This is a genomic window from Ginsengibacter hankyongi (genome assembly GCF_008710285.1).
Classification (GTDB): Bacteria; Bacteroidota; Bacteroidia; order Chitinophagales; family Chitinophagaceae; genus Ginsengibacter; species Ginsengibacter hankyongi.
The window spans coordinates 403,700-634,385 of sequence record NZ_VYQF01000001.1 but is presented as its reverse complement, the minus strand read 5'-3'; the positions used below and the strand labels follow the sequence as shown (position 1 = coordinate 634,385).

Annotated in this window: 179 protein-coding genes and 2 tRNA genes (2 of these 181 cut by a window edge); 107 read left to right on the top strand and 74 right to left on the bottom strand. The window is 39.5% G+C overall.

The window, feature by feature from the left end; all coding sequences use genetic code 11:
• A protein-coding gene (locus tag FW778_RS02675; RefSeq protein WP_150413049.1) for a metallophosphoesterase family protein crosses the window boundary here: on the bottom strand, positions 1–527 show its start. 703 nt of this gene lie to the left of the window's left edge; 527 of the gene's 1,230 nt are visible here — the first part of the coding sequence; the start codon lies at positions 525–527; its stop codon lies beyond the left edge, outside the window.
• 291 nt (positions 528–818) lie between these two features.
• Here FW778_RS02675 and FW778_RS02670 point away from each other — a divergent pair, with 291 nt between their 5' ends.
• From FW778_RS02670 to FW778_RS02650, 5 genes are all read left to right on the top strand, one after another.
• Positions 819–3,194, top strand: a complete 2,376-nt coding sequence (locus FW778_RS02670; RefSeq protein ID WP_150413048.1) for an ABC transporter permease — start codon at positions 819–821, stop codon at positions 3,192–3,194.
• Between the two features lie 56 nt (positions 3,195–3,250).
• The gene (locus FW778_RS02665) at positions 3,251–5,650 is read left to right on the top strand and encodes an ABC transporter permease (RefSeq protein WP_150413047.1); all 2,400 of its coding nucleotides are present in this window, start codon (positions 3,251–3,253) and stop codon (positions 5,648–5,650) included.
• A 45-nt stretch (positions 5,651–5,695) separates the two neighbouring features.
• Positions 5,696–8,158, top strand: coding sequence for an ABC transporter permease (locus FW778_RS02660; protein WP_150413046.1), 2,463 nt, complete (start codon positions 5,696–5,698; stop codon positions 8,156–8,158).
• 80 nt (positions 8,159–8,238) lie between these two features.
• Positions 8,239–10,635, top strand: a complete 2,397-nt coding sequence (locus tag FW778_RS02655) for an ABC transporter permease (RefSeq protein ID WP_150413045.1) — start codon at positions 8,239–8,241, stop codon at positions 10,633–10,635.
• Positions 10,636–10,641: 6 nt separating this feature from the next.
• On the top strand, positions 10,642–13,077 hold the full coding sequence (locus FW778_RS02650; RefSeq protein ID WP_150413044.1) for an ABC transporter permease: 2,436 nt from the start codon (positions 10,642–10,644) through the stop codon (positions 13,075–13,077).
• Positions 13,078–13,197: 120 nt separating this feature from the next.
• Here the strand turns inward: FW778_RS02650 and FW778_RS02645 are convergent, their stop codons facing one another.
• On the bottom strand, positions 13,198–15,387 hold the full coding sequence (locus FW778_RS02645; RefSeq protein ID WP_150413043.1) for an HAD-IIB family hydrolase: 2,190 nt from the start codon (positions 15,385–15,387) through the stop codon (positions 13,198–13,200).
• A gap of 199 nt (positions 15,388–15,586) precedes the next feature.
• On the opposite strand from FW778_RS02645, the gene FW778_RS02640 reads away from it, so the two are divergent.
• From FW778_RS02640 to FW778_RS02630, 4 genes are all read left to right on the top strand, one after another.
• The gene (locus FW778_RS02640; RefSeq protein WP_150413042.1) at positions 15,587–17,059 is read left to right on the top strand and encodes a glycoside hydrolase family protein; all 1,473 of its coding nucleotides are present in this window, start codon (positions 15,587–15,589) and stop codon (positions 17,057–17,059) included.
• 37 nt (positions 17,060–17,096) lie between these two features.
• Positions 17,097–17,264: a hypothetical protein gene (locus FW778_RS23005; protein ID WP_202552049.1), complete on the top strand. Its 168-nt coding sequence runs from the start codon at positions 17,097–17,099 to the stop codon at positions 17,262–17,264.
• A gap of 432 nt (positions 17,265–17,696) precedes the next feature.
• Positions 17,697–20,294: a M1 family metallopeptidase gene (locus FW778_RS02635; RefSeq protein WP_202552048.1), complete on the top strand. Its 2,598-nt coding sequence runs from the start codon at positions 17,697–17,699 to the stop codon at positions 20,292–20,294.
• A gap of 219 nt (positions 20,295–20,513) precedes the next feature.
• Positions 20,514–21,725: an exo-beta-N-acetylmuramidase NamZ family protein gene (locus FW778_RS02630; protein WP_150413041.1), complete on the top strand. Its 1,212-nt coding sequence runs from the start codon at positions 20,514–20,516 to the stop codon at positions 21,723–21,725.
• 130 nt (positions 21,726–21,855) lie between these two features.
• On the opposite strand, the gene FW778_RS02625 is transcribed toward FW778_RS02630, so the two are convergent.
• The 4 genes from FW778_RS02625 to FW778_RS02610 form a co-directional block, all read right to left on the bottom strand.
• A complete protein-coding gene (locus tag FW778_RS02625) occupies positions 21,856–22,242 on the bottom strand; it encodes a DUF302 domain-containing protein (protein WP_150413040.1) in 387 nt (128 codons plus the stop codon).
• A 234-nt stretch (positions 22,243–22,476) separates the two neighbouring features.
• Positions 22,477–23,661, bottom strand: a complete 1,185-nt coding sequence (locus FW778_RS02620; protein WP_150413039.1) for an MFS transporter — start codon at positions 23,659–23,661, stop codon at positions 22,477–22,479.
• A gap of 273 nt (positions 23,662–23,934) precedes the next feature.
• Complete coding sequence (locus FW778_RS02615; protein WP_150413038.1) at positions 23,935–25,275, bottom strand: alpha-amylase domain-containing protein; 1,341 nt, start codon at positions 25,273–25,275, stop codon at positions 23,935–23,937.
• 138 nt (positions 25,276–25,413) lie between these two features.
• Complete coding sequence (locus tag FW778_RS02610) at positions 25,414–26,238, bottom strand: energy transducer TonB (RefSeq protein WP_150413037.1); 825 nt, start codon at positions 26,236–26,238, stop codon at positions 25,414–25,416.
• 452 nt (positions 26,239–26,690) lie between these two features.
• Between FW778_RS02610 and FW778_RS02605 the strand changes: the two genes are divergently transcribed.
• From FW778_RS02605 to dctA, 10 genes are all read left to right on the top strand, one after another.
• Complete coding sequence (locus FW778_RS02605; protein ID WP_150413036.1) at positions 26,691–27,719, top strand: acyltransferase; 1,029 nt, start codon at positions 26,691–26,693, stop codon at positions 27,717–27,719.
• Positions 27,720–27,856: 137 nt separating this feature from the next.
• The gene (locus FW778_RS02600) at positions 27,857–28,438 is read left to right on the top strand and encodes a Crp/Fnr family transcriptional regulator (RefSeq protein WP_150413035.1); all 582 of its coding nucleotides are present in this window, start codon (positions 27,857–27,859) and stop codon (positions 28,436–28,438) included.
• A gap of 94 nt (positions 28,439–28,532) precedes the next feature.
• Positions 28,533–29,033, top strand: a complete 501-nt coding sequence (locus FW778_RS02595; RefSeq protein ID WP_150413034.1) for a hypothetical protein — start codon at positions 28,533–28,535, stop codon at positions 29,031–29,033.
• A 24-nt stretch (positions 29,034–29,057) separates the two neighbouring features.
• Complete coding sequence (locus tag FW778_RS02590; RefSeq protein ID WP_150413033.1) at positions 29,058–29,621, top strand: YceI family protein; 564 nt, start codon at positions 29,058–29,060, stop codon at positions 29,619–29,621.
• Between the two features lie 18 nt (positions 29,622–29,639).
• Positions 29,640–30,575, top strand: a complete 936-nt coding sequence (locus FW778_RS02585; RefSeq protein ID WP_150413032.1) for a ring-cleaving dioxygenase — start codon at positions 29,640–29,642, stop codon at positions 30,573–30,575.
• Between the two features lie 34 nt (positions 30,576–30,609).
• Positions 30,610–30,909 (top strand): GNAT family N-acetyltransferase, encoded by a 300-nt coding sequence (locus FW778_RS02580; protein ID WP_150413031.1) that lies wholly within the window; start codon positions 30,610–30,612, stop codon positions 30,907–30,909.
• A 3-nt stretch (positions 30,910–30,912) separates the two neighbouring features.
• Positions 30,913–31,467, top strand: coding sequence for a DsbA family protein (locus FW778_RS02575; protein WP_150413030.1), 555 nt, complete (start codon positions 30,913–30,915; stop codon positions 31,465–31,467).
• A 21-nt stretch (positions 31,468–31,488) separates the two neighbouring features.
• Positions 31,489–31,914 carry an OsmC family protein gene (locus FW778_RS02570; protein WP_150413029.1) on the top strand — a complete coding sequence of 142 codons (426 nt, stop codon included), beginning with the start codon at positions 31,489–31,491 and terminating at the stop codon, positions 31,912–31,914.
• A gap of 6 nt (positions 31,915–31,920) precedes the next feature.
• The gene (locus tag FW778_RS02565) at positions 31,921–32,565 is read left to right on the top strand and encodes an alpha/beta hydrolase (protein ID WP_235906007.1); all 645 of its coding nucleotides are present in this window, start codon (positions 31,921–31,923) and stop codon (positions 32,563–32,565) included.
• A gap of 101 nt (positions 32,566–32,666) precedes the next feature.
• On the top strand, positions 32,667–33,953 hold the full coding sequence (gene dctA / locus FW778_RS02560; protein WP_150413028.1) for a C4-dicarboxylate transporter DctA: 1,287 nt from the start codon (positions 32,667–32,669) through the stop codon (positions 33,951–33,953).
• Between the two features lie 112 nt (positions 33,954–34,065).
• Here the strand turns inward: dctA and FW778_RS02555 are convergent, their stop codons facing one another.
• From FW778_RS02555 to FW778_RS02540, 4 genes are all read right to left on the bottom strand, one after another.
• Positions 34,066–35,271, bottom strand: a complete 1,206-nt coding sequence (locus FW778_RS02555) for a DUF3570 domain-containing protein (RefSeq protein WP_150413027.1) — start codon at positions 35,269–35,271, stop codon at positions 34,066–34,068.
• 30 nt (positions 35,272–35,301) lie between these two features.
• Entirely contained in the window at positions 35,302–35,526 is a 225-nt protein-coding gene (locus tag FW778_RS02550; protein ID WP_150413026.1) for a DUF4266 domain-containing protein, read from the bottom strand.
• A gap of 69 nt (positions 35,527–35,595) precedes the next feature.
• On the bottom strand, positions 35,596–36,036 hold the full coding sequence (locus tag FW778_RS02545; RefSeq protein ID WP_150413025.1) for a thioredoxin family protein: 441 nt from the start codon (positions 36,034–36,036) through the stop codon (positions 35,596–35,598).
• A 357-nt stretch (positions 36,037–36,393) separates the two neighbouring features.
• The gene (locus tag FW778_RS02540; RefSeq protein ID WP_150413024.1) at positions 36,394–37,326 is read right to left on the bottom strand and encodes an FAD:protein FMN transferase; all 933 of its coding nucleotides are present in this window, start codon (positions 37,324–37,326) and stop codon (positions 36,394–36,396) included.
• A 398-nt stretch (positions 37,327–37,724) separates the two neighbouring features.
• Between FW778_RS02540 and FW778_RS02535 the strand changes: the two genes are divergently transcribed.
• The 4 genes from FW778_RS02535 to FW778_RS02520 are packed head-to-tail and all read left to right on the top strand — an operon-like array spanning position 37,725 to position 42,702.
• Positions 37,725–39,488: an NAD(P)H-dependent oxidoreductase subunit E gene (locus tag FW778_RS02535; RefSeq protein WP_150413023.1), complete on the top strand. Its 1,764-nt coding sequence runs from the start codon at positions 37,725–37,727 to the stop codon at positions 39,486–39,488.
• 3 nt (positions 39,489–39,491) lie between these two features.
• Positions 39,492–40,760 (top strand): NADH-quinone oxidoreductase subunit B family protein, encoded by a 1,269-nt coding sequence (locus FW778_RS02530; protein ID WP_150413022.1) that lies wholly within the window; start codon positions 39,492–39,494, stop codon positions 40,758–40,760.
• A 12-nt stretch (positions 40,761–40,772) separates the two neighbouring features.
• A complete protein-coding gene (locus FW778_RS02525) occupies positions 40,773–42,224 on the top strand; it encodes a Ni/Fe hydrogenase subunit alpha (RefSeq protein ID WP_150413021.1) in 1,452 nt (483 codons plus the stop codon).
• A complete protein-coding gene (locus FW778_RS02520) occupies positions 42,205–42,702 on the top strand; it encodes a hypothetical protein (RefSeq protein WP_150413020.1) in 498 nt (165 codons plus the stop codon). Before FW778_RS02525 ends, FW778_RS02520 begins: the two co-directional genes overlap by 20 nt.
• Before the next feature lie 56 nt (positions 42,703–42,758).
• Here the strand turns inward: FW778_RS02520 and FW778_RS02515 are convergent, their stop codons facing one another.
• Positions 42,759–43,040: a HypC/HybG/HupF family hydrogenase formation chaperone gene (locus FW778_RS02515; RefSeq protein ID WP_150413019.1), complete on the bottom strand. Its 282-nt coding sequence runs from the start codon at positions 43,038–43,040 to the stop codon at positions 42,759–42,761.
• Positions 43,041–43,400: 360 nt separating this feature from the next.
• Between FW778_RS02515 and FW778_RS02510 the strand changes: the two genes are divergently transcribed.
• The 6 genes from FW778_RS02510 to FW778_RS02485 are packed head-to-tail and all read left to right on the top strand — an operon-like array spanning position 43,401 to position 48,590.
• Positions 43,401–45,266 carry a proton-conducting transporter transmembrane domain-containing protein gene (locus FW778_RS02510; RefSeq protein ID WP_150413018.1) on the top strand — a complete coding sequence of 622 codons (1,866 nt, stop codon included), beginning with the start codon at positions 43,401–43,403 and terminating at the stop codon, positions 45,264–45,266.
• Positions 45,267–45,313: 47 nt separating this feature from the next.
• The gene (locus FW778_RS02505) at positions 45,314–46,162 is read left to right on the top strand and encodes a complex I subunit 1 family protein (protein ID WP_150413017.1); all 849 of its coding nucleotides are present in this window, start codon (positions 45,314–45,316) and stop codon (positions 46,160–46,162) included.
• Positions 46,159–46,680, top strand: a complete 522-nt coding sequence (locus FW778_RS02500; protein ID WP_150413016.1) for an NADH-quinone oxidoreductase subunit B family protein — start codon at positions 46,159–46,161, stop codon at positions 46,678–46,680. The genes FW778_RS02505 and FW778_RS02500 overlap by 4 nt, the downstream gene beginning before the upstream one ends.
• A gap of 3 nt (positions 46,681–46,683) precedes the next feature.
• The gene (locus FW778_RS02495; protein ID WP_150413015.1) at positions 46,684–47,025 is read left to right on the top strand and encodes an NADH-quinone oxidoreductase subunit C; all 342 of its coding nucleotides are present in this window, start codon (positions 46,684–46,686) and stop codon (positions 47,023–47,025) included.
• Between the two features lie 3 nt (positions 47,026–47,028).
• The gene (locus tag FW778_RS02490; RefSeq protein WP_150413014.1) at positions 47,029–48,117 is read left to right on the top strand and encodes a hydrogenase large subunit; all 1,089 of its coding nucleotides are present in this window, start codon (positions 47,029–47,031) and stop codon (positions 48,115–48,117) included.
• Between the two features lie 14 nt (positions 48,118–48,131).
• Positions 48,132–48,590 (top strand): 4Fe-4S dicluster domain-containing protein, encoded by a 459-nt coding sequence (locus FW778_RS02485; protein WP_202552046.1) that lies wholly within the window; start codon positions 48,132–48,134, stop codon positions 48,588–48,590.
• 70 nt (positions 48,591–48,660) lie between these two features.
• On the opposite strand, the gene FW778_RS02480 is transcribed toward FW778_RS02485, so the two are convergent.
• The 9 genes from FW778_RS02480 to FW778_RS02440 all read right to left on the bottom strand — a co-directional run bounded on the left by FW778_RS02480 (position 48,661) and on the right by FW778_RS02440 (position 61,119).
• Positions 48,661–49,353 carry an NUDIX hydrolase gene (locus FW778_RS02480; protein ID WP_150413012.1) on the bottom strand — a complete coding sequence of 231 codons (693 nt, stop codon included), beginning with the start codon at positions 49,351–49,353 and terminating at the stop codon, positions 48,661–48,663.
• A 45-nt stretch (positions 49,354–49,398) separates the two neighbouring features.
• Entirely contained in the window at positions 49,399–51,084 is a 1,686-nt protein-coding gene (locus FW778_RS02475; protein WP_150413011.1) for a sodium:solute symporter family transporter, read from the bottom strand.
• Positions 51,085–51,179: 95 nt separating this feature from the next.
• On the bottom strand, positions 51,180–52,682 hold the full coding sequence (gene araA, locus FW778_RS02470) for an L-arabinose isomerase (protein WP_150413010.1): 1,503 nt from the start codon (positions 52,680–52,682) through the stop codon (positions 51,180–51,182).
• Positions 52,683–52,865: 183 nt separating this feature from the next.
• Positions 52,866–54,899, bottom strand: a complete 2,034-nt coding sequence (locus tag FW778_RS02465) for a glycoside hydrolase family 127 protein (RefSeq protein WP_150413009.1) — start codon at positions 54,897–54,899, stop codon at positions 52,866–52,868.
• A 95-nt stretch (positions 54,900–54,994) separates the two neighbouring features.
• Entirely contained in the window at positions 54,995–55,696 is a 702-nt protein-coding gene (locus FW778_RS02460; RefSeq protein WP_150413008.1) for an L-ribulose-5-phosphate 4-epimerase, read from the bottom strand.
• Between the two features lie 2 nt (positions 55,697–55,698).
• Entirely contained in the window at positions 55,699–57,282 is a 1,584-nt protein-coding gene (locus FW778_RS02455; protein ID WP_150413007.1) for an alpha-N-arabinofuranosidase, read from the bottom strand.
• A gap of 41 nt (positions 57,283–57,323) precedes the next feature.
• Positions 57,324–58,988, bottom strand: a complete 1,665-nt coding sequence (locus FW778_RS02450) for a ribulokinase (RefSeq protein WP_150413006.1) — start codon at positions 58,986–58,988, stop codon at positions 57,324–57,326.
• Between the two features lie 279 nt (positions 58,989–59,267).
• Positions 59,268–59,927: an HAD family hydrolase gene (locus FW778_RS02445; RefSeq protein WP_202552151.1), complete on the bottom strand. Its 660-nt coding sequence runs from the start codon at positions 59,925–59,927 to the stop codon at positions 59,268–59,270.
• A gap of 52 nt (positions 59,928–59,979) precedes the next feature.
• The gene (locus FW778_RS02440; protein WP_150413004.1) at positions 59,980–61,119 is read right to left on the bottom strand and encodes an aldose epimerase family protein; all 1,140 of its coding nucleotides are present in this window, start codon (positions 61,117–61,119) and stop codon (positions 59,980–59,982) included.
• 413 nt (positions 61,120–61,532) lie between these two features.
• On the opposite strand from FW778_RS02440, the gene FW778_RS02435 reads away from it, so the two are divergent.
• Together FW778_RS02435 and FW778_RS02430 are read left to right on the top strand one after the other, a co-directional pair.
• Entirely contained in the window at positions 61,533–61,787 is a 255-nt protein-coding gene (locus tag FW778_RS02435) for a SemiSWEET transporter (RefSeq protein ID WP_150413003.1), read from the top strand.
• A 7-nt stretch (positions 61,788–61,794) separates the two neighbouring features.
• Positions 61,795–62,082, top strand: coding sequence for a GNAT family N-acetyltransferase (locus tag FW778_RS02430; RefSeq protein WP_235906006.1), 288 nt, complete (start codon positions 61,795–61,797; stop codon positions 62,080–62,082).
• Between the two features lie 71 nt (positions 62,083–62,153).
• Here the strand turns inward: FW778_RS02430 and FW778_RS02425 are convergent, their stop codons facing one another.
• The 10 genes from FW778_RS02425 to FW778_RS02380 all read right to left on the bottom strand — a co-directional run bounded on the left by FW778_RS02425 (position 62,154) and on the right by FW778_RS02380 (position 75,091).
• Complete coding sequence (locus tag FW778_RS02425) at positions 62,154–63,596, bottom strand: alpha-L-fucosidase (protein WP_150413002.1); 1,443 nt, start codon at positions 63,594–63,596, stop codon at positions 62,154–62,156.
• Positions 63,597–63,655: 59 nt separating this feature from the next.
• Positions 63,656–66,280, bottom strand: a complete 2,625-nt coding sequence (locus tag FW778_RS02420; RefSeq protein ID WP_150413001.1) for a glycoside hydrolase family 2 protein — start codon at positions 66,278–66,280, stop codon at positions 63,656–63,658.
• A gap of 111 nt (positions 66,281–66,391) precedes the next feature.
• Positions 66,392–67,540, bottom strand: a complete 1,149-nt coding sequence (locus FW778_RS02415; protein WP_202552045.1) for an exo-alpha-sialidase — start codon at positions 67,538–67,540, stop codon at positions 66,392–66,394.
• Between the two features lie 111 nt (positions 67,541–67,651).
• Positions 67,652–69,925 carry a GH92 family glycosyl hydrolase gene (locus FW778_RS02410; RefSeq protein ID WP_150412999.1) on the bottom strand — a complete coding sequence of 758 codons (2,274 nt, stop codon included), beginning with the start codon at positions 69,923–69,925 and terminating at the stop codon, positions 67,652–67,654.
• A gap of 37 nt (positions 69,926–69,962) precedes the next feature.
• Positions 69,963–72,290, bottom strand: a complete 2,328-nt coding sequence (locus FW778_RS02405; RefSeq protein ID WP_150412998.1) for a family 20 glycosylhydrolase — start codon at positions 72,288–72,290, stop codon at positions 69,963–69,965.
• Positions 72,291–72,640: 350 nt separating this feature from the next.
• On the bottom strand, positions 72,641–73,216 hold the full coding sequence (locus FW778_RS02400; protein WP_150412997.1) for a DUF4256 domain-containing protein: 576 nt from the start codon (positions 73,214–73,216) through the stop codon (positions 72,641–72,643).
• 97 nt (positions 73,217–73,313) lie between these two features.
• On the bottom strand, positions 73,314–73,892 hold the full coding sequence (locus tag FW778_RS02395; RefSeq protein ID WP_150412996.1) for a YdeI/OmpD-associated family protein: 579 nt from the start codon (positions 73,890–73,892) through the stop codon (positions 73,314–73,316).
• A gap of 9 nt (positions 73,893–73,901) precedes the next feature.
• On the bottom strand, positions 73,902–74,288 hold the full coding sequence (locus FW778_RS02390; RefSeq protein WP_150412995.1) for a DoxX family protein: 387 nt from the start codon (positions 74,286–74,288) through the stop codon (positions 73,902–73,904).
• 7 nt (positions 74,289–74,295) lie between these two features.
• Positions 74,296–74,763 (bottom strand): SRPBCC family protein, encoded by a 468-nt coding sequence (locus tag FW778_RS02385; protein ID WP_150412994.1) that lies wholly within the window; start codon positions 74,761–74,763, stop codon positions 74,296–74,298.
• Positions 74,764–74,767: 4 nt separating this feature from the next.
• Entirely contained in the window at positions 74,768–75,091 is a 324-nt protein-coding gene (locus tag FW778_RS02380; RefSeq protein ID WP_150412993.1) for an ArsR/SmtB family transcription factor, read from the bottom strand.
• Positions 75,092–75,411: 320 nt separating this feature from the next.
• On the opposite strand from FW778_RS02380, the gene FW778_RS02375 reads away from it, so the two are divergent.
• The 8 genes from FW778_RS02375 to FW778_RS02340 all read left to right on the top strand — a co-directional run bounded on the left by FW778_RS02375 (position 75,412) and on the right by FW778_RS02340 (position 90,708).
• Positions 75,412–77,826, top strand: a complete 2,415-nt coding sequence (locus tag FW778_RS02375; protein ID WP_150412992.1) for an ABC transporter permease — start codon at positions 75,412–75,414, stop codon at positions 77,824–77,826.
• A 91-nt stretch (positions 77,827–77,917) separates the two neighbouring features.
• Positions 77,918–80,311 (top strand): ABC transporter permease, encoded by a 2,394-nt coding sequence (locus FW778_RS02370; RefSeq protein WP_150412991.1) that lies wholly within the window; start codon positions 77,918–77,920, stop codon positions 80,309–80,311.
• Between the two features lie 77 nt (positions 80,312–80,388).
• Positions 80,389–81,429, top strand: a complete 1,041-nt coding sequence (locus FW778_RS02365) for a DUF4097 family beta strand repeat-containing protein (protein ID WP_150412990.1) — start codon at positions 80,389–80,391, stop codon at positions 81,427–81,429.
• An 88-nt stretch (positions 81,430–81,517) separates the two neighbouring features.
• Positions 81,518–83,944 (top strand): ABC transporter permease, encoded by a 2,427-nt coding sequence (locus FW778_RS02360; RefSeq protein ID WP_150412989.1) that lies wholly within the window; start codon positions 81,518–81,520, stop codon positions 83,942–83,944.
• A gap of 59 nt (positions 83,945–84,003) precedes the next feature.
• Positions 84,004–86,403, top strand: coding sequence for an ABC transporter permease (locus tag FW778_RS02355; RefSeq protein ID WP_150412988.1), 2,400 nt, complete (start codon positions 84,004–84,006; stop codon positions 86,401–86,403).
• A 192-nt stretch (positions 86,404–86,595) separates the two neighbouring features.
• Entirely contained in the window at positions 86,596–88,242 is a 1,647-nt protein-coding gene (locus FW778_RS02350; protein ID WP_235906005.1) for an alpha-L-fucosidase, read from the top strand.
• A 335-nt stretch (positions 88,243–88,577) separates the two neighbouring features.
• Positions 88,578–89,246: an ABC transporter ATP-binding protein gene (locus FW778_RS02345; protein ID WP_150412986.1), complete on the top strand. Its 669-nt coding sequence runs from the start codon at positions 88,578–88,580 to the stop codon at positions 89,244–89,246.
• 46 nt (positions 89,247–89,292) lie between these two features.
• Complete coding sequence (locus tag FW778_RS02340; protein ID WP_150412985.1) at positions 89,293–90,708, top strand: TolC family protein; 1,416 nt, start codon at positions 89,293–89,295, stop codon at positions 90,706–90,708.
• 133 nt (positions 90,709–90,841) lie between these two features.
• Here the strand turns inward: FW778_RS02340 and FW778_RS02335 are convergent, their stop codons facing one another.
• The 9 genes from FW778_RS02335 to FW778_RS02295 all read right to left on the bottom strand — a co-directional run bounded on the left by FW778_RS02335 (position 90,842) and on the right by FW778_RS02295 (position 98,511).
• Positions 90,842–91,951: an acyltransferase family protein gene (locus FW778_RS02335; protein WP_235906004.1), complete on the bottom strand. Its 1,110-nt coding sequence runs from the start codon at positions 91,949–91,951 to the stop codon at positions 90,842–90,844.
• 60 nt (positions 91,952–92,011) lie between these two features.
• On the bottom strand, positions 92,012–92,590 hold the full coding sequence (gene nudK / locus FW778_RS02330) for a GDP-mannose pyrophosphatase NudK (protein ID WP_150412984.1): 579 nt from the start codon (positions 92,588–92,590) through the stop codon (positions 92,012–92,014).
• Between the two features lie 62 nt (positions 92,591–92,652).
• Positions 92,653–93,762, bottom strand: coding sequence for a lipid-A-disaccharide synthase (gene lpxB, locus FW778_RS02325; protein ID WP_150412983.1), 1,110 nt, complete (start codon positions 93,760–93,762; stop codon positions 92,653–92,655).
• Between the two features lie 175 nt (positions 93,763–93,937).
• Positions 93,938–94,231: a hypothetical protein gene (locus FW778_RS02320; RefSeq protein WP_150412982.1), complete on the bottom strand. Its 294-nt coding sequence runs from the start codon at positions 94,229–94,231 to the stop codon at positions 93,938–93,940.
• A complete protein-coding gene (gene surE / locus FW778_RS02315; RefSeq protein ID WP_150412981.1) occupies positions 94,228–95,016 on the bottom strand; it encodes a 5'/3'-nucleotidase SurE in 789 nt (262 codons plus the stop codon). Before surE ends, FW778_RS02320 begins: the two co-directional genes overlap by 4 nt.
• 23 nt (positions 95,017–95,039) lie before the next feature.
• Positions 95,040–95,498: a hypothetical protein gene (locus FW778_RS02310; RefSeq protein ID WP_150412980.1), complete on the bottom strand. Its 459-nt coding sequence runs from the start codon at positions 95,496–95,498 to the stop codon at positions 95,040–95,042.
• 103 nt (positions 95,499–95,601) lie between these two features.
• On the bottom strand, positions 95,602–96,474 hold the full coding sequence (locus FW778_RS02305) for a serine hydrolase (protein ID WP_150412979.1): 873 nt from the start codon (positions 96,472–96,474) through the stop codon (positions 95,602–95,604).
• Positions 96,475–96,670: 196 nt separating this feature from the next.
• On the bottom strand, positions 96,671–97,333 hold the full coding sequence (msrA, locus tag FW778_RS02300; RefSeq protein ID WP_150412978.1) for a peptide-methionine (S)-S-oxide reductase MsrA: 663 nt from the start codon (positions 97,331–97,333) through the stop codon (positions 96,671–96,673).
• A gap of 260 nt (positions 97,334–97,593) precedes the next feature.
• Entirely contained in the window at positions 97,594–98,511 is a 918-nt protein-coding gene (locus tag FW778_RS02295; RefSeq protein ID WP_150412977.1) for a T9SS type A sorting domain-containing protein, read from the bottom strand.
• 492 nt (positions 98,512–99,003) lie between these two features.
• Here FW778_RS02295 and FW778_RS02290 point away from each other — a divergent pair.
• Both FW778_RS02290 and FW778_RS02285 read left to right on the top strand, forming a co-directional pair.
• Positions 99,004–99,074 (top strand) — tRNA-Gln (locus FW778_RS02290).
• A 93-nt stretch (positions 99,075–99,167) separates the two neighbouring features.
• Positions 99,168–99,377, top strand: coding sequence for a hypothetical protein (locus FW778_RS02285; RefSeq protein ID WP_150412976.1), 210 nt, complete (start codon positions 99,168–99,170; stop codon positions 99,375–99,377).
• Positions 99,378–99,744: 367 nt separating this feature from the next.
• Here the strand turns inward: FW778_RS02285 and FW778_RS02275 are convergent, their stop codons facing one another.
• The 3 genes from FW778_RS02275 to FW778_RS22995 all read right to left on the bottom strand — a co-directional run bounded on the left by FW778_RS02275 (position 99,745) and on the right by FW778_RS22995 (position 103,411).
• A complete protein-coding gene (locus tag FW778_RS02275; protein ID WP_150412975.1) occupies positions 99,745–100,857 on the bottom strand; it encodes an alpha/beta hydrolase-fold protein in 1,113 nt (370 codons plus the stop codon).
• A gap of 68 nt (positions 100,858–100,925) precedes the next feature.
• Positions 100,926–102,854: an alpha/beta hydrolase-fold protein gene (locus FW778_RS02270; RefSeq protein WP_150412974.1), complete on the bottom strand. Its 1,929-nt coding sequence runs from the start codon at positions 102,852–102,854 to the stop codon at positions 100,926–100,928.
• Between the two features lie 389 nt (positions 102,855–103,243).
• A complete protein-coding gene (locus FW778_RS22995) occupies positions 103,244–103,411 on the bottom strand; it encodes a hypothetical protein (protein ID WP_202552044.1) in 168 nt (55 codons plus the stop codon).
• A gap of 198 nt (positions 103,412–103,609) precedes the next feature.
• Between FW778_RS22995 and FW778_RS22990 the strand changes: the two genes are divergently transcribed.
• Positions 103,610–103,750 (top strand): hypothetical protein, encoded by a 141-nt coding sequence (locus FW778_RS22990; RefSeq protein WP_202552043.1) that lies wholly within the window; start codon positions 103,610–103,612, stop codon positions 103,748–103,750.
• 224 nt (positions 103,751–103,974) lie between these two features.
• On the opposite strand, the gene FW778_RS02265 is transcribed toward FW778_RS22990, so the two are convergent.
• On the bottom strand, positions 103,975–104,160 hold the full coding sequence (locus FW778_RS02265; RefSeq protein WP_150412973.1) for a hypothetical protein: 186 nt from the start codon (positions 104,158–104,160) through the stop codon (positions 103,975–103,977).
• A 572-nt stretch (positions 104,161–104,732) separates the two neighbouring features.
• Here FW778_RS02265 and FW778_RS02260 point away from each other — a divergent pair.
• Positions 104,733–104,918: a hypothetical protein gene (locus FW778_RS02260; RefSeq protein WP_150412972.1), complete on the top strand. Its 186-nt coding sequence runs from the start codon at positions 104,733–104,735 to the stop codon at positions 104,916–104,918.
• Between the two features lie 67 nt (positions 104,919–104,985).
• On the opposite strand, the gene FW778_RS02255 is transcribed toward FW778_RS02260, so the two are convergent.
• Entirely contained in the window at positions 104,986–105,846 is an 861-nt protein-coding gene (locus FW778_RS02255; protein ID WP_150412971.1) for an SMP-30/gluconolactonase/LRE family protein, read from the bottom strand.
• Positions 105,847–106,093: 247 nt separating this feature from the next.
• Here FW778_RS02255 and FW778_RS02250 point away from each other — a divergent pair, with 247 nt between their 5' ends.
• The 4 genes from FW778_RS02250 to FW778_RS23395 all read left to right on the top strand — a co-directional run bounded on the left by FW778_RS02250 (position 106,094) and on the right by FW778_RS23395 (position 109,117).
• Positions 106,094–106,849 (top strand): XRE family transcriptional regulator, encoded by a 756-nt coding sequence (locus FW778_RS02250; protein ID WP_150412970.1) that lies wholly within the window; start codon positions 106,094–106,096, stop codon positions 106,847–106,849.
• Between the two features lie 89 nt (positions 106,850–106,938).
• Positions 106,939–107,391, top strand: coding sequence for a single-stranded DNA-binding protein (locus tag FW778_RS02245; RefSeq protein ID WP_150412969.1), 453 nt, complete (start codon positions 106,939–106,941; stop codon positions 107,389–107,391).
• 528 nt (positions 107,392–107,919) lie between these two features.
• A complete protein-coding gene (locus FW778_RS02240; RefSeq protein WP_150412968.1) occupies positions 107,920–108,897 on the top strand; it encodes a YitT family protein in 978 nt (325 codons plus the stop codon).
• Between the two features lie 19 nt (positions 108,898–108,916).
• Positions 108,917–109,117, top strand: coding sequence for a hypothetical protein (locus tag FW778_RS23395; protein ID WP_150412967.1), 201 nt, complete (start codon positions 108,917–108,919; stop codon positions 109,115–109,117).
• A 93-nt stretch (positions 109,118–109,210) separates the two neighbouring features.
• On the opposite strand, the gene FW778_RS02230 is transcribed toward FW778_RS23395, so the two are convergent.
• The gene (locus tag FW778_RS02230; RefSeq protein WP_150412966.1) at positions 109,211–110,758 is read right to left on the bottom strand and encodes an amino acid permease; all 1,548 of its coding nucleotides are present in this window, start codon (positions 110,756–110,758) and stop codon (positions 109,211–109,213) included.
• A gap of 130 nt (positions 110,759–110,888) precedes the next feature.
• On the opposite strand from FW778_RS02230, the gene FW778_RS02225 reads away from it, so the two are divergent.
• Genes FW778_RS02225 through FW778_RS02210 form a run of 4 tightly spaced genes read left to right on the top strand, consistent with a single transcriptional unit; the run spans position 110,889 to position 115,142 of the window.
• Positions 110,889–112,145 (top strand): dicarboxylate/amino acid:cation symporter, encoded by a 1,257-nt coding sequence (locus FW778_RS02225; RefSeq protein ID WP_150412965.1) that lies wholly within the window; start codon positions 110,889–110,891, stop codon positions 112,143–112,145.
• A 17-nt stretch (positions 112,146–112,162) separates the two neighbouring features.
• Positions 112,163–112,861, top strand: coding sequence for a DedA family protein (locus FW778_RS02220; RefSeq protein WP_235906003.1), 699 nt, complete (start codon positions 112,163–112,165; stop codon positions 112,859–112,861).
• 22 nt (positions 112,862–112,883) lie between these two features.
• On the top strand, positions 112,884–114,104 hold the full coding sequence (locus FW778_RS02215) for an MFS transporter (RefSeq protein ID WP_150412964.1): 1,221 nt from the start codon (positions 112,884–112,886) through the stop codon (positions 114,102–114,104).
• Positions 114,105–114,152: 48 nt separating this feature from the next.
• On the top strand, positions 114,153–115,142 hold the full coding sequence (locus FW778_RS02210; protein ID WP_150412963.1) for a glycosyltransferase family 9 protein: 990 nt from the start codon (positions 114,153–114,155) through the stop codon (positions 115,140–115,142).
• Positions 115,143–115,246: 104 nt separating this feature from the next.
• Here the strand turns inward: FW778_RS02210 and FW778_RS02205 are convergent, their stop codons facing one another.
• Positions 115,247–117,799: a sensor histidine kinase gene (locus FW778_RS02205; RefSeq protein ID WP_150412962.1), complete on the bottom strand. Its 2,553-nt coding sequence runs from the start codon at positions 117,797–117,799 to the stop codon at positions 115,247–115,249.
• Between the two features lie 229 nt (positions 117,800–118,028).
• Between FW778_RS02205 and FW778_RS02200 the strand changes: the two genes are divergently transcribed.
• The gene (locus tag FW778_RS02200) at positions 118,029–118,637 is read left to right on the top strand and encodes a hypothetical protein (protein ID WP_150412961.1); all 609 of its coding nucleotides are present in this window, start codon (positions 118,029–118,031) and stop codon (positions 118,635–118,637) included.
• A gap of 20 nt (positions 118,638–118,657) precedes the next feature.
• Here the strand turns inward: FW778_RS02200 and FW778_RS02195 are convergent, their stop codons facing one another.
• Both FW778_RS02195 and FW778_RS02190 read right to left on the bottom strand, forming a co-directional pair.
• Positions 118,658–120,550: an Nramp family divalent metal transporter gene (locus tag FW778_RS02195; protein WP_150412960.1), complete on the bottom strand. Its 1,893-nt coding sequence runs from the start codon at positions 120,548–120,550 to the stop codon at positions 118,658–118,660.
• Positions 120,540–121,199, bottom strand: coding sequence for a metal-dependent transcriptional regulator (locus FW778_RS02190; RefSeq protein ID WP_150412959.1), 660 nt, complete (start codon positions 121,197–121,199; stop codon positions 120,540–120,542). The genes FW778_RS02195 and FW778_RS02190 overlap by 11 nt, the downstream gene beginning before the upstream one ends.
• 317 nt (positions 121,200–121,516) lie before the next feature.
• Here FW778_RS02190 and glgP point away from each other — a divergent pair, with 317 nt between their 5' ends.
• The 3 genes from glgP (at position 121,517) to FW778_RS22980 (ending at position 123,992) form a co-directional block, all read left to right on the top strand.
• Positions 121,517–123,169 (top strand): alpha-glucan family phosphorylase, encoded by a 1,653-nt coding sequence (gene glgP / locus FW778_RS02185; RefSeq protein WP_150412958.1) that lies wholly within the window; start codon positions 121,517–121,519, stop codon positions 123,167–123,169.
• 119 nt (positions 123,170–123,288) lie between these two features.
• Positions 123,289–123,681: an SGNH/GDSL hydrolase family protein gene (locus FW778_RS22985; RefSeq protein ID WP_202552042.1), complete on the top strand. Its 393-nt coding sequence runs from the start codon at positions 123,289–123,291 to the stop codon at positions 123,679–123,681.
• Positions 123,678–123,992 carry an SGNH/GDSL hydrolase family protein gene (locus tag FW778_RS22980; protein WP_202552041.1) on the top strand — a complete coding sequence of 105 codons (315 nt, stop codon included), beginning with the start codon at positions 123,678–123,680 and terminating at the stop codon, positions 123,990–123,992. The genes FW778_RS22985 and FW778_RS22980 overlap by 4 nt, the downstream gene beginning before the upstream one ends.
• A gap of 190 nt (positions 123,993–124,182) precedes the next feature.
• Here FW778_RS22980 and FW778_RS02175 read toward each other — a convergent pair whose 3' ends face one another.
• Positions 124,183–125,172, bottom strand: coding sequence for a transposase (locus FW778_RS02175; protein ID WP_150412957.1), 990 nt, complete (start codon positions 125,170–125,172; stop codon positions 124,183–124,185).
• 461 nt (positions 125,173–125,633) lie between these two features.
• Between FW778_RS02175 and FW778_RS02170 the strand changes: the two genes are divergently transcribed.
• Complete coding sequence (locus FW778_RS02170; RefSeq protein ID WP_150412956.1) at positions 125,634–126,848, top strand: MFS transporter; 1,215 nt, start codon at positions 125,634–125,636, stop codon at positions 126,846–126,848.
• Here FW778_RS02170 and FW778_RS02165 read toward each other — a convergent pair.
• Entirely contained in the window at positions 126,837–128,669 is a 1,833-nt protein-coding gene (locus FW778_RS02165) for an LTA synthase family protein (RefSeq protein ID WP_150412955.1), read from the bottom strand. The two genes, FW778_RS02170 and FW778_RS02165, sit on opposite strands and share 12 nt — an antisense overlap.
• Positions 128,670–128,828: 159 nt before the next feature.
• Between FW778_RS02165 and FW778_RS02160 the strand changes: the two genes are divergently transcribed.
• The gene (locus FW778_RS02160; protein WP_202552040.1) at positions 128,829–129,611 is read left to right on the top strand and encodes a DUF1223 domain-containing protein; all 783 of its coding nucleotides are present in this window, start codon (positions 128,829–128,831) and stop codon (positions 129,609–129,611) included.
• 222 nt (positions 129,612–129,833) lie between these two features.
• On the opposite strand, the gene FW778_RS02155 is transcribed toward FW778_RS02160, so the two are convergent.
• Complete coding sequence (locus FW778_RS02155) at positions 129,834–130,739, bottom strand: DUF6263 family protein (protein ID WP_150412953.1); 906 nt, start codon at positions 130,737–130,739, stop codon at positions 129,834–129,836.
• A gap of 85 nt (positions 130,740–130,824) precedes the next feature.
• Between FW778_RS02155 and FW778_RS02150 the strand changes: the two genes are divergently transcribed.
• A complete protein-coding gene (locus FW778_RS02150; RefSeq protein WP_202552039.1) occupies positions 130,825–131,409 on the top strand; it encodes a methyltransferase family protein in 585 nt (194 codons plus the stop codon).
• A gap of 53 nt (positions 131,410–131,462) precedes the next feature.
• On the opposite strand, the gene FW778_RS02145 is transcribed toward FW778_RS02150, so the two are convergent.
• The 3 genes from FW778_RS02145 to FW778_RS02135 form a co-directional block, all read right to left on the bottom strand.
• Entirely contained in the window at positions 131,463–131,666 is a 204-nt protein-coding gene (locus FW778_RS02145; protein WP_150412951.1) for a cold-shock protein, read from the bottom strand.
• Between the two features lie 142 nt (positions 131,667–131,808).
• Positions 131,809–132,603: a sterol desaturase family protein gene (locus FW778_RS02140; protein ID WP_150412950.1), complete on the bottom strand. Its 795-nt coding sequence runs from the start codon at positions 132,601–132,603 to the stop codon at positions 131,809–131,811.
• Between the two features lie 71 nt (positions 132,604–132,674).
• Positions 132,675–133,187, bottom strand: coding sequence for a hypothetical protein (locus tag FW778_RS02135; protein WP_202552038.1), 513 nt, complete (start codon positions 133,185–133,187; stop codon positions 132,675–132,677).
• A 497-nt stretch (positions 133,188–133,684) separates the two neighbouring features.
• Between FW778_RS02135 and FW778_RS02130 the strand changes: the two genes are divergently transcribed.
• Entirely contained in the window at positions 133,685–134,056 is a 372-nt protein-coding gene (locus FW778_RS02130; RefSeq protein WP_150412949.1) for a GxxExxY protein, read from the top strand.
• Positions 134,057–134,210: 154 nt separating this feature from the next.
• On the opposite strand, the gene FW778_RS02125 is transcribed toward FW778_RS02130, so the two are convergent.
• Both FW778_RS02125 and FW778_RS02120 read right to left on the bottom strand, forming a co-directional pair.
• Positions 134,211–134,867 (bottom strand): hypothetical protein, encoded by a 657-nt coding sequence (locus FW778_RS02125; RefSeq protein ID WP_150412948.1) that lies wholly within the window; start codon positions 134,865–134,867, stop codon positions 134,211–134,213.
• 66 nt (positions 134,868–134,933) lie between these two features.
• Positions 134,934–135,575: a DUF6266 family protein gene (locus FW778_RS02120; protein ID WP_150412947.1), complete on the bottom strand. Its 642-nt coding sequence runs from the start codon at positions 135,573–135,575 to the stop codon at positions 134,934–134,936.
• A 1,726-nt stretch (positions 135,576–137,301) separates the two neighbouring features.
• Here FW778_RS02120 and FW778_RS02115 point away from each other — a divergent pair.
• Complete coding sequence (locus tag FW778_RS02115) at positions 137,302–140,922, top strand: chemotaxis protein CheB (protein WP_202552037.1); 3,621 nt, start codon at positions 137,302–137,304, stop codon at positions 140,920–140,922.
• Positions 140,919–141,287 (top strand): response regulator, encoded by a 369-nt coding sequence (locus FW778_RS02110; RefSeq protein WP_150412946.1) that lies wholly within the window; start codon positions 140,919–140,921, stop codon positions 141,285–141,287. Before FW778_RS02115 ends, FW778_RS02110 begins: the two co-directional genes overlap by 4 nt.
• A 481-nt stretch (positions 141,288–141,768) precedes the next feature.
• On the opposite strand, the gene FW778_RS02105 is transcribed toward FW778_RS02110, so the two are convergent.
• The 4 genes from FW778_RS02105 to FW778_RS02090 are packed head-to-tail and all read right to left on the bottom strand — an operon-like array spanning position 141,769 to position 146,329.
• Positions 141,769–142,020, bottom strand: a complete 252-nt coding sequence (locus tag FW778_RS02105; RefSeq protein ID WP_150412945.1) for a hypothetical protein — start codon at positions 142,018–142,020, stop codon at positions 141,769–141,771.
• A 54-nt stretch (positions 142,021–142,074) separates the two neighbouring features.
• The gene (locus FW778_RS02100; protein ID WP_150412944.1) at positions 142,075–143,931 is read right to left on the bottom strand and encodes a PAS domain S-box protein; all 1,857 of its coding nucleotides are present in this window, start codon (positions 143,929–143,931) and stop codon (positions 142,075–142,077) included.
• Complete coding sequence (locus tag FW778_RS02095) at positions 143,932–144,354, bottom strand: response regulator (protein WP_150412943.1); 423 nt, start codon at positions 144,352–144,354, stop codon at positions 143,932–143,934.
• A complete protein-coding gene (locus tag FW778_RS02090; protein ID WP_150412942.1) occupies positions 144,314–146,329 on the bottom strand; it encodes a PAS domain S-box protein in 2,016 nt (671 codons plus the stop codon). Before FW778_RS02090 ends, FW778_RS02095 begins: the two co-directional genes overlap by 41 nt.
• Positions 146,330–147,098: 769 nt before the next feature.
• Here FW778_RS02090 and FW778_RS02085 point away from each other — a divergent pair.
• From FW778_RS02085 to FW778_RS02070, 4 genes are all read left to right on the top strand, one after another.
• Positions 147,099–148,166: a cobalamin B12-binding domain-containing protein gene (locus FW778_RS02085; RefSeq protein ID WP_150412941.1), complete on the top strand. Its 1,068-nt coding sequence runs from the start codon at positions 147,099–147,101 to the stop codon at positions 148,164–148,166.
• An 11-nt stretch (positions 148,167–148,177) separates the two neighbouring features.
• Positions 148,178–148,984 (top strand): sensor histidine kinase, encoded by an 807-nt coding sequence (locus FW778_RS02080; protein ID WP_150412940.1) that lies wholly within the window; start codon positions 148,178–148,180, stop codon positions 148,982–148,984.
• Positions 148,985–149,888: 904 nt separating this feature from the next.
• On the top strand, positions 149,889–150,602 hold the full coding sequence (locus tag FW778_RS02075) for an outer membrane lipoprotein-sorting protein (RefSeq protein WP_150412939.1): 714 nt from the start codon (positions 149,889–149,891) through the stop codon (positions 150,600–150,602).
• A 671-nt stretch (positions 150,603–151,273) separates the two neighbouring features.
• The gene (locus FW778_RS02070; RefSeq protein ID WP_150412938.1) at positions 151,274–153,820 is read left to right on the top strand and encodes a TonB-dependent receptor; all 2,547 of its coding nucleotides are present in this window, start codon (positions 151,274–151,276) and stop codon (positions 153,818–153,820) included.
• 1,844 nt (positions 153,821–155,664) lie between these two features.
• On the opposite strand, the gene FW778_RS02065 is transcribed toward FW778_RS02070, so the two are convergent.
• The 4 genes from FW778_RS02065 to FW778_RS02050 all read right to left on the bottom strand — a co-directional run bounded on the left by FW778_RS02065 (position 155,665) and on the right by FW778_RS02050 (position 159,909).
• Positions 155,665–157,101 carry a Kelch repeat-containing protein gene (locus tag FW778_RS02065; RefSeq protein WP_150412937.1) on the bottom strand — a complete coding sequence of 479 codons (1,437 nt, stop codon included), beginning with the start codon at positions 157,099–157,101 and terminating at the stop codon, positions 155,665–155,667.
• A gap of 544 nt (positions 157,102–157,645) precedes the next feature.
• On the bottom strand, positions 157,646–158,176 hold the full coding sequence (locus tag FW778_RS02060; protein WP_150412936.1) for a hypothetical protein: 531 nt from the start codon (positions 158,174–158,176) through the stop codon (positions 157,646–157,648).
• A gap of 58 nt (positions 158,177–158,234) precedes the next feature.
• Positions 158,235–158,426: a hypothetical protein gene (locus FW778_RS02055; protein WP_150412935.1), complete on the bottom strand. Its 192-nt coding sequence runs from the start codon at positions 158,424–158,426 to the stop codon at positions 158,235–158,237.
• Between the two features lie 121 nt (positions 158,427–158,547).
• Complete coding sequence (locus FW778_RS02050; RefSeq protein ID WP_150412934.1) at positions 158,548–159,909, bottom strand: vanadium-dependent haloperoxidase; 1,362 nt, start codon at positions 159,907–159,909, stop codon at positions 158,548–158,550.
• Positions 159,910–160,174: 265 nt separating this feature from the next.
• On the opposite strand from FW778_RS02050, the gene FW778_RS02045 reads away from it, so the two are divergent.
• From FW778_RS02045 to FW778_RS02030, 4 genes are all read left to right on the top strand, one after another.
• Positions 160,175–161,422, top strand: a complete 1,248-nt coding sequence (locus tag FW778_RS02045) for a sensor histidine kinase (RefSeq protein ID WP_202552036.1) — start codon at positions 160,175–160,177, stop codon at positions 161,420–161,422.
• Positions 161,409–162,590 carry a sensor histidine kinase gene (locus FW778_RS02040; protein WP_150412932.1) on the top strand — a complete coding sequence of 394 codons (1,182 nt, stop codon included), beginning with the start codon at positions 161,409–161,411 and terminating at the stop codon, positions 162,588–162,590. The genes FW778_RS02045 and FW778_RS02040 overlap by 14 nt, the downstream gene beginning before the upstream one ends.
• Positions 162,583–163,320 carry a LytR/AlgR family response regulator transcription factor gene (locus tag FW778_RS02035; protein ID WP_150414369.1) on the top strand — a complete coding sequence of 246 codons (738 nt, stop codon included), beginning with the start codon at positions 162,583–162,585 and terminating at the stop codon, positions 163,318–163,320. The genes FW778_RS02040 and FW778_RS02035 overlap by 8 nt, the downstream gene beginning before the upstream one ends.
• Positions 163,321–163,385: 65 nt before the next feature.
• Positions 163,386–166,100 carry a TonB-dependent receptor gene (locus FW778_RS02030; RefSeq protein ID WP_150412931.1) on the top strand — a complete coding sequence of 905 codons (2,715 nt, stop codon included), beginning with the start codon at positions 163,386–163,388 and terminating at the stop codon, positions 166,098–166,100.
• Positions 166,101–167,312: 1,212 nt separating this feature from the next.
• Here the strand turns inward: FW778_RS02030 and FW778_RS02025 are convergent.
• Positions 167,313–168,788 carry a rhomboid family intramembrane serine protease gene (locus FW778_RS02025; protein ID WP_202552035.1) on the bottom strand — a complete coding sequence of 492 codons (1,476 nt, stop codon included), beginning with the start codon at positions 168,786–168,788 and terminating at the stop codon, positions 167,313–167,315.
• A gap of 311 nt (positions 168,789–169,099) precedes the next feature.
• On the opposite strand from FW778_RS02025, the gene hsdR reads away from it, so the two are divergent.
• The 9 genes from hsdR to FW778_RS01980 all read left to right on the top strand — a co-directional run bounded on the left by hsdR (position 169,100) and on the right by FW778_RS01980 (position 181,516).
• Positions 169,100–171,484: an EcoAI/FtnUII family type I restriction enzme subunit R gene (gene hsdR, locus FW778_RS02020; RefSeq protein WP_150412929.1), complete on the top strand. Its 2,385-nt coding sequence runs from the start codon at positions 169,100–169,102 to the stop codon at positions 171,482–171,484.
• 72 nt (positions 171,485–171,556) lie between these two features.
• Positions 171,557–171,949, top strand: coding sequence for a GxxExxY protein (locus tag FW778_RS02015; protein ID WP_150412928.1), 393 nt, complete (start codon positions 171,557–171,559; stop codon positions 171,947–171,949).
• A 172-nt stretch (positions 171,950–172,121) separates the two neighbouring features.
• Positions 172,122–173,561 carry a type I restriction-modification system subunit M gene (locus FW778_RS02010; RefSeq protein WP_150412927.1) on the top strand — a complete coding sequence of 480 codons (1,440 nt, stop codon included), beginning with the start codon at positions 172,122–172,124 and terminating at the stop codon, positions 173,559–173,561.
• Positions 173,562–173,565: 4 nt separating this feature from the next.
• Positions 173,566–175,125 carry a restriction endonuclease subunit S gene (locus tag FW778_RS02005; RefSeq protein WP_150412926.1) on the top strand — a complete coding sequence of 520 codons (1,560 nt, stop codon included), beginning with the start codon at positions 173,566–173,568 and terminating at the stop codon, positions 175,123–175,125.
• Between the two features lie 30 nt (positions 175,126–175,155).
• Positions 175,156–176,643 carry a hypothetical protein gene (locus FW778_RS02000; protein WP_150412925.1) on the top strand — a complete coding sequence of 496 codons (1,488 nt, stop codon included), beginning with the start codon at positions 175,156–175,158 and terminating at the stop codon, positions 176,641–176,643.
• A gap of 294 nt (positions 176,644–176,937) precedes the next feature.
• Positions 176,938–178,158, top strand: coding sequence for an ABC-three component system protein (locus FW778_RS01995; protein ID WP_150412924.1), 1,221 nt, complete (start codon positions 176,938–176,940; stop codon positions 178,156–178,158).
• Positions 178,155–178,607: a three component ABC system middle component gene (locus FW778_RS01990; RefSeq protein WP_150412923.1), complete on the top strand. Its 453-nt coding sequence runs from the start codon at positions 178,155–178,157 to the stop codon at positions 178,605–178,607. Before FW778_RS01995 ends, FW778_RS01990 begins: the two co-directional genes overlap by 4 nt.
• Positions 178,604–180,475: a DUF3732 domain-containing protein gene (locus tag FW778_RS01985; protein ID WP_150412922.1), complete on the top strand. Its 1,872-nt coding sequence runs from the start codon at positions 178,604–178,606 to the stop codon at positions 180,473–180,475. The genes FW778_RS01990 and FW778_RS01985 overlap by 4 nt, the downstream gene beginning before the upstream one ends.
• Positions 180,476–180,478: 3 nt before the next feature.
• The gene (locus tag FW778_RS01980; RefSeq protein ID WP_150412921.1) at positions 180,479–181,516 is read left to right on the top strand and encodes a nucleoid-associated protein; all 1,038 of its coding nucleotides are present in this window, start codon (positions 180,479–180,481) and stop codon (positions 181,514–181,516) included.
• Positions 181,517–181,564: 48 nt separating this feature from the next.
• On the opposite strand, the gene FW778_RS01975 is transcribed toward FW778_RS01980, so the two are convergent.
• Complete coding sequence (locus tag FW778_RS01975; RefSeq protein WP_150412920.1) at positions 181,565–181,804, bottom strand: helix-turn-helix domain-containing protein; 240 nt, start codon at positions 181,802–181,804, stop codon at positions 181,565–181,567.
• A gap of 313 nt (positions 181,805–182,117) precedes the next feature.
• Here FW778_RS01975 and FW778_RS01970 point away from each other — a divergent pair, with 313 nt between their 5' ends.
• The 9 genes from FW778_RS01970 to FW778_RS01935 all read left to right on the top strand — a co-directional run bounded on the left by FW778_RS01970 (position 182,118) and on the right by FW778_RS01935 (position 191,131).
• Entirely contained in the window at positions 182,118–182,375 is a 258-nt protein-coding gene (locus FW778_RS01970; RefSeq protein ID WP_150412919.1) for a hypothetical protein, read from the top strand.
• Between the two features lie 155 nt (positions 182,376–182,530).
• On the top strand, positions 182,531–183,808 hold the full coding sequence (locus FW778_RS01965) for a thioredoxin domain-containing protein (RefSeq protein WP_150412918.1): 1,278 nt from the start codon (positions 182,531–182,533) through the stop codon (positions 183,806–183,808).
• Positions 183,809–183,835: 27 nt separating this feature from the next.
• Entirely contained in the window at positions 183,836–187,093 is a 3,258-nt protein-coding gene (locus tag FW778_RS01960; protein WP_150412917.1) for a SusC/RagA family TonB-linked outer membrane protein, read from the top strand.
• A 28-nt stretch (positions 187,094–187,121) separates the two neighbouring features.
• Positions 187,122–187,268 (top strand): hypothetical protein, encoded by a 147-nt coding sequence (locus FW778_RS22975; protein WP_202552033.1) that lies wholly within the window; start codon positions 187,122–187,124, stop codon positions 187,266–187,268.
• Entirely contained in the window at positions 187,268–188,032 is a 765-nt protein-coding gene (locus FW778_RS01955) for a RagB/SusD family nutrient uptake outer membrane protein (protein ID WP_150412916.1), read from the top strand. Before FW778_RS22975 ends, FW778_RS01955 begins: the two co-directional genes overlap by 1 nt.
• A complete protein-coding gene (locus FW778_RS01950) occupies positions 187,992–188,285 on the top strand; it encodes a DUF6266 family protein (protein ID WP_150412915.1) in 294 nt (97 codons plus the stop codon). The genes FW778_RS01955 and FW778_RS01950 overlap by 41 nt, the downstream gene beginning before the upstream one ends.
• A 1,155-nt stretch (positions 188,286–189,440) precedes the next feature.
• Positions 189,441–189,998: a hypothetical protein gene (locus FW778_RS01945; RefSeq protein ID WP_150412914.1), complete on the top strand. Its 558-nt coding sequence runs from the start codon at positions 189,441–189,443 to the stop codon at positions 189,996–189,998.
• Positions 189,999–190,380: 382 nt separating this feature from the next.
• Positions 190,381–190,467, top strand: a tRNA-Ser gene (locus FW778_RS01940).
• 268 nt (positions 190,468–190,735) lie between these two features.
• On the top strand, positions 190,736–191,131 hold the full coding sequence (locus FW778_RS01935; protein ID WP_150412913.1) for a hypothetical protein: 396 nt from the start codon (positions 190,736–190,738) through the stop codon (positions 191,129–191,131).
• A 577-nt stretch (positions 191,132–191,708) separates the two neighbouring features.
• Here the strand turns inward: FW778_RS01935 and FW778_RS01930 are convergent.
• A complete protein-coding gene (locus tag FW778_RS01930) occupies positions 191,709–193,136 on the bottom strand; it encodes a vanadium-dependent haloperoxidase (protein ID WP_150412912.1) in 1,428 nt (475 codons plus the stop codon).
• Between the two features lie 467 nt (positions 193,137–193,603).
• On the opposite strand from FW778_RS01930, the gene FW778_RS01925 reads away from it, so the two are divergent.
• The 4 genes from FW778_RS01925 to FW778_RS01910 all read left to right on the top strand — a co-directional run bounded on the left by FW778_RS01925 (position 193,604) and on the right by FW778_RS01910 (position 197,531).
• The gene (locus tag FW778_RS01925) at positions 193,604–194,701 is read left to right on the top strand and encodes a sensor histidine kinase (RefSeq protein ID WP_202552031.1); all 1,098 of its coding nucleotides are present in this window, start codon (positions 193,604–193,606) and stop codon (positions 194,699–194,701) included.
• Positions 194,698–195,414: a LytR/AlgR family response regulator transcription factor gene (locus FW778_RS01920; RefSeq protein ID WP_150412910.1), complete on the top strand. Its 717-nt coding sequence runs from the start codon at positions 194,698–194,700 to the stop codon at positions 195,412–195,414. The genes FW778_RS01925 and FW778_RS01920 overlap by 4 nt, the downstream gene beginning before the upstream one ends.
• 410 nt (positions 195,415–195,824) lie before the next feature.
• Complete coding sequence (locus FW778_RS01915) at positions 195,825–196,295, top strand: hypothetical protein (protein ID WP_150412909.1); 471 nt, start codon at positions 195,825–195,827, stop codon at positions 196,293–196,295.
• Positions 196,296–197,084: 789 nt separating this feature from the next.
• Positions 197,085–197,531, top strand: a complete 447-nt coding sequence (locus FW778_RS01910) for a hypothetical protein (RefSeq protein ID WP_150412908.1) — start codon at positions 197,085–197,087, stop codon at positions 197,529–197,531.
• Between the two features lie 241 nt (positions 197,532–197,772).
• On the opposite strand, the gene FW778_RS01905 is transcribed toward FW778_RS01910, so the two are convergent.
• Positions 197,773–198,045 carry a hypothetical protein gene (locus tag FW778_RS01905; RefSeq protein WP_150412907.1) on the bottom strand — a complete coding sequence of 91 codons (273 nt, stop codon included), beginning with the start codon at positions 198,043–198,045 and terminating at the stop codon, positions 197,773–197,775.
• Positions 198,046–198,369: 324 nt separating this feature from the next.
• On the opposite strand from FW778_RS01905, the gene FW778_RS01900 reads away from it, so the two are divergent.
• Complete coding sequence (locus FW778_RS01900; protein WP_150412906.1) at positions 198,370–199,452, top strand: DUF4421 family protein; 1,083 nt, start codon at positions 198,370–198,372, stop codon at positions 199,450–199,452.
• Between the two features lie 320 nt (positions 199,453–199,772).
• Here the strand turns inward: FW778_RS01900 and FW778_RS23550 are convergent, their stop codons facing one another.
• Positions 199,773–199,898, bottom strand: a complete 126-nt coding sequence (locus tag FW778_RS23550; protein WP_262714387.1) for a hypothetical protein — start codon at positions 199,896–199,898, stop codon at positions 199,773–199,775.
• A 311-nt stretch (positions 199,899–200,209) separates the two neighbouring features.
• Positions 200,210–200,428, bottom strand: coding sequence for a hypothetical protein (locus FW778_RS01895; RefSeq protein WP_150412905.1), 219 nt, complete (start codon positions 200,426–200,428; stop codon positions 200,210–200,212).
• A 752-nt stretch (positions 200,429–201,180) separates the two neighbouring features.
• On the opposite strand from FW778_RS01895, the gene FW778_RS22970 reads away from it, so the two are divergent.
• From FW778_RS22970 to FW778_RS01885, 3 genes are all read left to right on the top strand, one after another.
• Positions 201,181–201,474, top strand: coding sequence for a transposase (locus FW778_RS22970; protein WP_202552030.1), 294 nt, complete (start codon positions 201,181–201,183; stop codon positions 201,472–201,474).
• Between the two features lie 7 nt (positions 201,475–201,481).
• Positions 201,482–201,649 (top strand): hypothetical protein, encoded by a 168-nt coding sequence (locus tag FW778_RS22965; protein ID WP_202552029.1) that lies wholly within the window; start codon positions 201,482–201,484, stop codon positions 201,647–201,649.
• 204 nt (positions 201,650–201,853) lie between these two features.
• A complete protein-coding gene (locus FW778_RS01885) occupies positions 201,854–203,326 on the top strand; it encodes a Gfo/Idh/MocA family protein (RefSeq protein WP_150412904.1) in 1,473 nt (490 codons plus the stop codon).
• Positions 203,327–203,595: 269 nt separating this feature from the next.
• On the opposite strand, the gene FW778_RS01880 is transcribed toward FW778_RS01885, so the two are convergent.
• Positions 203,596–204,261 carry a hypothetical protein gene (locus FW778_RS01880; RefSeq protein ID WP_202552028.1) on the bottom strand — a complete coding sequence of 222 codons (666 nt, stop codon included), beginning with the start codon at positions 204,259–204,261 and terminating at the stop codon, positions 203,596–203,598.
• Between the two features lie 417 nt (positions 204,262–204,678).
• A complete protein-coding gene (locus FW778_RS01875) occupies positions 204,679–205,632 on the bottom strand; it encodes a fasciclin domain-containing protein (RefSeq protein WP_150412903.1) in 954 nt (317 codons plus the stop codon).
• Positions 205,633–206,525: 893 nt separating this feature from the next.
• Here FW778_RS01875 and FW778_RS01870 point away from each other — a divergent pair.
• The 9 genes from FW778_RS01870 to FW778_RS01835 all read left to right on the top strand — a co-directional run bounded on the left by FW778_RS01870 (position 206,526) and on the right by FW778_RS01835 (position 217,716).
• Entirely contained in the window at positions 206,526–207,362 is an 837-nt protein-coding gene (locus tag FW778_RS01870; protein WP_150412902.1) for a chromate resistance protein ChrB domain-containing protein, read from the top strand.
• Positions 207,363–207,436: 74 nt separating this feature from the next.
• Positions 207,437–207,589, top strand: coding sequence for a hypothetical protein (locus FW778_RS22960; RefSeq protein WP_235906002.1), 153 nt, complete (start codon positions 207,437–207,439; stop codon positions 207,587–207,589).
• A gap of 12 nt (positions 207,590–207,601) precedes the next feature.
• Positions 207,602–208,621 carry a YncE family protein gene (locus tag FW778_RS01865; protein ID WP_150412901.1) on the top strand — a complete coding sequence of 340 codons (1,020 nt, stop codon included), beginning with the start codon at positions 207,602–207,604 and terminating at the stop codon, positions 208,619–208,621.
• Positions 208,622–208,626: 5 nt separating this feature from the next.
• Entirely contained in the window at positions 208,627–209,079 is a 453-nt protein-coding gene (locus FW778_RS01860; RefSeq protein ID WP_150412900.1) for a chromate resistance protein ChrB domain-containing protein, read from the top strand.
• Positions 209,076–210,209: a chromate transporter gene (locus FW778_RS01855; RefSeq protein WP_150412899.1), complete on the top strand. Its 1,134-nt coding sequence runs from the start codon at positions 209,076–209,078 to the stop codon at positions 210,207–210,209. Before FW778_RS01860 ends, FW778_RS01855 begins: the two co-directional genes overlap by 4 nt.
• A 29-nt stretch (positions 210,210–210,238) precedes the next feature.
• Entirely contained in the window at positions 210,239–211,099 is an 861-nt protein-coding gene (locus tag FW778_RS01850) for a DUF1259 domain-containing protein (protein WP_150412898.1), read from the top strand.
• 500 nt (positions 211,100–211,599) lie between these two features.
• The gene (locus tag FW778_RS01845) at positions 211,600–212,166 is read left to right on the top strand and encodes a dihydrofolate reductase family protein (protein ID WP_150412897.1); all 567 of its coding nucleotides are present in this window, start codon (positions 211,600–211,602) and stop codon (positions 212,164–212,166) included.
• Positions 212,167–212,639: 473 nt separating this feature from the next.
• The gene (locus tag FW778_RS01840) at positions 212,640–215,582 is read left to right on the top strand and encodes a hypothetical protein (RefSeq protein ID WP_150412896.1); all 2,943 of its coding nucleotides are present in this window, start codon (positions 212,640–212,642) and stop codon (positions 215,580–215,582) included.
• 256 nt (positions 215,583–215,838) lie between these two features.
• On the top strand, positions 215,839–217,716 hold the full coding sequence (locus FW778_RS01835; RefSeq protein WP_150412895.1) for an outer membrane protein assembly factor BamB family protein: 1,878 nt from the start codon (positions 215,839–215,841) through the stop codon (positions 217,714–217,716).
• A 243-nt stretch (positions 217,717–217,959) separates the two neighbouring features.
• Here the strand turns inward: FW778_RS01835 and FW778_RS01830 are convergent, their stop codons facing one another.
• Complete coding sequence (locus FW778_RS01830; RefSeq protein ID WP_150412894.1) at positions 217,960–218,649, bottom strand: aspartate/glutamate racemase family protein; 690 nt, start codon at positions 218,647–218,649, stop codon at positions 217,960–217,962.
• A 778-nt stretch (positions 218,650–219,427) separates the two neighbouring features.
• Between FW778_RS01830 and FW778_RS01825 the strand changes: the two genes are divergently transcribed.
• The 3 genes from FW778_RS01825 to FW778_RS22955 all read left to right on the top strand — a co-directional run bounded on the left by FW778_RS01825 (position 219,428) and on the right by FW778_RS22955 (position 230,358).
• On the top strand, positions 219,428–220,897 hold the full coding sequence (locus FW778_RS01825) for a T9SS type A sorting domain-containing protein (protein WP_150412893.1): 1,470 nt from the start codon (positions 219,428–219,430) through the stop codon (positions 220,895–220,897).
• A 43-nt stretch (positions 220,898–220,940) separates the two neighbouring features.
• A complete protein-coding gene (locus FW778_RS01820) occupies positions 220,941–229,526 on the top strand; it encodes a SpvB/TcaC N-terminal domain-containing protein (RefSeq protein ID WP_150412892.1) in 8,586 nt (2,861 codons plus the stop codon).
• 676 nt (positions 229,527–230,202) lie between these two features.
• A complete protein-coding gene (locus FW778_RS22955; RefSeq protein WP_202552026.1) occupies positions 230,203–230,358 on the top strand; it encodes a hypothetical protein in 156 nt (51 codons plus the stop codon).
• Here the strand turns inward: FW778_RS22955 and FW778_RS01815 are convergent, their stop codons facing one another.
• A protein-coding gene (locus FW778_RS01815; RefSeq protein ID WP_150412891.1) for a response regulator crosses the window boundary here: on the bottom strand, positions 230,359–230,686 show its 3' portion. Its footprint extends 29 nt past the window's final position; the window shows 328 of its 357 coding nt (coding positions 30–357); its start codon lies beyond the right edge, outside the window — the gene reads right to left on this strand; the stop codon is at positions 230,359–230,361.

The window sequence follows — 230,686 nt, the reverse complement described above, 5'->3', positions numbered from 1 at the left end:
TTTTGCCCACTGCTTATTCCTTTCCAAGTATATAATTCACCATCGTGATTGCCTGGTATTGCAATTATTTTGCCGGGGTATTTTTTGTAAGGAATATAAAATTGTGCCTGGTAGCCCTGGTCGGTATTATCATAATAATTTACATCTCCAAGATGCAAAAAGAATGCAGGTGATTTTTCGGGATGATGTATATTATAATCAAGAGACATAGCCTCTGCCACTAATTCCTGCATAACACCGCTTTCATGTCCAGTGTCTCCTGCTGCATGAAAAATAATCGACTTAGCATTTTCTATTTCTGTTACACCAGCATTTCCGATAATTTCATCAAGTGACATCGTAGGTTCTCTTTGTGGTAGTGGTATACTTTCCAATTTCGTGCTGATATAATCAGTCATCTGTTTACCTATGCCCGGAATAGTTTTTCTTTTTTCAGGTGCAATATCAGTGAAGAACGGATGTGCATACCGCAGAATCTGTTGTTTGTTTTGTTTTACAGTGGCTTTAGCAGTTGGTGATTTTGACATTATAATTATTTTTCACTTAAAAGGTTAAATTAATAATTGAAAATGCAAATAATAAATTATTCGAGAAAATATTTATTAATAAATTTCAATACCGGTAATTCTTTTATTTATTGATTGATCCGTTTGACGTTCAACTATTTGGTTCTATAAAAACGAACATATTCTGTATCAAAATCGTACAGTGATAGGCATTCATCTCGTTCTTATTCCCTGATTATCATCTTAATAGCATAACGGCATTGCCATTGTATAAATTTTAACGGCATCACCCGATATTTTATAAGAGTTTATATGATAAAGAATTTTTTCAAAATTGCATACCGAAATCTTCTTCGCAATAAAGGTTTTTCTTTTATTAACATTAGTGGCCTCGCCATAGGCATGGCAAGCGCTGTGCTTATTTTGTTATGGATCCAAAATGAAATGAGCCATGATAAATTTCATGCAAAGTCAGATCGTATCTATACATCCAACAACCGCGATAAATTTAATGGCCAGGTATTCGCGTGGTCTACGACACCTAAGATATTGGGACCAACACTTAAATTGAGTTATGCTTCGGATGTGGAAGATGTGGTAAGAAGCAACTTTGCTAATTTTTTATTTACCGTTGGTGATAAACATTTGAATGTTCAAGGCAATTTTGTTGACTCCGGCTTTCTCAACGTATTTAGTTTTCCATTGCGGGAAGGCAATGCCACACAGGCTTTAAGCGGCGATTATAACCTTGTGATTACTCAAAAACTTGCGAAAAAATTGTTTGGAAACGAAGAAGCAATGGGTAAAGTGATACGCATTGACAGCGTTGATAATTTTAAAGTTACCGGTGTATTGAAAGACTTACCGAATAATACTGTTTTTAAATTTGAATACCTTTTGCCATGGTCTTACATGAAGAAGATTCACCAGGACGATGATAGCTGGGTGAACAATTCTATTCAAACATATATTTTGCTAAAGCCCGGCATATCGCAGCAGACATTTGATGCGAAGATTAAAAACATAACGATTAATCATACAGTAAATACTTCGTCTCCGTCAACCACACAGGTATTTACACAACTCTTCCGAGATCAATGGCTCTACTCAAAATCGGAGAATGGAAAGTATGTAGGTGGAAGAATTGAACAGGTAAAACTATTTGCCATCATTGCTGCATTTATACTGCTGATAGCCTGCATCAACTTTATGAACCTAAGTACCGCACGAAGTGAAAAACGGGCAAAAGAAGTAGGGATCCGTAAAGTAGTTGGGGCGCAAAAGAATTCTTTGATTATCCAGTTTATAAGTGAAAGTATTTTGCTTGCTTTTCTTGCAGGCGTACTCGCAATTATTATTGTGGAGTTAAGCCTTGGTGGTTATAATACGCTTGTAGGGAAAGAACTCTATATTGATTTTGACAATCCTTATTTCTGGGTTATAGCCATTGGGTTTATTTTATTCACCGGTTTGCTTGCCGGTAGTTATCCTGCATTTTATCTCTCGTCTTATCAACCGGTAAAAGTTTTAAAAGGAACTTTCAAAGCTTCGCATGCATTAGTAACGCCACGTAAAGTGCTGGTGGTATTGCAGTTTACTTTTGCAATCGCTTTAATCATTTGTACCATTGTCGTTGTTCACCAGATAAAATATGCGCAAAGCCGCGATGCCGGTTACGATAAAGATAAACTGGTGTACACTTTTATACAGGGCAATAATGAAAAAAATTATGAACTCATAAAAAACGAATTGCTCAGTTCAGGCACGGCTGTTGCCGTTACAAAGTCTATGAGCCCTATAACACAGCGCTGGAGCGATAGCTGGGGTTTCAGCTGGCCCGGCAGCAAACCGGGTGATAACAAAACTGATTTTGTAAGATTTTCGTCTGATGCTGACTTTGTAAAAACAATGGGCGTTACACTAAAGGAAGGCAGAGATATTGATATTAAAAATTATCCTACTGATTCTAATGCAATGCTGTTGAATGAAACTGCGGTAAACATTATGAAGTTAAAAAATCCGGTTGGCACAACCATAAGGGAAGACGGTGGGGATGAATGGCATATAGTTGGCGTTATAAAAGATTTTGTTTTTGAATCGCCTTACCAGAAAATACAGCAGCTTATGGTATCAGGCCCTAAAAGCTGGTTCAATGTAATTCATTACAGGCTAAACCCGTCGATGTCAACAGGTAAAGCATTGCAGATGGCAAGGCAAATATTCAATAAATATAATCCCCAATATGGGTTCGATTACCATTTTGTTGATGACGCGTATGCGCAAAAGTTTGAGCAGGAAAAACGTACGGGAACATTAGCAGGATTGTTTGCAGGGCTTACCATTTTTATTTCATGCCTCGGATTGTTTGGCCTTGCAACTTATATGGCGGAGAATCGCATTAAAGAAATTGGCGTACGCAAAGTGCTGGGTGCAAGTGTAACCAGCATAACAACATTGCTGTCAAAAGATTTTTTAAAGCTGGTAATTATTTCGTTTGTTATTGCATCTCCCATTGCGTGGTATGCCATGAATAAATGGCTGCAAGCCTATACGTACCGCGTAGATGTTGAATGGTGGATTTTTGCGGGTACAGCATTGCTATCAATAATCATAGCAATACTAACGGTTAGTTACCAGGCAATAAAGGCAGCAATAGCAAACCCGGTGAAGAGTTTAAGAAGCGAATAATGTTGAACCGTAAATGTAAAAGATCAGACACATTATAAAATAGCAAATCACATTTCATGTTAAAAAATTATTTTAAAACTGCTTTCAGAAATCTCCGCCGCAATAAAATTTATTCATTCATCAACATTGCGGGCTTAAGTATTGGTCTGGCTTGTGCCATGCTTATTCTTTTATATGTAAAAGATGAAGTAAGCTTTGACAAGTTTCATAAAAATGTCAACAACATTTATCGAATAGTATCAAAAAACAAACATAACGGTGTAGAGTATAAGGATGGTGTTACAGGCTTTTTGCAAGGACCCAGATTTACACAAAACGTTCCAGGTATCAGATCATTCGTTCGTGTTCAAACCGGCGCGGAGGATATTAAAAGTGGCGCTGAAATTCAGTCACAGGATGTGTTGCACGTTGATTCAGGTTTCTTTTCTGTATTTACCTTTCCATTGTTAAATGGTAACGCCGCAACTTGTTTAAAAGAACCTCATTCTGTTGTGTTGTCCGAAGATGCTGCAAAGAAGCAGTTTGGCACAGCAGATGCCATTAATAAAATAATGATGATAAAAGAGGACAGCGTTTTTGTTCCATTTAAAGTGACCGCTGTTGCTAAAAGATGTCCGCAAAATTCTTCCATACAATTTAACGTGTTGCTGCCATTTAAAGAGTCTGATGCAGATGCACAAGACAACGATAACTGGTTTAATTTTTTCCTGAACACTTTTGTGGTTTTGAATGCAAATACCAATGTGGCAACAGTCGACAACCAAATGCAGAAATTTTATATGAAGGATGCGGGAGCGACTTATAAAAAAATGATGGAAAAATTTGGAGGCGTCATTGATGCAGGCATGGGAACTTATTACCTGCAATCCTTTACCGATATGCACATGAATACAGAACTTCCTGCACAAAACGGCTTATCAAATGCAAGTAACCCGATGTATTCCTACATACTTTCAGGCATTGCGTTATTTGTATTGCTCATAGCTTGTATAAACTTTGTAAACTTAACTGTGGCACGTTCTGTAAAACGTGCAAAAGAAATCGGTATTCGTAAAGTAGTTGGCAGCGGCAGAAATCAATTAATATTCCAGTTCTTAGGCGAATCGTTTTTATTATGTTTTATTGCCTTCTCCCTGGCATTAATAATCGTGCAATTGATATTGCCTGTTTTTAATGAATTGTCCAATAAAGCGCTGTCTATTTCTTATTTGTTTGATGCAAAATTGATTGCAGGTTACCTGTTGCTGTTTCTTATAACGGGCATGCTTGCGGGCTTCTATCCTGCACTTGTTTTGTCTGGCTATAACCCTGTTCAAACTTTATACAGCCGCTTCAATCTGGCCGGTAAAAGCTATTTGCAAAAATCGTTGGTGGTGTTGCAATTTGCCCTGGCTTCGTTCTTAATTATTGCCACGTTTACAATTTATGCGCAATTTAATTTTCTTACAAAAACTAAATTGGGCTATGATGACAGCAATATTGTTGTAGTGAACAAGGATCAGGTGAAACATAGTGAAGCAGCTATATTTAAATCTGAACTATTAAAGAATTCAAACATAGTTGATGTTGCAGCAAAGAATGGCGGTCAGTGGATGACAGGAGCAAGGCTGGCCAACGATTCATCGATCAACTTTAACTATGAAACGGTCGACGAGGCCTACATACCTGAGTTAAAAATTCCGTTGGTGCAAGGAAGAAATTTTTCCAAAGCTTTCCCGTCAGATTCTACTAACGCTGTACTCGTAAACGAAACTTTCGTGAAACAGGCTGGATGGAAAAATCCAATTGGACAAATCGTCAACTTCTTTTATAACAACAATGAAATTTATCATGTTATCGGCGTGGTAAAAGATTATCATTACCTGGCATTGAATCAAAAAATAGGTCCTCAATTATTCACCATGAAGAATGATAATTTATATGGAACGTTCAACATAAAAATAAAGCCGGGCTCCGAAACTGAAAGTCTTAAGTTCATACAAAGAACTTTCAAACAATATTTTCCTTTAAGTCCTTATTCATATGTGTTTAAAGATGAGCAAAAACTTAAAGATTACGAATCGGAGGCTAAATGGAAACAGATCATTTTATTTGGGGCCATCTTAACGATTTTTATTTCCTGTATTGGCCTGTTTGGGTTATCAGTTTTATCTGCCGAAAAACGAACCAAAGAAATTGGTATTCGAAAAGTACTAGGCGCTTCGGTAAATAATGTTGTTACCATTCTTTCGAAAGATTTTTTAAAGCTTGTTTTTATTGCACTCATGATTGCCATACCGGTTGCATGGATGACGGCAAATAAATGGCTGCAAAATTATCCTTATCGTATTAATTTGAACTGGTGGCTATTTGCTATGGCAAGTTTGCTTGTGATTATTGTAGCGCTTGCCACAGTGAGTTTCCAGGCCATAAAGGCCGCAGTAGCAAACCCGGCAAAAAGCTTACGAACGGAATAATTTTTTATACCAGCATCACTACAGTATACGCCTAAATGATTTTATATGATGAAAAATTATTTCAAAGTCGCGTGGAGAAATTTAAGAAAAAATAAAACTTTTTCTGTCATCAATATCGCAGGGCTTGCTATTGGTATGACCGCTTGCTTGTTGATACTCCAATATGTAAGCTTTGAGTTAAGCTATGACCGGTTTAATAAAAACGCTGCGGACTTATACCGTGTTACCAACGATCGTTACCAACATGGGAAATTATTGCAGCACGGCACCATTACCTATTCTGGCGTTGGTCCGGCATTGCGAAATGATTATCCTGAAGTAATTAATAATACCGGGGTGGAACCGTTTAAAGAAATGGTGTTGACCTATGGCGATAAAAAAATTGGAGAGCAATCAGTCCTGGCGGTGGATAATTCGTTTCTTTCTATGTTCTCTTATCCCATCACCACGGGCGATGGAAAAGACGGGCTAAAGAATCCAAATGAAGTAATACTAACTGAGAAGCTTGCACGCAAACTGTTTGCCATTACGAATAATAATTTTCAACCAGTAATCGGAAAATTAATTGTTATCTCCAGGGACTCGATGCCTTATAAAGTAACTGCTGTTTGCAAAGATGTTCCGGAAAATTCTCACTTGTCGTTTGACTTGCTCGTTTCATACAGTACATTGTATAGTGGCGGAAATGGTAATTGGAAAGAAGCTAATAATGATTTTACAGATTCGGATTTCTGGCATTATATAGAATTGAAACACGGAGCCGATTATAAAAAGCTGGAAGCAAAACTAACTGCCTTTAGTCAGAAATATTTTCATGGTGATAAGGTAAGCGGCAGCGATGAAAAGTTTTTATTACAGCCTTTAACGAGAGCTCATTTATATTCTGATTATGAGTATGAAATTGGTAAAACAGGAAGCGCTACTGTAGTTTGGGGTTTGTTTATCATTGCCGTGCTGATTATAATTATTGCATGGGTAAATTATATCAATCTCTCAACTGCAAAATCGATGGAACGGGCAAAAGAAGTGGGCATCCGTAAAGTCACTGGCGCCACCAGGATGCAGTTAATTCGCCAATTTCTTACAGAATCAATCATCATCAATCTCCTGGCTTTATCTGTTGCCGTTGTAATGGTGGTTATTGCACAGAAGGGATTCAATAGTTTAACAGGCCATCAATTATCGATGGTATATTTATTCTCAACCGGTTTGAGTGGCTATGGAATTACCGTTGGCATTGTTGCCCTTATGTTTATCGGCATAACGGGTTCAGCCTTTTACCCTGCGTTAATATTATCTGCGTTTAGACCTATATTGGTTTTGAAAGGAAAATTTACCACTTCTGCTAAAGGAATTTTATTTCGCAAAATATTAGTTGTGGGTCAATTTGCCATAACAGTGACGCTTATTATAGGTTCATTTGTAGTGTACAAACAAATAAGATATTTGAATCAACAGGACCTCGGCATGAACCTGTCTCAAATACTGGTAGTGAAGCCGCCGATACTTACGCGGTGGGACTCGACTTTTATCAGCAGGGAGAATAGTTTTAAAAATGAACTGAATCAAATACCAAATGTAAAAGGGGCTTCCGTGACGGGCAGAATTGCAGGCGATGAATTGTCAAGAGCGTTTAACATTCAACGAACTGATGCTAACACCGAAAGCAGGTTTACTATGCGCAATGAAAGTATTGATGCAGATTTTATAAACGTCTATGACATTAAATTGCTGGCTGGAAGAAATTTTATTAATACAGATTTTAATCCCAACTGGAATAAACTGCATAATATTATGATCAATAAAACTGCGGCCACGCAACTTGGATTTCATTCCAACCGCGAAGCAATTGGTAAGCCAATTAAGGCTTTTGGAAGAAATTTTGACATCGTCGGGGTTATTAATGATGTGCACCAAAAGTCTTTACGGTATCCCCTGGAACCAACTATATTTTTGCCGAGTTATGGCACCGATAATCCCATATCAGTAAAAGTAAGTTCGAAAGATGTGGCATCTACAATAGCTTCTATAAAAGCGAAGTATGCCACTTTTTTCCCGGGTAATTTTTTCGATTATTATTTTGTTGATGAAAAATTCAACAGGCAGTACATTGATGACCAATTGTTCGGAAAAGTGTTTGGGATCTTCGCAGGCTTTGCAATCTTTATCGCGTGTCTTGGTTTATTTGGCTTGTCACTGTTGGCTACGGCTCAACGTACAAAAGAGGTTGGTGTAAGAAAAGTGTTAGGTGCATCCGTTTCCAATATTGTGCTGCTGCTCTCAAAGGACTTTATCAAACTGGTGTTAATAGCTTTTATAATTGCGTCGCCTGTGGCATGGTTTGTTATGCACAACTGGTTACAGGATTTTGCTTATCGCATAAATATAAAATGGTGGGTTTTTGCATTGGCAGGATTGCTTTCTGTTTTCATTGCTTTGGCTACAATCAGTTTCCAGTCAATAAAGGCGGCCGTAGCTAGTCCGGTAAAAAGTTTGAGAAGCGAGTAACAATAATAAAGTTTTAAACATGAGGTTTGAATCGTGACCTAAAAGTTTTTCGTTTTATGTGCAAATTAAATACTTAGTTTATGCTTAAGAGTTATATTAAAATTGCGGTTAGAACATTATCGAAAAACAGGCTTACGTCATTCATTAATATTTTTGGTCTTGGGCTAAGCATGTCCGTTGGGTTAATGATTATGATTCGCCTGCAGGATCAATTGAGTTATGATAATTTTCATCCGCATCCCGACAGAACTTACCGTGTTACCAGTGGTTATGCAAAGAAAAACGCGGAGACATGGAAAATGGCGAGCACCCCATTGCCGCTATATGATGAACTTTTAAAAGAAAGCAGCTTTGTAGAAGAGGCTGTAAACATATACCCGGCTTTTAATGGTAAAGCAACCGCTGCCGGAAAAGAATTATATCTTAACGGGGCATTTACTGAGCCGTCATTTTTCAAAGTGTTCGGATTTCAGTTATCATCCGGTAATGAACAGACAGCGCTGCAAATGCCTAACTCAGTTGTGATTAATAAGTCAACAGCGTTAAAATATTTTGGTGCAACAAATCCCATAGGCCAGGTCGTTAGTATGGAAAACGGTGACGATTTCGTCATCAGCGGGGTTCTTGAAGATATACCTGGCAAGTCTCATATTAATTACGATGCCTTCGCATCTTTCAGCAGCGTGGCAAATTTGGAAAAAAATAAAATTCTTCCCGGTAAATCAGCTGACTGGTTCGCATTTAATACAGCTTATACGTATGTGCTCTTAAAAGAAAATGCGCACCTGTCAAGCCTTTCACAAAATTTGCGATCTGTTTCCAATGAGTTAAATAAAATAAACAAAGCTGGAGCCACTTCGTTTGGCATTCAGCGTATTGACAAAATTACACCCGGCACCGATGGGTTAAGTAACGATATCGGCAATGGCAGTTCGTGGACTAAATTATATTTTGAAATAGGTGTGGCGCTGTTAATTTTATTGGCTGCATGTTTTAATTATACTAATCTCACTATCGCGAGAGCATTAACAAGAGCCAAAGAAGTCGGTATAAGAAAAATCGTGGGAGCCCGCCGCCGCCAGGTGTTTACACAATATATTGTCGAATCAGTTTTACTGGCCTTTGCTGCGCTTTCATTTGCTTGGCTTATTCTTTCCTTTATTATTCATTATGCGCCTTTCAACGACGATTATGAGTTTATACCTTCAACGGCTCATTATAATGCTACGCTCGTTTATTGGTCGGCGGGCTTTGCGGTATTCACGGGGCTAATTGCAGGTGCATCGCCTGCCTGGATATTATCTTCGTTTAAGCCTTTACGTGTGTTGAAGAATTTATCAACGGCAAAAATATTGGGTAAGGTTAGTTTGCAAAAGGCGTTGATTGTGTTTCAATACAGCCTGTCGCTTATCATTATTATTTTTCTGTTTGCTTTTTACCGCCAGTTCTCTTTTATGGCTAAAGCGAGCCCTGGTTTTAGAAAAGATAATGTGATGGTAATGCCGCTACAAGGCGTTGATGAAAAAATTGCGGCGCAAAAAATAAGTACGGTAAGCGGTGTTGAATCTGTCTGCGCCATGTCATCACAGTTTGGAAAACATTTTCAAGGCATGAGTATGCCGGTTTGGATCGGAAATAAAAAGGATGCATTGTCTCTCAATTATTATTATGCTGATGAGCAATTTATTCCTTCTATGAAAATACCTTTTATTGCTGGTAATAATTTTCCTTCGGCATCTAATGTAAACGGCGAGCAATATATTATCCTGAATGAAAAAGCGGTTCATGCCCTTGGCATTCGTAAAATTGAAGATGCGCCGGGCCAAAAACTCTCGATCAATGATTCAACCAAACTGCAGATTGCTGGTGTGGTAAAAGATTTTAGTTATGAAAATGCGGGCAAGCCCGTTGCTCCGTTAGCTTTTAGAAACAAAGAGAATGCTTACAATTATTTATATGTGGTTACTGGTCCGGGCAAGAAGGATTTAATTTCAAATCATATAAAAAGTGAATGGAAAACATTTACGCCCGATCAGCCATTTACCTACTCATGGCTAAACGATGATATTGATAAAAATAATTCCCAAGCCGCTACCGTTTCCCTGTTGGGCTACCTCGCAATTATAGCGGTAGCCATTGCAACTTTGGGTTTACTTGGCGTTGTTGTTTATTCAATTGAAGTAAAACAAAAAGAAGTAAGCATAAGAAAAATAATTGGCGCAAGCGAGCAACAATTAGTACGGATGTTATCAAAAAGATTTATTAAGCTTTTATTTATTGCGGGGTTTATTGCAATGCCCATAGGATACACAGCAGGATTTTTATTATTACAAAATTTTGCTTCACGGGTTAGTTTCGGAATTTTTAGTCTGTTATTATGTTTCGCTTTATTATTATCAATAGGTCTTTTTACAATTATATCACAGACCTACAAGGCTGCGGGAAATAACCCGGTAAAAAATTTAAGATCAGAATAATAAACTATGATGATAAAAAATTATTTTAAAACTGCGCTTAGAAACTTTCGACGCAATAAAATTTTTTCCCTGATTAATGTACTCGGCCTGGCCATTGGTATCAGTGCATCATTGGTTATTTATTTGCTCGTTAATTATCATTTTACTTTTGACAAGTTTGAAAAAGATAATGATCGCATTTATCGAGTTGTATCCAATTTTATTTTCTCAGGCGAAGTATATCGCAACTCCGGCGTTACATCACCATTGGGGCCGGCTGTAAAAAAGGAGCTAACGGGACTTGAAGCAGTTGTTCCCTTTCGTACTGTTGATGACGTGAAGGCCAGCATTCCTTCAGCAAAAGATCCGGTAGTTTTTAAGCACCAGAAAAATGTCGTTTTCGTAAATGAGGACTTTATGAACCTGCTCGGTTATAAATGGTTAGCTGGCTCCGCAAAAACTTCTTTAAGCCAACCCTACCAAACCGTACTTGCTGAAAATGTTGCCAAATTATATTTTCCAAAACTTTTGCCACAGGAAATTATTGGTAAACGAATTTATTTTAATGATACGGTTCCCGCTGTAGTATCAGGTATTGTAAAAGATATTGAGCAAAATACCGATTTTACGTTCTCAACTTTTATATCAAGAGCTACGTTAGAAAATGCAAGCTTGACACCCGAAGATTGGACTGAGTGGGGCAATACAAGCTCTGCGTCTCAGTTGTTGGTAAAACTATCACGAGGCAGGAAACCCAAAGAAATTGAAACGGCTATGTATGCCTTGTATAAAAAAAACAATAAGCCTGATCCTGATGATAAAAGCAAATCATCTTTCAAATTGCAACCATTAAGTGACCTGCATTTTAATTCAGATTATGGTGGGTATGATTTGCCACTTGCCAGTAAACCTACTTTATATAGCTTGCTTGCTGTTGCAATATTTTTGCTATTGCTTGGCTGTATCAATTTTATAAATCTTACAACAGCGCATGCTGCTCAAAGGGCAAAAGAAATTGGAATTCGAAAAACATTAGGCAGTTCAAAAAAGCAGTTAATCGTCCAGTTTCTTAGTGAAACATTTTTGCTTACATTTATGGCTACCGTTATGTCGGTCTTTTTAACTCCATTAATTTTAAAGGCATTTTCAGGGTTTATTCCTGATGGGCTTCATTTTAGTTTGACGACTCATCCCGGTATTTTACTTTTTCTGTTGATGCTTATAATTGTGGTTACAATTTTAGCTGGTTTTTATCCTTCAATGATTCTCTCAGGATATAAGCCTGTATTGGTTTTGAAGAACCATGCATATGCAAACACCGGTAAAACCCGCAATGCCTGGTTGCGCAAATCTTTGACGATATCACAGTTTGTAATCGCCCAGGTTTTTATTATGGCTACTATTCTGGTGAGTAAACAAATAACTTATTCTCTCAATAAAAATATGGGCTTTAAGAAAGATGCAATCATACATTTAAGTATGAACTACTATGACACTGTAAAAAGCCACAAATTTGTTTTCATGGATAAACTTAACAGCATTCCGGGCATCAGGATGACGAGTTTAAGCAACAGCCCGCCCTCATCAAACAGTACGTGGAGCCAAACCATTAAATACAAAGATGGAAAGAAGGAAGTGAACACAGATGCTCAGATAAAAATAGCAGATACAAACTATATTAAATTATTCCAAATAAAATTACTGGCAGGATCGAATATTTCTCAGAGCGATACTACAAGTGAGTATCTCATTAACGAAACATACGCCCATATTTTGGGCTTCCACAAATTAGATCAGGCGGTAGGTAAGCTTCTGAATAAAATTCCTATAACCGGAGTTATAGCAGATTTTAATCAACATTCTCTCCATGATCCAATTAAGCCGTTGGTGATAGCCAACGGTATTAACCGTGCAAGAACAATTAATATAGCGCTGATGCCACAGAGCGCAGATGGCAAGGCATGGAAGACTACTATCGCTCAAATTGAAAAAGCATGGAAAGAAATTTTTCCCGACGATGATTTTGATTATAAGTTTTTTGACGAGGACATTGCAAAGTACTACGACCAGGAAAAGCATATTTCAAGCCTGCTGATGTGGGCAACAAGCTTGGCCATTTTTATCAGTTGTCTCGGCCTGCTTGGCCTTGTTATTTATACAACTTCGCAACGAACGAAAGAAATTGGAGTAAGAAAAGTTTTAGGCGCCTCGGTACCCGATATTGTTGCTATAATTACAAAAGACTTTTTATTACTGATTGCTATAGCTTTTATAATTGCCGCACCGCTGGCATGGATAGGAATGAACAAGTGGCTGGCCAACTTTGCGTATCGCACTGATATAAGTTGGTGGATTTTTGTGCTTGGCATTGGAATCATGGTTACTATCGCATTATTTACATTGAGCTTTCAGACTATTAAAGCGGCAATCGCAAATCCGGTGAAGAGTCTAAGATCGGAGTAACAGATTTTAGAATGGTGTTTGCGAATGATGAGTTGTAAACGATATACTAACGGTTAAATATCGAGGCTTGTTCGAGACCTTCCTGTTTTAATTCTGAATTGTTGCAAGAATAGCCAATTCTCAATTAAGATTTAAATCCATAGACGAAATGTGGTATTTAATACCTTCCAATACGCCTTTTGCCAATGGCTCTTTGGTAAAATAAATCAGTTTGTTCTTTCGTAATTCTTCCAGCTCGGGGCTATAGTTTGCCACTACAATTCCTTTCGCTTTTCCTTTTAGCATATCTATATCATTACCGCTGTTGCCTGCTGTTATAAAATTTTCCAGGTCCACTTTCCATTTATAACCCAGGTAACGCACTGCACTTCCTTTACTGGCGCGGAATGGCAGGAGGTCCAGGAAATGATTTTCAGTGAGTAACATTTTAACCCGGAGTTTACGGTCATCCAGGAACTTATATAAATCCGCGAGGTCATCCTGGGTAAAATCATCATCTACATAATAACTAAGTTTAAACCGCCATTGGGCGGCCGGTTCCTGTAAACGAATACCCGGGAATTTTGATAACGCATTTTGCAATTCATTACGCTTCCATTGATAATCTATGTAACTCTCATATCCGTTATCCTGTATAAATTTTTCGGTATAATAAATTTCTGAACCTGCCGAGCATATTAAAATATCGGGGACCGGCATATCATAGGTTTTAAAAGCCTGTTCAGTAATTTCCTTGTTTCTTCCGCTTGCCACACCAAACACTACGTTTTCTTTATTAGCTACGATCCATTCTTTAAATTCGGTTAACCCATCAGATTTTTCTCCGTCTGCTAATGTGCCATCAAGATCTGAAATAATAAAAAGTTTTGCTTTGGCCAGTTTCCTGCCGTAAGCAGTTTTATGAATAAAAGTTGACGCTTCTGTATTTTTTTGACGAAATAGATTTTCAATAATTTCAATGTATTTATTCGTATGCGCAGACCATGAATACAAATGGTCAACGGCTTTTATTCCATTGCCAGAATATTTTTCCCACAAGGCCTGATCGGCTATTATTTTTTTAAGCGCATTGGCAATTTCCGCAGGGTCTTCTACGTCTACGAGTAAACCGTTATCACAATGTTCCAGTATCTCTTTGGGGCCACCCGTGGGCGATGCTATTACAGGGAGTCCGCAGGCAGCGGCTTCTACAATAGTGAGACCAAAATTTTCTCCCGGTGTTGCATTTACAAAAACGCCTTTTTTTCTTGCGGCAACACGGTATATTTCCGGCACTTCAAGTGTTGGATCATTCTTTTTTGGAATTGCCATTTTACCATACAAGTCATATTTATCAAGCAACAATAACAGGTTCGTTAAGATGTCCTGTTCATCAGGGGGCATAAGTGTAATGTCTTTTCTTACCCCGGCAAATATGGCAAGATTTGCCATTGCCTGTAATTCTTTATCCTGACCATAGGATTGAATAAGTCTTTCAAAATTTTTACGTTTATCTGCACGGCCAATGGACAGAATCAATGGTTTTGCAGGATTGAATAAGAAACGTTCTATATCTGAATTGATGCGGTACAATGCCTGCTCCTGTTCTATGGTCATTTTAAAAGAGGGCATATCATACCTGTAAAAGGGATAGAATAGCCCGGTATTTACTCCCGGCGGAATCACTTCAAACCTTCCTGCAGTTTTATTGTTATACAAACCGTACTGCGTATCAATTTCATGTTGCGTGCTTACGATAATTACATCCGCATTTTTCAGCAGGCTTTCTTCTTCATCTATGCGTCGTTCTATATTGAACTTCTCATTTATTTTTTCTTCGGATAGTCCTTCCCGTAATAATATGTTTTTTTTATTACGTCCGAGTGAATGCCCGGTAGCAATAAACGGTACTCCAAATACTTCACTAATTTGTGCGGCAAGATAATTGCCGTCTGCATAATGGCCATGAACTACATCAGGAAAGTCATCTTCTTTTTCTATAAAACGAATTGTTTTATCAATAAACTCATCCAGGTGATCCCATAAGGTTTCTTTTTGACGATAAGAATTGCCCCCGCAGGAGACCCTTACTATGCGGGCCTTTTCGTTTATGGTTTCAATACTTTTTTCATAAGAAGAAGAGACACGTTTATCTATAATTCTGCGGGTAAAAAGATCAACCTTTCGTACCTCGGGATGCTGTGAAAGGTTTTCAACTAATTCAAGAACATATTTAACTTGGCCGCCTGTATCCTTATCTCTTCCAATTTCGGGATCTGTAGACCGTATAAGCCCATGGGGGCTGAATAGTTGTATATAATATCCATTCATGAGTATCTTTTTTCATATTGTCAGGTATGTGTAAAAATAACAAAATCAAATTAACCGGCTTTTCGAGATCAGTTGAAACGCCGGTTTGCCGTTGGTAAACTTCATTTTAGTAGAATGGTATTTTAAGTTCAGGCATTATTTTTATTAACAAACCATCAAAATATTTATTAATTAATTTTGATTAAACAGAAAGAGATATATGTATTCAGGATCGGGATTCAGTGATTGGGAAATTGGCGATATAACGGTGCTCGTACACGAAGGATTTTATCACTTGTTTCATCTTATTATTCCAAACCATGATTATATTGCGCATGCCGTGTCGAAAGATGGTATTTCATGGAGAAGAGTGAACAATGCTTTGTTTGTCGGAAACCCGGGGGAGTGGGACGATGACATGCTTTGGACGATGGACGTGTGTAAAGCGCAGGGCAAATTTAAAATGTATTATACAGGCTTGCAACGAAGGGATCGTGGGGTGATTTCGAGAATTGGACTGGCAGAATCAAACAATCTTATTGACTGGAGAAAGAGCAAAAAAGATATTTATCCTATTGAACCCAAAGGAATCTTTTATGAAACAAAAAATACAAACCCGAGAAAATGGCTGAGCTTTCGGGATCCTTACCGGTTTGAATATAACGGTGAAGTGTACCTGCTTCTTTGTGCCCGAAGTATTGCGGGACCAGTGTCACGCAGGGGTTGTGTGGGACTGGTTAAGATCACGAATGACGTAGTTGAACTGATGCCGCCGTTAGTATACCCTAGGGTATATGATGATATAGAATGCCCTTGCGTGTTTAAGTTAAATGACCGGTTTTACATTATTGGTTCTATAAGGGAGGATATAAAAGTTCGCTACTGGTTTGCTTCTGACTTTTTTGGCGAGTATCATTCCTTTCATGCAGATGTACTATTGCCACAGGGAAATTATGCTGCCCGTATTGTGCAGGATGGAGAACATTTATTAATCTATAATTTTTTCTATGCCTACGGCAAAATTGATGCACTCCGTGTATTGCCTCCGCCGAAAGAACTGGATACAGATAAGAAAGGCAGGTTGGTTTTAAAGAGCTATTACCGCTGGGAGACGATGGTAATGAAAATAATCACCCAAAGCGAATTTGGGGAAGTAGATCATTTACTTTCAAACTCTACTGCCTCTTCAAGCATAGAGCCATCCAAATGGACCTGCGGATCAAGGAGTGGTTATGAAATATTTTGTTTTCAAAAACCTTCACCAAGTTTTAGTTGGGAGGGGGTATTAACGGTTGAGGGTATGGGTAAATTTGGATTGGTGAGTGATATTGATCCGGATGGAAATGGTTATTTTATTTCGTTTGATGTTGCTAACGGATTATTGCAAATACGAGCCTGGGGGTTTAACCCATTAAACAACCGGCAGAATTTTATTTTTACCGATATACAGTCAGGCGTGTTTAATATCGATAGAAAAAATTCTTTTCAATTTAAACTGATACGGTATGGCCGTTATATCGAGCTTTCTATAGATGGTGTAATAAAGCTTACGTTAATGGATTATACTTATTCAGGCAATGCTATTGGATTGTATTCTGCATCATCGGTTATTTCATTGCAAAATTCAGTAGTAAAAGTGCTGCCGGAGCCTGAAGAAGAATATGCCAGCCAGGAAGAAGCACAAAAATTATAGAGCTATAGATGTCATTTCTGACTATTAATAGTTAATTATGAAAGATAATAAAGAGATAAAAGGTGTAATTGACAACTTATTGCAGCAGTTAGATGGTTTATATAATGGCAAATCGTGGGTGACGGAAAAAATTGGGGAAAATATTTTTTCTTACGCAGAAAATCAGTGGCGTTTAAAAAAATTGCCGGTCATTCACATTCTGTAGCGGAGTTGGTAGTTCACATCATCGCTTGGAGAAATTTTTGCGTGCAAAAGTTAACAGGCAATGATGAATTTGATATTGAAGATAATTCCCTGCAAGATTGGGCCGAACCTCAGCACTGGCCTACCATACAAAACGATTTCGAAGTTTGCCGCCAAAACTTTTAACCGCAATCCAAAACTTTCCTGTTGAAAGATGACATTCAATTGTTCCTCTTCGTAGTTACTCCTTCCTGTATCTTATTAATGGAATTCTTGAACATGATTATTACCATTTCGGGCAGATAAATGTGCTGCTTGTTTCGATTAAAAGCATGGAAAATAAGGTGTGTTAGAAGAAAAAACCATTTATCCTTTAATTATTCAATTAGGAATTAATTGACTTAAAACTTTGGGAAAAACCAATAACTTAGCCGCCTTAACTTATAATGTATATATGAAAAATTTAACTCTTGTATTGTTTTTGCTTATGTTGGCTGGCAGCAATGTCTATTCGCAAACAGACACTGCTTCGCATTATGACCAACATATAGCTTTCGCTCCTCTGTTCTACCCATCTAACGGTAATGAATACCGTAGCGCTGGCGGGCAACCTGGCCCTGCTTATTGGCAAAACAGGGCTGATTATAAAATTGTGGCTACGCTTGACACAGCCCAAAAAATTTTGAAAGGCTCTGTGGTGATAACTTATAAAAATAATAGCCCCGATGCTATGAACTTTTTATGGTTGCAGGTTGATCAAAATATTTATAGGGAAGATAGCCGGGCGCAGGCTACTTCATTGATCACTGGCGGCCGCTGGGCTAACAAGTCATTTACCAACGGCGATGAATTATCTTCTGTCGAAGTGGTAATGAATGGCGCCACCACCAAAGCAAAATATAAAGTTTCGGATACGCGTATGCAGGTATGGCTTCCTAAAACACTGCCTGCAAAATCAGGAACCGTACAGTTAAAGATTAATTATTCCTTTGCGGTGCCGCAATATGGCACTGACCGCATGGGAAGGCTGGATACTAAAAATGGCTGGATATATGAAATAGCGCAATGGTATCCGCGCATGTGCGTGTATGATGATATTGAAGGCTGGAATACTTTGCCCTACCTCGGCGCAGGTGAATTCTATCTTGAATATGGAAATATCGATTATACAATTACAGCACCATCTGATCTCGTATTAGTAGGTTCCGGCGAGTTGCAAAATCCAGCAGAAGTTCTTACTTCAACGGTAAGAAGCCGACTTGCACAGGCAAAGAATAGTGATAAGACTATTACTCTTATTGGCGCCAATGAATTAGGTGGCACCTCATATCACCCGGCCAAGGCCAACCTCACGTGGCATTTTGTGTGTAACAATACGAGAGACATAGCGTGGGCTGCCTCTAAAGCTTTTATATGGGATGCTGCACGCATTAATTTACCCGGTGGAAAAAAGGCATTGGCACAATCAGTTTATCCCGTTGAAAGTGCTGGTGACAGTGCATGGAAAAGATCAACAGAATTTGTGAAAGGCGCAATAGAATTATATTCCAAAGAATGGTTTCCATTTACGTATCCGTCTGCTACTAACGTTGCAGGCATAGTTGGAGGAATGGAATACCCGGGAATTGTTTTTTGTTCCTGGAAAAGCAAGGCTGGTGGCTTATGGGGCGTAACTAACCACGAGTTTGGGCATAACTGGTTCCCGATGATCGTTGGCTCTAATGAGCGCAAATATCCGTGGATGGATGAAGGATTTAACACCTTTATTAATGGCGTAGATACAAAAGTTTTTAATAACGGGGAATTCAATAGTAAAACAAATTTACAACGCATGGCGCCTTATATCTTTAAGAAAGATGCCGATGCTATTATGACGATTCCGGATGTGACCCAGCAAAGTTTTCTGGGAATTGCCGCTTATGAAAAACCTGGAGCCGGACTGGATATTCTCAGGTATCATATCCTCGGCGAAGAAAGGTTTGACTCTGCTTTTAGAACATATATTAGCCGTTGGGCTTTTAAACATCCTACTCCCTGGGATTTTTTCAGAACGATGGAAAATGTAAGTGGCGAAGATCTTTCTTATTTCTGGCGTGGATGGTTTTTTACCAATTCAAAACTTGACCAGGGAATAACTAAAATAAAATATGTAGACAACGACCCTGCAAAAGGTGCGTTAATTACTTTGGTAAACCATGAGCAGATGGTACTTCCTGTGCCCTTGCTTATTGAACAGGAAAATGGTAAAACAGACTCTCTGACATTGCCGGTAGAAATCTGGCAACGTGGTGGTGAATGGACTTTCCATTACCCATCAACGGCAAAAATAAAAAAGGTTACTATTGATCCCGACCATGATTTCCCGGATATTAATCCTTCCAACAATACAATGTCGGGGGCACCGCTTAAGCCTGTACCACAGGGCATGTCAGCGAATGATGTAGTAAATTCCTATTTAAAAGCTATCGGTGGCGCAGATAAAATTAAAGACCTTAAAGATATCTCCTACACAGCTACGGGAAGTGTGCAGGGACAGGATATAAAACTGGATTATAAATACAAAGCGCCAGATCATATACTGCAGGCAATTACTTTGTCGTCTTCTAATATGGTTGTGCAAAAAACATTGGTTAACGGCGATAGCGTAAGCATTTCCTCAATGGGCCAGTCACGGCAGGTAGATGATGAAACAAAGAAAAGAATAATGGAACAGTCAATGCCTTTTCCTGAAGTAGATTATTCAAAGCCCGGTTACACGTTAACGTTAGCGCCGGTAATGGAAAATATCGATGATAAAGATGCCTATGTAATAACTATAACATCACCTTCAGGAATTAGCTCCAAAGAATATTTTGATGCAGCAACCGGCTTAAAAATACGCAAGGAATCTACTTCGGGTGACGGACCCAGCGCTATTAGCTTTTCTAATTATAAAGAAGTAAATGGAATTATGTTTCCTTATTCAGAAAACATTTCACAGGCTGTTGACATTCCACTGAAAATAACAGATATAAAGATAAACAGTGGTTTAAACGATGCTGATTTTAAATAATATTTATTAAACGATTAAAAAAAGAGGATATAGCAATGTATCCTCTTTTTTTATGAAGATGACTAGTTGCCTTCATCATTGGGAAAAATAAATGCGTTAAGTTTGAAGAAATAGCCAGATTTAAAATTTGATACTGATAAAATATATTTTGTATCACTTGCTCTTTCATATTTAATTTTTATAAAAAAATTAAGTACACTATTGTAAATAAAATTATCTATGAAAATATTAATTGCCTTACTGTTGATAGCCGCAACTGCCGTGGTATTAAGCTTTGATAAAGGCCCGCAAAAGCACGATAAAAAAATGATAATTACCGGCGCGGATCAAACCGAAAAATACATTGATTATCTGAAAAATAAACGGGTTGCTGTATTAGCAAATCCCACTACCATCATTGGCAAAAGGAGTTTAATAGACAGCCTTATTAAGCGGGGAATAAATATTGTAAAAGTATTTGGCCCGGAACATGGCTTCAGAGGTAATGCCAGCAATGGCGCCAGGGTAGGAGATGAGAGAGATTCTGCTACCGGTATAAAAATAATTTCGTTATATGGAGCTAAGCACAAGCCGTCCGCTACGGATCTTGCCGATGTAGATGTTATGATATTCGACATACAGGACGTGGGCTGCAGGTTTTATACTTATATAAACGTGTTGAAGGAAGTAATGGAGTCATGCGCAGAAAACGATAAGCCATTATTGGTATTAGACCGCCCAAATCCTAACGGTTACCTGGTAGATGGCCCGGTGCTTGACATGCATTTAGCCTCTGGTATCGGGAGGTTTCCTATTCCTATAGCGCACGGCATGACGATTGGCGAATTTGCACAAATGATAAATGGCGAAGGTTGGCTGGCTAATAAAATGAAATGTAAATTGAAAATTATCCCGGTGGCCAACTATACTCACGATATGCCGTACACGCTGCCGGTAAAACCGTCACCCAATTTAAATACACAACAAAGCGTAATGCTGTATCCTTCCGTTTGTTTATTTGAAGGCACCATAATTAACTTGGGCCGTGGTACTTATTTTCCATTTACCGTGTTGGGTGCACCTGCGTTAAAAGATAAGTACACTTTTTCGTTTACGCCGGTTAGTTTACCTGGCATGAGCGAAACTCCATTGCACATGAACGAAGCCTGCTATGGCATTGACCTTAGAAATTATAATATTAACGACCTTAGAAAAACCAAAAGAATTAATCTGCAATGGATGATAGAATTGTATAAAGCGTATCCCTATAAAGATAAATTTTTCGACCGCTCACAAAGCAAGCAAATGGGCAACATTGACGGGCTCTCCGGCGACGCTGAATTTAAAAAACAAATTATGGAGGGAAAATCTGTCAAGGAAATACATGATTCATGGGAGCCTGCGTTATCAAAATATAAAGCCATGAGAAAAAAATATCTTTTGTACCCGTAAGTCATTTTTGTGCCTTGCGGTAATGACATAACATTACTACCTTTAAAGGTTACACGTGATTCGTGAAAGCTTTTTTCTAATAACCCGACTTACTTCTTCCCAGTTAATATGCACTTTTAAAAAAATTGAATTATATCTTGTCAATTACCCTCCGTAACCGTGCGCCGATTTCCGCAGCAATTTCATGCAACTCATCGTTTTCTATCGCTGTCATTGAGGCTACCGGGTCAATAATTGCAATTTCAACCACGCCTGCATCCTTTTCCTGCACGATTACATTGCAGGGGAGCATCGTTCCGATCTTATCTTCGGCCTGTAAGGCTTTATAGGCAAATGGCGGGTTGCAGGCTCCTAATATTTTGTAATTATAGAAATCTACATCCAGCTTTTTCTTCAGCGTTGCTTTCATATCAATTTCAGTAAGAATGCCAAAACCCTCTGTTTTTAGCGCTTCAGTTACATTTTTTACGGCATCGTCAAAAGATGCAGGAACGGTTCTGCTAAAATAATATTCCATAATAAAATTGTTTTAAAGTTTATAAAACGTTGTTCTCGCTAAATGAAATCATAACGAAAAGACTAACGGTAACGTGTACATCTTTTTCAAACAGTACCTTCATCTTTATTTTCACTCATACACAAAAGTCACTGGAGTTCAATTTACTGTGAACGTAATAAATTATTGATGATCTTAATCATTTATATGAATGATTAGAAGTGTAAATAAAATTGAACGTAACAGATGTGCGGTTTAAAATGACTTTTCGCCTGCTGGGGTTATTGACAGGAAATAAATTATTACAAATAAGGTTGCAATGCCGGTTATAATAAACGCGGCGGATGCACCAAAATTAAACCAAACGAGGCCGGTTAGCGAACTCGCAAGCATAGAGCATATGCTTTGAAGTCCTGAAAATGTTCCGATGGCTGTTGCCGTGTCTTTTTTATTGGTGATGTTTGAAATCCATGCTTTGGATATTCCTTCTGTGGCAGATGCATAAATTCCGTATAGAAAGAATAAACCAAAGAAGAAATAAAGATTATTATTTACTGACATTCCAAAGTAAACGACAGCAAATAAAGCAAGGCCCGAAATGAAAATTGTTTTTAGCCCAACCTTATCTGCAAGTATGCCAATTGGAAAAGAAAATAACGCATAAATTAGGTTGTAAAAAATATAAACGCCAATTATTGAGGTGTCATCAAATCCGCCTTGTTTAGCCTTCAAAAGCAAAAAAACATCGGAGCTGTTAAAGAGTGTAAAAATGAGAAGGCCGGTAACTACTCTACGATACACTGGAGGGCTGATTTTCCAATATTTTAGAAAAGAAAAAAAAGATATTTGTGTTTTTATTTGGCTACTATTTTTTAAAGCTCTTTTATCTTTTAAATAAAAAGAAGCCCATACAGCCAGGAGCCCGGGAATAAATGCGATAAAGAAAAGTGTCTTGTATTGTTTCGGATGAAAATATAAATATAATAATGCTAAGGAGGGGCCAATAACGGCGCCCACCGTGTCCATCGAACGATGAAACCCAAAGACTTTTCCCTTTGTTTGTGGAGTTGCCTCATCCGACAGAATTGCATCTCTTGCACCGGTTCTTATACCTTTTCCAAAACGGTCTATCGTGCGGCTAAAAAAAATCCAAAGAGGGTAAACAAAAAATGCCATCATTGGTTTGGATATAGCACTGAATGCGTAACCAATTTTCACAAGTGGAACCCGTTTACCCGATGAATCGGAAAGTTTACCAAAATATCCTTTACTCAGCCCTGCTGTTGCTTCCGCAACGCCTTCAAGAATTCCAATGAGCAAAATTGAAAAGCCAATTGATCGCAAATAAACCGGCATTATAGGGTAGAGCATTTCACTAGCCGTGTCTGTAAGTAAACTCACTATTGATAAGATCCAAACTGTACGGGTTATATATTTCAAAATTTATTTATTAAAAAGTAAAGAATCACTATGCACAGTTATCGATTAGCATGTGCATAAAGGCCGTTGGGTTTACTATAATAATAACTATTTGCTAAATATAATTAATTCATCAGCAATAGGAATTAGAGCCATTTCAAGGAAGGGATAAAGAATAAATATTTCACCCATTAATAAAAAGCGCTTTATTCTTATAAAACAATTTAATGATTAACTAATTAGGTTATCGAATGCCACACGCAAAGAGCTTTGCTGAATGTATAATGGCATTATTTAAGCATCCTGAGGAGTATAAACGACGTAGCCTCTTGGTGGTGCCCAAAATTCAGACGCCCCTGAGCCATCAGTATATTTCTCTAACGGTACATCGATATTATCTTTTCCGCGCCATGCCTGGGGAGTAAAATGCGTGCTTGCCCATTGAGTAGATACAAGCCGGCCGTTCCATCTTGCTGCATTATTTAATACAAAAATTAATCCTTTTTGCTTGTTGGTTCCGCGGCGCTGCATGATGTACAGGTCGTCATCACAATAAAGAATATCTGTGGCACCACCCGCATTTTGCTCATGCACTTTTATCAGCGCAGCTATGCCGCTGGTTAACCCTTCTTCTGCAAGATCATAGTTGTAATAATCCTGCCAGAATATGCATGGATAGCCTTCGTGGGTAAGAATATAGGCATAGGCAAGCATTTTGTCATTATATATAGGGTCGGTGCGAACGATGTCATGATTTTCAATAAAAGTTACCGCCCAATGTGCAAGATTATCAGTAACAAGAGTACCCGGTTGTGTGAGTGTTTTTAAACTAAACCCATAAGTATCGCAAAGATCTTTAAGCCTGCCGCGAAGTGGAAAATCAAAAGCACTTACCGGGTTATCAGTAAATGCATTAGTTTCCTTTAACCATTGGGTGATATATGTGTCTGTATCCCAATATTCGCCCACGCCAAATGGGAAAAAATTTATTTTATTATCTTTTTCGTATAGGCGTTCCAGTATGGCCGTAATGATCCACGTGCCATAACCTTTTACAAAGTCGTACCGCAATCCGTCAAAACCGATATCTTCAATAAGCCACCGGCTGTATTCAGTTAATTCGGAATAGACATAAGGATTGCGGTGACACAAATCGGGCATTCCTTCAAAAACTTCATCATCCCAGCGTTCAAAATAAGAGGGATGATAACACTTCCAGTCACGCGGAAATTTTCCGCTCCCTGGATTGTATTTCGTCCATCTCTTTTGCCCGTCAAGCTCATTGACTTCTTCTGCATCAGCGCCGTTAGTATGGTTTAGTACCATATCGGCGTATACCTGCATGCCGTTAGTATGTATTTCCTGAATTAATTTTTCAAGTTGAGTTCTTGTGCCGAACCATGTAGGGACAGAGCCTTTCTGGTCAACTTCGCCAAGGTCATAATAATCATAAGGATCGTAGCCCATAGACATTCCACCCATGTTGGCCGCTTTACAGGCAGGAGGTAACCAAAGTGCTGTAAAGCCCGCGTCGCTTAACGTTTTTATTTTTCCTGTTATAAAATTCCACCATTCAAATTCTTTGTTTTCCAGCTTGGGACAATCCCAGTAAAAGGCCTGCATGATAACACCCATATTGAAAGCTTTTATTTAGCAAAATTAACTGCATTCAATTCTTTACAGGTGTGGATTATGGTTTTAAATTTTCACCTGTGAGCACTCTCAAATTTATTGAGAAAACCTGGTAGTGATAAACATTAGCTAAGCTAACAGTTAACCGGGGTCTTTAAGAATCACCGGTTGCAGCCTGTAAGCGTTTACCTGCCTTCCGTTTTGTTCTGCGGGTATCCAGTTGGGGCCCTTTCTTATTATGTTCGTTGCCACTTCAGCAAGTTTGCTACCTTTCATTGTAACGGCTTCTACCTTACTTACCTTACCTGTTTTATCCACGATAAATTTTACCATACATGTCCCATAGTCGGCCTCTGTAAATTCGTCAAGGTTAGCCTCTATAGCTTTTTGCACATATTTAGTCCAGGCCGAAGGCCCGCCGGGGAAAGCAGCATCTATTTCAACTATCGTAAATATTTTATCTTCATCATCTTTTCTCTCAACAGGTGCCGCCGTAACCTGGGTTCCCTTGCTCACTATTGGTGCTGCAATTATGCCTAAATCTTTTGTTCCCTCAACAGTTTTTACATCAACTTTAGCCTCTTCAATTTCCTTTACTTCTGGTGGTGGTTTCATTACCTCTTCATCTTTTACAACTTTCGGCGGTGTAAACGCGATGGTTGCCACGGGTGGTAACGGCATCGTTTTTGGCTTAGGCGGCGGGGGTGGTGGCGGTTCTTCATGTTTTATGGGCTCTGTCAGCGAGATGTCTCTTACCTGTATCATTGTGTTTTCATCTTTTTTGGTAAGCCGTTCAGTAATGACAGATATAAGAAATATTACAGACATTGATATCAGGGTAACTATGAGCGCAGCCATAATTCGTTTGTTGTACGTCTTTCTTAATTCATAAGCGCCGTACTCTTTATTCCTTCCTGCGAAAAGGATATCGAGCCAGTCAACTTTTGAAATTCTATGAGCATGCATATTTTTTATTTTTAAATGAGATGAACAAATGCAATAAATGACGATGTGAAATTAGCAGCGGGGTTTTTTCGGGGAAATGACTATGATCATCAAAATATATGATTGACATACAATCACGATAATGACAAAAATTACGAGGATACCGGGGCTAGATAATGATGTTGAACAATATTCGATCAACTTTAGAAGGACCTCACTTTTTAATAAATTGCTCTAATACCTTGATGAGTTTATAAATATTAATTACATTCATTAAATATGGATTTAATCGGTTGAGATGGTAGGAAATATTTTATAATTATATGCTGACAAAATTTATTCAGACGGGTAAAGTGCATTCAGGAAACATTATTAAAATCAATTACTCCCTAAGGAAAATACATGTTGGGTCTTGACATTACTTGTACTTTACGAAAAGAATCCAATTAAAAAATACAAAGCCAAAAAAAATTATGAAACCAGGGAAATTACCATGGGCGAACGATTTAAGAGCATTTGCAACCATTGGTGTGATTGTGCTTCACGTGGCTGCTACCGTGTCGCTCCAATACCCGGCCATTCCCAAATCTTATTTTTTCACAAGTGTATTTTTTGATTCGGCAATGAGGTGGTGTGTGCCTGTATTTATAATGCTGAGTGGTTCTTTTGCCCTTGAGCACTATGATGGAAGAATGGGGAATTTTTTTCGTAAAATGTTTCTCAGGATTATATTACCTTTTCTTTTTTGGAGCGTCGTATATCTATTCTTTTTTTCATGGAATGATCTGATGGATCCACATAAAACGGTAGCTCAATTATTTTCGTTTATCCTTAAACAATTATTAAGTGGCACAGCTTCGCATATGTGGTATGTCTATATTATCGTATGCCTGTATCTTACTTTTCCATTCATATCGAAGTGGACAAGAGCAGCCGTGGAAAAAGAATACATTTATTTTCTTTCGATATGGGTAATCTTGCTCTTCCTTAATCCGTATTTAGACCATTACGACACAAGTTTTGACTTTAGTTATTTTAGTGGTTATTTAGGGTATCTTATTTTGGGCAATTATCTTTTTAAGGCCCCAAGAAAAATAAATGGTGTATGGTTGATCGTTTTTTTCGCGGCTGCATTTTTATATACTGCTCTTCGAACTTATTTCATTTCTATTAGTGGTAATGAAAACAACGAGGTGTTTATGGATAATCTTTCACTCAATGTTTTGCTGATGGCTTTCTGTATGTATTTGTTTTTTAAAAACGAGCAATATTTTGTTCGGCCTTTATTACGCAAAGTGATTGATTTAATCTGCGAACACAGCTATGGCATTTACTTATCGCACCTTCTTATTCTCAATATCTTTTTGTGGTGCGGACTCAGTTTTGTTTTTATTCATCCGCTGTTAAGCATACCAATAATTACTTTTGCAACCGTCGGTATTTCTTGCACTTTGATTGTACTAATGAAAAAAATACCCTTAGTAAAATCTCTTGCCGGGTAAAACGGTTAGCATTAAAAGGTAGCTTTTTTTGTGAAATAGATCAACCAATCAATATAAAATGTGTTGCATTTTTACCTGTAAATATTCTGACTGTAAAAACACTATTAATTCTTTACTTTGCTTCTTTAATAAATTTCATGTACGAACTTTTTTATAAAAAAATTACTGAACTAATTACTATTTCTGAGACGGAATTTAATTTTTGTAAAACGCTTTTTCTGCCAAAGAAATTAAGAAAAAAACAATACCTGCTGCAGGAAGGAGATGTTTGTAAATACAACACTTTTGTATCTAAGGGTTTATTAAGATCGTTCACTATCGATAATAGAGGAACAGAGCATATACTACAGTTTGCTTTTGAAGGTTGGTGGATAGGCGATATCTATAGCTTTCTTACTGAAAAGCCCTCTTTGTTTAATATAGAAGCATTAGAAGAATGCGAGTTATTATTAATTTCTAAACCTTCGATGGATTTATTGCTTGAAAAAGTTCCTGCATTTGAAAGATATTTTCGCATTCTTATTCAAAATAATTTAATAGCTACGCAAAGAAGATTAATGGGAACGTTAAGCGAAACCGCAGAAGAAAAATACACCAACCTCGTTAATAATTTTCCCGGTTGCCTTCAGCGTGTTCCTCAACACATGATTGCTTCCTACCTTGGTATTACACGCGAAACACTCAGCCGCATCCGCAGCCAAATGGCCGCCCGCAAATAATTTTGTTGACATAGATCAATGTAATTTATTATCCTATCGCAATGGAGCACTCCTTCGCATGGCCGTAGCTTTGTGGTAGCAAAAAAGAGGAGTTATGGCCGAAAAAAAAACGATAGCAGTTATTGCTTCTACAAATGAAAGAGCAACAGTAGTTGTAAAGAATATTTCTATTGCAAATTATCATTTGCTTTTATTGTCGAAATACCCGAATCAGTTTGAACAATTATCTGTTTCGTTACAATCTGCACATACAGGCCCGGAATTTGAGATAGTTGATTGCATGAAAGACGGATGTTGGGAAGCTGATATCATTATTCTTAACATTCCACAGGAAGAAGAAAAAGCAGTGGGAGAATTAATACGGGAAGTGTCAGTACAAAAGATTGTGGTAAGCTTTTCGCAAGGTAAAAACCAATTTGAAAGTGATGCACTTCAAAATAAATTGAAGTATTCTAAAATAGTCAATGCATTGGCAGTTACTAATACAATATGGCTGCACGGTAAAGACGAAAATGCAGTAAAGGAAGTTTTAGAAATTCTTAACAATTCAAAACAGGCTGAGACAGTAGACGAATTAAGTAATAATAAATTTTAAACATAAACAAATAAAATAAAAAAAATGACAAACATTAAATGGGCGCTGGACCCAATCCACAGTGAAGTAGTTTTTAAAATCAAACACCTGATGATCTCAACGGTTACCGGGCAGTTTAAGAAATTTAACGTAGTGGCAGAAACCGGAACAGATGATTTTAATACGGCTAAAAATATTGAGTTTACCGCCGATGTTGAATCGGTTGATACCAATAATGAGCAACGTGACGGTCATCTTAAATCTGCAGATTTTTTTAATGCTGAGCAATACCCGCAATTAAAATTTACCGGAAAGAAATATGAGGTAATTGATGGTGAAGGAACAATCAGTGGCGAGTTAACTATGCATGGTATAACAAAACCTGTAACATTAAAGGTGGAATTTGGCGGAGTTGCAAAAGACCCTTACGGACAAACGAAAGCGGGTTTTACTGTTACCGGTAAAATAAGCCGTAAAGAATTTGGATTAAGCTGGGGCGCTGTTACTGAAACGGGCAATGTAGTTTTAGGTGATGAAGTGAAAATAAATGCGGAAATTCAATTAGTAAAACAGGTAGAAGCATTAGTGGAAGAAGAACAATTAGCATAATAAGTTTAATTAAAAAAGATGGAAGACAGAATATTAGGGCTGCATCATATAACGGCCATAGCCGGAAACGCCAAAAGAACCCTGGAATTTTATACAAAAATTCTGGGGTTGCGGTTGGTGAAGAAGACGGTAAATTTTGATGATCCCGGAACGTATCACTTTTATTTTGGCGACGAAAAAGGAACTCCGGGAAGTGTGCTTACTTTCTTTCCGTGGGAAGGAATGCGGCGGGGGCATATCGGTACCGGCATGGCGACAGAAATCGGGTATTCTGTACCGTTAGACAGCCTTGATTTCTGGACGAAACGTTTTAAACAATATAATGTAACGCACGATAGCACCCGGGAAATGTTTGACGAACAATATGTTTCTTTTAGCGATCCGGATGGGTTAAAGATTAAATTAATTACCTCGTTAACTCCTGATGAAAGACAGCCCTGGCAGACCTCCGAAGTAAATGCAGGTGTTGCAACAAGAGGGTTTCATAGTGTTACATTAACGCTTAGAAATGTTGCGCCTACCGCAAAAATTTTAACTGATATCTTAGGGTATAAATTATTAAAGCAGGAAGGAAACCAATACCGTTTTATTACCGACGCAATTGACAATGCGGCAATAGTTGATATAATTGAAGCGCCGGGTTTAGCTCATGGCCTAAATGCTGCAGGAACCAATCATCATGTGGCTTTCAGGGTGAAGGACGATAATATATTGATGAATTACCGCGAAAAAATTGAAAGTTTTGGGTTAAACATTACCCCAAAAATTGATCGCGATTATTTCTTCTCTTTATATTTCCGTGAACCAGGCGGTGTATTGTTTGAGCTGGCAACAGATAACCCGGGCTTTACAAGAGATGAACCTTTGAATGAATTGGGAACTCATTTAAAGCTGCCAAAGCAATACGAAGCATCAAGAAAAGAAATTGAGAAAGTGTTGCCGGTGCTTGCTTGAAAATCCGTATAGGTTTAAATGTAAATAATAATTGATGGACGATGTAGAACTGAATTTGAATAAGAATGGCAGCGGATATTTTTATATTAATGAGGGAGAGCATAAGATTGCGGAAATGACGATAGACGTGTCTGGAAACGAACTTACAGTTTATCATACAGAAGTGCTGCCCAAAGCAGAAGGAAGAGGATTAGCAAAAAAATTACTCACGTCAATGGCTGATTATGCAAGGAAAAGTGATTTAAAGGTTATTGCGCTTTGCCCTTATGTTCATGCGCAGTTTTCACTGCATCCCGATGAATATAGTGATATATGGAAAAATAAAAAAACATGATGTATGTATAAGAAAGAAGAAATACCGGTAATAGAGCCGAAAGATATAATAATTGGTAATGTAGACGCACCGGTTACAATAACTGAATTTATAGATTATGAAAGCGAGAAATGCGTGCAGGCGCATGAGATCGTAAAAGAAGTGATGCAAACTTTTAGCGGAAAAATAAATTTTAATTTTCGTCATTTCCCATTGGTGAAGATTCATCAACGGGCGCACAAAGCTGCGGAAGCTGCTATTGGCGCGGCGCAGGAAGGAAAGTTTTTGGAAATGCATGAAACACTTTTAAAGAACCGTAGGCACCTGGGAACTATTACGCTTAAATCGTATGCAAAAGAAGTTGGTGTTACCAGCAAATCTTTTTTAAATGATTTAATCAATAGTAAATATGGATGGTTTGTGCAGGATGATCTAAAACATGGTATAGATCTCGGCGTAAGAGATGTACCTGCATTCTTTATTAATGGCGAAAAATTTGAAGGGAATATTACTTCAAAATCGTTAAGCCGGTTTATTAGTGATGCATTGAAGAAAAGGAAAATTAAGAAAGCGGCCTAAGCTGACTTTTAAAAATATAACATGGACAAAGTGATTGCGACCGCCGAGGTTATTAATAACGGTAACCAGTACACGTCGAATGTTACAATAAACCAGCACGAACTTTTAGCAGATGAGCCAATAGAAAAAGGCGGTGAAGATTTGGGGCCAGCCCCCGGTGACTATTTATGTGCGGCGCTCGCTTCGTGCAAAGCAATCACTTTACGCATGTATGCGCAAAGAAAAGCGTGGAACGTAACTGAGATAAAAGTAACGGTCGATTTAATAAGAAATACTGAAAAAGCGTCTGTGGAAAATACTTTTATTTGCCAACTGAGCTTTACAGGAAATTTAGACGATGAGCAACTTAAGAGGTTAGAAGTTATTGCAAATTCATGCCCGTTACACAAGCTTCTTTCTAAGCCGAGCCATATAATTTCAAAATTAGATCAACCCAAAATTTCATAAATACAAATGTTGACCAACCCAAATAATTTGCATACAAAAAATATTACTACGGGAGGTAAACCGATCGAAGAAGCTTCGAAGGTTTTAATCATGATTCACGGGCGTGGTGCGAATGCGGGCGATATAATTTCTTTAGCTGATTATTTAAATGTAAAAGATTTTGCTTTGCTTGCTCCCCAAGCGACCAATAATACATGGTATCCTTATTCTTTTATGGCGCCTGTTTCCCAAAATGAACCTTGGTTATCATCTGCCCTAAACTTAATTAAAGATTTGGTGAATGATATAAATACAAAGGGGATTAGTTTTGAAAATATTTATTTTCTTGGATTTTCGCAGGGCGCTTGTTTAACACTGGAGTTTGTTGCACGAAATGCCCTAAAATATGGCGGTGTTGTGGCATTTACGGGTGGCCTGATTGGCGATAGAGTTCGTACAGAAAATTATACCGGCGATTTTAATAAAACATCCATATTCATAGGGAGCAGCAACCCCGATCCGCATGTACCGGTGCAAAGGGTTAACGAAACAACAAAAGTTTTAAGCAATATGAACGCGGTTGTTTCGCAAAAGCTATATAACGACATGGCACATACGATTTCGCAGGACGAAATTGAAATGGCCAATACGATTGTTTTTTCCCAAAAATAACAACGCGGCAAGAGAAAATTTTTTCTTTACAAAAATCTTTTTAACTTATTCATCAATTTACACATTCATGATCTTAAAGGTTATGATGCAAAAAAAGCTGAATGAAGTATTTAAGAGTTCTATACGTGCAGGTTTTGATAGGCATTGTTGCCGGCGTTCTTGTGGGCTGGAAGTTACCTCCGTTTGCACCCACAGCAAAAATTATCAGCGATACTTTTATTAACATGATTACAATGGTAATTGCGCCGGTAATCTTTTTTACGATAGTTACCGGCATTACCGGTGCTGGTAACATGAAGAAGGTGGGAAGAATAGGAGGGAAGGCTATCATTTATTTTGAGATTGTAACAACACTTGCTCTTATAATAGGCCTTATCACGGCTAACATCATAAAGCCGGGGGCAGGTGTAAATTATTCTTCCGCCGCTGATACCAAGGTGGCTGATATTGCTGCACAGGCGAATGCCTTTAATTGGGGCGAATTTTTTTCTCACATAGTTCCCTCGCATTTGGTTGATGCGTTTGCAAAAGGCGATATTTTACAAGTACTTTTCTTCAGTATTTTATTTGCTATTGGTTTGAAATGGATGGGCGATGCAGGCAACAGTCTTCTCATAAATTTTGAAAAAATAAATAAGGTGTTTTTCAATATTTTAAAAATTATTATGAAGCTGAGCCCTATCGGGGCATTTGGTGGAATGGCATATACTATTGGAAAGTTTGGATTTGCAACGTTAAGTGTTTTGGCAAAGCTCCTGGTGTCTTTTTATATTACCAGTATATTATTTGTTTTTATTGTTTTGAATATGGTGTGCCGTTATTATAAATTTAGTTTGTGGAAGTTGTTAGGTTATGTAAAAGAGGAAATTTTGATTGTGCTGGGAGCAAGTAGCAGCGAAGCGGTGCTGCCTTCTGTTATGAAAAAGCTCACCGATGCCGGTTGTGAAAAAGAAGTGGTGGGTTTAGTGATCCCGGCAGGTTATAGTTTTAATCTTGATGGTACAACCATTTATTTAAGTATGAGTGTTATTTTTCTTGCACAGGTTTTTCATATTGATCTTTCTATCGGACAACAACTCATAATAATAGGAATTTTACTCCTTACCAGTAAAGGCGCCGCGGGCGTTACCGGCAGCGGCTTCGTAGTTCTTGCTTCAACACTTACCGCTTTAAAAGTTATACCGTTAGAAGGGCTTGCATTGTTAATAGGTGTCGATAGGTTTATGAGCGAAGGAAGAGCAGTTATTAATTTTATCGGTAACACCATTGCAACCGTTATAATTGCTAAAAGTGAAAAGGCGATAGATATGGATGTTTATCGACGGGTAGTAGAAAAAACAGAACCTGTTATAATTGCGGAGCCTTTGGTTGTTACAATAAACGATTAATTTATTTTGAATAACGGTATATAATTTTTTCTATACTTGAATAACGCAATAATTTTTTTTCCCTGATAGAATTACAGAAATTAGACAATCGAATTACTATTTGAATAATTCTTTACTTAAATGTAAAGTTCACTGATATCACATTCGATACAAGATTGGTTGTTTGAGAATAGTGTCCATAACGCAACTCAAGCGCACTTAATCCTTTTGTAATTCCTTTGGGCGGTGCTACCCGAAAATTAACTCCGTAGAACTGGCTGTTAAATGCAGACAATGCATAGTTGCTCGTGTAATATTGATCCGCGGAAGTATGTGTTTCATACGGCGCAAAATATTTTACAGCCGTTTGGGTATAATATCTGTAGAATGGTGCTACGGAAACAAAAGGAGTAATCTTCACAGGAACTTCAAGGCTTGCTGTGTGAGATTGCAATCCCCAACTGTCAATATAATACCGGTAATACGATCGGAGAATAATTTTATCGCCGAGGAAATAATTAAGCCTAACGCCAATTGGTAATTTTAGCCTGTTCGATGGAAGAGTCTCAATGGCCTCTGTGCCGTTATTAAAATAAACCCGGTGAAAGGGTAGACCCAGGTAACCATTTTGATAAACACCATCAACAAGAATTATACCTTGTAATCTTTTATTAATTACCTGTGAAAAGGATAACGACAAGGTGCCAGTTGTACGAGGCTTTGATGGAATCCGGTTTCGGCTTTCTTCGCCGCTTGCCGATGTTACTGTTACTTCCTGAACAAATTCTGACGGGTAAATTAATTTAACACGGTCGAAATATCCTCTAAGTTTTGCACCGAACTCGCCATTGTTTTTTGTCTTTTTAGAAACTTCTGCGTCTAGCCCAAATGAAGTATAGTTATATTCCTTTGAAAAATAAATTCCTAACCCCACTCCTGTACCTTTTTTTGCATTTTCCATGTTCCAGTTAAGGGAAGGATAAATGCGGCTGCCACCGGTTTTAGACGCTCCTGATTTGTTTACATACGCAGAGGAAGCAGACGTATGATGATCGATGCCAAGGCCCGCCGTTAATGTATGTTTTCGATTCATATAGTCCCATCCCACCCATTTAACTTCGAGCCCGTTAGATAAATCAGTTACTTTTTCTGTACCAATTCCGCCGGTAACAGCCGAATGATCTCCATTTTGTTTATAATAACTTGAAACAAGATTAATTTCATCAATTTTTAATGGCTTGGAAACATAAAATGTGGTATCCTTATCTTGTTGATATTGGCCAAACGAATGCAAGACCATCATGTAAATACCAACAAGAGTTAAGCAAATTTTTTTCATGAATTTTTTTACGGATGAAATATCAAAGAATTAGTTACAACCACAGCCACCGCCGGTTTTGCCGCCATTGACACCTGATGCTCCTTCCCGGTAAGATTGAAAATTGAGTTCGTTTTTTTCCACCTTCCGATTGCCTAAAATCATTTCAGAATCGTTGATCCTGCTTTTCTGGTATTCTTTCACGTTAGCACAGGATGCTAAAATTATAGCGCCTGTCAGTGCGAGAAATGTTTTTTTCAGAGCTTGTAATTTCATATAAAATTTATTTGAACCTTTAGTTTTGCAGGTTCAATTTGTACTAATTATCAGGATACGCACTTATGTTTATTTATTGGCGTAACAAATATTCCCCACTTCTTCAGAAAATTGTTGTGCACTTTCATCCGGAAAACCATCCCAGGTTTTTAAAACTTTGCCATCTTCATTCAGTAAAAGTGTAAATGGAAATTTTCCATCCGGGTTATATTTATCCGCAAGAGCATCGTTCTGTTTCCTTGTTTGCGCATCTAACTGGTTTTTTTTATTTCTTGGAAAATCAGCGTTAACCATTACAAGAGAAGTGTCTGCCATTTTTGTAAAAACTTCATTATCCAAAATTTCTCTTCTCAGTCGCATGCAAGGGCCACACCAATCAGATCCTGAAAAATTTAATAAAATGAGCTCATGTTTTTCTTTGGCAATCTTTTTTGCCGTTTCGAAATTCGGCTGCCAGTTAGCAAAGGACATTGTGGTAATACTAAAAGCGAGTAATAATAGTTTATTCATGAGTTACAATTAAGACTAATAATTTATAGATGCTGATTATAAATTTTGGTTGGGTTATAAAATTGATGGTAACTTTTTTTTAACAAATTTGTTTCAATGTGCTTCGATAGCAAGTAATAAAAACCGAAATTAATTTGCATGTCTCTTGTGATGCCACAACAGCTTATTAATTAACTAATATTTCTGTTTATCGAAAAAAATGAAACTAATGCTGGTGGAGTAAACAATTTTTTAGCCAGAAATTGTTACGGATTATACGTTGGCTAATATTTAACCAAACCGGTTACATTTTTATTTTAGTTTAACATTATACAATAGGGGCAACGCTAAAAGATGGATACAAGTTCAAAAAATTCCTTACGAGAACCTGATATTGTCCGATGCATAAACTGTATTGTTATCATCGATCACTATTGCTTCAATATCTTTCATTTGGTTAATAAGGTGCATCCCGGCTTTGATACCCATTATCATAACAGGCGTTGCCATTGCATCTGCAATTTCAGCATTAAGCGTAATAATAGTCACACTTTTTATCCCGGATACCGGCAACCCTGTTCTCGGGTCGATAGTATGAGAATATTTTTTGCCATCGATCATTACAAATTTTTCATAATTACCGGAAGTGGCAACTGCCATATTTGTAACATTAATGTAAGAAAACAATTCGTTGGATGAATTTGGGTTCGCAATGCCTATTGTCCACGGCTTGCCGTCAGGTTGCAAACCCCACGTAGTAAGATCGCCGGATGCATTAACAATCCCGCTTTCAACACCAGACAATTTCATAATGTACCTTGCTCTTTCAGCAGCATATCCTTTCCCGATTCCGCCAAAACCAATCCTCATTCCTTTTTCTTTAAGAAATACCGTGCAATTTTCATCATTAAGAATAATATTCCTGTAATTAATACGGCGCACCATTTTTTTCGCAGTTTCTTTATCCGGCAATGCTTTCATATTTATATCAAAATTCCACAATCTTTTATCTATTGACCCATAGGAAATATCAAACGATCCCTGCGTTATCCTTGAAATACGCAATGATCTTTCTATAAGATCAAACGTTTCCCGCGATACTGTAACAGGCGCCATCCCTGCGTACCGGTTGATAAGGCTTGTTTCACTTTCTTCATTAAAGGTCGTGAGCAATTTTTCAATACGCTGTATTTCCTGAACTCCTTCATCGATGCGCAGGTTGGCCCAAGCTTCATCGTTGGATACCACGCTTATTTCAAAATGATTGCCCATTAATCTCAGGCCTTTTTTAAATACTTTGCGCTCCGTCATTGTTATAAATTAAAAGGAAAAACCGGGAATAATTGTCGGCTTTGTACCTGCTGCGTCTTATACTTTTTTCAACCGCCGTTACATGTTAGAATTTCCAGGCGAAGTTAATATCAAAATAATGAAAAGTATTTTTAGAGAGGTTGGAATACATCTGCTGATTTTAATTAAGCATGATTTTCTTCGGTCTGTAATATGATATACGTCATGTTAAAAAATGAGGTTAATAAATAATTTTGAAGGTTAAAAAGAAGAAAATTGATTCAATACTTTTTATTTTTTCTCCTTAAATTTCATAGCAAAATTTTGGCGGGAGAAATTTTATATACAACCAATGCCAGCAATTTCTTACTAACTGCAAATAACAGCAATGTATTTATAAAATTTTCAAACAAACCATAATGAATAACGGTATTGAAAAAAGAATTCCGGATCCTTCCCAAACACAAATGCTTAACAGACTGTGGGAATTACAAAAGAGCAATGGATACATTCATGATGATGATATAAAAGAGCTTGCGCATTTATTTAATCTTTCCGCAGTTGAAGTGGAAGGCGTTGTTTCCTTCTATCATTTTTTCCATCGCAAGCCAACAGGTAAGTACACTATTTATCTCAACAATAGTATTATCGCTGATATAAAAGGGTTTCACCGCATTAAAGAAACATTAGAAAGAGAAACAAGCGCAACGTTTGAATCAGTTGACCGCACAGGAACATTCGGCCTTTTTCTTACGCCGTGCATTGGATTAAGCGACCAGGAGCCTTCTGCATTAATTAATTTTTATCCTTTTATAAACCTGAACGTTAGTAGGGTAAAGGATATTATTGCGAAGCTAAAAAATGGCGTTCTCCCCGAAACCATTTGTGATGCACCTGCTGACAATATTCGCTATACACCCGCAAGTGGTAAGTCTGTTTTCTTCAAAGAATTTATTCCGGGAACTGCAATTGCTAAATTAACAGATATCCAACCGTTAGGCGTAATCGAAGAATTAAAAAAATCGGAATTGGCCGGGCGTGGCGGAGCATATTATCCTACCTGGAAAAAATGGAATGCGGCAAAAGTTCAGGCGGCCTCTCCCAAATATGTTGTGTGTAACGCCGATGAAGGCGAGCCTGGAACATTTAAAGACCGTGTGCTGATGAACACACAGGCGCAGTCACTAATAGAAGGGATGATTATTTGCGGCTACACAATTGGCGCTGCTTATGGGATTGTTTATTTAAGAGGAGAGTACTGGTGGCTGAAAAATAAACTGGATGAGGCGATAAACGATTATCGTTCTAAAGGGTTGCTAGGAAAAAATTGCGGTGGTATAAACGATTTTGATTTTGATATAAGGATACAAATGGGAGCCGGTTCTTACGTATGTGGCGAAGAAACGGCATTGCTTGAATCATTGGAAGGTAAGCGCGGAGAGCCACGCACCAAATGGTTTTTCCCTGTTGAAAGAGGGTACCTGCAACAGCCTACCATTATTAATAACGTAGAAACTTTTTGCGCCGCTGCACGAATAATTGAAATGAGCGCTGATCAATATATTAAGATAGGAATCGCCGGTTCGCCCGGTACCAAACTAATTAGTGTTTCCGGTGATTGCCAACTACCAGGTATATACGAAATTGAATGGGGAATGACCATAGAAGAATTACTTCAATTGTGCAAGGCGGATGATCCTTATTATATGCAGGTGAGCGGCCCATCCGGTGAATGTATTTCGGTTGAGGAAAAATTTCGACGCATATCAATGCTCGATTTGCTCGGCCAAAAGGATATACGTTGCGGCGGATCTTTTATGATCTTCAATAAACAAAGAGACCTTGTAAAAGTACTGCTGAATTTTTCTGAATTCTTTAAAAATGAGTCTTGCGGTATTTGCACGCCATGCCGTGCCGGCAGCTTTATCATACAAAGAAAATTGGAAAGATTGGATAACGGACTGGCCAATGAGGCTGATCTTGAAGAATTAAAAAGCTGGGGAACTATCATGAGAAATACCAGCCGTTGCGGTCTTGGTAAAACGGCTACCAGCAGTTTGATCATGGCGATGGATAAATTTCATGATTATTTTGAAACTAAGCTGGATAAGAATTTTGACGGGCTTAACCTGAAGTTTGATATGAATGCGGCAACTAAAGATTATGAAGAATATAAAATATAAATAATGGCAAGCAAGGTTAATATCACGATAGATGGTAAAAATTTTCTTGTTGAAGAAGGTAAAAATCTTATGCAGGTTGCAAAAGAGAATGGCATTTTTATTCCATCGCTATGTTATTTTGAACACATAGAACCCCCATTGGGAACCTGCAGGGTGTGTACTTGTAAAATAAATGGAAAATTTGGGCCGGCCTGTACAGAAAAAGTTAGCGAAGGGCTTAAAGTTGAAGTGAATGATCCGGAATTAAAAGACACAAGAAAGGCATTGGTAGAAATGATGTTTGCTGAAGGAAATCATATCTGCCCGGCCTGTGAAAAAAGCGGCAACTGCGATCTGCAACACATGGGATATGAATTGGGAATTGCGTCTACGCGTTTTCAGCATTTATTTAAAGACCGCATTATCGACTTTCAACCAACCAGGATGGTAATGGAACATAACCGTTGCATTAAATGCCTTAGATGCGTTGTGGATGTGGTTACTGATGAAGGTAAAAAAGTATTTACTTATCAAAACAGGGGTAATGAAACGTACGTAGGAGTTGATTACGAACAGGAAGCCAAATTAACGGAAGAACAAGCTATCAATGCAATGAAAATTTGCCCAACGGGTGCTATCATAGTTAGGGGAGTAAGCATTGCTGAACCATTTGGAAATAGAAAGTTTGATATGCAATCTGTACAAAAAAAGTATAGTGAAGAAATACCAAAACATAAAGAATCTCAAATAACTAAGAAAAGAATTGCAACCGTTTCTTTAGCTGGCTGCTTTGGCTGCCACATGTCCATGCTCGATATAGATGCAGAGCTTCTTGATTTGATCGAATTGGTTTCATTTGATAAATCACCTTTAACTGATTTTAAAAATTTTACAACCCGATGTCATCTTGGTATCATTGAAGGCGGTTGTTGCAATGATGAAAATATAGAAACACTTAGAAAATTCAGGGAAAACTGTGATGTGTTGGTTGCAATAGGTGAATGTTCGATATGGGGCGGCCTCCCTACTTTGAGAAATTCCATTCCACTTGGTGAGTGTCTTGATGAAGCGTATCTTAATTGCCTTACCAATGAACCCGGTAACAATATTGTTCCTTATGATGAAGATCTGCCAAAGATTCTTGACCGCGTCTATGCCTGTAATGAGATTGTTAAGATAGATTATTACATACCGGGTTGCCCGCCTGATGCGAACATTATTTGGAAAAGCATAAAAAATATTTTGTGGGGTGAAGAGTATTCCATTCTTTATTCTGAATTTAAATATGATTAACTGAAAACGATTATGAACAGAAAAATAACTATTGATCCTGTGACAAGAGTGGAAGGCCACGGCAGGGTTACTATACATCTTGATGAGGACGGGAAAGTGGAAGATTCATTTTTTCACATTGTGGAGTTCAGGGGTTTTGAAAGATTTATCCAGGGACACCCTTATTGGGAGGCGCCTGTGTTAGTTCAAAGGCTTTGTGGTATCTGTCCGGTTAGTCATCATCTTGCTGCAGCTAAAGCCATCGACCAGATAGTTGGAGTTGATCCAAAAGAGCTATCGCCAACTGCGTCTAAGCTTCGACGTTTGATGCATTATGGACAGATTTTTCAATCACATGCCCTTCATTTTTTCTATCTCGCTTCACCTGATTTATTATTTGGTGTAGATGCCCCGGTAGAAAAAAGAAATATTGTAGCAGTAGCTGTTGAAAACAGGGCGCTTGCTATTAAAGGAATCACCATGAGAAAGTTCGGCCAGGAAATTATCAAAGCAGTAGCAGGAAAAAGGATTCATGGTATTCTTGCGGTGCCTGGTGGGGTACACAAAACATTTACGCAAGATGAAAGAGAATATTTTTTGGATGGGGAAAATATTGAAAACGTAGATACGATGATAGAATGGTCGCAGTCTATGGTAAATTTTATGAAAGAGTATCATGAGAAGAACAGAAAGTTTTTGGATGAGTTTGCAGCATTTCCATCCGGTCACCTCGGTACGGTAAATGATAACGGAGGTTTGGAATTGTATGATGGAAAATTGAGAGCTATCGATAGCGAAGGTAATATTACGCTGGATGATATTTCAACAGACGTATACCAGGATTATTTTTCAGAAGCAGTAGCAAAATGGTCTTATATGAAATTTCCGTACTTAAAAAAGATAGGACGGGAAAAAGGCTGGAACAGGGTGGGGCCGCTTGCTCGGATAAATATATGTGATTTTATTCCGACACCATTAGCGGAAGAAGCACGGCAGGAGTATATAGCTTTTACGGGCAAAAGAGTTAACAACAGCACTTTATTTTCACACTGGGCACGTTTAATTGAAGTGCTGCATTGCGCTGAAGAAATGAAAGCACTTTTGCATGACCCGGAGTTGATGGGAGATGACCTTGTGCGTAAAGGCGTTGGACGTTTGAAGGGCATAGGAATAATTGAAGCGCCGCGTGGCACACTCACGCATCACTATGAAGTAGATGATAAGGGGATGATTATTCGTTGTAACCTTATTGTATCAACAACCCATAATAATGATGCGATGAATAACGCGGTAAGATGGGTAGCTGATAATGTAATCAGCCGCAAGGGCACCATTACCGATGGAATGTTGAACCAGGTAGAAATCGCCATCAGGGCTTACGATCCTTGCCTTAGCTGTGCAACCCAGGCAATAGGTAAAATGGCTTTGAAAGTTGAATTATATAACCATCATGGAGAATTGATCGATGAAAGATTTAAGGATTGATCCGGTAACTTCCGGATCAAACAAGATTTTATTTATTGGCATGGGTAACTGCGGCCGGGGCGATGACGGGCTGGGGTGGGAGATTACGGAAATGCTTAAGCGTTATAATTTTGATTTCATGGATTACGAATACCGCTATCAATTGCAAATAGAAGATGCGGTGCTAATCTCGGCGTATGATACAGTTATTTTTGCAGATGCATCACATATAGAATTGGAAGATGGTTTTGAAATAAAATCATGTACTGCTGCTAATCATTATTTTTTCTCTTCGCATATTCAAAGTCCGGAAACTATTCTTTACCTGGCGAATAGTCTTTACAATAAGCATCCTAAAGCTTACACCCTGGCGATAGCCGGATATTCTTGGGAATTAGAGACTTCTTTAAGTAGAAATGCAGGGGAAAACCTGGAGTCGGCATTTATAGTTTTTACGAAAAGCTTTTTGCCAACTATCGAAAATAAATTGATAGTCTGAGTAGAACTAATTTGCGTCTAACCGCTACGGTAATGCCAAGCCTATTTTTATTTGATCTAATAAATTTGTTGAATTGTTTTCTTTTCTTCAATGGAGCTGAGGTCATTCATTTCTCCCATTTGTTCAAGATACTCCAGCGTCAACATCGCTTCCTGCTCGTCTATTTTGCCAACGGCTACTCCTACATGAACCAACACATACTCACCAACATTTATACCGGGCACCATACTTAAGTTTACCTGTTTTATAATTCCGCCGAAAGAAACTTTTCCTGTGCGGAATATTTCCTGGTCTTCCGATTCAACCGAAATAACTTTTCCGGGTATTGCTAAACACATAAATTAATTTTTAGATTTTTTATACATAATTCTTTCGATGTACTGCATTATGCAAATAACTCAGCAAACAGAATAATAATTTTTGTAAATATTAAATCAAGTGATGAAATATTTCAGAGGTATTAATTCAATGTTTAAGCCTATGCAAGTTGAGATATAATTAGTATCGAGGCAATGATAAGCATCACAAATTCTATTGATTAAAATCATCCCTCATCCGGTGGCTGGAAATTTCTTCTTCGTTTAAGCCCATCCCGTTAATAAGTTGAGTAAATCATGTTTACAACTGATAGTAATCATTTCTTTAAGATTGTTTCTGCTTTAATATAGCACTTCTTTTTAGATAGAAAACTCTATGGCATGTATGCACTTATAATTAGCCTGTTTATACTTCCGGTTGCTGTCAGCGTTTTGGTACTGATACTGCCTAAAAACCTGTCACGGATATTGGTTATAGCTTCTGCTGCTATTTTATCTGTTATATCATTTTATTTGCTGGTAAGTATAGAGGAACCATTTCATTTCGGCGTGTCTCATTATATGAATGAGGTTGTGTCTGTTGCGGATATTTTGTTGCTTCTGTATTTTGGAAGTGTAGCCATTCGTAAAAAAAGCTGGCTTGTTGGGCTGCTTACTGTTTTACAATTTGGGGCATTACTCTACCTCCTTAAAATTATTCCGGAAGAATACCAGGCGCAGTTTACAGTTGACAAGTTAAGCGTCTTCATGTTCCTTTTAATAAATGTTATCAGCGGCATCATCTCTATATTTTCTTTGCAATACATTGATGGGGAAGATTGCAGTGCCTTTCGTAAAAAATATTTTTTGTCAATCTTATTTTGGTTCATTGCCGTTATGAATATCATTGTTTCTTCGGATAACATGGAGTGCTTCTTCCTGTTTTTTGAATTAACTACCCTGGCTTCTTTCTTATTTATTGGGTTTAGAAAAGATGAAATCTCAGGTAAGAATGCGCTCACTGCGTTGTGGATGAATCAAATTGGCGGACTTGCTATTCTAGGCGCTATATTTTTTATAATACACAACGGTTATGGAACAGCCACATTCAGCAATTTGCTGGCGCACTCATCAGTACCGGGTATCTTGCTGCCACTTGCATTATTATGTGTGGCTGCATTGGTTAAAGGAGCGCAGATGCCGTTCAGCAAATGGTTGTTAGGAGCAATGGTAGCGCCCACGCCGGTTAGCGCATTATTGCATTCGTCTACTATGGTAAAAATTGCTCCTTTCATCATTTTGCGATTATCGCCAGCGTTAAAAGGAACACCTGTTGCGTCTGTAGTAATTGCAATGACTGGGTTTGTATTTGTGGCTGCAGCTATCGGTGCACTTTCACAAGATAATTTTAAAAGAATACTGGCTCATTCAACTATTGCCCTGCTTGCATTAATGATTATGATGGCCGCTGTTGGTACGCCGGTTACCATAATTGCCGCGTTAACGCTCGTTTTTTTTCATGGCTTATCAAAATGCATGTTGTTTTTAAATGCAGGCATACTCGAAAGAATATTTCATTTTAAGCAAACATCGGATATGGATAAGTTGGCAGAAACCGGACCCTTCACTTCATTGGTAATTTCAATTGGGTTTATGTCGCTGTTGCTTCCGCCGTTTGGTGCCTTTATGGGAAAATGGTTTGGTATTGAATCTTTGGGCGTCCTTGCTATCAACCAAAAAATGCTTGGCGCTTTTGTAATAGTGGCTATAGCCTGTGGTGGCGCCATTTTATCTTTATTATATTTTAAAGTGCTTGGTCTTTTAATTGCGCGAACGGGAGATCATGATGGGGTAAAGTTTGAGAAAACAAAGCCTTTGTATTCCGCCACTATCTCCATTTTGTTGGGATTAATAATATTGAGTGTTTTAAGCTATCCGTTTTTAATGAGCCATTATTTTGTACCGGTTGCCTCTCAAACGCTGAGTTTGCCAATTGAAGTAACAATTTATGGATGGAAATTACATGTCGGGGCAATGGCGTTGCCGGTTGTTCCGCTGCTGATTGCTTTTTTACTGCTGCCGATAACCATCATAACGGCTACGTTTATACGCTTTAAAAATGTTGACAGGGTAAAGGAATACGCCTGCGGCGAAAAAACGAACTATTCATTTTCATCATTCTATTTTGCTACCGATAGGGCTACACCTTATTTTTCTGTAATAGGTATTTTATTTTTTATTACACTGATTGTAGTGTCAATATTATAATGAAATGTATAAGATGAATAAAAATTAAGAAGGCTGAAAAAATTATAATGAAAGATATTTTAATCCCGGTTTTATTAATACTCCTTGCCCCGGCTATAGGCGGCCTGGTTTATGGTTTCGAAAGAATCGTTAAAGCTCGTATGCAAAGAAGAACTGGCCCGCCGCTGTTGCAGCCCTTTTACGATTTTTTAAAGCTCGCTGATAAACGAAAGATGATTGTTCATTCAACACATGCATTCCTGGGCATTATGCATTTTGTTTCTTTATGGTTTGCCCTGGCTGTTTTATTACTTGGAGGAGATTTAATCCTCGTTATTTTTTTACATCTTTTGTCTACCTCGTTATTGATTTTGGCGGGGTATAGCACACGCTCCATCTTTAGTCATCTTGGGGCAAACAGAACTGCGATTAGCATTCTCTGTTATGAACCCGTTTTAATATTAATTGCTGTCTCTGCCTTTATGCTTACTGGCAGTTTTGATACGTCTTCCATTTTCAATTATGGCGCGTCTCTGTTATTCAAGATGCCACTGGCTTTTGTGGCATTATTGATGGTGTTGCCTATCAAACTAAAAAAATCCCCGTTTGATATTGCCGAAGGGCACCAGGAGATTACCGGCGGTGTTGAACTTGAATTTTCCGGAATTTTTTATGAAGCGATTTACATTGCTAAATGGCTGGATTGCGTGTTTTGCTACACATTGGCATATCTTTTCGGCGCTAATGATCCTTTGTTGGGAATGGGCCTGGTGTTGTTTGTTTTTCTCTTTATTAATGGGCTTGATAATTCTTCAGCGAGAGTAAATTATAAGCAGATGCTTAAATTTTCATTGGTAGTGGCTTTGCCCATTGCTTTCATTAATTTATTAATAACCATTCTATTTCTGCAGTTATGAAATTAAATTCTTTTAGAAAAAAATCGCCATGGATACTGCATTACAATGCAGGCAGTTGCAATGGTTGCGATATAGAAATACTTGCCTGTTTGGCTCCCAAATATGACATAGAACGTTTTGGTATAATCAATACCGGCAATCCAAAACAATCAGATGTTTTGCTGGTAACCGGTCCCGTTACAAAACGCTCACGTGAAAGGTTAGTCGAAATTTATGCGCAAATGCCTGAACCGAAGGTTGTAGTTAGTTGTGGAGCCTGCGCCTGTACCGGCGGTGTTTTCAGGGGAATGTATAATTGTGAAGGTGGGATAGATCAATACATCCCGGTGGATGTATATGTGTGCGGATGCGGAAGCCGGCCGGAGCAGATTATTGATGGCGTAATAGAAGCGCTTGCGATATTGGAGAAGAAAACAAAGGATTTAGAACAATCTATACGATTAAAAAAAGAACCTGTAAAAGAAGATACCCAGTTGAACAGGAGAGATATTGCTGCTGAAATTAAAGAAATTGCATAGTCCATGAATAGAATTGAAACATCAATTGATAAAGTAAAAGACGACATCCGTAATTTTTACAAGCCGGATTTGTACCATTTTGTGGTTATCAATGCGGTTGACCTCGGAGAAAAAATTGAAGTGCAATGGTTTTTTTGCGAGTATGCTAACCCATCAAATATTATTGCTTTTTGTGTTCAGATTAATCCAGATGAGGAAATACCATCTATCAGGGATATTGTTGAATCTTCGTGGGTAGCTGAAGCAGAACTGGTGGATCTGATGAATATTAAAATTCAAAATACAGCAAAAGGTTTTGTATTGGAACCTGATTTTGAAAGTGGTCCTTTAAGAAAGAAAAAATAAGTTATGGGAAAACAATACGAGATACCTTTAGGCGCACAGCATATTTCATTACTAGAACCTCTTCATTTTAAGTTTACAACAGAAAACGAAAAAATTGTTGATACAGTTGCCAATGTATATTATGTACACCGCGGAATAGAGCAGGCGTGTTGTTCAAAGTTTAAATTCCGCCAGGTGAGTTTTGTCGTAGGCCGTGTTTGTGGCTTGTGTTCCGTATCGCATACAACCGCCTACTCGCAGGTAGCGGAGAAATTAATTAAAATTGAAGTTCCACGTCGTGCCAAATATCTTAGAATGCTTGTTATTGAATTGGATAGAATCCATTCGCATTTATTATGCTTAAGTCATGTGGCGGAAAACTCGGGCTTTGAAGCTCTGTTTATGAAAACAATGCAATATCGTGAGTTTGCTATGGAACTGCTTGAGGCGGTGTGCGGCAATCGTATTCAATATGATTTTTCAATAGTGGGTGGAGTTGCCCGGGACTTAAAACCGGAAGTTGGTAAAATGATTTTAGAACGATTGAAAATTTTTAAACCACAATTAGATGAACTGGTTGACATCTATCAAAATAACTGGACATTATCTTTAAAGAACAAAGGTGTTGGACTCATTACAAAAGAAGACGCTTTGAGACTGAATGTGGTTGGCCCTTTTGCGAGAGCAACGGGGCTTGCAGCTGATGTTCGCAATGAATACGACGATCTGCTACCGTGGAAAGAAGTTGGTTTTGAAATGGTGTTAGATAAAGCAGGAGATGTTCATGCCCGCAACATGGTTCGTTTGCGTGAATTGTATGTATCAATGCGAATCATTGAAAATATTATAAACGGGTTACCTGAATCGGCACTTGTTACGGAAACAAAAACGTTTCCTGATGGTGAAGCGGTTGCAAGACTTGAGGCTCCACGCGGCGAATTATTTTATTATGCTAAAGGAAACAAGACGCAAATACTGGAACGTTTAAAAATTAAAGCGCCCACATTTTCTAATATCCCTGCCATGGTAGAAGCATTTAAAGGGAATGAGTATGGGAGCGCTCCTGCTATTATTGCATCTTATGATCCATGCCTTTCATGTACATCAAGATGATTAAATATTTTACGATGAAAACATTTTTTAAAGCGATCCTGAATTTATTTAAGAAGCCGGTTACAATTAAATACCCGTTTGAACAAACTTTTATACCGGATGATTACAGGGGAATGATTGGTTTTAATGAAAACTTGTGCATCTGGTGTCGCCGGTGTGAAATGGCTTGCCCCCCGGGCGCTATTGTTTTTTCGCAGGCTATGGATGGAAAGCAGACTTATCATTTTAACCGGGCCGTTTGTATTTATTGTTCAGAATGTGTTCGTGCATGTCCGAAGGAAGGCGCCATCTTTCAAACCAATGTCCCTGCAAAATGTGCATTGAAAGAAGAAAATATAAACAACGGATGGAATATTTTGTATGGTGAAGCCTTAATGAGCCGAGCGGCTTATGCGGCCGAAAAGAAAAGGCTGGCTGCTGAAAAAGCAGCTGCAATAAAAACAGAGATGGAAAAAAAAGAAGCTAAATCTTGAAAGCAATTTCAATTGTATAAAACGTCCCAATGCTATTTTATTCAATCAAGAACAATAACCAATAAATCAATTAAATGAATTTTAATCCCTCACGCTGAAGTTTTTTATACTTATTATGATCGAACGTATAATAGAAGCTTCCTTTTTTGGAAAGCAATTTTTCTTTCTCATTTAATTTTTTAAGGATATCTAATGATAATATTTTTCTTAAAAAATTACGTTTGTCAAAAGTTGTTTCATAAATCGTTTCATATAGATTCTGCAATTGAGCAAGCGTAAATTTTTCAGGCAATAATTCAAAGCCTATAGGATGCGTAGCTACTTTTTGGCGAAGGCTTTCTTTAGCCATTAATATCATTTTCTTATGATCAAAAACCATTGTGGGGATGTGCCTTATATTAAACCATTTCGCATTGTGCTCTTTCATTAACTCAGGCTTATAATCATCAAGTTTTATTAAAGCAAAATAGGCCACAGAAACAACGCGGTCAGCAGGGTCGCGATCTACATCACCAAAGCAATACAATTGCTCCATATAAATATTGGTAAGGCCGGTAAGCATTTCGAGAATGCGGGATGCGCCTTTATCAATGCTTTCTTCTGTCTTTACAAATCCACCCATTAAAGACCACTTTCCCAGGCCGGGCTCAAATCCTCTTTTTATCAATAATGCTTTTAAATCTTTTCCGTCAAAGCCAAAGATGATACAGTCCACTGCTATTAGCATTCTGTCGTGTACCTTATATTCGTTAATACCTTTCATACTTGTTTAATTTGTTCTTATAATTTTAGATGGAGTAAAAATAAATTACCAGAACTTAACATACAAAGTTGTTAGCACTAAAAGGGTAAGAACAATTAAAAGGATGGTTTGTGGTTTTAATTTAAACATACTCTTATCCAGTTCAAAAGCTTTGGGATTTATCTTTGGGCCACCCAAGCTTATGGCAATCATGATGATCATGGTGAACATGAATGATAAGCCCATACAGATGTGAAATGGAATTTCATAACCACCGTTTCCATTGGCATAGGCGGTATAGAGAAAATTCTCGTGGCCTAGCACCTGTGGCGCCATTTCATTAAAGAAAACAGAGAACAGAAATCCGACTATAACACCTACTATGGCCGCCAGACCTGTTGTTCTTTTCCAAAACATTCCAAGTAAGAACATGGCAAATACACCGGGGCTGATGAAGCCTGTATATTTTTGGATATATGTGAAACCTCCAACTCCGCCGATGCCTAACAAATCGTGCCATGTAAAAAGCACAGCAAGTATCATGGCAGCAAAAACCGTTACTCTACCAATGATCACCTGCTTTTTTTCATTGGCTTCTTTGTTGATATATTTTTTATGAATGTCAAGCGTATAAATTGTTGAAATACTATTTACTTTACCGGCTAACGAAGCTACAATTGCTGCTGTTAAAGCCGCCACAGATAGGCCTTTCAGCCCGGTAGGCAGAAATTCGAGTATGGCCGAGTAGGCTCCGTCTTTACCACCAACCAATTTAGGAAGATAGCCTTTTGAATAAAGAACGTATGCGGCTATGCCCGGCAACATTACAATAAGAGGCATTAATAATTTTAGAAATCCTGCAAATAAAATCCCGGTTCTCGCAGTCTGTAAATCGGCTCCCAAAGCCCGTTGCGTAATATATTGATTACATCCCCAATAATTAAGATTGATGATCCAAATACCGGCAAGATAAGAAGCAAGGCCGGGAAAAGTAAGATACTTGTTCACTTCATTTTGTGTAGATGCCGCTGTTGGCCTGGGAATAATCATTTTAAAATGTTCCGGCGCATTGTGCATTAGTGCCTTAAACCCGGCAATAGCATCGGGGCCATAGCCGAACTTTTCACCTACTACAGTCAAGGCTATATAAGTAGTAACTAATCCACCGATAATTAAAACTGCCACTTGTATAACATCAGTATACCCGATTACCTTCATTCCGCCCAACGAAATGATTAATGCAAAAACGGACAGTCCTATCATGATCACATGCAGGTAACCACCGCCGGTAATACCATTGATCGCTACGGCCCCTAGATATAAAATGGAGGTGAGATTTACAAACACATATAGGAATAACCAAAAGATGGCCATGATTAATGCCACCGTTTCATTGTACCTCGTTTTTAAAAATTGAGGCATAGTGTAAATATGATTCTTCAAATAAACTGGGATAAACCAAACAGCAACAATAATCAAAGCGATGGCCGCGATCCATTCGTAAGCAGCAACCGCAATGCCCAGGAAAAACCCTTCACCGCTCATGCCGATAAATTGTTCTGCGGAGATGTTAGATGCAATTAACGAAGCGCCAATGGCCCACCAGGTAAGGGTCCCTTCGGCAAGGAAAAATGCTTTGGCATCATGCTCGTTCCTTTTGCGTTTATTATAAATATAATAGCCGTAGCCGGCTACTATAATAAAATAAATAATAAAAATTGCATAGTCGGTAAATGCAAACGTCTTGTTCATAAGCAATCGTGGTTGGAGGTTTTAGTATAATAATTTATAAACCTAATTTAAAAGTTGATATGTGCCTAATGTAAATTAATTACGTGTTGTATATTTTATTTATTGTTTAACTGGTAATACACTTCACTCCACCGCAATTCATTTTTAAGTTCACGGAGTTTGGTTTCTTTATCAATCAAAACAAATTCAATATTTGCCATTGCCGCAAAATCTTCCAGGTGCTCTGCCGTTAAATTTTGACTGAAACAAGTATGATGAGCACCACCCGCCAATATCCATGAAGTGCAGGCTGTTTTCATATCAGGATAAGGCTTCCATAAAACCCTTGCAACAGGCAGCTTTGGTAATTGATGTTTGGGTTTCACCGCCTCCACAGTATTTACGAGCAAACGGAAACGATTACCCATATCAATCAGGGATGCATTCAACGCGGCGCCGCCACTAACGTTAAAGACTAAACGCACAGGATCTGCTTTGCCTCCGATACCTAACGGATGAATTTCGCAGGAAGGTTTGGCATTTGCAATGGACGGGCATATCTCCAGCATGTGAGAACCCAAAACCATTTCATTGCCCGGTTCAAAATGATAGGTATAATCTTCCATAAAAGAATTACCGCCTTTCAATCCACTACCCATTACTTTCATAGCACGTACTAACGCTGCAGTTTTCCAATCGCCTTCTGCTGCAAACCCATAGCCCTTTGCCATTAAACGTTGCGATGCAATACCGGGTAGTTGTGCTAGTCCATGTAGGTCTTCAAATGTATCGGTAAAGCCTTTGAAATTCCCTTCTTCTAAAAATGTTTGTAATCCTATTTCAATTCTTGCTGCTTCACGTAATGACTGATGTTGTTTTTTACCTTTCAATAAAGTTGAAGACAATGCATAGTTATCCGCATATTCTTTAACAAGTTTACCTATAGCTGCATCACTAGTTTCATTCACCACTTTTACCAAATCGCCAATACCATAAGTATTTACTGAATATCCGAATTTAATTTCAGCTTCTACTTTATCGCCTTCTGTAACTGCTACGTTGCGCATATTATCGCCAAAGCGTGCAAACTTAGCGTTCTGCCAATCGTGCCAACCCGCGGCCGTTCTGGTCCATGCATTAATTTGTTCAAGAACTGAACTATTCTGCCAATGGCCTGTAATAACTTTCCTGTTGATGCGCATACGGCTCATTATAAAACCAAACTCACGATCGCCATGCGCACTTTGATTAAGATTCATAAAATCCATATCAATCTTATTCCATGGAATATCACGATTGAATTGTGTGTGCAAATGCAACATTGGTTTTTGTAAAATCTTTAGTCCGCCAATCCACATTTTTGCCGGGGAAAAAGTATGCATCCATGCAATAACTCCTATACAATCTTTTGCAACATTTGCTTCTTCACAAATTTTATAAATTTCTTCGGCCGATTTTACAGTTGGCTTAAACACAACCTGCACGGGGATTTGTGGCGAAGCATTAAACGATGTTGCAATAATTTGTGAATGTTCGGCCACCAGCTTTAATGTTTCTTCACCATACAAATGCTGGCTGCCTGTTACAAACCAAACTTCAAATTTTTTAAGATTAATCATGTCATTTATTGTTATGCGATAATTTTTTGAATAGAATTATTTTACTGAAAATGTTATTTTATTGTTTATTGAAAGCGTCTGCAGTTGAAAATTTTTCCCACTAAGACACAAAGACCACTAAGTATCATTTAAAAAAACTTTGTGCTCCTCGTGTCTTTGTGGGAAACTCATACACCACTTATTTTATTTACCCGCAATTAAATCAACATCCTGAATTTTTTCAGGAAACCAAATCATCATTTCTCCTTTGACCCTGTTGGCCCACGCGTAATATGGAATAGCGGTAAATGATTGCTGAACTGTTTTTATACCATCACCATTATTACCGATAACAACCGCAGGAACTTGTGCTTTAATTTCTTCTATCCCATTTAATTTATTGGGATTAAAATCAGAAGTAAAACTTGTGTTTGAAGGAATAATAAGATTGCTTGCTTTCCCATTATTGTCTATCCATTCTGCACAATACACTAATGGCCCACGTTGTAAAGCAATTTTGCCCATATCGTCTTTCACGTTATTATTTGCAACTACCTTTCTTACTTCCATTGGTAGTTCTACTTCCACTTTATCATTCTTATGCCAGGTTCTATTAAGAATTGCATACCCGTTTTCTGTTTTGTAATCAACAGCTTTTCCATTCACTTTTATAGTAACTTTTTTATTTAATTTTTGTTGAAACGAATACAGGTCGGAAGGCATTGCAGCACCCTTAGCCCAGCCCGGTATGCGTATTAAGAATGAAAAGTTTACAGTTGATTTTGGATTGACATTAAATAATAAGTCGCCATCCCACGGGTAATTATTTTGTTGTACAATATCAACCTGCTTGCCGGATATATTAAATGATGTATTGCTGCTTATAAATAAATTGGCAAAGATTTTATCATCCTGTTGAGCATAAACATATCCGGGGATTGAAGGTATGAGCCGAACCAAATTTGTGGGGCAACATGAACACGGAAACCAGCCAGAACGTGTTGCTTCAAGGTCTCCGCCGGAAAAACTATTTTTAACCTGCATGGCATTGGTATAAAAAAAAGATTTTCCATCAAGGCCAATACCTGATATCAATCCATTGTATAATGTTTTTTCGAGTACGTCGATATATTTACTATCGCCATGTAATAAAAACATGCGCTCGTTCCATAACACCTGTGCAATGGCCGCACATGTTTCGTTATAAGCCGTTGCATTAGGCAATTCATAATTATCACCAAAGCGTTCACCATCACCTATTGCGCCAACTCCTCCCTGTACATACATTTTTTTATTTACTACATTATTCCATATTTTATCAACAGCATTTTCTAAAAGCGTATCGCCAGTAAGTGCTGCCACATCAGCCATTGCAGAATATAAATATCCTGCACGAACAGCATGGCCTTCTGCTTCTGTTTGATCGACAACAGGAATATTATCCTGCCAGTAAGCGCCGTTTTTCCATTCATCTTTACTGGTAGAATCGTAGCTTACATCATGGCCTCTTTCTTCAACGAAATATTTTGCGGTATTAAGATATTTTTTTTCACCCGTAATGCGATACAATTTTACCAACCCCATTTCAACTACTTCATGTCCGGGCGCTGTGTGCCTTTGATTGGCAGCGGGGCCAAACACAGAGCAAACGAGGTCTGCATTTTTTAATGCAATATTCAATAGATTTTTTTCTCCTGTTGCCAGGTAATGTGCAGCGGCTGCTTCATACAAATGACCCGCGTTGTACAGTTCATGGCTTAGCTGCCTTTCGTTTATCCATCGCTCACTACCGGCCCATGAAAAGGGATGCGCAGGATCAATGGAACGGGCCGTGTATAAATAACCATCAGGTTCCTGTGCCTTGCCAATTATTGCAATCAATGAATCAAGATAAGCAGACATCTTAGGGTCTGGAAACAAACTTATGGAGTAAGAAGCACCTTCAATTGTTTTATAAATATCTGTATCATCAAAGGGATAAATGCTGCAAAATTTGCCCGTGTGCGTTGCAGCCAATACAAAATTTTTAACGCGGCCTGTTTTATCACATCGTTCAAAAGACGCGGGAATTGTTACCAGCCTGTTAGTTTCGATTCTTGGCAGCCAAAACTTATCGGTAAGTTTTACATTGGTAAAAGAAACAGATTTTATGGAGTAATCTCTTTTTTGTGCCGGAATAATATCGGAAATAAATAAACTGATGAGCCCGATAAATACCGGGAGAAAAATATTTTTCATATAGATTTATTTTGATTGAAGCTGGTCATCATAATATATTCTATTAATAGTTTCTCTTCGTCTAACGGATTCTGCGTTGCGTTTTGTCTTAAGCTTTAACCCTGTCCATAATAGCTGTCTTTTCCGTGCTTTCTCTCGTAATGTTTTTTTATTAAAGCATCTTTCAGCCGCAATGCATCTGCTTTTATTGATTCTGTTATAAAAGCCATCTGCGCAATATTTTCGAGTACGGCACTGTTATATACCGCCTTTTCAGCAGTTTTGCCCCAGGTAAATGGTGCATGATTCCCTACCAGGATCATTTCCATTTCTTCGTAGCTAATATTTTTTTCTTTCAACGCACTAATAATCTGGAAACCTGTTTCGTACTCGTAATTACCTTTAATCATTTCATCACTCATAGGCGCTGCGCACGGAATATCGTAAGTTGTATGATCAGCATGTGTAGTGCCATAAACAGGAATGTCCCGAAGACTTTGCGCCCATGCGGTAGCATAACAGGAATGCGTATGTGCAATTCCGCCAATCGTTTCAAAATGCTTGTAGAGCACAGCGTGCGTCAGCGTATCAGATGAAGGACGCAGATCGCCTTCAATAGTATTTCCGTCAAAATCTACAATTACCATTTTTTCGGCAGAAAGCTGGTCGTAGGGAACACCACTTGGTTTGATGGCAAAAACTTTTTCATTCCTGTCTGCCGCACTTACATTACCGAAAGTAAAAAGCACCAGGCCTAATTTTGGTAATTGCATATTCGCTTCGTATGCGGCTTGCCGGATGTATTCGTACTTCTTCATAATTATTGAAGCGTTATCAGCACTACGCTCATTGGAGGCAAATTAACTGATAATGTTTTTCCATTGGTTTTGAAGTCTGAAAATATTTCGTTCTTTACTTTATAGGGTTTTTCGAAAGTATTGATATCATTAAATTTTTTAGAAGTCAAAATTTCTCCACTGCTTTTTTTCATTGATGATTCCGGCATAGCTGCGTTCACGGTTATCTTTTTCCTGGCATCAAGGTTTACCAAAGTAATATGAATAGCGCCCGTGCTATCTTTTGATGCGGACGCATTTATGGCCGGTATACTTTCATTTCCAAAAGTATATTGTGGACTTGTAAACTGCAACGGCAGCAACGTAGCGTCCTGGTGTTTTTTGTACAAATCGAAAACATAATAAGTGGGCGTGAGCAGCATTTTTTCTTTGTCAGTTAGAATTAATGATTGCAACACATTTACCGTTTGAGCCAGGTTTGCCACCCTTATCCTATCACAATGGTTATTAAAAATATTTAAAGTTGATGCGGCAATCAATGCATCGCGTAAACTGTTTTGCTGGTATAAAAATGCTCCGTTAGTACCGGGTTCAGGGTCAGTCCAAATTCCCCATTCATCTACGGCAAGCGCAACTTTTTTCTGTGGATCGTATTTATCCATTATTGCGCTGTGCTTGTTAATTAAATCTTCAATATGCAGGCAATTTTTTAATCCTTTAAAATATTCGCTTTCATCAAATGAAGTAGCAGAACCTTTATGCTGCCAGTTGTTCACTACTGTATAATAGTGCATTGAAAGGCCCCACATGTCTCTCAAAGGAATATCTTTCATGCACACATCCGTCCAGTGGTAATCATCGGAGTTGGCGCCGCTGGCAATTTTCTTCAATGATGTGCCGGGATAATTTTTGCAAAACTCTGCATAACGCTTATATAGATTGGCATAAAACTCCGGTGTCATATTGCCGCCGCAGCCCCAGCTTTCGTTACCCACACCCCAAAGGGAAACGTTGTAAGGCGCATCATGTCCGTTCTTGCGGCGCAGATCAGCCAGCGTGCTTTTGCCGTTGAAGTTTAAATATTCAAGCCAGTCTTCCATTTCCTGCGGGGTGCCTGTTCCCACGTTGCCTGCTATGTATGGTTCGCAGCCGATAAGTTTACAGAGTTCCAAAAATTCGTCAGTACCAAAACTGTTATCTTCCGTAACCATTCCCCAGGAGGTGTTCACACGCTGCGGCCTTTTGCTTCGGTCGCCAATACCGTCGCTCCAGTGGTATTGATCTGCAAAGCATCCGCCCGGCCAACGCAAGTCAGGAATCTGAATCTTTTTCAAAGCTTCCACAACGTCTAAGCGTATACGGTCTTTTTTAGGGACATTCAAATTAGCATCCACCCAAAAGCCGTCATAAATACAATGGCCCAAATGTTCTGCAAACTGCCCGTAAATGTATTTGCTGATTTTTTCATGCGAGGTATCTGATAAAGTTATCTGGACAGCTTGCGCATATAACGATGATGCGGCAAATATGCATAGGAAAAAGAATAAAAATTTTTTTATATGCTGCCTGTAGCTAACCAGTTTGCGATGGCGACCTGAATTTTTCATATTACCTATAATTTGGTTTTTTATAATGTTGTTATATGACTTTATTGATCGATAAAACTTCCCAGCATTTTATATTTTTCGTAGCGCTTATTATACAACTCAACTTTAGTCTTATCAGGATAAAATTCCCGGTCAAATCCTTGTCCCATCGCAGCCATGGCATTTTCCACTTTATCATAAATCCTTGCTGCGGTTGCCGCAAACATCGCTGCCCCGGTAGCACAGGTTTGCTCTGATTTATGAATCCGGATAGGCATATTCATCACATCTGCCATCACCTGCATTATATAATTGGATTTACGTGCCACTCCGCCCAGGCCAATCAACCCTTTCACGGGAACACCTTCGTTGTTAAACCTGTCAACAATTGCTTTGGCGCCAAAACATGTTGCTTCAACTAACGCTTTAAATATGTGCGGCGCATCCGTTGCCAGGCTTAAATTCATTATGGAAGCTTCCAGTAGTTGATTGGCGTCAGGGGTTCTTCTTCCGTTAAGCCAATCTATAGCAAGCTCATCATTTTCATGTAAAGGAATTTTTAAAGCTTCATTTGAAAGTTCTTTAATTAGTTTTTTATTGAGTTCCTTTTGTAATAAATCTGCTGTTGCAGCATCTATAACATCAGAGCTGTTTAAAAGATTTTTTATTGAATTGGTAATAAGATTTCTAAACCAGGCGTAAGTATCTCCAAATGCACTCTGGCCGGCTTCCATCCCCATCATGCCGGGTATAACGGAGCCGGGTACCTGACCGCAGATACCTTTTACCAATATATTTTTTACGTCAGCCATCGGAGCAACCAGCATGTCGCAGGTGGATGTTCCCATTACTTTGCTTAAATGATAAGGTTCAATTTGCCCGCCAACTGCACCCATGTGCGCATCAAAAGCGCCAACGCCAATAATAACGTTCGTTGACAGGCCTAAACGTTCCGACCATTCTCTTGATAAATTGCCTGCAGGTTTATCTGCGGTATAAGTATCAGTAAATAATCTTGAAGTAAAACCATTAAGCAATGGATCCAGCGAGTTGAAAAATTCATTAGGTGGCAAACCGCCGTATTCAGCAGCCCACAAGGCTTTGTGCCCTGCGGAGCATACGCCGCGTTTCATTTGGTGTATATCAGTTCCGCCCGTTAATAAAAAGGGAATCCAGTCGCAATGCTCTACCCACGAATAACAATTATTTTTAACGGTGTCGTCTATACGAAGTATATGAAGCAGCTTGGCCCAGAACCATTCTGAGGAATAGATGCCGCCAACGTATTGCAGGTAATTAATATCAAATCGTAATGCGTGTTCATTTATCTCTGCTGCTTCTTTGGTTGATGTATGGTCTTTCCACAGCACAAACATTGCGTTCGGATTATTTTCAAAGCCGGGCGTTAAGGCGAGCGGTGTACCTGTTTTATCAACAGCAACGGGAGAGGAGCCGGTAGTATCAACAGAAATTGCTTTTACACCCGATGCAACTATTGAACCGGCTTTACGCAGACATTCTTTAATAGTAAATTCGAGCCCCTCAACATAGTCGAGTGGATGTTGCCTGTATTGATTGATTAGAGGATTGCAGTACAATCCATCTTTCCACCGCGGATAAGCAAAAACGGATGAAGCGATTTCTTCCCCGTTTGCTGCATCCAGAATTACAGAGCGAACAGAATCTGTTCCATAATCAACTCCTATAACATATGATTTATCAGCCATTTTTAAAAGCTATCTTTAAAAGAAAACAAAAAATATTTTAAATGCGTTAATAACTGTTTTATTATTTATTTAGATTGACTACTATTTCAAATGGGACAAGCAATCTTCTAAAATATTTTAGATCAGGAATTATTTCCCGGAAACAGTCTTTCGACTGAGAGAATAAATCGCGATATAAATTTAGTGGAAATTAATTGTATTTTTGACAATTAATTTTCTTTGAAAGAAATTTTTTAAGTGAAAACTGCATTCAGCCAATATTTTCATCTCCTGTAATAGCTAGTTTCTTAAAAAATCGCCCGGCCCAACTGCTGAGTAATCTTTGATAAAAGCTATTACGTTTTTGAAGTTCTTAAATTCCGCTTGGCTGTGCATGGTTGTAAGCACTACCGTTTCCATACCAGCGTTTGCCGCAGCTTCCACTCCTTTTGGGGCATCTTCAAAAACAATACAATCCTTTGCGGAAACATTTAAAAGCTCGCTGCATTTGGTAAAAGTTTCAGGATCGGGCTTACTTATTGTTACATCGTCGGCGCTAACAATTGCTTGAAAATAATGGCGGATTTTTAAATTATCCAAAACAAAATCTATATTAAAGGGAATGGCTGCAGAGCCTATTGCCATCGGGATACGCTGCTGTTTTGCTTTTTCTAAAAATTCGCGTAATCCATTAATAAGGGAAAGGTTGGGCAGGTATGCTTTCTGATACCTTCTTTCTTTTTCAATTGATAACTCCTTTATTTTTTCTTTTGTGAAATGATCACCCCCGAAAATTCTTACAAGCAATTCATCGTTCTTCCCATACATTTCGGCCTTAACTTCATCCCAAGACAGGCCTGCATTTAAGTCGTTATTTAGGATATGATACCATGCTTCCGCGTGATACTGCATATCGTCAATCATTGTTCCGTTTAAGTCGAAAATAAAGGCTTTGGTGATCATGGATATTTAAAAGGTTTAGCAATATTGAAGATGAAATATACCAGTTGCCTTATGACTTATTAAGTTTCACTTTATAAATAGTAACGGCATGATATTTTTCTCCTGGTTTTAAAATCGTTGTGGGGAAATTTGGTTTGTTAGGCGAATCAGGAAAATGCTGCGTTTCCAAACATAAGGCAGTATGAACCTGTAGCGGTTTTCCACCCCTGTTTACAAATTTTCCATCTAAAAAATTTCCTGTATAAAACTGAAGTCCCGGTTGGGTTGTATATACTTCCAATGTTCTTCCACTTATCGAATCTGAAAGCTCTGCAACTTTTTGCAATGAAGTATCTTTTTTATTCAATACCCAATTATGATCATAACCACCTTTAACAGCATCAATATCCTGACCGATTTTTTTTGCCGTAGTAAAATCAAAAGGCGTTCCTTTCACCGGTTTAATTTCGCCGGTAGGAATTAATGTGGTATCAACTGGCGTGTAATGATCTGCATCGATCATTAGCGTATGATTAAGAATTGTATTGCTTACATCGCCCGTTAAATTAAAATAACTATGGTTGGTTAAATTAACAGGAGTGGCTTTGTCGGTTTCAGCATTATATTCAATTTCGAGTCCATCATCATTGTTTAAAGTATATTGAACCGTAACATTGAGGTTGCCCGGGTAACCTTCTTCTCCATCTTTACTTAAATACTTTAAAGTCAGCGACGGCACGCTGTCATTAGGAATTGTCGCGTCCCAAACTACTTTATCAAATCCTTTCAATCCGCCATGCAAATGATTCTTGCCATCATTAGCTGCAAGTTTATAAGTAGTGCCATCCAGTGTAAACTTTGCATTGCCAATGCGGTTTCCATAGCGGCCAATTAATGCACCAAAATAGGGAGGGTGCTGAAGGTAAGGTTGCAAACTATCGAAACCAATAATGATGCTGGACTTATTCCCGTTTTTATCTTGTGTAACAAATGACGTTACAGTGCCGCCGTAATTGGTAATCGTCATCGTAGTTCCATTATTATTTTCCAGCGTATACAGGTAAATTTTCTTTCCATCAACTTCGCCCCAATCTTTTTTACTAATTGCATCTTTTGCTGCTGCCATTTTATTTTTTTCGGATGAGTTATTACAATTGGTAAATAAAGTACAAATTATAACAAAGACAAGTGTTCCGCTGATCGATTTCATAAGATTTTTTTTTGAAAATAGAAAACTGTTTGTGGTTTAAGATTTTCAAAAGTATTATTTATCCTATATATTTTTTTTAATTTTTTTTCGGGGTAAGTTAATTAAGCGAGAACTGAACCCGCCAAAATACATTTTCAAACATGGGCATTAGACATCGGTATGAGCAGACTGTTCATACCTATCGGCCAGCCATAAACGCAATGTATTAAACAAATAAGACATAAAATATTTGCAGTAATTCAATCCGCGATTACCTCACCCGACTCTTATTAATTCTTGTAAATGCGCCGTTGATAATAACGGACGTTGAATGCATTGGTAGTTACGGGGTCTTTTTTTGATGTATAAGAGAACAGCGGGTGATTAAATAATTTACCTTCGGCACTAATTAAATTAAGTCCCAAAAGTTTATAATGAATTCAATCACCCTACTTGGCATGCTGGCTGCATTTTGTACCACAATTTCATTTTTGCCGCAGGCTTTAAAAACAATTCAGACAAAAAACACCAGTGGTATTTCTCTATACATGTATGCGCTGTTTACATTCGGTACTTTGTTTTGGCTGTTGTATGGGCTACTTAGTCATAACCTGCCGGTTACTGTAGCAAACAGTGTAACGTTTCTGTTTGCAGCGATTATTCTTTCGTATAAGCTAAAGTATAAATAGGCAAAAATTGAATATTGATATCTCAGATAATACGACTCAACAGCAATTTGAAATAACCATGGATGGCGAATTGGCCACACTTCAATATCGTTTTTATAAAAATGATATAGCCCTCATGCACACTCATGTCCCCGAAAGATTAAAGGGTAGAGGCCTGGCAACTGCCTTAGCAAATTTTGGTTTGGAATGGGCCAAGAGTCAAAATAAAAAAGTAATGGTGTATTGTCCTTTTGTGAGCAGTTATTTAAAAAAGCGCCCGGAGTATAATTATTTAATTGATAAAAATTATGTGTAAAAATTTCCCGGATCGATTCCCTGCATTATTTGGAACCAACCCGGGAAATTGTATCACCAGAATGCCTTTTTTTATTGAGTTATCTTAAACGCCACCGCATAATTTCCTGCAACTTTATTTTGTAGTTTTGATGGAATACTTATCACGGTTGAGCCACCTTCACTTTTGAATTTTATTTTTTCTTTTGGTGAATCCAATAAAACAATTTTACTTTTTTTGTTTACGACTATGTTGCTTAACGTTATGCTTGCAGGCAATATAACATCATTCGTTTTATCACTTAACACATATACATACATGTTCTTCTTGTCTTTCGATTGAAGGTAAACAATGTTTCCATCTTCATAAGGTGCCAGCGGAATAGTATTGTACACGCCGTTACCGTGAACTTTCATCCACACACCAATTTCCTTCAGGCGGCTATACGCAGTATCGCTCCAATCGCCTTCAGGCGAAGGGCCGATGTTCAATAAAAAATTACCGCCACGTGAAATAATTTTTAAAAGCATGTGTACGAGATCGTTAGTTGATTTATAATGATCATGCGGCACATAGCTCCATGAATTACCCATGGTGATGCAGCTCTCCCATGGATGTTCCATTGGTGTTGCTGGGATGGTTTGTTCGGGAGTAACATAATTTTCAAATTCCCCACTAACGGTTCTGTCAACAACAAGTAACCCCGGCTGATTCTGTCTTGCCATTTTTGCAATGCGTGCCATGTCAATATCCTGGTCGTACACAATGCCGCGTTGCCACTCCACACTTGTATCAATAGTAGATTTTGGACGGACCCATCCGCCATCCAGCCAGAGAATATCCATCTTACCATAACCTGTCATCAATTCCTGGATTTGGCTGTAAGTATAATTTTTAAAATCGTTCCATCTTTCAGGATATTTCTTTGGATCATAATTTACATTTCTGTCTTTTGGCGGAAAATAGGGCCACCAATAATAGGGACAGTGCCAATCAGGTTTGGAAAAATAAGCGCCGATCATAAAGCCATCTTTTCTAAATGCATCAAATACTTCTTTGGCCACATTCGCTTTGGGATTAGTTGAGAATGGTGTTTTAGGTGAAGTGATCTTATAATCTGTTTGCTTGGTATCAAACATACAAAAGCCATCATGATGCTTGGTGGTGAACACAACATATTTCATTCCGGCATCTTTAGCAGCCGCGGCCCATTTGTCAGGATCGAATTTTGTTGGATTAAAGGTGGTTTGTAAATTTTCGTATGCTTTTACATAATCAAAATAATTAGCTGCATAAGGTCCGCGACGCTGTGTCCAGCCTTCATCTTCAGGACAAATGCTCCAGCTTTCAACAATGCCCCATTCGCTATACGTGCCCCAATGCATCAATAGCCCAAACTTTATATCCTGCCAGTGCGCTAACTTTTGTTGCACGAGTGTATCGGAAGGCACCACATATTTATCAGAAAAATTATGTTGCTGTGCATGTGCTTTTATAAACATGAGTAGAATAAAAGCAGTAAAAATTTTTTTCATAATAACATTGATAATTTTGATTGTACTTTAATAACTATTAGTGGTCTACTTAAACTATTTTATTTTATGTCAATATATTGTTTATCTACATTCCAGCCATATAATTCAACCGCTGCTTTCTCATTTGCAACGGGTGTGTAATCTATAGTAATTTTTCTTTCTTCTCCAGGTAAAACTGAAATATAATTATCACTATAAAATGTTGGTAATATTCTTTTTTTTGTTAAAATATTTACTAACGATAATCTGTTAAAGAACGCAACGGGATTGTCTTTGGAATTACTAACGGTTACTTCAACTTTACCTTTTGCTTTTTCATTTGCTCTAACATTCACTATTGCTTTCTTCATTTCCTGCAGCCCTGAATAATTTCCGGTAGAATCGGGTAACCAGTATAAATTATCACTTAACAATCTTTTATTTTCATCTGATAAAGATAAATAAAGAAAAGCCCCTTTATCCTTCACTAATTTATCCAACAAGGGTTTTACGGAAAGATATTTTTTAGAACGTGTGGGCTCAATTTCTGAGAACACCTGCGTAAGTAAAGAATCTTTTCCATTCATATCATACATTTTTACCTGCAGCATAATATTGTGTTTTGATGTAAAAGTATTATTAGCAATCATCACCATACCATCTGCAGGATTATACATAACATGAAAAGGCTCACTGCCGTTATGCAAACCGTACAAACAGGCATTGGGGTCAAGATAATAATCATACATCTGTCCACGCAAGGCAGTCCAAGGGTTTTGTGTCTTCCAGATAATCACACCTGTGTACCATTCCCACATGTGGGCGCTGAAGCCTTCCATCAATGCACGGTACTGATCATAATTAACCAATTGTGCCTTATCAGCAAAATCTTTTACATCTTTTGGCTTGCCATACGCATCAATGTAATGATCGTAGCCGATGTATTTATGATATCGCCATACACTATCAATTTTCCTGGATGTAAAATCAGGAATGATCATATTTTCTTTTGGAATAAATCTTTCCAGCGAAGCATAATCACCCATACCAACAGAACCCACTTCGGAGTTAAAAGGAAATGTCTGATGTTCCCAAAATGTATTGATGTTTTGAATCTGGTAAGGCCCGTCGCCATTCCCACCGAAAGGATTGTACGACATGCTATCGGAGTTTGAATATTCAATCAAATATCTTGTGCCATCCAGTTGGGGTATTATTGAATCACGCATGGCAACTAATATATCTTCAGGAGGCGTTATTTCATTTCCGCCGCACCACAATGCGAGGGAAGGATGATTGCGAATCATCTTTACCTGGTCAATAACTGAAGCAAGAAATAATTGATGACTGTCGGGGTATTTTCTTCTCGTCCATTGATCTTCTTTTTTCATAGGATCAAGCCACCGGCCATTGCAATCGCCGGAGTTCCAGAAATCCTGCATTACAAGCAAACCATATTTATCACAGGCATCATAAAATTCAGGTCGCTCTGTTAGTGCACCGCCCCATACGCGAATGAGGTTTAGGTTCATATCGCGGTGAAACCTTATCTCAGCATCATAACGGTCGCCCGATAAACGCAGCATCTCATCAGACACTATCCAGTTACCACCTTTAATAAATATTTTCTGGCCATTCACCAATACCTCGCGGCTGCGTGTTACAGTATTCCAGTTGGTATTTATTTCACGTACACCAAATTGTATATGCTCCACATCGCTTATTGCAGCAGCATCATCATTTATAAATTTTACATTGATGTTATATAAATTTTGCGGGCCATAACCATTGGGCCACCAGAGTTTTGGATTTTGTAAAACAAAATCGGGTAATGATGCTGTAACATTAGCGCCCGCAGCTACTGATATATGCGTTGAAATTTTTTCCCCTCCTAATTCATACTGCAAATCACCTGCGATGGTTTTGTTTCCGGCATTTAATAATTCAGCGGAAACTTTTATGGTTGCAGGATCCTGGTTTCCTTCAATAAATCTTTTGCCCGGCACTAACGTTATAACGTGTACGTTTTGAATATTAATAGCACCGGTTTTTTCAATGGTTACTTTATCCCAGATGCCGGTGTTGCGGTCTCTTATTGGTTGAATCCAATCCCAGCCTGCTACATATTGGTGCGAAACATTTTTTGCGATGGTACCATCTCCGCCCTGGCCTCCATTTGGATTGCCGACAGGATCCGGCGGATAAACAATAACAGCCAACCTGTTCTTCCCATCTTTTGCCAGCCATTGCGTAATGTTATATTGCTGGCGCAAAAACATTCCGTAAAATCTCTTTTCGTTTAATTTATGACCATTCAAAAATATGTCGCAACTATAATTGATGCCCCTGAAGTGGAGCCATACCTGATCACCCTCTTTATTGATTTTTTCATTGAAATCTTTTACAAACCAATAGGTATAATAGTCGCTTCCTGTATTATAAATGTCGGGAATTTTTTCGTTGTTCAATGCATAAAATGGATCAGGAATCATTTTGTTATCAAGCAGGTTTGTTAGCACTGTGCCCGGAACGGTTGCGTTCATAAATCCTTTCAGGTGGTAAGATGGCTGCGATATTTTTTCACCGTAATCCTTTGTTTTTTTTATGTTGATGCATTGCCAGCCTTTATTTAGTTCATACTGCTGCGCATGTGCGCTGAAAGAAATTAAACAAACAAGCGGGAGTAATAATTTTAAAATTCTCATGTAGCGTTAAGTTAAGTTTTTATGGGTTGAACTTTTACCACAAAGTCACTGACAACACTAAGAGAATCCCTTTGTGCCGTTGTTTCTTTGCGGGATAACATTTTTTTCAAATCATTTTAATTGGTCAATCTTAAAACGTATCACTTCGATTGCTTCTTTCATTCTTGATACAATCACATACATATCGCCTTTGTAGATCATAGTATGCGGATAGCCATATTGGCCACCTTTCCATAATCCTTCTTTCTTTAAATTATAGGGTTCATCGGCAATGATATAATTTTTATCAAACAATTTTCCGTCATTTGAAATTGAAAGTACTAACGGTGTTCTGGCATAATGATGCAAGGTATCCGGAATACCTGCATAATAAAAACGTCGATTAGGCAAGCGGCCAAAATGAAATTTGCTGTCATTATCCGTAAAATTTGTTTCAACCGGCAATGACCAGTGTGCACCATTGTCTTTACTTTCAGTTAACCATAATTTTCCTTTCCATCCTTTGCCTGTTACACGCAGCAGCATGTGAATAATACTGTCATCTGTTTGAAAAAAAGACCCTTCGCAAAGTGGCGGTAAATTATTTTTTTCAGCCGGTGCATAAAATGTTGCAGGGTTATCTTCTTTATATAAACTGTCTGCGTAAAAACTACTCATAGTCCAGCCGCTTAACCCGCGATAATCGTCTGTATACGGAAATGTAAAGTTGCCGCTGATAATTAATCTTCCGCTGGCAATTTTTTCGGGCCCGTGATTGGGATTAACAGGAACATGCATATTGATAGCGTTGCTCCAATGCTCGCCATCAGTGGATGTTTTAGCCCATAGATGAGTGTTGGTTTTATGAGGAGAATATTCTCCGTAATAAGCAACGATTGTATCGTTAAACTGGTGAAACCCTGCGGCTGTCAACACATTCAACGTGTCATTTTTATAAACACCAGGGTTAGCGAATACCTGCGGCGCTGACCAATGAAAAAAATCTTTTGATACAGCGAAAAATACACGCTGGCCGGGCTTATCTTCATCAATCATTCCATCACTCCAGATTGCAATAAACAGATTTTTCAAATGTGTGATTGAAGCATGATGGTTATAGAGCCATGCAGTGTCCGGGTGATAGATCATTTTTCTTTCAATGATCAAATGTGGAATTCCATCTTCGCTTGTGTAAGTGTTTTTTATAGGCGCGTGCTGCGCAATGCACGACATTGACAGAAGTAATAACGACGTAGTGTAAACGCCTTTTACAGTAAGCATGATTGCCATCTTATATAAAAAGTAAAAACTGCAAAATTACACCCAAATTACTTTTGCAGGTATTCCGATTTATGCTTTTATTTCCCCTATTTCGGCATTACAAAAATATCGTTACGGCCTGTCAGCAACTGCCGCTCCCCATTTTGATGAAGGCTTTTTTCCCATTTCAATTAACAGGCTGCCGCCGTTCATTATATCCGCGTAGGATAAATATGCCTTCGTATAATTTTTATTATTGAGCATTACCCGCTGGATATATTTATTTTTCGGACTATTGTTTTTTGCCAAAATTGTAAAGGTTTTATTGTTACCGATGTTAATGGTTGCTTCATCAAATAAAGGGCTTCCAAAAACATAGATACCTCCTGCGGGATGTACCGGGTAAAATCCCAATGCACTCATTACATACCATGCTGACATTTGCCCCACGTCTTCATTACCGCTCAATCCATCCGGTTTACCTGTGTACAAACTATCAAGTATATAGCGCACTTTATCTGCCGTTTTCCAGGGTTGCCCCGCATAAACATATAAATAAGCAATGTGATGGCTTGGCTCATTCCCATGTGCATATTGCCCTATCAATCCTGAAATATCATTGGAAGCTTCTTTACCCATATCGCCTTTAACAACATACAGGGAATCCAGTTTTTTAATGAACTTTTTATCGCCACCCAATAATTGTATAAGGCCATGTACGTCCTGCGGTGCAAGCCAGGTATATTGCCAGGCATTGCCTTCAGTAAAATCATCTTTCATGTGGCGGGAAATGAACGGGCTGAAAGGCTCACGCCATTGCGTAGACGAAATCCTGCCCCTTACAAATTGCGTGGTGCTATCGAAATAATTTTTATAATAACCTGCCCTTTTAATGAAATATTGGTAATCATCTTCTTTGCCCATACGTTTTGCCATTAATGCCGTGCATCCATCTGCAATGGCATATTCCATACCGGATGCTACTGATTCTGTCATGCTGTCGGCAGGAATAAAGCCATATTTTTTTACATATTTCATGCCCCGCTCATCGAGTATGGCTGTTGCCTTCACCGCCTCATATGCAAGGGCTGTATCAAACCCTTTTATGCCTTTTAAATAAGCATCAGCAATTACCTGTGTTGCACTGTTGCCGGGCATTGTATTGGTTTCATTGGCCATTAAATGCCATACCGGGAGCTTGCCTTGTTGCTGGTAAATCGCGAGCATTGAATTGACAATATCACTTACTCTTTCCGGTTGCAGCATTGTAAGTAATGAGTTTTCACACCGGTAAGTATCCCACAAAGAAAATGTGGTAAGATTGGTAAAGGAAGCGTTGCGATGTACTTCTTTATCGGTGCCATAATAATCCCCGTTTACATCGTTAAAAACAGAAGGGGCAATAAAAGAATGATACAAAGCTGTATAGAAAATTTCTTTTGCTTTTGCGTCATTGGTTTTTACAATCACTTTACTCAATTCCCTGTCCCAGGCTGCCGCAGCATTATTTTTAATCGCGTCAAAATCCCAACCAGGTATTTCAGTATTTATGTTGAGCATTGCATTTTCCATGCTTACCGGTGATATGCCAACTTTTAAGTCAATCGTTTCGCCTTCATTGGTTGTAAAATTTATCGCAGCTTTTACGCTATCGCTCATCGCCACATCGCCGGGTTGTATTTCTCGATTTTTAAATAACCGGATATTTTTAAAAGGTTTTGAAAAAACCGCTGCAAAATAAATTCTTTGATCCTGTGCCCAACCTTTTGAAAAACGATAACCGGCAATAGTGGAATCGTTTATTTTTTTTATGTAACCATATACAGGCATGTCCCAGCCAATGCCCTGCACTAAATCAATGATGATATGCGATTGCTGGGAAGCGGGAAATGTATAACGATGAAATCCTACTCTTGTTGAGGCGGTTAATTCCGCTTTAATATTATAACGTTTTAAATTAACGGAATAATACCCGGGGCTCACCTTTTCATCGGCATGGCTGAACAAAGAAAAATTGCCGGGCGCTTTTAAAGAACCTTTGTTTATGATGAGTTCACCTGTTGTGGGCATTACCAATATATCTCCTAAATCGCCGATGCCTGTTCCGCTTAAATGTGTATGCGAAAAGCCAATGATAGTAGAGTCGGCATAATTATAACCTGAACACCAGTCCCATCCTTCGGAAATGTTTACAGGACCTAATTGCACAGCTCCGAACGGTACATTGGCTCCGAGAAAAACATGTCCATGCCCACCGGTTCCGATGTAAGGATTTACATAACTAACGGCACTCTGCGACAGGCCTACCCGAAAACAAAAATTTACCAGAAAGAATAACAGCAAAAGATATTTTCCAAAAAAGCGACGCTTTCCGGATACTAAGTTGAAACGTTCGAAAATTTTCATTTAAAATAGATTTTTAAAACCTGGTGCAAAGTAAATTTTAATTTTTAACCGGTTCATATTTCAGCCAGCTTTCGGGTATATCTGCCGGCTTTTCATGTTCCCTGCTATGTTTTAAGTCTAATTTAAAACCGCCGCCACCTTCAATAAAATTGAGCAGGAAAGGCTGTAAACCTTTTTTTAAAGCAACCTGCCCAGTCTTTTGAATAGCAGAATGCAGGCCATCGTTATTCACTACTTCGCGGTTAGCAATGTTGAGTATGCCGCCATCATCGCAGGTTAAATAAAATGTATAAATTCCTGTTTGCGGCACATCAATATAACCTTTGTATTGAAGGCCGAAAGAAGGTGCATTAATTGAAGCGGGTACTATAAAATTCTTTGCGATAAACACACTGTCAGGTTTCGTGCCGGCCAATGCCGTACTGGTTTTAAAAAACTGTTTATAATAATTGCAATTCAATCCTTGCTTTAATGATCCGGGAGGCATTATAGGAATTGCATATTGTTCTTTTTTATAATGAAGTGTATAAATATCACCTCTTGACCCGGACTTAGTGAAAGCTGCGAGCTTAATAACCAGTGGCTTTTCTATGGTAATTGGTTTATTAAATACCGGCGATGAGATTTCGGGTATGCCACCGTTAGTAGTATAATGTATTTGTAATCCTGGTAACGGACTTTTAACATTTAGTATGGCTTTGTCTGTAAATACATTTTGTTCAGCGATGCCCGTTATATCAGGCAAACGGTAGTGTACTTTCAATGCATCCAGTCGCTTGAATTGTTGTTGCAATCTTGAATGATAATTATCATAGTCATTTGTATTGCTCCAAAGTCTTTCGGCCAATGCTGTCATACGGGGCATGTACATAAAGTCGGCACGCTTTTCTGAAGGAATATGTTCCGTCCAGATGTTGGCTTGTGCGCCTATTATAAATTTTGCTTCAGCAGCAGTTAAGCCTTTCGGCACCACATTAAAATCATATACCGCTTTTACTGATTGCGCATCGGGCATGCCGTCAAAATAAAGTGGATTACCGGGCGTCATAATTACATAGTTCCCGTTTTTTGCTGCTTTAACCGGGGCATCCGGAACCCAGCTTCGCCAATACATTACATAAGCCGTTTTGCTTACACCTCCCTCCAATATTTCATCCCAGCCAATTAATTTTTTCCCGTTTGCATTAAAAAACTTTTCCATTCTTTTTACAAAATAACTCTGCAATTCATCCACATTGTTTAACCCTTCTTTTTGCATTAGTTCTCTACATGCTGTTGATTTTGCCCATTCTTTCCGGTCTACTTCGTCTGCCCCGAGGTGTACATATTCAGATGGGAAGATGGAAAATATTTCTTTGTAAACATTTTCAGCAAACACGAATGTGCTTTCGTTGCAAGGGCAAATTGGTGTTGAAAATAATTCACCCCATTTGCTTCCTCCGTCGCAGGATAAAAAAGGATAAGCACGAATAGCTGCCATCATGTGGCCGGGCATATCAATTTCAGGAATAATGTCAATATATTTTTTGGCAGCATAGGCTACAAGTTCTTTCATTTGTTCTTGTGTATAAAAACCTCCATACAATGTTTTGCCATCTTTATGAATAATGTGTTCGGTATCAATTGCCATGTCAGGATTGGTTTCGGCCATTTTTACACAATCCGAATCCTGGTTGTTGAATGTGCGCCAGGCGCCTTCTTCGGTAAGTTTGGGATACTTTTTTATTTCTATACGCCAGCCCTGGTCATCGCTTAGATGAAGATGAAGTTTATTCATTTTATACAAAGCCATCACATCAATAAATTTTTTTAAATAGGCTATCGAAAAGAAATGCCGTGCTACATCTAAATGCATTCCACGCCAGCTATACATAGGCGCATCAGTTATGTCTGCAGCAGGCAAAGAAACGTTTTGAGCCTTTACAGCCTTGCTTTCCGCAGCAACCGGCAATAGCTGCCTTATAGTTTCAATGCCCCTGAAGATACCTGCCGGATATTTTGCTGACAATACTATTTTCCCCGGATGGATGCTCAGTTGGTAGCCTTCATTTGAAATAATAGTATTTTTTTGTTCAAAAATAATTTCGCCGGCCGGAGATTTTTTACCTGTATTGACCTTAATGGAATAGCCGGTTGCGTTCTGTAATAACTTTTGCAGGTATTCGGCCTCGTTAGTAAAGAGTTTAGCGTATGAAATGACAGTTGATTGATTAATGATGAAAGATCCTTTCGCTGGTTGTAAATGCGATGGATACGGAATTATGGGGTAATTGTCCGAAGTATTTTTTTGCTGCGCCATTGTCTTATTACGGGGCAACGATATGAATGCGATAACCAGGAGACAAACTGAAAGAAGACGATTCATAATAAATATCACTTTTAATAAAAAAAATTATTGATTTACCGGCAACAAACGAAGTATTGCGAAGTACGGTAATTTATGCCGTTTTGTGATGAAGATAAAACAAAAGTGAATGTGATATTTAGCTACTATACGAGGGCTCTTTCAATCTTTAAATTTAAAACCGGGATATAAGGTTGTAATAAAAAGCGCGGGTTTTCTGAAATTACTTTGTGGCAGCTTTCTGCCGGCAGGTGAGGGATTTACGGTAAACCATATTCGAAAAAATAACCTGGGAGAAACAATGAAGGTTTTTAAATGCTTTGGTTTAATAAAAATAAGATGACGTTGCGCTGACGCGCTCTAACTCCAATTCAAATCCTGAGCGATCCACGGAAACCCCGGACTGCATAATACGATTCTGCTCCATTATGATATAAGAAGACGGTGTCATAGCGACGGTCACAAAAGAGGGCGCCACCGCGTTTTCTAATGTGGGCTGGTGTTTGCACCCAGCTTGACGTTTTGGTATCGAAATTTCCAAGTTGCTGCAGTCTGCGATATTGTTCTTCGGTTAATAACTCAATGCCCATATTGGCTGCCATTTTAATTGCACTATTTCCCGGTTTATTTTCCTTTCTTAATTCCAGCGCTTCATGATCGTAGCAAAGGCTCCTGCGGCCCGTTAGGACTTTCCGGTGAAAAATCATAAAAATATATTCGCCCGTTTTTTTATCAATGCCAATAACATCCGGTTCGCCACCGCTTCTTTCCATTTCATTGAGCGACCATAGTTTTTCAGAATTGGCTTCGAGCTTTGATTGTATCGCTGCCCACGCAAGGCTTTTGTGGCGGTTGATGTTTTTTTCAAAACGGTTTTTTAGCGTACTGAGTAATTCGTCAACTTGTTCCGGTGATAATTGCTTTTTATTACTATAGATATTCTTCATACATTTTATTTCTTTTATGAATATTGATGCCGACTAGAGTTTTGCCGGAATTCATATCTGAAGTTGAAAGGTTGATGTCTTATTTCATTTGTAATTATTAATCATTCAAACCTTTCCCATCAAGAATTTGCGGTATATATTTTTCAACCCTTGCCTCACGGGTTTTGGATTGTTTGGGTTGAGAGAAATGAAAAATGTATGTTCTTTGTCTTCCGGGTGTTAGTGCTTCGAAAGCTTTTTTCAACGCAGGTCTTTTATCTAATTTATTTTGAAATTCTTCGGGAATTTTGAAATCTGATGTTTTTTTTAATTTTACCTGCAAGCCGGCTTTTTCTACTTCTATTGCTTCATAAATATAGCTTTTGATAATGCGCTCTTTCGTAGTTATTTCACGAACATTGGTGAACCGGAGCTGGCGTGCGGACTGCACATTCTCTGTTTGTTGTACCAGGATGCCTTCGGGATCATTTAACAAAGCGCCTTTGAAAAACAGCAGCGCACAGTATTCTTTAAATACATGGATTAAAACAATGTTTCTGTTCTCAAAGGTGTAACAAGGGCAACCCCACTTCAACTCTTCTGTAAGCCCGCAATCAAGCACAATTATTCTTAATTGCTCAATTTCTTTTTGCCACTTTTTTTCTTTATCAAAATAAAAATCAACCTTTGGATTCATTGTATTCATTTATTGATCGGCTAAAATTATTTTTCTATTTGCAGGCCTGAAATACCACGACAAAATAATAAAAATTGTTTGCATAAATGGCCCAATAATTCCTTTCAAGCTATCGTCCCCACTGGCCAGGTGCGAAATAAGGGCCCCGGTCATTACAAAAAATAAGCCTGCATAAGCCCATTCTTTTACGAGCTTAAATCGCGGAATTATAATGGCTATTACTCCAAGTATTTTCCATACACCAATGATGTATAGGAAATATAATGGGTAGCCCAACGGAACAACTATATCAATCATTCCCCTTGCGTGAAATATTTGTTGTAAGCCACTTACCAACATGCCAAAAGCCAATAAAGTAGTGGCACCCCAATAGATAATTAATCTTCTCTTTTCCATTGTATATTTATTTTAATTTGTTCACGATTTCCTGCAAACGGTTATGAGCCCAGTTTATGCCTTGTGCAAATGGTAACTTCAACACCTGGTCTCTTTGTGCAACGGATTCATATATTACGTGCATATTGAGTTTGCTGGTGTCGTCGGTAAGTTGTACAAATTCGTATACCTCAAGCTGAACCCCATAAGGTGTATTCTCCATTTCAAATGTTCTCGTGATTTTCCGGTTCGGGATAAACTCATGAATTACACCATTGGCACTGAAAGCCACATTTCCTTTTGGATCGGATGTTTGGATCTCGTAACTGCCATGTTTCTTACTTTCAAGTTTCAGCACTTTCGTTCCCATCCATTGCTCCAATATTTCGGGTTCTATATATGCTTTAAAAAGTAATTCCAATGGCAAATCAAATTCCCTTGTAATTACCAAGTCCTGTTTACCGTCTTCAGCATTGATTTTAGTTTTTTGTTCCATGATTCTATTTTTTGCTTTTGTATTTCTTCATGATGGTTTCAAGTTTATTAAACCTTTCGTCCCACATTTTGCGGAACGGTTCAATGAAGTCGGCTATTTCTTTCATTTGTTTTGCATTGATGTGATAGTAAATTTCCCTGCCACTTTGCTTTTGTTTAAGCAGCTCGCATTCGGTAAGTATCTGCAGGTGTTTTGAAACTGTTGGCCTTGCCGTATGGAAGTTTGAAGCTATTGCACCGGCGGTTAACGATTGTGAAGCAACCAATAACAATATTGCTCTTCTTGTAGGGTCGGCTATGGCTTGAAATACATCTCGTCTTAAATTCATTGTGTAGTTATTTGACTACAAATATATATGTAGTTATTTAACTACGCAAACTTTTTTTCAATTTTTTTTCAACGATTTTTTGTAGCCTTAGCTGGGAGTATCATCGACTGTTAACTTGCAACTTTCATTTCAACTGTCCGTTTTTTCAAATCAAACTGTTCATATTCGAACACTTTCGTTATAACGACCATCTTCTTACTTATTCTTTATCAACGCAATAAAGCATTGGTATGATGGTTGAAAATAATTACCGGATGGCGGAGCTATGTTTTTCTGCCATCTGGTATAATGTTTCCTAAAACGTCTATAACCAAAATCAGATGATAAAAAATTTTTTCAAAATTGCTTTGAGGAATCTCCGGAAGAACGAGGCATTTTCCTTCATTAATATTTTCGGGCTGGCTATCGGCCTTACTTGCTTCATGTTTATTGCGGTGTTTGTTTATAACGAACTAAATTATGACCGTTATCCCGCTGATGCAAGAAATATTTACCGGGTGATTTTATCTGTTACCGGTAATGGCGACGTTGCGGTATATCCTGATGTAGATATGGGGGTTGGCGAAGGAATGAAAGCTGCATATCCGGAAATAAAAGCCTTAACAAGAGTTTCCGCAGCAAGTGATTTTGTGCAGTATGATGATAAGCAATTCAAAGAAGATCACATGGCCTTTGCTGATTCCAATTTCTTGCATTTTTTTTCTATCCCGTTACTTAAGGGAAATGATGCAGATGCTTTGGTGGAGCCGAACAGTGTAGTGATAACAAAAACCCTGGCAAAAAAATATTTTGGCGATGAAAATCCCATTGGTAAAACATTAGCCATAGGTATAAGAAAAGATCCATACAAGGTTACAGGTGTTATTGACAAAGTGCCTGATGATTCGCATTTTCATTTTGATGCTTTTTTAAGTCTCTCAACGTGGCATATAACCAATAAAACATGGAGCAATCTTGGGCCTTATACTTATCTTCTTTTAGATAAAAATGCTGATCCGAAAAAGCTGGAAGCAAAGTTTCCGCAACTCGTAGCGGAACACGTAGTACCCGAAGTTCAGCATGATATGGGCGTAAGCCTTGCAGAAGTACAGAAGTCAGTGAATACATTTGTTTTTTCATTGCAACCGCTTACACGAATTCATCTACACTCTAATACAAAATATGAGCTGGAGCCTGGCGGCGACATTCAATACGTATATATTTTTTCTGCGCTGGCTATTTTTATTTTATTGCTTGCCTGTGTAAACTTTACTAATCTTTCCACTGCACGTGCTTTTAAAAGAGCAAGAGAAGTGGGTATTCGAAAAGTGTTGGGTTCTGTAAAAAAGCAACTGGTACTACAGTTCTTATCCGAATCGGTTTTGCTTACATTGTTTGCAATGCTATGTGCATTTGCCTTGTTGTTTTTATTGTTGCCTTACTTTAACCAGTTGGCGAATAAAAATATCGACTTCGGGTTTTTCCTCAATTACAAATCAATACTGGCAATGTTTTGTGTAAGCATGTTTGCTGGTTTGCTGGCAGGTATTTATCCTGCATTTTTCTTATCATCTTTTAATACTATCAAAGTTTTAAAAGGTTCAGCACACACGCAAGGCTCGCACAGAAGACCTTTACGCAGCAGCCTTGTGGTGTTCCAGTTTTTTGTTTCTATTGCATTGATTATTGCAACGATAATCGTTTACCAGCAACTGCATTTCATGCAAAATAAAAAGCTGGGTTATGATAAAGAACAGGTATTGTACCTGCAGGATGCAAGGTTGCTGGGCAAGAACCAGTATGCATTCGAGCAAAAAATGTTGCAGGATAGCCGGGTGGTTTCTGCGAGTATTTCAAGGTATGTTCCCGGGGGGATGATGATGGATGGAACAGAAATTTACCCAAAAGATGAAAACGGTAATGGAACGGAAATTCATGGAAACATTTACCATATCGACTACGACTACCTGAAAACATTGGGTATTAAAATAATTCAGGGAAGGAATTTTTCAACGGATTTTCCTACGGATTCTTCATCCGGCGTAATCATTAATCAAGCGGCCGTACGTGAGTTGGGCTGGAGTGGCCAAAATGTTATCGGGAAAACAATCGTTCGCTCAGGTCAAAAGCAATATAACGTGGTAGGCGTAGTCGCAGATTTTAATTATGCTTCTGTGAAACAAAAAGTGGCCCCGATGATGCTGCTGCTTGGCGGAAATTTTGGTGGTCTAATCTTTAAAATAAAAACGACGGATGTAAAAGGTTTTTTGGCTGATCTGAAAAAACAATGGGACGCCTTTAATCCGGAAGGACCGCTAGGTTATACTTTCCTTGATGAAAATTTTGCAAAGTTGTATGCAAGTGAAATTCGTACACAACAAAGTTTTTCTGCCTTTGCTATTATTGCCATCATTATTGCCAGCCTTGGATTATTCGGCCTTTCTGCATTTGTAATAGAACAACGTACGAAAGAGATTGGAATCCGTAAAGTGTTAGGTGCATCTGTTCAGAATGTGTTATTGTTAGTATCAAAAGAATTTTTATTGCTGGTGAGTATTGCCTTTATTATTTCTATTCCTGTAACGTGGTGGGTAATGCACACCTGGCTGCAGGACTTTGATTACAGGATACAAATAAGTGTATGGGTATTTATAACGGCAGGCGTACTTGCAATTTTAATCGCATTACTAACGGTAAGTTTCCAGGCAATAAAAGCGGCCGTTGCTAACCCGGTGAAAAGTTTAAGAACGGAATGATAAAAAAATTTAAAATAAAAGTGATGGGCGGTAACCCTAAGTTTAATCTCATTCGTATTATATCATAAACGAAAATTTAAAAACCAGGACGATGATTAAAAACTTATTGCTTGTTGCCTTTCGCAATTTTAAAAAAGACAAATGGTACACGCTGCTGAATGTATTGGGCCTTACTATTGGCATTACATTCAGCTTATTTCTTATTTTTTATATAAGAGATGAACTGAACTACGACCGTTATCTTGAAAAGTCTGATCGTATATACAGGATCGTTTCTTATATACAGGAACGGGATAAAAATACAAACTGGACACTAACGCAGCTTCCTGTAGCTGCTACCGTAAAAAAAGATTTTCCGGAAGTGGAAGATGCTACCTGGTTTATAAGTAGGGAAAGAACGTTGTTTAAAAATGGCGAAAATAGTTTTTACGAAACAAAAGTATATTATGCTGATAGCACAGTCTTCAACATATTTACTTATAAGTTCCTGGAGGGCGATGTAGCACATGCATTGAATGAACCCAACAGCATTGTAATTTCAAAATCCCTTGCGGAAAAATATTTTGGTAAGAATACCGCTGCCGTTGGTAAGACACTTAAGACAGTATATGACTTATATAAAGTGACTGGCGTAATTGAAGATGTGCCCAAAAATTCTCATTTGCGTTTTGATATGCTGATATCAGGATCTACATTGTTAAAGGGTCGCCAGAACGATGGCTTGAACAATTGGGGCAACTTCAACAACTTTACCTATGTGCTGCTGAAACCCGGAACCAACGTTGAGGCATTCAACAAAAAGCTGGTTTCGATGTATAAAAAATATGTCGAACCGCTTTTTGCACAGTTTAATATTAAGATGCAGTATGGTGTGCAGCCAATAACTGCTATACATCTTCATTCAAACCTGGAGAGGGAGCCGGAAGAACTCGGAAACATGTCTTATATCTGGATCTTTTCTGCAGTAGCTTTTTTTATGCTGCTTATTGCATGTATTAACTATATGAATCTTACAACAGCAAGGTCTGCACGAAGGGCAAAAGAAATAGGTATTCGCAAAGTAACCGGCTCAACAAAAAAACAATTGGTATTACAATTTTTAATGGAGTCATTGCTTACAGCTTTAATGGCGGTATTACTAAGTATGTTATTAGTAATTCTTTTACTTTCTGTTTTCAATTCTATATCAGGCAAAGCATTTACCATACATACATTGCTGCAACCGTTCAATATCATTCTGCTGGCGGTTATCGTGTTGTTTACAGGCCTGGTAGGCGGCAGCTATCCTGCGTTTTACCTTTCAGGGTTTCAGCCGGTGAGCATTTTAAAAGGAGCTCTTTCAAATGCATCAGGCAATGTTAACCTGCGCCGTACATTGGTAGTATTGCAGTTTTCCATTTCAATGATTATGCTAATTTGTACCTGGGTCGTGTATTCGCAACTTTCTTATTTAAGAAAGAAAGACCTTGGTTTTAATAAAGACCAGGTGATGACCGTAACTGTTAATACAGGAGAGGATGAGCGCAGCAAGATATACGCTATGAATAATGAATTCCGTAGCCTTCCCGGCGTGAAAATAGTGGGCACAGGTAATTCTTATCCGGGGAGCGCCAACAGCAACCTGAATCTTTTCACAGTAGAAACTAAAAACGGTCATGTTGATAAAGCAATTGAATGCTATTCAATTGATGAAAATTACCTGGGCGCACTTGGTATCCCTTTGGAGAAAGGGCGTAATTTTTCAATTCCTTCCGATACGCTGCATAGCATTATAGTGAATGAAGCAATGGTAAAACATTTTGGATGGGATAATGCTATCGGAAAGCGTGTAAAATTTCCCGGTGACACTTCAGGCAATTACCTGGAAGTGGTGGGTGTGATAAAAGATTTCCACCAAAAATCATTATACAATCCAATCGCCCCATTGCTTTTGTTTTACGGCCCCAATAGTAATATCATACAATTAAAGATAAGCCCGGCCAATATCAAAGCAACTATTGCTCAGGTAGAAAGCAGTTGGAAAAAGTATTTTCCACAATTACCATTTGAATATAAATTTTTGGATGAAGATTTTAATTCACAATATGCTGCAGACCAAAAGAGGGGAATGATTTTTGCAGCTTTTTCTATACTAACGATCATCATTACATGTCTTGGCCTGCTTGGCCTTACTGCCTTTACGACTCAGCAAAAACAAAAGGAAATCAGCATACGCAGGGTACTGGGAGCAAGTATAGCGCAGGTGGTTACGATGACTACAAAAAATTATCTGTGGCTGGCATTAATTGCTGCATTGATTGCATTCCCGGTGGCTTATTATTTTATGTATAAATGGTTGCAGATATTTCCTTATAACACAGGCCTGTCGGTAATTCCATTTATATTATCTGCATTTGTAATTGTAATTACGGCATCGGCAACAGCAATGTTTTATTCTGCAAAAGCAGCTGTTACTAACCCGGCAAAAATTTTAAAGACAGAATAGAATAAAGTGATAATTGATAATTAAAAATGGATTATAGACAGAAGAAAAATTATTAAAATACTATAAAGAAAAATAACATGAAAAAGTATTTCTTTCTATTGCTGGTTGTGGCTTTAAGCCTCACAGTAAATGCACAAAACAAATCAGAAACAGAACCATATTTAACGAAATCATTTGCCGGTGAGTCCCTCAGCAAAGTTACAGCTGAGACCAGCGGCGGCAACATTACTGTTACAGGTGTTGATCCATCTCAATCGAAAGTGGAAGTTTTTGTTTCGCAAAATAACAACAGGAAAACGTTAACTGATGAGGAACTTCAATCAAAAATTAATGAAGATTATGACCTGGATGTTTCCGTAAAAAACCATGAACTAACGGTAACGGCTAAGTCAAAACGCAGAATCACGGATTGGAAGAAAGCTTTGAGTTTTTCTTTTAAAATATATATACCTAAAAATGCAGCAGCTGATTTAACAACAAGTGGCGGAAACATTTCGCTGGCAAATCTTTCGGGAAACAAAGGATTTACTACAAGTGGTGGAAATTTAAACCTGGAGGCTCTTGAAGGAAAAACAAAAGGAGCAACTTCCGGTGGAAATATTAACTTAAGTAATTCCAAAGATGATATGGATGTTTCAACAAGTGGCGGCAATATTCGTGCTGAAAAATCATCCGGGAATATTAGCATAGTTACTTCCGGCGGATCTATTAACATGGAAGATTTGAACGGAAAAATAAAAGCTACAACCAGTGGCGGCAACGTTAAGGGCAAAACCATTGCCGGTGAGTTAAATGCTTCTACATCCGGCGGAAATGTTTCGTTGCATAACCTTACCTGCGCATTGAAGGCGGCTACCAGTGGCGGCAATATTGATGTGTCGGTTAAAAACTTAGGCAGCTATCTTTCGCTATATAATTCTGCAGGAAAAGTAAATCTTGAAATTCCAAAGAGTATTGGCATTGATTTGAAATTATCTGCCATGAAAATTTCGACAGGCACACTCGAAAATTTCAATGGTACAAATTCTAATGAAGAAATAAAAGGGACTGTGAATGGCGGAGGTATTCCTGTAACGGTGGAAGCAGGCAGTGGAAAAATAGATATTGTGTTTAATTGATAATTGGCAATCGCGAAGAAATAAATTCTTACCATAAAGCCATGATAAAATTTCAGTTTGCTAAATTTTGGAATTAAAATCAAATCTCATGATCAGGAATTATTTAAAAATTGCTTTCAGAAACCTTTGGAAAAACAAAGGCTTTTCTGCTATTAATATTGCTGGCCTGGCTATAGGGTTGGCAACGTGCCTGCTTATGCTGTTTTATGTAACGGATGAGTTGAGCTATGATAAATTTAATGAGAAGGCTGACAGGATTTATCGTGTAGATGGAGATATACAATTTGGTGGTAATCATTTTGTGTTGGCTGTAGCGCCTGACCCGATGGGCCAGGTATTAAAAAAAGATTTCCCGCAGGTAGAACAATATGTGCGTTTTCGCGGCTATGGGGGACTGTTAGTAAAGAAAGGAAATCAAAACATTAATGAAGAAAAGGTTATATATGCGGATTCAACTCTCTTTGACGTGTTCACATTGCCCATGATACAAGGTGATCCTAAGACTGCTTTGGTTGAGCCGAACAGCGTTGTAATAACGGAAACAACTGCTAGAAAATATTTTAACTCAACTGATGTTGTGGGAAAAAATTTTGTGATAAATGACACTGTTAATTTTAAAATAACGGGTGTTATAAAAGATATTCCATCACAGTCGCATTTTAATTTCGATTTTTTTGTATCTCTTTCATCCAACGATGAAAGCAGGCAAAACAATTGGGTGAGCAATAATTTCAATACCTATATAGTTTTGAAAAAAGGTGCTGATCCAAAAAAGCTGGAAGCGCAGTTTCCTTCAGTAGTTACAAAATATGTTGGTCCGCAGGTAAAGCAACTGATGAATATTAATATGGAAGAATTTGCAAAGGGTGGCAATTACGATACCTATCACTTAACGCCTATAACAAGTATTCATTTACATTCGAATAAAACAGCTGAACTTGGCGCTAACAGCAGTATTGAATTCGTTTATATTTTTTCGTTTATAGCAGTTCTTATTTTACTAATTGCATGTGTAAATTTTATGAATCTCTCTACCGCCCGTTCTTCCAACCGTGCAAAGGAAGTAGGTGTAAGGAAAGTATTGGGATCATTAAGGAAATCTCTCGTTGCACAGTTTCTTACCGAATCTGTTCTTATCAGCTTTATAGCATTGATATTGGCAATTATTATCGCGTGGCTGATGCTTCCTTATTTTAACCAGTTATCCGGTAAGCAACTTGGAACAAGTGTCTTTGAAAATCCATGGTTATTTCCGGCTCTTATCGCATTAATGGTAGTAGTTGGAGTAATTGCGGGAAGTTATCCTGCATTCTTTCTTTCGGCATTCAAGCCCGTTGAGGTATTAAAAGGAAAGCTGTCGAAGGGGTTTAAAGGCAGCTGGCTTCGCAGCGGGCTGGTAGTTTTCCAGTTCTTTATTTCAATTGCACTCATTGTAGGGACAATTGTAATTTATAACCAATTAAAATTTATACGAAGTAAAGATTTGGGATATAACCGAAACCAGGTGTTGATAATTAAAAATACGTTTCCGCTTGGCAACAATGCTAAAGTGTTTAAAGATGAAGTGTTGCAGATGGCAGGCGTTCAAAATGCAACAATGACCGGCTTTTTACCAACTTCTGAGTGGCGCAGTGACAGTCCCTTATTCCCTGATGCAACGCTCAATCAAAAGACCGCAGTGTCTGCGCAAATATGGCGCGTAGATGAAAATTATATTTCAACGTTGGACATGAAAATGATTGAAGGAAGGAATTTCTCAAAAGATTTTCCGACTGATTCCAGCGGTATCATCATTAATGAAAGCGCAGCAAAATTGCTGGGTTTTAAAAATCCGCTTAATAAAACACTATATTATCTTAATAATTTCAACAATAACAAAGATGTTACTGCCTATCATATTCTTGGTGTGGTAAAAGATTTTAATTTCAGCTCGTTGCGGGATGAAGTAACACCGTTAGCATTAATGTATCGTGAGCAAAACGGCAGCATCTCATTTAGAATAAATACAACAGATATTCCCAATTTAATTTCAAATATAGAAAGCAAATGGAAAGCAATGGCGGTTGGCCAACCATTTACTTATTCTTTTATGGATGATGATTTTAATAAAACTTATCTGTCAGAACAGCGGACCGGTAAAATATTTATCTCGTTTGCAATATTTGCCATTTTTATTGCATGCCTCGGTTTATTTGGGCTGGTAACTTATGCGGCAGAACAACGTACACGGGAGATAGGAATTAGAAAAGTTTTGGGGGCTTCAGTAAGTGGTATTGTTGGTATGCTTTCTAAAGATTTTTTAAAGCTTATTATTATTGCTATGTTAATCGCATTTCCTGTTGCGTGGTGGGCTATGCATACCTGGCTGCAACATTTTGCATACAGGATTTCTATTACGTTGCGGGTATTCGTAATAGCTGGCGGAATATCTCTTTTAATTGCTTTACTAACGGTAAGTTTCCAGGCAATTAAGGCTGCGCTTGCCAACCCGGTTAGGAATTTAAGAACAGAATAGCAAATGGTGAACGGTGAATGAAAATTATCAAATTAAAATTATATCATAAATAAAATAGAATGTTTAAAAATTATCTTAAAACGGCATTGCGTAATCTTCGTAAGAACAAGCTTTACTCCATCATTAATATTTTCGGACTAACGGTAGGCTTAGCCGCTTGTTTGTTAATCGGCGTTTATATTCATCACGAATTGAGCTATGATAAATTCAATGCAAACGCTGGCCGTATTGTTCGTGCTACGATGGAATATTCCAATGCAGGAACAGTAAATAAAACAGCAACTACAGGCACGAAAGTTGGCCCGCATTTCAAAAGGACATTTCCGTTGGTGAAGGAGTATGCACGAACTTTTATAAGCCATAATGTTGTAAAAGGCGGTGATAAAATATTTGATGAACCACGCATACTTTATGCCGATGAGCCTTTCTTTAAAATATTTTCTTTTCATATTATTGAAGGCGATGCAGCTACTGCTTTGGATGCGCCTGATAAAATTGTTATCACGCAATCCATGGCTAAAAAATATTTTGGTGATGAAGACCCTGTTGGTAAAACCCTCACCAGCGGCGGAAAAGATTTAAGAGTATCTGCAGTATGCGAAGACGTGCCGCAGAACTCACAGATAAAATTTGACTTTGCAACCCAGTTTTATAATCTTGGCAATGGAGTAAAAAACGAAACCTGGTGGACGGCTAACTGGATCACTTATTTTTTATTAAGTGACGAAAAAAGTATCGCTTCTTTTCATCAACAGGTAAGTGAATACATGAAAACACCCGCCATTAGAAAAGATGCACGCATGGAAGGAAACGATTATCTAACTTATCATTTTGAACCGCTTACCAAAGTGCATTTATATTCATCTCTTGCAGGTTTTGAGCCTAACGGCAGCATTACTTACATTTATATGTTTTCTGTTATTGCGTTGTTGATTTTAATTATTGCTTGCGCCAATTATACTAATCTTGCCACGGCGCAATCTGCAGGTAGAAGCGGAGAAATCGGGATTCGCAAAGTTATAGGCGCAACAAAGCGGCAGATTTTTGTACAGTTCATGAGCGAATCGTCAATCATTACTTTTATAGCTGCTGCATTGGCATTACTATCAAGCATATTTTTAATTCCTTATTTTAATGCGATAACCGGCAGGCAATTTAATGCAGGCAACTTATTACAGCCTCTGCCGATTGTTACCCTGGTAATATTTTCTTTACTGGTAAGTTTTTTTGCAGGACTATATCCCGCTTTGGTTTTATCAGGAACACAAGTTATAGGTGTGCTAAAGAAGGGATTTTCGTTTACGGGTGGTAATAATTTTTTAAGAAAAGTATTGATCGTTGCACAGTTTGGTATTTCGGTTTTCCTGATTATTTATACCGTTATCATTTTACAGCAGATGCATTATTTGCAGACGAAAAATTTGGGCTATGATAAAGACCATGTTGTTGTGCTGCCAATAGGTGGCAACATGTTGCAGGATTTTCAGAGCATAAAAAATGCTTTAGCTTTGGTGCCGGGAGTGACCGCTGTTACTGCTTCTTATGAAACTCCTGAACATGTCCAATGGGGAGATGGAATTACTGCAATTGATGAAAGGGGAGAGCATAACATTTCATTAAATGCGATGCCTGTTGATTTGGATTTTACTAAAACAATGAAGATGCAATTACTGGCAGGCCGCGATTTTCAGCAATCAGACTTTGCAATGATGGACACTAATAATAATGATGCTAATTATCATTTACCCTATATTATTAATGAAACGCTGGCCAGGACAATAGGATGGACACCGGAGCAAGCGATAGGTAAAATTATTTCAAAAGGAGTCACCGGGCCGGTTATCGGCGTGATAAAGGATTTTAATTTTAGCAGCTTGCATGAGCCGATTGGGCCTTTGCTTATTTTTCTTGGGCGTGGTTTTTCGCGCACCTTCATGTTGCGTCTAGCCGGCAACGATATGAAAGCGACATTAGGGAGACTTGAAGCAGTTTGGAAGCAACGTATTCCCGGAAGACCATTTACTTACCATTTTCTTGATGATGATTATAACAACTTATATCTTGCTGAACAACGCTCTTCGTTATTGCTTGGCGTAGCAGCAACGCTTGCCATTGTACTTGCATGCTTAGGTTTATTTGGCCTTGCGGCATTTACAACAGTTCAACGAACAAAAGAAATAGGGATAAGACGAGTGTTGGGAGCCGACATAAGCAGTATCACTTTTCTTATTGCAAAAAACTTTTTGCAGTTAATAGGTATTGCTATACTTATCGCAATTCCTCTCGCATGGTGGGCCGGAAATAAATGGTTGCAGGATTTTGCCTTTCGCATACCTGTTCAGCTATATATATTTATTGTAACAGCTTTCGTTACAGCCTTCATTGCTTTATGCACCGTAGGTTATCATTCCGTAAAAGTTGCTTTATCCAATCCGGTGAAGAGTTTAAAATCAGAATGAGTGGAACGATCCAAATAATAAAAGTTTAATTTAACGATTCAAAAGGCAAGCAAGGACCAAGACGATTTGCTGACAAGAGTTTGGTGGGACAAACAATAATTTTTAAATTTCTCATAAGCAAGCAATCCTAAGTTAAAACACGAGAGGGCATTAATGCTACCCTCTTTTTTATTACATTAGCAAGAAATGACCATGAAACTATTGATTAATATTTTCGCGTATGCTTCCATTTGTTTATCATGCAATTGTTTTGCGCAAAATGATGTTGTAACTGACAACGACTCCAGTCACTACAATCTCAATAAGCCCGAACGGGAAGAATGGCTTCAAAATACCGATGATGGTTTGTTTATTCATTTTGGTGTAGATGTATCACTGGGTATCGTGATCAGCCACTCACTGGTTGGGGCGTCTAACGATTACGCGCAACGGTACTTTTCAGAATTACCCGCCGTATTTAATCCTAAAAAATTTGATCCAGACGAAATTGTTACGCTGGCAAAGCTGGCTGGCATGAAGTATATCATGTTCACTACAAAACACCATTCGGGATTTTGCATGTGGGATACGAAGACGACTGATTTTAATGTTATGAATACACCATATCATAAAGATATTCTCCGCGAAATGGTGGAGGCAACACGCAGGGCTGGCCTGCAGGTTGGGTTTTATTTTTCGCCTGAAGATTTCAACTTCCTGTATAAACATCATCTTCCTATCAGTCGCGATAATGTTGTAATGAACCATGCAGTTAGAAAGGAGTATGATGATTTTACTAGGAAACAGTGTGAAGAATTAATGACCAATTATGGCAAAATTGATTTGTTGTTTATTGATGGAGAGCCAAAAGAAATTGTCAAAGAGACCTGTTGGAAACTTCAGCCCGATATTTTAATAACAAGAGGTGCCTTAAAAACACCCGAACAAATGTTACCCGGAGTAACCATGAATGAACCATGGCTATCCTGCATTACTATGGGCACAGCCTGGCAATATCAGCCTACTAACGACAGGTATAAATCCGGAACTAATCTTATCGAATTACTAATTGAAGCAAGGAGCAAGGGAGGTTCGCTTTTATTGAATATTGGACCGAAAGCAAACGGCGAAATAGCTGATGAACAAGAGGGCAGGTTGCGGGAAATGGCGGCCTGGTATTTTGTTAACCGGGAGGCTGTTGATAGCGTGCGTCCATGGGTAATCACCAATGAAAAAAATATATGGTACACGAAAAGCCTTGATAATAAAACGGTATACGTTATTGTGACAGACGCTGCTTCCTGGAAGGAAGGTGACCGAAGGTCATTTACCTTACATTCAGTGTATGCAGGTGCAGCAACAAAAGTGAGCGTGTTAGGCCAAAATAGTTTGATACAGGAATACCGACCGGGTAAAGATGTTAGTTGTATGTTTAATCAAACTGATACCGGCCTGGTATTATCTGTTGTAAAAACTCAACGCATTTACGATGATCACCATTGGCCGAACCCGGTTGTTATTAAAATTGAAAACGTGTCTCCTGCAATCCACGCAGTGCAGGTAAATACTTTAAGTGCAAAGTCTGCATCAAATACTAAGGCCATATTAAATGGTAAAGTTAATAATTACCGCGGTGATAAAAACATGAGGGCTTCATTCTGGTATCGTGTTTACAATGGCCAAACCGAAGATCTGTATGCAGGACCCTGGATACATTCAGCCAAAGTTCCCATTGGATCAAACGGAGATTTCCGGGTAACGATAGATGGATTAAAAAAAGGGCTTCAGTATGAATTTAAGCCTGTAGTTACATACAACCTCATTGATGTACCAGGAGATAAAAAAGTGTGGCAACAATAGAGATTTCCCGGTATTATTAATTTATAACTTCTTCCACTAATGCGTTAATGACTGCGAGTTATGTGCCTTGCATTTCCGAATTGTCAGTTTTGACCCTGTTATCATGATACGCTGTTTGACTATACGCCATCTCCGGACTCAGGGAATAGCTGAGAAACCCGTTGTCAAACTGTCCGCTTTTTAAATGAAGTGTTCATAATCGGACACATGACGGATTAATATTTGCCCTAAATCGTTCTGTATCAATGGTATACATCATTGGTATGAAGGTTGAAAATTCAGAGTAACTATAATTTTAAATTCTGAACTTTAGACTCTAAACAAAAAAATACAAAATGATTCAGCTAAAAAATATTTACAAATGGTTTAATACAGGAAGTAACCGCACCTTTATTTTAAAAGACATTAATCTTAATATAAAACAGGGAGAATTTCTTTCTATTATGGGGCCGTCCGGATCGGGTAAATCAACCTTACTTAATGTAATGGGCATGCTCGACGAAGCTAACGAAGGTGAATATATTTTCATGGACCAGGACGTGTTTAAGCTTAAAGAAAAGCAACGTTCGGAAATTTATAAAAGCCATATCGGCTTTGTGTTCCAGGCATATCATTTAATTGATGAGCTTACGGTTTATGAAAATATTGAAACACCACTAATCTATCAAAATATAAAATCCGGCGAAAGAAAAGCAATGGTTGCTGATATGCTGGACCGCTTCCAGATTGTGGGTAAAAAAGATTTGTTTCCGAATAACCTTTCCGGTGGCCAGCAACAACTGGTGGGAATTGCAAGGGCATTGATCGTGAAGCCAAAATTGATCTTAGCGGATGAACCAACGGGTAATTTAAATTCAAAACAAGGGGAGGAGATTATGGAAATTTTTACTGAGTTGAACAAAGAAGGCGTTACTATCGTACAGGTTACGCATTCAGAAAAAAATGCGGCTTATGGGTCGAGAATTATTCACCTGTTAGATGGAAGAATTGAAAAAGAATCTTAAAAAATTAAACGAAAATAAAATTACTAACTAATACGATTACACGAAAATGAAAAGAATTTGTTCAATAATATTTTTTCTTCTGACAATAAGTTTTGTAAAGGCACAAAGCAAACTAACCTTACGGCAGGCAATCGAAATGGGTATTGCAAACAATATTGACGTAAACAAAGCCGATCTTTCAAGCCAGCAGGCACACATTACCATGCAACAATCAAAGCTTAGTATGCTGCCTAATGTAAATGCATCTGCTAATTATGGCATCAATTCAGGCAGAACCAATGACCCGATTACTAATGCATTTATCAATCAAAATATTAACTCTTCTAATTATGGGATAACCGCTAATGTTACATTATTCAATGGCCTTGCGTTGCAAAACGACATTAAATCAAATGCATTAGCTTATGAAGCATCAAAGATGGAATTGCAGCAGTCGAAGGATAATCTAACTATTAATATTATCCTGGCTTATTTGAATGTATTAAGCGCAGAAGATTTATTGCAAAATGCCAGACTACAGGAAGAAGCGACGCGTCGTCAAGTAGACATAGACTCTTTAAAAAATGCAGCGGGTTCTATTTCTCCATCTGATTATTATACTTTAAAAGGACAATTAGGCACAGATCAGTTAAATATTGCTGATAATGTCGCATCAATCGCTGTGGCAAAGCTTTCTCTTGCACAGTTGCTTAATATACCTTATAGCGATAGTCTTGAAGTAGAACGGCTTTCGGAAGATGTGTTTAATTTATATTATGAAGCTGATCCATCTAAAATTTATGATACAGCATTGCAACAATTTGCTCAAATAAAAGCAGTTCATTTCCGTACGGAAAGTGCGGAAAAATATGTCCGTGCATTGCAGGGCCAATTGTATCCAACATTGTCATTAAATGGCAGTATAGGAAGTAATTATTCCAGTGCTATTACAAACTCTATCTTGTTAAATTCCCAGGATGTTGCTTCTAATGATTATGTAATTGTGAATGGCTCGCAAATCCCTGTGATGACGAAGCAAAATACTTATAACACCGAAAAAGTTTCTTTCGGTACCCAGTTCAATAATAATCTTTCGAAATATGTAGGACTTGGCTTGTCAATCCCGATATTTAACGGAGCGCGGGCCAGGAGCAGGGTTCGTACGGCAAAAATTCAATTTAAGGTAACACAGCTTGTTGAGCAAAATACTAAAACCCTGTTGCAGCAGTCGATAGAGCAGGCATATGTTAATTTTAAAAACACATCGAATAAATACTCAATCCTGCTTGACCAGGTGCAATCTTTCACTGAATCTTTTAAAGCAGCACAGGCGAAGTTTGATGCGGGAGCTATTACTTCTGATATTTATTTGATTGCAAAAAATAATTTAAACGCAACTAATATAAATCTAATTGTTTCCAAATATAATTTTGTGTTGAGAGCAAAAATCCTCGATTATTACAAGGGAAAATCGTTATGGTAATTTAGATTTAAGAGCTATGATTTGATAAAAGCTTTTGAGAAGTTCACAACTTTTCAAAAGCTTTATTATTTAGGGAAAGCGTTCATTAAGATTTATGTAAATTGATAACGCTTCGTAAAATTCCTGCCATCTGTTACAACTTTATAAACACCTTTTTCTTGTAGAGAAAGTAACACATATACCACTCGAGTGCGAATATGGCTAATGATGTAATAATCAATTTTATATTTTCAGGAGTTGCCATAAAACCCATTAAGCCATTTGTGATATCCCCTACATAATTATTGAACCACCGGCTTCCGACAATTTCAAAAAACAAATAGATAAATAAAGAGTTCATTCCAACAATAGTAAAAAAGGAAAGATATTTTTTATGCTCTTTTATATCAATCCACCAGTAAATAAATGCATAGGCTAACAAACACCAACCCAGCGATGCGAGAGTAAATGAACTCGTGGCAATTCTCTTGATAATGGGTGTCAGGTGGATGATATTTAGCAGGTAACCTGTAATTAAAGTAATACTGCCCCATATAACAATCCACTTTATTTTGCGGGTTTGCAGTAATATTTTACCAACCATCGCTCCGGCAATTGTGTGCACCGCTGTCGGGATACAATTAATGGCAACCCAGCCACCCTTATTTATTTTATTCATCAGGAGCAGATCCGTGTAATTTCCAAAATTATGCTGATCAACAAACGGTTGGTTAAAACCAGGAATATTTGTGAGGCGGTATAAATATTCTGTAAGAAGCAGCAACGAGATGCAGGTGATAATTTGCCTAAAATAGGACCACCTGAATACCAGGAACGTGACTAAAGTTGTGAAAGACAGCTGTGTAAGAACATCCCATAATTCGAATGATAAACTACCATCCCGCTTTACTGCATAATCCAACACTCCCCAGAAGAAAAGCAGCAGGCTTCTTTTCAAAACTTTTATAAAAGACTGGTTCCAGCTAGCTCCTTGTTTGTATTGTTTCTCTAATGACAACGCCATTGCAGTTCCGGCTATAAACATAAAACCAGGCTGTATAAGATCCCAAAAATGAAGACCATTCCAGGGATGATGGAAAAATTGTTGTATGAAAGAATTAAATAGAGAAGAGCCTGACATTTTATCAAGATGTTCATAAAGACCCGTACTTTCTAACGCAAGGAATACCATAATTAACCCACGCATAAAGTCAAGCGATACCAAACGGTTAGATGAGGATGGAATTTTTTCGATAGTTGTCAAAGTGAATAATTTATTATAAAAGTCTTGGTTTTGCTCTTTTATTTCTATTCCTCATCTCACTCATAAAATTTTATGAAGACTTATATATTGCAACAATAATATTGTTTTGGCATCTTTTATTTCCCCGGTTTCAATCCTATTCAAAGCATAATTAAAATCCATTTCCAAAACTTCAATATTTTCCTGCTCATGAGCAACACCGCCGCCCTCGTGTACTTTCATGTCTTGAGAATATTCAGCAATAAAGAAATATAAAATTTCCGTTACCGAGCCGGGCGACATGTAAGCTTCAAATATTTTTTTTACATCACTTATTTTGTAACCTGTTTCTTCTTCTGTTTCTCTTTTAATACAATCTTCGGGGTTATCATTATCTAATAAACCGGCGCAGGCTTCCACCATCATACCCGTGCTGTTTCCATTAACATACGTCGGCATTCTGAATTGGCGGGTGAGGATGATGGTCTTTTTATCTTTATTGTATAATAAAATTACCGCTCCGTTACCCCGGTCGTACACTTCCCGGGTTTGTGTTTGCCATGTTCCATCTTTTTGCAAATATTCAAATGTTACTTTTTTAAGCGTATGCCAGCCTTTACAAATAATTTCGGAAGTAAGAATTTTAATTGAGTTATTCATTATTTAAGGTATTAGGTTTGAGGTATGAGCGTTATCTTTATTGACTGTTGACCCTTCAAGATTCACCATTCACCTTTTGCAAATTCATAAATACTTTTTGCCGCATTAGCCGATGCGTTGCCCCCTTTTGACAAGAGGTTTTTCAAATCAGCATAATCCATTTCCATTCTTTCTCTTTTAAGTGTATCAAATAAAATAGCATTTAATTCTTTGGTGATATTTTCACCCGTTAGCTCATGTTGAATTAACTCTTTAACAACCTCTTTATCCATAATTAAATTTACGAGGCAAATAAATTTCAGCTTTACCAGGCGTTTTGCAATTTGATAAGATAGTGAACTTGCTTTATAACAAATAATTTCAGGTACGCCAAACAAAGCAGTTTCCAATGTCGCCGTTCCTGAAGTTACCAATGCAGCATTGGCTTTCATGAGCAATGAATATGTGTCGTTGGAGATTACTTCAACATTTTTATAGCCGGATAGAAATGGCTCATAAAATTCATCTTCAACCGATGGAGCTTTCGCAACGATAAAAGTATAATCAGGAAAATTTTTGGAAGCTTCCAACATTATAGGAAGTTTTGTTTGTATTTCCTGTCTTCGGCTTCCGGGCAATAGGGCTATAATGTTTGATGATTGTTTTATAGAAGGATGTTCTTTTTTAAAACTTTCAATAACTTCTACCAGCGGGTGGCCCACATACTCCACATCATAATTCCACTTTTTAAAAAATTGTTTTTCAAAAGGAAGAATCACAATCATTTTATCTACATACTTTTTTATTGCTTTCACCCTATTCTCTTTCCATGCCCACACCTGCGGCGAAATATAAAAGACGGTTTTAAATTTCTTTTGATGCGTCCATTCAGCCATGCGTAAATTAAAGCCGGGATAATCTATAAGCACTACCACATCGGGATTATAGTTTTGAATATCTTCTTTACAAAATTTAAAATTCTTCATTATGGCCGGAAGGTTTTTTATAACTTCCGCAAAACCCATAAACGCAAGATCCCTGTAATGCTTTACTAGCGTAGCTCCGGCAGCTTGCATTTTATCGCCGCCCCAGCCACGCATGTCAGCATCAGCATCCAGTTTTTTTATTTCTTTAATAAGATTACTGCCATGTAAGTCGCCGGAAGCTTCGCCTGCTATTATGTAATATTTCATCCTTATGTTAAATGTAATGAGGGTTTAAAGATAAAGAGAATTGATTAGGTTGAATGAAATACACCTAAGCAGGCTCGTGGCTAAATTGCGATACAACACAGGGGAAAACCGGGAGTAAAATTCTTGTTTTACAAGGAATAATTCAGAATTGACTACAGGCTACATGTGGCGGTTTTTAATAAAACTTAAATATCATTGCTATAATTGCATAAACAACAGTAACAGCAAAAATTCCTTTAGCAGTTTTATCGCGGTGGCCATTAATATAAATGGTAAATAAAATTGCATTGGCCAATAGCGAAACGCTTATAGAGGCAGAAATCAAATTAGGATTCATTTTCATCCACTGCAGCATTTCGGAAATAGTAAGCCCTTTAAATTTATACAACTTATAAAGCATAAAACCTATTACAGGCGCTATCAGCCCGAGAGAAATCCCAAAGATAAAATCGTCTTTTTTGAATATCATAATACGTCCCAGGTTTTTTCTAATTCTTTTTTCAATTGGTAATTGGTAAGGTCAAACTGCACAGGAACCACACTTACATAATTATGCTCCAATGCCCATACATCGGTGTCTTCACCGGTGTCAAAATTTTTAAATTCTCCTGTAAGCCAGTAATATTTTTTCCCGTGCGGATCAATGCGTTCATCAAAATCTTCATCATATTTTGCATAAGCCTGCTTGGAAACTTTTATACCCGCCATTTCATTAAGCGGCACCGAAGGAATATTTACATTTAGTAAAAGATGCTTGTGCATTTTTGTTTGCAAAAGGCTTTTTACAATTTTATGCACATAAAACCTTGCGGCAGTAAAGTCGGCCTCAAACCTGTAATCCAGCAACGAAAAGCCAATAGAAGGAATGCTTTCAATAGACGCTTCCATTGCGGCACTCATGGTTCCCGAATAAATTACGTTTATAGAATGGTTGGCGCCATGATTAATACCACTGAGACAAATATCCGGCTTGCGATGTAATATTTTATCAACGGCAAGCTTCACACAATCAACGGGAGTACCGCTCGTTTGCCACGACTCAACCCCTTCAAACATGTCTTCTACTTTATTAAGCCTTAAAGGAACACCGATAGTAATGGCATGTCCCATTCCGCTTTGAGGTTTATCCGGTGCCACCACGACAACTTTTCCCAGTTCCTTCACGGCCTCCACTAAATTGCGAATACCCGGAGCCGTTATACCATCATCATTTGTTATAAGAATTATTGGCTCTTCTTTCTGCTCTTCACTCATTTTTCAATTTCTATTTAATTATCCTAAAACCACCTGAACCATGGTCTTGCTACTGCTTCTCTAAACGGCCACGGCATAGCAATTAGTATCAACAATAATGCTATTCCAAAAAATAAAAGGCCCTTCTTAAATTTAGAAGACGACAAAGTTGCTTTTTTTACTTTAGTCCTGCCGACATGCACCAGTATCCATGCAATAACCATCATCACTTCATGCTCCATGGTAAAGAACCGAAGATTGGCATCTTTCATTGCATCGCCCAGGTGCTTCAATTGATCGAACCACACGCCGGTAAAGTAAAGGCCGAGGCCAACGAGCAATTGTATGTCCATGCTTAGCATGAAGAAGAAATTACTTTTGCCATCTAACGGTGTAAACTCCCGCTTACTCCCCAATCCGCTAATGGCGCTAATTACGGCCCAAAAGCCAAAAATTATAATCAGCCATCTTAATAAATTATGTATTACAAGTAGTACCTGCATAAAATGATTTTTTTGTAAAAATAAGCAATGAAGATTATGTATTCGTTATTAGTTGCTGGTAAGTATAATCTATGAGCTAACTAGAGGAAAGTTAATTGGTGATTTAATTATATCTGCTCCATAACATCTTAGAAAGTTTCCTCGTCAATTCCCATGCTTCATTGTTATGTTCCCAGCTTTGGTCCTGGTTATGATTGGTGCAAATGCAAAAAATATAACGGCAATGTTTGCCATTTACAAAAAGAACTTCATTCCTGCTTTCGTCTACGGCTCCGCTTTTGCTGGCTATAAAAACATCCGTTGGTATTTGAGAAATAGCTTCTTCGTCCCAATAGTTTCTTCCCAATAAACGAAGCATTTTTGCGCTGGCCTCTTTATTAATTATATCTCCTTTTACAATTTTCCCCATTAACGTTGCCATCTCGTAAGGTGTTGTTTGCCCCCATCCATACCCAGCCTGGTTGGCTTGCCTTCCGGGAGTTCTGCTGTTTACCCGTGTTACTTTCATGCCAAGGCTATCCATCAGTTCATTTATTCTTGTGCCTGTGCCGGCAAGCGTTTGCAGCCAAAGGCTTGCCGTGTTGTCGCTCATGGTAAGCATCAGCATCATTACTTTACTCATTTCAATCTTCTCATCATTTTTAAATGAACCAAGAATATCTTCACCGGCATATAAAAGCGAATCCTTATAAATTAATGGCTGGTGATATTGCAATTCACCTTTTTCAATTTTATCCATAATGCCGATGAGGATTGGAATTTTTATCATACTTGCTGTTGGAAAAATTGAATCTGCGTTTATAGAAACCGTTTTATTCTTTTTAAGGTCATGAACATATACACCTACTTCACCATGAAAACCCTTGAGTAGGTCTTTAATTTTTGCTTGTAAATTTTTATCCGTTTTTTGAGCGAATGAATTGGTAGAAGGAAAAATCAAAATAACAAAAAGAAGTACAGCTAAGGGTTTATTCATAACAATAAAAGTATTGATTTTTTTGATTCTTGTTCAGGGCAGGTGTGTGGCCATTTGATAAGAACCTTCGACTTGCCAGCAAGTTTTAGTGAACCTAACGGTGTCCGGCCACTCGTTGAGAATCTTAGAATTAAAAAGAGTTTTTAATGGCCTGACACCTTTGACATACTTCTGTTTTCAATTAGAATAAAAATCGTCAAAACATATGATCTGGCTTAACTAACTGCGGATATTCTTTTTGAAAAGCTTTGATCTCGGGAATAGATACGGCTTGAACATAACCCTGGTCAGGATGGTGGGCGATGTAATCCTGGTGATAATTTTCAGCTATCCAAAACTTTTTCAACGGCATAACCTGTGCAGCAATAGGCGCTTTATAATTCCCCGAGGCAGTCATTTGCTGAATATAATTTTCAATATCTTTTTTTTCGGTATCGTTGGTATAAAAAGCGATAGAGCGATATTGTGTGCCAAGGTCAGGGCCCTGGCCATTTACCTGCGTTGGATTTTGACCAGCGAAATATACTTTCAATAAAGTTTCATAGGAAATTTGTGAAGGATCGTAATAGACTTCAACGCTTTCAGCATGGCCGGTATTGCCGGTTTCTACATCTTCATAAGTTGGGTTTCGTGTGGTGCCCCCGGCATACCCTGATATTGCTTCTTTTACGCCCTTCACACTTTCAAATAAAGCTTCTTCGTGCCAGAAGCAGCCTGCAGCAAAATAGGCTTTGCTGTATTTGGAAAGATCTTGTTTTTTTAAACCAGTTTGCATGGGTTTGTTTCCTGATTTTTGAGCGCATGAAGTGAGCGCCATCATTAAAGTTGTGATAAATAATAATCCAGTTGCCGATTTCATTTTTATAATATTTTTCATATTTACGGATAATATAAAAGAACAGTTGTTAAAAGAAAGTGAGAAAGAATTTTTAATGGAGAAATACAACACTAAAGATAAAACATAAAATAATTTTGAAAGAATTACCTGTTCGACAGGCGTTATAGAAGATTATTTTAAGATTTTGGAGGGACCGGCAATTAAAAATAGCCAATACATTTTTGTAATAGAAAAACCGCCTCGGTTAAAAGACGGTTTTGGTTTTGTAAGGAAGAAAAAAATTAGTTTATAACGGATAGTTTTCTAACCTGTGTAATACCGGAATTTTTTTCGGTGATTTGTACAAAATAAGAGCCCTTTTGTAAATCACTTATTTCCGTACTATTTGAATTTTCCAAGGAAACAGTTTTAACTACTCTTCCTGAAAGGTCAAAGAATTTAATAATTGCAGGGCCATTTAATTGACTTATTGTAATTTTTGAATTCGCATAACCCGGATTGGGATAAATTAAAAAGTCTGTAGTTACGTTAGAGCCCTTCACAGATTTTGTTTGCGAGTATGCAAAAGAACCATCAATGTCAATCATCTTAATTCTGTACAGGCTTGTTTTTTTGCTGTTATTTGAATTATCTGTGAAAGAATAAGATCTCGAAATACTTGCATTACCAGCTGCTTTTACAGAACCAATCTTTTCAAAAGAAATATTATCATACGATCTTTCAATTTCAAAAGTGCTGGAGTTGATTTCCTGGGCTGTCTGCCAGGTAATGTCCACGTCATTTTTATTATTGCGCTGAGCACTAAATCCGGTGAGAATTACTGGTGCCGGACCTGCCTCAACTACATTACATATTACGCTTGTTGAGTTTCCACCTGCAGCCCCGGGATAGGTTAAGAAGACCGTTATCTGACCTGCGGGAGGTAAGTTGTTGTCGCTTACACAGTAATCAACATAATCATTGTTGCCGTGACAAGTTTGGGCAATAAGACTGTAAGTCTCTGGCTGCAAAACGCCGTTTATTTTAATGGAGTCCAGGGTAGGAACTGAAGATGGACAACTGGCAAAATAAAGCCTGATGTGTGAAGCACATGGGCCGGAGTTACCATTATTCCTTAAAAATTGTGTGGGGCACAAAGTTTGCGAGAAAGCCCCAAAAGATAATATAAGCACGCTGGTACTAAGTAAAATTCGTTTCATTTTCTTGTGATTTAGAGTTTAAAAAATAAGCTTGGTAATACTTAGGACTGAAAGTTTTTGGGCTTTTACTCTATGGATGAGGACTAAATAATATAGCAGAATAATGCTAATTGAAAATTGGCAGAAGTATTTTAAAGGATTTGGGGGAAACTTTAGATAATTGGGATTATGCAGTAAGTTTAAATTCTTTTATCACTGTTGGACAAAGAATAAATTTAATCATTAAGGAGATAATTAAATCTGTTTTAAAAACGCGATAAACTTAATTTGGAAATTCAGGGGATGGAGTGTTAGGAGAATTCTTGTGTACGCCAAAAGTATAATTGATTTTTTAATTTTGCAAGCATTGGCGAATATTTTTTACAGGTAAACTGAAAAATTGTTGAAATATGTTGATCTTAAACAATTTAAACAGGTATGAAGCCTGATCGATTCGAAATAATTTTCACGTGTTTTTAAAATTCTTCATTACATCTTACATTTGCATTTTATTGCCCGATAGTATAACGGTAGTACCGCAGATTCTGATTCTGCTTGTCTTGGTTCGAATCCAGGTCGGGTAACGTAGAAGGAATAAGGGTTTTGGCGAATTTTAAAAGGTGACAAATACGTAAAAGTAACAACTTTCGTGAGAACTTTTACTTAATCTTCGGCAGATGATACAATTACCAAACGGGTGCCGAAGAAGTGACTTTCATGTATTCCCTAATAACTGGCAAACCACTAAAGCAAAACTTACGGAAACGTGGTATGCTGACTGCAGATTCACAGATTCCCGTTTCATAACAGGATATCTAAAAGAAAAAACAACCCTGCAGAATGACAATGGATTTATCAGTACAGGCCTTTCATGCATTTACAGTTGATTTGCCCACATCATAACAAAAACATCAGAGTTAACCCGGGAACCCCGTCTATATTTAGCTGGTAATAAAAAGGCCTTCATCCTGCTGCAGTGATTCGCCGGTCCATACTCCTTTTTCATCTTTTGACATGTCATATTTTTTACCGCCGATATCAAGCTGCACTTTGTTTGCTTTGGGCGCCGCAATGCTGGCACGAACGCGGCCTTCAGCATTTACCTTTGGATACTGCTTTCTGGCTGATTCGTAGAAGTCGGTGTAAAATTATCGGGTTGGGCAAAGCTGATTGCGCTGGTTAAAATAGTTGCAATAAAAAAGGATGAAAGATTTGTAATTCATTATAAAAAAAATTAATGGAATAGTACAATTCTTAGTTTCTAAACAGCACCGGTGCAAGCTCGTGAAGGCTGCGTCTCCATGTCAAAAATTCGTGAGCTGTATTTTCAGAAACATAGGAGACTGCATTATAACCCGCATCTTTTAGTGCAATTACAGCATTCTTAACGCCCTCAGGTCTCTCCCGGCTTCCACAACTTATAAAGATAAGTTTAGGCTTTGATTTATTTTTAAGTTCATCGGGCGTATAAATGCCTCCACTTAACAAAGCATAATAAGAGAATACATCAGGTTTATTCAGCGTAATCAAATGTGTTTCCATGCCGCCCATTGAAAGGCCGCCCATAGCACGATGCGACTTATCTGCGAGTGTGCGAAAATGAGCATCAACATAAGGTATCAATTCATCAACCAGCACCGTTTGAAAAGGTTCAATTTTAAAATCCTTCATGTGGCCCCATTTTAATTCGTTAGTCATTCCGTAGGTCATCACGATTATGAATGGTTTTGTCTTTCCATCGGCAATGAGGTTATCCATGATAAGATTGGCATGTCCCTGGTTGCTCCAAGCAGTTTCATCTTCGCCCCAGCCATGTTGGAGGTACAATACGGGATATTTTTCAGACTTATTTTTTTCATAACCCGGTGGCGTGTACACGAAAGCACGGCGTTGAGTGCCGGTACTTTTGGATGGAAAAAGAATTTGCTGCACATTTCCATGAGGAACATCTTTAAGTGCATAGAAATCCTGGTCGTGAGCAGGTATTTCAATGCCACTTTCCCAACGGGTAGAACCATAATAATTCAATGTGCCGGGATCATTGAAAATACCACCTTCAACTGTGAGATGATAGTAATGGAAACCTTCATCCATTGGCCCTTCTGTGGTGCCGGTAAAAAATCCATCCGTTCCTTTTGTAAGCAACGTACCTCCTCTTCCTCCTAAACCCAGGCTTACCCGAACGCTATCAGCTTCTGGAGCGTTGATTTTAAATCGGGCATATCCCTGCGAGTTCACCTGGGGATATACCTGTCCCGGTTGATTTAGTGTTGAAGGCTTGAAATCTTCAACAACATTATTTTGAGCAAAAATGCTTTGGCCTGCGAGCAGAGCTACCGAAAAGATAATTGCCTGTTTTAATTTCATTTTACAAATATTTAAGTGATTAATTTATGATTATAGATTTTTAAAAATGTCGAATGAATATCTGTCTGTTACCTAAAAAGCAATGGTGCAAAATGGTACAAATCATTTCTCCAAACAGGCCAGGTATGCCCACCGGGATACTCATAATAAGTATGTTTAATTTTCAGCTCATCTAATTTGCCCAACATGATTTGCCCGTTCTTGTAGGCAATATCTTCCGGACCACCTTCGGAAATCCAGAATGCTTTCAGGTTAGCATTTATCTTATCAGCATTCTCTTTCACAAAAGCATATTGTGCATCAGCGGTTTTATTCATCATTGGCACTATCCATCCGGAACTGAATATGCCGAGATAAGAAAACACATCTGTGTTGTTGATACCTGTGTAAAGTGTATGAATGCCACCGAGTGACAATCCTGCCAATGCACGATGGTTAGCATCATTTATCGTGCGATAGTTTTTTTCAACAAAGGGAATAATCGCTTGCTTCATTTCTTTTTCAAACAGCTTAATTCCATTTTCAATGGCAGCGGCGTTAAAGCCACCAACGCCAATATTAGCATCAGGCATCACAATCAACATTGGTTTTGCTTTCCCATCGGCGATAAGATTATCCAAAATAACATTCGCTTTTCCCTGCCTCGCCCAGCCAGTTTCATCTTCGCCGCCACCATGCAAAATATATAAAACAGGATATTTTACGTCAACTGCAGAATCGTAAGCCGGCGGTGTATAGATGTACATTTGCCTCCATGAATTAGTAACAGTAGAAAAATAGTTTTTAATGCGTATGTCACCGTGAGCTACATTACCAAGCGCATAATAACGGCCACCCGTAAACGGTATTTCAATGCCACTTGCCATTCGTCCCATACCATAAAACGTTTCGCTGGCAGGGTCTGCAACAGCCACACCATCAATAATCAAAGAATAATAATGAAAGCCTTCACTGATAGAATCGGTTGTAACATTCCAATAGCCGCTGGTATCTTTCACCATATCATATTTTCTTCCGAGGTCAATCTGCACTTTTTGAGCACCCGGCGCTTTTATGCGAAATATTACGCGGTGGTTTGCCAGTATTTGCGGATAGTCTGCACCTCTTACATTTGTCGAAGCCGGTGCGCCCACTACAGGATATTTTGAAAAGGTAGAGGTATCAACCGGTTTAAAAATTAATTGCGAAAACATATACAAGCCGTTTTTCCAGACTTTAAATTCATGTACTCCCGGCTCGATGTAATAAATGTGCGGTACATTATTTTTGGCAAGATAATCATGTGTTCGTTTGCTGAAAGTGATTAGTCCATCGCTGGCTCCGCAGGAAATCCACAATAGCTTTAATTCTTTCCGCGCTTTTGCAGGGTCAGGTACCAACTCTTCAGGTGTTTTAGTATTGGGTGCAGCAGAGAACGCTCCTATCCATGCGAATCTATCAAGATTGCCAAGGCCAAAATTCAGCGATTGTCCACCGCCCATTGATAACCCTGCAATAGCACGATGTTTTCTATCAGTGTAAACAGGATAATGCTTTTGTACGTATGGAATCAGATCATTCAGCAAATCTTTTTCGAATGTCGCAAATGCTTTTACTTTATCAGGTGCAAAAATATTTCCGGTGGCACTGTCATTTTTCATAGCACGTCCGTTAGGCATTATAATAATCATCGGTTCCACCTTTCCTTTTGCATACAAATTATCTAAAATAACTTCGGGATGCCCGCCATTCAACCACTCTTTATCATCACCGCCAATGCCATGCAACAAATACAACACAGGATATTTTTTCTTTTTTGAATAACCGGGTGGTGTATAAATTAATGATTGCCTTGTAGTGCCAACCGTTTTTGATTTGTAACTGAATGAATCAATTTTTCCATGCGGAATGTTTGCTTGAATAGAATCAAAGACGGATGGCATCTGGCTGATGATATCCTGTGAAAAAACTGCTGAACCAAACAGTAAAGCAATAAATAGAGAGAAAACGTATTTCATGTGTTTCATTATTTTTTGCTACGAAATTTGGATGTATTAATAATATTTTATGGCCTTATTAATCTATATTCCCACTCACACTAACACCCCACCCATGTAAGCAAACTTCAGTGCATTGCCGGGAAGTTTCGTTTCATCGATATCCATATCTTTATCAGTACTGCTTCTTGTTATCTTATCCGGCATATTTTTATAGCTACCGTTAAATGGTGACTCATAATAAAGTTTATACTCCTTAGTACGATTGCGTCTTTAAAACGCCATTTGTGTATTCAATTCTTTTTTAGCAATCCCATTTTCATCAAGCGATAAATGCAGTTCTGTAGTTTCGTTATATGCAGGCTCAACATCAGGATGACTTATTAATACAACTTCATTACTATTATAACTTATAGTAACCGCAATCGCCCGTTAAAGTGAATCGGCTCCATAAATACACTAAAGATTTTCGGATCAATGTGTCCTATGGGTTTAGTAACATTAATTTTAATAGTAGCATTTTGGGCAAATATTATTAATGGCTGGCCCAGCAAAAAATTCAAAAATACTTTTTTCATGCAGCTTGTTTACTGGAACATTAATCCTTTAATCACCAAGGTAAGGATTTTTAATAAAAAACTTGCAATCGGTTACATTTTGTAATATTTTTTGTAGTTATAGGTTCAGCAGCAAGCAGGGAGATTAATAGAGTCACCGGTAAGTTCATTTTATTCAGAAGGTATTTCTATAAGCAAAGAGTGGAAATTAACAAGCCCTTGAACGAAGACATAAATATCCTTGATGAATTAATAAAGCCGGAACAAAAAGATCAATCGTTACGCTCTAATGGAGGTTATAAAAAAGAGAAAGAAAAAAGCAAAGAGAATGCATTTGTAAAAAAGAATAATAATGAGTGACATATTACTATAAGCAATTGTAGAAAAATTAGAACTTTGGAAATTGCATTAATAAAACAAAATAAGGCAGGCAAAGATGAAGCAACCCCCAAATAAATTAGCAATAGCTGTTAAAATCAATTCAATCTGAATTCATAGAGATCGCCTCCACGCTTGTGCAAACAATGAGAAGATCAATGGCTTATCTGAAGAACTACGGGCATCCTGAATTAATTCACCTAATCCTATGCAAAATCAGATAAAGCATGCACACCATTTCCATAATCAGCATGGCTATCCGTTGGTTTATTTATAATTTCTTTATTGCTTGCATATGGATGGGTTAACTGCAGTGTGCTGATAAAACTATTTAACGCATTGTATAAGGGCTGCCGGTACCGAAGACAAAATTGATAACGCAGCACTTGCATTTAGAGAATTGAAAAAAGCAGGACCAACGTCCAATTTTTTCATGTAAAACGCAGGCGGATGCCCCGGATCGACTCGTTTAATGGAGAAATAAACATAATAACCAGCCCCGGCAAGAGCTGCACTATAGCTATTTCAATTCCGGGCTAATCGGTTACCTGTAAAGTTTATATAAAAAAATATCGCGTAAGCGTTCTTAAATGCTTACACGATACGGTGGTTTAGATGATTTCAAAAAAAAGCAACGGCTTTATCAAGGATATTAAATAATGTACAATACAACATTATTCTGTTAGCGATTGCAAAGTAGTTACGAAAAAAATAGCTTCTTGTAGTAAACGGATTGTTTTAATAATAGAAATTTTTCTACTTAAATCCGGCAAAATACTATTTCGGAAGTTTATCGCTCATAAAATTCAGATATTTTGTACCTGTAAAAACAGGAGACCTTAACAGGAGTAGTTAATCATATTAAGGTTTTCAAAAATGTTATCATCCGTTCCCGGCTATCTTGGCACATTTTTGGCCTTATAATATAATAATAACCCCTTTATCACCCGTTTAAAACCATCCTATGTTTGTTAGATATTTATTAATCACTCTTTTAGTACTTATCGGAATTACCTGTGCAGTTTCCCTGGTTATTTTCCTGGCAAGTGCGGCTATCTTTGGCTCATTTTTACTGCCGTTAATTTGTATTGGTTCGCTGGTACTCTTCTTTTACGCAGTTACCGCCTTAAACAAAGGCAGTAAGGTTTAGTTTTTTTTTAAAGATCAATTAGTTAATAGAATAATTGTAAATTAAATGAATTAAAGCAAAAGCGGCGCTATTGTACTCCCTTCACATTAGTGTGTAAAATGTATACCGATTTAGATGCTGTAATAAACAGTTCATCATGGTTTTTTCCACCAAAGCAAACATTAGCGGTCCAGTCTTCCCGTATAGGAATCTGCTGCACTATTTCTCCTTCCTTATTGTAAACAGTAATGCCTTTCCCTGTCAAATAAATATTTCCCTTATTGTCAATTGTCATTCCATCAGAACCCTGGCTGGCAAAAAGTTGTTTATTTATCAAACTCCCGTTTTTATCAATCGTGAATTTATACGTTTTATTGGCCCCAATATCGGCAACATATAAAAATTTACCGTCGGGTGTTCCAATAATTCCATTGGGCTTGGTCATTTCTGCGGCAGCCAATACTGCTTTCTTTTTATTTTTTTGCAGGTAGTAAACATTTTGTTCTGCTATATGAGGATGGTCTTTTTCCCAGTAATCCCTTTTATAATAAGGATCCGTAAAATAGATATCATCATTTACCGGGTTTATCCATACATCATTTGGCCCGTTAAATATCTCGCCGTTAAAATTATCAGCAAGTACGGTAATTGCTTTCGATGGGCTTATGGCCACCAGTTTATTGTGTTCATCCGCACAGGAAATAAGGTTTCCTTTCTTATCAAAATACATCCCGTTGGAGCGCCCCGTATTGTCCATAAAAAGAGAAAGCTTCCCATCGATACTATATTTCCATATCTGGTTATTGGGCTGGTCGGTAAAAAAAACGTTTCCTTGTTTATCCACTGCGGGGCCTTCGGTAAAAGAAAATTTATCAGATATTAAGACAGGTGTGCCATTTGCAATTTTATTGTCATTAATAATTGTATCTGCAGGAGAGTTCGGTTGCATAGTTTGTATTTTGAAATAAATTGACGGGTTAAATAAATAATCAGCGCTGTATGTATTTAAGCTGGAAACAAATATTAAACCTATAATAGAAATTTGTTTATGAATTTCTTTAAATAGCTGTTTTTTTATCATAATTATAAATATAACTGGTTTCTTAAACCTTATAAAATTACCTCGTAAAAAATAATTAAAATAAATTTGGTCAAGCTAAATAAATTAGTATTTTTGTCTAAATAAATTAGTTACTATGGCATTAGCAGGACTTAATTTAAAATACTTGCGTAAGCTACGCGGATGGACACAGGAAGAGTTCGCCAATAAACTGGGTATTAAGCGTTCCCTCGTTGGCGCTTATGAAGAAGAAAGAGCAGAGCCAAGAACTGATGTGCTTGAAATAGTTTCGGAAATATTTAAAGTGACCCTGGACGAACTTTTATTGCACGACCTGAGTGAATCTAAGGGCTCAAGTTATCTGGCCAAAAGGCGCCAGCTTAAAATGATGAGTGCGGATAGGAATCTCATTCATTTTGTTCCGGTAAAAGCTGCCGCAGGCTACCTGGCAGGTTATGCAGATACTGAATTTATTGATGAGCTCAACACTTTTACCCTGCCGATGCTTTCCGGCGGCACTTACCGGGCTTTTGAGATAATAGGAGATAGTATGATGCCTACACCCAGTGGCAGTGTAATAGTAGGAGAGAAAGTGGAGAACATTGAAAATATAAAAAGCAATGCAGCCTATATTGTGGTAAGCAAAAGTGAGGGCATTGTATACAAGCGTGTAATTAAAAGCAACAAAAATAAAAACAAGCTTACCCTCGTAAGCGATAATCCTGCTTACCAGCCTTACCAGGTGCACACTGCCGATGTGCTGGAAGTATGGCAGGCGCAGGCCGCTATTAATAAAGTAACACAACAGCAGCGTTGGGATGTGGATTCGCTGGTAAATTTGGTTAGTAACCTGCAAGACCAGGTGAGCTCTTTAAAAAAGAAAATGAATTAGGTTTGTGATCATTCATTAGATTTCGCTTCATTTTTATAATTAAGATGAGGCCGTTCAGATACATCGATTAACAATTAAAAAACACAGTCATGATCAAATTACAAATCGTAGGCAACCTTGGAGCTGATTGCATCCAAAAAGAAGTAAATGGTAAAAACGTTATTAATTTCAACGTAGCCCACACTGAAAAGTTCAAAGATGCCCAGGGCAATTTAAAAGAAAGAACCACATGGGTAAATTGTGCTTACTGGACAGACCGTACGGCGGTAGCCCAGTATTTAAAAAAGGGAAAGCAGGTTTATGTTGAAGGCACGCCCGAAGCAGAAGCCTATACGAACAAGGACAACCAGCCGGCGGCAACCTTAAGAATGAGGGTAAGAGATTTACAATTGTTAGGAGGTAATACCGATGGAAGCCAGGGTAGCGCAGGTTCCTATTCGTCATCTTCGTCTTCATCCTCCTCCGGCACAGGATATAATTCAACTTCCGGAAGCCCCGCTTCCGTACAAATGGAAGATGCCGCGGATGACCTTCCGTTCTAAAATAATTATGGATGGGTTAGTTAAGAGACAGTGTAATCACTGTCTTTTTTTATGCAGGTATGTCGGTTGTATAATACATTAATAAGTACGTACGCGGCTGTTTTGCCAAAGGGAGCATCCTGTAGTTCACTGTACTTGTTTACAAAAACATATACTTTAGTTAGCCTTAGCGATCTTATTTGCCAAAGTTTGTTCAATAGTAAACTTGCCCCGGTGTTTGTAAACAAAGGTCACGCGGGTGGCCCTTCTTTTATGGATATTTTTGATGGTCATCCTGTGCAGCATTCAAATATTCTTCTTTTGTTCTATCTTCATTAAAGGCTTTTCACCCTACGTTTCAATAACATGGTTGATTTTTTTTGTTTACCCACGAGAGTATAATATGCAGGCATAGTAGCAGGCCTTGCGGTGTTACAAGCAAATAGCTTTATTCTTCTGTAAACCCTTTAAAATATGGATTGACAATACCGGACTTTTTTAGAAACAAGGGCAGTTTAGACTTTAATAGTAAACCAAACCAGCAGCACAATGAATCCTTTTTGGAAACGAATAATAATTAAAACCACGCTGAGGCATAAAGGAAACAATGCAGGCTCCGAAAAAATGTACTCAAGCTTTGAACTTGCCAAAGGGTTTAGAAGTTTCAAAGTTAGCGTCACCAATCTTTTTAAGGATTTTATCCTGGTAACGCTTGGTATTTTTTCGGCTGCATTCGGCTTTAAGGGATTTCTTTTAACCAACCACTTTATTGATGGTGGAGCTACGGGCATTTCACTTTTAATATCTGCGCTTACGCGAATTCCACTTTATGTTCTTTTAATTTTGGTAAACATTCCCTTTATCATTCTGGGCTACACCGTTATTGGAAAGGCTTTTGCACTAAAAACAGCACTTGCTATTTCCGGACTTGCTTTGGTGGTGGCTACGGTTTCATTTCCTAATGTAACAAACGACAATTTGCTCGTGGCATTGTTTGGCGGTTTTTTCCTGGGTGCAGGTATCGGGCTTTCGGTAAGAGGCGGCGCCGTTATTGACGGTACAGAAGTTTTAGCAATATTTTTAAGCCGTAAATTAGGAACCACCATCGGCGATATTATAATTGTAATAAACATAGTTATTTTTTCTGCAGCCGCTTACTTCTTATCAATGGAAATTGCACTTTACTCAATGGTAACTTATTTATCCGCTTCTAAAACGCTTGACTTTGTAATTGAAGGGATTGAAGAATATACAGGCGTAACAATAATTTCCACATACAGCGACAGAGTAAGACAGATGATAATTGAAAAGCTGGGGCGGGGCGTAACGGTGTATAACGGCAAACGCGGATTCGGCAAAACAGGTGAGGCAAAAGACATTGATATAGTTTATACAGTTGTTACGCGTTTAGAGTTAAACCGCCTTAACACAGAAATCGAAAAGATTGACCCGAATGCTTTTGTAGTTATGAGCAGCATCAAGGACACGAAGGGTGGAATGATAAAGAAGCGGCCTTTTAAACATTAAGGCATTCAACTTGGGGTGAATGAAGAATTCTTCTCACGATTTATACAATATTTGTTTTCAAACATTTTTTAAAAAGCTTTGTAAGTATAACATGGCCAATATTACAAGAAGCAATCCCCATGATGCTGCAAGCAGCCATGTGCTTCTATCATGTTGTACCAAAGTTTTCGTAGGGATAATTGAGTTAGCAGATTCAAATGCAATGTTCGCTCCCCAATGAATGGCGAAGGCCAACCAAAGTGATTTACTTTTTTACTCCGTTGCAAAACAAAAAAATCCCGCCTTTGACAAAACGGGATTTTATGTAAAGAATTTATATTAATGGTGGAATATCTTCGGGAATTTCATGATGACCGGGAGGCGGAAACTTGCCCGGGTTTCTTAGCCTGCTGTTATGACGACTATAACTAAAATAAATTATAAACCCAATTAAAAGCCAACCAATAAGCCGTGCCCAGTTGGTCCAGCCAAGACCAAATATCATAGCGCCGCAAACGATAATACCTAAGGTAGATATAAGGCCAACCGCAGGCACTCTAAATTGTCTCTTAATTTCAGGATGTTTTCTTCTCATAATCCATACGCCGGCACATACCAATATAAAAGCAAATAGTGTTCCTATACTGGTCATATCTCCTACAATGTCACCTGGTATAAATGAAGCAAAGCATCCTACAAATATTAAAAAGATGAGGTTAGATTTATAAGGAGTCTTAAACTTAGGATGTATTTTAGAAAATACCTGCGGCACCAATCCATCTTTACTCATAGAATAAAATACCCTCGACTGGCCCATTAACATCACAAGAATTACAGAAGAAAAACCTGCAAGAATTGCTATCGTTACAAGATTGCTCAGCCATTTGTAAGCAGGCACCCACACGCCCCCGATCATTGAGCCACTCATGTGCTCTATGGCATATACCACAGAGGCTTCTTTTCCCTGGGTTCTGAAATCATGAACTGATGCAACACCTGTAAGTACATATGAAAAGAGGATATATAAAATTGTGCAAATTACCAGCGACCCTAAAATACCAATTGGCATATCTCTCTTAGGGTTCCTGGTTTCCTGTGCAGCAGTGGAAACCGCATCAAAACCAATGAATGCAAAAAACACAACTCCTGCCGCGCCCAATATTCCAAGAATGCCACCATAGTTATGAGTGATGCCTTGCGTATCTGTATAAGTGCTGGGTGCAGGAATAAAAGGTGTATGATTCTCAGGTTTGATGAATTGCCAGCCCATTGCAATTACTACTATCACTATCGCTACTTTTAAAATAACTATTATCGCATTTACCACTGCTGATTCCTGCATCCCTCTTATTAATAACAATGTGAGCACAACAATTATAAATAGTGCCGGAATATTCATTATGCCATGAATACCCGTGGTAGACACTTCAAAAGGAGAGTGGCACCATTGATAGGGGACGTCCAGGCCAAAAATTTCAAGTAGCTTATTAAAGTATTCGCTCCAGGCAATAGCAACTGTTGCAGCTCCCACACCATATTCAAGAACCAAATCCCAGCCAATTATCCATGCAATAAACTCACCCATTGTTGCATAAGAATAAGTGTATGCGCTTCCCGCGATGGGAATCATTGAAGCAAACTCTGCGTAACACAATCCCGCAAAGGCACATCCAACAGATGCAATAATAAAACCTATTGTTACGGATGGGCCGGCATTCTGTGCAGCGGCGGCAGCGGTTCTTACGAAAAGGCCAGCCCCGATGATGGCACCAATACCCAGTGCAATTAAATTTATCGGGCCCAGTGTTCTTTTTAGTGTATTACCCGAATCACTGGCTTCAGCCATAAGGCTGCTCATAGGCTTGGTTACAAATAAACTCATGTATAGTATATCTTTTGGTTATCAATAAGGTGGAAAAGTAAGGAATTAATTTTTAAAATATAAAAGCGAAGTATAATTTTTAACGGGCCGGGCTGATAACTCATTTTAAATATTATATTGCAAAATTAATATGAGTGATATAAAGCCTGTTGCCGCAAATAAAAACAAACTTACCATCTATGTCCTTATTGCAATGCTTGCTGGCAGCGTGCTGGGATATATTGTTCACCGGAATGCATCTGCCTCGTTTATCGCTTCTTTTGCCGTTGATATGAATTTGCTAACCACTATCTTTTTAAGACTGGTTCAAATGATTATTGCCCCGCTGGTATTTTCAACGTTAGTGGTGGGGATTGCGAAACTGGGAGATTTAAAAACGGTTGGCAGAATAGGAGGCAAAGCGCTCTTGTGGTTTGTTTCCGCATCGTTAGTAAGTCTTTTTATAGGGCTTGTGCTTGTTAATTATTTTAAGCCTGGCGCTGCAATAAATTTAAATATAGCCGATGCGTCAGCAGCAAAAGACCTGATGTCGAATACACACCAGTTTTCTTTAACCAATTTTGTAGAGCATGTTTTTCCGAAAAGCATTTTTCAATCTTTGGCGTCCAATGAGATTTTACAGATTGTAATCTTTAGTGTTTTCTTTGGTATTGCCACAACTGCCATTGGCGATTATGCCAAACCTGTAATAAAAGCATTGGAAAGTGTATCGCATATCATCTTAAAAATGGTGGGTTACGTAATGAAGTTTGCTCCACTGGGTGTTTTTGGTGCACTGGGAGCTGTTATTGCAACTAACGGGCTTGAGATATTTAAATTTTACGGCAATTATCTTTTCTTTTTTGTGATTGGAATATTTGTTCTTTGGCTTGTATTAATTGCCGTTGGTTATTTAATATTAAAGAACAGGGTACCATCCCTTTTAAGAAGAATAGCCCAGCCCTTATTAATTGCATTCAGCACTACAAGCAGCGAAGCTGTTTTTCCTAAACTAACGGAGGAGCTTGAGCGCTTTGGCTGCCCGGAAAAAATAGTTGCGTTTACGCTACCGTTAGGGTATAGTTTTAACCTCGATGGCAGCATGATGTATATGACCTTTGCAAGCATAGCCATAGCGCAGGCTTACAATATTCAAATGGATTTGGGAACACAAATTACTATGTTGCTGGTATTGATGCTTACCAGCAAAGGAATTGCAGGTGTGCCCCGGGCTGCGTTGGTTGTTGTATTGGCCACTTGCAGCATGTTTAATATTCCACCTGCCGGAATTGCCTTAATATTGCCAATAGATCATTTTTGTGATATGTTTCGTACCATGACGAATGTGCTGGGAAATGCTTTGGCTACCTCGGCTGTAAGTAAATGGGAAGGTGAACTTACTAATTAAAATTAAAATTATTATAAGTGGAATTATTAGACATTTTAGGCATAGGTATAAGGGATTTATTAAATCCACATTTCTATATTCAGCATGGTGGTTTATGGATGATATTATTTATTGTATTTGCAGAAACAGGACTGTTTGCCGGATTTTTTTTACCCGGCGATGCACTGCTTTTTGTTACCGGTATTTTCAGCTCAACCACAGGAGGTGTTCCGGGTATTGTAGCGTCAGCATTGTTTGAAACACATAATCAATGGGCAGATCTTTTTATATTATGGATATTAATTTCCATCGCAGGGATACTTGGCAATTTTGTTGGATATTGGTTTGGCCGCAAGAGTGGCCCTTTTTTATTTGAAAGAAAAGATACATTTTTCTTCAAGAAAAAATATTTGGTGCAGGCCCACGAATTCTATGAAAAGAACGGAGGCCAGGCAATTGTTTTAGCAAGATTTGTTCCTTTCGTACGAACGTTTGCTCCCATAGTTGCAGGAATTGTTTTGATGGACTGGAAAAAATTTAGCTATTATAATATTGTAGGATGCATCCTTTGGGTAGGCAGCATGTTATTTGCCGGTCACTTTCTTCAAACTTTTATTCAACACCAGTTTAATTTCGACCTTAAGGAACACCTTGAAGTAATTGTGGTAGGAATTATAGTAGTTACCACTTTCCCGGTTATATGGAAAGTTTTCATTACTAAGAAAAAATCTAATTAAGAACCAGTGACTTTGTTTTGATATGAATAAAAAACACATTGCAGTTTTTTCCATTCCTGTAATAGTTGCAGCTTTAGGGTATTTTGTTGATATATATGACCTGCTCCTGTTTAATATAGTTCGAATCCCCAGCCTGAAATCTTTAGGCTTAAGTGCAACGGATATTGATAAAAAAGGGGAACTGATTATCGGTATTCAAATGATAGGATTGTTAATCGGCGGCATTATTTGGGGTATTGCCGGAGATAAAAAAGGAAGGCTTAGTATACTTTTCGGTTCTATAATATTATATTCTCTTGCCAACATTGCCAATGGCTTTGTGCAAACAGTACCTCAATATATAATGGCCAGGTTTGTTGCAGGCATTGGCCTTGCCGGGGAATTGGGCGGCGGTATCACGTTAGTAGCCGAACTTCTTAAAAAAGAACAAAGAGGAATTGGAACAGCAATGGTTGCCGGCATCGGACTAACGGGGGCCATAGTCGCTTTTTTTATTTCCCAAAAATATGACTGGAGAATTTGTTATTTTATCGGTGGCGGCCTTGGTTTCCTTTTGTTGTTGATGCGTGTAAGTGTGTTCGAATCCGGCATGTACCAAGCAATGGAACGGACGGTTTCAAAGGGAAATTTCTTAATGTTTTTTAATAATAAGAAACGATTTAAAAAATATGCGTGCAGTATTTTGTTGGGTCTTCCAACCTGGTACGTCATCGGCATTCTTATAGCATTTTCAAACAAGTTTGCAAAGCAATTTGGCATGACCGATGACATTAATCCTGGTAAAGCAACCATGTATGCTTACATTGCTATTTCGGTCGGCGATGTAATAGCCGGGCTTCTCAGCCAGCTTTTGAAAAGCAGGAAGAAAGCGTTATACATTTTTTATGTTCTTACCATTATAATGATAGCATTGTATTTTATGCAAACGGGCAGCAGCACTGCTTCCAGTATGTACTGGATTGCTGCGGGCCTGGGTTTCGCCACAGGCTTCTGGGCCATTTTTGTAACCATGGGGGCTGAACAATTTGGCACTAATCTCCGCGCAACGGCAGCCACCACTGTCCCCAACATGGTTCGCGGATCCCTGCCGTTAATGCTTTTACTCTTCAACGGTTTGCAAGGTTATTTTTCTTATACTTTAAGCGGATTAATAACCGGCATTGTTGTAATGATAATAAGTATTATTGCTACCCTGTTAACAGAAGAAACTTTTCATAAAGAACTTGATTATATTGAAATGTAAATCGTTGGTCGGTGTAATTAGTTTAATTCGTGTAAACCGTTGTAATTCGTGGCTAAAAAATTTCTAATCATTCGTTTTTCTTCTATTGGTGATATTGTACTAACTACGCCGGTTATACGCTGCTTACGCAAAAAATTTCCGGACGCCGGTATTTATTATCTTACAAAGAAAAATTTTGCAGCAATAGTTGAATCAAATCCTTATATAACCAAAGTGCTTACTCTTGCTGAAGATCTGGATGATACCATCGACCTTCTAAAAGAGGAAAAGTTTGATGCAGTGATTGATCTTCATTTTAACCTGCGTACACTTAGAATTAAACAAGCCTTAAAGGGAGTTCAGTTTTATTCTTACAATAAGCTCAATACCCAAAAGTGGATCTACACAAATTTTAAGCTCAACCTGTTGCCGGCTAAACATATTGTTGACCGGTATATGGAAACCGTTTCAGCTTTTAATGTGGTTAATGATGAATTGGGCCTGGATTTTTTTATTCCTGAAAAGGACAAGGTTAAAGAATCTGATATACCTTTTTCTCATTCGCATGGATTTTTATCTATTGCAATCGGGGCGGCACATTTTACAAAAAAGTTGCCTGTAGATAAACTAAAAGAATTATGTGCCAAAATTGATTACCCAATAATTTTATTAGGGGGGAAAGATGATTTTGCTAATGGATCTGAAATTTCCGGTATTGATCCAATAAAAATATACAATGCATGTGGTAAATATTCATTAAACGAATCTGCTGATATTGTGCGCAGGTCTAATTTGGTGATAAGCCATGATACTGGACTCATGCACATTGCAGCCGCGTTTAAGAAAATGGTTTTTTCTGTTTGGGGAAATACAGTTCCTTCATTTGGGATGTATCCTTATAAAACAGCCTGCAAAATTTTCCAGGTAAGTAAATTGTGGTGCCGCCCTTGCAGTAAAATTGGTTATGACAGATGCCCGTTAGGTCATTTTAAATGTATGAACAAAATTGAAATTGATGCCATTGTGGACAGTGTAAAAGAATTTCTGCGGAAGAAATAAGGTTACACAATTGCACCGTTATACAAACTGCTCAAATGCATCACATCTATTAACGGGTCGAAATTCGTGTAATTCGTGGTATAAAATTGGTGTAATAGAATTACTTAAATTAAAGGAATAACCACGTTCCAGGTGCAACCCTTCCCGGGTGATGATATAATTTCTGCTGAACCGCCAAAATTTTCAGTACGGTTGTATATATTAATTATTCCCAATCCTTTTTTTATGGCTGACAGGTCAACTCCTTTACCATTATCCGTTACCGTTAGTTTCAGGTTATTACCGGTTTCACATACATGAATAGCAACGTTAGTTGCATTAGCATGCTTGAGTATATTATTTATTACTTCCTGAACTATTCGATATACAGCCAATTTTAGAGGTTGGCTTATTTTATTTTCGTTTAATTCTCCAATCACAAGTTTTACTTCAAAGCTTTTGGGTATATGCAATTTTTCTGCAAATACTTTAAGTGCTGCACCAAGGCCATTCATTTTTAATTCTGACGGAGTAAGATTACGGCTAATGCCACGAAGCTCATCTACCGCTTTCTGAACATAATCCAGGCTTTGGGTAATCAGATTTTCTTTAATGACTTCCTGCTTTTGAGCGGTTTTCAAATACAGGATTGAAGCCGCCAGCAATTGATTTACGTTGTCGTGTAATTCTGCAGAGAGCTCATTTCTTTCTTTTTCCTGCGCCGCGATTACGGCATCAACAACGTCTTTCTTTTTTTGTTTTTCAGTTATTAAAACCTGTTGCTGTAAATTACGTTCTTCCGTTACGTCCTGCATAGAGCCTATAACACGCACGGCTTTGCCATTTTTATTTCTTATTATGTAAGCCTGGTCAATTACAATTTTATATGAGCCATCCGAACAGAGATACCTGTATTCTATGTGCCAACGGGAATCATTGCGCTTAAATGCTTCTTCCACAATTCTTAAAACACGGGTAATATCTTCTTTGTGTATTTTTTCATAGGTATGTGGCTCGTACAAATCAGTCATTTCATAACCATAAAGGTTTTTATATCCGCCGGTTCTCCTTATTTTATTTTCTTTCAGGTCCCAGTCCCAGATAACATCACGGGTGGCTTTTCCGGCATACTCGAAAAGTTCATTGCTTTTTTTAAGGGCACTTTGGGCTAATAATTCAGCGGTAATTTCAATAGATTGTCCACCTTCCAGGTAATTGCCCTCAACATCCTCTATTGGAAATTTAAAAGTTTTGTACGTACGAGCTTTTTTATTTTCGTCTGTCCATTCCTGGAAGAGCTCAATGCTTTTATTTTTAATTATTACATCATTATGCGGCAGCAATGCTTTTTCTCTGTCAGTAATTGGCTTTATACTACCGATCTTTTTATTTAAATATTCATCCGTATAACAATACGAACTTTTGAAACGTGTATTCATGTAAAGCAAAACACCTTCAGCATCGGTTATCCATGCGAGTAGTGGTGCATTTTCCATAAAAGATTGAAATTGACTTCTTTCTTTTATGATTTCCATTCTATCGTTTATTTGCCCGGTAATATTAAATGCAAGACCGCCCACCAGTCTTTTATTGTTGTGCTCCCCGACAGGAAATTTATAAACCTGGTAACTAATTTTTTCATCGTTTCCATTCAGGTTCTCTTCGAAATTTTGTATGCACGTATTTTTGGCAAGCGCCTCTTTATCACTTGCTATACAATCTGGTTTTATAGATTCAGGATAATAGTCATAGATTTTTTTGCCAATATTATTTTCTGAAAGATGGAAAGTGTCTTTGAATGAAGTATTCATGTACTGCAGGATGCCATCTTCATCATTCATCCACGCAAGAGCAGGCGCATATTCCATAAAAGTATTAAACTGCTTCTGCTCTTTTATTAATTCGGGACGCGGGTTATTTGGGCCAGCTGCAAACGTATTTTTTATTTCATTCTCTTTGGTAATATCTCTGCCGGCTGCAGCAAAACCCGTGGTCTTTCCTGCTTTATCTTTAATGGCATTCACCATTGTTATAAGATGAAATTTACTACGGTTGTTATTTTCTATTACCATCTCGCCGTTCCAAAAGCCAGCATTAGTGATTGAGCTTTTGAAATTGATTTCTGAATCATTTATAAAATTAATTTGCCGGATTTCATGCAGTACATTATTATTTTCTTTTTCATGTCTCAACTGAAACATCATCTCAGCTTTAAGGTTCCAACTCTTAATGCAAAAATTTTCATCTGTTGAAATAATGGCGACCGGGATATTATCAAGTAATAGCGCCTGTTGCAATAATATTTGTTCTGCTTTTTTTTGTTTGGTAATATCCGTACCTAAGAGACGGATTCCTGTTACATTATTTTGATTATTTACAATGGCACTTACTTCCCATCTGAACCAATTTTCATTAGTAGCGGTGGTTGTCTGAATTTCTATAGAGATGGTTTTGCCGGGATTATTTATGCATTCATTATTGGCGTGCAGAAATTTCTCTATTTGAAAAGATTGAACCACGTCATGGAGCAAACGTCCCTTCCATCTATCATCTTCCAGCCCAAATTGTTTTTGAAACAAACGGTTGGTATGAACAAAGCGAAATTCAGTATCTGTTAAGCCCCATAAAAACTCTGTTGAGTTTTCTAAGTGGGAAGCATCCGCGATGAAAGACGTCATTTTAGTTTTTCAAATATTGGTAATGGTATAAGGAACAATTTAAGCAATTTATTTAATCTTTAATTATTGGAATGTATAATAACGCTGAATACCCGACTTTATTGAGAGAACTTAAATTTAAAGCCGGTTATGCAAAGCATAATTAAAGCCTTTATCCCGTGGCGTTTATTTTGGTTTTAACTATTTATTTCGTTCGTTCCTAAAATAATTGTAACATATTTACATTCAAATGTTGCGCTATAAAATTTACATTTTTTTACTCGGTTGCGTTGCAATAAGCCCTGTATGTATTTCACAAAAAGTGAAGGTGCATGCATTTATGGAAAATAGAAAATCTTCTACATCAGGTGATACAATTTATTATGATTTTAGCCGCAGTCTTACATGGGCCGATTTTAAAGGCCGGCCTGTTGAGAATTATTTTGCAGGTGCTGTTACCGCGTCAGGATTTGCTTTCGACTCTCAGATTGATTTTGATGGTACCAGCATTTACCTGAACATTGGCGTTTATACTTTCTTTACAAAAAACGATTCATGGAAAAAGCCTCAAATACATTCTGACTATCATTTATTACATGAGCAACATCATTTTGATCTAACGATGATCGGCTCGGAGAAATTTATAGATGAAATACAGAAGGCGCATTTCACAAAAGATAATTATACTAAATTACTCACTTCTATTTTTGATAAAGTGTATAAAGAAAATATGGATATACAACATTTATATGATGCACAAACCAACCACAGCATCAATGTTGAAAAGCAACTGGAATGGAATAAAAAAATTGCTGATGAGATTCAAAAACTTAAACAAAGCGTCGCAATAAAGGAATAAAGTATTCCCGGTAAATTATTTCAGGAGGCTGGTTCCTCTTTTATATTTACCATTAATATAGGTATCCGAAGTTCGTGCCTTACAGAGTTAACTGTTTCGCCGTAAATTATATCTTTAATACCGGTGTGGCCATGTGCGCCCACCACCAGCATATCCGCATGGCTTTCTTTTACGAGCCTTACAATCTCCTTCGCACGGTTTCTATATCCAAGAAGACTCGTTGCATTAAAACCTTTTTGTTTTAATTGGTTAACATAATCATCTAACTGTGCCTGGTCCTTCCGTGTTTCATAGTCATCGCTTTGGCTTCCCCATAATTTTGCGGAAGCGCTTTCAACTATATGCACCAGGATATATTGTGAACCTTGATTTCCCTGGCCTATCGCATAACTGATTAGTTTCTTGTCGTTCTCAGAAAAATCCAGCGCAATTGCAATTTTATTATACAAAGGAATATCCAAAACAATGTTTTCCATTTCAGGATGCATTTTAATTGATGCGGCCATCTTTCTCCGGGTTATTGCCGGCTCAAAAAGTATATATAAAAGTAAGCCGGAAAAAAATAAAGCACTTGCTGCAATTATAATTTTTGGCAGCATACTGCTTCCTTCAAACACCGGCACAGACTGGCTGATGAGCATTTGAAAATTCAGCCAGATAAGTACGGTTGCAATAAGCCACGCTGCTATTTTTGTTGGAAACTTAATAACAAAATTTCCCATTTTTGATTTGTCGCTTACGAAATGTATTAAAGGAATGATGGCAAAGCCAAGCTGCAGGCTAAGGATAACCTGGCTTAGCACCAGTAAAGAATCTACCTGCTGATCACCATAAATTATTATAACAATCAATGCCGGAATAATGGCGAGTAGCCTTGTTAGTAATCTTCTTATCCACGGGTTAATTCTTAAGCTCAGGTAGCCTTCCATCACTATCTGGCCCGCAAGCGTGCCTGTAATAGTTGAGCTTTGCCCCGCGGCTATAAGGGCCACTGCAAATAACATTGGAGCAAGATTCCCTAAGAAATTGGGAAGCAGCCTGTGAGCTTCGCGTATTTCTGCCACCTTCGAATTCCCCGTTTTGAAAAATACCGTTGCTGCAACAATAAGAATAGCAGCGTTTACAAAAAAAGCCATATTTAATGCAACTGCACTGTCAATCCTGTTATACTTAATGGCTTGTTCAATTCCTTCCGGTGTTCGTTCAATTTTCCTCGTTTGCACAAGAGCAGAATGCAGGTAAAGATTATGCGGCATTACCGTAGCGCCGATAATTCCTATAGCGATATACAAGGCTTCGCTGCCGGGTAAATGCGGCACAAAGCCGGTAGCAATTTCACCCAGGTCAGGCCTGGCGATTATCATTTGTACCAGGAAAGCGCCGGCTATTATCGCAACAAGCGTAATGATAAATATTTCCATTTTCCGCATGCCCAGCTTTTGAAGATAGAGCAATAAAAAAGTATCCAAAACGGTAAGGCAAACGCCCCATACGAGCGGTAAACCTGTGAGTAATTGAATACCAATAGCCATTCCCAAAACTTCTGCAAGGTCACAGGCGGCTATTGCAATTTCTGCAAGAATATATAATGTGAAATTAACTATTTTAGGGTATGCTTCCCTGTTAGCCTGTGCAAGATCCCTTCCTCTCACAATGCCAAGCCGTGCCGACAATCCCTGCAGCAACAAAGCCATGAGGTTGCTCATCAGCAGCACCCAGATAAGCGAATATCCGAATTTGCTTCCGCCTTGCAGGTCGGTGGCCCAGTTTCCCGGATCCATATAGCCCACACTTATAAGGTAAGCCGGGCCAAGAAATGAAAATATTTTTTTCCAGCCCAGCTGTTTTTTGGTGTCTATGCTTCCATGCACTTCACTCAAAGAATTATCATATAGTTTCTTGTCAAGTATCATACACAAAAATATTTTGCGCAGCCAATCCGCTGATGATGCATTCCGGTTGTTTTGCAATTTTTACCTGTAGCGATCCGTCAAATACAAAAGACTTCAACACTTTTATCGGCGAGCCGATTTTTATTCCATAATGATTCAACATCTCCATCATTTGCGGAGTTTGACTGCTCACAGAACTTATAACTGCATTTCTTTTATGGGGTAAATCTTTCAGCGCAATTTGTTTAAGAACCGGCATTACACCCTTTTCATCCGGAATCGGATCGCCATGAGGATCTATCTTCGGATTGCCCAGGTAGCGGTCAAGCTTTTCTATTAATTCAGCACTGCTTACATGCTCGAGTTCTTCGGCAATGTCATGAACCTTTTCCCATTCCATATCCAGCTTCGATACTAAAAAAAATTCCCACAGGCGATGCCTTCTTATTATTTTAAGTGCCTGTTTATTGCCTGCGCCGTTTAACCGGAATCCGTAATACTTTTTATATTCCAGCAGATTTTTTGATTTTAATTTCTTAAGCATATCGGTAATAGATGCAGCACTGGTGTCAAGAAAAGCCGCCAGTGAGTTGGTATTTACTTTCTCTGTTTTCGACTGAAGATTATAAATACTTTTTATATAGTTTTCCTCGCTCTGAGATAATTTCATACTCTTTAAAAAAATATTTAGACAAATCTAAAAATTAAATTTGATAACTCCATTTTAAAAATTTACCGGCAAATAGTCCTGGCTCGGGAATGAAATAGGAGTATTGAGCGATACGGGCTGAAAGGCAGGAACCATAGGGAAAGCGGAAAATTTATTCGGGCCTTTTATTTTGAAATTTATTTTTCCTGGTAAAACATTTATTACTGTTTAACGTTACTATTAAAGACCAGAAACAACGCATTCATTGACAGGAAACACTCAATATGTTGAAATTTCCTTTTATATTGCGCCCTCAATAAATTCGATCTGATTAAATTATGAGTTTTGAAAATTACAGTATCCCCTATGAAACCGAAGAACGATATTCAAAAAAAGTTGCTTACTTCTCCATGGAGTTCGCCATTCATCAGCCTTTAAAAATATACAGCGGAGGATTGGGTTTTCTATCCGGGTCTCATTTGAGAAGCGCCTATGAGCTACGGCAAAACTTAATTGGAATTGGCATACTCTGGAAAGAAGGATATTACGACCAGGCAAGAAATGCAGACCAGACTTTAAATGTTGTCTGGATTAATAAGATTTATAACTTCCTGGAAGACACAGGAATTATGTTCCAGATACCGATACACGATCATCCGGTTTGGGTGAAGGTTTGGTATTTAAATCCAAAGACGTTTAATACAGCGCCGTTGTTTCTGCTCAGCACTGATGTGCCGGAAAATGATTATGTATCCCAAACAATAACTAACCGGCTGTACGATGGCAATCTCGCCACAAAAATTGCCCAGTTTATTTTATTGGGTATCGGGGGAGCCAAGCTGCTTGATGAAATCAATTTCAATCCTGATTTGTATCATCTTAATGAGGCACATGGGGTAAGCTCGGTATTTTATTTATTCAAAAAATTTGGCAGCAAAGAAGAAGTACAAAAGAGGCTGGTGTTTACCACGCATACACCCGAAGAAGCAGGTAATGAAAAACATGATATTTTTCTGTGTGAAAAAATGAGTTACTTCTATGGCATGCCACTTAACGAGGTAAGAGAATTAACCGGGATGACCGATGATCTTTTTAATCATTCGCTGGCAGCTTTGCGGTTTGCACATCTTGCAAACGGGGTTTCGCAGCTGCATGGTGAAGTAAGCCGGCAAATGTGGAAAAAGTATGAAGGTATTTGCGAAATAAAATCGATTACCAATGCGCAGAACTGGCGCTACTGGGCCGATAAACAATTGTACAAGGCCAAGGAAGATGGAAATGATAATGTGTTTGATGACAGGAAGAGGTATCTGAAAAACAGGGCATTTGACATTGTGGCTGATCAAACAGGGAAATTGATGGATCCCGGCGTACTTACCATTGTTTGGGCGAGAAGGTTTGCCGGTTACAAAAGGGCAGAGTTACTAACGAGAGATCATAAACGCTTTGAGGCCCTGTTAAATAATTCTAAATACCCGGTGCAGATAATATGGGCAGGAAAGCCGTACCCGCTGGATTACCCGGCAATTACAGATTTCAATCACCTGGTAAATATAAGTAAGCAATATAAAAATGTGGCCGTATGTACCGGTTACGAGCTTACACTTAGTAAGCGGCTTAAACAAGGGGCTGATATATGGCTGAATAATCCGAGAGTGCCAAGGGAAGCTAGCGGCACAAGCGGTATGACTGCAGCGATGAATGGTGCTGTAAACCTTAGTACTAACGATGGATGGATATGCGAATTTATAAATAATGGCAATAATGGTTTTGTGGTACCTCCTGCCGATTATATGAACATGCATGTTCAGGAGCAGGACGAATATGATTTGAATAAATTGTACGAGATCCTCGAGAAGGAAATACTGCCCCTCTATTATGACGATTTTGATACCTGGCGCCAGATTGTAAAGAACGGGATGAGAGATGTGCAGGTGCAGTTTGACAGTAACCGGATGGCGAACGAATATTACGAGATATTGTACAAATAGTTTCCTCAACTGATATAGGAAATATAAAGCGCCGGCAGTGTCCGGCGCTTTATATTTATGGCTGTTCATCCTGCAATGGTTATATTTCGTATATAATATTTAGACGTGTAAATGTTATTATGAAAAAGTTAGTTGCCTTATCAGTAATTTTTTTATCATTAATATCGTGCGCTAAAAAAAGTGATAGCTTTCCTGTAAATCCCGGAACAGCCATGGATACAACTCATAATACCTATCTGGCCCTTGGAGATTCTTATACCATAGGAGAATCTGTTCCCGTGGGCGATAGATTTCCTGTGCAAACAGCTAACCGGTTGCGTTTGCAAAATATTAAGATCAATGATCCGGATATAATTGCTGTTACCGGCTGGACAACCGCTGATCTTTTGAATGCCTTAGATAATAATACCCCGCGAAAAAATTATTCCGTCGTATCACTTCTTATAGGTGTAAACAACCAGTACCGGCACGAAAGTATTGAAGAATATAAACAGAATTTATTGAATTATTGAACCGGGCAATTTCCTATGCCGCTAATAAAAAGAATCATGTATTCGTTCTTTCTATTCCTGATTATAGCGTAACGCCATTTGCCTCGGGCCTGGATACCGTAAAGATTGGAAAAGAAATTGATGCGTTTAATGCGGTTAATAAAAGCATCTCCTTAAATGCGGGAGTACATTACGTTGATATTACACCTGTTTCCCGTGAAGCAAAATATAAACTCTCATTAATTGCCGGTGATGGCCTGCATCCTTCTGCATACCAATATCAAAAATGGAGTAAGCTTTTAGCGCCATTGATACAACAGGAATTGCAGTAGTATTAAGGAAAGATCATTATGCAATACCTTTTCCCACAAAGCACGAAACACACTAAGGACTTGCTTCGTGATCCTGGCGTCTTTGTGGGGCCAACCTAAAAATTCCTTATACCACGAAGGTACGAAGCACATTAAGGAACTGCTTTGTGCCCTTAGCGTATTCTAAGGTTTTCAAACTGCCAAAAATATTTTATGCAGCTTGTAAGTAGTTTTCAATAAATGGTGTTTGTCGTTTTACAACAGCGAACATTCTGTACAGAATTTTATTTCTTACGATATTGATGGTGCTCATTTTTGATTTGCCCATTTCTAATCGTCTGATATAAAAATCTCTTAGTTCTTTGTCATATTGGATAGCAGTTTTTGCAGACAGGTCAAGCAATGTTTTCATTTGTTTATCTGCAAGGTGGCTTACTCTTGTTTTACTTTTTATGCTGCTGCCGGATGAATGTTCAAAGGGAGCGGTTCCGCAGAAACAGGCGAACTTTCTTACATCAGCAAAACGGGTAAAGTTATTTGTTTTGATGATGGTTGCCATGGAAAGCACTTCGCCTACTCCTTTAATACTTTGCAGCAAGTAGAAGTTTTGATTTAGTGATGGTTGTTTTTCAATCACAGTTTTGATTTCAGCTTCGAGCTTGTAAATTTGTTTACCAAAGGCTTTGATCATTTGCAATTGCGATTTCAGGATGATGTCTTTTTCGGGGATACCGATGTATTTGTACTCTTTGAGCGCACAAATTAATCCGGATCTTTGTTTTACTAGCCTTTCCCGGGTAGAATGCAGCATTTGCAGGCGTTTCATCTCCTGGTTAACAGGTTCATCAGCTTTGAGATTGTCTTTCTTTTCATAGCCATAAGCAGCAATTCTTGCAGCATCTGTCTTATCGTTTTTGCCCCGGACTAATCCCATAGAGCGTTTGATAGCAAGTGCATTAACCTTTGTAAAAACAATATGATGCTGGTGCAAAAAGTCTTCGAAACAAAAGCTATAAAGACCGGTATGTTCCATTACAATCATGGTTTCACAAAGATCAATCTTCTGTTGCACGAGCCATCGCAACATTTGCTTAAAACCAAAGAGGCAATTTTCAATTTGCAGATGATTGTTGTGTAAATGGCTGACCAGGTCAATAGTTTTTTTGGAGAGATCGGCTCCAATAATTTGCTGAACTTTCATAATTTTGTTTTTAAGACTTGAATAAAAAGTTGCAAAGTCTAAGACCTTTAATTAGTCTCATCGACTTACTATTCTAAATAGGCCTAATGCAACCGTGGCTGGGGAGTGGGGACTAATACACAAAATAGATCTGAGAGTCTATGTCTTTGTAAAGTTCACCCCACTTCCCTTCCACAAAATTTATCATTCTTTTCTGCTATTTCCAATTATCAAAGAACTATTTTAACCTAAAGGTCTTTGTGGTATATAAATAAAAAATACCTTATACCATGAAGCCACGAAGCACACTAAGGAACGGCTTTGTGCACTTAGTTCCTTTGTGGTATATAAATAAAAAATACCTTATACCACGAAGCCACGAAGCACACTAAGGAATTGCTTTGCCATCCTAGTGCCTTTGTGGTATTACATCCTATTGCTAATAGCGTTGGCATCCGTATCTGCTATATATTTGTCAGCGTATGATAGGTAAAGCCATTTCTCTTTATAAAAAAGCTTACGGCGGACTTTCACCAGGCACCTGGTGGCTTTCGCTGGTAATGGTTGTAAACAGGAGCGGCACAATGGTTATTCCTTTCATGACCATGTATCTTACACAGCACTATGGAGTAACCATTGGCAAAGCTGGTTTTGTTATGAGCCTTTTTGGTTTGGGCGCTATTGTTGGTTCCTTGAGCGGGGGGAAACTGGTAGACAGCGTTGGGTATTATTATGTTCAACTGTTCGCACTCATATTGGGTGGAACGATGTTTATTATCCTGGGGCAGATGCATTCTTATATCGGCATTTGTATTTGCACTTTTATATTGGCCATATTGAATGAATCTTTCAGGCCGGCCAATACCGTTGCCATTGCGCATTACAGTAAAGACCAAAACAGAACAAGATCCTATTCGCTTAACAGGCTCGCGATAAACTTCGGGTGGGCTATTGGCGGCGCTATGGGCGGAATAATTGCCAGCTTTAATTACAATTTATTATTTTGGGTTGATGGCATTACCAACCTGCTGGCTGCCTGTTTACTGTATATAACGCTGTCGCCTAAACGCAATCCGGCTACGGAGATAAAAAGCCGGGAAAAAGAGGTAATCAGGGCTTCTGCTTACCGCGATCGTACTTACCTTACTTTTGTTTTTTTGGTTTTTTTATTTGCACTTTGCTTCTTCCAGTTGTTTACCACTATCCCTGTTTTCTTTAAAGAAAATTTTCATTTGAGTGTTTTGTTTATTGGAATGATAATGGCGTTTAACGGCCTTATCATCGCAGTATTTGAGATGATCACCATTTTTTCATTAGAAGGTAAACGTTCTTCTCTTCACTATATATCAGCCGGAGTATTGCTCATTTCGCTGGCTTTTTTATTACTGAATTTACCGGGATCAAATTTTGGGATGATCGCATTGTTATCTATGGTGATTTTAACGTTTGGAGAAATACTGGCTATGCCTTTTATGAATGCTTACTGGATCGGGAGAAGTGTACAAAATAATCGTGGCCAGTATGCTGCATTATACAGCGTAGCGTGGGCTTGTGCGCAAACCGTGGGGCCATATGCCGGCGCATTGGTTGCGGAGCATGCGGGTTATAAGATGCTTTGGTATATTATCGGTTTTATTGGTTTTTTGCTTGCCATTTTTTACAGGCGCTTACAGCCGGAAGTTGTTCTACCTGTTTAAGAAATCCTGGTAAGATAACTGCATGTATGCTTTCCCGTTATTCACTTCGGCGGAATCGACTTTACCCTTTTCAAAAATAATTTTTCTGGCAATATTATCCATTGTTACAATCCCTGCCGGAGTTACAAATCCAAAGCCATCATTGAAACTATAAAAGGCAAAAGACCGTGCCGATGAATCTAAAAGGTCTTTGCTCCAGGTAAATTTACCGGAGGGGATATCAAGCTGATTTAACACTGTTTTCACAATATCTGTCTGGGAGCCAATCGTGGATACTACACCCTTTACTTTTAAAGCCCCGCCTGAAAAAATCAGGGGAATATGAAATTTCGACGGAAGATCATTTCTATCATATCCCGGCAAAGGATGACCATGATCTGCCACAAAAACAACAAGTGTATTTTGCCACAACGAATCATTTTTTAAACGGTTTATAAACACACCAACGCAGCTATCAGTATAGGCGACAGAGTTCCTGAATTTGGTTGTTTCATCAGCACCCTTAAACCTGGGTGCCATTGGCACATCATAAGGTTCGTGACTGCTCAATGTAAACAGGGTTGCAAAAAAAGGTTGTTGTTCCTGTTTTATATCATTATAAAAACGATTAAAAACATACTGGTCGTGTACGCCCCAGGAAGTGGTTCTTTCAGCAGCCGGGAAATCATACTTGCTGATAAGCTTATTGAACCCTGTATTTACCAGGTATGATTTAATGTTGGCAAATTCTAGCTCGCCGCCATAAGTGTAACTGGTATGATAGCCTGCAGCTTCTAACGCGGTGGTTATTGAAGGAAGCTGTTGCGTTTTTGTAGGCGTTTTTATAATTGACGTTAAAGCCTGGTTGGGATAGCCGCTTAACACTGCCACCTGGCCTTTTTCGCTTCGGTCTCCGGCTGCATAAATGTTGGTGAATAACAATCCATCCGCCGCTATCTTATCCAGGTTCGGCGTTACGCCGGGATCGCCGCCCAGCGAACCTACAAACTTTGCCGTATAGCTTTCCATGATGATAAAAATAATGTTGGGCTTTTTTACAGATAAGATAGAAGGGATTTTTATCGGGCCTGTATTATATAATTCATTTACTATTTCGCCGGATTTTTTTGCAGGAAAATAATCAAAAGGATTCTCTTTATTATTTTGATTAAGGATAGAAAAGGCAATGTTCCACGGTAAGTTTAAGGCAGCGTGGTCGGCAAATAATTTTTCAGAAAAGTATACATCACTTTGATTCATGGGGATCTTTTGAATTCCCCCGCGAATGGGTACAAATAAAAAGGCTATAAGAAATAACGCGATCGATAAATTAAGGATTGAAAATTTGCCCGGTTTAATGCGAATGCAGGGCCCAATAAATCTTTTATAGAACCATATAAAAAATACGGAAAGCATGATAAATATGGTTAATAACAACAGCAACGGCGACGAGGAAACCGTAGCGCCCATTTCTTTGGGCGATCTAAAATACTGGAGCGGCGTGGCGTCCATCCTGTAGCCCCAAGCGGTATATAATTGCAGGTCGGCAGTAGTTACAAATGAAATGAATACAATGACAATAATTGTATAAATTTTTATTAACTTTTCAATATTAATGGTAACAAATGCAGTTCTTACAAAAAATAAAATAAAAGGGAAAATGCTGATGTAAGATGCAAACGACAAATCCATCCTGGAGCCATAAAGAAAAACCTTTAAAATTTCTGAGGCGGCCAGGCCTCCTGAAAGTGCATGATGATAAACCAGGAAAAGCACTCTTGATATAATAAAATAGAAAACCCAGAAGCCGAAATAAGCAATATATGGGTAAAATTTTTTCACGCCGCAAAAATACTACTAACGCCACTATAGATTGATATGCTTAAAGTTAAATCGCCCCCTGCAACCCCATGTTGACAAGAAAAATTACATAAAAGTTAAAGTCATTTTAATTTCAAACCATTCGGATGCATGTCACGTATTTTTAATAAATAAATGTTTATGAAAAAGTTCCGGTATTTAATATTCCTGCTTGTTCCCCTCGTTGCATTGGATTTTTGTACCCCGTCTACTGCCGCAAAAGATAAAAAGGATGTTGCAAATATCAAGACGCCTGGTTCATTACCGGGTAGCAAAAATGTCGCGGTGCTGGAATTATTTACTTCGCAGGGGTGCTCCAGTTGCCCGCCGGCAGACCGGCTTTTGGGAACTTATGCATCCAAAGAAAATGTGATTGTTCTTTCTTTTCATGTTGATTATTGGGATCGTTTGGGCTGGAAAGATCCTTTCAGTTCAAAAGAATATACGAAAAGACAATACAACTATGCGTCGGCGTTACATGCAGATGTTTACACACCCCAGCTGGTGGTTAACGGGCAAACCGAAATGATCGGAAGTGATGCCAATAAAATTTCCAATGCCATTAATAAAATTGTTGAACAGCAGCCGGAAGCAACGTTAATGGTTAAAGAAGTTAAGGTTGAAAATGGAAAGGCATTGGTAAATTTTGATGCATCGGGAAAAATAAAAAATGCAACGCTCAATGTTGCTCTTGTTGAGAAGAAAACCACCACCGATATAAAAGCCGGCGAGAATGGGGGAGTTACCCTTACCAATTACAACGTTGTCATAAATTTTCAAACGATTAATAAGGTTGATAATGGAAATAATATGGCGACCATTGATATGCCATCTTCGCCTGACCTGCAAAACATGTCGGTTGTTTTGTTTCTGCAGGATAAAAAGAGCAATAAAATTTCCGCGGCAACCCAGGCGGCGTTCTAATGGATATGATAAAAAATCCCCGCAATTGTTTTGCAGGGATTTTTTATTCAGGAAGTATAGACTTAACCGTTTACATCATTAAGAAAAGGGAGTAATCATTTTATAAGTCCCATAAGGACTATTGGTAGGTAGAAAATCATACCCGAAAAGTACGAAACGTTCCTGAGGAACGTCTTGTGCATTATTTGTTTCACGAACGAATGCTTAATTCTAAAGTGTTATTTACAGGGGCTTTACAGTAGTCACTGATACAACCTTAACTTTTGTAGGGATCTCCTGCCCCATAACGCTTATGTTTCCCGAAGCGTCCATGGTTGAATTGTTTTGTACAATTACGCCGGTAGTAATATCAACGGTTTCCTCGCCTGAAAATGTTCCTTTTGTTTTTGTATTAATTTCCATTCCCTGCATTTCCATTTTTGTGTCGCGGTTTTCTGTGCCCGACACAGATAATGTTGCCATGTTGCCGTTAATTCCTTTTACAGCGTAATTGGTAATTTTAGTTATACCGTTGTCGGAGGTAGAGTCTTTCCATGTAGTACCTGTTTTTAAGGTTTTTGACACCGGGAGGAATGCCATTTTTGCGCCATATCCTTGTTGCTCAGGATCGCCCATTTGCTTAAGCATCATTTGCATGGGGCTTGTGGCGTCGTTCGCTTTTGCAGAGTCTGGCTTATTGGCAACAATTACATTGCCCGACTTATCCATAACCACTGCATTAGGATGATTGATAAAATCTTTTAAAGAACTTCCCATACCGCCATTCATATCTTCCTTATTATCGGAATCAAAACTTACATTTTGACCCATCGTTGTCATATTCAATTTAATGGCAGCGAGCTTATTGGTCATGTCGTAATTATCATCCTTTATATCGTTCACCTCAATGTTATAAGTAGAAGTTACGTCTGCATTCGTTTCCATGGATTGTCCCTGCATTTCAGAATTGCTGGTGGTAGTTATCTTATTTTCAATAACATATTTCTGGCCTTTCGCAAGCGTTATCGAAGGCTTAGTGTCCACAACAGTTGTAGAGGTGCCAGGTGTGCCTGGCGAGTTTCCCGTTATTTTATGAGAACAACCTGCGGTTGCCGCTAACACCAGGATAATAAAAATATTTTTTTTCATTTGTTTTTTTAGTTGAACTGCAAATATAAGTTGGCTTGCTATACTTATTAAAATTGAAATTTATGTATCTTTTCAACAAAAAAATTTGTCTTATAACTACCTTGTTCTTGCGCTTTCATGGATCGCCTATTTTATCTTACACAGTGTACTTGCTTCAACGAAGGTGAAGATTTATGTAAAACAGGTAAGCACTAAATTCTACAGGTATTACCGGCTTATATATACATTGTTTGCCACCATTTCTTTAATCTTTATACTATGGTTTCAATATTCATTTAAAAGCCCGCTCTTACTAAACTCTTTAATGCTAAAATATATTTCATTCCTGTTGTTGGTAATTCCCGGCTTCGCAATAATGTTCGTATCCATTTTTAAATATTTTAAATTATTAAGCGGCATTCGCTCTATTTACCTGGCAACTCCCCCGGCTGAATTGAAACTGAATGGAATTCATAAATATGTGCGCCATCCATTATACCTCGGTACATTATTATTTGTGTGGGGACTCTTTTTTATTTTTCCTTTTTTAAATAATTTAATTGCAGTAGTAGCTATAACAATGTATGTTTTGGTTGGAATAAAATTCGAAGAAAAGAAACTGGTCAAGGAGTTTGGAAAAGATTACACAGAATACATGAAGAAAGTTCCCGGCTTAATTCCAAAATTATAACATAAAAAAAGGGCAGCCGTTGGGCTACCCTTGTAATTTTGAAAATATCGATTTTAGCCGATTAATTTCACATTAACGGCATTCATGCCTTTTTGACCATTTTGCAAGTCGAATTCTACGTGATCATTTTCTTTGATTTCGTCAATCAAACCGCTTGCATGTACAAATGTTTCTTTTGAAGAATCATCGTGTTTAATGAAACCGAAGCCTTTTTCGCTGTTGAAAAATTTTACGGTTCCTGTTGTTTTGTTGTCCATTGTATTGTTGTTATTTAAAAAATATTAACTGCGAAGATAGTGTTTTTAAATTATTGATGGAAGTGATTGTATTGTTAATTTAAAAATTAGCTTTTGGTAATTGCCTGCACGGGCTTAATCCGATGGTTTCTATAGGGTTTAATTACTTACCTGCAGTAAATTTTGACGTAGTGGATGTAAAGAGTTTTTTAAAGTGAGGGCTTTCTGTTTTCTTTAACTTATCCCAGAAAGTGAAATATAAGCCATAGTTGTATTTAAACTGCTTATGATGTAAAGAATGATGGGTTGCCCCGATAAGCCATCTGCCGAGAAAATGATCATTAAATCTTTCAGGATAAATTTCTATGTCCAGGTGATTGATAACACTGCTTACTGTCATAATGGAAAGCTGGAGAATTATTACATAATAATGCATGGGTAAAATCATCAACATTATGGGTAAAAAGATAGCCTGGAATACACCTTCCAGCGGGTGAAATGAAAAGGCGGTAAAGGGACTGGTAATGTTACTATCGTGGTGCACCTTATGTACAATCTTAAACACCGCGGGATGATGCATCCAGCGGTGAAGCCAGTAATAATAAGTTTCATGGAGCAGCATAAAAATAATAAGGCTTACTGGCAAATACCACCAGCCGTATTCATTTAGATCAGTATAAACTTTTGTAAATCCTTTTTGCCACAATATAACGGTACCCGTACCCGCAATTGAGAAAAGCAAAGCTGTGATCATACTCCATTTCACTTCCGTTTTAAACTGGCCGGGCCTGTACTTCCTTGTATTTATTTTACGCGTTTTCCACTTTTCAGGAAACCAAACATAAAACACCAGGTAAAATATTCCTGCCACTAAAAAATACCTTCCTGTAATGATTATAAAAAAAATCAGCGTAATCAATATAAGCCAGTAAGGAGTTGTAAAATCCGGTAATGCCATAGGCTCAAATTACAAAAAATGGAGCAGACTGAAGCTGATTATAATGATATACACTGGGCAGACGGGGATAATTAAAAGTTATCAGACGGCGTATCATCATGGTTATCACCGCCAAGGCTATAATCATTATTTTCTTCATCTTCTTCGCCAATCTCTTCGTCTTCATCATCCTCTTCTGCACCCGGAACATCCAGGTCATCCCCGGCTATATCATTTTTAAAGCTGCCTTCATTTAAAGGAGTTCCGTCATCATCTGTATTGTCGAGAGATGCTTTCCGTAAATTGGTATCATCTTTCGATGGCATATCATTAGCTGAAATTTCAAGATCCTCTTTTTCTGTTTGGGTAACGTTGGAATCGGCATTTTCGTTAATGTCATCTCCGAAGAGTTCGTCAGCTTCTTCATCTGCCGATGCAATGGTTTCATCGGCCATTTCCCCCATCGGTGCCGGAATAATATTTTCCTGGCCTGGGATATCTTCCACATCCGGTAAGTTAATTACCGTCTCATCGGGTTGCTGCATTTCGCGTTGGTCATCGGGAGAGTCGGTTAAATCTTTGCGCTGCATGGTATTGTTTTGCATAATGAAGTTTAGAAATGTGAAGAAAATTCTGTGCCAGTATTACATAAATATAACTTTAAAAATGATAACTATAGCCGTTGGAGCTTAGATCAAAAAGCGCTGTATGGGAATTAATGATTCATTTGCTGTTCAAGTCTCTCTGAGAGTTCAAGCCTTATCCCCAAACCTCTCTCCCAGGGAGAGGGGAACTGGTCTGGAAGAGCGGCACATGGAATCGCCATTTTCTGAACCATGATTAAAGGGATTATGAGATTACCATGATTTAAACGCGTATCTAATATTAATCCTGATAATCCTTTAATCAGGCAAATCATGGTTCAGACAATCTCTTTATCTGAACCATGATGAAAAGGATTTGCTCGATTACCATGATTTAAATGCACATCTAAAATTAATCCTGACAATCCTTTAATCAAGCGAATCAAGGTTCAGACAAATTAATCCTTTATTTATGCGAATCATGGTGCAGACAAATTATTTATTATCTTGACTAGATTATGTTATACGAAGAACTTACAAAAAAGATTATCGGTTGTGCAATGGAAGTGCATAGACGATTGGGCAATGGATTCCAGGAGGTCATCTATCAAAGGGCATTGGAAATGGAAATGCATTTAGCAGACTTAAAATTTTCGAGAGAGTTGGAAATGCCGATATATTATCGTGATTCCGAAATAGGAACAAGACGTGTTGACTTTTTTGTTGAAGAGAAAGTTATGGTTGAACTCAAAGCACTGATAAAATTGGAAGACGTTCATTTAGCACAAGTGATGAATTACCTTGAGGCCTACAAAATGGAGATAGGATTGCTGTTAAATTTCGGGGCAAGAAGTTTGGAATTCAAACGAGTTCACAATAATAAAAAATAACCTGGAAGGATTGTCTAAACCATTATTAATAGGATTAGCCCGATTAAAATGATTTAAATGCACGTTTGATATTAATCGTGATAATCCTTTAATCAGGCAGATCATGGTTCAGACAATCATACAAATCACGGTTCAGCCAACAAGCTAAAAATCCTCAAAACGCCTTGTGTATATTCTCCGGCCTTACCTTAATGAAGAACTCATCATCATCGCCGGAATTTTTAATGTGCTCGGCCAGGCTAAGGAGCTTTTTACTCATCGTTTCATTGGGAATAAATGTTTTAATATGGATCGTTTTGCGGGCCACATCTTTCCAGGCAATGCCCATACCTTGCGGATACACAAAATGCAGGGCGCAGATGCCATTGTCAAGCATTTCCGTCTCGCCCATAGCACTTTCGAGATTATATTTAAAAAAATGAGCGATCACTTTGGAAGTGTCGGTGAGGCCAAGGCCCATTCTTTCGTTGTACCGTTCAAAGAAATGCTGGTTGTATTTCATCACCAGTTTTTCTTCTTCATGGGTGCCGGAGTTTACAAATTGTATCATATATACTGCAAGGCCCCGGCTATCCCTGCTTTTTAAATAGAATCCCCGCTTAATACCAATTGTGTCTGAACTTATAATGATTTGCCATTGATTAAGATGGGGCGTTTTGTAAGAAATAATACGGAATAAGTGAGCCAGCTTTTTGCGCCGCCTTTCCTGGAGAAGAATCATTCCCTCCGTATAGGCCTTACGATTGACGCTTACAAAATCCCGCATAATCTCCTGGTAAATCTCCTCCGGTTTCATTGACAAGACAATCATATAATTAATTTTTTAGGTTGACTATTAAAATTGATAACGTCTGAATAAAACAGTTAGTATTCCCGGTTATAAGTCAATGCTGCCGGTATACACGCTGTTGGCAGCATCTCTTTCATCTTTGCTTACAAAGCCCATCCATGTTTCCACCGTATAGCCCGCGAAATCGCCTGCAGGCAGGGTAGCAGTACCATCTGCCCTGCGGCCGGCATCCATGCTCAAAACCACCCGCTTTAGCGCCGGCAAATACGCCACCAGTATCACCTTGTCATCCGCCTTTGCAGTGCCGTTTCCGGTGTTATCAGTCCAGTTGAAATAGATATTTCCTTCCGCATCACTTGTTGCCGATGCATCCTGTGCGGGAGGTAATTGCCCTTTTGATACCAGCACCTGCGGATAGCTGAGCGCAGTATCCGGGTAAGCCCCTGTTATGGCCAGGTTCAGCAAAGCACTGGTAGCCCTGTTGTAGCCCGAGCCCGAATGTCCATACGGCGGGAAAGTAATATTAAAAAAGCCGGTGCCTGTGAAAGCTCTTGTAAATTCACTGGATACCTTTATCTTTTGTTGTTGGGCAAGCCTCGCAGGGCTTGCCGGCTTCCTGCTTTTGCGGGGCCTGCTGCGCAGAAAGTTTTTTCCGTTGCGCATATAGCCGCTAACATTGCCTGCCTTTCCTATAAAATGCCCGAGTATTCCCGAAGGGATGGTTGCCATTGTAATAAATTTAAGTGTTATAAATACCAGGCAGCTACCCCAGGGCTACCTGCCTTTGGTTAAAAACGGGAACACCAGGAATTTATTGCGTATGTTATTCGATCTCCGAAAACGAACTATAATCGAACGATCTACGAACGTGTAGCGAGAGGAAAGCGAATTCAGCAGGGCACAGGTATAGAGAAGGTAGCTCTTTGATAAAAAGGAACTGTGCCGGGAGACGTACAACATAATAAGCCTCAAACCCAACCCCTCTCCAGGGGAAGAGGGGAACTGCTTCGGACGACCTGGTCAGGGGTAATGTAATTATAAGCGTTTATGCGTTGACGTAATATGGGCTTCCTGCGCCAGGGACGCGACCTGGAGTTCCTGCTCCGTAATGAGGAGATTGCCGCGGAAATATGCTTGGTTCCTTTCATTTCAAATCTCCCCAAAAGTTGCGCATATTTCCTCGCAATGACGTAACCTGGTGGTTCCTACGCAATATCAATAATGCGTATATGCCACACCGTTATTACAACTCCGAAAACGGGGAGATTGCCGTGGCCCAAGGTGACGTCATTGCGAGGCGCACAAATAAAGCTTTGAGTTAAATAAACATTACGCGCCGCGGCAATCCCCTTATTAGGATGTTGAAGCTCATCGATACCAATATTAAAAAGCGTATATGCCACCTCGTTATTCCAGCTCCGCAATTAGGAGATTGCCGCGGAAATATGCTTGGTTCCTTTCATTTCAAATCTCCCCAAAAGTTGCGCATATTTCCCCGCAATGACGTAACCTGGTGGTTCCTACGCAATATCAATAATGCGTATATGCCACACCGTTATTCCAGCTCCGAAACGGGGAGATTGCCGTGGCCCAAGGTGACGTCATTGCGAGGCGCACAAATAAAGCTTTGAGTTAAATAAACATTACGCGCCGCGGCAATCCCTTTATTAGGATGTTGAAGCTCATCGCTACCAATATTAAAAAGCGTATATGCCACCTCGTTATTCCAGCTCCGCAATTAGGAGATTGCCGCGGAAATATGCTTAGCTCCTTTCATTTCAAAGTTCCCAAAAGTTTCGCATATTTCCCCGCAATGACGTAACCTGGGGTTCCTACGCAAAGGATCTAACCCGGAGTTCATACTCCGCAATAAGGAGACTGAAGCTCATCGCTGCCAATATTAAAAAGCGTATACCCGTATCCGTAATACTGCTTCGGAAAAGATATACGTTTAAATTTCAGGGAAAAGCTGCAAATATCTGGCATACTATTAGTATATCTTTCATCGGTTACTTATAGGATATTGGATTAAACGAGGGGAGGATGTCTATTCGCCCCTCTTTTTTTCATATAGTCCTCACGGATGGTAAATGGAAAAAAAAGCCGGAATAAATGATGCGAATCAAATTTGCGAGTGACCTGCGTCAGCTATAAAGATTATTTTGGTATATATATTTGATTTAATAGAATGGAATTCATGTAATGTTCAGGGCCCTTATGGGTAATGTATAAATGGCGCCGTTTTATGTTGAATGAGATGGCGCTCAATGCATTTACTAAACAAAAAGGTGAGATCGGCTTAATTTAGCCTACCTTACTGTTTCTAAGAAACGCCATCATTGCGTCTTGAGAGTAATTTTGAAAAATAAGGAAACTGATCAAAGCCCGTCTTTAGCACCTCCGCCCGATTTTGGCATGTCCTGTATTGACTCTTATATTTTATTAAAATGATTTATTGAAAGTAACCATGGCCACCTCAAATATAAATAAAGCAAAAATCCGCTCAAAAAATCTGTTCCCCGTTGTGGGCGTGGGTGCATCAGCGGGAGGTTTGGATGCTTTTAAGAAATTAATAAGGGCTATACCGGAACATTCCGGGATAGCCTACATATTAGTGCAGCATTTACATCCCGATCACAGCAGTTCTTTACCGGATATTCTTCAAAGGGAAACAACGATTCCTGTGGAACAAATAAGTGATAATGTAAAGGTAGAGCCTGATCATGTATACATTATTCCTTCCAATAAAATGCTGGTGGCAACGGATGGGATCCTTCAATTAAGCCCGCGGCCTTCCAAAGGACACAGGAATATGCCCATTGATATTTTCTTTTCATCGCTGGCAGAAGTGCACCAAAGCCATGCAATAGGTGTTGTGTTATCGGGAAGCGGTGCAGATGGCACGCTAGGGCTAAAGGAAATAAAAGACCATGGGGGAATAACCTTTGCACAGGACCTCCATACCGCCGGGTATGACTCCATGCCTCAAAGCGCTATTAAAGCGGGCGTGGTGGATTTTATACTTTCTCCCGAAGAAATGCCCGATCAATTAAAAAAGTTAAGCGAGACGTATAATATACTCCCTTCAAGTGAACATGCTGTACCAAAAGAACCGGCCGAGGAAGAAAGCTTTAAACAGGTACTTGCTCTTATCCGGTCAAACAGTGGAGTAGATTTTACCTATTACAAACAAACAACTGTTCGCAGGCGTATTCTGCGCCGGATGGCAATACTTAAACTTGAAAAAATTGCCGACTACCAAGCCTACCTAAAGAAGAACAAAGCCGAACTGGATATTTTGTTCCAGGACATGCTGATACCGGTTACTTCGTTCTTCCGGGACCCGGTAATTTTCGATCATGTATGCAAAACGGTATTACCTCAATTGATTAAGGATAAATCTTTAGGAAACCCTTTGCGTATCTGGGTAGCCGGCTGCTCTACAGGCCAGGAGGCCTATTCTATCGGCATGGGATTACACGAAGCTTTAAGTGATAAAATTTCCAATTTCAGGATACAAATATTTGCAACAGATGTGTCAGAAAATTCCATTCTGAAAGCGAGAGCGGGCGTGTATAAAAAAAGCGAGATGGAAGGACTAAGCGAGCAGCGAATTCAAAATTTTTTTACAAAAGTAAATGGAGATTACCAGGTCAGGAAGACCATTAGAGACATGTGTATTTTTGCCACCCATAATTTCTTAAAGGATCCGCCGTTTGCAAAAATTGATTTAATCAGTTGCCGCAATGTGCTCATTTACCTGGAACCTTTTTTACAAAAAAGAGCATTCGCCGTTTTTCATTACGCCCTTAATCCACAAGGATATTTATGGCTCGGTAAATCGGAGAGTGTCGGGAGCTCCTCGGAATATTTTCTTCCGTTAGCATTGAAAGATAAGCTGTACACCAAAAAATCGTTCCCGGGCAGGTTTATGAGCGTTACTTCCGAAAGCCGTGAAGAACCGCTTATAGATAAGGACGCCGGCTTGCCTAAAACTGAAAGGAAGAAGGATGATTTTCAAAAAGATGCAGAGCAGGTTCTCTTAACCAAGTACACCCCACCGGGAGTAATTGTTAACGACCAGTATGATATTGTACAATTTCGCGGATCTACCGGGAATTTCCTGGAGCCCTCGCCCGGTAAAGCCAGTTTAAATGTGCTTAAAATGGCCAGGGAAGGTTTGGCATTTGAACTGCGCAATGCTTTACAAAAAGCGAAAACTACCAGGACTGCTTTTACAAAAAAAGGCATATCTATTAACCAGGGAAAAGGAGAAGTTTGCATTGAGGTAGTGCCATTGCTTAATTCAATTGAACCGTACTTTTTAATACTTTTTAAAGATACAACTCCTGAAAGGCCGTACGATGGTAATAAGGTGCCAACGGCCGCCGATTTAAAGACCGAAAAAGATACACGCATACAACACCTGGAAGAAGATCTCCTGCAGGTGCGTGAAGATATGCGAAGCGTAACGGAAGAACAGGAGGCGGTGAACGAAGAATTACAGAGCGCCAATGAAGAACTGCTTAGCGGCAGCGAAGAACTGCAGAGCCTTAATGAAGAACTGGAGACGAGTAAGGAAGAACTGCAAAGTACCAATGAAGAACTGATAACTGTAAACCAGGAATTGTACGACCGCAACGAACAGTATAACGAGGCCCGGCTATACGCAGAAGCGATCGTTTCCACCATACATGAGCCGCTGATGGTTATTGACAATGACTTCAAAATAAAAAGCGCCAATAAATCTTTCTATAAGAATTTTCATCTTACCGAAGAGGAAACGGTAGGGCAGGTTATTTTCGATCTCCAAAATAAGAGCTGGAATATTCCTGAGCTGCGCAGCAAGCTTTTAAAAATACAAAAAGGGCAGGAAAAGTTTATTGAGTGGGAGGTTTGTCATACGTTTCCTGCCATAGGAACCCGTTACATATGCATTAATGCCCAGCCGGTGCAAAAAGAAATCCGGGCCAACTGGATACTGCTGGCGTTTGATGATATTACGGCAAGAATAGAAGCGGAAAAGCAGGATAGAAAGAACCTGAGCGATGTTAAAAAAATACTCGAAAATATTCCGCAAATCACTTCCACTGCATCCGCTGATGGCGCTGTAAACTACTTTAACCAGTTTTTTCTTGACTATTCGGGATTAACGTTTGACGAGGCTATCGGGTGGGGGTGGGAACGGACCATACAACCAGAAATGCTGGATGAAGTAAAAAAGCAGTGGGCCCATTCGGTAAAGACCGGGGAAGATTTTAAAATGGAATTATTATTTAAAAGGAAAAGCGATAATATGTATCGCTGGCACCTGAGCAAGGCCACCCCTATATTAAACGATGAAGGCAAAGTTGCTTCGTGGGTGGGAGCCGCAATTGATATTCATGAACAAAAAACAAAGGAACAGGTAAAAGATGAATTTATTGGAATTGCCAGCCACGAGCTAAAAACACCGCTTACTACGGCTAAGGCGTACATACAATTGTTGGAGATGGGATTGGCTGAAACGAAGGACAAAGATTTGATATTTGCCCAAAAGGCAAGCGCATCTATTACCAGGCTCAACGATCTTATTGGCGAATTAATGGATGTATCTAAAATACAAAATGGAAAATTAGACCTGCAAATAACCGCCTTTGATTTTAATGAAATGGTTACCGACGCCACAGAGCAGGTACAATACGGATCACCGGGTCATCATATAAAATTATCGGGTAAAATAAAAAACCCCGTAAAAGGGGATAAGAACAGGCTGCAGCAGGTAGTGATCAATTTACTAAGCAATGCGGTTAAATATTCCCCCAAATCCAAAGAGGTATTCATACATTTGTCAGCAAAAGCGGGTGAGGTAAAGGTTGCTATAAAAGATACCGGTATCGGAATCCGAAAACAGAGTCTTGATAAAATATTTGACCGCTATTACCGGGAAGAGCAACGGGCCGTTCATTTCCAGGGATTAGGAATCGGGCTTTTTATTTCTCATGAGATTATTGTGCGCCATCATGGGAAAATATGGGCTGAAAGCGAGCCCGGCGAAGGAAGTACTTTTTATTTTACTATTCCCTTATCACAATGAATAAATGCGTGCTGATTTTAGACGATGACCCTGAGATATTAATGGTCTGCAAAATAATTTTGGAGCAAAGAGATTACATCGTTGAAACGAGATTATTTTGCGATAACATCTTAAAGGATTGTACGGATGTAAGCCCGGATATAATTTTAATGGATCTGTGGATACCCGTTATAGGCGGGGAAGAAGCCGTTAATCTTATAAAAAGGAATCCTGCAACTGCGCATATCCCCGTAATACTTTTTTCAGCCAATACAGGGATCGACATCATTGTAAAACGCACCAATGCCAACGGTGTTTTAAAAAAACCTTTTGATGTTAATGAAATGCTGGCTATTATTGAAAACGCGTTGGCCGGTATTAAATAATAAGAGAATCGTGTTAATGGCTCATCGTTAACAGCGTCAAAAGGCGTATATGCCAGCCCGCTATTCCGGCTCCGCAATGAAGAGATTGCCGCGGCCCAAGGTGACGTCATTGCGAGGCGCATTCGTAAATTCCAAGGTAAGAAGGAGGCCAGATGCGCTGCGGCAATCTCCCAATCAGACTAATAGTGCCTATCGCTGCCAGGATTGAGAAGCGTATAGCCGTATCCGTAATTGCTGCATCGGAATAAGTAACCTCCGAAAAAAGCCTCACCCCCAACCCCCTCTCCCAAGGGAGAGGGGGACTGCTCTGGAAGACCCGGTCCTGGATGTAATAATAAGCGTTTATGCGTTGACGTAACCTGCAGTTCCTGCTCCGCAATGAGGAGATTGCCGCGGCCCAAGGTGACGTCATTGCGAGGCGCATTCGTAAATTCCAAGGTAAGAAGGAGGCCAGATGCGCTGCGGCAATCTCCCAATCAGACTAATAGTGCCTATCGCTGCCAGGATTGAGAAGCGTATAGCCGTATCCGTAATTGCTGCTTCGGAATAAGTAACCTCTGAAAAAAGCCTCACCCCCAACCCCCTCTCCCAAGGGAGAGGGGAACTGCTCTGGAAGACCCGGTCCTGGATGTAATAATAAGCGTTTATGCGTTGACGTAACCTGCAGTTCCTGCTCCGCAATGAGGAGATTGCCGCGGAAATCTGTAGCTCCTTTCATTTCAAATCTCCGCAAAAGTTCCGCATATTAATGGATGTTGGCGGGACGCCAACATCAGCATGGAAGGCTTTACGCCTCCTTTAAAGCATGTATTTCAGTGCATTTATTCATCAAATCTTTTGTATCAAAAGTTATAGATAGTTGCGTTCCCTGGCCCACCTCAGAAGTTAGTTTCATACTGCCATTATACAGTTCCGCACGGCTCTTTATATTGGTAATGCCAACCCCGTTTTTCCTGGCTGTAGTGTCGAACCCGATACCATCATCGCTTACAGACACCAACAGCCTGCCATTATTTTCTTTAAAATTTATCAGGATCTTTTCTGCCTGTGCGTGCTTTAAAGTGTTATTAATCTGCTCCTGCAATATCCTGAAAATGTCTAATTTAAATTTATCGCTCAGGTAACTTTCATTGAAATCATTTGTAATAACACTAATTTTTATGGGGTGCACCCGCATGATATCTTTGGCAATATCCTTAACGGAATCTACCAGGCCTTGCTCATTTATTAAGGGAGTGATAAGTATTTTAGATAATTTCCTGATCTCTTCAATGGCGGTAAGGGTATATTCAGAGGCAGGTGTTAAATATGACTCCCGGTTGGGGTCATCTTTTCTTGCCATATCAATATATAATCTGACGGCTCCTAAAAGCTGGTTAACATTATCGTGCAGTTCACGCCCTATTTCCGAACGTTCTTTCTCCTGGGCTGCAAATACAGCCTTGGTGATTTCTTTTTGCTTTACAATTTTTTCTTTCTCAACCTGTTCTTCCAGTCTTCTCTGCTGGGTAATATCTGTTATTAAAGAAAAAGATTGCTTAAAATTGCCGTTATCGTCGAATATAGGCTGTACCTGTACATTTACTAATATTTTATTTCCTGCTTTGGTATAGTTGACGATCTCAAAAGCAAATGGCTCGTGTTTTAATAAATGCCGCTTCGCATCTTCTGCTATTTTCATATCTGTTTCTGCGCCATGCAACATTGACCCCGTGGTTTTCCCAAGAACCTCATCCTGCCGGTAGCCGTAGATCGTTGTAAATGCATTGTTAACCCAGGTAATATTCTGGTCTTTATCTCTTATTACAACTCCGTTAATAGTTTCTTTTGCAACAAGGGACAGTTTTTTCAGTTCTTCCTCTTTATTTTTGCTATCGGTAATATCATGAGCAGCACCGATAAGCCTTAGAGCTTTTCCCTTCTCATCACGCACAATGTAGCCACGATCTTTTATGTACGCCTCCGTATTGTCGCTTCTTAGAATTTTAAATTCAGACTCATATATTTGTTGTTCAGGGGAATTAATTGCGTCCCGGAGCGTAATGTCAACTCTTTCACGATCATCCGGGTGAATCCTTGATGCCCACTCTTCTTTGGTACCCATTTCCTTGCCTTCCGCCCTGAAGATTTTTTTCCAGCCTTCGGGGTTTCTATACACTTCATCCGTAAGCAGGTTCCAGTCCCATACCATATCGTGGGTTGCCTTGCTTACGAGATCATATTTTTTATTGCTGTCTTCAAGGGCATCTAAAATGTGCTTTCTCTCAATACTGTACAATACCGATTTTTCTAATAAGCTACAGCTATAATCGCCCTTGATCAGGAAATCCTGCGCACCGGCTGCAATTGCCTTTAAAGCAATTTGTGTATCAGATAGCCCGGAATAAATTATGACAGGTATCCTTGAATTTGCTTTTATTAATTCTAAAAATGTATCGATACCGCGGCTATCCGGTAAAAAGAGATCTAAAAATATCACTGCGAAATTTTGTTCCTTTAAGTACCGTACACCTTCGGCAATTGTTTCGGCCATTACAATTTCATCAATCCATAAATTGGTGGCTAAAAGGTTTTCGCGAAGCAGCAGTTGATCTCCCGGATTATCTTCAATTATTAATATTGATATGAGTTTCGTTTTGTTCATTTAACTGTTTTGTAAATAGGTTACGCAATTGAGCCAGAATCTTTCTATAGACTTAAGGGTCCTGATGAAATCGGGCAGATTTCCCGGCTTTACAATATAGCAGTTTGCGTAATTGTTATAGGAATATTCAATGTCTTTTTGAAGGCTGGACGTGGTAAGCATTACAACGGGAATTTTTTTAAGCCCATCATCATTTTTTACAAAATGCAATACTTCCCTGCCATCCACTTTTGGAAGGTTAATGTCAAGTAAAATAAGGTCCGGCAATACCCGGTCTTTACTTTTTAGAGAAAGCAAAGCATCTTCCCCGTTATCTATTACCGAAATTTCCAACCTCGCTGCATCGCTGCTAAAAGCTTCCTTTATAAGCTCAACGTCTCCCTCATTGTCTTCTATTAATAATATATTGATCTTCTTTTTCATTGTGGTTTTTTGTGGCATCGACAGCTAAACCAGGGCAAAGCAGTTTAGATCCGTCGATAGCAGAGGTTTGGAATTTTGAGATAGTAAAATAAAATTTGCTTCCCTTGCCTTTGGATGATTCAACCCATATATTTCCGCCATGCAATTGAACAATTTTTTTACAGATGGCCAGGCCAATACCGGTTCCTGAATAATCTTTTTTATTATGCAGCCTTTGAAAAATAATAAATATCTTATCGTGATAGTCAGCGTCTATCCCTATTCCATTATCGTGCACACAAAACTGCCATTGCTGAGGTGTTTCGCTATAGGTAATTTCTATTTCGGGTATTGAAAGATCCCTGTATTTTATGGCATTGCTGACAAGATTTTGAAACAACTGCAAAAGCTGCGATTCGTTACCGCAAACTTTGGGCAGAACCGAAACGTTAATTTTCGCATGCGATTCATCTATGACAGATTTTAAGACCATCCGTGTTTTTTTAACCACTTCGGTTAAATCAATAACGGTATGATCGACAGCCAACGAGCTTATTCTTGAAAATTCCAGCAGGTCGAGTATCAATGTTTTCATTCTGTTGGCCCCATCCACTGCAAAATTTATGTATTTCTGCGCGGTTTCATCGAGTTGTTGGTCATACTTTTTTTTGAGTAACTGCAAAAAGCTGGTGACCATTCTCAAAGGTTCCTGCAGATCGTGCGATGCAACGTATGCAAAGCGCTCCAGTTCTTCATTGGATTGTAAAAGTTTTTCTGATTGCCTTCTGATACTTTCGTGCAATTCGGTTAAGTGGGCTTCTGCAATTTTCCGGTAAGTGACATCCCTCGCTATACCATACCTCATTTTATCATTTGCATCCCAGCTGGCCGACCATTCTATATACACCAATGATCCGTCCTTTCGTACATAGCGGTTCGTGAAGTTAGGCGTGTAATCGCCGGTCATAACCCTTTCGGCTGACATTTTGGTTTTATGCCGATCCTCAGGATACACAAAATCAAAAATTAATCTGCCAATAAGTTCCTCAGCCTTGTATCCAAATACAGCTTCGCAAGCCGCACTTACCTTTTTAAAATAACCATTTACATCCACCACGCAAATGGCGTCCAGCGAGGAATTCATTATTTTATTAAGATCATTTAACGTATTTTGAAGTGCAACCGAACTGGCTCTCAGATTCTCTTCTGCATTTTTACGTTCCGTGATATCCTGGCATGTGCCAATGGCGCGAACCGGTTTATTTTGGTCATTGCGGGAAATCCGCCAGCGTTCGTCTACCCATTTAATACTCCCGTTACTGAGTATAATTCTATGTTCAATTGAATTATCAGCAGTGCTTCCGAGTGAGTCAGCAAATGCTTTATCAACTTTTGCACGGTCATCCGGATGAACAAATTCAAGAAAACCCGGGTGGGACGATTTAAACCGGCTCCGGTCAAGCTCAAAAATCCGGAACGTTTCTGCCGACCAGATTACGCTGTAGTTTAACAGGTCAGTCTCCCAACTACCCAGCTTCGCTACGGCCTGCAGTTCTGCAAGGCGGGCTTCACTTTTTATAAGCAGTTCTTCCTTAAATTTCTTTTCAGTTATATCCCGTGAACAACAGGCAATAGCGATAATTTCGCCACTTTTATAAATGGGATTAAAATTGATTTCCGTCCACGACTCAGGCCTGTTTGAGATGGAAGGCGTATATAATTCTTTTTTAAAAGAGCCGCCTTTAAAGGCATTATGATAAGCGTCTTCCCAGGAAAGCAGGTAGTCCCCGGGAAAAATATCTCTCATTATAAGATTATCTCCGGGCTTAACTGTAATGCCTGTATAAATTTTCACAGCTTCAACAAAAGCATTATTCGCAGTTAGAAGCCTGAAATCATTACTCACACTCCATATCAAATCATCGACGCCGTTAATCAGCGCTTCGTAGTTTGCCTTAAGGGATAAAGGATTGTCCAGTAATGTTTCTCCTGACATTTTATTATATTATTCGCCGAAGTAGATAATAGATTATTCCAAAGATTTAACCGGATTACCCGATGTATTGGCAATGGCTTGATAATGTACCAGGGTAGCCCGCCTTTTTATCTGATAACCTTATAAACAAACCTTCGGGCGTGAATATTAAGTAAATATATCAATATTTGTGCGAAGTTAAATTAACCAGGCTTAATAACGCCCTGGTTTACCCCATTAACGTAAGCAATTTGTTGTAATTTGTTTACTATGCCGTCGTCGATAATTCCCTGCAATAACTTCATTGATTACCTGGATATTTTTGTTTTCCTCACAGCGGCTTGAAGACCTGGGTATTTTGGGACGGCGCGGCTTACAGCAACTACTTCGTTAATTATCGGTAGTATCTCAAACGATAAAAAGAGATGTAGAGAAAAACCATCCGAAAGTTTTGGAAAGATTTTAAAGTTCAGGTCCGGGAGAGTAGTTATTTATCCCAATTCTATTTATCCAAAATATTGAATTAGTGATAACGTTATATTTGCAAAATTCGGCTTGCGGGCACTACATCGGCCCGGTTTATGGGACAGCGGGATGGAGGATTCGTTCACAGCCCGCTGGTATTGTTGAGTTTGCTGGTAAAGCAGTTATTAGCAGGCATTGAACTATAAAAACTGGAATAAGGGTAGGGAAAAAATGTCCGGACAATGCAAACAAAGAACATTAATTGCGAATAAAGAACATTAATTGCGAATTGAAACTTCTTTTTTAATCACATCACTTTGTAATAATGGAAATGCATTCAGCTTCAACTACCGGATTGCAGATAAAGGTGCTTAAGCTGCCATTGGCAGAACTGATAACAACCCTGCATTTTCAACATCAGCCGGAATTGGAAATAAAAAATAGCAAGGCCGGGCGGGAAGAATGTAAAAAAGAATCACTTTTTCATTTAACGTACCTGGCTGAAGCAATCGCATCGGGAAGTAACGAAATATTTAACCAATACCTGCAATGGGCAGCGGTTATGCGTAAATCGCGTAACATCCCCATGGAAGATTTGATTACTGATTTGGATTATATAGATTTTGCCTGTGAGCAGTTGCTTCCGGCGCATGATTATCGGCGTGTAAAAAGTTTTATCACTGCAGGCTCCCAGTACCTGAAAGACGAAAAGCCTTTACCGCTTACCACTTTCTCCGAAAACAATCCCCTGCTGGCCTATGCGAAGCAATATCAATCGTTTCTCCTGAATGGGAACCGCCTTGGGGCGCAGGCTCTCATTGACGACCTTATTTCAAACGGCGAGGCCGTCACGTCCATTTATGAACATATATTCCAGGCCACCCAACATGAGATCGGCTTTTTATGGCAAACCAATAAAATCAGCGTAGCTCACGAACATTATTGCACGGCGGCTACGCAACAGATAATTGCTACTCTTTATACCAGGATTTTTACTACAGCCAAAAAAGGAGTTAAGATGTTGGCTTGTGCCGTTTCCGGCGACCTCCACGAAATGGGCATCCGAATGATATCTGATTTTTTTGAATTGGATGGGTGGGACACATTTTACCTGGGAGCCAATATGCCCGATTCGGATATCATTGCTGCCATAAAAGAGCAGAAAGTGGACTTACTCGCGTTATCAGTAACGATGCCCTTTCATATAAGTAAGGCGGAGCGCCTGATTAGAAAAATAAGAAGCGACGATGACCTTTCGCAATTAAAAATAATTGTAGGAGGATATTCTTTCTCGCAGGCAAAAGGTCTTTGGAAGGACATTGGTGCAGATGGTTCGGCACAAAGTGCCAAAGAAGCCGTACAAATGGGCAATCAAATGATCACTTTACAATAAAACATCGCACAATGACCGAGGCCATTCTAAATGATATGACAACGCTGAATAATGAATTGGTAAATACCCAGCGAAAATTGGCAAAGCAGCACGCGGAAATAGTGGAGCTTAACAAGCGGTTAAACGAGGTAAATACCGAACTGGAGCAATTCACCTATGTAGTATCCCACGATCTGAAAGAGCCCTTGCGCATGATCACGGGTTTCATGGGGTTGCTTAAAAGTAAATACGGGGCCGAACTCGATGAAAAGGCGCTCTCCTATATTAGCTTTGCTATAGATGGTGGCAAAAGGATGCAAAAAATGATTAGCGATTTACTTGAGCTATCGCGAACAGGCCGCCAGAATGGGGTTAAAGAGTTGGTTAACCTTGATGATATATTAAAAGATGTACAGCAGAATATTTTTAAACTTATTGAAGAAACACACGCCCGTATCACTATAGAATCGTCATTGCCGGTTTTGGCTGTGTCCAGGGGCGATATAAACAGGCTTTTTCAAAATCTTCTCAGCAATGCCATCAAGTTCGGGCCAAAGGAAAACAAAACTGTCGGGATTTATGCACATGAAAAAGATGACTCATGGCAATTCGCTATCCGGGATAACGGGATTGGTATTGAGGAAGAGAATTTTGAAAAAATATTTGAAATTTTTACACGGCTTCATTCAAAGGACGCATATGAGGGCACCGGAATTGGCCTTGCTGTTTGTAAGAAAATTGTTGAGTCCCACGGTGGTAAAATTTGGGTAACATCACAGAAAGGGAAAGGAAGTACATTTCACTTTACATTATCAAAGAAACCGGTAAATAAAGTATAAAAACGGTCGCGGTTGGGAGCGTTTTTACTTAAGCCGGACGGACAAATGTGGCATGAGCGCATTGGGGCTCCCCTGGGAATATGCTTCGTTCCTTTTGTCTGAACCATGATTAATAGGATTACTGGATTACCATGATTAAAAACCTCAAAAGCAATCCCCAACCAGGATCATCAAGCCCGGCACTACCCCTGTTGAAGTATATCCTTATCCGTAATACGGCCCCGGAATTTGTACACCTCGGCAAAAAGCCTCACCCCCAACCCCCTCTCCCCAGGGGAGAGGGGAACTGCTCTGGAAGAACGGCTCAAGGTGATGTAGTATTAAGCGTTTATTCGTTGACGTAACCATCGCTGCTGGTGTTGCGGTAGCATTCTTTTGTCTGAACCATGATTAATAGGATTACTGGATTACCATGATTAAAAACCTCCAATCCTCGTAAATAATCCTGATAATCCTTTAATCAGGAAAATCGTGGTTCAGGCAGTTGCCGAAGGAAAACAATATCCTAATTAGGATCTTTAAGCCTGTCGCTACCAGTGTTAAAAAGCGTGTATGCTTCATGGTTATTCCTGCTCCGCAAGGACTTACGTCTTCGAAAAAGCCTCACCCCCGACCCCTCTCCCAAGGGAGAGGGGAACCGCTCCGGAAATGATGCTGGCTAAGGGTTGGCAACCCCCGAATTTATCCTTCCATCATATTTGTGCTATAAACAACAGATGCTTATATTTAGCTTATGAGCCGTAAATATAAATTTCATGACAACGATAAATCCGGTAGCCATCGGATATTTTATATCGTATGAACAGTAAATTGGATCGATGTTTTTCCTCATACTTACGACATCGGCGGGGGACGTATGAAACACCGGTATTTTGAATGCTGCTCATGATTTTAAAAGTAAAAAATGAAAAAATTACAAACCTGCTTAATGATCCTGGTGGCCTGCGTGTGCAGCATTCACCTACATGCGCAAACCGTTGATGAAATTATTAACAGGAATATAGAGGCAATGGGCGGAAAAGAAAAATTGCTTGCATTGAACAGCCTGTCCATGGAAGGAACCATCAGTATTGCCGGACAGAAAATTCCTGTTAAAATAATACAGTTGAACGACAAGGGTGCAAAGGTTACTATAACCATGAACGGCATGGATAATTATACGATTCAAACAAAAGATTCCGGGTGGAATTATTTTCCACTACAGGGACAAACAAAACCGGAAATGGTGCCATCTGCCGTGATTCAGGAAACATCTGACGGGATGGATATCCAGGGCTCCTTTATAAACTACGCGGAAAAAGGACATACTGTTGAATTACTCGGCAAAGAAGATGTGGATGGGACGGAATGTTTTAAAATCAGGATGGTGACAAAATCAGGTCTGGAAAAAATATTATTTATCGATCCCGGCAATTATTATATAATCAAGACAGTTGAAAAAACCAGGGCCAGTGGACAGGAACAGGATCAGACCCAGACCTTTAGCAATTTTAAGAAGATGGACAATGGTTATGTTTTCCCGTTTTCCCGGACCGGTTTTGGCCCTGGCGAATTGGAGATCACGAAAATAGAAGTAAACATACCGGTCGACGAATCGGTTTTTACACCATCCAATTAATAAAAATTTGCCTGCGCAAATTATGGCACGCTAGCAAGAAGCGGATGCTCATATCATCTGCCAATAATCCCGTTTCGTAAGAAAAGAACCGGGGCTGTTGGTAAAACTAACGGATACGGTTATACTAAGGACAGAAACGGGTGTTGCCCCGCACTGCTGTTATAAATGTGCCTGTTGAATGCAAGGGCATTACAAACTCCAGACCAGCAACTAACGGCTAAGAATAGCCTGAGTATATAACGGGAAGCCGAACCCGGAATGATTCCTTATTATATGGATAAATTGTAATCATGAAATGCCTGGCGTAAACATCACCGGAAGAGTGCACCTGCCATTTACAATGTTACAGGTTTCAGTTACCGGGAAAATAATACCCTACAAATTTGGTAGACTAATATAAATGCCTTTATATTTGCACCTGAAATCGTTTATGAAAACATTAAAACTCTTACAAGGTCTTTGCTCAACCATCTGCCGAATGCGATGTTGGCACAATTTACCTGGTGCTTTCTGCAACCCATAGCAGGAAGACTTCTTATCCCATTTTTTTTATGTTCCTGGCCTGCAATGGCAGACTAAACACCACCGGTATGTTCACGCGGTGATAAAAACATAATGCTTTTTATTAAATATCTATAAATAAATACAGACTAAAAATTAAACGCAATCACATGAAGAAGATTATAATTTTACTTCCGGGATTTTTATTTTCCCTGCTAACATTTGCTCAACTACGTGGACATATAGTTAATGAAAACAACGACGGTGTACCTTACGCCAGCATCCTGATAAAAAATACCGGCACAGGAACCAACACTGATTCTTTGGGTTATTTTTCTCTCACCGGGGATCAAAAATTTCCGCTGGTGTTAATTATATCTTCAGCAGGGTATAAGCCTGAGGAACAGATTATAAGGACTGGCAATACCAATACTATATTGATTAAGTTGCAGGCGCTGTTTCGGAGGGATACCATTATTATTACAGCACGACGCCGCAAAGAGGTACTCCAGGATGTACCTATCCCTATTTCTGTAGTAGGAGGCAAACAAATAGATGAAGCGGGTGATTTCAATGTAAACCGTGTGAAAGAACTGGTTCCGTCGGTTCAGTTGTATTCCTCTAACCCCCGCAATACGGGACTCAATATCCGCGGCCTCGGATCACCGTTCGGGCTTACCAATGACGGCCTCGATCCGGGTGTGGGCTTTTACGTCGATGGTGTATATTATGCCCGTCCCGCAGCGGCCACACTTGATTTCATAGACATAGAACGTATTGAAGTTTTGCGCGGCCCGCAGGGAACTTTATTCGGTAAAAATACCACATCCGGTGCTTTCAATATCACTTCACGTAAGCCGTCATTTACCCCGGGCGCAAACTTTGAAGTAAGTTATGGCAACTATGGCTATGTCCAGGCTAAAAGCTCAATAACAGGTCCTTTAAGCAAGACATTGGCGGGCCGCTTTTCTTTCTCAGGAACACAACGGGATGGCGTAATCGAAAATGTAAACTCCGGGAAATATTTGAACGATATTAATAATTTAGGCTTTCATGGCCAGTTGTTATTCAAAGCTTCAGGTAACACATCAATTACGCTGTCAGGAGATGCTTCCCGCCAGCGCCCCGATGGCTATGCGCAGGTAATTGCGGGAGTAGTAAAAACAAATCGCCCGGCTTATCGCCAATTCAGTGCCATCATTGCCGATCTCGATTATACATTGCCGAGCTCAAATCCATTCGACCGGCTGATAGATCAGGATACTCCCTGGAAGTCGGATAATGACCTGGGAGGAGCATCGGTAAATATTGATACAAAGGCGGGGCCCGGCACACTTACATCTACCACATCATGGCGCTACTGGAATTGGAATTCTTCAAACGACAGGGATTTCACCGGCCTGCAGGCTTTAAAAAAATCACAAAATCCCTCCAAACACCACCAATGGTCACAGGAGGTGCGGTATGCAGGTGATCTTTCTTCTCACCTGGGTGGTGTGGCCGGCCTGTTTTTGCTAGGTCAGGAGGTTACTACAAATGGGAACGAAGAGTCTGGCAAAGATCAATGGCGTTTCGTACAAAGTTCAACCAGTGATCTATGGAAAACACCTGGCCTGTTTGACGGCTATGGTGCGCTCACTAACTCCACCATTAAATCTCTCAGCGCAGCAGCCTTTGTTAATATTGACTGGAAGATCAGTGATGTACTTCATGTATTGCCGGGCATCCGGTTTAATTACGACAAAAAAGCTGTAACCTACAACCGGTCTACCTATGGGGGCTTGCAAACCGCCGATTCTGCATTAATAAAATTACAGCAGGGCGTGTATAGTAACCAGTCGTTCGCCACAAGTGCTGATGAGAACAACGTCACGTACCAGGTTACCGCAGCGTATAAACCCAATGATCATATTAATGTATTTGCAGCTTATTCCACCAGTTATAAACCTATAGGAGTTAATGTGGGCGGTTTGCCGGTTATTAACGGACAACCGGCACTTGACCTGGCAGTTATAAAGCCGGAAAAGGTAAAAGACTATGAAATTGGTATTAAGACCACACTGTCTGCAAGCTTTACGTTAAACCTCACATTATACAATACAGATATCACGGATTACCAGGCCAATGTGCAATCACCCCAGTTGGGCGTGAATCGTGGCTATCTTGCCAATGCGGAGAAGGTGAACGTAAAAGGTGTTGAACTTGATGCCGGTATTACGGCGGGCAGGCACTTTTCGTTCTACGGTGCCGGCACTTACACGGATGGAAAATATGTAAAGTTCACCAATGCGCCGCTCCCGCTTGAAGAAACAGGCTTAACAAAAGATGGCGTTCAGGTAGCTTTTAAAGATATTTCAGGAGGCCGCCTTCCCGGCATTTCCAAATGGGCGGGATCACTTGGAGGAGAATTCACTACTCCGGCAGCATTTTTAGGTAAAGCCGGGAAATTTTTCCTGGCATTAGATGGCTACTATCGGTCGTCTTTCTCTTCAAGCCCATCACCTTCAGCATTTCTTAACGTTGACGGGTACACGCTGCTGAACGGACGGCTTGGCTTTAGGGCGGCTAACGGCTTATCCTTGTTTGTTTGGGGCCGAAACCTCTTTAACAAAAATTATTTTGAGCAACTATTACCGGCAGGAGGTAATGCAGGGCAATATGCGGGAGTGCCTGGCGATCCAAGGACATACGGTGTAACGTTGCGTTATTCTTTGTAAGGACAAGAGCTCACGAATCGACCTGCCGCTTGTGATACCTGGGATGTTTCAAGCAAATGGCTTTACCCGGCCGCTGGTACAACGTTCAAATAATCTAACGGTTACGGGTATGTTAAGTGAGGTGGTGGATAAAAACATTTGTGCTACCTCGTTTTTTTTGCTGCGTAATGAGGAGATATCCGCGGCCCGGGGGCGACGTTATTGCGAGGCGCAAGATGGATGTTGAAGAGAAGTACAAAGCTTGTTACAAGCTTGCACCGGGTTTGCCGAAGGATGGCGCTCCCCTTATTAGGATCCTGAAGCTCATCGCTACCAGTGTTAAAAATCGTATATGCCAACACGTTATTCATGCTTAGCAATAATAGTTTGCCCGCGGAATATGCCTGGCTCCTTTTGTCTGAACCATGATTAATAGGATTAGAGGATTACCATGATTAAAAACCACCAACCATCGTAAATAATCCTGTAAATCCTTTAATCAGGAAAGTCAGGGTTCAGACAATTGCCGAAGGAAAACAATATCCTAATTAGGATCTTTAAGCCGGTCGCTACCAGTGTTAAAAATCGTATATGCCAACACGTTATTCATGCTTAGCAATAATAGTTTGCCCGCGGAATATGCCTGGCTCCTTTTGTCTGAACCATGATTAAAAGGATTAGAAGATTACCATGATTAAAAACCACCAACCATCGTAAATAATCCTGTAAATCCTTTAATCAGGAAAATCAGGGTTCAGACAATTGCCGAAGGAAAACAATATCCTAATTAGGATCTTTAAGCCGGTCGCTACCAGTGTTAATAAGCGTATATGCTTCATCGCTATTCCTGCTCCGCAAGGACTTGCGTTTTCGAAAAAGCCTCACCCCCAACCCCCTCTCCCAGGGGAGAGGGGAACTGCCCCGGAAGACCCGGCCCCGGATGTAATTGTAAGCGTTTATGCGTTGACGTAACTATCGCTGCGGGTGTTGCCTTAGCATTCTTTTGTCTGAACCATGATTAATAGGATTGCAGGATTACCATGATTAAAAACCTCCAACCTTCGTAAATAATCCTGATAATCCTTTAACCAGGAAAATCAGGGTTCAGACAAATGGACCCATGATTAAAGGGATTAGAAGATTACCATGATTAAAAACCTCAAACCATCGTAAATAATCCTGTAAATTCTTTAATCAGGAAAATCAGGGTTCAGACAATTGCCGAAGGAAAACAATATCCCAATTAGGATATTTAAGCCGGTCGCTACCAGTGTTAATAAGCGTATATGCTTCATCGTTATTCCTGCTCCGCAAGGACTTGCGTTTTCGAAAAAGCCTCACCCCCAACCCCCTCTCCCAGGGGAGAAGGGAACTGCTCATGAAGACCCGGCCCAGAGTGACGTCATTGTACGTTTATTCGTTGACGTAACCATCGCTATTGGTGTTGCCTTAGCATTCTTTTGTCGGAACCATGATTAAAAGGATTAAAGGATTACCATGATTAAAGGTCGGGGCGTCATAAATAATCCTTTAATACTTTAACCAGGAAAATCAGGGTTCAGACAAATGGACCCATGATTAAAGGGATTAGAAGATTACCATGATTAAAAACCTCAAACCATCGTAAATAATCCTGTTAGGATTCAATCCATTTTATAAAACACTTTACCAGCTTATGTTTCAGGAATTCAATAATTTGTAGTTCACTAAGTTTCGAATTCCCAATGCCATTTAATAAAAATATTTATGGGTTATATAGAGAAACTCATTCCTATCTGATATTCTTTTTGGCAGGAATTAAGAAGGTTGACTGTTATTAATAAACAAGCAATAAGTTTGATTACAAGCTTCATAAAAACTTGATTCTAAAATTCCAGTTTCCATACCTGGTTGGATAAGACACCATTTATATCTCCTCCCGCCACATAAATTGTATTGTTAACAGAAATAATTGCAGCCCTGGTAATGCTCTGTGGCAATACTCCAATTGACCATGTATTAGTAGCGATGTCGTATACATCGAATTTGTTTTTTTCTGCTCCATCCCCGGTAAAGAACACAATCTTGTTATCTTTCAAAACTGCAGAAAAGAAGGCATTAGGTTGAAACAAACAGTTGAACGTAGATGAACCCGAATTCATATCCCTGATTTCTACCACCTCATCAGTCTCATTGGTTGTATTATATCCACCCGCCCAGTAATTTTTATTACCTACCGCAATACTTGCCATATAGCCCCTGACTATGCTTAAATCAGAAGTTGACCAGGTGTTTTTTGAAGCATCATAAACATTAATCTTTGAAGTGGAACGACCAAAGAAAGGGTCATATCCCCCGGCAAAATATATTTTATTACCTATTACAGTAGCAGCGATCCCTAAAGTGGTCCCCGCTGGTCTGCCAGTTAAATAAGATTGGGACCAGCTATTGTTTAAAACGTCATAAATGTCAACAGTGCCAGGATATGAATTGGCTATCCCATTTCCTGAATTGAATCCACCTGCAAATAAAACTTTATTTCCAGCCACAGCTCCAGACATTTCGCCTCTGGCATAACTAAGCTCTGCCGTTGTCCATGTATCCGAAATGGCATCATAAATATCCACATGGGAAGAACCATGGGAAACACCGTCTTCAGCTAGATCATAATTTCCTGCAAAAAATATCTTATTACCCAGAACCGCTGTTGTTAATCCCTCCCGTGCCTGGCTCAACTCAGCCGTTGTCCAGGAATTAGTAGTAATATCAAAAATGTCCACTCTGGATGAAGGAGTGCCTGGTATATATCCCCCTGCAAATAATATTTTATTACCTGCTGAAGCAACTGCAACGTCAGTTCTTGTCTGAGAAAGAGTGCTGATTGGTATCAGTTGTGCATTAATCAGTGGCCTGATGATACCATTACAATCAACTATACCAGCTGCCGGATTAACGGATACCCGGATCGTATCTTTCGAAAACAAACCGCCGGCATCGGTTACTTTCAATTCAAACTGGTAAACACCTGCCACAAGATTTGATACTTGTGTTTGTACTGCATTTGCATTTACAATATTAAATGATGAAGGCCCTGAAATTTTTGTCCAGGCATAACTGACAATATTATTATCAGGGTCGACAGATGCTCTGCCATCGAGGATCACAGAATCAACGGGCAAAATAATTGTTGTGTCTTTTCCTGCCTGGGCGACGGGTGGTTTGTTGCTATCACAGTCTGGGCACAAAAATCTTTTTTGGCAGGAAAGATGAACTAATATTCCCAGCATTGAAATAAAAGTTGCAATTCTTAATACCCGTTTCATATCAATAAGGTTTAACAGTTAAAAAGTATCATAAAGCACTCCTTCAAACTCCAATTTTTTGTTTAATAGTTAATGAATAAATGAAGAGCATCTCTAATAATTTTTTGTTCCAGGTATTTTATAGGGTCGCTATTGGTGCAGTTTGGTTTGAAAATCTTGTTTTCCGTTTTTCATTTTAGGGATGGTTTTATTTTGCCTTAAAACTCCAGCTTCCATACCTGGTTTGATAAAACACCATTTACATATTTCTTTCTTTTGATTAGGGATTTATCGTATTGTTTTTAAGGTTTTAGGTTACAGCGAGTCTTTTAGAGCGACTCGGCTACGACCAACAGATAAAGAACAATTAATGAATAGTGATAAGCGCCTAATAAATTTATTATTACTTTTCAAAGTTCTGCTTAACACCTTTTTTCATAAAGTATTAATGCCTGATAGTTGGGTCTGTTGGCTCTAAGTCTGCTGTTTGATCAGTTTTATTAACCGGCTGTTGTTGGCGTCCCTCCGCCAACAGCATCGGAATGGTAACGCTTTTTGCAGCGGCTTATCTCTCGCCCTGTTTTTTTATAGCTTTTACAATTTTCATTTCATAGTCATCAACGGCGACTGTTATAAAGGAGGTTGGGTCTTCCATCTGCACCATATAAACTAACTGGTTGTCCTCCTCAAGCTGGATTACCTGGTTTATAATGAAGTCATAATAAATACTCTTTACGAGGTGCCTCACATACCCCGGTAATTTATACTCACCGTAATAGCTTAGGGTATGAACCCATATACCCTTTTTATTATAAGCCGCCATCTTCTTCATGTTCTCACATGTAAAATATACCAGAAATCCCACGGGTGTTTTGTACCATTTTACACGAAGCGGGTTTTCGAAAAAAAGAGTAAAATGCCGGATAGCGTTAATATTGATTTCGTTCAGACGGCTTTCCGGAATATTTTCTGCTGGCTTGAAATAGCCTGGAAAATCTCCTGCATCAATAGCTATTGTATTCATTTTTTGAGCCTGGCTAATTAAAGTCGCGGCTAAAAGGATTCCGGTAAGCAACACGTTGTTTATCTTTTTCATTGTTTGTATTTTTGATGATCCTGCGGAACGTTACACTCTACATGATTAGAGGAAAACTCTAATTAGCTTTCCCAAAATTTTCTATTTCGTCCATATCGCCACCTTCTATCCTTGCTGCTATATAGTTAGTTTCATTCGCAAGTTTTACAATCCAGATTTTCCGGCTATCCTGAAATATACCGACAGCGCTGGTTATAGTGTAATTCCTATAAGTATCCTTATCTGGCGCAGGTCTCCTGACTTGTGTCATTTCATTACTTTCCTTTCCTAATTATGATACTATAACTATTGGATTTGTAAGAATTGTAATAAAAGAAGCAGCGAATTGGCTCTTCTTTTAGTTTAATTAAACCCGCATTAATTATATGTTACTAATAGTTTCCTTTAAAATGAAGTGCACTTACATGCATGCCAACGAGATCTCCCTGGTTTAAGCCGACGAAATTAGAAGTACGAACATGTATTCCACCATAAAGGCGCGAAAGCGCAATTTCATTTGCACAATCAGAAAATGTTGTAAATATCCGCGGAGTAAATCCGAGACTGTTAATACTATAATCTGTGAAAGTAGTATTGTTACCAAAAATATCTGCAAGCACTCTTGCACTGGCACCGGCCTGCACTGAATGTGCGGAGGTATAGTCGGGGAATGGTGGTGTTGTTATCGTTGAAACCCATGTTGGATTAAAGTTGGCTCTTATAAAAGTTATCGGCCTTTCCTGGTTGTACTGGTATTTGGTTTTATAACATGATACTATAGCATCCGCAATAGCAATACCCACTTTGCAATAGGCTTCAGCCGCAACCGAAAGACTCGAATTTTTATCCGCAAGAACAGCACTTAAAATGGAAATTGACACACCTGGCCCAGGCAAAGCAGCCCAATACTTCGCAATAATTATATGCTCAGGATCCTGGTTGATAGATTCATTATATACCTCTAATTCATCCTGGTAGAATTTTGATGAAGTTTCGATAGAATATGCGGGGGGTGGCGCCGGTTGCGTACCCGCAGCATTGTTCTTTATAAAAGTTCTGTTATTGCCCCAATTAGGAAGTTGAGCGAATTGACCTGGCAGAGGAACCCATAACCCTGGTCCGGCGGGTGGTGTATAAGTGTTCGGAAATGGGTTGAGATAAGCCTTGTCACCTCCATCCGATGTTGACCATGCATATATTGCATTAGAGATAGATTGACCAAAATTAACAGAGCGATCAAAAATATAATTTGGAATTCGTGATTTAAACAGAGAGTCCAATGATTTTTCCAACGAATCAATAGTAAAATTTTGTGATGCGGATGCATTGCCAAACATGTGATGAACCATGTTAGCCAAAGCAGCGTTGGCACAGGCAGGGTAAAAATAGGTCTCTCCGCAAACAACCTGTGGCAGTGCAGGCATATCATTTAGCTGGCTTTGAATAGATTTATCTGCGGGAATGCCCGGCACAACTGATTCATATAAAGCAAGCCCGATATAACCAAATGCCCGTGAATTAATTGGCCCGGGGCTTTGATTAGGTGTAGTGCGGGAAAGCTTAATAGCAAGGTCATACCACTTTGCAGGTACATCTACTCCAAGTTTCTTAAGTTGAGCGTTTTGCAGGTCGGCATTATTTTCTGCCGAAGAATTGCAGGAAGAACCCGGATGGTCGTTTTTTTTGCATCCCGTAAAAAGAATGAACGAAACGCTGATAATAAAGAGCGTTGACGTAAGTTTCATTTTTTTCATAAATATTTTTTTTAATTGTTAATGAAAGAATATTTTGAGTGGATAAATTATTTAGCATACCAAAACTAACTTCTGCAGGTTGCCTTTTTTTTTAATATCGTCTTATAACCTACGACCCATGATACTCGTCGCTGCCATCAGTATCATCACCATCTGTCGGCGACTAACTGCATTGTGACAGTAATATTTTACGTTAGTCGATTAAATAATTGGAATGGCCAATTCGCTGCTGAGATACTGTACCTTTAACAAACAATTTTCTCTTATGAGTTCTCATGATCTCATATTCTCCAATCGCCCGGCTTACCGCATTTCACGGCATGTTATGTTTTGGGTGTTTTGGCTTGTATTTGGTTATAGCATTACCTGGTTGCCCAACAATTCAAAAGAGTTTATGCCCTTTTTTTCTAACTGGAATTACCATGAACTACTGCAAAGAATATATAAACAACAAGGAGGGTGGCTTAACAGCTTTTATAATCCTTTTCGAAATTATTGGTGGAAGTATTTCCTGGGCCATATAGTTTTTACTTATACCATCTTATACCTTGTATTACCTGGTTATTTTTCCGGAAAAATGAATAAAATATTTCTAACTATAATAACATTGTTATTGTTAGCTATATATATTACCTGGCACTATATTACTACGTCTATAAATTTTGCAGATATGGTTGAGCAAGGATTTCCTGAAAAGAAACAGGGCATCATAGTGTTTAGGCCGATTATGCCGGATCACTGGTATATTCTCGCCACAATAGCAAAAAGTACGCTTTTTGAATTGCCGATAGTTGCAGGTTTAGCTATAACTATCAAATTACTGAAACGCTGGTGGCTGCAGCAAAAGGAAGCAGAAGAATTAGCCAGGGGAAAAGCAAGAGCCGAACTGCAATTGCTGAAAGCGCAGATCCATCCCCATTTTCTTTTCAATACCCTCAATAATATTTATTTTTTTACCCTATCTGCTTCTAAGCAGGCCCCCGAAATGATAAAGAAACTTTCAGACATGCTCCGTTATATGCTGAATGAATGTGACCGCCCTGCCGTTCCTTTAGAGAAGGAATTAAAACTAATACAGGATTATATGGCGCTGGAAAAAATAAGATATGGGGAACAAATGAATATGACCATTGAACTAAAGGGTAATTATCACAATAAGATGGTTACACCGCTGCTGCTGATCCCGTTTATTGAAAATAGTTTTAAACATGGAGCCAGTAAAATGCTCACCCATCCTTATGTAAAACTCAGCATCAGCATTGAAGATAACCACCTGCTTTTTTTATTAACCAATAATAAACCGGATATGGCTACACCAGTATCAAGGAACGGAAGTATTGGTTTGAAAAATGTGCGCAAACGCCTCCAACTGCTTTATCCCGGTACTCATGAATTGAATATTGTGAACGAACCGGAAAGCTTTATCGTTTTCCTGAAAATACAATTACAGGAAGCGAAACCAATAACAACAACAGAAGAAGAGATTCAAGTTCAAAAGTATGAGCTGGTATGAATTTATTTTTCCCAATCAGCCCAGGCATCGCCGGCTGCGCCATGCAATCTTCTGGGTGCTGTGGTGGTGGTATTTTTTTGCCAGCACCTATTTGCTCCGTTCACCTTATAACGATTCAGGATTATGGAAAACATCGCCATGGAACTGGAGCAGCGATGGTTTTATTATTTCACTGTGGATGGTGTCACTGCACATCGCAGCATGTTATATTGTTACCGGGTTTTTATTGCCGCGGTGGTTGGTAAAAGCAAATTATTTTAAATTTCTCATAGGAGTAATCCTCGTGGGTATTGTCATGGCTCCGGTAAGTCATTTCATTTACGATAAAGTTTTCCCGTCGGGTGAGAACGATTTTATCCCCTTTTTAGAAACGAAAAACAATGTATGGTGGGCAAGTATTGCCGCAGGACCTTTGAATGGTATAAAAATAATAGCTGCAGCCGTAACGATTAAATTGCTGAAGCGGTGGTGGCTGAAACAAAAAGAAAGCCAGCAATTGGAAAAGGAAAAAATCAATGCAGAACTGCAACTGCTGAAAGCACAAATACACCCCGGCTTTCTTTTCAGTACACTAAATAACGTTTATGTGTATGCGTTGGCAGGATCGCCACGGGCCTCTGAAATGCTGTTAAAGCTTTCCGACCTGTTAAGCTACATGTTGTATGAATGTGATCAGCCCCTGGTTCCATTAGAAAAAGAAATTGAAATGATGAAAGAATATATGGCGCTGGAAAAAATAAGAATGGCTGATAACCTGGAAATGGAAATACTGGTAAAAGGCGATATAGGCAATAGATTTATTACCCCTTTTTTACTGCTGCCCTTTATTGAAAACAGTTTCAAACACTGCAGTGCAATGACGGAAAAATGCTGGATAAGTCTTGAAATAAAAGTAGAAGAAAATGCTTATCTTATAAAAATTATTAATGGCATACCCCTTGAAATAATCCCTCAGATGGATCTTTATGGAAATGGCCTGGTCAATGTGCAAAAGCGTTTAAGTTTATTGTACCCCAACCGGCACGAATTAAAAATGAACGCAGAAGAAGAAGTATTTCTGGTTAATTTAAAGATTGAAATGGATAACCCTGGCCCGCCCGTTGGTGAGGAAAACAATGCAACGAACTATGCTAAACCAGGAAAAGAACAAACCGGTAGCTATGCCTAACAATAAAAAAATAAAATGCCTTGTTATTGATGACGAGCCACCCGCAAGAGAAATGCTGAAACAGCATATTGCCGGAGTAGAATCGTTGGAACTGGCAGGAGTTTGCAATAATGCAATTGAAGCGATTAACTTTCTAAAGGAGCACCCGGTGGATCTTTTATTTCTTGATATACAAATGCCGCAATTGCTGGGTACCAATTTTATACGGACACTCAAATCACCGCCTAAAGTGATTTTCACCACTGCTTACCGTAAATACGCTGTTGAAGGATTTGAACTGGATGCAGTAGATTATATTTTAAAACCTATTTCTTTAGAACGGTTTCTGAAAGCCGTCAATAAAGTTCTGCAAACAAATCTTTCTGCTACACAGGCAGCAAATGAAATAAAAGAGAATCATACGGAACCAGGCCACTTCCTTTACTTTCGGGTTGATCGTAAAATGGTAAAAATATTACTAAATGATATTTTATTTATTGAGGGGCTGAAGGATTATGTGAAGATTTTTACTGCCGATAAAACAATTGTAACCAAACACGTACTTTCTACCCTGGAAGGAATGCTGCCCTCGGATGAGTTCCTGCGTATTCACCGCTCATTTATTGTAGCCATTAATAAAATTGACAGTTATAATGCCGACAGTATAGAGATTACAAAGCATGAATTACCTATTGGAAGATTGTTCAAGCATAATGTAAACCGGGTGCTGAATGCCTCTTCGGCGACGTGATGGTGTCTGACGTCTTGAAGAGCGTCTGGCACCTGTTGCGGAAGGGCTTATTGCAATGAACTTTTATGAAAAAAAGTTGGTCACAAATAGTAAACTTAAGCACTGTTTTTACTTTGCTCTCGTTCTTTGTGGCTGCGCAGAACGGAATCGTTAAAGGAACAGTAAAGGGCAGTGAGAATGTCTTACAGGCAGCAACTGTTTCGTTGGGTAATAAAACCATACTTACCGATAGTAGCGGTAAATTTTATTTTTCGATTCAACCAGGAAATTATAAACTTATCATTACCTATACAGGTTACAAGAAAATTGTGCAACGGGTAAACGTATTTGCTGCCAATACACAAATATTTGCTTTTAGTATGACTCCAAATGACCAGTTAGGTGAAGTAGTGGTATTGGGTTCCCGTTCATTAGTTCAGCGAAGTAATCTTAACACTCCTGTAGCCGTAGATGTATTTTCAGCAAGCAAATTAGTGCAGACGGGCCAGCAGGGCCTAATACAAATGCTCAACTACCTGGTTCCATCTTTCAATGCAAACCCCCAGGTATTGATTGAGCCGGTAACGCTCCGGGGTCTTGATCCCGATCATGTATTGATTTTAGTAAATGGAATCCGCTACCACAATACGGCACGGCTGAATAACGGAACACCGAATACCAATTTAGGTCGCGGCTCAGTTGTCAACGACCTGAATTCTATTCCTTTTTCCGCGATTGAAAAAGTTGAAATACTGCGTGACGGCGCGTCTGCGCAATATGGTTCAGATGCGATTGCCGGAGTGATAAATATCCGGTTGAAAGAATCAACCGGTAAAACTTCTATCCGGTTACATACAGGTCAATTTTATGCAGGTGATGGATTGAAATTCTCATTCGGATTCAATCAGGGTATTCTCATTGGCAAAAGCCGGCCGGCAGGCAGGCAGGGATTTCTGAATTATTCAGCTGATTTCCGCCACCAGGGCGCTACTTCCCGTGGAGGTGTATATAAAGGAACTGTTTATAAAGATTATCCTTCCGGTTCCACGGGTGCAGATTCTGCAAGGATCAAAACGGAGGACGACTCAATAATCCTGGCAAGGGGCATTAACAGGAAAGTGTTTTCAAGTTTTGATGGTATCAGTCAACTTAATAGTTCGGGAGTTTTACTAAACGGTGGTTACCCAATAAGTAACTGTGCTCAATTGTTCTGGACCAGCACTGTTAATTACCGGCAAAGTAGTCTTACCGGATCGTACCGTTTTCCCAAAGATTCGGGGCAGGTGAATGCCGTATTGTATCCTGACGGATTTAAGCCGCTACCAAAAACCACTAATTGGGATGTTACAGTAATAGCAGGAATCAAAGGTGATACAAAAAACAGTTGGCATTGGGAAATAAGCAGCTCATTTGGAGATAATTCCAGCAGCAGTTATGTATCTAATACTAATAATGCCTCGCAATATGGATTGGGTAAAAATGCGCCTACTGCATTTTACCTGGGTAAACTGATATATAAGCAATACATCAATAATGTCAGCTTTACAAAGGATTTAGCCAAAAAGGAGGGAAGTATAAAATCGTGTAACCTCGGTATTGGCGCTGAATGGAGATTTGAAAATTACCAGCAAAAAGAAGGAGATGAAGCATCCTGGAAAAACTACGATACGACCGGCAGAACGCAGGGTGGCTCACAGCCCTCTATAGGTTCTGGTAGCCCGGAAAATGTAGTAGACAAAAATCGTACGGTATCGGGAGCCTATATTGACCTCGAAGTGGAAACCAACAAACATTTTCTTTTTGACCTGGCTGGCCGTTACGAATACTATAGCGACTTTGGCGGTAACATTGCCGGTAAATTAGCGGTTCGTTACAAGATCTCGGAACAATTCTCTTTACGTGGTGCTGTTGGTAATGGCTTTCGTGCTCCCAGCATGCAGCAACGTTTTTTTGCAGAAACCCAATCATTTCGGGGAACTGCACTAACAGGAGGCATTTTTAGCAATAATAGCAACGTCACAAAGGCTTTTGGAATTCCTTCCCTGCAAGCAGAAAGATCGGTGAACCTGGATGGGGGATTTACATCAAAACTTTCACGCAATATCAGTCTTACTGTGGATGCTTACTGGATACAGATCACAAACCGGGTCGTATTAAGTGGTGTGTTCAGAAAGAGAAATCCTGATGTTGCAGCCATCCTGGCGAATTATCCCAATATTGACCTGGTGCAGTTTTATGTCAATGCTATCAATACAAGAACCCATGGAATAGATGCAGTGTTAAACGGCAACTGGAACATTCATAAAGCCACCTTGGGAATAATGCTGGCAGCCAATTTCAACCGCAACGCTATTTTCGGACGGATCAAAACTACTGGTAAAATTTTTGACACATCCCGTTATACAAATACATTATTCGGAATAGAGGAAAAAACAACCCTTGAAAAAGATCAGCCGCGTGAAAAAATAATTTTGTCTGCAACAGTTAACAAAGGCAAATTCGGATTCATATTTCGCAACAACCTTTTTGGAAAAACCGCCAATACCCAGATAGATACTGACACAAACGATACACTGTATGAATTTTTTTCTTCCAAAATTCTTACTGACATCAGCATCAGCTACACTCCAAAATCATGGTTAACGATTACCGTCGGCGCCAACAATATTTTTGATGTATATCCGGACCGCTTGAAGAATTATGGGAATACCAATGAAGGAATCTCAATATACAGCAACGGAGCTTCGCCGTTTGGTTACAACGGCGGATATTATTTTGTGAGCATGGCGTTTAACTTTTAAGACCTCCTGCTTCAAAATACGGCCCCGGAATTTGTTCACCTCCGAAAAAAGCCTCACCCCCAACCCCCTCTTCCAGGGGAGAGGGGAACGACTCCGGAAGACCCGGCCCGGGGTGACGTCATTGTACGTTTATGCGTTGACGTAACCATCGCTGCTGGTGTTGCCTTAGCATTCTTTTGTCTGAACCATGATTAAAAGGATTACAGGATTACCATGATTAAAGGCCGGGCATCGTAAATAATCCTTCAATTCTTTAACCGGGAAAAACAGGGTTCAGACAAATGGACCCATGATTAAAGGGATTAGAAGATTACCATGATTAAAAACCTCAAAAGCAATCCCCAACCAGGATCATAAAGCCCGGCACTAACCCTGTTGAAGTGCGTATACCCTTATCCGTAATACGGCCCCGGAATTTGTACACCTCCGAAAAAAGCCTCACCCCCAACCCCCTCTCCCAGAGGAGAGGGGAACTGCTTCGGAAGACCCGGCCCGGGGTGACGTCATTGTACGTTTATTTTGTCTGAACCATGATTAATAGGATTACAGGATTACCATGATTAAAAACCTCAAATCATCGTAAATAATCCTGATGATCCTTTAATCAGGAAAATCAGGGTTCAGACAAAAGGATTAGAAGATTACCATGATTAAAGACCTCAAACCATCGTAAATAATCCAGACAAATATTCTGAACCATGATTAAAAGGATTAGAAGATTACCATGATTAAAAACCTCAAAAGCAATCCCCAATCAGGATCATAAAGCCCTGCACGACCAGTGTTAAAAAGCGTGTACCCGTGCCCGTAATACTGCTTCGGAATTTGTACATTTCCGAAAAAAGCCTCACCCCCAACCCCCTCTCCCAAGGGAGAGGGGAACTGCTCCGGAAGACCCGGCCCGGGGTGACGTCATTGTACGTTTATTTTGTCTGAACCATGATTAATAGGATTACAGGATTACCATGATTAAAAACCTCAAATCATCGTAAATAATCCTGATAATCCTTTAATCAGGAAAATCAGGGTTCAGACAAAAGGATTAGAAGATTACCATGATTAAAGACCTCAAACCATCGTAAATAATCCAGACAAATATTCTGAACCATGATTAAAGGATTAAAAGATTACCATGATTAAAGACCTCACACCATCGTAGATAATCCTGTACATCCTTTAATCAGGTGAATCAGGGTTCAGACAATTACCACCTCACTTCCCCTCCTTAGGATTATTCAGGCTGTTTAGAATCTCGCTTACCTGGCGGTTGTAATAATTTATTGAATCGTCGTATTGCTCGGTGTTTTCGCGGGTACGCTTATAGAGCAGTTCATAGGTGGCTATCCGGTAATTGCAATAGTTAGCAAGTACCCCGGCCTGGTCTTTGAGCCTTGCAGGAATATGCAATTGGCTTATGTCGTGTATTATCTTAATATCCTCCTGCCAGTTAGCAATGCCGTTTTTGGTAAGCGCCGCAAGACTGTCTTCTTTTGTTGCGTCGTAGCGCAGCTTAAAAAAAGCCAGCGCCTGGTGCTCATGCTCCGAAAAGCTTTTCATTTTTGCTTCGTAGGTAACAATGTCGTTAGGGATCTTTTTATAGATGGCAACCGAAGCGGTAAGGCATACCACCACCACCAATGCCAATATTCCATAATTGAGCTTAGCGGCCGCCGGCTTACGCAGGGCAACATAAAAGAGGTAGCCAATGCAGATGCCGCTGAGTAATCCGCCAATGTGGGCCGCATCATCGATGTTGCCCTTGGTGCCGTAAGCCAGGTTGTATACCACAAAAATGCCGATGCTCGTGAGCAAAGGCTTTCTCCTGCTTTTCTCAATAAAGTTAGTGGTAAGCATCGCCAGGAAAACCCCGTACATGCCGAATATGGCGCCGGAGGCGCCGGCGCTTACGGTTATGTCGTGCCACCACAGGCTGCAGAGGCTCGCCAGGATGCCCGTTAACCCATAGGCCACGGCAAACTTTAATTTACCGAGCAGCGGCTCCAGCAACATGCCGATGAACATAAAGGCATACATATTAAACAGCAGGTGCAGCAGGCCCACATGCACAAAAGTGTTGGTGATTAAGCGCCACCACTGGCCGCCTAACGTAAGCGGCGTATAGTTGGCGCCCCATGCTATAAGGCTGGTGGTGCCCGGAGCCATGATGCTCACTCCCGACACGACCATCAATATATAAACAGCGATGTTGATATTAATAATAACCGGGGTAATAAAATATCCCTCCCGCGGTGTAAAAATGGATAGTACGCCGCCAAATTTACCACCCGGCGGTGGATTTATTAATACATCTTCCTGCGGCGGCGGCAGGGTGGGCGATAGCTCCCGGTAGCGTGCATCCAGCATGGCGGGGGTAGTGATGGCCTTTACGCTGTTCATCGAATCTATAAATGCCAGCAGGGTCTTTTTGTTTCTTCCCATATCATACATTTCGCTGCCGGTAGACTCGCTGGTAAGCGTGGCAAGCCCTTCTTCTATAACGATGGTTACTTTAAAGCTAAAGCGAAATAATGTTTTGCCGGTATAGGCCACGATGCCTGCATTGCTTTTATAGACGATGTTCCATTGCATTCGCTCAGCCGTTTCCACGCAGAGCGCCAGGAACTGTTGGGGCGTTAAGCCATCCAGTGAAATCAGTTCCACATCTTTAGGAGTAAAACCAAATGCCATAAGTGTTGGATTGTTTTGGTAATTGAAATGGTTAAAGCAGTAGCTTCTGTTTACGGGTTTAAATATAGATATTTTCAATTAAAATGTATAATGCAGCGATAGTTTTTAAAATGACATTACCATTAAACTGCTTAGTATTTTTTATAGTTTAATTTAATATATTTGAAACTCTAATTGCAGAACTAACGGTAGAGTTTAAAACGCCACCCCCTAATTTAAACTGAAGAATTTTAATAATGACATTAGAAAGTACACAAGGATTCAAGTCAATGAATTGTTTAAAATCATAGTGTCGTATATTTATTCAAACTATGCTGGATAAAAAGACTTTATCTGAGAGAGACATTTGCACAAAATACATTACGCCTTCTTTAATAGATTCCGGGTGGGATATTGACAAGCAAATTTTAGAAGAAGTTTCTTTTACTGATGGTAAAATCTTTGTACGTGGTAAACTAACTGCGAGGGGTAAACGTAAAAGAGCCGATTACATTTTATACTATAATTCAAATCCTGTTGCTATCATCGAGGCAAAGGATAATAATCATTCAGTAAACGCAGGTATCCAGCAGGCTCTTGATTACGCACAAATCTTAGATATACCCTGTGTATTTAGCAGTAATGGCGATGGCTTTATTTTTCATGATAGAACTGCAACGGATAGTTCGATAGAAACAGAAATGTCGTTGGAACAGTTTCCTTCTCCTGGTGAATTATGGAATAAGTTTAAAGTCTTTAAGAATATTACCTCGCCGGAAGAGGAAAGAATTATTTCACAGGAATATTTTTCTGATGGTTCAGGACGCAAGCCAAGGTATTACCAGGAAATTGCAATTAACCGAACAATAGAAGCAATTGCAAAAGGCCAAAACAGGATATTACTGGTAATGGCAACAGGTACCGGAAAAACGTATACTGCTTTCCAGATTGTTTATCGTTTGTGGAAAGCAAAGGTTAAAAAACGCATTCTTTATTTAGCTGACCGTAACGTACTGATCTCCCAAACAAAGAATAATGATTTCAGGTATTTCGGAGATAAGATGACGTGGGTAAAACACAGGCAGATTGATAAAAGCTTCGAAATATATTTAGCGCTTTACCAGGGCTTATCAGGTAATGATGAAGAAGCCAATATTTACAAACAATTTTCTTCCGACTTTTTTGATTTGGTAGTTATTGATGAGTGTCATCGCGGAAGTGCGTCGGAAGATAGTGCATGGCGGGAGATATTAGCTTATTTTAAAAATGCCACTCACATTGGCATGACAGCGACGCCAAAAGAAACCAATGAAATTTCAAACATCGAATATTTTGGTGATCCTATTTATACTTATTCTTTAAAGCAAGGTATTGATGATGGTTTTCTTGCGCCCTATCGTGTGGTAAGAGTAGGATTAAATGTTGATCTTGAAGGCTGGCGGCCTGAGAAAGGGAAGCTTGATAAAGTGGGAAATGAAATAGAGGACAGAATTTATAACCGAAAAGATTTTGACAGGAACATTATAATTGATGAAAGAACAGATACAGTTGCCAGTAAGATTACTGAATTTTTATTGGGTGCTGGTCGTTTCTCTAAAACAATTGTTTTTTGTGTAGATATTGATCATGCAGAACGGATGCGCATGGCTTTATCTAAATTAAATGCTGACTTGGTTAAAGAGAATTATAAATATGTAATGCAGATAACCGGTGACAATACAGAAGGGAAAAATGAACTCGATAACTTCATTAACCCGGAAGAAAAATATCCCGTAATTGCCACTACTTCCAAACTCATGTCAACAGGGGTGGATGCGCAAACCTGTAAAGTAATTGTGCTGGACAGCAACATCCAAAGCATGACCGAGTTTAAGCAAATTATTGGAAGAGGTACACGCATACGTGAAGATTTCGGTAAGCTGTATTTTACCATACTTGATTTCAGAAACGTAACAGACCTCTTTGCTGATCCTGATTTTGATGGACCGCCAATACGGGTAAAAGAGGCGACCGAAGACACAGATCTCTCAACAATCGAAGAGGAAGAAGAAAATTTTACAGATCCTATAATTGATAATGTGAGTGGAGAAGAAGTAATATTAAAAAAACCAACTGTAAGGTATCCTGAAAATGAGAGAACTTCGTTTGTGCATGAACGTAAGCCTAAGGTTTATGTAAATGGCGTTGATGTTTCTGTATTGGTTTCAAGAGAAATGTACTTTGATAATAATGGTAAACCTATTACAGTTTCGCTTAAAGATCATACGAAAGAAATAATTAAGAATCACTTCGCTACATTGAATGATTTTTTAAACAAATGGAACGATGGAGAAAAGAAAGCGGCAATAATAAAGGAGTTGCAGGAACAGGGCATAATGGTAGATGCATTAACAGACGCTGTGGATAAAGAAGCTGACCTCTTTGACATTATCTGTCATGTTACTTACGACCAGCCCCCACTTACACGGAAGGAAAGAGCCAACAATGTAAAGAAGCGAAATTATTTTACAAAGTATGGTGAACAGGCAAGGAAAGTATTAAATGCATTATTGGATAAATATGCTGATGAAGGAATAGCAACAATTGAAAACTCAGAAGTATTATCTATTGATCCTTTGAGCACCTTTGGAACACCGCCGGAAATAATTAGAATGTTTGGAAGTAAGGAAAAGTATGTTGAAGCAATTGGGGAATTGGAGAAAGAATTGTACGCGTAATGTGAGAACTAAGATTTGTATGATTTAAAGATTATAGGATTAAGATTATAGGATTAAGATTACTGAATTGCAATGTTACACGAAGAGCTAACACATAAAATAATTGGCTGTGCAATGAAGGTACATTCGACCTTAGGAAGTGGATTCCAGGAAGTGTTTTATCAAAGGGCGCTAGATATCGAAATGAGAAAGCAGCGACTGGACTTTACAAGAGAACAGGAAATGATTGTTTTTTATGATGGCATAGAAATAGGAACCCGAAGAGTTGATTTTTTTGTAGAAGATAAAATTATGGTCGAATTAAAAGCTGTAAGCAAACTGGATGATCTGCATTTAGCACAGGCAATGAATTATCTTGAAGCGTATAATTTACCTGTAGGTTTGCTGATTAATTTTGGCAGTAAGAGTATGGAATTTAAAAGGGTGTATAACACTAAACATGAATTGAATAAAAATAAGAACTAAGATTTACAAGATGAAGAGATTACAGGATAAGAGAAGAACTAAGATTTGTAGGATGAAAAGATTTTAGGATAAGAAATTGAATCTTGTTATCATGCTAAAAAATTACAGTTTGCTGATAAATAATCTTATCATCTTCTAATCCTAAAAATCATAGTTCAGACAATAACGTAACATGAGCAACTTAACCTCGACAATAAAATCCATCCAGGACATCATGCGTAAAGACGCCGGTGTGGATGGTGATGCCCAACGAATTTCCCAACTGGGATGGATGTTGTTTTTAAAAATCTTTGATGAAAAAGAAAACGATTGGGAAATAACCAATGAAAATTATAAGTCTCCTATCCGAAAAGATTTGCGCTGGCGCAACTGGGCTGCTGATGCAGAAGGTATGACCGGTGATGATTTGCTGGGATTTGTAAACAACACTTTATTTCCTACGCTTAAGAGCATGACGCTTCGCAATAACAAAGACGCGGCAAGAATGGTAAGAGATGTTTTTGAAGACTCTTACAACTATATGAAAAGCGGTACGCTGTTGCGGCAGGTTGTAAATAAAATAAATACGGATATACTATTAACCTCGCAGGCAGACCGCCACGCCTTTAATGATATTTACGAACAGATTTTAAAAGACCTGCAAAGTGCAGGTAATGCCGGTGAGTTTTATACACCGAGAGCGGTTACCCAATTTGTAGTGGAAATGATAAATCCTAAATTGGGTGAAACGGTACTTGACCCTGCGTGCGGCACGGCAGGGTTTTTAGTAAATACCATTGACCATATTCTTAAGAATCAAAAAGTAAAAACGTTAGAGCAAAGAGACACATTGCAAAACAGCATACGTGGCGTTGAAAAAAAACCATTGCCGCACATGCTTGCCACTACCAATATGATATTGCATGGTATAGAAGTGCCAACGGTTGACCATGATAATTTACTGAGCAGAAGTTGGGTTGAATGGACAGAAAAGAACCGTGTGAATGTTATTGTAACCAATCCTCCTTTTGGCGGTATGGAAGAAGATGGTATTGAAAATAATTTTCCATCACAGTTTCGTACAAGGGAAACTGCTAACCTGTTTATGGCGCTCGTTATACATTTATTAAAAGATGGCGGGCGTTGCGGATTGGTTTTACCCGATGGCTTTTTGTTTGGTGAGGGGGTTGCTACCCGCATAAAAGAAAACCTGCTGGAAAAATGTAACCTGCATACCATTGTACGTTTGCCCAATGGCGTATTTGCGCCATACACAGGCATTAAAACTAATTTGTTGTTTTTTACAAAAGGCAGACCCACGAAAGAGGTTTGGTATTTTGAGCATCCTTATCCTGATGGTGTAAAGAACTATAATAAAACCAAACCGATAAATATTAAAGAGTTTGACCTTGAACGAAAATGGTGGAAGGAGCGGGAAGAAAATGAATACGCCTGGAGAGTAAGTGTTGAAGAATTGAAAAAGCGGGATTATAATTTTGATATTAAGAATCCACATGCTGCGGAAGAAGAGCAAAAATATAAAAGCAGTGAATTAATTGATTTGCTGGAAAAATCATTTATAAAAAACAATCAGTTATTGAAACAATTAAAAGAAGAATTGGTAATAATTTGAATTAATGATAACAGAAGCGGTAAACATATTAGCTAAAAGAGAGGATTTATATAATTGCCTTATAAAAGCGGAAATATTTAAAGAACTTGAAAATAATTACCCAATAATAAAGTTGGAGAAATTACTTATTGATAGAAAAAATGGGACTTGGGGAGAAGATTATATTGAAGGAGGTATTAAGGTTAAGGTATTAAGGAGTCAAGATATCAGGCATGGTTTTGTAGATTATGGAAAAGCTGAAGTTCGATATATCTCTAAAGTTGATTTTGAAAAAAATCAGTTAGTAGATGGGGACATCCTTGTAATTAAATCAAATGGAAGTCAGGACTTAGTCGGTAAATCTCAGATTTTCTATTCTAATGAAATAGATAAAATTATTCCTTCTAATTTTTTAATGAGAATTAGAGCTGACAGAAATTTGATACTTCCCGACTATTTGGATTTATTCCTTAAATCTCCACAGGCTTTAAAATGGAGAGTTGATAAACAATCTACAACTACTGGTCTTCGTAATTTGGATAGCGAAGGTTATGTCTCATTAGATGTTCCTCTTCCTATGCTAGAACAACAAAAAATCATTGTTGAAAATTATCATTCATTTATAAAAGGAAACTTTTCTAAAAAAACTATTTTTAATATTACAAGACTTGAAAAGTTTAAAAACCTTTGTCATGCGACTACTAATATTTCAATTGAATTTGATCAACAACAAACGTATCTCAATCTTCTCCGCCAAACCATATTGCAGGAAGCAGTACAGGGAAAACTAACCAAACAAAATACAAAAGATGAACCGGCATCAGAATTACTAAAACGCATAAAAGCTGAAAAGCAAAAATTAATAAAAGCTGGCAGGCTTAAAAAAGAAAAAGAACTACCACTAATAACAGAAGATGAAATTCCTTTTGAATTGCCGGAAGGTTGGGTGTGGTGTAGACTTAAAGAATTAGGATTTATAACTGGGGGCGGAACACCTTCGACAAATAAAAGCGAATATTGGAATGGAAATATACCCTGGATTACTCCGAAGGATATGAAGGCGGATTATCTAAATGACTCAGAAGATAAAGTGACAATTGAAGGTGTCAACAGTTCATCTGCAAAATTAATCCCAGCAAATTCTGTTTTAGTTGTTGGACGAAGTGGAATATTAAAGAGGCTACTTCCTGTATGCATAAACAATGTCGAATGCACAGTCAATCAAGATTTAAAAGTATTAGTTCCTCATTTACCAGAAATGGCGAGATATATTCAGTTAATGCTTCAGGGCCATCAAGAATTTATTTTAAAAGATTTAGTAAAGTACGGGATGACCGTGCATAGCTTGATGTATCAGGAATTCGAAATGCAAGTATTTCCGCTTCCTCCACTTGCAGAACAAAAGAGCATAATAGCCAAAGTGCATCAATTGCAAAAGCAACAAAGCCAGTTAGAAGCGCAGGTGCAACAAAGCCGGGAATATGCACATCAGTTGTTGCAAAGTGTATTGAAAGAAGCGTTTGAAGAGAAGGGGAAGGTGTATGAGTTGAAAGAAGAAAAAGTAAGTATGGTAGCGGAAGAATGAGCCAAGATCATAATGGATTTGGTAATAAAAATGGCAGATCAGATTGAGTTTATTTCAGATGATAAAAGAATTAGGTTCAACAAACAAAAAACTATGCCGCAAAGATTGAGCACTATATTAAACGTTTCAGCAAAGATTCTTGACAAGAAGGGGGTATTTAATGCCTTTGTGGATATTGATAGTAAGCTTTATATCGATCCGAGTCTTTTGGCAAAAGTAAAAATCAAAGAGTTTAAAAACTCATATTCTAAATTCAAAACTTACTTTAGTGAAGTACTTAATATTGTTGACAACTCAAAAAATAGAAATGATAGATTTTGGCGAGAGGCGAACATGCGACTACAATTCAAGGAGTTTAAATATGTGGCCCTCGGATATTCTGTTGGTAATAGAAGTGGCAACGCTATTGGACGTGAAATAGCGGCCAATTTATTAGATACTTCACATCAAATTATTAAAGCAGGAATCAAAGATCCAATCATTTTTGAACTTATTGGACTTTTTGAAAAAGGAATTGGGGCAGATAGAATAAGCGATATGACAATTCATATTATTAAGGATGATTTGATAAAATACACTCAGAGGGTAAGTGATGAATTAGGAATTAAACAAAATGAATTTGGAATTTCCAAAATCAAACTACCTTTTAACCCCAAGACAAGAGAACCAATAGTTTTTACTCCGAAGGAATTACTTCAAGATTTACCAATTGCTTTTTGTTGGGATGATATTGATAGAGTTTGCCAAGAAAATAGTGATTTAAGAAACAAGGTAAATAAGGAAATAGGTAAAACTTGGAAGTTTGCAACTTCGTCAAAGGTCGCAAAAGCTAAATTAAAACAAACTTTGCTTACAAACCCGGAAGCTTTAAAAGATTTAATAAACCAATACAGCCAGAAGCCCAGAACACCTTACGATTTTGTCAATGATCCGAGTGGGCAAGTAATTTGGGCTGAACTTTCTGAAAAAGCCGTTAATGATTTTCCTCTGAATTTTGCATCGCTAAATTTAAAGCCTGTAAACAGCGAAAACATATTATTAGTAACAAAAACAATTTGCGAGAGATATGCAAAGCTTATTGAAAGCAATGGTTGGTTTGAATTTCTTTACGACAATTCAGGAAAGTTGAGAAATGAACGATTCGCTCAAAAACTGTTTTATGGAATTGCTGATCAATACTGTCTCGCAAACGATTTAAATTTAAGTAGAGAACCAAACGCTGGTAGCGGAGCATTGGATTTTAAAATTACTAAAGGTTATAAAGCCGTAGTAACCGTTGAGATTAAGTATTCTTCAAACACAAACTTGATTAAGGGTTATACTAAACAGCTACCAACGTACAATAAGGCAGAGAGTGCGGAAAAAAGTATTTACTTAGTTTTACAAACTACAAAAACTAACAATACAATAAGGCGGCTTCATAAAATTAATAGGGCTTCAATCGATAAACATGAAAGAATTCCAGAAGTAATAATTATTGATGCAAGACGACAAAAATCAGCCAGCCAAAGAAGATGACTGAAGCCAAGATAATGAAACGATCTTCAAATTCCCCACGTTGTGCTAGTATATCCAGATTATAAAAGTACTGCTATCCTGAGTTTTGTAACTTAGAATATTTCGAATATAACAGTTTAGTATATACGAGCCTGGCTAAGAAGATTTGAGTTATAAAAATTGAAATATTTGTTATAGATTTAATGTTCATACATCCTTAGTTAAGGATAGCGGAACTAACGGTTATGAGCACACTAAGTATAGCAGAGGTATCATTTTTAGAAAGTTATAAATAGTTGTATCAACAATAACATCATGAGCAACTTAGAAAAAATTCAAGAACAAACCAGCGCAGGACCGATAGCAATTGCATTTGATTATCAATTTTACTGCTTCATAGTTGCTGCACTTGAGATGAAAACGGGTGATAAAGTTGGCTTCGAGGTCAAAGACGACATACATATTGAAAAGGCAAACGGAAAGATAATTTTGCAACAACTAAAACACACTGTTTCCAAAGATTCAAAAGGGAATCCAAGCAATCTTACAACTTTAGATTCCGATTTATGGAAAACTTTAAGTCGCTGGGCTGACATGATAAAAGCACAGCAAAGTATTTTAGATAATCATGCCTTTTGTTTAGTTACTAATAAGGGTGAGAAAAACAATGAGTTCATAGCTGCACTTGATTTATTTAAGTCTGATGGAAAAAGTAGTGATGTGATTGAAAAAATTGAGAAGTTAAAGAATGCTACAACAGACAAAGAACTGAAAGTATACATCAAGAATTTCCTATCACTTGGGAAAAAGCGAATAACCAGTTTTTTAACCAATCTGATCATTGAAACAAATAATGACAACATTATTCGAAGAATAAAACAGATGCTTAAGGAGAGGCATTATAACGATACTATAGTTGATTTAATTTATAATTCTCTTTATTCAAATATTTCTGCTGACAAATATTTGGAGATTAAAGAAGGCAACAAATTTGAAATTTCACTTTCAGATTTTAGTAAAAGATATGGCAAATGCTTTCAACAAGGTTGGGATAAACAAAAATTACCCAAAAGGGAAATTCAAATAACACCACCAACAAACTTAACAGAACAAATTTTCATTAAACAGTTAATTGACATTGGAGAGTTAGATGCAAATTCAAAAGAAATTATAAGCTTCACGGCACAAATGCTTGAAGCAACTAATCGGTTACAAAACTGGATTGATAATTACGATATTCTGACTACCGACCTGAATATGTTTAAAGAAGATTCTCATTTGCAATGGGAGAACGAATTCAAATCAAAATATCGGAGTATTAAAAACAAGATAAATACAGGTGATACAGTTACAAATTTGGAATCAGAAATAAAAGCATTAGCACTTGACTTATTAGACCACATGAGAAAACAAACCGTTTCAATTGATAACGAAAACTTAGGAACTAAATTTAGTAATGGCTACTACTATTCGCTGTCCAATGAACCCAAAATAGGTTGGCACTTTGACTGGGAGAATAAATATAAAACAGCATGAAAGAAATCTATTACACATACAATAACGAAGCAATTGCAAGTTGTGTAATGATTCAAGTATTACACGAAGTCAAGTCAATTGACATTGCCCGTTCATGTTTACTTCTACCCTTTCTATTGGATGATAGAACAGTGAATTATTTGCAATCAGTAAAGTCAGAAGATTTGACTTTGGAAAGTTTTATAAACAACAGGCCCCATTTATTTACGACATTTAATAAAAGGTTCTTGGCACTGATGCCTATAACAATCAATGCACTGATGATGTTGAGCAAAAGTAATCAGATTGAGATAGCAAAAACTATTTCTTTAAAGCAGGCCATTCAACTTGACAAAATAGCAATGGGAAATCGATTCAACGAAATAGAAAAAATTTTGTCAGCTTTCCTAATTATGATGGAGAAACACAATACAACTCAACTTTATCAACTATTAAATATACAGTTATGAAATTTGTTTTACACGAAGTAAAACTTTGGTTCAAAAAAGGAGATGCAGAACCTAAAAGCTATGAGTTTTTACCTAACAAGGTAAATGTAGTTACTGGCGATGCGACAGTTGGTAAAACAAGTTTTTGGAGCATCATTGATTATTGCCTTCTTTCAGGTAAAATGAATATCGCTAACACCATTGTAGAAAAAGTATCTTGGTTTGGAATTCGTTTTTCAATTAACGATAAGGAATTTTCAATTGCAAGAAAGTCTCCAGTTAAGAGTTTAGTTACGTCGGAAGTTTTCTTTAGTGAAGGTAAGCTACCAGCTATTCCTAATGAAAATAGAAGCATTTCAGATTTGAAACAGATTCTTGACATTGAGTTCGGAGTAACAGATGATTTGAAATTTCCATACGGAAAGGAAGTTGGGAAATCAAAAATAGACCTTACTTATCGGCATTTCTTGTTGTTTAATTCTTTAACATCAGATATTATTACAGCATCGAAAACATACTTTGACACAAAGTTTTATGATATAAAAGATTTTGACAAAGATCTGAATCACATATTTGATATGGTTATTGGCGTTAATGATTTGAGCAATATCAAAGCAAAAGAACGGATTAAATATATTGATGGACAAATTAAGAACATACAAAAGCTAAATACTAAAAACGCTGATACTGAATCTAATTTCCAAAGAGGAATATTCGGTTTAGTAAATAAGCTCAAAGAAAATCGCCTTTTAGATTATTCCAATGATGTTTCTTCAATAGACAATGCCTTGACAGTAGTTGAAGATGCAATAACAGTAACTAACAAAGCCGCAGATACTTCAAAAATATTTGAAGAAATTGACCGATTAAATAAACGAAGACAGGAAATAAGAATTCAACTTTCTGCAATAGAAAAATATAGAAAGGAGTTTGATATTTACAGAAGAAACTTGAACAAGAGTGCCGACAGCCTTAAACCTATTGAGTTTTTGAATAAAAATTTATCAGACCAACTTCTTGATTCCTACGAAACAAAACTTTTCATGGAATCACTTGAAACCTCTTTAAAGGAAATTCAAAGCAATCTTTCAAAAACTTTGGCTGAACCTCTTAAGGTTTCTGGTGATGAAACAGAGTTTAAAGAAGAATTAAAAGACATAGACACAAGACTTACTGAACTGAATCTGATAAATAAAAACTTCCAATCAGAAGGTGCCAAATTCATGGTTGTCGGTGAAGTAAAATATGCAAGAGAGCAGCTATTTAAAAATCGTGTTATGGTGAGCATTGATTCAAGCAAACTAAATAAATTGAGTGAAGAAAGGTCCGATTTAGAAAATCGTATTAAAGACATTAGTGAGGAGAAATTTGTGATGAGGAATTCATTAAACGAATGTATTCAGAGGAATTACAATAAGCTAAACTCTCTTCCTGATTATAAAAACGCAAAAACCAGTTTTAATGAAAGTGAAATGATTCTACAATTGCACCCCAACAATCAATTGTTTCCATTAGAAACTGTTGGGAGTGACTCAAACTATATGTTCATGCACCTTTGTTTTTATTTAGGCTTACATGAACACATGATTGAAGTTAGCCAAGAACATGTCCCCCAGTTTTTGTTTATTGACCAACCAAGCAAACCTTATTACTCTGGGGATGATGAAAACGGCGGTAATAACGATAAATCAAAATTACTTGATGCTTTTTCTCTGCTCAATGATTTTATTGAGTATATAAAAACTGAAAAGAAAAATTCATTTCAAATATTTGTTGTAGAGCATGCTTCCGAAAAATATTGGATTGATAATAACTTAACCAATTTTCACACTGTTGCCAAATTTATTAATGGCAATGGTTTGATTCCTAAAGAAATTTACAACGCTTAATTCATGCAGAATACTTCAGTTGGTAAAATGGACAAATTGATTGTTCATTTCGTAGGAAATAAAAATAACGGTGATGGTGTTCGTTTTTCATCTGCTGAAACTGATTTTGAAAAAGTTGAAGAACATTTCTCTTTGTTGGTGAATAACAGTTTCAACTTTGAAGAACTTTATTCCTTTCACTTTTTGCCTAAGGTTGAACTCAATCCAGTTTATCAGTTTGTAAAATCAATTTTTGAAGACAAATCTTCTTTCGTTGAGCAAACACAAAATTCTGCAAGGATTTTATACGACAAAAGCAATCATCCTAAAATCAAAGGTGGAGAATTGCAAGTTGCCTATTTTGCAGGTTGTGTTATCAATGGAAAAACAGTTGATGCAATTGGGTTTTTCAAGTCAGAGAATAAGGAAACATTTCTGAAAGTGCTTACTTCAAAAGTTGGTTTCGATTTAGAAAGCGAAACAGGAATTGCTGTCAGAAAACTTGATAAAGGTTGCTTAATCTTCAACACAAATGCAAAAGACGGTTATTTAGTTTCTGTTGTTGACAATACCAATCGTGGTAAAGAAGCCCAATATTGGAAAGATGAATTCTTAGGAGTGCGACCCATTGCAAATGAGTTTCACCAGACAAATGAATTTTTAGGGATTGCAAAACAATTTGTAACTAAACAACTTGAAGAAGATTTTGAAGTTAGCAAAGCAGACAAAATTGATCTGCTTAACCGTTCGGTAAACTATTTCAAAACGCATGAAAGTTTTGATAAGAAAGAATTTGAGAAAGAAGTTTTCCAGGATTCGGAAATTATAAAGTCTTTTCGAAATTTTGATACTAACTACAGAGAAGAAAATGAAATAGAACTTACAGATAACTTTGACATTTCTCATCAGGCGGTAAAAAAGCAAACAAGAGTTTTTAAAAGCGTTTTGAAGTTAGACAAGAATTTTCACATCTATATTCATGGTAACCATAACATGATAGAACAAGGAATTGACAAGGACGGTCGTAAATACTATAAAATCTATTATCAGAATGAAAGCTAATTCAGTCAAAAGAAATTCTCGAAGGGTCCCTAATGCCTAAAAATAATTTTACTTCTTGATCAATTTAAAAAACTCTTCAAGCGTTATATCTCTGGAAGAACAAATTTTTTCAAGAGTTTCGAGAGCCATGGCATAGTCTTTTTGGTTCACAATTTTTCTAGCTATTTTTTCTTCAATGTAGTGAGCTTTGGCAAATTCCGTGTATTTAAATTTACCATCGGGATATTTATAATCACGAAACCAATTATCAGTTATATACTGATTTATAACAAAACTTAGTGCCTTCATTTAACGAAGTAAACTGCCTTAAAAAAAATAATAACGGACGATCGTCCGTTTAAATGTTTTTACATATATTTGTTCAAGTAAAAATTAAATTTGCGATTCTTCATAAACTAATTTGAAGCTATTCGCTTTAGTCTCGTCTTGAAACGTCGGAAATTTTAAGACTACGGGATAATAAGTGAAGAGCTCACGGTAAAGCGTGGGCTCACTTATTCGTAGTCAGGCCTCCGACGGCCTCAAGACGGTAAGTTGAGACCTGCGCCCTTTTTATCTCCACTTACAAAGACTTTGTAGTTTTTATAAACCATTAGCAAACATGGCTACAAAGAATACATATCAATCGTCACCAACAGGTATACCTAAACGCTCTTTAGATTATATTCTTCATTACCTGGTTTTACAAAAAATTCATCACGATAAACATCCTTATTTACCAACTCCATTTTACAGGCAACGGCATCCCTCATTTTTATTCCAGTATCATAAAAACTTCCGGTTAGTAAGCCGCCTCCGGGGCTCGGCCCTCTGCCTCCTGAAAACACAATACGCCAAAAAACCCAAAAACCCGGTGTGAGATTATCTACGTTTAATCATATCCGTTATGATTAAACCACGGCAGGCCCTTTATTATTTTTTCTTGTGTGTGTAATAACAGGGCATGGCTGCCGCTGCTTGCAGCGGCAGCCACTGTCAATAAATAATCTATTTCTAAATTACAAAATATGTTCAATGAAACTAATAATTGGCATACTGGCCATGCTATTGCCTGTACTTTCCACGGCGCAGCCTGCTACTATAAAGCCGCTTACGGTAGGAGACAAGGTGCCGGGTATTACCATAGAAAGTGTTTTTAATTATCCTTCCTCTTCAATTCAGTTATCACGGCCTAAAAGCCAGCTAACCGTTATAGATTTTTGGGCCACCTGGTGCGGCTCATGTGTGGGTACGTTTTCAAAAATGCATGCTTTAAAAAAAGAGTTTGGAGATAGTTTACAAATATTCTTCATAGATGCCGATAAAAAAGATACTCCAAAAAAAGTAAGTGCATTTTTTGAAAGCAGGAAAAAGAGAACGGCCGAATCGTTTACACTTCCTTATGTGCTGCAGGATTCTGTTATGGAAAAGCTATTTCCTCACCAAACCATACCGCACTGCGTATGGCTTGATAGTGCATTACGGGTAATTGCCATTACCGGCCACGAGCAGGTTACGGGAGGTAATATCAAAAAATATTTATCTGGTTCAATACTGCACCTGCCCGTGAAGAATGATGTTAAATTATTTAACCGTGAAAAGCCACTTTTGGTTGATGAGAACGGAGGGGAGGCGCCGGGAGATTTTATTTACAGGAGCGTAATAACAGGCTACAAAGATGGTCTGGGCATGTCGTTAGGAAAATTTCAAAACAGCGATTATACCATTTCAGCAATGTACATCATCAATTATCCTTTGTACCATATATTTCAAATGGCTTACCCGGATGTATTGCAATACGATGCAAAAAGAATTTTTATAGAGGCTAAAGATTCCCTCTTATTTGTTAACGATTCCACCAAACAGCATCTCTTTTGTTACGAGATAACAACACCCCCGGTATCGCAGCAAAAGATAAATGAATACCTGCAAAGCGACCTGGAAAGGACTTTTCATGCGGTGGCCCGTAAAGAAATGAGGGATATAGATTGCTATATACTTACTGCCAACAATAATATAAGTAAATGCATAACCAAAGGCGGTGCGGCTTCAATAGATATTAATGAGAAAAGCCTCCGCAAGTATATTAATAATACTTCCCCTAAAGTTTTAGCAGAAATGCTGGACAATTTACTGGATAAACCGGTAATAGACGAAAGCGGCTTTACCGGGAATATCGATATGGTATTTCCCGGTAGTATTTATCACTATACACCTGCGCAGGTAATTTCTTTCCTGGCAGCAAAGGGCTTTACCGTTTCCGTAGCCAGCCGCAAAATAGCAGTAGGGGTTATAGCCGAAAGCAATAATTAAATAATACTTAATACCAAAAATTTACACATGCTTATACAACATTTTAAAACGAGTAAGATCATACTCATCCTGCTGCTGCTTACCATTGCAGGAGCAGCACAAAACACCGCGAAGGTGTACATCACCATTAAAGGCAAAGTTATTAATGAAGCGGGCGAAGGTATACCGGCTACAATTTTAGTAAAAGGCACCCATAAAGCAACCGCCACAGATGCTGATGGAAGCTTTAGCTTACGGAATGTAAGTGCCACCGCCACGCTGGTTATAAGCGGCATTAACGTAGAGCCACTGGAAATAGCGGTACAGGGCCGAAGTGATCTGGGGATGATAAAAGTTAATACAAAGGTGATCGCTGATAAAGAGATTACAGTACCCGCAAACACAGGATACCAAACGGTAAATCCCAATGAAGTAAACGGCTCACTGGTGGTTATAGATAATAAAACGATGAATGAGCAGGTGGATCCAAATATTTTAAAGCGACTGGATGGTGTAACACCGGGGCTTTTATTTAACATAGGAAAAACGGGCAATAACCCACAGAATACTACCAATATTTCTATAAGAGGATTGAGTACTATAAATGGCCCGCTTGACCCGTTAATTGTTTTGGACAATTTTATTTATGAAGGAGATATTAATAATATTAACCCAAACGATATAGAAAGCATTACGGTTTTAAAAGATGCGGCAGCCACGTCTATATACGGGGCAAGGGGCGGCAATGGCGTTATTGTAATTACGAGCAAGAAAGCCAGGTTTAACCAACGATTTAAAATAGACCTGAACAGCACTGTAACCGTTACGGACAGGCCATCCCCTGGATATTTAAAACAAATGTCTTCTGCCGATTATATTGATGTGGAGCAATATATTTTTAACCGCGGATATTTTGATGACCAGGTAAGCAGCCAGCCTTATCAGCCTCTTACGCCTGCGGTTAATATATTTTTGAAGCGCAGGGATGGCTTACTGTCAGCCACAGATTCTGCAGCACAAATAAATGCATTAAAGTCGTTTAATAACACCAGTGAGTTTGAGCAACTGTTTTATAAAAAGGCGGTTCTTGAGCAATATGCATTGAGCCTGAGTGGTGGCGGTAAAAACATAGCCTGGCTATTATCCGGCGGGTACAACAGGAACGTTAATTACCTTAATGCAAAAGACCAAAAAGCAAACATAAGGGTTGAAAACACCTACAGGCCTTTTAAGAATTTTGAAATACGTGCAGGCCTTAATTATACCAATGATAACAATACTAACGGGAGCGTGGATTATAGCGGGATAAGTGTGGGCAACAGGTCTTCTGTGCCCTACCTGCGCTTTGCTGATGATAAGGGCAATGCCCTGCCGGTATCCGCAAGGTATAGCAAAGCTTATGTAGATAGCATAGGACAGGGGAAATTTGCTGACTGGGATTATTATCCCTTAACGGATTACAAGCACGATGTATCAACCAAAAAACTGGAAGATTATGTAAGTAATATTGAGCTTAATTATTCTTTCCTGCATTCGTTTCAGCTAAGTGTGCATTATCAATACGAAAAGCAGCTAACCACTTTTATGCGTAATGCGGATGAACAGAGTTATTATAACAGGAATCTGGTAAACAGTTTTGCAGACGTAGACCCCGCCTCCGGAAGTATTAACTACATAATACCGCAGGGCGGCATCTTGCAAACTACGGCATCCGGCCTGCGCTCGCAGAATTTCCGGAGCCAGTTAAATTTTACCAGAGAGTGGGGATTACATGCCGTATCGGCCATTGCAGGCACCGAAATAAGAGAGGTGACCGGTGATGGAAACGGGGCAACAGTTTATGGTTATAATAAACAACCGTTAACTTATGCATCGGTAGATTTTTATAATTACTACCCTACATCTGTAACGGGCGATTATGAAAATATTCCCGGGAGCCCTTATGTAACTGCTGCCACAGCAAACAGGTTTGTTTCTCTTTTTGCAAATGTTTCTTACCAATATAAAAAAAGATATTCTTTGTCGGGCAGCGTGCGGAAAGATGGCTCTAATATATTCGGGCTTAAAACAAATGATAAGTGGCAGCCTCTATGGTCTGCAGGTGCCGGATGGGTATTATCAGAAGAGCCATTTTATAAATCGACGATATTGCCGTGGGTGAAACTGCGTGTAACCTATGGCGCTAGTGGTAATGTAGACCTCAGCAGATCTCCTCTGCCAATAGCCTATACCCAAACAAATTATACCACTAATTTTCCCTATTCAAGAATCATCACCATTAACAACCCGGAACTGAAATGGGAACAATCCAGGCAGGCAAATTTTGCCTTGGATTTTAAGTTGGGTAAAGAACTACTTACCGGAACTGTTGAATATTACCTGAAGGCCGGAACTAACCTGTACGCTGAAACGCCATACGACTATACAACATGGGGCGGCTATAATTCAACGATTATAAAAAATGTAGCCGACATGAAGGGACATGGAATGGATGTGTTGCTGCATACGAAAGATATTGGTAACGTCATACAATGGAACAGTACGCTTATAGTGAGTTATAACCAAAGTAAAACAACAAAGTATTACAGCCCTTCGTCTCAGAATGTGTATTCACTGTTAGGCGGCGGAAACACTATTATACCGGTAACCGGCAAGCCATTGTATGGCATTGTGGCTTTTACCTGGGGCGGCCTGGATAATGAAGGAAATCCGCAGGGCTACCTGAACAGGAAAAAGAGTATTGATTACGCTGCTATCATTGATTCATCCAATTCAAAACAACTTTCCGGCGGAGCTATTAAATACATAGGCGCTGCAACGCCTGCCGTGTTTGGCTCTTTTATAAATGCTTTCAGGTGGAAACAGTTATCATTGTCTTTTAATATTTCTTACAGGTTTGGCTATTATTTTAAGAAGCCTGTTATTAATTATGATGCATTGATCAATTCAGGAATTGGAAACAGCGATTATGATAAAAGATGGCAAAAGCCGGGCGATGAACTAACCACGTCCGTTCCATCGTTTGTTTATACTGACTACCCGCAATTCAGCAACAGGAGCTTTTTTTATAGCAATGCCGAAGTAAATATTTTAAAGGCTGACAATGTAAGGTTGCAGTATGTGAATATTAATTATGCGTTATCTCCCGGGAAATGGAAGCATATTTTCCAGGCTTTTCAAGTGTATGTAAATGCTTCAAACGTCGGCATCCTGTGGAGAGCGAATAAAGAAAAGTTAGATCCTGACTATCCAAATTCACTACCTGCAGGCAGGTCTTATTCAATTGGCTTGCGGGCCACCTTTTAAATTATTACTTACTATTAAACGTCATACAATGAAAAATAGAAAATGGCTGTTATTTATTTTAGTTATATCAGCAACGGTTTTTATTTCCTGTAAAAAATACCTCGATAAGCAATCGGATAATTCATTCGTAGTGCCCGGGCTGACTTACAGGCCTTGCTGGATGATGCGGATGTAATGAATGAATTTGCAACTCCTTCATTTGGCGAAGCATCGTGCGATAATTATTTTGAGCCAATTGATATATACAGTTCCGGCGATGACGGATCGAAGGCAACCTATACATGGCAACCACATGATTACATTGCCCCCAATGACTGGTCATCCGCTTACCTGCCGGTGTACAATTCCAATTATTGTCTTGAAACCCTTGATAACATTCCCATGAGTGCAAGCAATGAAGCCACCTGGAAAAATGTAAAAGGCTCCGCGCTTTTTTTCAGGGCTTATTACTTTGGGCAACTGGCATGGGTATACGCAAAAGCTTATGATAAAAGTACGGCAAGTACAGATTTGGGGATCGCCCTGCGGCTTACCTCTGACTTTAACGTTACCTCCACAAGAGCAACGGTTGAGGAAACCTATAAAAAAATAGTTGCGGATACAAAAGAATCCGTTATGTACCTGCCGGAACTTCCTGTACATTCTTACCGCCCTTCGAAGGCTGCAGCGTATGGATTGTTAGCCAGGACTTACTTATCAATGCGGCAATACGACAGCGCATTTAAGTATGCTGATCTATGTCTTGCCTTGCAAAATTCACTGTTAAACTATAATGACGGCAGCATTAACGCAACTTCATTTGTTCCCTTTCAGCGTTTTAATAAAGAGATCATATTTTATACAAGTATGAATGGCCTGAATATTACACCGCTTTACAGCAGGGCAGATACAACACTGTATGACAGCTATAGCGATAGTGATCGCCGGAAGCAAATGTGAACTTACCTGGAGCTGGTCTGATGGCGGTTCGTCAGATACCTCACCTACGGACCAGGTGATCCTTGCGGCCTATTGCCCGGAGATGCGGATGGCTATATTTACCACGAGTGGTGGTGACAGAAGCGCTCTGACGGCAAGCCTGAATGCGGTGACTTTTGCGGGTAAACTTGTGGAAACCTATATTGGAGCCATCTCTGCAGATGGCCGTAATGTAGCGACAAGCATTTTTACCGGCGAGGTAACAGTGAGCTAACAGTACCTGCAACAACAAAATCAAAGACCGGCTTAAGACGGTCTTTTTTTATTGGAGGTAACGGTAAAGGGTATCCGAGGTTTATTGCGCTGCGGCAATCTCCTGGTTCCTAAACCGTGGTTCGTACCTCACGAATCACATTCATAATTCCGGTTCGCCAAAACGCAAACGGTAGATAAGTTACATCCCCACTGTTGGCGGAAGCATAGGGTTAGCGCAAGCATCCCACTTAAGTTTCGTCATCGGCCTCAAGCTATTTTGACATTTACATCAGCCAACACCTGCTTTATGATTAAAGTACTTATTTTATGACGCCGCAGGTTACGCAGGATGTCTGCTTATAATAAGTCGCGTCGTTCCAAAATTGACCAATATCATAAGTTTTAATGATTAGAGCACTTGCTCCTGCTATTTGAATTAACCTAATTTAGGCATGGCTATAATAATATTGAAAAAGCTTTCATGATAATCAGGAAAATAAGCCATGCAGGATTTAACATTACCACAGTTAGCCCCATGCTGCGCTGAGAATGTTTCAATAAAAAATTCTCTTATCTGGCTATTTCGTACAACGTTTAAATAATTAAGGATAGCACAACTAACGGGTATGAGCACACTAAGCACAGCCGGGGACAACAGTCAATTAACTCATCTTAATGATGTGCCTTTTAATATTGCGATAATTAGCATCATTGCGACGAAGAAACTAACAAAGAGCACATAACTCGTAACTGTCGGGCAGTTATGCCTGGAGTATTATGAAAGAACCCACGAAATATTTTTGTATATGTATTCTTAATTTTAAAATTTATTATTATATTGAAAGCCATTGCTTAAAATATTTCAGAACGTGCATTTATGAGCAACCCGGAAACACATAACAGTTTTCTCAAAAGGATTAAGAACAGGCGACGAAGTATAAAATTATTTGTACAGAATCTTGAGCCAAAAGGTGCGCGACTCACCAATTTTAATATTATATGTAGCGCTATCGCTACTATATTGACTGCCGCGCCGGTGATTGGCGGTAAAACCTTACTGGATGTTTTTGGTGCCTCTAATTCAAATTCTTTAAATTGGCGAATCATTTTTGGTATTGCGGCTGTCTTTTCCTTGATGTCAACTATCGCTGCTAATTTGTATAAATCTCATGACATGGCTTCTCGTCTTGCTAAAGCACAGGCATGTGATGCCAAGTTAGAAGGCCTGGAAGCATTGTTGGAAGCGGAGCAGATAGACATAAAGAACGCTGCAACACAGTATACGCAAATTATTTCAGACATATCCTTTATATCAGATGAAGGCGGCAGAATGCTTACAAGTCGTTCATTACTTGATGGGGTAAGTGGTGAAATCAGCTATCCGGAATCTAACCAGGTTATTGATAATTCGATCAACTGTTTAGGATGGATAGAAGGCCATGGGCCTGGCTTACATATCTGGCTGGCAACAGAGATTGGTAGTTATATTTGGCCAAAGGAAGGTGAGATATACGTAAATAGTGATGGCTCGTGGAACAAAAAGATAATTGAAGAAGGAGCAAAGGAAACTTTTTCTTTGTCACTTTATGTCGCTAATAAAAAAGCAAACAAAAAGATCCGAAGCTGGTTAGATAAGGCAGATCGGACAGGAGATTATTCTGAGTTACGAAGACCGCCTGGCCTAAGACGCATAACACGAGTCGACAACTTACATCTAAAAAAACCGTCTTAAGAAATTTCATAGGCTAATACGCTGCTTTCAGTGGTATTCTTAGTGTCGGCCGGGTATGCGGCGTGCCCCATGTGCTGAGAATGTTTAAATAAAAAATTCTCTTATCTGGCTATTTCGTACAACGTTTAAATAATTAAGGATAGCACAACTAACGGGTATGAGCACACTAAGCACAGCCGGGGCTTATTAAGATTGAATTTTTGTTATAGATTAGCGCAACTAACGGTTATGGGCATACTAAGTGCAGCGGGGAATTAATTTCCTGAAAACAAATCCGTTGGTTATTTTTATCGATAGTAATGACTTCAAGGGGACATTGCTTTGAACTAAATTGCGCAACGTTCCCTTGCGGAAGACGCTGCTGACAAAAGAATTTTTTTATGGAGAGGTGCCAGAGCGGTTGAATGGGACGGTCTCGAAAACCGTTGTATGGGCAACTGTACCGAGGGTTCGAATCCCTCCCTCTCCGCTTATTTGCGTTTCAAAGAGAGGCAAGGTGAAATTCAAAATATAAATGAATTAAAATTTCATAATTTCATCAGCCGTTAATCTAACTACCTTGATCGCGAATCTTCAACCTTTCCTGTTGCTTTTCTTTTCCGCATTGATTATCGGATCTGCCCCCTGTTGGCGCCAGCATAGGTTTAGTCCTATAAATTTGGCCACGGTTACGAACAGACGAAATTTTGTTTTCAAGCCTGCAGGCGCAATTATTTTCATAAAATTCCAACCACTCTATGCATGAGGATAGATCAACTCCTGAGGCGGCAATTCTCTCACTTGAATCCGCATATAATTCAAAAAACTTAGGTGCAGTTTTTGAGTTAATTGATTTTTATTGTGAGGCGGAAATTATGGTTAAGAAATTAATGCCGAAACTAAGTAATGAAAAGACCGTGATTTCAGAAACAGCCACAGCTTTAAGACTTTCTCTTCAGAATAATTTAATAGAGAATGGATGGCCTCAGTTTGATAATTCTAATATTGTTTTCGAAAAGCAAGTTGTTTCCCAAGATCTATTTATCGTTACAAAAATATTAATTCAAGCCACGGGAAGAACTGTTATTGATAAACTATATGTAAAAAAACAGCTTGACAATACTTATAAAGTTGCTGGGTTGATATCAGAATAGTTGCCCCACTGTTCGGGCAAGCATAGGGTTAGCGCAAGCGTCCTATTGTGCTCGAATTGAAAAAACGGCATGAATAAAAGACACATAAATCTGCGTATATTGTTAACTGTTAGTAAACATTAATTCTATTAAGGTTCCAGCCGACGTGGGTGTTCCTTCTCTTTCACAAGCTCACATCAACAACTCGTGAGAGCCGCCTGGTCTCGAGCCGGCGTGTGTCAACTTTCGTTCGGAAACCCACAGCAATTATTTGTGGGAGCTCCCTTCGGCCTGCTATTTTACCGAATGATTGTGAAGGTGCCCTTCTGATGTTCCGGTTTGCGCCCCTCAAGTTGGTAAGAACATTGCCAAACAAATGTTGCTGTGGAATAACTCAGCGGAGTAAGATGGTAAAACTGCATAGGCCTGTGAGGTGTTACAACATGATAATCACCGCCCCTTTTCTTACCCGATGCTGAACAGTTCACAATACTACCCGGGTTTATTTTTTATTTATTCTTCAAAACAATTCTTTAGAAGAGTTTGGCACCCGGGTGTTCATGATATTCCTGATAGTATTCTCTCTGCCTTCGTGTGATTATTTTAGAAACTTTACCTTATTGTCAATATTTTTTGCAGTCTTTATTCCTTGTTTTGTGCCTTCTTCTATTGCATGACGAGTGTGTATGCCACCATAAACTCTCGAAATCGCAATCGCATTTGCCAATTCATAAAAAGAATTGAAGGTATAGCTGCCCATATCTTCGGGGCCATTGCCTAAGTTGACCATCTTGCCTTTGTAAGTACTGTTCGTGAAAGAAACGTGATCCCCGAAGATAGTAGTAAGTGCATAAGCGAATGCGCCACTGAAGGTGGCATGGTTTGCCGGAAAATCGGAATAAGGCGGTGTGGGAATAAAAGGCTTCCACCAGGTGGCCGGATCATTGGATGGCGCTATCACCCTGCGAATAAACTGGAACGGCCTTTCCTGCATGAAAAAGAATTTTGCCTTCATGGAGCCGATGGTGGCATCCATCAGGCTGATACCGGTTTTGGCATAAGCAAATGCAGTTACATCAAGTGCGGGGTTTACCTGTTCTATGATTTGTTTGAATACGGAAATGTAGCTCGATCCTGCCGGATAACCATTGACAGCCGGATCATCAAAGTATTTTGCCAGGCGCTTTTGTTCATGGGTCAGACTTGCGGAAATATCATATACTTCCTGAAAATCTTTGTAATAAGGCGAGTTAGGGACTTCACTGTACGTGTATGGCTGCGAGGTTACCTTTTCAATACTGCCGGCAACCATAGTACGTGTATTGCCCCAATAAGCAAGACCATTTGGCATTAGCGGATTATTATTTTCCGGCCACCAAAGACCGGGTGAATGGTCAGTCAATACCAAAGGTTGCCATGAAGACCATGGATGATCCGTTGTTGACCAGTTGAAGATTTTTTCAGCAACTGCTTTCCCGAAACTTTTTGATCGTTCAAAAATAGAAGCATCACTAATTTCTTTTTCATAAATTCCATTTAATTCGTCTTCCTGCTGTTGCACTGCTGCATTTGTTGCCGGTGTAAAGGTGAAAAGCCTCCGGGTCATTTCGGCCAAAGCAGCATTGGCACAAGTTGGCCAATGATAAGCTTTCCCGGATTCGGTTTTGGGCATTTCGGGCATGTCTTGCAGTTGGCCGTAAAGACTTTGATAAGATGGCATGCCCGGCATTACAGCTTCATACAGGGCTACTCCGCAATAAGCCATATATCTGCCGGGGTTAACTCCATAAGAAGCAGGGGGGGAATACAAGAGTGGCAATTGAACACCCAGCCATTTTTTTACAACATCCGAAGAATACGTTTTGGTTTGTTGCAAATGACCATTGGTCCCGGTAGAGCGATCGATAGTAGCAGCCGGATGTTCGGCTTTACTTTCATTTGACTGCTTTATTTCTTTCTTACAAGAAAGATTAAACAATGATGCAATTGCAACCAACAAGATTGCATAGACGATTTTTTGTTTCATAATTGAGTGTTTAATATTAATGATGAGCTATGTAACATTGAAATACATGATCCAAAAAAACAGGTGCACGATTTTTACTATCCTTTTAGACTTTGCTTGCCGGATTCACGGCTTTCTTGTTTCGGAATTATTTAAAAACTTTGTTTGTGTTTACGATATCGTTTGGTTTTGCTGTAGGATTGGCACCAGGCAAAATATGCCCGCGATAATGATTGAGAACGTCAATGGAATTGGACAATTAACTTAAAAGCAAGAACAAAATAGAACCTGCTTTTTTTTCTATAAACTTTAATCGCTTAACAAATATGTTTCTGTGCGATAATGCAGGTAGAGCAGTTTTGTGGTTTTCAGGCAAGAGAAATTGTCGTTTATCTGAAAACAATGTTTTTAGTCTACTTTATTCCCAGGGTGGAATAATCATGCAGGATAATTGCTTAAATTGTGGAAAGCAAGCTTTCATAGTGAATATGATCGAAACAAACGAGTTTATTTTTTCCCCGAAACACAGGATACTGCGGCATGTATCGTTTTGGTTGTTATGGCTTTTCGGATGGGCCTGCTTCTTGTCACTGATTTGGTCAACATTCACTCATAATTTTATTCGCATCGGACTTTGGATTCCGGCCTTTACAATCTACAGTTATCCTCTTTCATACATTGCTATTTCAAAGCTGTTGTTGAAAGGCAAATACCTGATATTTCTAGGGTCACTCATTTCCTGGCTTGCAGTGGGATGGTACCTGAGCGTCTATTTCCTTATGTATATATCCGCTCCCGTGTTAAACCTGGTGGGCATTCCCCAGGGTGATGGTTATGCATGGCAATGTTTCCTTTGCGTGGTAACGACCGCAGCTTGTTTCTCTTCTTTATCTCTTGGAAAGCAGTGGTTAATGAAGCAAAAAGAATTTCTTCAGGCGCAACAGGAAAAAATGACTGCCGAGCTGCAATTGCTGAAAGCACAGGTGCATCCGCATTTTTTATTCAATACGCTTAACAATATCTACTCATTTTCGCTCCACAGGTCGCCTAAAACACCGGGGCTTATTTTAAAACTTTCCTCGCTGCTTAGCTATATGCTTTATGATTGCAAGGCAGAAGAGGTGCGGCTGGAAAAAGAGGTGGAGATCATGAAAAATTATATTGACCTGGAAAAAGAACGCTATGGTAATAAAATAGACATATCGTGGAACGTGGAAGGTGAGATCAAGGACCAATTTGTTTCACCCTTGTTGATGCTCCCTTTCCTGGAAAATGCTTTTAAGCATGGCGCATCGGAGCAAATTGAAAAACCATGGCTGGGCGTGGATATTTCCGTTGCGAACAGTACATTAAAATGTAAGATCACCAATAGCAAAAATGAATATGCAGCGCACAGTGATAAGGGCATTGGCATCAACAATGTAAAAAAACGCCTCGAATTTCTTTACCCGGGATTACATGAACTGAAGATAAATGATGAGGGAGATTTTTTTGCCGTTTCATTAATGGTTAAGTTGATGGGTAGTGTGTCAACCTATACCACGCCACATCTTTCTCCTGTAGCTGCTGAAACTGTAGTAGTATGAAACTTCGTTGCCTGCTTATAGATGATGAACCACCGGCATTAAAAGTGCTGGCGAAATATATTTCCTCGCTTAACGAGCTGGAAATTGTTGGCCAGTGTAGGAATGCCATTGAAGCACTGAGCGTACTGCGTCAAAAAACAGTGGACGTTATTTTTCTCGATATTAAAATGCCACGGATCATTGGCACTGAATTTTTAAAAAATCTTTCCCATCCGCCCAAAGTAATTTTTGTTACGGCCTACAGGGAACATGCAGTGGATGGTTTTGAATTGGATGCAGTAGATTATTTGGTTAAGCCTGTTTCTTTTGAACGTTTTTTTAAAGCCATCACTAAATTAAACCGGCTGACGGGGCGTGAAGTGCCTGCAACCACTACAAATGAAGCACCTAACCCGGCTGCTTTTATTTACCTGAAAGTAGACAGGGACATGAAAAAATTCTTTGTGAATGAAATTGAGTACATCGAAAGCTGGAAAGATTATGTAAAGATTTTTCTTACAGGAAACAGGCATTTCCTTGTAAAACGTCCCATCAGTGCTATTGAAAATATTTTGTCCGATCACAAGTTTATCCGGGTGCACCGGTCGTACATTGTTTCGCTCAGCAAAATTTCCGGTTATAATGCATTCTTTTTGCAAATAGGAAAATATGAAATTCCCATGGGGCGACTGTATAAACAATCGGTAATGGAGAGATTACAAAATATCGAATAATGCTGTAAAAGGTGCTATTTATGCCGGTGTCGGTGTTCCTTATAAAAGTTGTTCCCACTGTTCGCGCAAGCATAGGGTTAGCGCAGGCGTCCGCTTGTGCTCGAATTAAAAAGAGTCACGAGTAAAGAAATAAAAAGACTACAGTTATCGGATTACTTTCCTGCAGGCAAGGATTAGTTTAATCAGGTTAAAGTTTATAATATGTCACAAGCGGACGCTAAAAGAGGTAATGAGGGGCAACAGCAAGGGCCGAGCCATTAGAGCGCAGGAGATATTCGCGGGCAGGAAGGAGCAAATAGTTGATTTTTGAAAGCCGGTGCAATAGAATCAAAATAAGTTTTACCATTGTGGCGTTAATAACTAATAAATAGCATTAACCTCTTTAAGTAACCACATAAAACCAAACTAACATGAAGTTTCAAAAGGTAATTTTCTCCCTTATTACAATTTTCTTTTTACATTTTATCAGCAACAATGCGTTTGCAATATCTCCGGTAGTCGCCGCTAGTAGCGTTACTGCAGATGGTGATCGACTTTCCGCGAAAGATGAGGTGAGGATCGCTCAAATGAGAGTTTTTGTAAACATGACTGTGGAGCAATATGGAAAATTGAGAGGAAAGAAATTAAATTTTTTTGAAAGACTTTCTTTCAAAGCTTCTCAAAGGCGCATGAAGCTGATGCTGAAAGCTTATGATGATGGAGATGGGCCAGGCACTTTGGAAAAAATAAGTTGGCTAATAAAGGGCCTTCTGTTTGGGCCGCTGGCGCTTATCGTTGGCTATATATTTTTGAAAGACGAAGAAAGAGAATTAATCAAGTGGATCTGGTTTGGCTTCATAGGCTTTGCAGCAATCGCTGTAATAATCCTACTGAGCCTGTAAGATTTTATACTCCCATGTAACCCTTTGTTGGCGTAACAACTGTTATTGTAGCATTGGCGTAAGTGTCCGTCCGCTCATATCTTTGTCTTTTACTTTCTTACAGAACTATGGGCAGCATCTTCAGCGTCCGCTTGCGCTCGCATTACCAAAAGGTATGAGAAAAGGAATATCAAATTTGGTTTTTATGCGATTTCTTTCTGCAGGGCAAGTACTGATTTAAGCAGGCTATAGTTTATTATATGTCACAAGCGGACGCTCATGAGAGGGCCAGGAATTAGCGAACGGAAGTGCATGTAAATCCGCTACAGTAGCGTATCTTTGTTATGGAATTATGATTAACACTCACAATTAAAACTTCTAAAAATGAGACAATTATTAAAGAAGTTCTTCGCGGCTATCAAGGCATTTTTCAATTTTGAGCCTCCATCAAATTTCTAAATAAATTAAGAAGCTTATCCAGGGCCGTGTCTCTATTCTATGCCTGAAGCTTGGCAGGACACGGACGGCGCGCACTCTTTGGCGCAATCAAATTCTTCAACCAGCACAGGGCTAGCGTAAACGTCCGCTTGTGCCCGAATTAAAAAGGACCATTAACAAAAGAATATAAAAATTTGCGTATATGGTTAACTGTTAGTAACGTTGCTGCCGTTAGAATGATTAAATAAGAAAATACTCCTGTCCCGGGGACTATTTCCACCGGGGCTTTTTATTTTAACAAGTTGTAATGAAACTTAGCCAGCTGTTTGTGATCTCATGGTAGTAATTATTGATCATAAAAAAACATTACTCATGAAAAAGATTTTTACCTATTCAATTTTAGCAGCTTTGATTGCAGTATTATTTAGCAGTTGTGCTAAAGAGAGAGTATATAGTGATAATTCATACTGGCTTTCCCAGGAGAGAGGCGATGTGGTATATAGCAATAACTCCTGTGGGGTCTACGTGGTAGAAACAAATTATGGATACACCATTGTTCAAAACATGGATGGATTAAGGACCTATGAGGCTGACGTGATGTATGGAAACTTTGGCGGTTATGGGACCAGGGATTTCTATAATCATACTGCGGATATAGTTACCCGGGGAAACGTGGTGGAATATGATCTTACTTATAATGAAGCTACGGATGCAATTGATTATTATTGTCCTGCTGGTACAGCAAATGGATTAACGATCAGGCAAAGTGCAACTTCACAGGGTAAAATTTCGAGGACCACTGCTCCCGCGAAAAAATAAAACAATCATTCCTGTCTTTGACGCACGCATATTCTTCAACCGGCAGAGGGTTAGCGTAAGCGTCCGCTTGTGCCCCAATTAAATAGAGTCACGAGTAAAGAAATATAAAGCCTGCAGTTATCGCATTACTTTCCTGCAGGCAAGGATTAGTTTAACCGGGTTAAAGTTTATAATACAGCACAAGCGAAAGCTTGTGCCGGTGACCAGGAATGTACAGTTGTTTGGCGTAATTAAACTATAGTTATATCATCACTTGTTTCCATGATTCTTTAATTGATTCCTTTAATACATTCACTATATCGTAAAGGCCTTCATACCAATCTAAGTGAGGACTCCATTCACGACAACCACCAGGGCCCGAAGGGCATTGCGTATAGTCATGAACTTTTCTACATTGCGGACAACGCCCACCTGTTGCGAATGTGTTCCAATGGTATCCGCAATCGCAACGCCAGTAAGGCTTGCCATCGGGCTCCCATTCGCATTTTGGACATCTTATTCTAACGTTATCCATAATAATAAATAAAAATAATAGTCTATTTGTTATTAATAAAATCTTATTTTCTCCATTGTTTTCTTTTCATATTAACGTCGTTTAGACCGGTGTTAGCGCCAGCACCTTCCTTCTTCTTTCAATTATAAAAAAGTAACGTTAGCGCAAGTTTGGCAGCGTGGCTTTGTGTGTTGGCTATGCTTAAGGTGGCTATAAAATATTTGCCCGGCAAGAGCCTACGCCGGTGTTCCGGTTTTAATCCCCGATCTTATTTGCCAATTAAACGAATTGTTATTTTAGATTGACAATCCCATAAGATATCGCAGAGTTTGCTATTTTGCCAGGATGTTGCACCGAACGCTCCTTTACACATTTCTTATTTTCCTGCTTTTGCATGTTATTGCTCAAACTTCATTTGCGCAAACTGATGCCGGCAACAGAGACTCAATCTTCCACGAATATATTGAGAACTACAACGACCTGCTTACCTTTAAAATGTCGTTAGGCAGCAAAGAGGATGGCTTTGATCTTGAAAATACAAGCCGTTACAAAATAAGATCAAACAATAAAACGAAATTGAATGCAGGCATTAACTACCGGTGGCTGGCATTCAGTCTCACGTTTGCGCCGAATCTTTTTAATGAGAATGTTGATCATAACATAAAAGGTGAGACGAAATCTTTCGGCTTCGGATTTAGCTCCAACTTTCATCATATCATTCAAAAGATTAACTACTCAAGGGTGAAAGGTTATTACCTCGATAATACAAATGCCTTTGATCCCACATGGAAAGCAGGTGATCCATACATACATTTACCCGGCCTTATTTTCAGAAGTTTTTCAGGCCAGACAGCTTACAAATTCAATGATAATTTTTCTTTCAACGCTATTAATTCACAAACGGAAAGACAGGTGAAAAGTGCGGGAACTTTTTTGCCGTCTGTATCATACCAACACTTTGTCGTGAAAGATCCAACGCCTTTGCCCGGCCAAAGCAGTTCACAGAAATCGAAAACATTAGAGGTAGTTTTTTCACCCGGCTATTATTACACCCTTGTCACACCATCCCATCTTTATGCTTCCGCAGGCGTCAGTCCTGGCATAGGTTTTAGCCGGACAAAACTTTTGACACGTGAATCATCCGGTAATGCGGGAACCATATACAAGCGGACGGTCTACCAGGTGGAAAGTGTCTTAACTTTTGGGTATGATTCGCGTCGTTTTTTCACAGGCATACAAATCACGACCGGTGCTTATGGCTACAGCCACACCAATGGTGATTATGCGATTCTTCCACAAAGAGGCTCAGGCTCTTTGTTCATTGGCTATCGCTTCAATGCTCCAAAAAAACTGACCGCCGCTATGGACAAAGCAGAAAAGCTTGCTGCCGACAAGTTGCAGGAGTTAAAAGAAAAGGTGCAGCAATAACCTCAGTTATCCTGAGAATGGTTTCTTAGCCGATATAGGTGTTCCGGTTTTCAGCCGGCGTGGGTGTTCCTTCTCTTTCACAAGCTCACATCAACCACTCGTGAGAGCCGCCACTGTTCAGTACCTTGCGCCAAAGCAACCTTGTGCGAATTTGGGGGAACTTTTCTACGCTTGGAATTCTAAAGGCAGGACAACACGGAGGACTGCAGCCCTATAAAAAAAAGCCCGCTTTTGTGGGCTTTTTAAAGTTATTAATGGCGTATGGCTTTATTTTTTCATAAACCACTCATTGGTACGCATGCTCCTATTGAGTTTAATAGCTAATTAACATGTGCACCCACACCTACCTCATGATGTTTGGTACGTATTTTTCCGGAAGTACTGCAAGAACTAATGGACGCACCAATTACCATAAGCATAGCAACGATCAGTGAATACTTTTTCATATTATTTATGTTTTATTATTTGGTAATAAAAACTATGCCATTGTTGCTTTCCCCCTGCGCTAAATTCTGAAATCTTATCGAAGGCCTTGGCTCGTGGCATACGAAACCAATAAAATAGCACGGTTTCGTGTGCCACGAAACTGGGCGTAGGTGGAAGCCCAGCAAATGCAAAAAGTCAGATCGTATCTTACAAAGATCATTTACTCATAACCGTTATAATTATAAACGAGGGCTCCCCTATACTGAGGATGTTCAAATAAAAAAATCCTCTTACATGCTATTTCGTACAACGTTTAGATTATTAGAAACTGCTATCCTGAGATTGTGGCTAAGGTTGCACAATTATCGCTTACGATTAAAAAAACCAGGTAGCACCCGCTAGCATTTTTAAGCACATCAGCCTTCAGCTTTCGCAGGATGCTTTTCCGGCCAATAACGAGCCGGTCTTTTAGCATCGCAGCCAGTTCCTGCTTAAGGTACATGATTGTTTTTCCAAAGCAAGTGTACGATATTTCTCCATCCCGTCGCATATTAGCCAGTTTTCACTTACCAACTTTTAGCTGCTCCATTACTTCGTGTGCCGTACAGCCAGCCCGGGTTTCTCTCTCTTTTGTAAACCTATCAACCACCCTTGAGTATCTCACAATCGCGCCAATATGTCTCCTCCATTCATCGAACTGTAAAGAAGTAACGCCGGCGCAGGTTTGGTAGCGTAGCTAAGTGTGTTGGCTATAACTGTGCCATAATATAATACAGCCAGCCCGGGGGTTTTCTCTCTTTTGTTAAGCGCATCAGCCACCCTTGAGCATCGTCGTGTTAGTCTTTGTTTTGCGCGGACGCGAACAACAGCCACATGAATATTCCAACTTCATAATGCTGTTATACAAATATTTTTTAAGCAATATACTTGTTGCTGATTACGTTTTACATACAAAAAAAAATTGCACATGAATTTGTACCAGGTATTTTTTTATTTCTTAATTGCCACCGGAATCAGTTTAGGCGGGCTGTTAGTCATGTTCGCAGTATATATGACAATTTTCTTTGGTAAACGAAAAAATGCATCACGACAAATGTTGTCGTTAAATTAGCTGCACTGTTGGTGCAAGCGTTAGTGCCTGTTGCCTAACTCACATCCTGTGTATAAAGATAGTTGCAAATAGGCTTGTATGATAGTATCTTAAAGTAGGCAAGGAAAAAATATTACACCGAACAACTCTTTACATCCTTTCAGCGCTCCCAGCGGGTCCCGGAAGATAATTTCTACCGAAGGCTGAAAGGTTTGCCGGATCTTCAATGGCTCTACAAGGCAACGAAAAAATATTATGGCACCGATGGACAACAGTCAATAGACCCGGCAGTTTTCTTTAAACTCGTGTTGATTGGCTATTTGGAAAACCCCGGCAGTGACCGGCGTATCATCAACACCGTTAGTATGCGGCTCGATATGCTGTTCTTTATCGGCTATGATATTGATGAGCCACTGCCATGGCATAGTACCTTAGCCGAACAAGACAGTTGTATGGAGAAGATGTTTTTAAAGAATTATTCAGGAAGTATTAAGTCTGTGCATTGATAAAGGAATGGTTGCAGGAAAAAGGCAAGCTATTGATAGTGTGGCCGTGCAGGCAAATGCATCAATGGAAAGTTTACAGAGGAAAGAAGTATTAAAAGATGTAGATAATTATACTGGCGAACTTAATGAAGAAGAAAGCCTTCCGCAACAAACTAATGGAAGAAGTTTTAGCTGAACTTTAGACAACGAAGAAATTATTTTATGGAATGTTTGTGCAACAGGCACGGACGCCAATGACCAGTTTTCGGGAGCAGTGGTTTAATATAACTGTTATCGGTATTCGCAATTAATTCGTGGCTCAAGTTATGAATTATTAAAAATTTTATATTTGTGGTAGAAAGCTAAGTATCTTAGTTCATTTTATAAATATTAAAAAGCAATGGCAGACGAAAAACAAACTATTAGTCAATCATCCTCCTCCAGGAGAGAATTTATCCGTAATGCATCCCTTGCCGCCGCAGGTTTTTATATTGTGCCGCGTCATGTATTAGGAAGAGGTTTTGTAGCGCCGAGCGATAAGCTATTAATCGCGGGTGTGGGCGCCGGGGGTAAGGGCGGTGATGATGACCGTCATTTTGCCAAAACGGGGAAAGCAGAAATTGCTTTTCTCTGCGACGTAGATGAGCGCCAGGCTGTACAGAATCGTAAATTATTTCCCAAAGCAAAATTTTATCATGACTGGCGGGAAATGTTTGAAAAAGAACATAAAAATTTTGATGCAGTAGATGTGGGAATCCCGGATCATAACCACGCCATAGTGGGATTTCACGCCATGCAACTGGGCAAGCATGTGTATGTACAAAAACCTTTGACCCATGATATATGGGAAGCACACATGATGGGGGAAGCTGCAAAACGTTATAAAGTTGTTACGCAAATGGGCGACCAGGGTTCTTCAGGGGATGGTGTCCGCCAATTAAGAGAATGGTATGAGGCAGGTATTATTGGTGAAGTCCATACCGTTCATTGCTGGACTAACCGCCCCGTTTGGCCACAGGGAATTCCCTGGTCACAAAAAAATCCACCCATACCCGCAGGGCTTAATTGGGACCTTTGGCTGGGAACTGCACAGGAACATCCTTATGAAGATATGATTGTGCCTTTTAACTGGAGGGGATGGTGGGATTTTGGCACCGGGGCCATTGGTGATATGGCGTGTCATATTGTTGGCCCTGTGTTTAAAGTGCTCGGGCTTCAATACGCTACCGAAGTTGTTAGCAGCGTAAGTACACCTTATGTAGATAACTGGCAACAGGCTTATTTCCCGCAGAGCGGACCTATTTCATCATCATCTCACCTGAAATTTAAAGGGAAAAGCGGTCAGGATATTATCCTGAACTGGATGGACGGCGGCATGCAGCCTGCACGCCCGGCAGAATTGGGCCCGAACGAGATAATGGGTGGAAAAGGTGACACGGGAAATGGTGTAATCTTTGAAGGCACCAAAGGTAAAATGATGTGTGGCGTATATGGAGAGGATCCGCAATTGCTGCCTACTTCCCGTACTAATGAAGTGAATGTACCTAAAAAATATCCGCGGGTGCCTGGCGGTACGGATGGTCACTATGGACAGTGGGTAGAGGCCTGTATTGCAGGGTACGGAAAGATGGAAGTAGATTCGCCGTTTATAGAATATGCCGTACCGCTAACGCAAAGTATATTGATGGCCAACCTGGCTATACGAAGTTTCGATTATCGGGAAGCTACGGCTGATGGTAAGGGGTTTAATTATCCGGGACGCGGCATTACACTTCAATGGGATGCAGAGAACATGAAGGTAACCAACTTTGATGCAGCCAACCAGTTTGTAAAACGTACCTACCGCGAAGGATGGCCGGAATTGAAATTCTAATATTATTTTTAAAGAAAAAAGAAGGGTGGAATATTAATTGTCTAAAGGTGGCACACGGAACCCCACTGTTCGCGCAAACATAGGGTTAGCGCCAGCGTCCGCTTGTGCCCGAATTCAAAAAAGTTACGGGTAAAGAAATATAAAGCCTGCAGTTATGCCATTTCTTTCCTGCCGGCAAGGATTAGTTTAACCAGGTTAAAGTTTATAATATGGCACAAGCGGACGCTCCATGAGAGGATTGAAACGATTGCATCGTAACCAGGTTTCACCTAAGGATCGATCATAACATGCGCATGATAAGTTCCCTGATCCATGATCCACGGCATACCGGGAGCAGAAGGTTTTTCCGGTAAACCTGTACTGGCCGCTGTTGCAAAAGGGATGTAAATGACATAACGCAAATAGCCTTTCTTTACTTCACCGGTTGCACGGTTAACATCTTTGTTATCTGCAGAATAAACATATAAAGTAGCAGGGCTTTTAGGCATTTGGAGGGTACCTTCTTTTACTTCCTTTGCACGTTCATCAAATAACTGCTTATCCCTGATGCCCTGTTTTCTCAATTCACGCCCTCTTTGCATGAGAGGTTCCAGGTCTTTGTTGTAACAGGCTACAGAAAAACCGGTATCAGCAGGATTGTCTGCAAGACATATCAATTCATTGGTTCCTTTTCTTATAACCGCGACTTGATTGTTAGCATCATAGCCATATACGGTCGCGCTATCTCTTTTTTCAGGAGGCGCAGCCAGCAATGCCAGCTTTATTTGCATAGCAGAATGGGGTACATCCGCTTTGAAAGGGATTGTTTCCGGCACCACGGTAGTGGTACCTGTTTTAGCAATAATTGAATCTTTACCAGGAGTATTTGGCTGGTGCTGGTTGTTACATCCCAAACAAAAAGTAGTTGCTACGAGGAGTAAAAAAAATAGTTTCATATGCAATTGTGAAGGTGGATGATAAAAGTGCAAGGAATTAGGTTTTTAAAGATAGTAATTTATATGCAATGGCGATAATTCCCCCACTGTTCGCAAGCATAGGTTTAACACATGCGTCGCGCTTGTGCTGCTACCAACATCAATTTGCCTCTAATAGTATCCTGGCGGAATTTTGTGCTGCAACTCCCGCTAAGAAATATCCCCAGCCCATTCACCGCACCATGGTGATCAACAACCTGCGTGTTGGTTTTGCGTTGCTATCTTTTTAGTGATACAAGTAGTGTGAGGTTTTAATTCAACTTTTTCAAAGTTTCGATTAATTGCAATATACTTAAACTACAGTCAACAATTGGGAGTGGCTGGCAAAAAAAAGACCCGTATTGTTTAATTACGGGCCTTATTAATATTGAATTCTGGCTATGGCAACAACACCTGGTCTATTACATGAATCACACCATTAGTGGTAACGATGTCGGTTGCTATAATATTAGAGGGGGTTGCATTTCCATTCCCTTTCACCTTTGCTCCGGAAGTGAGGGTAATAGTTACCTTTCCTCCATTCACTGTTGCCGGAGTCGCGCCATTAGTTAGATCACTTGAAAAAATCCTTCCTGCAATTACATGGTAGGTAAGAATAGAGGTTAACGTATTGGGGTCCGCAGCATTGATGGCAGCAGCATCTGCAAAACCCGCATTAATAAAAGCCAGGTTGGTGGGAGCAAAAACAGTGAAAGGGCCGGCACCTGATAAGACAGTGGCTACATTTGTTGTGCCCTGGCTTGCTCTTAAGACTGCCGCAACAAGCAAGCTGAAGTTCGGGTTGCTGATAGCGGTTTGCACAATCGTTCCCATGGCAGGAATCAACACACGGTTGATATCATGAATGACACCGTTGGTGCATTCGATGTTAGCTTTGATGACACTAACTCCGTTGATGTACACTTTACCATCAATGGTACGGGTAGCATATGCAGGTTGCCCGTTTAAGGTAGCTACGGCTGTATTACTTGCCTGAGGAATCTGTGCGGCCTCCACCTTGCTTCCAAGAACATGATACAGCAGGATAGCTTTTAACGTGGTGTCAGGAATACCGGCTAAATCGGTGGGAGTTTTAAAGCCCGCAGCAATAAAAGCGTCATTGGAGGGTGCAAAGAGTGTAAGGGATGATTTATCCCCATCATTCAGTGCACTCACAAGACCGGCTTTATTTACGGCTGCCGTTAAAAAAGAATAATTAGGATCATTGGATATTGTCCCATAGATGGATTTAGGCCCCTTATTATGTTCTTTCTTACATGAAGTGGCTGATAAGCCAATTACGAAAATGAATAGGATGGCTTTGATTACTGTGTTTGATGATAAAGATTTCATAACCTTCAATTTTTAAGTGATTGTTTTGTTTAATGTTTGTTTGTAATTTATTAAACAAATTGTGATACAAAAAAGTTCAAAAGATTCTTATCTTTTTTTGACAGATTGGATTTGGATATATTTTGTCCAGGTTAAATGCGGCCGACTGTTGCCGCAGGCGAATACTGCCATCTATTACAGGCAGTCTTAAAACCATGGTTACAAAAAAACGGGCGGAGATAAACGCACGGTAGAAGATGAATTCGGATTTCTAACACATTGGATAGGCTAAAATAAATGGTGTCATGGCTCTAAACTGATGTTGGTGATTGCCAAGCTGCCAATCATCCGCACAACACACAACATCGGCGACTGATTTTTGGTTTTTGTAATGTTTCAAATTTGGAAGAGAAGGAAGACCAACAGGGCTGGAGATGATGGATGATAGATGATGGATGGTAGATGATGGATGATGGAAGCTGGAAGCTGGATGATACTTGAAAGTGGACCTGTCAACTATCCACAGTCAACTGTCCTTCCAACAACTAACCCCAGTCAACTACCAACTGTCAACTATCAATTTTCAATTATAAAAGAGGCCGCTTGTACAGCCGCAGGGTGAGGTATACCGGTGCACTCACTAACCTTTATCTTGAGGGATTGGATAATCCTTAGGGAGGTAAAGGATACAACCGGGCTCGTCTTATTCGTGTTTGAAAACTGTGCTTACTTGAGGCGGTAAACCGAGCGTTAGCCCCCACTGTCGCGCAAGCATAGGACGCTTGCACCAATGACCAGTTTTCCGGCGCAGAGGTTTTGATATAACTGTTATGGCTATTCGCAATTATTTCTCCTGCTTTCATTTACACACAGGAGAACAAGGAGTATATTTGATAAACATATCTTAAATCACTATGAAATGGATAACACGGGAGCACCCAAAGATTGACCGCATTGCCTGCCCCTGGCTTATAAAAAAGTTTGTAGATAAAGAAGCTGAATTTATTTACGTAGCCCCCGACAGGGTACAACAAAAAGCAGCACAATTAAACGCAATTCCTTTTGATATACCGGGTGTTGAATTTTCACATTATGAAGACAAATGCACGTTTGATTACATTATTGAGAAGTATAAAATTAAGGATCCTGCAATAAAAACTTTAGCAGTAATAGTAAGAGGCGCAGATAATGACAGGCATGATATAGCAGCGCAGTCTTCCGGTTTATGGGCCATATCGGCTGGGCTGGCATATAATAACAAAGACGATTATGAACTATTGGAAAAGGGGATGATGATTTATGATGCCTTATATAGCTGGGCGACTTTCCTGCAAAGAGAAAAGCACACTCAAAACCCAATCGATCATTTATTCATTGATGTGTTTAATAAATTTATAAAACAAAAGGCTGCAAAAAAGAAAACACCGGATTGGGTAAAAGAATTAAAAGAAATTATACAGGACCAGATTGATACTAATTTGAACCTTACTGAAATTTCCAAAAGCCTTGACATTAACCCTTCTTACTTATCAAGAAAATTTTCAAAACATTTTAATAATCTTTCGTTTGGAGAATACACAAGAAAATTGCGGATTGAAAAAGCTATTGAACTGATGAAAAAAAATAAATATTCACTTACTGAGATAGCCTATCTCACAGGCTTTTCAGACCAAAGCCATTTTACAAGAATATTTAAACAACATACAGGTAAAAATCCTTCCGTCTTTAGAAAAGAAATTGCGAAAAAGTAAAAGATATACAAATAGTTATTTTCATTCTATTTATTAATCACGGTTACCGGCAATTTTGCTGTTGATAAATGCAGATGTATCCTAAGAGTAAATCTTCTTTTGTAAAATATTTTTTAATTATTGCAGGTATTGCAGTAACTATATCAGGATTGGTAAAAGATACAGACATCATTACATTTATAGGAGTTGCTTTGGTAATTGGCGCTTTCTTTTTAAATAATATTTAACCCGGGTATAAAATGAAGTATTTTCTTTTGCAAATTTTCTTATTTATATCATGCTGTCCTTTTTCAGGTTGTAAAGGACAAAGTACCTTCGGAGAGAATTATTTGAAACTGGCTAAAATAATTTCGCTTCCCGGCGTAAAGGGACGCATTGATCATTTGGATATTAATTTAAACGACCAGGTAGTTTATATAGCCGCATTAGGCAGTAATACCTTGGAAGTTGTTGATCTTAATTCCGGCAAAGTATTGAAGAGCATCACTGGTCTTGATGAGCCCCAGGGCATCGCTTATATACCACAAAGCCATGAAATATTTGTTGCTAACGGAGGTAATGGTGAATGTTATTTTTATAATGCAGGCAGCTTTGAAAAAATTGCTGCCATACATCTAAAGTCTGATGCCGATGATGTACGTTATGATTCTGTTGACAAAAAAATTTATGTAGGATATGGAAGAGGCGGCATTGCTATAATTGATGCACAAACCAAAAAGCAAATTGCTGATATTAAATTGCCCGACCATCCTGAAGGTTTCCAGGTGAATAGAAAAAATAGTTTACTGCATGTTAATCTGCCCGCGGCTTCTTTGATTAGCATAGTTGATTTAAAAAAGTTAAAATCAGTTCGCGATCTTAGTAAAGATTACCGTTCAGGAAATTTCCCAATGGCTTTGGATTCATCAGGAAACATACTTTTCATTGGCTATCGCCATCCCGGAAAATTAGTAGTTATGAATGCTAACAGCGGCCACAGGATAAGCGTCAGCGAATTAACCAACGACAGTGATGATCTGTTTTATGATGAGATAACAAAACGGATATATGTAAGCTGTGGTGGTGGATATACCAACCAGGGATATATCAATATTTTCCAGTTTGAAGGAGAAGGTAAATACGTGCAGATAGCAAACATCCCTACAAGAAATGGGGCGAGAACTTCTTTATTTGTTCCGCAATTACATCTTTTTCTTGTTTGCGAGCCATCCGTATATGGGCATGACGGCGAATTAATGGTTTACCAGGTTCAAAAATAAAAATCATGAAATGGATAACAAGGGAGCGTCCTAAAATAGATAGAATAGCCTGCCCCTGGCTGATTAAAAACTTTGTAGATGCCAAAGCTGAATTTATATATGTGCCCAGGGAAAAGGTATTTAAAGAAGCAGCAATTTCGGGAGCAATACCGTATGACATTCCGGGGGCAGAATACTCCCACGAAGGAGAATATTGCACCTTTGATTTTATTATAAAGAAACACCATCTTACAGATGCGGCATTGCAGCAACTAGCCCTCATCGTTAGAGGCGCCGATACAGACCGGTTTGATCTTGCACCGCAGGCGGCAGGGCTTTGGGCCATATCAGCGGGACTTTCACATAATTATAAAAATGATTTTGAAATGCTTGAAACCGGGATGAGGATATATGATGCATTGTATAGCTGGGCCAGGTTTGCGCAAGATGAAAAACACAATTGGAAACCAGTATTATGAATCAGAAATATTCACTTACTGCTCTCGTTAAATATTTTCTTAAACTGGGTACAACCGGGTTTGGCGGTCCTGTTGCTCTCATTGGTTATATGCACACGGATCTGGTTGAAAAGAGAAAGTGGATTACCAATGAAGATTACAAAGAGGGATTGGCGCTATCACAATTAGCTCCCGGGCCCTTAGCTGCCCAGTTGGCTATTTATCTGGGCTATGTTGATTTTAAAATTACAGGTGCAACCCTGGCAGGTATTGCTTTTGTTATTCCCTCATTTGTAATGGTAGTGGGTTTAGGGTATGCATATATGTTATATAACGGGTTGCCATGGATGCATTCAATGTTTTACGGCGTGGGTGCCGCCGTCATCGGTATTATGGCGGTAAGCAGTTTTAAGCTTACCCGGAAAACGGTGGGAAAAAACCTGTTGTTATGGATAATATTTGTTGTTATGATGGCGACAACCGCAATAACTGAAAGAGAAAATGTATGGCTCATTCTCGCATCCGGGTTTGTTGTATGGTTTCATAAATCTGCGCCACCTGTTAAACATTCTTGCCAATATTTTCTAATACATCCATGTCTTTTACAAATTTCTGCATCAATATCTTTCGATGAAAAGCTAATTAGTATATGGTGGTTTTTTCTTAAAGCAGGAACATTTGTATTTGGCAGTGGCCTTGCTATTGTTCCTTTCTTATATGGAAGTGTGGTACAAGAAAATCATTGGCTAACGGGGCAGCAGTTCCTGGATGCAGTTGCTGTTGCGATGATAACACCGGGTCCTGTAGTTATTACTGTTGGTTTTATTGGTTACCTGGTTGCAGGCTTCCCGGGAGCTTACGTAGCGGCATTAGCAACATTTTTACCATGTTATTTATTTACCATAATTCCTGCGCCGTATTTTAAAAAATATGGTAAGAAACCGGGTATAAAAGCCTTTGTGGATGGAGTGACCACTGCCGCAATCGGGGCGATAGCTGGTGCGGTTATTGTACTTGCAAAAAGACAATTTACAGATATGCTTTCGGTGCTGATTGCAGTAATTACAGTTTTACTTTTGTTACGTTTTAAAATTCCAGAGCCTGTAATAATTATTGCAGCTGCCATAACTGGCCTTCTCATAATTAAATAAAAATATTTATAAAACTAAAAAGATACAATATGAAAAATCTATTCTTGTTTCTTTGGGCAATACTTTTTGTTGGTGCAGCATCTGCACAATTAGATTCAACAGCGATCAACACTGTATTTGGTAAAAAAGGGATGGTACAGGGAGGTGTTTATAAAATCGTATATCCGCGCTCTGATCTCAAGGTTAAGGTTGGAGGTTTTTCTGTTGCTCCCGGCCTTGCACTTACCTCGTGGATAGGTTTTATGACAATGGGCAATGAAGCTATGATGATGGGTGATCTTGTTTTACTTGATACAGAAGAACCGAAAGTGGTAGCGAAATTGGTTGAAGAAGGCTTGAGCATAACAGCTATTCACAATCATCTTATAAACGAAACACCTAACCTGAAATACATACATTTTTCAGGTAATGGCGATGCTACAACGTTAGCAGGCAAAATAAAATCAGGTCTTTCCGTAACTGGAACACCTTTAACTCCGCCCCAATCGCAAAACACTGTGACAGGCCCCGACTGGTCGAAGGTTGAAGCTATACTTGGCAATACAGGCAAACATAACGGCGTGCTTCTTCAGTATGGTTTTGCGAGAAAAGAAAAATTAACGGAAGGTGGAATGGAGATGCCCCCTGCGATAGGAATGGCTACCGGGATCAATTTTCAAATGGATGGAAACAGGGCGGCAGTAACAGGAGATTTTGTGTTGCTGGCAAATGAAGTAAATCCGGTTATAAAAGCATTAACGGAAAATGGAATTACGGTCACAGCAGTGCATAATCACATGCTTTTCGATGAACCAAGATTATTTATGATGCATTTCTGGGCAGTTGGTGAACCTGGGAAATTGGCAAAAGGATTAAAAGAAGCATTGGATAAAACGAACTCCAACAGATAATAAGTTGCAGGTATAATGCTTCCCCAAAGCTGTGCCGAAAATGTTCAAGCAAACCAATCCTCTTCTTGCTAACTCAACTAGAGTTTAAATAATCAGGGCTGCTGTACTTATTTGTAACTAAGTACATTTTATGTAAGAAATTTATAGTAGTGCCATGGATTACTATTATGGCAAACAATGCGGGCTTATTAAAATTGAATTTCCATTATAGATTTAATGTTCGCAAATCCTTAGTTGCAAATTGAGGATAGCGCAACTAACGGTTATGAGCACACTAAGTATAGCAGGGGGGTGAGGCTTTTTTCAAAGTCGCACTTCTTCCGAAGCAGTATTACGGAGAGCGCAATCGAACGCATGCGCTTAAAGAGGAGAAGATACCAGTACGAATTTGACGCCTACGCCCCTTTTTTTGTCGCGGATCGCCCTCAATGCAATGGATGAAATATTTTATTTTTGATCTTATGCTGCAGCTCAGAAAAACTGCAACTAAAACCCATCAAATGAGAAATGTAGTCTACGCAATCAACACAAGCCTGGATGGCTGTTGTGATCATACCAAATTCTATCCCGAGGAGGAAACGATGGAGTATTTTACGAACCTCACGCGGGATGCTGACACATTTTTATACGGGCGTAAAACGTATGAATTGATGGTTCCGTACTGGCCCGATGTGGCGAAAAACCCGGCCGGGCAGAATGACAGAAAATCAGATATTGAATTTGCCCGGGCATTTGACGCCGTGGGCAACATTATCGTTTTCTCGGAATCACTGAAGAGTGCCGCAGGAGAAAAAACGAGAATAGTTCGTACCAACCTTCACGACGAAGTACTTAAACTGAAACAGGAACCGGGCAAAAATATTTTAACCGGTGGCGTAGCCATTCCATCACAGCTTGCAGCGGCCGGCCTGATTGATGAATATCGTTTTGTGGTTCACCCGGTGGTTATAGGAGAGGGGAGACGGTTGTTTGAAGGGATCAGCCTGCAAGAGAAGTTACAAATAAAATTGGTTGACTCAACGGTTCTTAAATCGGGGTGTGTTGCACTTCGGTACGCGAAACAATAACAGAAAAATCCACGACAGGAGCAATACTTTTATGATCCTGAAATGTCGGTTGAGGACACCCGCCAGGAGAGAGGGTTATTTGTATTTCTCGAAAATAATAGCAAACTTTGTTTTTTGTTTTAATGCCTTCCCGGTATAAAATGATATTGACAGGGATACTGATTATTACTACCTCTTGCTGTTACCACTGGTAAATTTGTTGCTTACAACCCTGCTTTATAAACAGCCTCTAACCCCCGGATTACTTGCTGCGCTGAAATCTACCAGGATAAGGAGCTGGCTGAAAATCCTTTCTTTTAAAAAGAGTAAGCACCCAAAGACAACAAGGTGGTCCCCAAAATAATTTTCACCAACCTCACGGGAAACGATTCGTTACCCAACCTTTTTCAAAAGAATATTACCTGTAAACGTAGCATCTCTAACGGGCGGCGTAAACGCTGTTATTACCCATTCATTTAATAAAATAATAAACCATGGTACAGATCAATCATGACGTCAACGGTAACGATGTTTTAAAAATGAGCGTTGCTGATGATATTGAACTAAATGGCGACATCAACAGTAACAGTGATGTGAAGCTGGTAAGTGAAACAGGAATGGTTACGCTGGATAAAGATATTAACAGCCAGGCTCACTTGCTTGCAATAGGCCTGGGCGATGTTCATTTTGAAGGCGAATTTAACAGCGAATCATCGTCTAAACTGGAAAGCAAAACAGGTTCAGTTTTTATCGGCAAAAGCGGAGATCAAAAAAACGGGAATAATGACGCAGGTCTTTCTATTATTGCCTGGAAAGATGTTACTTTTTTTCACACCGACCTCAACGGAAATTTCGATCTGCATGTTACGGCAAAAACAGGAGCCGTTAATTTTAAAGGAGACATTAACAGCAATGCAAAAATGTATGTAATTGCTTCCGGGGATATTGTTATTGATGGCGATATCAACAGCAATGTGAGTGTGGAATTGATCAGCACACAAGGGTCTGTCACTATTACCGGCCATATTAATTCAAACCCTGATGTGAGACTAACGGCCGCCACTGATATCAGGATAGGCAAAGAGATTGACGGCGACCTTAGCGTCGTGGCAAGGTGCGAAGGATTTCTTTCTATCGGAGGTAACATTAATAATCATGCTTACGTAGAAGGCCGGGCCATCGGTGGTATCACTGTACAGGGCAACATCTCCGATCATTCTACGGTAAAACTTTCAGTAGGTAACGGTACCATAATGGTAGCCGGCCAGCTCGATAATAATTCTTCTCTCACCTTCTGGCCTACCGGTAGTCTCACACTTACCGGGGGTGGCAATGCATCAGCTAATCAATGGGTACAGGAATTTTCCTCCAGCCTGGCACCGGGAAAAACAGGCAGCTGGTGGAACAACTGGCTCTGGTCTTATGGCTTTGTTTCCGATGGAATATTGAAACCTAAGACTTACCAGGAACTGGTGGCGCTCGTAAAGAGTTTGGCGATAGAACGGGAAGTCCGCATCAAGGCGGCGGGAGGGGGATGGTCGTTTTCGGATGTCGCTTTGCCCCAGGATAATATCGACTCGGTAAATAATGTTTCAATATTCAAACGCGGGAGAAACGGCACAGCCAATTTACGCTACATACTACGCGGCGTAAATGATAAAAATAATCCAATGGATGTTTACCCCTTCCAGGTTGCAAAATCTCTTGAACATTCCAGCAACTATGATGACGTTGCCCTGCAAAACAATATTACCAGCGGGATCGATTTGAAAAGTGATGAACCAAGGTTCAAACTTATCGATACAAGGAACATCTGTTCCAGCCTCCAGTGCCAGCTAAAAAATAAGGTGGTGATCCATCGTCTCCCCTTGACTGTAAGTCATCGCTATTGGGTGGAAGCTGGGATTACCATTACGGATCTGAGCAACCTGCTGGATCATAATCTGCCAAGGCTTGCCATTGAAGCCACCGGCGGCTCACCAGGTGCTACTCTTGCAGGAACTATATCCACGGCTACTCACGGAGGAGAATTTAAAAAGCCGCTGATGATCGATCGCATTCTGGCTGTTCACCTCATCGGGCCGGGCGGAGTGGAGTGGTGGATCGAAGGCAGTAATAACGTGATCGCCAAGGCAGACCTGCAGGGAATTTATCCTAATATTAGTGATGCGAATTTTGTTTCCAGCGCTCTTTGGTCCGATCCAAATATTACCGCTGATGATTTTTTGAAAGCAGTGGTTACTTCTATGGGAACAATGGGCATCATCTATTCCGTAGTGCTCGAAGTAGTTCCGCAGTTTTCCATTCAGCAGGTTACTTTCAAACATGCAGACTGGGATAGTATGCTTTCAAAAGCCGGTGTGGCAAAGTCAGACCTGTTGGCGAGAGTAGCCACAGCAAATATGACCCTTCTTAATTTTCTGAAAGATGGAAGCCTCAATGGAACCGGCATCAGCGCCAATGACAATCAATATGTGGATCTCGCTATCAATCCGCTTAGCAAAAGTTGCTGGATCGTAAACCGAAGGTTTGTTCCGGGAATTATCGATGATAGTAAAGAAAATGATTTGATCAGTGGTTACCTCAATTCCGTGACGAGCAAGATGACAGAAAGCGCGGACGTAGATGGTGTTTTATATAGCCCCGTCCTGGGAAGATTCCTCGATTTCTTAAGCATTCCACGGGACTCACTGGGTGAAGCATTTGGTGCGGGTAACATCAGTAATTTTTTACGTGGCATCAGCAATTCATCGAATCTTCTTTCATCGCTGCTGGCGCTCACACAGATTAAAGCGATGTGGAATGCAGCTAATGATCCGGATCCGCGGCGTGGACACCAGTTTTTGAGTGACATACTGGAAGGTGTATTGGATGCATTGCAAAACACTTATGAAGAACCCAAAGCTGCCATCAGCGGAGTTTCATTTAAGGTAGGCGCCATTGGCTGGCCCTCTACGGGCATCAGTGGCCGCGGATTTGAAATAGCATTGTCTCCCGATATTGCTTTTAGCTTTGTCAATGACATGCTTGGCTTTATTGATCAGCAGGCTTCCGGCAATAAAGTTTTTTTGGGTTATATTTCCATCCGCCTTTGTCCTAAAACACTCACAGTAATGGGCATGCAACAATTTGGCGATAATTCGGTAATGATAGAAGTAGTAGCGCATCGGACCCAGGAGGCCAATGATATTTTCGATGGCCTCATCGGTTTTATTAAAGGATGGCCCGGATTTATCAAGGGGCAATTTCCACCCTTCCATTGGGGACTGGAGACGGAAACAATAGATGCATCCTATCTTGATATGACTCCATTTGCAGGTAAATACAATGCAACGATGTCCAGGATAGATGTATTTCGCTATGTGAAAAAACTTATCCTCAGCGGCAACCTACCCATTTTCGATAACAATTTCGTGGCCAGGATGGGTTTCCAGTAACCGTAGCTCGTGTTTAGCAGCGGTTGCGGGCAGACGGATGTTAATATCCCAAAAGCATAAAGCCCGATACGATATTCGCAATTAATTCACGACTTAAGTTGTGAATTCTTACCCCGGGAGTTTATATTCGATTGATTTGAGCTAAACAATAAATATCAATGCCTGGCAATTGCATTTTCATGTTTTGAGAATTCACTTCTGATACACTTGCATACATACGCGAAAATTGTATTTCAAATTGTAATTAATTTTCTTTATGAATTCATTTTTACGATGTCTGCTTGTGTATGGCTGTGTAACCTTTACGCAGAGTATTACTGTTGCGCAAAAGCAGAATAATGCCGCCTTTGCCATGTTCCGGAACAATTCGGAGTTAACGGGTGAAACTACCTGGGACGCTATATATGGATTAAAAGGGATAAAATTTCGCTACCAGGCGGGAGGGCCTATCCGCAGCACGCCTGCCATCTTTAACGGAACTATTTATTTTGGCTGTGGCGACGGCTATTTTTATGCATTGGATAAGGCGACAGGAAGGGAATGCTGGAAATTTAAAACAACTGGCGCCATATATTCGTCGCCCGCTGTTAGCGGAACAACGGTATACTTTTCAAGCAGGGATGGTTATCTCTATGCCTTGGAAACCAATAAAGGAAAAGTGACCTGGAAATATAAAATGGGAAAAGATTTAGGAAAAGAAAATTATTGGGACAATTATCTTTCATCACCTGTTATTAAGGGTGCAACTCTTTTTACAGGTAGCGGGGATGGTTTTTTGTACGCAGTGAATCGAAGCACCGGAAAGGTAATATGGAAATATGATAGCGGTGCAAGAATAAGAACTACTCCATCAGTTTCTGGTAATCATGTTGTATTCGGCAACAACGTCGGTGTTGTTATAAGCCTCGATGCCGGCAGTGGCAATCTTCAATGGAAGTTTGCGACAGACGGAGCTTACAATACCTTTGAAAGCAAAAGCAATGATCGCAAATCCATTTTCTGTTCTGCGTCTATTTCAAATGGGGTAGTGGTTACAGGAGGCCGCGACGGAATTATTTATGCGCTCGATTTAAAAACAGGAAAAGAAAAGTGGCGTAATGATCATAAAGGCCCGTGGATATTATCGACTGCGATAAAAGATGGAGTTGCATATGTTGGATGCGGAAGCGATTACCTGCTGCAGGCACTCGATTTAAATACCGGCGCAGAAAAATGGAGGTTGAAAGTGCCCAGTGCCATCTTTTCCTCTATTACCATAGCCGGGGGCATGCTCTATTTTAATGACCTTAACTTCAGCGGTAATTTGCATGCTGTTAATGGCAGCAACGGAGTGGAGCAGTGGAGCTTCCCTATGGGCAGCAGGTCATTTTCTACACCGGTTATTGCAGGCGGAATAATTTATTGCGGCACTGAAGACGGTTTACTCTATGCATTACAGGGAAATACGCCAGCTGATTCTTCAATACATCCGGGTAAAAAATTTGTGTATTGGGAAGGAAAAATTCACAAGAATGACTTTAGCGATTTTCAAAACGGGATAGATGAATATATCAGGGATTACTTCGCGGCATGCGGCTATAAATTGATTGACGCCGCAGAGTTGGAGCAGGAAATGAAAGAACAGTTAACCAATCCAGCTAACAGTGTTATTGTTTTTGCAGATAACAGGTTCCCGTTAAATATTGTTGATGACAAATCCGGGAAACCATTGGTATTGCAGTACCTGGAAGCACATGGTAAAATTGCCTTGTTTGGGTTAAATCCCATTGCGTATACGCGTGACAGTAGTGGGCGGGTTGTGCGGTATGATGATAGCATCCCCGGTGCGGTATTTGGCTTAAAATATGTTGATAAGAATTTCATTCGTGGAATTTACCAGTCCCATCCTACAATAGAAGCCAACAAATCAGGCCTCTTCACTGATTTTACAACCGTTAGTAATTTTACAGTTATTGAACCCGGTAGTGGAATAACACCCCTTGCTACAGATGAATTTGGTTCAATTACAGAATGGATAAAAAATTATGGGGGTGCCGAAGGCACTGGCTTATTGCAGTTAAATATTCCTTCTAATGAGATAAATTTTAAAATGGGCGAGATGCGGGCAGTAATTGAATACGGGGTAAACTGGTAATTGGCCCGTGTTGTAACCTTCCCCGTTGGCGCAGGCATAATGTTAACGCAAGCGTTCGCCCGAATTAAAGAAAGGCAAGCGTAAAGGAATATAGGCCTTACCGGTTATGCGATTTCTTTTCTGCGGGACAAGGATTGGCTTAAACAGGTTAAAGTTTATTATATGTCACAAGCGGGGACTCTTCCACTAATCTATGGCAACTAACGGTTATGAGCACACTAAGAGTAGCAAAGGGAAATTTTACTAATCCGCCACAAAATCCATAATAGCATCAACGTGTATAGCTGTGGTGTCAAACACAGGCACGGCGCAATCTTCCTGCTTTATTAAGATAGGAATTTCTGTGCAGCCTAATATTATGCCCTGGGCGCCGCTTTGAATCAGCTTATCTATAATTTCAAGATATGCTTCTTTTGTTGATGGCAAAAAAATGCCTTTGCCCATCTCCTTAAAAATAGAATTGTTAATGTACTCTATATCGTCGCTATCGGGTATAAGAGCTGTTATATTTTTTTCTGCCAGCTTGTTCTTATAAAAATCAAGTTGCATCGTATATTTTGTGCCAAGCAGCGCTACTGTTGTAAGACCGCGTGCTTTTACTGCATTCGCTGTTGCTTCACCGATATGTATCAGCGGAACCTTGATAGCACCTGTTACCTGGTCGGCTATTTTATGCGGAGTGTTTGCTGCCAGTACCACGCAGTCTGCACCAGCCCGCTCAATGCTTACTGCGGCGTCAACTACAATATCAGCAAGGCCTTCCCAATCATATCGCTCCACGAGCGTTTTTATCTCTTCAAAGTTGACTGAATTCAATATTATTTTTGCTGATGTTACTCCGCCATATTTTTTATTTACCGCCTGGTTAAGAAGCCTGTAATAATCAACCGTCGAAAGCCAGGTAAAGCCGCCTACAATGCCAATTGTTTTCATAGTATGAAGATAAGAAAGATAAAGAACCAAAGGTGGGCTGTTGGAGACATCCTCACTAATCCTCTTCAGGGAAGTGCCAGGCGGCCTGTGCCCGGCTGTCCGGAGAATGTTTAGATAAGAAAATAATCCTATCCAGCCATCCCGTATAGCGTTTGAATAATTGGAGCTTAAGTTTCGTGTGCGAACCTGGGCATAGTGCTGGTTTTTACGTCATTGCGAGGCGCATGACGGATGTTGAAGGGACGAACAAAGCTTATTGCAAGCTTGTCCTGAGTTTGCCAAGGGAAGGAAATCCCCTGCTTGAATCTTAGAGATTATTTTTTCACAATAGGAGCGCTGCAACATCATAAACCTGGTTGGCATTATGGATCACAATCTGTGGCTTGTTTTTGTATAATTCTACTCTGCCTGTTATCCATTCTTCTTACCCGTTTAAAATGTTTCCGGAACAATTTTGAATTGGGTCCTTACAAATTCTATCCTGGTGCGCTTTTCCAATGTTTCTCGTGTAATCTGCCAATAAATGCATTGCCGGAAGACCTGGAAATTTATCTGATATAATATCAATTCAAGAATTGCTCTTTCGCTTCAAGGCTAAAAATTTGTGAATGGCCAGGGGTCACCTTATAAGCCTTATCTAAAAATAAAAGGACAAAAAAAATAGTAAATTAAGAAAAAGACTTATATATTTAGGGTACTATCTTTTTGAGGCCTACCTAAAGCATCTCCTACCTCTTGATCGCTGCACAATAATTATCATCTTTTAAAAGAGACATGCATGTACAGGAAACTCACCAGGCACGCAGTATTATGTGGCCTTATCTTATTATCCTGTAGCCTTAATGCCCAATCGCCAGGGGGAATAGGGCGTCAGTCACTTTGGCTAAAAGGAAACTTTTCTTCCGATTCGGTTAAGACAGCGACCCTGAATTTTAATCCTGCGACGGATATGAATGGGATCAGCAAACAGATCAAAATGCCCGGCACCATCGAAGGCATGAGACGGGTAACTATCTTTACGGTTTACCGCAATCCGGGCCCGGACCAGGATAGACCGGTGTGGCAAATAAATGGTGGCTTTGGTGATCTTTCGCTTTCTACCCGGCAGGTAGCCAGTAAAAGCGGGAAAATGAGTATGGTCTTCGAAAAACCCGGAGAAACTACTACAGAGCGCAAAAAATCCGGGGCCATCATTTCTACCTACCTGGGGCAGCAAAGCTTCCCGCCCGTTGAGGACGCAACGAATAAAGATATTGCCATTCAATTTGGTAGCCCGGCAGTCTCACCTCAAGCCGGTCAGTCCGCCGGATTGGTTGGCGAGTTTATCGTGTATGAAACGATTTTGAAAGAAAAGCAGATCGCCAGGATAGAAAGCTATTTGGCAATAAAATATGGAATCACCCTGCAAAAGAACTATGTAAATAGCCGCGGTGAAACGATATGGAGCAGAAAAAATGAAGAAGTTTATTCTAATAATATTGCTGGTATAGGAAGAGATGATCAATCCACACTTTATCAAAAACAGGGCACGAGCAGCAGTTCGCCGGATCAACTGGTAATTGGCATTAATAAAATTGCACCCTTAAATAGTATAAACACCGGCCAGATAAATGACAAGGATTACCTGGTCTGGGGTGATAATGCAAGGGATTTTACGCTTAACCAGAATTCGGGGCAGCCGCAAAGTGACATCCTGCTTTCTGAAAAAAAATGGTTGATGAAGCTTTCGGGAAAAACAGCCAGCACCATTTCAACTGAATTGAAAATCGATTCAAAAACATTCCTTCCTGCTGATTTTCCTAAAGAATACTTTTGTTTGGCTATTGACCGCTCCGGCTCGGGTGACTTTATCCCCAAAAATTGCACTTACATTACGCCGGACAATATGTCTGCTGACGGAATTGCCAGTTTCAGCGGAATACATTGGGATACGGACGGTTCAGGAAAAGATGCGTTTAGTTTTGGACTGAAGACCCGGTTGTCTCCAGACGCGGACCGGCCGGTCACTTTCCAGGTATACCCGAATCCACTAACAGATAGTCATTATAATGTAGCCGTATCGCTGGACAAAACTGCCGATATCACGGTCAGGATATATGATATCCATCTTCACCTTATAGAATCCAAAAAAGCATTCGGACAGGCTAACTACCTGGTACCGGGAACGATTCATGGGGCGGCGGGTACATACCTCGTCAAACTCTTCACGAATGACAAGGAATTTTCCCAACTTGTTATCAAACCATAATTCATTTTAAGAACGGCCTGTTTGCTGGCCATCAATTATATATATGAAACTTTTTCCAATACGGCTGCTCTCAATTATTATCGTTTGCGTGTGTTCGTCTGGTTTAGCCGATGCGCCAGCTCCGCACCCCTTTTTCAATACCTGGAAACACATAGAATATAAGGGTCACCGGATGGCGTTGAACAGTCGGTCTAACACCCGGAAACCAAAGGCAGAAACGCCCGGTTCTGAATTGGGCTCCATGACCGTAAGAAAATGGGCTGGCAGCCGGGCTACGGATATTAGCCTTACCGGTGCTGCACTTCATGTTCCGGCCGATGCAATGTTAACTCCCGCCATGTTATCGGTTACCGCGTTGCAGGAAGCTGATATTCCCGTCCTCGACGCTGGACTAATTAACGTAACGGGCCAATATTCCGGCTACCGCTTCTTGCCTCATGGAAGTCATTTTAAAAAGCCTGTTACGATTAGCCTTGAATACGACAAAGCGAAGATACCCCGGGGTTATACTGCCAGGGATGTGGCTACTTTCTTCTTTGACGAAAAAGATAAGCACTGGATCCAACTGCCCAGAGCGTCTGTAGACGAAATCAATAAAAAGATCATTTCTATCTCCACGCATTTTACGGATATGATTGACGCGATAATTGAAGTTCCCGAATCACCCGCGACGGTGGCCAATACTCCAAACTCCATGTCTGGTATCCAGTATCCTGATGCCACTTCTCAAATTGTGATCATAGCGCCACCGGTTGCCAACTCATCCGGAAGTGCTACTTTGGACTACCCGATTACGCTGCCAGCCGGCAGGAGGGGCATGCAGCCTGATCTGAGCGTACAATATAACAGCGGTGGTTCTGATGGCTGGCTGGGCCTTGGCTGGGACCTAAGCACGCCGGCAGTTTCTATTGAGACGCGCTGGGGAGTACCGAGGTATGATGCGAACCTGGAAACAGAAACCTACACCCTTGACGGCGCACAACTGAGCCCGATAGCCCACCGGGCTGCGGCAGTCGCCCGTACCAGTGAGAAACAGTTTTACCCGAGGGTGGAAAATGACTTTCAGAAGACTGTCAGGCATGGCAGCAACCCTTCCAATTATTGGTGGGAAGTAACAAAGAAAAACGGTACGCGCCGGTTTTTCGGTGGCGATCCCAATAATGGAGTGGATCCTACCGCAGTTCTGAAGGATACCACTGGCAATATAGCTTACTGGGCTCTAACGGAAGCCAGGGATCTTAATGACAATTTCGTCAGGTATCGCTACACCAGGGTTTGGGACGCCGGAACCCCCGGAGCCACATATATGGGCAAGAACCTGTACCTCGCCTCCGTCAGCTACACCGGCCATGGAAACACCGAGGGCAAGTATAACGTGGCTTTTACCCGCGATCGTGATCTTGGTGAGCCGAAAAGGAAAGATATCAGCATCAGCGGACGCCTCGGCTTCAAACAGGTTATGGCAGACTTGCTCAGGAAAGTTGTGGTGCAATACAATGGCCAGGCCGTCCGGTCTTATGAACTGAATTATACGGAGGGTGCCTTTTATAAGACACTGCTGCAGAACATTAAACAATTTGATGCCACCGGTAAGCTTTTTACTACCCATACCTTCGATTATTACAATGATGTTCAAACAAATGGCGCCTACCAGCCGTTGACAGGGCCACAAGAATGGAATCCACAGGCTGACAATGTAAAGGGAACCTTTTTAAATCCTATTCCCGGGTTCCAGGATCATGCATCTGCGCTGAGCGGAAATAAGTCCATCGGCGGAGGTTTCGGTTTAGCCGTTACGATCGGCCCGGATGATGATGACCTGGCTTCCAAATCCAATACCGCAGGTATTGCTTTTGGATTTAATATTTCCACCAATGAAGGCATGTTGGCCCTCGTTGATATCAATGGAGACGGCCTGGTCGATAAAGTCTTTAAGCAAGGTGGTAAACTATATTATCGTGCGAATCAATCTGCAGTAGACAGCAATATAGCATTTGGCCCGCGTTTGCCGATAAACGGGGTTAACGACTTCAACCAGGGCCTCAACTGGGGCGTAAACGTAGGATTGGAATCTAATTTTTTCATTTATGCAGGCTTGGGCTATGTGCATTCCGAAGATATTGCCAATGTGTATCTCACTGATGTGAATGCCGACGGATTGGTAGATATCGTCAACAACGGAACTGTGTTTTTTAACCACCTGGATGCAAACGGAAACCCGACGTTTACGACTTCAAGCGGTGATACTCCCAGTCCTATCCAGTCATCTTCCGGAATCGACAACAGCCTCGTAGAAAACGATCCCGCGGCGTTGCAAAAAGCTATTGACGACAATCCTTTGCACGATGTAGTGAAAGTATGGGTGGCTCCCTTCGATGGAACGGTAAATATCAATGCGCCGGTAACCCTGGACCAGGACACCAGCGCCACCGCTACGTCGTACACGGCAGCTGATGGGGTACGCGTAGCCATACAGCATAAGGGCACGGAGCTTTGGTCTTCAACCATCAGTGCCAACGACTTTACCCCTAAAACACCTACCGGGGTAAATGCAGTTCCGGTTCAAAAAGGTGATCGCATTTATTTCAGGGTTCAATCTATATTTAATGGTGCGTACGACCAGGTACATTGGGTACCCCAAATAACCTACAGCAACCATGTTGACGGTTTAAATGATGCGAATGGCCAACCGATTTACCAATTTCAGTCGGGCAAAGACTTCCTGATGTCTGCACCTCTTTCAGTGGGTATGCCGATCGATGGCACAATTCACATCCAGGGCGATTTTACCAAACCAGTTACTTCCGAAAATGTAGTGTTTACAATATTGAAGGAGAACAACCAAGTCTTCACCACACTTCTGCAAAAACAGGTAAACTGGGACCAGGCAACAACCGTTCCTGTGTCCATCGAGCAAAAAGTGCTTAAAGGTGAAAACCTGTATTTCCGTGTTACTTCGCCGTCGAATATTGACTGGACATCGTTGCATTGGGATCCCAACCTGTATTATATTGCCTCAGACGATCCGAAGATACCGCGGGTGGTTGATGACAGTGGTAACGCGTTGGTCAAAATCTCCCCCACGGTCGATTTCAAGGCCTTCACAAAAACAGTTATTCCCAGCCTGCCCTGGACAGCGCCTTCAAAGGATACTTTTTCGATCGTGGCTAAACCGACGTTCAGCTTAAGTTCTGGGACGGGTCAGGTTGTTTTTTCCGTAAAAAGAGAAAATGAGCTGATTGCAGAAGAAACAATACCAGTATCGGATGGTAAGGTCGGCACCCACCCGGACCTGACGGCCATTCTTAACAGTGGTGACAAGGTGTTTTTTGAATACCATACGGCGGACACCACGGTGGCGTATGCTCTCGAAGCTGACACCGTGATCGTGCGCCCCAAGCACAGCAAAGCAGATACCTTACAGGGCGGTTTTCATGCCCTGGACAACTCTTTCATTTTCGGCCCCATGTATCGCCACTGGGGTCAATTCGCCTACAACGGCAACAGGGACCGCGCTAATCAACCGATCATAGAAAGTGATTTACATTTGAATCAGGCGTTTTTTGACTCAGCAGGAACACGCATCGACCTGAGCCCTTTGGTGGATACAAGTAACCCAACCGCCTCGGCGAATCAAATGCAACAGGCTTATGATGGCCACGGCGGGTACCAGCCTAAGGACGATAAATTCATCTACATGGCGCCGGATAATCAGCGAAAAGCATGGATTGGTTACGACAACTTAGCATTCGTTACGCAGGATACAATCAGTTCATCCCGCATGGGCAGGGACGATATACTCCCGGTGAACCCGGTTGTTGTATCCACTGCAGGTTCTGCCTCCGGCGCCGTAGGTATTAAAAAGGTCGCGCAAACAGATGATTTCAGCGTGGGTGTCGCCACCCCCGGTGGGGAGCTGGGAATAGGAGTAAGTACGGGGACGACCAAATTCGTTTATGATTTTACAGACATGAACGGTGACGGCTACCCGGATATCCTCTCCAATAGCAAGATTCAATATACAAACCCGTACGGTAGCCTCGAACCGACTGCAAAGCCTTTGGGCTTTGGAGATGTTACTTTTTCCAATCATACCTCTGTGGGGGGAACTGCAGGGGGCTCATTGGCATTTTCCACTTCTCCCAATGCTTCTAAAACATCGGGAGGGGCCAAATCGGATGCTGCAGAGGCAAAGTCACGGGGTTCGGCCGGCGTTTCCGGCAGTTTTGGCGCTAATTTCGATAATGAAACTGTTGCCTTTATGGACGTAAACGGCGACGGCCTCCCGGACCGGGTGCATTCCGACGGCATGGTGGAACTCAACGTGGGATATTCATTCCTGCCCGCCGAACAATGGGGCTACAGCGGTTTGAGCGACGGAACATCGCTCAATTATGGCGGCGGTATCAGCATTAATATCGAAGACTATAGCATCGCAGCGGGAATTTCTCTTACCCGAAGTGACAACGTCACCAATAAGACGCTCCTTGATGTAAATGGTGACGGGCTGCTGGATTATATCCAGGGAGTCAACCCTCTTATAGTACGACTGAATACGGGCAATGGCTTTGGCCCGGCGATCCCATGGACCGGTGCCAGCTTTGTCAACAATGGCGCTTCTACCGGCGAATCTCTTAACATTGCCTTTACGGTAGGTATTTCCATTATACCGATTCTTCCTATCGTAAAGCTGTGCATTAATCCCCAGATAACTATTTCACAGGGTGCCGACAGGACCCAGGTACAGTTTGACGATATGGATGGTGATGGTTTTCCCGACTACCTCCAATCTGATGAAGACAGCAAGCTTACCGTTTCACGATCGACGATACGAAGAACCAACCTGCTTAAAAAAGTAACCCGTCCGCTGGGGGGAAGTTTTGTAATGGATTATAAGCGGGTGGGCAACACCTATGATTTGCCTAACAACGTATGGGCGTTATCCCGGGTGGATTTATATGACGGCCTTGCCGGTGACGGACCAGAGCACACGAGCAGTGTTTATGACTACGGAGCCGGAAAATATAACCGGAATGAAAGGGAATTCTATGGGTTTGGAAAAGTGATTACCAAAGACCTCGATACCGACCATGGAGATGCCCTGTACCGTACTACCGAAGACGACTACTTTACCGATAATTACTATAACAAAGGTCTCTTGAAATCCACTGTATTAAAAGATGCTAAGGGTAATAAGTTTACCGAAGTTGTGAACACTATTGAACTGAAGAGCATTTCTTCCGGGGCCACACTTCCGGATGCTTTTGCTCAAACGGATGATGGCGCCGCCTTCCCTGCACTGGTAAAAACATATAAACTATTTTATGAGGGACAGGCTGCGGCAGGTAAAACAGACAGCACCACGTATTCATATGACCCGTTGGGAAATCTGTCCCGGTCGACCGACTTTGGCGATCCCGGCACTGACGATGACGTGTCAACAATCATCAGTTATCATTCGGTTCCCGGCAAATATATTATGAATGTACCCAGCTCCGTTACCGTATCAGGTAGCGGTACGACCTACCGGCAGCGTGCATCTGATATCGATAACAATACGGGCAACATCACACAAACACGGCTGTATCTTGCATCCGGCGATGTGGCTAAGTATGACATGACCTACGACCCGTACGGCAACCTCGCAAGCCTTACCCGTCCGCAAAATGCTGCCGGCCAACGAGTGGCGTATACCTACGAATATGACGGAGATGTTCAAACGTATATCACCAAAACATCTGATTCATACGGTTATTCTTCCAATGCTACCTACGATGTGAGGTTTGGACAACAACTTACGAGTACCGACCTGAACGGGCAGCAGACACAATATACCCTTGATGATGCGGGAAGGTTACTGACCATCCGCAGGCCGCTGGAAATTGCTTCCGGCCAGCCATTCACAATTGCCTTTGAATACCATCCTGACGATCCGGTTGCATGGGCGCTGGCGAAACATTATGATCCGGCGCATCCCGGAAACTACCTGGAAACTGCCTCCTTCCGTGATGGTATAGGAAGGGAAGTGCAGACCAAAAAAGATATTGCCCTGTTCAGCGGTGCGAAGGCTGCGGACCAGGAAGTAATGGTTGTTTCCGGTTCCACTGTCTTCGATGCATTTTTCAGACCCATAAAACAGTGGTACCCGCTCACAGAACCGAAAGGAAGCACGCTTGGCATCTACAACACGGGCGCAGACACGGTGGCTCCCTACCTAATGACATATGACGTAATGGACAGAATGCTCACCGATACATTACCCGACCGCGTTATGCGAAAATGGACATACGGGTTTGGCAACGATCGCAACGGCGTAGTGCAATTTAAAACCACGTCAACTGATGCCAATGGCATCAGTACCGAAAGTTTCCTCAACGTAAGGGAACTTTTGAAAGCCACAAAACAGCAGTACAGCCAGGGTAGCGATGTTTGGACGAGCTACGATTACAATCCGGTGAATGAACTGGTAAAGGTGACCGATGACCAGAACAAAGTGATCACAATGGCGTATGACCAGTTCGGCACAAAAACCAGCGATGTACACCCCGACGCCGGCACCACGAACTATAAGTATGACCTTGCCGGCAATCTGGTAGAAAAGACCACGGCCAATTTACAAAGCGGCGGCGTAGGTATCAGGTACACGTATGACCGGGAGCGACTGGTTAAAATCACCTATCCAATAAACCCGCAAAACAACGTGACCCTCACCTATGGAGCGCCCGGGGAAACGTTCTTCAGGGCGGGCAGGATATCGAAACAGCAGGACGCCAGTGGTACACAAGAATTTTTCTATAACCCACTGGGAGCAGTTGTAAAAAACATCCGGGTGATTAACGTGCCCGATACGCTTCCATTAACCTATACTACCCAATGGACGTATGACACGTGGAATCGGTTGACCGCCATGGTTTACCCGGACGGGGAAAACCTGACGTACAACTACAATGTGGGAGGCTCTTTGCTGAACATGACGGGTGTGTATAATGGGATGACCTACAACTATCTTACGCAAATGGGGTATGACAAATTCGAAACGCGGGTGTTCATGCAGTATGGCAATGGCACAGAAATGACTAACACCTTCGGTGCTCAACGTCGTGAACTGGCAAAGATGACAGCGAAAACAAGGGCCGGCCGTTTCATGATGGACAATACCTTAACCTGGGATAATGAAAATGAAATTCTTAATATCTCGAACGCGGCGCCCGTGCCTCCAAGTAACATGATGGGCGGTTCTTCCTCCTACCAGTTTAATTACGATGACCTGTACCGGGTTACCAATTCCAGTGGTTTGTTTAGCACGAGCACGCACCAGGACCGTTTCACCCAGGCCATGACTTATAACACCGTGTCCTCTTTACTCAGTAAAATACAATTGCACGAACGAAGGGGAAATGTGGATACAACCTGGACAAGGCAAATCCAGACAAGCTATAACTATGCATATAATTACAGCACCGCCGGAACCCAGCCACATGCGCCTATTCATATTGGAACCGACGCATATTCGTACGATGCCAATGGCAATCAGGCTGGCTGGCAGGATGACGTAAGCGCTCAAAACCGCGAAATCACCTGGGATGAAGAGAACAGGATACAGGCACTTTCTGATAACGGGCAGCAATTCAATTATACTTACGATGCAGCCGGTGAAAGGGTATTGAAGAACACTGGCAACGGGCAAACGGTTTCCATTAATGGTAAAAAGGCCGCCCAAACAAGTGGCACGGGCAATTACGTTATCTACGTTAATCCTTATGAAGTAGTGCGTAGTGGCGATTACACCAAGCACTACTATATAGACGGACAACGGATTGCCAGCTCTCTTAATGTCAGCGGCAACGGTAATAAAATTTCAACGTTCCAGTTTTACTATCATGTTGATCATTTGGGTAGTTCAGCATTCATTACTGACGCTTCCGGTGAAGTGTATCAACACCTGGAATATTTTCCTTTTGGCGAAACGTTCATTGATGAGCACAGCAACCAGCAGCGGACTCCCTACCTATATAATGGTAAAGAACTGGACGATGAAACGGGATTGTATTATTATGGTGGCCGGTATTATGACCCGGTCACAAGTACCTGGGAGAACGTGGATCCCTCGTGGGATCTGCCGACTGAAATCAGTACGTCACCTTATGCCTACGTACAAAACAACCCGATAACCTACATAGATCCCGACGGTCGTCACAAATGGTTCAGTGAATTGACAGGAGAACAACAGAAAGATTTGATACGCACCCTGGTCGAAAACAAGAAAAATGAAATGGCACAACGGGCCGCTTCAAAAGAAAAAGTATTGACAGCAATAGAAACGCAGAAGTTGATACAAACGCTAACCGAAATCGAAAATCAAGAAGATGGCTCATCCGTGAATTCTCCCAACGCTGGTGCAAACGTGCAGAACGGAAAAAGTGCCGGAAAGCAATATCATGTTACACTAAGTCTTTTGGGTGTAAACGTGTTTACCACCGATCCGCACAAAAAAACCTGGTTGGAAAGTCAGAAGGAGAAGCAGGAGAATATCAGGAAGAACTGGGAAAACGCTAAGAAGAAAAGTATCTCTACTTTTGCCAAAATGCTAAGGACCCGGCAGATGTGGCAAAAGAGGGGTTTACGGTAAGCGAACGATCCGGTAAAGAGCCAGTGGCCTGGACGTATTGGCGGGTCCGGTAAAATAAACATCAGTTAATACCAAAATACTGTTTCCTAAGGTTGTCAATCTCCCGCGTTTGACAACCTTTTTTGCAGTATGAAATAGGAAAAACGTCTCCCCCCGGGATACCCCCGTATGACCCTGGCTTAAAGCTTTTTCTTCTACGGCATAACAGTTAGCCCTATTCGAAGCCCTGCCAGCAAAGTTATGATTCTCCCGAAGGATGGGAAACACAAGCCTCAACTGGGTTCCATCGCTCTAACCGAAACCCGCAAACGAAAAAGGCAAATAAAATGGGTCATCTATGTACAGGGCCCACCGCTATAAGGCATGCACCGGGAAAACCGGGCCCGCTTCTGAATGGATTACAAAGCAATCCATGAGCAGTTCATACGAAAAAAAATAACCCCTTTTCCTATGGGATTCCCTTGCCTTTTATCCGGGATTTTCGGTTAAATTTCATGCAGTTGTTGGTGTTCCTAAAAATGCTCCGAGCCATGCACGCCACACGCCGCCGTTGTTGTTGCGTGTTCGTGCTGCTGGTCTTGTAGCTCAGCAATCACCAACAACTCTTAGAGAGTTATGTATTGGCAAAAGACAGAAAGTACCAGTTTTGGGAACGTAATCCTTTAAGTATTGACTTATGGAAAAAGGAGGTGTTTATACAAAAGATGGAATACATTCATTACAATCCTGTAGTTCATTAAATTTGGAACCGGAAAACACCTGCGAAGGCAAGACCACGATACCCGCCATTCTCTGGCTGATCTATATTAGTGTGGAATATTATAAGCACTAATCATGCAATATATTTTCTTATTGTATCCAGCAGTTCCGAGGTAGCAAAAGGTTTGGCAAGTGATGCGTTGGACAGGTAACCCTTTATGTGGTTAATTAAATCGTTGTGGGCAGAAAACAGGATTATAGGAATGTTCCGGGTTTCTTTCGCTTGCTTAATTCGTTTACAAATTTCACGGCCATCCTCTGTACCAAGCGATATATCAAGCAAAATAAGGTGCGGTGAAAAGTCTTTAATTACTTCAAAGATATGGGTGCCTCCGGTGATAGCCTTTGCGATAAAGTTATTGCGGGTAAGAAGTGAACTGACAAGATCGATTATATCAATA

What these genes read in the sequence shown, in the direction of transcription:
- FW778_RS02565 (WP_235906007.1), top strand. Translation starts at nt 31,921, where the DNA reads ATGTTGACCAACCCAAATAATTTGCATACAAAAAATATTACTACGGGA.
- FW778_RS02635 (WP_202552048.1), top strand. Translation starts at nt 17,697, where the DNA reads ATGAAAAATTTAACTCTTGTATTGTTTTTGCTTATGTTGGCTGGCAGC.
- FW778_RS02050 (WP_150412934.1), bottom strand. Translation starts at nt 159,909, where the DNA reads ATGAAAAAAATGAAACTTACGTCAACGCTCTTTATTATCAGCGTTTCG.
- FW778_RS01830 (WP_150412894.1), bottom strand. Translation starts at nt 218,649, where the DNA reads ATGAAAACAATTGGCATTGTAGGCGGCTTTACCTGGCTTTCGACGGTT.
- FW778_RS02000 (WP_150412925.1), top strand. Translation starts at nt 175,156, where the DNA reads ATGGCAGATCAGATTGAGTTTATTTCAGATGATAAAAGAATTAGGTTC.
- FW778_RS02370 (WP_150412991.1), top strand. Translation starts at nt 77,918, where the DNA reads ATGATTAAAAACTTATTGCTTGTTGCCTTTCGCAATTTTAAAAAAGAC.
- FW778_RS02650 (WP_150413044.1), top strand. Translation starts at nt 10,642, where the DNA reads ATGATGATAAAAAATTATTTTAAAACTGCGCTTAGAAACTTTCGACGC.
- FW778_RS01915 (WP_150412909.1), top strand. Translation starts at nt 195,825, where the DNA reads ATGAAGTTTCAAAAGGTAATTTTCTCCCTTATTACAATTTTCTTTTTA.
- FW778_RS02645 (WP_150413043.1), bottom strand. Translation starts at nt 15,387, where the DNA reads ATGAATGGATATTATATACAACTATTCAGCCCCCATGGGCTTATACGG.
- FW778_RS02230 (WP_150412966.1), bottom strand. Translation starts at nt 110,758, where the DNA reads ATGAGTTTATTTGTAACCAAGCCTATGAGCAGCCTTATGGCTGAAGCC.
- FW778_RS01910 (WP_150412908.1), top strand. Translation starts at nt 197,085, where the DNA reads ATGAAAAAGATTTTTACCTATTCAATTTTAGCAGCTTTGATTGCAGTA.
- FW778_RS01845 (WP_150412897.1), top strand. Translation starts at nt 211,600, where the DNA reads ATGAGAAATGTAGTCTACGCAATCAACACAAGCCTGGATGGCTGTTGT.
- FW778_RS02245 (WP_150412969.1), top strand. Translation starts at nt 106,939, where the DNA reads ATGATCAAATTACAAATCGTAGGCAACCTTGGAGCTGATTGCATCCAA.
- nudK (WP_150412984.1), bottom strand. Translation starts at nt 92,590, where the DNA reads ATGAATAACTCAATTAAAATTCTTACTTCCGAAATTATTTGTAAAGGC.
- FW778_RS02390 (WP_150412995.1), bottom strand. Translation starts at nt 74,288, where the DNA reads ATGGAAAAGAGAAGATTAATTATCTATTGGGGTGCCACTACTTTATTG.
- FW778_RS02295 (WP_150412977.1), bottom strand. Translation starts at nt 98,511, where the DNA reads ATGAAACGAATTTTACTTAGTACCAGCGTGCTTATATTATCTTTTGGG.
- FW778_RS02035 (WP_150414369.1), top strand. Translation starts at nt 162,583, where the DNA reads ATGCCTAACAATAAAAAAATAAAATGCCTTGTTATTGATGACGAGCCA.
- lpxB (WP_150412983.1), bottom strand. Translation starts at nt 93,762, where the DNA reads ATGAAATATTACATAATAGCAGGCGAAGCTTCCGGCGACTTACATGGC.
- FW778_RS02045 (WP_202552036.1), top strand. Translation starts at nt 160,175, where the DNA reads ATGAGTTCTCATGATCTCATATTCTCCAATCGCCCGGCTTACCGCATT.
- FW778_RS02655 (WP_150413045.1), top strand. Translation starts at nt 8,239, where the DNA reads ATGCTTAAGAGTTATATTAAAATTGCGGTTAGAACATTATCGAAAAAC.
- FW778_RS01990 (WP_150412923.1), top strand. Translation starts at nt 178,155, where the DNA reads ATGAAAGAAATCTATTACACATACAATAACGAAGCAATTGCAAGTTGT.
- FW778_RS01835 (WP_150412895.1), top strand. Translation starts at nt 215,839, where the DNA reads ATGAATTCATTTTTACGATGTCTGCTTGTGTATGGCTGTGTAACCTTT.
- FW778_RS02415 (WP_202552045.1), bottom strand. Translation starts at nt 67,540, where the DNA reads ATGCTTACTGTAAAAGGCGTTTACACTACGTCGTTATTACTTCTGTCA.
- FW778_RS02500 (WP_150413016.1), top strand. Translation starts at nt 46,159, where the DNA reads ATGAAATTAAATTCTTTTAGAAAAAAATCGCCATGGATACTGCATTAC.
- FW778_RS02625 (WP_150413040.1), bottom strand. Translation starts at nt 22,242, where the DNA reads ATGGAATATTATTTTAGCAGAACCGTTCCTGCATCTTTTGACGATGCC.
- FW778_RS02090 (WP_150412942.1), bottom strand. Translation starts at nt 146,329, where the DNA reads ATGTCAGGAGAAACATTACTGGACAATCCTTTATCCCTTAAGGCAAAC.
- FW778_RS02255 (WP_150412971.1), bottom strand. Translation starts at nt 105,846, where the DNA reads ATGCAACCGAACTCTCCTGCAGATACAATTATTAATGACAATAAAATT.
- msrA (WP_150412978.1), bottom strand. Translation starts at nt 97,333, where the DNA reads ATGAAATCGGCAACTGGATTATTATTTATCACAACTTTAATGATGGCG.
- FW778_RS01970 (WP_150412919.1), top strand. Translation starts at nt 182,118, where the DNA reads ATGGCTACAAAGAATACATATCAATCGTCACCAACAGGTATACCTAAA.
- FW778_RS02450 (WP_150413006.1), bottom strand. Translation starts at nt 58,988, where the DNA reads ATGGCTGATAAATCATATGTTATAGGAGTTGATTATGGAACAGATTCT.
- FW778_RS02355 (WP_150412988.1), top strand. Translation starts at nt 84,004, where the DNA reads ATGTTTAAAAATTATCTTAAAACGGCATTGCGTAATCTTCGTAAGAAC.
- FW778_RS01935 (WP_150412913.1), top strand. Translation starts at nt 190,736, where the DNA reads ATGCATGAGGATAGATCAACTCCTGAGGCGGCAATTCTCTCACTTGAA.
- FW778_RS02310 (WP_150412980.1), bottom strand. Translation starts at nt 95,498, where the DNA reads ATGCAGGTACTACTTGTAATACATAATTTATTAAGATGGCTGATTATA.
- FW778_RS02340 (WP_150412985.1), top strand. Translation starts at nt 89,293, where the DNA reads ATGAAAAGAATTTGTTCAATAATATTTTTTCTTCTGACAATAAGTTTT.
- FW778_RS02435 (WP_150413003.1), top strand. Translation starts at nt 61,533, where the DNA reads ATGAATTCAATCACCCTACTTGGCATGCTGGCTGCATTTTGTACCACA.
- FW778_RS02130 (WP_150412949.1), top strand. Translation starts at nt 133,685, where the DNA reads ATGTTATACGAAGAACTTACAAAAAAGATTATCGGTTGTGCAATGGAA.
- FW778_RS02265 (WP_150412973.1), bottom strand. Translation starts at nt 104,160, where the DNA reads ATGCAAGTGCTGCGTTATCAATTTTGTCTTCGGTACCGGCAGCCCTTA.
- FW778_RS01895 (WP_150412905.1), bottom strand. Translation starts at nt 200,428, where the DNA reads ATGCGACGGGATGGAGAAATATCGTACACTTGCTTTGGAAAAACAATC.
- surE (WP_150412981.1), bottom strand. Translation starts at nt 95,016, where the DNA reads ATGAGTGAAGAGCAGAAAGAAGAGCCAATAATTCTTATAACAAATGAT.
- FW778_RS02395 (WP_150412996.1), bottom strand. Translation starts at nt 73,892, where the DNA reads ATGAATCCAAAGGTTGATTTTTATTTTGATAAAGAAAAAAAGTGGCAA.
- FW778_RS02250 (WP_150412970.1), top strand. Translation starts at nt 106,094, where the DNA reads ATGGCATTAGCAGGACTTAATTTAAAATACTTGCGTAAGCTACGCGGA.
- FW778_RS02205 (WP_150412962.1), bottom strand. Translation starts at nt 117,799, where the DNA reads ATGACGTCTTTCATCGCGGATGCTTCCCACTTAGAAAACTCAACAGAG.
- FW778_RS01965 (WP_150412918.1), top strand. Translation starts at nt 182,531, where the DNA reads ATGAAACTAATAATTGGCATACTGGCCATGCTATTGCCTGTACTTTCC.
- FW778_RS02585 (WP_150413032.1), top strand. Translation starts at nt 29,640, where the DNA reads ATGGAAGACAGAATATTAGGGCTGCATCATATAACGGCCATAGCCGGA.
- FW778_RS02215 (WP_150412964.1), top strand. Translation starts at nt 112,884, where the DNA reads ATGAATAAAAAACACATTGCAGTTTTTTCCATTCCTGTAATAGTTGCA.
- FW778_RS01950 (WP_150412915.1), top strand. Translation starts at nt 187,992, where the DNA reads ATGACAGCTATAGCGATAGTGATCGCCGGAAGCAAATGTGAACTTACC.
- FW778_RS02030 (WP_150412931.1), top strand. Translation starts at nt 163,386, where the DNA reads ATGAAAAAAAGTTGGTCACAAATAGTAAACTTAAGCACTGTTTTTACT.
- FW778_RS02305 (WP_150412979.1), bottom strand. Translation starts at nt 96,474, where the DNA reads ATGAATAAACCCTTAGCTGTACTTCTTTTTGTTATTTTGATTTTTCCT.
- FW778_RS02410 (WP_150412999.1), bottom strand. Translation starts at nt 69,925, where the DNA reads ATGAAAATTTTCGAACGTTTCAACTTAGTATCCGGAAAGCGTCGCTTT.
- FW778_RS02420 (WP_150413001.1), bottom strand. Translation starts at nt 66,280, where the DNA reads ATGAGAATTTTAAAATTATTACTCCCGCTTGTTTGTTTAATTTCTTTC.
- FW778_RS02070 (WP_150412938.1), top strand. Translation starts at nt 151,274, where the DNA reads ATGAAGAAGATTATAATTTTACTTCCGGGATTTTTATTTTCCCTGCTA.
- FW778_RS02350 (WP_235906005.1), top strand. Translation starts at nt 86,596, where the DNA reads ATGAAACTATTGATTAATATTTTCGCGTATGCTTCCATTTGTTTATCA.
- FW778_RS02025 (WP_202552035.1), bottom strand. Translation starts at nt 168,788, where the DNA reads ATGGCATTTGGTTTTACTCCTAAAGATGTGGAACTGATTTCACTGGAT.
- FW778_RS02385 (WP_150412994.1), bottom strand. Translation starts at nt 74,763, where the DNA reads ATGGAACAAAAAACTAAAATCAATGCTGAAGACGGTAAACAGGACTTG.
- FW778_RS02170 (WP_150412956.1), top strand. Translation starts at nt 125,634, where the DNA reads ATGATAGGTAAAGCCATTTCTCTTTATAAAAAAGCTTACGGCGGACTT.
- FW778_RS01855 (WP_150412899.1), top strand. Translation starts at nt 209,076, where the DNA reads ATGAATCAGAAATATTCACTTACTGCTCTCGTTAAATATTTTCTTAAA.
- FW778_RS01860 (WP_150412900.1), top strand. Translation starts at nt 208,627, where the DNA reads ATGAAATGGATAACAAGGGAGCGTCCTAAAATAGATAGAATAGCCTGC.
- FW778_RS02510 (WP_150413018.1), top strand. Translation starts at nt 43,401, where the DNA reads ATGTATGCACTTATAATTAGCCTGTTTATACTTCCGGTTGCTGTCAGC.
- FW778_RS02040 (WP_150412932.1), top strand. Translation starts at nt 161,409, where the DNA reads ATGAGCTGGTATGAATTTATTTTTCCCAATCAGCCCAGGCATCGCCGG.
- FW778_RS02640 (WP_150413042.1), top strand. Translation starts at nt 15,587, where the DNA reads ATGTATTCAGGATCGGGATTCAGTGATTGGGAAATTGGCGATATAACG.
- FW778_RS02005 (WP_150412926.1), top strand. Translation starts at nt 173,566, where the DNA reads ATGATAACAGAAGCGGTAAACATATTAGCTAAAAGAGAGGATTTATAT.
- FW778_RS22975 (WP_202552033.1), top strand. Translation starts at nt 187,122, where the DNA reads ATGAAAAATAGAAAATGGCTGTTATTTATTTTAGTTATATCAGCAACG.
- FW778_RS22960 (WP_235906002.1), top strand. Translation starts at nt 207,437, where the DNA reads ATGTATCCTAAGAGTAAATCTTCTTTTGTAAAATATTTTTTAATTATT.
- FW778_RS02475 (WP_150413011.1), bottom strand. Translation starts at nt 51,084, where the DNA reads ATGAACAAGACGTTTGCATTTACCGACTATGCAATTTTTATTATTTAT.
- FW778_RS02660 (WP_150413046.1), top strand. Translation starts at nt 5,696, where the DNA reads ATGATGAAAAATTATTTCAAAGTCGCGTGGAGAAATTTAAGAAAAAAT.
- FW778_RS01995 (WP_150412924.1), top strand. Translation starts at nt 176,938, where the DNA reads ATGAGCAACTTAGAAAAAATTCAAGAACAAACCAGCGCAGGACCGATA.
- FW778_RS02485 (WP_202552046.1), top strand. Translation starts at nt 48,132, where the DNA reads ATGAAAACATTTTTTAAAGCGATCCTGAATTTATTTAAGAAGCCGGTT.
- FW778_RS02065 (WP_150412937.1), bottom strand. Translation starts at nt 157,101, where the DNA reads ATGAAACGGGTATTAAGAATTGCAACTTTTATTTCAATGCTGGGAATA.
- FW778_RS01960 (WP_150412917.1), top strand. Translation starts at nt 183,836, where the DNA reads ATGCTTATACAACATTTTAAAACGAGTAAGATCATACTCATCCTGCTG.
- FW778_RS02665 (WP_150413047.1), top strand. Translation starts at nt 3,251, where the DNA reads ATGTTAAAAAATTATTTTAAAACTGCTTTCAGAAATCTCCGCCGCAAT.
- FW778_RS01870 (WP_150412902.1), top strand. Translation starts at nt 206,526, where the DNA reads ATGAAATGGATAACACGGGAGCACCCAAAGATTGACCGCATTGCCTGC.
- FW778_RS02010 (WP_150412927.1), top strand. Translation starts at nt 172,122, where the DNA reads ATGAGCAACTTAACCTCGACAATAAAATCCATCCAGGACATCATGCGT.
- FW778_RS02275 (WP_150412975.1), bottom strand. Translation starts at nt 100,857, where the DNA reads ATGAAATTAAAACAGGCAATTATCTTTTCGGTAGCTCTGCTCGCAGGC.
- FW778_RS02075 (WP_150412939.1), top strand. Translation starts at nt 149,889, where the DNA reads ATGAAAAAATTACAAACCTGCTTAATGATCCTGGTGGCCTGCGTGTGC.
- FW778_RS02270 (WP_150412974.1), bottom strand. Translation starts at nt 102,854, where the DNA reads ATGAAATACGTTTTCTCTCTATTTATTGCTTTACTGTTTGGTTCAGCA.
- FW778_RS02160 (WP_202552040.1), top strand. Translation starts at nt 128,829, where the DNA reads ATGAAAAAGTTCCGGTATTTAATATTCCTGCTTGTTCCCCTCGTTGCA.
- FW778_RS02455 (WP_150413007.1), bottom strand. Translation starts at nt 57,282, where the DNA reads ATGAAAAATTCAGGTCGCCATCGCAAACTGGTTAGCTACAGGCAGCAT.
- FW778_RS01955 (WP_150412916.1), top strand. Translation starts at nt 187,268, where the DNA reads ATGAATGAATTTGCAACTCCTTCATTTGGCGAAGCATCGTGCGATAAT.
- FW778_RS02590 (WP_150413033.1), top strand. Translation starts at nt 29,058, where the DNA reads ATGACAAACATTAAATGGGCGCTGGACCCAATCCACAGTGAAGTAGTT.
- FW778_RS02085 (WP_150412941.1), top strand. Translation starts at nt 147,099, where the DNA reads ATGGAAATGCATTCAGCTTCAACTACCGGATTGCAGATAAAGGTGCTT.
- FW778_RS02225 (WP_150412965.1), top strand. Translation starts at nt 110,889, where the DNA reads ATGAGTGATATAAAGCCTGTTGCCGCAAATAAAAACAAACTTACCATC.
- FW778_RS02605 (WP_150413036.1), top strand. Translation starts at nt 26,691, where the DNA reads ATGAAACCAGGGAAATTACCATGGGCGAACGATTTAAGAGCATTTGCA.
- FW778_RS02140 (WP_150412950.1), bottom strand. Translation starts at nt 132,603, where the DNA reads ATGGCATTACCGGATTTTACAACTCCTTACTGGCTTATATTGATTACG.
- FW778_RS23005 (WP_202552049.1), top strand. Translation starts at nt 17,097, where the DNA reads ATGAAAGATAATAAAGAGATAAAAGGTGTAATTGACAACTTATTGCAG.
- FW778_RS22965 (WP_202552029.1), top strand. Translation starts at nt 201,482, where the DNA reads ATGGTTGCAGGAAAAAGGCAAGCTATTGATAGTGTGGCCGTGCAGGCA.
- FW778_RS01850 (WP_150412898.1), top strand. Translation starts at nt 210,239, where the DNA reads ATGAAAAATCTATTCTTGTTTCTTTGGGCAATACTTTTTGTTGGTGCA.
- FW778_RS02375 (WP_150412992.1), top strand. Translation starts at nt 75,412, where the DNA reads ATGATAAAAAATTTTTTCAAAATTGCTTTGAGGAATCTCCGGAAGAAC.
- FW778_RS01865 (WP_150412901.1), top strand. Translation starts at nt 207,602, where the DNA reads ATGAAGTATTTTCTTTTGCAAATTTTCTTATTTATATCATGCTGTCCT.
- FW778_RS02670 (WP_150413048.1), top strand. Translation starts at nt 819, where the DNA reads ATGATAAAGAATTTTTTCAAAATTGCATACCGAAATCTTCTTCGCAAT.
- FW778_RS02155 (WP_150412953.1), bottom strand. Translation starts at nt 130,739, where the DNA reads ATGAAAAAAAATATTTTTATTATCCTGGTGTTAGCGGCAACCGCAGGT.
- FW778_RS01975 (WP_150412920.1), bottom strand. Translation starts at nt 181,804, where the DNA reads ATGAAGGCACTAAGTTTTGTTATAAATCAGTATATAACTGATAATTGG.
- FW778_RS02260 (WP_150412972.1), top strand. Translation starts at nt 104,733, where the DNA reads ATGTTTGTTAGATATTTATTAATCACTCTTTTAGTACTTATCGGAATT.
- FW778_RS01820 (WP_150412892.1), top strand. Translation starts at nt 220,941, where the DNA reads ATGAAACTTTTTCCAATACGGCTGCTCTCAATTATTATCGTTTGCGTG.
- FW778_RS02120 (WP_150412947.1), bottom strand. Translation starts at nt 135,575, where the DNA reads ATGGCAACCATCCCTTCGGGAATACTCGGGCATTTTATAGGAAAGGCA.
- FW778_RS01920 (WP_150412910.1), top strand. Translation starts at nt 194,698, where the DNA reads ATGAAACTTCGTTGCCTGCTTATAGATGATGAACCACCGGCATTAAAA.
- FW778_RS02015 (WP_150412928.1), top strand. Translation starts at nt 171,557, where the DNA reads ATGTTACACGAAGAGCTAACACATAAAATAATTGGCTGTGCAATGAAG.
- FW778_RS02615 (WP_150413038.1), bottom strand. Translation starts at nt 25,275, where the DNA reads ATGGGTGTTATCATGCAGGCCTTTTACTGGGATTGTCCCAAGCTGGAA.
- FW778_RS01875 (WP_150412903.1), bottom strand. Translation starts at nt 205,632, where the DNA reads ATGAAATCTTTATCATCAAACACAGTAATCAAAGCCATCCTATTCATT.
- FW778_RS02480 (WP_150413012.1), bottom strand. Translation starts at nt 49,353, where the DNA reads ATGAAAGGTATTAACGAATATAAGGTACACGACAGAATGCTAATAGCA.
- FW778_RS02200 (WP_150412961.1), top strand. Translation starts at nt 118,029, where the DNA reads ATGTTGCGCTATAAAATTTACATTTTTTTACTCGGTTGCGTTGCAATA.
- FW778_RS01885 (WP_150412904.1), top strand. Translation starts at nt 201,854, where the DNA reads ATGGCAGACGAAAAACAAACTATTAGTCAATCATCCTCCTCCAGGAGA.
- FW778_RS02080 (WP_150412940.1), top strand. Translation starts at nt 148,178, where the DNA reads ATGACCGAGGCCATTCTAAATGATATGACAACGCTGAATAATGAATTG.
- dctA (WP_150413028.1), top strand. Translation starts at nt 32,667, where the DNA reads ATGAAGTATTTAAGAGTTCTATACGTGCAGGTTTTGATAGGCATTGTT.
- FW778_RS02195 (WP_150412960.1), bottom strand. Translation starts at nt 120,550, where the DNA reads ATGATACTTGACAAGAAACTATATGATAATTCTTTGAGTGAAGTGCAT.
- FW778_RS02380 (WP_150412993.1), bottom strand. Translation starts at nt 75,091, where the DNA reads ATGAATTTAAGACGAGATGTATTTCAAGCCATAGCCGACCCTACAAGA.
- FW778_RS02100 (WP_150412944.1), bottom strand. Translation starts at nt 143,931, where the DNA reads ATGAACAAAACGAAACTCATATCAATATTAATAATTGAAGATAATCCG.
- FW778_RS02360 (WP_150412989.1), top strand. Translation starts at nt 81,518, where the DNA reads ATGATCAGGAATTATTTAAAAATTGCTTTCAGAAACCTTTGGAAAAAC.
- FW778_RS23550 (WP_262714387.1), bottom strand. Translation starts at nt 199,898, where the DNA reads ATGAAAAAGTATTCACTGATCGTTGCTATGCTTATGGTAATTGGTGCG.
- FW778_RS02520 (WP_150413020.1), top strand. Translation starts at nt 42,205, where the DNA reads ATGAAAGATTTAAGGATTGATCCGGTAACTTCCGGATCAAACAAGATT.
- FW778_RS02580 (WP_150413031.1), top strand. Translation starts at nt 30,610, where the DNA reads ATGGACGATGTAGAACTGAATTTGAATAAGAATGGCAGCGGATATTTT.
- FW778_RS02465 (WP_150413009.1), bottom strand. Translation starts at nt 54,899, where the DNA reads ATGAAAAATATTTTTCTCCCGGTATTTATCGGGCTCATCAGTTTATTT.
- FW778_RS01880 (WP_202552028.1), bottom strand. Translation starts at nt 204,261, where the DNA reads ATGAAACTATTTTTTTTACTCCTCGTAGCAACTACTTTTTGTTTGGGA.
- FW778_RS01930 (WP_150412912.1), bottom strand. Translation starts at nt 193,136, where the DNA reads ATGAAACAAAAAATCGTCTATGCAATCTTGTTGGTTGCAATTGCATCA.
- FW778_RS02545 (WP_150413025.1), bottom strand. Translation starts at nt 36,036, where the DNA reads ATGAATAAACTATTATTACTCGCTTTTAGTATTACCACAATGTCCTTT.
- FW778_RS02610 (WP_150413037.1), bottom strand. Translation starts at nt 26,238, where the DNA reads ATGCATGCTCATAGAATTTCAAAAGTTGACTGGCTCGATATCCTTTTC.
- FW778_RS23395 (WP_150412967.1), top strand. Translation starts at nt 108,917, where the DNA reads ATGAAGAATTCTTCTCACGATTTATACAATATTTGTTTTCAAACATTT.
- araA (WP_150413010.1), bottom strand. Translation starts at nt 52,682, where the DNA reads ATGATTAATCTTAAAAAATTTGAAGTTTGGTTTGTAACAGGCAGCCAG.
- FW778_RS02525 (WP_150413021.1), top strand. Translation starts at nt 40,773, where the DNA reads ATGAACAGAAAAATAACTATTGATCCTGTGACAAGAGTGGAAGGCCAC.
- FW778_RS01945 (WP_150412914.1), top strand. Translation starts at nt 189,441, where the DNA reads ATGGCTTCTCGTCTTGCTAAAGCACAGGCATGTGATGCCAAGTTAGAA.
- FW778_RS02190 (WP_150412959.1), bottom strand. Translation starts at nt 121,199, where the DNA reads ATGAAATTATCTCAGAGCGAGGAAAACTATATAAAAAGTATTTATAAT.
- FW778_RS02125 (WP_150412948.1), bottom strand. Translation starts at nt 134,867, where the DNA reads ATGATTGTCTTGTCAATGAAACCGGAGGAGATTTACCAGGAGATTATG.
- FW778_RS02505 (WP_150413017.1), top strand. Translation starts at nt 45,314, where the DNA reads ATGAAAGATATTTTAATCCCGGTTTTATTAATACTCCTTGCCCCGGCT.
- FW778_RS02345 (WP_150412986.1), top strand. Translation starts at nt 88,578, where the DNA reads ATGATTCAGCTAAAAAATATTTACAAATGGTTTAATACAGGAAGTAAC.
- FW778_RS02490 (WP_150413014.1), top strand. Translation starts at nt 47,029, where the DNA reads ATGGGAAAACAATACGAGATACCTTTAGGCGCACAGCATATTTCATTA.
- FW778_RS02095 (WP_150412943.1), bottom strand. Translation starts at nt 144,354, where the DNA reads ATGAAAAAGAAGATCAATATATTATTAATAGAAGACAATGAGGGAGAC.
- FW778_RS02535 (WP_150413023.1), top strand. Translation starts at nt 37,725, where the DNA reads ATGAATAACGGTATTGAAAAAAGAATTCCGGATCCTTCCCAAACACAA.
- FW778_RS02515 (WP_150413019.1), bottom strand. Translation starts at nt 43,040, where the DNA reads ATGTGTTTAGCAATACCCGGAAAAGTTATTTCGGTTGAATCGGAAGAC.
- FW778_RS02240 (WP_150412968.1), top strand. Translation starts at nt 107,920, where the DNA reads ATGAATCCTTTTTGGAAACGAATAATAATTAAAACCACGCTGAGGCAT.
- FW778_RS01985 (WP_150412922.1), top strand. Translation starts at nt 178,604, where the DNA reads ATGAAATTTGTTTTACACGAAGTAAAACTTTGGTTCAAAAAAGGAGAT.
- FW778_RS01840 (WP_150412896.1), top strand. Translation starts at nt 212,640, where the DNA reads ATGGTACAGATCAATCATGACGTCAACGGTAACGATGTTTTAAAAATG.
- FW778_RS02440 (WP_150413004.1), bottom strand. Translation starts at nt 61,119, where the DNA reads ATGAAATCGATCAGCGGAACACTTGTCTTTGTTATAATTTGTACTTTA.
- FW778_RS01825 (WP_150412893.1), top strand. Translation starts at nt 219,428, where the DNA reads ATGTACAGGAAACTCACCAGGCACGCAGTATTATGTGGCCTTATCTTA.
- FW778_RS02540 (WP_150413024.1), bottom strand. Translation starts at nt 37,326, where the DNA reads ATGACGGAGCGCAAAGTATTTAAAAAAGGCCTGAGATTAATGGGCAAT.
- FW778_RS02055 (WP_150412935.1), bottom strand. Translation starts at nt 158,426, where the DNA reads ATGACACAAGTCAGGAGACCTGCGCCAGATAAGGATACTTATAGGAAT.
- FW778_RS01980 (WP_150412921.1), top strand. Translation starts at nt 180,479, where the DNA reads ATGCAGAATACTTCAGTTGGTAAAATGGACAAATTGATTGTTCATTTC.
- FW778_RS02495 (WP_150413015.1), top strand. Translation starts at nt 46,684, where the DNA reads ATGAATAGAATTGAAACATCAATTGATAAAGTAAAAGACGACATCCGT.
- FW778_RS02630 (WP_150413041.1), top strand. Translation starts at nt 20,514, where the DNA reads ATGAAAATATTAATTGCCTTACTGTTGATAGCCGCAACTGCCGTGGTA.
- FW778_RS02530 (WP_150413022.1), top strand. Translation starts at nt 39,492, where the DNA reads ATGGCAAGCAAGGTTAATATCACGATAGATGGTAAAAATTTTCTTGTT.
- FW778_RS02600 (WP_150413035.1), top strand. Translation starts at nt 27,857, where the DNA reads ATGTACGAACTTTTTTATAAAAAAATTACTGAACTAATTACTATTTCT.
- FW778_RS02285 (WP_150412976.1), top strand. Translation starts at nt 99,168, where the DNA reads ATGATACAATTACCAAACGGGTGCCGAAGAAGTGACTTTCATGTATTC.
- FW778_RS02145 (WP_150412951.1), bottom strand. Translation starts at nt 131,666, where the DNA reads ATGGACAACAAAACAACAGGAACCGTAAAATTTTTCAACAGCGAAAAA.
- FW778_RS02320 (WP_150412982.1), bottom strand. Translation starts at nt 94,231, where the DNA reads ATGATATTCAAAAAAGACGATTTTATCTTTGGGATTTCTCTCGGGCTG.
- FW778_RS02365 (WP_150412990.1), top strand. Translation starts at nt 80,389, where the DNA reads ATGAAAAAGTATTTCTTTCTATTGCTGGTTGTGGCTTTAAGCCTCACA.
- FW778_RS02175 (WP_150412957.1), bottom strand. Translation starts at nt 125,172, where the DNA reads ATGAAAGTTCAGCAAATTATTGGAGCCGATCTCTCCAAAAAAACTATT.
- FW778_RS02575 (WP_150413030.1), top strand. Translation starts at nt 30,913, where the DNA reads ATGTATAAGAAAGAAGAAATACCGGTAATAGAGCCGAAAGATATAATA.
- hsdR (WP_150412929.1), top strand. Translation starts at nt 169,100, where the DNA reads ATGCTGGATAAAAAGACTTTATCTGAGAGAGACATTTGCACAAAATAC.
- FW778_RS02595 (WP_150413034.1), top strand. Translation starts at nt 28,533, where the DNA reads ATGGCCGAAAAAAAAACGATAGCAGTTATTGCTTCTACAAATGAAAGA.
- FW778_RS02570 (WP_150413029.1), top strand. Translation starts at nt 31,489, where the DNA reads ATGGACAAAGTGATTGCGACCGCCGAGGTTATTAATAACGGTAACCAG.
- glgP (WP_150412958.1), top strand. Translation starts at nt 121,517, where the DNA reads ATGAGTTTTGAAAATTACAGTATCCCCTATGAAACCGAAGAACGATAT.
- FW778_RS22955 (WP_202552026.1), top strand. Translation starts at nt 230,203, where the DNA reads ATGGAAAAAGGAGGTGTTTATACAAAAGATGGAATACATTCATTACAA.
- FW778_RS01905 (WP_150412907.1), bottom strand. Translation starts at nt 198,045, where the DNA reads ATGGATAACGTTAGAATAAGATGTCCAAAATGCGAATGGGAGCCCGAT.
- FW778_RS02555 (WP_150413027.1), bottom strand. Translation starts at nt 35,271, where the DNA reads ATGAAAAAAATTTGCTTAACTCTTGTTGGTATTTACATGATGGTCTTG.
- FW778_RS02405 (WP_150412998.1), bottom strand. Translation starts at nt 72,290, where the DNA reads ATGAATCGTCTTCTTTCAGTTTGTCTCCTGGTTATCGCATTCATATCG.
- FW778_RS02460 (WP_150413008.1), bottom strand. Translation starts at nt 55,696, where the DNA reads ATGAAGAAGTACGAATACATCCGGCAAGCCGCATACGAAGCGAATATG.
- FW778_RS01900 (WP_150412906.1), top strand. Translation starts at nt 198,370, where the DNA reads ATGTTGCACCGAACGCTCCTTTACACATTTCTTATTTTCCTGCTTTTG.
- FW778_RS02135 (WP_202552038.1), bottom strand. Translation starts at nt 133,187, where the DNA reads ATGCAAAACAATACCATGCAGCGCAAAGATTTAACCGACTCTCCCGAT.
- FW778_RS02400 (WP_150412997.1), bottom strand. Translation starts at nt 73,216, where the DNA reads ATGAAGAATATCTATAGTAATAAAAAGCAATTATCACCGGAACAAGTT.
- FW778_RS01925 (WP_202552031.1), top strand. Translation starts at nt 193,604, where the DNA reads ATGATCGAAACAAACGAGTTTATTTTTTCCCCGAAACACAGGATACTG.
- FW778_RS22995 (WP_202552044.1), bottom strand. Translation starts at nt 103,411, where the DNA reads ATGAAAAAAGTATTTTTGAATTTTTTGCTGGGCCAGCCATTAATAATA.
- FW778_RS22985 (WP_202552042.1), top strand. Translation starts at nt 123,289, where the DNA reads ATGAAAAAGTTAGTTGCCTTATCAGTAATTTTTTTATCATTAATATCG.
- FW778_RS02110 (WP_150412946.1), top strand. Translation starts at nt 140,919, where the DNA reads ATGAATAAATGCGTGCTGATTTTAGACGATGACCCTGAGATATTAATG.
- FW778_RS02060 (WP_150412936.1), bottom strand. Translation starts at nt 158,176, where the DNA reads ATGAAAAAGATAAACAACGTGTTGCTTACCGGAATCCTTTTAGCCGCG.
- FW778_RS02550 (WP_150413026.1), bottom strand. Translation starts at nt 35,526, where the DNA reads ATGAAATTACAAGCTCTGAAAAAAACATTTCTCGCACTGACAGGCGCT.
- FW778_RS02425 (WP_150413002.1), bottom strand. Translation starts at nt 63,596, where the DNA reads ATGAAAAAAATTTTTACTGCTTTTATTCTACTCATGTTTATAAAAGCA.